Annotated in this window: 188 protein-coding genes, 2 tRNA genes, 1 other RNA gene and 1 riboswitch (2 of these 192 only partly in view); of the genes, 102 read left to right on the forward strand and 89 right to left on the reverse strand. The window is 65.3% G+C overall.

Translation table 11 applies throughout. The features are described from left to right. From ISP25_RS09915 to ISP25_RS09935, 5 genes are all read left to right on the forward strand, one after another. Positions 1 to 35, forward strand: partial view of an HNH endonuclease gene (locus ISP25_RS09915; protein WP_192153837.1) — the 3' portion only. 565 nt of this gene lie to the left of the window's left edge; the window shows 35 of its 600 coding nt (coding positions 566-600); the start codon falls outside the window, past its left edge; it ends in the stop codon at positions 33 to 35. 64 nt (positions 36 to 99) lie between these two features. Continuing rightward, positions 100 to 1,992: a 1-deoxy-D-xylulose-5-phosphate synthase gene (gene dxs, locus ISP25_RS09920; RefSeq protein ID WP_404613559.1), complete on the forward strand. Its 1,893-nt coding sequence runs from the start codon at positions 100 to 102 to the stop codon at positions 1,990 to 1,992. Positions 1,993 to 2,467: 475 nt separating this feature from the next. Continuing rightward, a complete protein-coding gene (locus tag ISP25_RS09925) occupies positions 2,468 to 2,806 on the forward strand; it encodes a BON domain-containing protein (RefSeq protein WP_404613561.1) in 339 nt (112 codons plus the stop codon). Positions 2,807 to 2,833: 27 nt separating this feature from the next. Beyond that, complete coding sequence (locus ISP25_RS09930; protein WP_192153831.1) at positions 2,834 to 3,031, forward strand: CsbD family protein; 198 nt, start codon at positions 2,834 to 2,836, stop codon at positions 3,029 to 3,031. Positions 3,032 to 3,172: 141 nt separating this feature from the next. Beyond that, on the forward strand, positions 3,173 to 3,337 hold the full coding sequence (locus ISP25_RS09935; protein ID WP_192153829.1) for a DUF1328 domain-containing protein: 165 nt from the start codon (positions 3,173 to 3,175) through the stop codon (positions 3,335 to 3,337). 233 nt (positions 3,338 to 3,570) lie between these two features. On the opposite strand, the gene prmC is transcribed toward ISP25_RS09935, so the two are convergent. From prmC to ISP25_RS09955, 4 genes are all read right to left on the reverse strand, one after another. After that, the gene (gene prmC / locus ISP25_RS09940) at positions 3,571 to 4,401 is read right to left on the reverse strand and encodes a peptide chain release factor N(5)-glutamine methyltransferase (RefSeq protein ID WP_404613563.1); all 831 of its coding nucleotides are present in this window, start codon (positions 4,399 to 4,401) and stop codon (positions 3,571 to 3,573) included. Beyond that, on the reverse strand, positions 4,394 to 8,476 hold the full coding sequence (locus tag ISP25_RS09945) for a hypothetical protein (protein WP_404613565.1): 4,083 nt from the start codon (positions 8,474 to 8,476) through the stop codon (positions 4,394 to 4,396). The genes prmC and ISP25_RS09945 overlap by 8 nt, the downstream gene beginning before the upstream one ends. 51 nt (positions 8,477 to 8,527) lie before the next feature. Next, on the reverse strand, positions 8,528 to 9,487 hold the full coding sequence (locus ISP25_RS09950) for a hypothetical protein (RefSeq protein WP_404613567.1): 960 nt from the start codon (positions 9,485 to 9,487) through the stop codon (positions 8,528 to 8,530). Between the two features lie 171 nt (positions 9,488 to 9,658). Further along, positions 9,659 to 12,400 (reverse strand): M1 family metallopeptidase, encoded by a 2,742-nt coding sequence (locus ISP25_RS09955; RefSeq protein ID WP_404613568.1) that lies wholly within the window; start codon positions 12,398 to 12,400, stop codon positions 9,659 to 9,661. A 153-nt stretch (positions 12,401 to 12,553) separates the two neighbouring features. On the opposite strand from ISP25_RS09955, the gene oxyR reads away from it, so the two are divergent. Both oxyR and ISP25_RS09965 read left to right on the forward strand, forming a co-directional pair. Continuing rightward, complete coding sequence (gene oxyR, locus ISP25_RS09960; RefSeq protein ID WP_404613570.1) at positions 12,554 to 13,504, forward strand: DNA-binding transcriptional regulator OxyR; 951 nt, start codon at positions 12,554 to 12,556, stop codon at positions 13,502 to 13,504. A gap of 38 nt (positions 13,505 to 13,542) precedes the next feature. Next, complete coding sequence (locus ISP25_RS09965) at positions 13,543 to 14,187, forward strand: hypothetical protein (RefSeq protein WP_404613572.1); 645 nt, start codon at positions 13,543 to 13,545, stop codon at positions 14,185 to 14,187. 172 nt (positions 14,188 to 14,359) lie between these two features. Here the strand turns inward: ISP25_RS09965 and ISP25_RS09970 are convergent, their stop codons facing one another. Together ISP25_RS09970 and ISP25_RS09975 are read right to left on the reverse strand one after the other, a co-directional pair. Next, entirely contained in the window at positions 14,360 to 14,935 is a 576-nt protein-coding gene (locus tag ISP25_RS09970) for an adenine phosphoribosyltransferase (RefSeq protein ID WP_404613573.1), read from the reverse strand. Further along, positions 14,893 to 15,171, reverse strand: coding sequence for a putative signal transducing protein (locus ISP25_RS09975; RefSeq protein ID WP_192153813.1), 279 nt, complete (start codon positions 15,169 to 15,171; stop codon positions 14,893 to 14,895). The genes ISP25_RS09970 and ISP25_RS09975 overlap by 43 nt, the downstream gene beginning before the upstream one ends. A 103-nt stretch (positions 15,172 to 15,274) precedes the next feature. Here ISP25_RS09975 and ISP25_RS09980 point away from each other — a divergent pair, with 103 nt between their 5' ends. The 4 genes from ISP25_RS09980 (at position 15,275) to ISP25_RS09995 (ending at position 19,368) form a co-directional block, all read left to right on the forward strand. Next, the gene (locus ISP25_RS09980) at positions 15,275 to 17,023 is read left to right on the forward strand and encodes a glutamine--tRNA ligase/YqeY domain fusion protein (protein WP_404613575.1); all 1,749 of its coding nucleotides are present in this window, start codon (positions 15,275 to 15,277) and stop codon (positions 17,021 to 17,023) included. A gap of 20 nt (positions 17,024 to 17,043) precedes the next feature. Further along, positions 17,044 to 17,592: a nucleoside deaminase gene (locus tag ISP25_RS09985; RefSeq protein ID WP_404613577.1), complete on the forward strand. Its 549-nt coding sequence runs from the start codon at positions 17,044 to 17,046 to the stop codon at positions 17,590 to 17,592. Further along, positions 17,589 to 18,308 (forward strand): TVP38/TMEM64 family protein, encoded by a 720-nt coding sequence (locus ISP25_RS09990; protein WP_404613578.1) that lies wholly within the window; start codon positions 17,589 to 17,591, stop codon positions 18,306 to 18,308. The genes ISP25_RS09985 and ISP25_RS09990 overlap by 4 nt, the downstream gene beginning before the upstream one ends. Positions 18,309 to 18,378: 70 nt before the next feature. Further along, complete coding sequence (locus ISP25_RS09995) at positions 18,379 to 19,368, forward strand: YncE family protein (RefSeq protein ID WP_404613580.1); 990 nt, start codon at positions 18,379 to 18,381, stop codon at positions 19,366 to 19,368. Between the two features lie 100 nt (positions 19,369 to 19,468). Here the strand turns inward: ISP25_RS09995 and ISP25_RS10000 are convergent. The 19 genes from ISP25_RS10000 to ISP25_RS10090 form a co-directional block, all read right to left on the reverse strand. Further along, positions 19,469 to 19,544, reverse strand: a tRNA-Lys gene (locus tag ISP25_RS10000). Between the two features lie 62 nt (positions 19,545 to 19,606). Continuing rightward, the gene (gene queC / locus ISP25_RS10005; RefSeq protein WP_404613582.1) at positions 19,607 to 20,302 is read right to left on the reverse strand and encodes a 7-cyano-7-deazaguanine synthase QueC; all 696 of its coding nucleotides are present in this window, start codon (positions 20,300 to 20,302) and stop codon (positions 19,607 to 19,609) included. Positions 20,303 to 20,418: 116 nt separating this feature from the next. Next, a complete protein-coding gene (queE, locus tag ISP25_RS10010) occupies positions 20,419 to 21,066 on the reverse strand; it encodes a 7-carboxy-7-deazaguanine synthase QueE (RefSeq protein ID WP_192155337.1) in 648 nt (215 codons plus the stop codon). Between the two features lie 52 nt (positions 21,067 to 21,118). Then, on the reverse strand, positions 21,119 to 21,949 hold the full coding sequence (ybgF, locus tag ISP25_RS10015; protein WP_404613584.1) for a tol-pal system protein YbgF: 831 nt from the start codon (positions 21,947 to 21,949) through the stop codon (positions 21,119 to 21,121). 42 nt (positions 21,950 to 21,991) lie between these two features. Then, positions 21,992 to 22,501, reverse strand: coding sequence for a peptidoglycan-associated lipoprotein Pal (gene pal, locus ISP25_RS10020; RefSeq protein WP_192153799.1), 510 nt, complete (start codon positions 22,499 to 22,501; stop codon positions 21,992 to 21,994). Between the two features lie 240 nt (positions 22,502 to 22,741). Further along, positions 22,742 to 24,061 (reverse strand): Tol-Pal system beta propeller repeat protein TolB, encoded by a 1,320-nt coding sequence (gene tolB / locus ISP25_RS10025; RefSeq protein WP_404613586.1) that lies wholly within the window; start codon positions 24,059 to 24,061, stop codon positions 22,742 to 22,744. A gap of 8 nt (positions 24,062 to 24,069) precedes the next feature. After that, a complete protein-coding gene (locus tag ISP25_RS10030) occupies positions 24,070 to 25,008 on the reverse strand; it encodes a cell envelope integrity protein TolA (protein WP_404613588.1) in 939 nt (312 codons plus the stop codon). After that, positions 24,995 to 25,456: a protein TolR gene (gene tolR / locus ISP25_RS10035; protein WP_192153793.1), complete on the reverse strand. Its 462-nt coding sequence runs from the start codon at positions 25,454 to 25,456 to the stop codon at positions 24,995 to 24,997. Before tolR ends, ISP25_RS10030 begins: the two co-directional genes overlap by 14 nt. 13 nt (positions 25,457 to 25,469) lie before the next feature. After that, the gene (gene tolQ / locus ISP25_RS10040; RefSeq protein WP_192153791.1) at positions 25,470 to 26,153 is read right to left on the reverse strand and encodes a protein TolQ; all 684 of its coding nucleotides are present in this window, start codon (positions 26,151 to 26,153) and stop codon (positions 25,470 to 25,472) included. Positions 26,154 to 26,184: 31 nt separating this feature from the next. After that, positions 26,185 to 26,598 carry a tol-pal system-associated acyl-CoA thioesterase gene (gene ybgC, locus ISP25_RS10045; protein ID WP_192153789.1) on the reverse strand — a complete coding sequence of 138 codons (414 nt, stop codon included), beginning with the start codon at positions 26,596 to 26,598 and terminating at the stop codon, positions 26,185 to 26,187. Beyond that, positions 26,591 to 27,640 (reverse strand): Holliday junction branch migration DNA helicase RuvB, encoded by a 1,050-nt coding sequence (ruvB, locus tag ISP25_RS10050; RefSeq protein ID WP_404613590.1) that lies wholly within the window; start codon positions 27,638 to 27,640, stop codon positions 26,591 to 26,593. The genes ybgC and ruvB overlap by 8 nt, the downstream gene beginning before the upstream one ends. A gap of 222 nt (positions 27,641 to 27,862) precedes the next feature. After that, positions 27,863 to 29,758: a potassium transporter Kup gene (locus ISP25_RS10055; protein WP_404613592.1), complete on the reverse strand. Its 1,896-nt coding sequence runs from the start codon at positions 29,756 to 29,758 to the stop codon at positions 27,863 to 27,865. A 5-nt stretch (positions 29,759 to 29,763) separates the two neighbouring features. After that, positions 29,764 to 30,357, reverse strand: a complete 594-nt coding sequence (gene ruvA, locus ISP25_RS10060) for a Holliday junction branch migration protein RuvA (protein ID WP_192153785.1) — start codon at positions 30,355 to 30,357, stop codon at positions 29,764 to 29,766. Beyond that, complete coding sequence (gene ruvC, locus ISP25_RS10065; RefSeq protein ID WP_404613594.1) at positions 30,354 to 30,875, reverse strand: crossover junction endodeoxyribonuclease RuvC; 522 nt, start codon at positions 30,873 to 30,875, stop codon at positions 30,354 to 30,356. The genes ruvA and ruvC overlap by 4 nt, the downstream gene beginning before the upstream one ends. 31 nt (positions 30,876 to 30,906) lie before the next feature. Further along, positions 30,907 to 31,635, reverse strand: a complete 729-nt coding sequence (locus tag ISP25_RS10070) for a YebC/PmpR family DNA-binding transcriptional regulator (protein ID WP_404613596.1) — start codon at positions 31,633 to 31,635, stop codon at positions 30,907 to 30,909. A gap of 80 nt (positions 31,636 to 31,715) precedes the next feature. After that, the gene (locus tag ISP25_RS10075) at positions 31,716 to 32,348 is read right to left on the reverse strand and encodes an alpha/beta fold hydrolase (RefSeq protein ID WP_192153779.1); all 633 of its coding nucleotides are present in this window, start codon (positions 32,346 to 32,348) and stop codon (positions 31,716 to 31,718) included. Positions 32,349 to 32,489: 141 nt separating this feature from the next. Next, positions 32,490 to 34,253, reverse strand: a complete 1,764-nt coding sequence (aspS, locus tag ISP25_RS10080) for an aspartate--tRNA ligase (protein WP_404613598.1) — start codon at positions 34,251 to 34,253, stop codon at positions 32,490 to 32,492. Between the two features lie 99 nt (positions 34,254 to 34,352). Then, positions 34,353 to 34,877 (reverse strand): DUF3011 domain-containing protein, encoded by a 525-nt coding sequence (locus tag ISP25_RS10085; protein ID WP_404613600.1) that lies wholly within the window; start codon positions 34,875 to 34,877, stop codon positions 34,353 to 34,355. Between the two features lie 71 nt (positions 34,878 to 34,948). Next, positions 34,949 to 35,248: an FmdB family zinc ribbon protein gene (locus ISP25_RS10090; protein WP_192153773.1), complete on the reverse strand. Its 300-nt coding sequence runs from the start codon at positions 35,246 to 35,248 to the stop codon at positions 34,949 to 34,951. A gap of 264 nt (positions 35,249 to 35,512) precedes the next feature. Between ISP25_RS10090 and ISP25_RS10095 the strand changes: the two genes are divergently transcribed. Together ISP25_RS10095 and ggt are read left to right on the forward strand one after the other, a co-directional pair. Beyond that, complete coding sequence (locus tag ISP25_RS10095; RefSeq protein WP_404613602.1) at positions 35,513 to 38,005, forward strand: TonB-dependent receptor plug domain-containing protein; 2,493 nt, start codon at positions 35,513 to 35,515, stop codon at positions 38,003 to 38,005. 134 nt (positions 38,006 to 38,139) lie between these two features. Then, positions 38,140 to 39,912, forward strand: coding sequence for a gamma-glutamyltransferase (gene ggt, locus ISP25_RS10100; protein WP_404613604.1), 1,773 nt, complete (start codon positions 38,140 to 38,142; stop codon positions 39,910 to 39,912). 90 nt (positions 39,913 to 40,002) lie between these two features. Here ggt and clpB read toward each other — a convergent pair whose 3' ends face one another. The 3 genes from clpB to rluD form a co-directional block, all read right to left on the reverse strand. Next, complete coding sequence (clpB, locus tag ISP25_RS10105) at positions 40,003 to 42,585, reverse strand: ATP-dependent chaperone ClpB (protein WP_404613606.1); 2,583 nt, start codon at positions 42,583 to 42,585, stop codon at positions 40,003 to 40,005. A 187-nt stretch (positions 42,586 to 42,772) separates the two neighbouring features. Then, positions 42,773 to 43,522, reverse strand: a complete 750-nt coding sequence (pgeF, locus tag ISP25_RS10110) for a peptidoglycan editing factor PgeF (RefSeq protein WP_404613608.1) — start codon at positions 43,520 to 43,522, stop codon at positions 42,773 to 42,775. 4 nt (positions 43,523 to 43,526) lie between these two features. Continuing rightward, a complete protein-coding gene (gene rluD / locus ISP25_RS10115) occupies positions 43,527 to 44,498 on the reverse strand; it encodes a 23S rRNA pseudouridine(1911/1915/1917) synthase RluD (RefSeq protein WP_404613610.1) in 972 nt (323 codons plus the stop codon). Positions 44,499 to 44,588: 90 nt separating this feature from the next. On the opposite strand from rluD, the gene ISP25_RS10120 reads away from it, so the two are divergent. Together ISP25_RS10120 and ISP25_RS10125 are read left to right on the forward strand one after the other, a co-directional pair. Further along, on the forward strand, positions 44,589 to 45,455 hold the full coding sequence (locus tag ISP25_RS10120) for an outer membrane protein assembly factor BamD (RefSeq protein ID WP_404613612.1): 867 nt from the start codon (positions 44,589 to 44,591) through the stop codon (positions 45,453 to 45,455). Positions 45,456 to 45,551: 96 nt separating this feature from the next. After that, the gene (locus ISP25_RS10125; protein WP_404613614.1) at positions 45,552 to 45,857 is read left to right on the forward strand and encodes a hypothetical protein; all 306 of its coding nucleotides are present in this window, start codon (positions 45,552 to 45,554) and stop codon (positions 45,855 to 45,857) included. A 19-nt stretch (positions 45,858 to 45,876) separates the two neighbouring features. On the opposite strand, the gene ISP25_RS10130 is transcribed toward ISP25_RS10125, so the two are convergent. Next, a complete protein-coding gene (locus ISP25_RS10130; protein WP_404613616.1) occupies positions 45,877 to 47,499 on the reverse strand; it encodes an NAD+ synthase in 1,623 nt (540 codons plus the stop codon). A 118-nt stretch (positions 47,500 to 47,617) separates the two neighbouring features. Then, positions 47,618 to 48,235 carry a LysE/ArgO family amino acid transporter gene (locus ISP25_RS10135; protein ID WP_404613618.1) on the reverse strand — a complete coding sequence of 206 codons (618 nt, stop codon included), beginning with the start codon at positions 48,233 to 48,235 and terminating at the stop codon, positions 47,618 to 47,620. A 100-nt stretch (positions 48,236 to 48,335) separates the two neighbouring features. On the opposite strand from ISP25_RS10135, the gene ISP25_RS10140 reads away from it, so the two are divergent. Further along, on the forward strand, positions 48,336 to 49,244 hold the full coding sequence (locus tag ISP25_RS10140) for a LysR family transcriptional regulator ArgP (protein ID WP_404613620.1): 909 nt from the start codon (positions 48,336 to 48,338) through the stop codon (positions 49,242 to 49,244). Between the two features lie 64 nt (positions 49,245 to 49,308). On the opposite strand, the gene sucD is transcribed toward ISP25_RS10140, so the two are convergent. Together sucD and sucC are read right to left on the reverse strand one after the other, a co-directional pair. After that, positions 49,309 to 50,184, reverse strand: coding sequence for a succinate--CoA ligase subunit alpha (gene sucD / locus ISP25_RS10145; RefSeq protein WP_192153754.1), 876 nt, complete (start codon positions 50,182 to 50,184; stop codon positions 49,309 to 49,311). 14 nt (positions 50,185 to 50,198) lie between these two features. Continuing rightward, on the reverse strand, positions 50,199 to 51,359 hold the full coding sequence (gene sucC / locus ISP25_RS10150; protein WP_192153752.1) for an ADP-forming succinate--CoA ligase subunit beta: 1,161 nt from the start codon (positions 51,357 to 51,359) through the stop codon (positions 50,199 to 50,201). Positions 51,360 to 51,948: 589 nt separating this feature from the next. Here sucC and ISP25_RS10155 point away from each other — a divergent pair. Continuing rightward, complete coding sequence (locus tag ISP25_RS10155; RefSeq protein ID WP_404616297.1) at positions 51,949 to 53,529, forward strand: sensor histidine kinase; 1,581 nt, start codon at positions 51,949 to 51,951, stop codon at positions 53,527 to 53,529. Positions 53,530 to 53,551: 22 nt separating this feature from the next. On the opposite strand, the gene ISP25_RS10160 is transcribed toward ISP25_RS10155, so the two are convergent. Then, positions 53,552 to 54,511 (reverse strand): LacI family DNA-binding transcriptional regulator, encoded by a 960-nt coding sequence (locus ISP25_RS10160; RefSeq protein WP_404616298.1) that lies wholly within the window; start codon positions 54,509 to 54,511, stop codon positions 53,552 to 53,554. A gap of 258 nt (positions 54,512 to 54,769) precedes the next feature. On the opposite strand from ISP25_RS10160, the gene pgmB reads away from it, so the two are divergent. The 19 genes from pgmB to ISP25_RS10255 all read left to right on the forward strand — a co-directional run bounded on the left by pgmB (position 54,770) and on the right by ISP25_RS10255 (position 79,691). Continuing rightward, positions 54,770 to 57,877, forward strand: coding sequence for a beta-phosphoglucomutase (pgmB, locus tag ISP25_RS10165; RefSeq protein WP_404613623.1), 3,108 nt, complete (start codon positions 54,770 to 54,772; stop codon positions 57,875 to 57,877). A gap of 15 nt (positions 57,878 to 57,892) precedes the next feature. Beyond that, complete coding sequence (locus ISP25_RS10170; RefSeq protein ID WP_404613625.1) at positions 57,893 to 60,460, forward strand: TonB-dependent receptor; 2,568 nt, start codon at positions 57,893 to 57,895, stop codon at positions 60,458 to 60,460. A 161-nt stretch (positions 60,461 to 60,621) separates the two neighbouring features. Continuing rightward, complete coding sequence (locus ISP25_RS10175) at positions 60,622 to 61,881, forward strand: MFS transporter (RefSeq protein ID WP_404613627.1); 1,260 nt, start codon at positions 60,622 to 60,624, stop codon at positions 61,879 to 61,881. Between the two features lie 23 nt (positions 61,882 to 61,904). Next, positions 61,905 to 64,139 (forward strand): glycosyl hydrolase family 95 catalytic domain-containing protein, encoded by a 2,235-nt coding sequence (locus tag ISP25_RS10180; protein ID WP_404613629.1) that lies wholly within the window; start codon positions 61,905 to 61,907, stop codon positions 64,137 to 64,139. A gap of 159 nt (positions 64,140 to 64,298) precedes the next feature. After that, a complete protein-coding gene (locus tag ISP25_RS10185; protein WP_404613631.1) occupies positions 64,299 to 66,116 on the forward strand; it encodes a 2OG-Fe(II) oxygenase family protein in 1,818 nt (605 codons plus the stop codon). Between the two features lie 114 nt (positions 66,117 to 66,230). Then, positions 66,231 to 67,925 (forward strand): trehalase family glycosidase, encoded by a 1,695-nt coding sequence (locus tag ISP25_RS10190; RefSeq protein WP_404613632.1) that lies wholly within the window; start codon positions 66,231 to 66,233, stop codon positions 67,923 to 67,925. Continuing rightward, positions 67,925 to 69,040 (forward strand): alpha/beta hydrolase, encoded by a 1,116-nt coding sequence (locus tag ISP25_RS10195; protein WP_404613634.1) that lies wholly within the window; start codon positions 67,925 to 67,927, stop codon positions 69,038 to 69,040. The genes ISP25_RS10190 and ISP25_RS10195 overlap by 1 nt, the downstream gene beginning before the upstream one ends. A 72-nt stretch (positions 69,041 to 69,112) precedes the next feature. After that, positions 69,113 to 70,519: a sigma-54-dependent transcriptional regulator gene (locus ISP25_RS10200; RefSeq protein ID WP_404613636.1), complete on the forward strand. Its 1,407-nt coding sequence runs from the start codon at positions 69,113 to 69,115 to the stop codon at positions 70,517 to 70,519. Between the two features lie 336 nt (positions 70,520 to 70,855). Continuing rightward, the gene (locus ISP25_RS10205) at positions 70,856 to 71,101 is read left to right on the forward strand and encodes a hypothetical protein (protein ID WP_404613637.1); all 246 of its coding nucleotides are present in this window, start codon (positions 70,856 to 70,858) and stop codon (positions 71,099 to 71,101) included. 508 nt (positions 71,102 to 71,609) lie between these two features. Next, the gene (locus ISP25_RS10210) at positions 71,610 to 71,855 is read left to right on the forward strand and encodes an NTF2 fold immunity protein (protein WP_404613639.1); all 246 of its coding nucleotides are present in this window, start codon (positions 71,610 to 71,612) and stop codon (positions 71,853 to 71,855) included. Positions 71,856 to 72,046: 191 nt separating this feature from the next. Further along, positions 72,047 to 72,286: a hypothetical protein gene (locus tag ISP25_RS10215; RefSeq protein WP_404613640.1), complete on the forward strand. Its 240-nt coding sequence runs from the start codon at positions 72,047 to 72,049 to the stop codon at positions 72,284 to 72,286. A 517-nt stretch (positions 72,287 to 72,803) separates the two neighbouring features. Then, the gene (locus ISP25_RS10220) at positions 72,804 to 73,310 is read left to right on the forward strand and encodes a hypothetical protein (protein WP_404613642.1); all 507 of its coding nucleotides are present in this window, start codon (positions 72,804 to 72,806) and stop codon (positions 73,308 to 73,310) included. 1,499 nt (positions 73,311 to 74,809) lie between these two features. Then, positions 74,810 to 75,190 carry a DUF6869 domain-containing protein gene (locus ISP25_RS10225; protein WP_404613644.1) on the forward strand — a complete coding sequence of 127 codons (381 nt, stop codon included), beginning with the start codon at positions 74,810 to 74,812 and terminating at the stop codon, positions 75,188 to 75,190. A 68-nt stretch (positions 75,191 to 75,258) separates the two neighbouring features. After that, a complete protein-coding gene (locus ISP25_RS10230) occupies positions 75,259 to 75,543 on the forward strand; it encodes a hypothetical protein (RefSeq protein ID WP_404613645.1) in 285 nt (94 codons plus the stop codon). Between the two features lie 75 nt (positions 75,544 to 75,618). Further along, positions 75,619 to 76,041 carry a DUF7684 family protein gene (locus ISP25_RS10235; RefSeq protein WP_404613646.1) on the forward strand — a complete coding sequence of 141 codons (423 nt, stop codon included), beginning with the start codon at positions 75,619 to 75,621 and terminating at the stop codon, positions 76,039 to 76,041. Positions 76,042 to 77,213: 1,172 nt separating this feature from the next. Continuing rightward, complete coding sequence (locus ISP25_RS10240; RefSeq protein WP_404613647.1) at positions 77,214 to 77,690, forward strand: DUF4262 domain-containing protein; 477 nt, start codon at positions 77,214 to 77,216, stop codon at positions 77,688 to 77,690. A gap of 88 nt (positions 77,691 to 77,778) precedes the next feature. After that, entirely contained in the window at positions 77,779 to 78,114 is a 336-nt protein-coding gene (locus ISP25_RS10245; RefSeq protein WP_404613648.1) for a hypothetical protein, read from the forward strand. 577 nt (positions 78,115 to 78,691) lie between these two features. Further along, complete coding sequence (locus ISP25_RS10250; protein ID WP_404613649.1) at positions 78,692 to 79,165, forward strand: hypothetical protein; 474 nt, start codon at positions 78,692 to 78,694, stop codon at positions 79,163 to 79,165. A 157-nt stretch (positions 79,166 to 79,322) separates the two neighbouring features. Next, a complete protein-coding gene (locus tag ISP25_RS10255) occupies positions 79,323 to 79,691 on the forward strand; it encodes a DUF4279 domain-containing protein (RefSeq protein WP_404616299.1) in 369 nt (122 codons plus the stop codon). Positions 79,692 to 79,763: 72 nt separating this feature from the next. Here ISP25_RS10255 and ISP25_RS10260 read toward each other — a convergent pair whose 3' ends face one another. From ISP25_RS10260 to ISP25_RS10275, 4 genes are all read right to left on the reverse strand, one after another. Then, complete coding sequence (locus tag ISP25_RS10260; RefSeq protein WP_404613650.1) at positions 79,764 to 81,317, reverse strand: response regulator; 1,554 nt, start codon at positions 81,315 to 81,317, stop codon at positions 79,764 to 79,766. Between the two features lie 24 nt (positions 81,318 to 81,341). Continuing rightward, positions 81,342 to 81,785 (reverse strand): response regulator, encoded by a 444-nt coding sequence (locus tag ISP25_RS10265; protein WP_192158964.1) that lies wholly within the window; start codon positions 81,783 to 81,785, stop codon positions 81,342 to 81,344. Further along, positions 81,785 to 83,581, reverse strand: a complete 1,797-nt coding sequence (locus ISP25_RS10270) for a sensor histidine kinase (protein ID WP_404613651.1) — start codon at positions 83,579 to 83,581, stop codon at positions 81,785 to 81,787. The genes ISP25_RS10265 and ISP25_RS10270 overlap by 1 nt, the downstream gene beginning before the upstream one ends. A 586-nt stretch (positions 83,582 to 84,167) precedes the next feature. After that, positions 84,168 to 86,471, reverse strand: coding sequence for a GH92 family glycosyl hydrolase (locus ISP25_RS10275; RefSeq protein ID WP_404616300.1), 2,304 nt, complete (start codon positions 86,469 to 86,471; stop codon positions 84,168 to 84,170). A gap of 318 nt (positions 86,472 to 86,789) precedes the next feature. On the opposite strand from ISP25_RS10275, the gene ISP25_RS10280 reads away from it, so the two are divergent. From ISP25_RS10280 to ISP25_RS10295, 4 genes are all read left to right on the forward strand, one after another. After that, complete coding sequence (locus ISP25_RS10280; RefSeq protein WP_192158956.1) at positions 86,790 to 87,848, forward strand: LacI family DNA-binding transcriptional regulator; 1,059 nt, start codon at positions 86,790 to 86,792, stop codon at positions 87,846 to 87,848. 118 nt (positions 87,849 to 87,966) lie between these two features. Beyond that, on the forward strand, positions 87,967 to 89,199 hold the full coding sequence (gene fucP, locus ISP25_RS10285; RefSeq protein WP_404616301.1) for an L-fucose:H+ symporter permease: 1,233 nt from the start codon (positions 87,967 to 87,969) through the stop codon (positions 89,197 to 89,199). 8 nt (positions 89,200 to 89,207) lie between these two features. After that, complete coding sequence (locus tag ISP25_RS10290) at positions 89,208 to 90,182, forward strand: carbohydrate kinase family protein (RefSeq protein WP_192158950.1); 975 nt, start codon at positions 89,208 to 89,210, stop codon at positions 90,180 to 90,182. Positions 90,183 to 90,193: 11 nt separating this feature from the next. Next, positions 90,194 to 91,426 carry an AGE family epimerase/isomerase gene (locus ISP25_RS10295; protein ID WP_404613652.1) on the forward strand — a complete coding sequence of 411 codons (1,233 nt, stop codon included), beginning with the start codon at positions 90,194 to 90,196 and terminating at the stop codon, positions 91,424 to 91,426. 170 nt (positions 91,427 to 91,596) lie between these two features. Here the strand turns inward: ISP25_RS10295 and ISP25_RS10300 are convergent, their stop codons facing one another. The 9 genes from ISP25_RS10300 to ISP25_RS10340 form a co-directional block, all read right to left on the reverse strand. Next, on the reverse strand, positions 91,597 to 94,608 hold the full coding sequence (locus ISP25_RS10300; RefSeq protein WP_404613653.1) for a TonB-dependent receptor plug domain-containing protein: 3,012 nt from the start codon (positions 94,606 to 94,608) through the stop codon (positions 91,597 to 91,599). Positions 94,609 to 94,933: 325 nt separating this feature from the next. Beyond that, on the reverse strand, positions 94,934 to 96,175 hold the full coding sequence (locus ISP25_RS10305; protein ID WP_225578446.1) for an alpha-L-fucosidase: 1,242 nt from the start codon (positions 96,173 to 96,175) through the stop codon (positions 94,934 to 94,936). Between the two features lie 210 nt (positions 96,176 to 96,385). Beyond that, the gene (locus ISP25_RS10310; protein ID WP_404613654.1) at positions 96,386 to 98,725 is read right to left on the reverse strand and encodes a GH92 family glycosyl hydrolase; all 2,340 of its coding nucleotides are present in this window, start codon (positions 98,723 to 98,725) and stop codon (positions 96,386 to 96,388) included. 214 nt (positions 98,726 to 98,939) lie between these two features. Continuing rightward, positions 98,940 to 102,161 carry a TonB-dependent receptor gene (locus tag ISP25_RS10315; protein ID WP_404613655.1) on the reverse strand — a complete coding sequence of 1,074 codons (3,222 nt, stop codon included), beginning with the start codon at positions 102,159 to 102,161 and terminating at the stop codon, positions 98,940 to 98,942. Positions 102,162 to 102,616: 455 nt separating this feature from the next. Then, positions 102,617 to 104,425, reverse strand: coding sequence for a glycoside hydrolase family 2 protein (locus ISP25_RS10320; protein ID WP_404613656.1), 1,809 nt, complete (start codon positions 104,423 to 104,425; stop codon positions 102,617 to 102,619). Positions 104,426 to 104,498: 73 nt separating this feature from the next. Beyond that, positions 104,499 to 106,949 (reverse strand): GH92 family glycosyl hydrolase, encoded by a 2,451-nt coding sequence (locus ISP25_RS10325; RefSeq protein WP_404613657.1) that lies wholly within the window; start codon positions 106,947 to 106,949, stop codon positions 104,499 to 104,501. A gap of 35 nt (positions 106,950 to 106,984) precedes the next feature. Further along, positions 106,985 to 108,424 carry a glycoside hydrolase family 125 protein gene (locus ISP25_RS10330; protein ID WP_404613658.1) on the reverse strand — a complete coding sequence of 480 codons (1,440 nt, stop codon included), beginning with the start codon at positions 108,422 to 108,424 and terminating at the stop codon, positions 106,985 to 106,987. Further along, positions 108,421 to 111,015 (reverse strand): glycoside hydrolase family 3 protein, encoded by a 2,595-nt coding sequence (locus tag ISP25_RS10335; protein WP_404613660.1) that lies wholly within the window; start codon positions 111,013 to 111,015, stop codon positions 108,421 to 108,423. The genes ISP25_RS10330 and ISP25_RS10335 overlap by 4 nt, the downstream gene beginning before the upstream one ends. After that, positions 111,012 to 113,648, reverse strand: a complete 2,637-nt coding sequence (locus tag ISP25_RS10340) for a beta-mannosidase (RefSeq protein WP_404616302.1) — start codon at positions 113,646 to 113,648, stop codon at positions 111,012 to 111,014. Before ISP25_RS10340 ends, ISP25_RS10335 begins: the two co-directional genes overlap by 4 nt. A gap of 371 nt (positions 113,649 to 114,019) precedes the next feature. Here ISP25_RS10340 and ISP25_RS10345 point away from each other — a divergent pair, with 371 nt between their 5' ends. Then, positions 114,020 to 115,474, forward strand: a complete 1,455-nt coding sequence (locus ISP25_RS10345; RefSeq protein ID WP_404616303.1) for an MFS transporter — start codon at positions 114,020 to 114,022, stop codon at positions 115,472 to 115,474. A 356-nt stretch (positions 115,475 to 115,830) separates the two neighbouring features. Here ISP25_RS10345 and tpx read toward each other — a convergent pair whose 3' ends face one another. After that, complete coding sequence (gene tpx, locus ISP25_RS10350) at positions 115,831 to 116,328, reverse strand: thiol peroxidase (protein ID WP_404613662.1); 498 nt, start codon at positions 116,326 to 116,328, stop codon at positions 115,831 to 115,833. A 135-nt stretch (positions 116,329 to 116,463) separates the two neighbouring features. Further along, the gene (locus ISP25_RS10355) at positions 116,464 to 117,240 is read right to left on the reverse strand and encodes a ferredoxin--NADP reductase (protein WP_404613664.1); all 777 of its coding nucleotides are present in this window, start codon (positions 117,238 to 117,240) and stop codon (positions 116,464 to 116,466) included. Between the two features lie 475 nt (positions 117,241 to 117,715). On the opposite strand from ISP25_RS10355, the gene ISP25_RS10360 reads away from it, so the two are divergent. The 5 genes from ISP25_RS10360 to ISP25_RS10380 all read left to right on the forward strand — a co-directional run bounded on the left by ISP25_RS10360 (position 117,716) and on the right by ISP25_RS10380 (position 121,939). After that, the gene (locus ISP25_RS10360) at positions 117,716 to 118,348 is read left to right on the forward strand and encodes a TMEM175 family protein (RefSeq protein WP_404613666.1); all 633 of its coding nucleotides are present in this window, start codon (positions 117,716 to 117,718) and stop codon (positions 118,346 to 118,348) included. A gap of 116 nt (positions 118,349 to 118,464) precedes the next feature. Next, positions 118,465 to 119,466, forward strand: a complete 1,002-nt coding sequence (gene dusA / locus ISP25_RS10365; protein ID WP_404613668.1) for a tRNA dihydrouridine(20/20a) synthase DusA — start codon at positions 118,465 to 118,467, stop codon at positions 119,464 to 119,466. 82 nt (positions 119,467 to 119,548) lie between these two features. Further along, positions 119,549 to 119,875, forward strand: coding sequence for a PepSY domain-containing protein (locus ISP25_RS10370; RefSeq protein WP_404613669.1), 327 nt, complete (start codon positions 119,549 to 119,551; stop codon positions 119,873 to 119,875). Continuing rightward, positions 119,875 to 120,564: a response regulator transcription factor gene (locus tag ISP25_RS10375; protein WP_192158925.1), complete on the forward strand. Its 690-nt coding sequence runs from the start codon at positions 119,875 to 119,877 to the stop codon at positions 120,562 to 120,564. The genes ISP25_RS10370 and ISP25_RS10375 overlap by 1 nt, the downstream gene beginning before the upstream one ends. Beyond that, positions 120,533 to 121,939, forward strand: coding sequence for an ATP-binding protein (locus ISP25_RS10380; protein ID WP_404613670.1), 1,407 nt, complete (start codon positions 120,533 to 120,535; stop codon positions 121,937 to 121,939). Before ISP25_RS10375 ends, ISP25_RS10380 begins: the two co-directional genes overlap by 32 nt. A gap of 29 nt (positions 121,940 to 121,968) precedes the next feature. On the opposite strand, the gene ISP25_RS10385 is transcribed toward ISP25_RS10380, so the two are convergent. Continuing rightward, a complete protein-coding gene (locus ISP25_RS10385; RefSeq protein WP_404613672.1) occupies positions 121,969 to 122,310 on the reverse strand; it encodes a hypothetical protein in 342 nt (113 codons plus the stop codon). A gap of 135 nt (positions 122,311 to 122,445) precedes the next feature. Between ISP25_RS10385 and ISP25_RS10390 the strand changes: the two genes are divergently transcribed. The 9 genes from ISP25_RS10390 (at position 122,446) to ISP25_RS10430 (ending at position 129,331) form a co-directional block, all read left to right on the forward strand. Continuing rightward, positions 122,446 to 123,435, forward strand: coding sequence for a biotin--[acetyl-CoA-carboxylase] ligase (locus ISP25_RS10390; protein ID WP_404613674.1), 990 nt, complete (start codon positions 122,446 to 122,448; stop codon positions 123,433 to 123,435). Then, positions 123,432 to 124,169 (forward strand): type III pantothenate kinase, encoded by a 738-nt coding sequence (locus ISP25_RS10395; RefSeq protein WP_404613676.1) that lies wholly within the window; start codon positions 123,432 to 123,434, stop codon positions 124,167 to 124,169. Before ISP25_RS10390 ends, ISP25_RS10395 begins: the two co-directional genes overlap by 4 nt. A 37-nt stretch (positions 124,170 to 124,206) precedes the next feature. Next, a complete protein-coding gene (locus ISP25_RS10400; protein WP_404613678.1) occupies positions 124,207 to 124,917 on the forward strand; it encodes an SPOR domain-containing protein in 711 nt (236 codons plus the stop codon). 27 nt (positions 124,918 to 124,944) lie between these two features. Then, positions 124,945 to 125,017, forward strand: a tRNA-Thr gene (locus ISP25_RS10405). Positions 125,018 to 125,094: 77 nt separating this feature from the next. Then, positions 125,095 to 126,009: an arginase gene (gene rocF / locus ISP25_RS10410; protein ID WP_192158915.1), complete on the forward strand. Its 915-nt coding sequence runs from the start codon at positions 125,095 to 125,097 to the stop codon at positions 126,007 to 126,009. Positions 126,010 to 126,034: 25 nt separating this feature from the next. Then, positions 126,035 to 127,381 (forward strand): tryptophan--tRNA ligase, encoded by a 1,347-nt coding sequence (locus ISP25_RS10415; RefSeq protein ID WP_404613680.1) that lies wholly within the window; start codon positions 126,035 to 126,037, stop codon positions 127,379 to 127,381. 14 nt (positions 127,382 to 127,395) lie between these two features. Further along, complete coding sequence (locus ISP25_RS10420; protein WP_404613682.1) at positions 127,396 to 127,722, forward strand: hypothetical protein; 327 nt, start codon at positions 127,396 to 127,398, stop codon at positions 127,720 to 127,722. A 27-nt stretch (positions 127,723 to 127,749) separates the two neighbouring features. Then, positions 127,750 to 128,391: a DUF6348 family protein gene (locus tag ISP25_RS10425; RefSeq protein ID WP_404613684.1), complete on the forward strand. Its 642-nt coding sequence runs from the start codon at positions 127,750 to 127,752 to the stop codon at positions 128,389 to 128,391. Positions 128,392 to 128,707: 316 nt separating this feature from the next. Then, complete coding sequence (locus tag ISP25_RS10430; RefSeq protein WP_404613686.1) at positions 128,708 to 129,331, forward strand: hypothetical protein; 624 nt, start codon at positions 128,708 to 128,710, stop codon at positions 129,329 to 129,331. Between the two features lie 142 nt (positions 129,332 to 129,473). Here ISP25_RS10430 and ISP25_RS10435 read toward each other — a convergent pair whose 3' ends face one another. From ISP25_RS10435 to hppD, 3 genes are all read right to left on the reverse strand, one after another. Beyond that, complete coding sequence (locus ISP25_RS10435) at positions 129,474 to 130,460, reverse strand: fumarylacetoacetate hydrolase family protein (protein WP_404613688.1); 987 nt, start codon at positions 130,458 to 130,460, stop codon at positions 129,474 to 129,476. A gap of 19 nt (positions 130,461 to 130,479) precedes the next feature. After that, entirely contained in the window at positions 130,480 to 131,769 is a 1,290-nt protein-coding gene (gene hmgA / locus ISP25_RS10440) for a homogentisate 1,2-dioxygenase (protein WP_404613690.1), read from the reverse strand. Positions 131,770 to 131,855: 86 nt separating this feature from the next. Beyond that, a complete protein-coding gene (gene hppD, locus ISP25_RS10445) occupies positions 131,856 to 132,950 on the reverse strand; it encodes a 4-hydroxyphenylpyruvate dioxygenase (RefSeq protein ID WP_404613692.1) in 1,095 nt (364 codons plus the stop codon). A gap of 264 nt (positions 132,951 to 133,214) precedes the next feature. On the opposite strand from hppD, the gene ISP25_RS10450 reads away from it, so the two are divergent. Further along, on the forward strand, positions 133,215 to 133,679 hold the full coding sequence (locus ISP25_RS10450) for a MarR family winged helix-turn-helix transcriptional regulator (RefSeq protein ID WP_404613694.1): 465 nt from the start codon (positions 133,215 to 133,217) through the stop codon (positions 133,677 to 133,679). A 124-nt stretch (positions 133,680 to 133,803) separates the two neighbouring features. Here the strand turns inward: ISP25_RS10450 and ISP25_RS10455 are convergent, their stop codons facing one another. The 3 genes from ISP25_RS10455 to ISP25_RS10465 all read right to left on the reverse strand — a co-directional run bounded on the left by ISP25_RS10455 (position 133,804) and on the right by ISP25_RS10465 (position 137,040). Beyond that, positions 133,804 to 135,309: a peptide MFS transporter gene (locus ISP25_RS10455; protein ID WP_404613696.1), complete on the reverse strand. Its 1,506-nt coding sequence runs from the start codon at positions 135,307 to 135,309 to the stop codon at positions 133,804 to 133,806. An 82-nt stretch (positions 135,310 to 135,391) separates the two neighbouring features. Then, the gene (locus ISP25_RS10460) at positions 135,392 to 136,027 is read right to left on the reverse strand and encodes a flavin reductase family protein (protein ID WP_404613698.1); all 636 of its coding nucleotides are present in this window, start codon (positions 136,025 to 136,027) and stop codon (positions 135,392 to 135,394) included. A gap of 164 nt (positions 136,028 to 136,191) precedes the next feature. Next, positions 136,192 to 137,040 carry a tryptophan 2,3-dioxygenase gene (locus tag ISP25_RS10465; RefSeq protein WP_404613700.1) on the reverse strand — a complete coding sequence of 283 codons (849 nt, stop codon included), beginning with the start codon at positions 137,038 to 137,040 and terminating at the stop codon, positions 136,192 to 136,194. Positions 137,041 to 137,285: 245 nt separating this feature from the next. On the opposite strand from ISP25_RS10465, the gene pdhA reads away from it, so the two are divergent. From pdhA to ISP25_RS10480, 3 genes are all read left to right on the forward strand, one after another. Continuing rightward, positions 137,286 to 138,371 carry a pyruvate dehydrogenase (acetyl-transferring) E1 component subunit alpha gene (gene pdhA, locus ISP25_RS10470; protein ID WP_404613702.1) on the forward strand — a complete coding sequence of 362 codons (1,086 nt, stop codon included), beginning with the start codon at positions 137,286 to 137,288 and terminating at the stop codon, positions 138,369 to 138,371. Between the two features lie 3 nt (positions 138,372 to 138,374). Beyond that, entirely contained in the window at positions 138,375 to 139,355 is a 981-nt protein-coding gene (locus tag ISP25_RS10475; protein WP_404613704.1) for an alpha-ketoacid dehydrogenase subunit beta, read from the forward strand. A 175-nt stretch (positions 139,356 to 139,530) separates the two neighbouring features. Then, positions 139,531 to 140,886 (forward strand): dihydrolipoamide acetyltransferase family protein, encoded by a 1,356-nt coding sequence (locus tag ISP25_RS10480; RefSeq protein ID WP_404613706.1) that lies wholly within the window; start codon positions 139,531 to 139,533, stop codon positions 140,884 to 140,886. A gap of 57 nt (positions 140,887 to 140,943) precedes the next feature. On the opposite strand, the gene ISP25_RS10485 is transcribed toward ISP25_RS10480, so the two are convergent. The 3 genes from ISP25_RS10485 to ubiH form a co-directional block, all read right to left on the reverse strand. Beyond that, a complete protein-coding gene (locus ISP25_RS10485; protein WP_192158883.1) occupies positions 140,944 to 141,738 on the reverse strand; it encodes a dienelactone hydrolase family protein in 795 nt (264 codons plus the stop codon). An 83-nt stretch (positions 141,739 to 141,821) separates the two neighbouring features. After that, the gene (locus ISP25_RS10490) at positions 141,822 to 143,021 is read right to left on the reverse strand and encodes a UbiH/UbiF/VisC/COQ6 family ubiquinone biosynthesis hydroxylase (RefSeq protein ID WP_404613708.1); all 1,200 of its coding nucleotides are present in this window, start codon (positions 143,019 to 143,021) and stop codon (positions 141,822 to 141,824) included. Then, positions 143,018 to 144,238, reverse strand: coding sequence for a 2-octaprenyl-6-methoxyphenyl hydroxylase (gene ubiH, locus ISP25_RS10495; protein ID WP_404613710.1), 1,221 nt, complete (start codon positions 144,236 to 144,238; stop codon positions 143,018 to 143,020). Before ubiH ends, ISP25_RS10490 begins: the two co-directional genes overlap by 4 nt. Before the next feature lie 399 nt (positions 144,239 to 144,637). Between ubiH and ISP25_RS10500 the strand changes: the two genes are divergently transcribed. From ISP25_RS10500 to ISP25_RS10510, 3 genes are read left to right on the forward strand one after another with little or no spacing between them, the layout of a single operon-like run. Beyond that, positions 144,638 to 145,237 (forward strand): hypothetical protein, encoded by a 600-nt coding sequence (locus ISP25_RS10500; RefSeq protein ID WP_404613712.1) that lies wholly within the window; start codon positions 144,638 to 144,640, stop codon positions 145,235 to 145,237. 2 nt (positions 145,238 to 145,239) lie between these two features. After that, on the forward strand, positions 145,240 to 145,812 hold the full coding sequence (locus ISP25_RS10505) for a cob(I)yrinic acid a,c-diamide adenosyltransferase (protein ID WP_404613714.1): 573 nt from the start codon (positions 145,240 to 145,242) through the stop codon (positions 145,810 to 145,812). A gap of 9 nt (positions 145,813 to 145,821) precedes the next feature. Further along, positions 145,822 to 146,745: a histone deacetylase family protein gene (locus ISP25_RS10510; protein WP_192158873.1), complete on the forward strand. Its 924-nt coding sequence runs from the start codon at positions 145,822 to 145,824 to the stop codon at positions 146,743 to 146,745. Between the two features lie 70 nt (positions 146,746 to 146,815). Here the strand turns inward: ISP25_RS10510 and msrB are convergent, their stop codons facing one another. Then, positions 146,816 to 147,214 (reverse strand): peptide-methionine (R)-S-oxide reductase MsrB, encoded by a 399-nt coding sequence (gene msrB, locus ISP25_RS10515; RefSeq protein ID WP_404613716.1) that lies wholly within the window; start codon positions 147,212 to 147,214, stop codon positions 146,816 to 146,818. 94 nt (positions 147,215 to 147,308) lie between these two features. Here msrB and ISP25_RS10520 point away from each other — a divergent pair, with 94 nt between their 5' ends. The 7 genes from ISP25_RS10520 to ISP25_RS10550 are packed head-to-tail and all read left to right on the forward strand — an operon-like array spanning position 147,309 to position 155,112. Then, the gene (locus tag ISP25_RS10520; RefSeq protein WP_404613718.1) at positions 147,309 to 149,759 is read left to right on the forward strand and encodes an LPS-assembly protein LptD; all 2,451 of its coding nucleotides are present in this window, start codon (positions 147,309 to 147,311) and stop codon (positions 149,757 to 149,759) included. Between the two features lie 31 nt (positions 149,760 to 149,790). Continuing rightward, a complete protein-coding gene (locus ISP25_RS10525) occupies positions 149,791 to 151,158 on the forward strand; it encodes a peptidylprolyl isomerase (RefSeq protein WP_404613720.1) in 1,368 nt (455 codons plus the stop codon). Positions 151,159 to 151,173: 15 nt separating this feature from the next. Next, positions 151,174 to 152,220, forward strand: coding sequence for a 4-hydroxythreonine-4-phosphate dehydrogenase PdxA (pdxA, locus tag ISP25_RS10530; protein ID WP_404613724.1), 1,047 nt, complete (start codon positions 151,174 to 151,176; stop codon positions 152,218 to 152,220). Then, the gene (rsmA, locus tag ISP25_RS10535; RefSeq protein ID WP_192158857.1) at positions 152,217 to 153,014 is read left to right on the forward strand and encodes a 16S rRNA (adenine(1518)-N(6)/adenine(1519)-N(6))-dimethyltransferase RsmA; all 798 of its coding nucleotides are present in this window, start codon (positions 152,217 to 152,219) and stop codon (positions 153,012 to 153,014) included. Before pdxA ends, rsmA begins: the two co-directional genes overlap by 4 nt. A 47-nt stretch (positions 153,015 to 153,061) precedes the next feature. Then, positions 153,062 to 153,445, forward strand: a complete 384-nt coding sequence (apaG, locus tag ISP25_RS10540) for a Co2+/Mg2+ efflux protein ApaG (RefSeq protein WP_192158855.1) — start codon at positions 153,062 to 153,064, stop codon at positions 153,443 to 153,445. Then, entirely contained in the window at positions 153,445 to 154,293 is an 849-nt protein-coding gene (locus ISP25_RS10545) for a symmetrical bis(5'-nucleosyl)-tetraphosphatase (RefSeq protein WP_404613726.1), read from the forward strand. The genes apaG and ISP25_RS10545 overlap by 1 nt, the downstream gene beginning before the upstream one ends. 42 nt (positions 154,294 to 154,335) lie before the next feature. Next, positions 154,336 to 155,112, forward strand: a complete 777-nt coding sequence (locus ISP25_RS10550; RefSeq protein WP_404613728.1) for a class I SAM-dependent methyltransferase — start codon at positions 154,336 to 154,338, stop codon at positions 155,110 to 155,112. Between the two features lie 69 nt (positions 155,113 to 155,181). On the opposite strand, the gene secA is transcribed toward ISP25_RS10550, so the two are convergent. Further along, positions 155,182 to 157,896 (reverse strand): preprotein translocase subunit SecA, encoded by a 2,715-nt coding sequence (secA, locus tag ISP25_RS10555; RefSeq protein WP_404613730.1) that lies wholly within the window; start codon positions 157,894 to 157,896, stop codon positions 155,182 to 155,184. Between the two features lie 180 nt (positions 157,897 to 158,076). Here secA and ISP25_RS10560 point away from each other — a divergent pair, with 180 nt between their 5' ends. Next, positions 158,077 to 158,520 (forward strand): DUF721 domain-containing protein, encoded by a 444-nt coding sequence (locus ISP25_RS10560; RefSeq protein WP_192158842.1) that lies wholly within the window; start codon positions 158,077 to 158,079, stop codon positions 158,518 to 158,520. A gap of 45 nt (positions 158,521 to 158,565) precedes the next feature. Next, positions 158,566 to 158,706 carry a hypothetical protein gene (locus ISP25_RS10565; protein WP_404613732.1) on the forward strand — a complete coding sequence of 47 codons (141 nt, stop codon included), beginning with the start codon at positions 158,566 to 158,568 and terminating at the stop codon, positions 158,704 to 158,706. Positions 158,707 to 158,724: 18 nt separating this feature from the next. Here ISP25_RS10565 and lpxC read toward each other — a convergent pair whose 3' ends face one another. The 17 genes from lpxC to rsmI form a co-directional block, all read right to left on the reverse strand. Further along, entirely contained in the window at positions 158,725 to 159,639 is a 915-nt protein-coding gene (gene lpxC, locus ISP25_RS10570; RefSeq protein ID WP_192158840.1) for a UDP-3-O-acyl-N-acetylglucosamine deacetylase, read from the reverse strand. A 439-nt stretch (positions 159,640 to 160,078) separates the two neighbouring features. Then, on the reverse strand, positions 160,079 to 161,260 hold the full coding sequence (gene ftsZ / locus ISP25_RS10575) for a cell division protein FtsZ (protein ID WP_192158838.1): 1,182 nt from the start codon (positions 161,258 to 161,260) through the stop codon (positions 160,079 to 160,081). Positions 161,261 to 161,406: 146 nt separating this feature from the next. Then, the gene (gene ftsA / locus ISP25_RS10580; RefSeq protein WP_192158995.1) at positions 161,407 to 162,642 is read right to left on the reverse strand and encodes a cell division protein FtsA; all 1,236 of its coding nucleotides are present in this window, start codon (positions 162,640 to 162,642) and stop codon (positions 161,407 to 161,409) included. A 13-nt stretch (positions 162,643 to 162,655) separates the two neighbouring features. After that, positions 162,656 to 163,399 (reverse strand): cell division protein FtsQ/DivIB, encoded by a 744-nt coding sequence (locus ISP25_RS10585; protein ID WP_192158836.1) that lies wholly within the window; start codon positions 163,397 to 163,399, stop codon positions 162,656 to 162,658. Beyond that, positions 163,396 to 164,358: a D-alanine--D-alanine ligase gene (locus ISP25_RS10590; RefSeq protein ID WP_404613735.1), complete on the reverse strand. Its 963-nt coding sequence runs from the start codon at positions 164,356 to 164,358 to the stop codon at positions 163,396 to 163,398. Before ISP25_RS10590 ends, ISP25_RS10585 begins: the two co-directional genes overlap by 4 nt. Further along, the gene (murC, locus tag ISP25_RS10595) at positions 164,358 to 165,803 is read right to left on the reverse strand and encodes a UDP-N-acetylmuramate--L-alanine ligase (protein ID WP_404613737.1); all 1,446 of its coding nucleotides are present in this window, start codon (positions 165,801 to 165,803) and stop codon (positions 164,358 to 164,360) included. The genes ISP25_RS10590 and murC overlap by 1 nt, the downstream gene beginning before the upstream one ends. Then, entirely contained in the window at positions 165,800 to 166,876 is a 1,077-nt protein-coding gene (murG, locus tag ISP25_RS10600) for an undecaprenyldiphospho-muramoylpentapeptide beta-N-acetylglucosaminyltransferase (RefSeq protein ID WP_404613739.1), read from the reverse strand. The genes murC and murG overlap by 4 nt, the downstream gene beginning before the upstream one ends. Continuing rightward, positions 166,873 to 168,111 carry a putative lipid II flippase FtsW gene (gene ftsW, locus ISP25_RS10605; RefSeq protein WP_404613741.1) on the reverse strand — a complete coding sequence of 413 codons (1,239 nt, stop codon included), beginning with the start codon at positions 168,109 to 168,111 and terminating at the stop codon, positions 166,873 to 166,875. Before ftsW ends, murG begins: the two co-directional genes overlap by 4 nt. A 1-nt stretch (position 168,112) precedes the next feature. Beyond that, on the reverse strand, positions 168,113 to 169,213 hold the full coding sequence (mraY, locus tag ISP25_RS10610) for a phospho-N-acetylmuramoyl-pentapeptide-transferase (protein WP_192158827.1): 1,101 nt from the start codon (positions 169,211 to 169,213) through the stop codon (positions 168,113 to 168,115). After that, positions 169,203 to 170,570: a UDP-N-acetylmuramoyl-tripeptide--D-alanyl-D-alanine ligase gene (locus ISP25_RS10615; protein WP_404613743.1), complete on the reverse strand. Its 1,368-nt coding sequence runs from the start codon at positions 170,568 to 170,570 to the stop codon at positions 169,203 to 169,205. The genes mraY and ISP25_RS10615 overlap by 11 nt, the downstream gene beginning before the upstream one ends. Next, positions 170,567 to 172,042 carry a UDP-N-acetylmuramoyl-L-alanyl-D-glutamate--2,6-diaminopimelate ligase gene (locus ISP25_RS10620; RefSeq protein ID WP_404613745.1) on the reverse strand — a complete coding sequence of 492 codons (1,476 nt, stop codon included), beginning with the start codon at positions 172,040 to 172,042 and terminating at the stop codon, positions 170,567 to 170,569. Before ISP25_RS10620 ends, ISP25_RS10615 begins: the two co-directional genes overlap by 4 nt. Beyond that, on the reverse strand, positions 172,039 to 173,904 hold the full coding sequence (locus ISP25_RS10625; RefSeq protein ID WP_404616304.1) for a peptidoglycan D,D-transpeptidase FtsI family protein: 1,866 nt from the start codon (positions 173,902 to 173,904) through the stop codon (positions 172,039 to 172,041). The genes ISP25_RS10620 and ISP25_RS10625 overlap by 4 nt, the downstream gene beginning before the upstream one ends. Next, a complete protein-coding gene (gene ftsL / locus ISP25_RS10630; RefSeq protein WP_225578442.1) occupies positions 173,904 to 174,176 on the reverse strand; it encodes a cell division protein FtsL in 273 nt (90 codons plus the stop codon). Before ftsL ends, ISP25_RS10625 begins: the two co-directional genes overlap by 1 nt. Beyond that, entirely contained in the window at positions 174,173 to 175,108 is a 936-nt protein-coding gene (gene rsmH / locus ISP25_RS10635) for a 16S rRNA (cytosine(1402)-N(4))-methyltransferase RsmH (protein ID WP_192158821.1), read from the reverse strand. The genes ftsL and rsmH overlap by 4 nt, the downstream gene beginning before the upstream one ends. Before the next feature lie 44 nt (positions 175,109 to 175,152). Continuing rightward, positions 175,153 to 175,599 (reverse strand): division/cell wall cluster transcriptional repressor MraZ, encoded by a 447-nt coding sequence (gene mraZ, locus ISP25_RS10640; RefSeq protein ID WP_192158819.1) that lies wholly within the window; start codon positions 175,597 to 175,599, stop codon positions 175,153 to 175,155. 318 nt (positions 175,600 to 175,917) lie between these two features. Further along, an RNA gene (gene rnpB, locus ISP25_RS10645) (RNase P RNA component class A) lies at positions 175,918 to 176,280 on the reverse strand. A 50-nt stretch (positions 176,281 to 176,330) separates the two neighbouring features. Beyond that, positions 176,331 to 177,158 carry a 16S rRNA (cytidine(1402)-2'-O)-methyltransferase gene (rsmI, locus tag ISP25_RS10650; RefSeq protein WP_404613748.1) on the reverse strand — a complete coding sequence of 276 codons (828 nt, stop codon included), beginning with the start codon at positions 177,156 to 177,158 and terminating at the stop codon, positions 176,331 to 176,333. Between the two features lie 77 nt (positions 177,159 to 177,235). On the opposite strand from rsmI, the gene ISP25_RS10655 reads away from it, so the two are divergent. The 24 genes from ISP25_RS10655 to ISP25_RS10770 all read left to right on the forward strand — a co-directional run bounded on the left by ISP25_RS10655 (position 177,236) and on the right by ISP25_RS10770 (position 202,069). Next, positions 177,236 to 179,107: a penicillin-binding protein activator gene (locus ISP25_RS10655; RefSeq protein WP_404613750.1), complete on the forward strand. Its 1,872-nt coding sequence runs from the start codon at positions 177,236 to 177,238 to the stop codon at positions 179,105 to 179,107. Further along, positions 179,107 to 179,460 carry a YraN family protein gene (locus tag ISP25_RS10660; protein ID WP_192158813.1) on the forward strand — a complete coding sequence of 118 codons (354 nt, stop codon included), beginning with the start codon at positions 179,107 to 179,109 and terminating at the stop codon, positions 179,458 to 179,460. Before ISP25_RS10655 ends, ISP25_RS10660 begins: the two co-directional genes overlap by 1 nt. A 515-nt stretch (positions 179,461 to 179,975) precedes the next feature. Further along, positions 179,976 to 180,434, forward strand: coding sequence for a hypothetical protein (locus ISP25_RS10665; RefSeq protein ID WP_404616305.1), 459 nt, complete (start codon positions 179,976 to 179,978; stop codon positions 180,432 to 180,434). Between the two features lie 40 nt (positions 180,435 to 180,474). Continuing rightward, positions 180,475 to 181,389, forward strand: coding sequence for a virB8 family protein (locus ISP25_RS10670; protein WP_404613752.1), 915 nt, complete (start codon positions 180,475 to 180,477; stop codon positions 181,387 to 181,389). Further along, positions 181,386 to 182,153, forward strand: coding sequence for a TrbG/VirB9 family P-type conjugative transfer protein (locus tag ISP25_RS10675; protein WP_192158810.1), 768 nt, complete (start codon positions 181,386 to 181,388; stop codon positions 182,151 to 182,153). The genes ISP25_RS10670 and ISP25_RS10675 overlap by 4 nt, the downstream gene beginning before the upstream one ends. Then, positions 182,150 to 183,328, forward strand: a complete 1,179-nt coding sequence (locus ISP25_RS10680; protein ID WP_404613754.1) for a TrbI/VirB10 family protein — start codon at positions 182,150 to 182,152, stop codon at positions 183,326 to 183,328. Before ISP25_RS10675 ends, ISP25_RS10680 begins: the two co-directional genes overlap by 4 nt. A gap of 20 nt (positions 183,329 to 183,348) precedes the next feature. Then, on the forward strand, positions 183,349 to 184,380 hold the full coding sequence (virB11, locus tag ISP25_RS10685) for a P-type DNA transfer ATPase VirB11 (RefSeq protein WP_404613755.1): 1,032 nt from the start codon (positions 183,349 to 183,351) through the stop codon (positions 184,378 to 184,380). 33 nt (positions 184,381 to 184,413) lie between these two features. Beyond that, positions 184,414 to 185,367 (forward strand): lytic transglycosylase domain-containing protein, encoded by a 954-nt coding sequence (locus tag ISP25_RS10690; protein ID WP_404613757.1) that lies wholly within the window; start codon positions 184,414 to 184,416, stop codon positions 185,365 to 185,367. A 205-nt stretch (positions 185,368 to 185,572) separates the two neighbouring features. Further along, positions 185,573 to 185,983, forward strand: coding sequence for a TrbC/VirB2 family protein (locus ISP25_RS10695; RefSeq protein ID WP_404613759.1), 411 nt, complete (start codon positions 185,573 to 185,575; stop codon positions 185,981 to 185,983). Further along, a complete protein-coding gene (locus tag ISP25_RS10700) occupies positions 185,976 to 186,284 on the forward strand; it encodes a type IV secretion system protein VirB3 (protein ID WP_404613761.1) in 309 nt (102 codons plus the stop codon). Before ISP25_RS10695 ends, ISP25_RS10700 begins: the two co-directional genes overlap by 8 nt. Before the next feature lie 48 nt (positions 186,285 to 186,332). Further along, a complete protein-coding gene (locus ISP25_RS10705) occupies positions 186,333 to 188,813 on the forward strand; it encodes a VirB4 family type IV secretion/conjugal transfer ATPase (protein WP_404613763.1) in 2,481 nt (826 codons plus the stop codon). 29 nt (positions 188,814 to 188,842) lie between these two features. Continuing rightward, positions 188,843 to 189,619 carry a hypothetical protein gene (locus ISP25_RS10710; protein WP_404613765.1) on the forward strand — a complete coding sequence of 259 codons (777 nt, stop codon included), beginning with the start codon at positions 188,843 to 188,845 and terminating at the stop codon, positions 189,617 to 189,619. 87 nt (positions 189,620 to 189,706) lie between these two features. Further along, a complete protein-coding gene (locus ISP25_RS10715; RefSeq protein ID WP_404613767.1) occupies positions 189,707 to 190,825 on the forward strand; it encodes a type IV secretion system protein in 1,119 nt (372 codons plus the stop codon). Between the two features lie 5 nt (positions 190,826 to 190,830). Next, positions 190,831 to 191,316, forward strand: a complete 486-nt coding sequence (locus ISP25_RS10720; protein WP_404613769.1) for a DUF4189 domain-containing protein — start codon at positions 190,831 to 190,833, stop codon at positions 191,314 to 191,316. Positions 191,317 to 191,489: 173 nt separating this feature from the next. Then, positions 191,490 to 192,170, forward strand: coding sequence for a lysozyme inhibitor LprI family protein (locus tag ISP25_RS10725; RefSeq protein ID WP_404613771.1), 681 nt, complete (start codon positions 191,490 to 191,492; stop codon positions 192,168 to 192,170). Between the two features lie 37 nt (positions 192,171 to 192,207). Further along, positions 192,208 to 192,678, forward strand: a complete 471-nt coding sequence (locus ISP25_RS10730) for a lysozyme inhibitor LprI family protein (protein WP_404613772.1) — start codon at positions 192,208 to 192,210, stop codon at positions 192,676 to 192,678. A 33-nt stretch (positions 192,679 to 192,711) separates the two neighbouring features. After that, the gene (locus ISP25_RS10735) at positions 192,712 to 193,992 is read left to right on the forward strand and encodes a VgrG-related protein (RefSeq protein ID WP_404613774.1); all 1,281 of its coding nucleotides are present in this window, start codon (positions 192,712 to 192,714) and stop codon (positions 193,990 to 193,992) included. A 121-nt stretch (positions 193,993 to 194,113) separates the two neighbouring features. Next, positions 194,114 to 194,434 carry a hypothetical protein gene (locus ISP25_RS10740; RefSeq protein WP_404613776.1) on the forward strand — a complete coding sequence of 107 codons (321 nt, stop codon included), beginning with the start codon at positions 194,114 to 194,116 and terminating at the stop codon, positions 194,432 to 194,434. A gap of 110 nt (positions 194,435 to 194,544) precedes the next feature. Continuing rightward, the gene (locus ISP25_RS10745) at positions 194,545 to 196,317 is read left to right on the forward strand and encodes a type IV secretory system conjugative DNA transfer family protein (RefSeq protein WP_404613778.1); all 1,773 of its coding nucleotides are present in this window, start codon (positions 194,545 to 194,547) and stop codon (positions 196,315 to 196,317) included. A gap of 189 nt (positions 196,318 to 196,506) precedes the next feature. After that, positions 196,507 to 197,040, forward strand: coding sequence for a hypothetical protein (locus ISP25_RS10750; RefSeq protein WP_404613780.1), 534 nt, complete (start codon positions 196,507 to 196,509; stop codon positions 197,038 to 197,040). After that, entirely contained in the window at positions 197,037 to 199,115 is a 2,079-nt protein-coding gene (locus tag ISP25_RS10755) for a hypothetical protein (protein ID WP_404613782.1), read from the forward strand. The genes ISP25_RS10750 and ISP25_RS10755 overlap by 4 nt, the downstream gene beginning before the upstream one ends. Before the next feature lie 127 nt (positions 199,116 to 199,242). After that, positions 199,243 to 200,616 carry an FAD-binding oxidoreductase gene (locus ISP25_RS10760; protein ID WP_404613783.1) on the forward strand — a complete coding sequence of 458 codons (1,374 nt, stop codon included), beginning with the start codon at positions 199,243 to 199,245 and terminating at the stop codon, positions 200,614 to 200,616. A gap of 26 nt (positions 200,617 to 200,642) precedes the next feature. After that, complete coding sequence (locus ISP25_RS10765) at positions 200,643 to 201,455, forward strand: hypothetical protein (RefSeq protein ID WP_404613785.1); 813 nt, start codon at positions 200,643 to 200,645, stop codon at positions 201,453 to 201,455. A 2-nt stretch (positions 201,456 to 201,457) separates the two neighbouring features. Next, a complete protein-coding gene (locus tag ISP25_RS10770) occupies positions 201,458 to 202,069 on the forward strand; it encodes a uracil-DNA glycosylase family protein (protein ID WP_404613787.1) in 612 nt (203 codons plus the stop codon). Between the two features lie 2 nt (positions 202,070 to 202,071). On the opposite strand, the gene ISP25_RS10775 is transcribed toward ISP25_RS10770, so the two are convergent. Beyond that, complete coding sequence (locus tag ISP25_RS10775) at positions 202,072 to 202,701, reverse strand: homoserine/threonine efflux transporter (RefSeq protein WP_404613789.1); 630 nt, start codon at positions 202,699 to 202,701, stop codon at positions 202,072 to 202,074. Positions 202,702 to 202,856: 155 nt separating this feature from the next. Here ISP25_RS10775 and ISP25_RS10780 point away from each other — a divergent pair, with 155 nt between their 5' ends. Then, complete coding sequence (locus ISP25_RS10780) at positions 202,857 to 204,140, forward strand: nucleoside permease (RefSeq protein ID WP_192158773.1); 1,284 nt, start codon at positions 202,857 to 202,859, stop codon at positions 204,138 to 204,140. Positions 204,141 to 204,143: 3 nt separating this feature from the next. Here the strand turns inward: ISP25_RS10780 and ISP25_RS10785 are convergent, their stop codons facing one another. Both ISP25_RS10785 and ISP25_RS10790 read right to left on the reverse strand, forming a co-directional pair. Beyond that, entirely contained in the window at positions 204,144 to 205,889 is a 1,746-nt protein-coding gene (locus ISP25_RS10785) for a GGDEF domain-containing protein (protein ID WP_404613791.1), read from the reverse strand. A 133-nt stretch (positions 205,890 to 206,022) separates the two neighbouring features. Next, positions 206,023 to 206,640 (reverse strand): flagellar basal body-associated protein FliL, encoded by a 618-nt coding sequence (locus tag ISP25_RS10790; RefSeq protein WP_404613793.1) that lies wholly within the window; start codon positions 206,638 to 206,640, stop codon positions 206,023 to 206,025. A 55-nt stretch (positions 206,641 to 206,695) separates the two neighbouring features. Between ISP25_RS10790 and dusB the strand changes: the two genes are divergently transcribed. After that, a complete protein-coding gene (gene dusB, locus ISP25_RS10795; RefSeq protein ID WP_404613795.1) occupies positions 206,696 to 207,682 on the forward strand; it encodes a tRNA dihydrouridine synthase DusB in 987 nt (328 codons plus the stop codon). Between the two features lie 25 nt (positions 207,683 to 207,707). Here dusB and ISP25_RS10800 read toward each other — a convergent pair whose 3' ends face one another. From ISP25_RS10800 to ISP25_RS10810, 3 genes are all read right to left on the reverse strand, one after another. Then, positions 207,708 to 209,021, reverse strand: a complete 1,314-nt coding sequence (locus ISP25_RS10800) for a lysozyme inhibitor LprI family protein (protein WP_404613797.1) — start codon at positions 209,019 to 209,021, stop codon at positions 207,708 to 207,710. Positions 209,022 to 209,168: 147 nt separating this feature from the next. Further along, positions 209,169 to 209,996, reverse strand: a complete 828-nt coding sequence (locus ISP25_RS10805) for a UDP-2,3-diacylglucosamine diphosphatase (protein ID WP_404613799.1) — start codon at positions 209,994 to 209,996, stop codon at positions 209,169 to 209,171. Beyond that, positions 209,993 to 211,717 carry a lysophospholipid acyltransferase family protein gene (locus ISP25_RS10810; protein ID WP_404613801.1) on the reverse strand — a complete coding sequence of 575 codons (1,725 nt, stop codon included), beginning with the start codon at positions 211,715 to 211,717 and terminating at the stop codon, positions 209,993 to 209,995. The genes ISP25_RS10805 and ISP25_RS10810 overlap by 4 nt, the downstream gene beginning before the upstream one ends. A gap of 152 nt (positions 211,718 to 211,869) precedes the next feature. Further along, a riboswitch (cobalamin riboswitch) is annotated at positions 211,870 to 212,147 on the forward strand. A 192-nt stretch (positions 212,148 to 212,339) separates the two neighbouring features. Between ISP25_RS10810 and metE the strand changes: the two genes are divergently transcribed. The 4 genes from metE (at position 212,340) to metK (ending at position 218,839) form a co-directional block, all read left to right on the forward strand. Next, on the forward strand, positions 212,340 to 214,625 hold the full coding sequence (metE, locus tag ISP25_RS10815; RefSeq protein ID WP_404613803.1) for a 5-methyltetrahydropteroyltriglutamate--homocysteine S-methyltransferase: 2,286 nt from the start codon (positions 212,340 to 212,342) through the stop codon (positions 214,623 to 214,625). 141 nt (positions 214,626 to 214,766) lie between these two features. Next, positions 214,767 to 216,074, forward strand: a complete 1,308-nt coding sequence (locus ISP25_RS10820; RefSeq protein ID WP_192158757.1) for a GGDEF domain-containing protein — start codon at positions 214,767 to 214,769, stop codon at positions 216,072 to 216,074. 76 nt (positions 216,075 to 216,150) lie between these two features. Then, entirely contained in the window at positions 216,151 to 217,506 is a 1,356-nt protein-coding gene (locus ISP25_RS10825; protein ID WP_404613805.1) for a GGDEF domain-containing protein, read from the forward strand. Between the two features lie 133 nt (positions 217,507 to 217,639). After that, complete coding sequence (gene metK / locus ISP25_RS10830; protein ID WP_192158753.1) at positions 217,640 to 218,839, forward strand: methionine adenosyltransferase; 1,200 nt, start codon at positions 217,640 to 217,642, stop codon at positions 218,837 to 218,839. A gap of 175 nt (positions 218,840 to 219,014) precedes the next feature. Here the strand turns inward: metK and ISP25_RS10835 are convergent, their stop codons facing one another. Together ISP25_RS10835 and ISP25_RS10840 are read right to left on the reverse strand one after the other, a co-directional pair. Then, a complete protein-coding gene (locus ISP25_RS10835) occupies positions 219,015 to 221,888 on the reverse strand; it encodes a protein kinase domain-containing protein (protein ID WP_404613808.1) in 2,874 nt (957 codons plus the stop codon). Between the two features lie 143 nt (positions 221,889 to 222,031). Next, positions 222,032 to 223,189, reverse strand: a complete 1,158-nt coding sequence (locus ISP25_RS10840; RefSeq protein ID WP_404613810.1) for a D-alanyl-D-alanine carboxypeptidase family protein — start codon at positions 223,187 to 223,189, stop codon at positions 222,032 to 222,034. A 191-nt stretch (positions 223,190 to 223,380) separates the two neighbouring features. On the opposite strand from ISP25_RS10840, the gene ISP25_RS10845 reads away from it, so the two are divergent. After that, the gene (locus ISP25_RS10845; protein ID WP_404613812.1) at positions 223,381 to 225,243 is read left to right on the forward strand and encodes an ATP-binding cassette domain-containing protein; all 1,863 of its coding nucleotides are present in this window, start codon (positions 223,381 to 223,383) and stop codon (positions 225,241 to 225,243) included. Positions 225,244 to 225,251: 8 nt separating this feature from the next. Here ISP25_RS10845 and ISP25_RS10850 read toward each other — a convergent pair whose 3' ends face one another. The 4 genes in view from ISP25_RS10850 to ISP25_RS10865 are tightly spaced (at most 28 nt apart) and all read right to left on the reverse strand, a layout consistent with a single transcriptional unit that may run on beyond the window. Beyond that, the gene (locus ISP25_RS10850; RefSeq protein ID WP_404613814.1) at positions 225,252 to 226,604 is read right to left on the reverse strand and encodes a sensor histidine kinase; all 1,353 of its coding nucleotides are present in this window, start codon (positions 226,602 to 226,604) and stop codon (positions 225,252 to 225,254) included. Continuing rightward, a complete protein-coding gene (locus ISP25_RS10855; protein ID WP_404613816.1) occupies positions 226,594 to 227,985 on the reverse strand; it encodes a sigma-54-dependent transcriptional regulator in 1,392 nt (463 codons plus the stop codon). The genes ISP25_RS10850 and ISP25_RS10855 overlap by 11 nt, the downstream gene beginning before the upstream one ends. Before the next feature lie 28 nt (positions 227,986 to 228,013). Further along, positions 228,014 to 230,428, reverse strand: a complete 2,415-nt coding sequence (locus ISP25_RS10860; RefSeq protein ID WP_404613818.1) for an ADOP family duplicated permease — start codon at positions 230,426 to 230,428, stop codon at positions 228,014 to 228,016. Positions 230,429 to 230,447: 19 nt separating this feature from the next. Continuing rightward, positions 230,448 to 230,686, reverse strand: the 3' end of a protein-coding gene (locus tag ISP25_RS10865) for an ADOP family duplicated permease (RefSeq protein WP_404613820.1). 2,182 nt of this gene lie beyond the right edge of the window; the window shows 239 of its 2,421 coding nt (coding positions 2,183-2,421); its start codon lies beyond the right edge, outside the window; the stop codon is at positions 230,448 to 230,450.

Here is a 230,686-nt window from a genome sequence, read left to right on the forward strand (position 1 = left end):
ATCTGCCGCGCGACCGGCGCCAGACGATGGGCTGAACCGCCCCATCACGGCCAGCCCCTCGCCCTTGCCCCGCCCCGCCTTCGGGCCAACAATAGGCGGATGAAAGATCCTGCACATTACCCCCACCTGGCAGCCATCGAGTCGCCGGCCGATCTGCGCCGCGTTCCCGACGAGGAGCTGCCCGCCGTCGCCGACGAGCTGCGCCAGTACCTGATCGAGGCCGTGGCCAGTTCCGGCGGCCACTTCGGTGCGGGCCTGGGCGTGGTGGAACTCACCGTGGCGCTGCACCACGTGTTCGATACGCCCACCGATCGGCTGGTGTGGGACGTGGGCCACCAGTGCTACCCGCACAAGATCCTCACCGGCCGCCGCGACCGCATCACCACGATCAAGAAGAAGGACGGTCTCGCGCCCTTCCCGCGCCGCGAGGAAAGCGAGTACGACACTTTCGGCGTGGGCCACTCGTCCACCTCGATCTCGGCCGCGCTGGGCATGGCCATCGCCGCGCAGCGCAAGGGCGACCCGCGCAAGTTCGTGGCGGTGATCGGCGACGGTGCGATGACCGCCGGCATGGCGTTCGAGGCGCTGAACCACGGCGGCGACGTCGAGCCGAACATGCTGGTGGTGTTCAACGACAACGGCATGTCGATCAGCGAGAACGTGGGCGCGATGACCCGCATGATGTCGCGCGCGCTGGCCAGCCGTCGCTTGAACGCGGTACGCGAACGCGCCAAGCGGGCCATCCCGAAACAGTCCTTCGCCGGCCGCTTCTTCAAGCGCTGGGAAGAACACGCCAAGGGCATGTTCGTGCCTTCGACGCTGTTCGAGGAACTGGGCTTCCACTACACCGGCCCCATTGACGGCCACAACATCCCGCAACTGCTGGCTGCGCTGCGCACGGTGAAGAACCTGCCCGGCCCGCAGCTGCTGCACGTGGTCACCACCAAGGGCAAGGGCTACGCGCCCGCCGAGCAGGCGCAGATCGAATACCACGCCGTGGGCCCGTTCGATCCCGAGGCGGGCCTGGTGAAGAAGAACGCGCCTTCCAGGCCCACCTACACCGACATCTTCAGCGCGTGGCTGTGCGACCAGGCCGCTGCCGACGAACGCCTGCTGGGCATCACGCCCGCGATGCGCGAAGGCTCGGGCCTGGTCCGCTTTTCGAAGGAATACCCGGAGCGCTATTTCGACGTGGCCATCGCCGAGCAGCATGCGGTGACGCTGGCTGCGGGTATGGCCTGCGAAGGCGCCAAGCCGGTGGTGGCGATCTACTCCACCTTCCTGCAGCGCGCCTACGATCAGGCCATCCACGACGTGGCGCTGCAGAACCTCGATGTCACCTTCGCCATCGACCGCGCCGGCGTGGTCGGCCCGGACGGCGCCACGCATGCGGGAAGTTTCGATCTCAGCTTCCTGCGCTGCTTGCCCAACATGGTGATCATGGCGCCGGCGGACGAGAACGAGTGCCGCATGATGCTCAGCACCGGTTTCCACTACGCCGGACCCGCCGCGATCCGCTACCCGCGCGGCACCGGCCCGGGCATCGCCATCCGCACCGAGCTCGACACCCTGCCGATCGGCAAGGCCGAGTTGCGCCGCCGCGGCCATGGCATCGCCCTGCTCAGCTTTGGCGCGATGCTTTCCCCGACGACGGAAATCGCTGCGGAACTGGACGCCACCCTCGTCAACATGCGCTTCGTGAAGCCATTGGACGAAGCACTGATCGTGGAACTCGCCAAGACCCACGACGCCTTCGTCACCTTGGAAGACAACGCCATCGCGGGCGGCGCAGGCTCCGCGGTAGCCGAATGCCTCGCCGCGCACGGCATCGTGAAGCCGATCCTGCACCTCGGTCTTCCGGACGTCTATCTGGAACACGGCAGCCGCGAGGAAGTGCTCACCATGGCCGGCCTCGACCTGCCCGGCATCCGCCGCGCCATCCACGCACGCTTCCCGCAGCTGTGCGTCGGCAGCCTCGCCAGCGCAGGCTAGAAGCCCGGCAACCCAAGACGCGGTGCCGGCAACGGCGCCTCGCGGGTGTCGAAACACCGCGTGGCTTCACGCCCGTCGCCGACGGCCGCATCCGGCGATCGCATTGACGCCTTGCGGCGGTTAAGCGCGTGTCGATGCACGGATGGCATGGCGTGGCCCGTTGCCGCAACCGCAGCGATACATCCCATAGCACCGCAACGGATCTCCCGTAATCCGGACGCCGTGCGTGCGTGGCGTCGATCTCGATGGGCCTTTCGCGCATGAATGCCGCTTGGCCCACTCGACGAATAATTCACCCGAACCTAACTCCCCGCCTTCTATCACTGAAGCCGTCCCGCTTTGCTGTGCGCGTAAAACGGGCATTCGCAAAGCGGCGCGATGCTCCGACCGCGATGCCTCCGACATTGCATCGCCACGGTTCATAGGGCCGCTTTTCATGCCGCCGGAAAATCCACTTTCGAAACGCGAGGTCATCATGGAAACCACAGCCGTCCTGCCAGCCCTGGCTTTTTCAGTTGCCATCGCCCTGGGTTCGTTCGCCGGCACGGCGCAAGCGCAAGACAGGCCGGTCAGCGACCACTCCAGCACCATGAGCCAAGCCGGCGGCGACACCTGGATCACCACCAAGGTGAAAACCGAGCTGGCAACTACCAAGGGAGTCCCCAGCAAAGAAATTTCCGTCAATACAGTCGATGGCGTAGTCACCCTCACCGGCGTGCTTCCCACCAAGATCACAGTGAACAAAGCGGTGGCCGCGGCCAAGAGCATCAAGGGCGTGAAGAGCGTCGATGCCTCGGGCCTGAAAGTGAAGTAACCCATTTCCCGATACGGAGAATTCCTGATGAACGAAGACAAGCTGAAGGGCCAGTGGAAACAGCTTCACGGCAAACTCAAATCCCGCTGGAGCAAGCTGACCGACGACGACGTCGGCGTGGCCAACGGCAACGCCGAGTATCTCGTCGGAAAACTGCAGGAGCGCTACGGCATTGCCAAGGACGAGGCGATGAAGCAGCTGCGGGACTTCAATTCCGGCCTGTGATGCAAGCCTTTGCTTCGCGGTACCAGAGAGAACAGGCGGCCCTCTGCCGTCTCCACAAAGCCTCTCGAGTTGCCGGCATGAATGGGCATACATCCACGATTACGGTATCGAAACCTGCTTGATGTGCCACAGGAGAAAATCATGCTCTATTACGCAATCGTCTTTCTGATCATCGCGCTGATTGCCGGCTTCTTCGGATTTTTCGGCATCGCCGGCCTCGCCGCGAGCATTGCCAAGATCCTGTTCGTCGTCTTCATCATCCTGTTCATCCTGTCGCTGATCTTCGGGCGCCGCCGACCACTCTGACGAGAACCACACGTCTTGCGATCCATCATCCCGATGAATCGCGGAAAGCCGCCGCTCCCGGCACACACCTGGGACGGCGGCTTTCTCTTGGCACAAGCTTCATGCCGAAAACCATGGGAAACGGGCCTGGATTGACCTGCCCGCTTTGCTCCCCTCTCTGTCCGCGCACCATCGGTGTCGATCGAAGATAAGGACATGCGACGCCGTCCAGGGTCCGATAGCGGCGTCCGGGATCAGTCGCCTACTTTCCTTCCACCGCTCACCCGATCGCGCGCTTCCAGATCCTGCGCCGTGAACACCTGCGCATAGCCTGCCGCACGCAGCAGCGCACTGGCAGCGTCGCCCTGGTCCCAGCCGTGCTCGAACAGCAGCCAGCCGCCGGCTTCGAGATGGGCGGGCGCACCGGCAACGATGCGGCGGATGTCGTCCAGGCCATCCGCGCCCGACGCCAAGGCCGCAGCCGGTTCGTAGCGCAAATCGCCTTCAGCGAGATGCCGATCGGCCGCCTCGATGTAGGGCGGGTTGGAAACGATCAGTTCAAAACGCTCGCCCGCCAGCGGCGCCAGCCAGTCGCCCTGAGCGAAGCGCACGTTGGCGATACCGAGCCGCTGCGCGTTGTGGCGCGCTACCACCAGCGCAGCGGCACTCGCATCGGTGGCGACGACTTGTACCTGCGGGCGTTCGCTGGCGATGGCCAACGCAATCGCACCGCTGCCGGTGCCGAGGTCGGCCACACGAGCTGCCGCATCGCGCGGCAGGCGCTCCAGCGCCAGTTCCACCAGCAGCTCGGTTTCCGGTCGCGGAATCAAGGTGGCGGGCGTCACCTCCAGCTCCAGCGTCCAGAAGCCCCGCCGGCCGGTGAGGTAGGCCACCGGCTCGCCTGCCGCGCGTCGCGCGACCAAGGTATCGAAGGCCGTCTGGACGTCCCTATCCGGAACATCGTCAGCATGCGCGAACAGCCAGCTGCGCGGCCTTCCGAGCGCGTGCAGCAGCAACGCTTCGGCATCTGCGCGCTCGCCCAGCCGTTCCACCGCGGTCGCCAGCATTTCGCGCACGTCAGACATGCGGCGGCTCTTCCGGTGCCGACGACAACGGTGGCGGCGTCACATTCGGCCTGGACTCCCTGCGGCGCCAGTAGCCGCCATGAGTCCATGCTGCAAATGCCCATTGCAACCAGCCGATCAAGGCGAAGGCCAGCCACAGCGCCCAGGCCAGCATGGCCAGCTTGTAGAACCACAACGATATGCTGAGCACGCCGGCGGCGGGCAAAGCGCCGTCGCTCTGGTCGGCGAACCAGCGCAATTGCCACGCATCGGAGCCGTTGCCGGCCACGTGCATGTCCGGCACGCCGAGCAGGCCCTTGGGCACGGCGGCGACCAGCACGGCCAGCGCCAGCACGGTGAGCATGGCGAGTCCGAGTTGCGCGAGGTTGAAGCGCGCCGCAGGCAGCTGTTCTGCGGGCGCCCAGCGCGCGCGCAGGCCGATCAGGACCAGCCACACCACCACCAGCGCGAACGCGCCCCATGCGAAGGCGGAGAACCCCAGCCCCAGCAGCAGCCAGTGGTGGAAGCGCAGCGGTGTGGGCGCATGGCGGCCGAGCAGCCATGCGACGAGCAGCAACACCGCCAGTTGCGACCAGTACATCACCGCCGGCCCGGTGGTCGGGCCCCATGTCCACAGTACCCAGCGATCCTGCGGCAGGTCGAGTTCGCTGCCGATGTTCGCCACCGGCGCATCCAGCGCGAACGGCGACGCGGCGATGCGCACAGCGGCGCCGTGCGGCACGCGCAACCGCACGCTGTAGTCGTGTGCGCCAGGCAACAGCGGCAGGCCGAGCTTGCCATTGCGCACGGCCAGGCTTACCGGCTCACTGTCGCGGCTTGCTTCAAGCAACTCCGCACCCGCCGGCAATGTGATCGCGTGTTCGCCGCCACGCGTGCTGCGCGCCTTGAGCGTGACCGTGGTTTCCGTGCTGCGTTCGCCCACCTTGCTCTGCACGTCGACATCGTCGAAGGCGAGGCTTCCGCCGTCGATCGCCGCAGGCTGACTGAAGCTGAGCTGCAGCGTTTCGCCGGGCAACGGCTGAAAGCGCAGCCCCGTGTCGCTGGCACTGGTCGGTACGCCCTGCGCATCGACGTGCCACATCGGCGCAGCCACGACTTCCCACACCTCGGCGCGCTCGCCCAGCCCCGGCGCCGCCAGCGCGAGTCTGGCCGCGTGATCCAGCCGGCTGGTCCAGCGCACTTGCCGGCTGCCCGCGTTGAAGGTGACGTCGATGCGTCCGTTTTTCACCAGTGCGCCATCGCCCTGTGGATGTTCACCGGGCAGCAACGGCAGGCTGAGACTGAAGCCGCCATTCGCGGGCGCGATGCGCTCGACCGTGTTCTCTACCTGCCAGTCCACACCCAGCAGCAGGCGACGGGTCAGCCGCACGTAGGGCGGGAAGTCCTGTGCGGCCACCGCCTGCACACCGTTGTCGGCAACACGCTCGCGTTGCAATGTGAGGCTGTCGCCCAGCAGGCGGCCACCATCCAATCCATCCAGCGACCAACCCTGCCCGCTGAACACCACGAGTTGCGGGCGCAGCGTGAAGTTCAGGCTGGCACTGTCCACCATGCCGATGCGATAGCGCAGGCCGACACGATGCACACCGCGGTCGAGGCGCAGCAGCGCGTCGTCGCCATCGCGGACCAGCGTGGCGGGATGGCCGTCCACGCTGGCGTCGAGCAATTGCAGCGCGGCATCGGGCTGCGGCAGCGGCAAGGCCACCGTCGCTCCGGTGTGCACGTCCAGCGCCATGTCCAGCGTGTCGCCGCTGACCTGCAATTGCGCCTGCGCCACGCTGGCGCAATCGGGTGCGCACTTCGGTGCTTCGGTGAGGCGGGACCTCAGCTGTTCCAGCAACTGCTGGCTGGGCAGGCTCTGTGCATGCGAAGCCGACGGCAGCAGCGCAATGGCCAGCAACAGCGCACCGGCCGCATCCACGCCGCGCGCGGCAGGCCAAGCGACGTGCCATGGACGCAAGCTGCCGAGCAGCTTCGCGAGCAGCGCACCCAGCAGGGCGACCATCACCACGCGCAACAGCCGCAACAGCCAGCGCGGCGCAATCAGCAGGCGCATGGTTTGTTCGGGGCTCACCGGACCCGACCAGCCGAGCTGGTAGTCGTTGCCTTGATCCCAGCTCGGCGTGCCCGCGCCGGCCTGGATCACGTTGCGGCCGTCGAAGTCGTCGGAACTCGGACTTTGCAAGGCGTTGGCAGTCACGATGACGGAAGAAAGAATCTGGGGAGCAGGTTGCTTCGGTGCCACCGGTTCAGCCAATGACGGCGATCCCGCGGGTGGCGGCGGCGGGGCCGGAGCCTCTTCCACCGGCGGCTGTGCGGCTTGCGCCACGATTCCTGGCGGTGGCTGCACAAACTGCACTTGCACGATTGGCCCACCCTCCAACTGCGGGTGCAAGGCATACTGCAATTGCGACGCGGCAAAGGGCAGGCTCCACAGCACCGCCAGCGCGAACACTGCGATGGCGACACCGCGCACCGCGGCATGCAAGCGCCCGCCCGGCAAAGCGCGCAGCAACAACGCCAGCATCAACACCACGGCCAGCGTCCACAGCGGCGCGCCATCCTCGTGGCGCCCCAACGCGAGATACAGCGCCGCCAGCAACGCCCAGCGCCAGCCGAGCAGGCGACCGGCCAACAAGGCGACCAGCGCGAGCACGAACAGGTCGAGCAAACTCCACCGCGCCACCCACGTATCCGGTGCGCGATCCGCACCGGGCGCCGCGATCAGGCGATAGCCGAAGGGCAAATGCAGGTTGGCGTCGATGTTTTCCAGCGGCAGTTGCCAGCCGGAGCTTGGGATCGCGCCGCCGTGCATGGGCAAGCGCAGGCCGGCATCCAGATCAAGTCTTCGTGTGCGCAATTCGATGCCGCTCCTGCCGTCGCTATCCCCGCTGACCAGCAGCGGCGTACCGCCCTCGCTGGCGCGCTGCAGTTGCCACGGCGCGATCGTGTCCAACCGTCGACGGTGGCGCAGTTCGCCAGTGAGATGGTCGGCCGCGCGCAGGCCACCGCCGTCGAAATCCAGCCACATTTCGCGTTGCAGGCGAATCTGATCGCCCTTGCCGCCTTCGTCGCCGCGCGTGCCTGCGGCGATGGTCAGGCCCATGTCGTCGTCCAGCGCGAATGCGGGCAGGTCGCCCCAGTCACCAGGCACACCGGACTGCGCGGCGTCGATGCCCCGCCCTTCGGCACGGCTGCCGCGCAACGCGGGGTCGTCGCGATAGCTCCAGATTTCCTGCCGCGGCCAGGGCGCGGCAGGCAGTCTCAGCGCCACCTTTTCCAGCGGCGCAGTGGCGCGCGCATTCAGGGTCAGCAGCCAGTGCCCGGAACGCAGTTGCACGCGCAAGCGGCCGTCACTTTCCAGCCGCGCCGGCAAGTCGCCATCGAGCGCCGTGGCGACGAAGCCTGCGGGCAAGGCGGGACCCAGCACGACTTCGCGCGGGCTGCCGGCCACGTCCAGCTGCAATTGCGTCTGCAGCGTGTCCGGCAGACCATCGTCGAGCTTACGGTAGACGCGAAGCGACAAGGCATCGGCGGCGCGTTGCGCGGCGGCGGCTTCGCCCAGCGTGAGCTCATCGCCGTTGCGCTCGACGCGCGACACCGCCGCGCCATCCAGACTCAGCGCGACGATGCCGATTTCCGCCGGCACACGCAGGCGCGCGGGACGCTCAGCCCACGGCAGCGTGCCGCGCAATTGGTAGTCGCCGGGAGGCAACCACAGCATCGGATACCCCTCGTGCTGCAACACCACAGCGGCCTGGTTGTTCGACGTCACCGACTGCGGCCAGGCGTGTCCGTCTCCCGGCAATGCCACCCAGCTCGGCGCGTCCACGTGCACGTCGAGGCTGAAGCGCGCACCATCCTTGCCTGCGTCCAGTGCCAGCCGTCCGGGCCACGCGCACTGGTAGCTGTCCGGATCCGGCGACTGGTTGGCGAGGAAGGGGCAGGCGTACTGTGGTACGTCATGCAGCACCCAACCCTGCCAGTCGCGCAATGGCGGTGGCACGTCCTGCGCGTGCAACGACGCAGCCACCAGCAAGCCAAGCCCCAAGCATCCGATCAGTCGAGCGAGCATCCCCATCTCCCTGTGCCTACATGGCCGGCACAGTGTAAGGAATCGCGGCGGTCAGGATTCGGATACGGCAAGCACGCAGTCGTCTGCCCCGAAGCTGCGACAGCAGACGGGGAAAATCGACAGCCCTTGCGGAGCGATCGCGTGTGCCAGCAGCCCCTCGAGGAAGCCGCTGTAGAAGCTGCAGCCGGAATGGCCGCCTTCCGCGCATAAGGGACTGTGGCGTATGTGCAACTGGCCGTCCTGCAGGTCGACCTCGACGATGCCCTGCAAGGCGGGCGCCCCAATGGCGGCAAGCGCGGCAGGGAGTGTCTGCTTGCCACGCTGGGCATGTTCCCGTGCATGCAGCCACGCGCCGACCCGCTGCCCCGCCAGTTGCAGCGAGGATTCGCGTGCGCCTGCGGCCACCTTGCGGTCCAGCGCCAGCAGGTTGGGCATGATGCGCGGATAGTCGTATTCCAGCGAGGCCAGGGCCTTGTCGACGGCCATCACGTCGGCCTCCAGCACCTCCACCTCGATGAAGGGTGCAGGCGGCGGTTCCGCCGGCGCCGGTGCGGGCGCACGCTGATGCACCACAATGAACTCATCGAACGACTCCGGCGGCGCAGGTTCGGGGGCCTGCACAGTCGGCTTGACGGCGGCGGGCGCCGGCTCAGCTTCGGCAACCGCAGCAACCTCTTCCACCGGCTCTTCCACCGTCTCGGGCTCGGGTGCAGGTGGCGGCACATAGTTGGAAACGGTCTTGTTGGTGGCGGCGAAATGCTCACGCTGCTCGCCTTCCACGACGCCATGCAGCTCGAAGCTGACCAGACGGTCGCAGGTCGCCAGCGCCGCACGCAACGCGCGCTTCTTGAACCACGAGCCGCGCACGATCATGGAGAGCAGGGTTCCGTGCGGATCCTGCACCGACCGTTGCCGCACCAACGTGTAGCCGCAGGTGCCGGCCAGTCGACCAACCTCGATGAGCAGGCCCTCGCGTTGCAACGCGAGCGCCTGGATTTCCAGCTCGATCATGCGTCCCCCTGTAGACGATGTCGGTGGGTTGAATGGACGGCCATGCTACGACAACCGCGACGGCAATACCTTGCCAGACGTCGCACCGAGCGGATGCACACCCAGCGGCATTGCCAATAACTGCAAGCCCCGCCGTGGCGGGGCTTGCAGTCATCCGGAGCACGAGGCCGGTCAGTGCGTGATCGAGGCCGGATCCTGCCTGACGGTCAGCGCCGCGCACAGCTCGATGGACTCGGTGGTCTGCGCCAGGCCGCGCGAGATGCCCGCGGCATCATTCATGCGCGACCTGAAGAACGACTGCAGGCGCTGCGCTTCCCGGCTGGAGCAACCACCGCCACCCGCCAGCATCGGCAAGGCGCCGCCGGCGAAGCTGCCGGTGCGCGCGAGGATCTGCGCATAGTGGCTGTTGAACCACGTCCATGTCGCGTCGCGCTGGGCCTGCGTGCCGCGGCCAGAACGCAGCAGCGAGGCCATCTCGCCCACCTTCACCGGCTTGCTGATCGCGAAGTCGCGCACCTGCTCGGCCAGCGCCGGATCCTCGACGCTGGCGAGGCCGCCGAGGATGCCGTTGCGCAGCGCGGGATCGCTGGTCTGCGGCAGCTCGGCGATCAGCGCATCCACCGCGCTCTTGCCCTGCGTCTGCACCGCCACGCCCAGTGCGTCGCCGAGCAGGTCGGGATTCGCGGCGGTGAGGTTCAGGCGGCCATTCGCGTTCTTCTGCAGCGCGGCCTCGCCCTGCTTGAGCAATTCCGCGCGCACTTCCGGCAGCTTGAATTCCAGGCCGAGCGCGCTGGCCAGCGTGCTGCGCAGCAGGGAATCGTCTTCCGACTCGCCGGCCTTGCGCTGATAGCCCAGCGCTTCGAGCTTCGGCAGGTAGGCGGCCTTCACCCAGTCCGCGATGCGTGCGCGCTGGGCGTCGGTCTTGGCCACGTGGTGGTAGATCCAGCCGACCTGGCCCAGCGGCGCGGTGGCCACCTGGCTGGTCTTGGACGCGGTGAGCGGCTCGAGCGCGGCCAGCACCTGGCCGGCGTCGAGGTCGCCATGCTGGAAGCTGGCATTGATCGCGTCGGCGTAAGCCAGCTGCTCGGTGTCGCTGAGCTTGGCGACTTCCTTGGTCAGCGCGCCCAGCTCGCTCTTGTCGAGGCTGAAACGGTAGTAGCCGGCGGCGTTCGCGTTCGGCATCACCCAGGTCGGGGTGCTGGCACCGGTCAGCGCCATCGAGCCGCCGGCCTTGTCCAGCATGCTGCACGCGACTTTGCTGCCGTCGGTCGTGCCGTAGCGCACGCACACCGGGATGCCCCAGGTGCGATCGCCCTCGACCTGCGAATCGACGCATGGACCGCGATCAGCCTGACAAATCTGCCGGACGTGCGGAGCATCATGGCTGCCCAGCGGCAGATAGCGGGTCTGCTTAAGTTCCAGCACTGTCTGGCCGTCCTTCTGCGCCAACCGGGTCTGCACGTATGGCACGCCGGACTGGTCGAGGAAGCTCTTGAACGCGTGCTTGAAGTCGTCGCCCTTGCCCGCGGCGGTAGCGATGGCGTTGACCAGGTCATCCGCATCTGCATTGCCGAATTTGTGCGCCTGGATGTAGGCACGCATGCCCTTCTGGAAGGTCTGCTCGCCCACGTAGTTCTCGAACATGCCGATCACCGAGGCACCCTTCTGGTAGGTGATGCCGTCGAAGGCGGTCATGATGTCGCCGTTGCCGGTGATCGGCTGGCGGATGCTGCGCGCGCTGACCAGGCTGTCGCTGGCCATCGCACCCTGCGCGCCGCGCACGCGGTCGAGGTCGGCGCGGTATTCGGGGTGGACTTCCTCGGTGACCTTCTCCTGCATCCAGGTGGCGAAGGCCTCGTTGAGCCAGATGTCGTTCCACCACGCCAGTGTCACGGTGTCGCCAGTCCACTGGTGGGCCAGTTCGTGCGCGGTGACGTTGAACGAGCCGCGCACGTTGCGCGCCGGCGAATCCTTGTCGAGCAGCAGCAGCCAGTCGCGGAAGGTGACCAGGCCCGCGTTCTCCATCGCACCGGCGGCGAAGTCCGGTGCGGCGAGCACGTCCAGCTTGTCCCACGGATAGCCGAAGCCGTAGTAGTTCTCCAGCGCATGGATGATGCTCGGCGTTTCGGAGATCACGTGGCTCATGCGATGTGCCTCGCCGGCGGCGGCGATGCCACGCAGCGGCAGCGGCTTGGTCCGATAGGCATCGGGCGAGATTTCCGCGGTCGGCGTGATGTCCCAGGGACCCACGCCGAAGGCCACGAGGTAGGTGGGCAGCGGCAGGGTCTGCGCGAAGGTCACCGTCTTCCAGCCCTGGCCGGCGGGCTTTTCGCTCACCTGCTGCGTGTTCGCCACCGCAACCTGGCTGTCGGGCAGAGTGATGGAAATATCGAACGGCGTCTTGAAACCGGGTTCGTCGAAGCTCGGGAAGGCGAAGCGCGCGCTGATCGGCTCCATCTGCGTCATCGCATAGGGCTGGCCCTTGGCGGTGACCTTATAGAGGCCCTGCAACTGTGCGTTGAGCGGGGCGGTGTAGTCGAACTTCAGCGTGATTTCGCCGGCCGGCAAGGTGCTGCCGAAATCCACGCGGACCACGCCGGCCTTGGGGTCGGCTTCCACGTACTTCGCGTCGTGCGCCTTGCCCGCCGCATCCGTCACCGTCACCTTCGACACTTTCAGCTCGGCGCCATCCAGCCACACATGATCGGATGCCTGCGCGAGCTTCACCTTGATCGTGGTGGTACCGGAGAAATCGGTTTGCGCCGGGTCCACCTTGAACGCGATCCGATAGGACTGCGGCACGGCCCACGCCGGCAGGCGGCCCGCAGGCACCTGGTCCGCGGAAGCCGCGAAAGCCATGCCGCAACTGGCGGCCAGCGCGGTGAGCAGAAGGGGACGAAGATGACGGCGCATGGCGTTTTCCCATCGGGTGAGGTGACCCCGCACGCTAGGTCCGGCATGACTTTCCACACAGTGCCATAAGGCATGCGTGCGGCCTTGCTTGCGCCGGCCAATCCAATGGCTAACATCACATTCCATAGTCCATGTCTATGACAAGAGACCGCGATGAACCTGCGCGACCTGCACTATCTCGTGGCGCTTGCCGAGCAGCGCCATTTCGGCCGTGCGGCAGAGGCCTGCTTCGTCAGTCAGCCCACGCTGTCCACGCAGATCAAGAAGCTGGAGGAAGAACTGGGCGTGGCCCTGGTGGAACGCACGCCGCGCAAGGTGCTGCTCACCGACGTGGGCCGCGAAATCGTCGCGCGCGCGCGCGACGTGATCAACGAGGTGGAACAGATCAAGGGCATCGCACGGCGTACGCTGGATCCCGAATCCGGCACGGTGCGGCTGGGCATCTTCCCCACCCTCGGCCCTTACCTGCTGCCGCATGTGGTGCCGCGCATGCGTGAACGCTTTCCGCGACTGGAACTGCTGCTGGTCGAGGAGAAAACCGAGGAAGTGCTGCGCCGCCTGCGCGAAGGCCGACTCGACGCCGGCATCCTTGCCTTGCCCGTGCACGACGAAAGCCTGCACACGGAGTTCCTGTTCGAGGAGCCGTTCCTGCTCGCCGTGCCGCAATCGCATCCCCTGGCGAAGCGACCCTCGCTGAAGCTGACCGACCTGAGCGACCAGAACCTGTTGCTGCTGGAGGATGGCCACTGCCTGCGCGACCAGGCGCTGGAAGTCTGCCAGCTCGCCGGCGCGGGCGAGAAAAGCGGCTTTCGCGCCACCAGCCTGGAAACCCTGCGCCAGATGGTGGCCGCCGAAGTCGGCATCACCCTGCTGCCCACGCTGGCGGTGAAGCCGCCGGTGGCGCAGGCGCCGAACGTGCGCCTGATCGAGTTCCGCGGCAGCCACCCGCCCAGCCGCCGCATCGCGATGCTCTGGCGCAAGAGTTCCGCCATGGGCGGCTTCCTCAAGCAGCTTGCCGCCGTGGTCCGCGAACTGCCTAAGGGCCTGCTGGATCCGCGTGACGTTGTCACGCCTGCAAGCGCAAAGCGCACAGCATCGGCATGACAATGCACGCACGACGGCCCACCCGGGAGCTCGACTGAATGCGCCGCGACCGGCTCTCCCCTTGGCTCATCGCCGTCCTGCTGCTTGCACTCTGGGGCGGCTGGTCGTGGTGGCACATGCGGCCACTGCATCCCGGGCCGGGCGAACTTGCTCCTGACGATCCTGTGCAGACAGCGCTGGATACGCCGATGGAGCCCATCCATTTCGGCGACTTCACGCTCACCCCGCGCGCGAAGTTCGACCTCGTGGCGCGCGTGCTGTCCACCGAGCACTATCGCTTCGATGCTGGTGCAGCACTGGTGCCGGAGGATTTCGCGTTCGGCTGGGGCCGCATGTCCGACAGCGCGATCCTGAAAGACATCGACATCTCGCAATCCGGTCGCTTCTATTACTGGAGCGTGCGGCAATTTCCGATACCGCGCCGCGAAATCGAAACACACAGCGCCAACATGCACCTGATCCCCGCCGACGTGGGCGTGCGTCGCGCACTGGGACGCATACGCGTGGGGCAAGTGGTGGCGCTGGATGGTTTCCTCGTGGACGCGGACCGTGCGGGCGGATGGCATTGGCGCACGTCGATGACGCGCGACGATACCGGCGACGGGGCATGCGAGTTGTTCTATGTCACGACGGTCGATTCACCCGTGGACCAGACCGATCCGGCCCCACCCAGTTCCGAATAGCCATCGGGGTATTGCGATAAGTAATACCGATTCCGCCACCGGGCCATGTGAAGCCGGGGCGGCGACGCAATCCGACACGGACGGTGCCTCGCGACTCCTCGTGGCCCGATAGCGCCGCATGGAAACATACGCGGACCAGGATTCGACACCCCCGTTGCGCTGCGCCTTGCGATCAGTATCGCAACAGGGCGTGCAACGGCTGCTCGCCCATCCAGCGCTCGCGGCCACGAAGCGCCTCCAGCTCGATGAGCACCGACGCGCCCACCACGTCGCCGCCAAAATGTGCCACCAGCGCCTGCGCGGCGGCGAGCGTGCCTCCGGTGGCCAGCACATCGTCCACCAGCAGCACGCGCGTGCCCGGCGCAATCGCGTCGCTGCGCGCCTCCAGCCGGTCGCTGCCGTATTCCAGTTGATAGTCCACCGCCAGCACCGGCGGCGGCAGCTTGCCTGGCTTGCGCAGCGGCACGAAGCCCGCACCCAGCGCCCGCGCCAGTACAGCGCCGAAGATGAAGCCGCGCGCCTCAATGCCGCACACCGCCTGCACGCCGGCATCGCGCCACGGTGCGGCCAGCGCGGCAACGCAGTCGGCGAAGCCTTGCGCGTCGGCCAGCAGCGGCGTGACGTCGCGGAACAGCACGCCGGGCTTGGGGAAGTCAGCCACGGCGCGGATCAATGCGGCGAATGAGGGCCTCGCGTCTCCCACGGTCAGCAAGGCACGCCCACCGGCAGGCCGGGATCGTCGTCCCATTCTCGCAACGCCTCGCGCGCTTCGGTCAGTTGCGCCTCGACCTCTCGCACGATGCCTTCGGCGGTTTCCACGCCGGAGTCGGGCACCATCACCGCGAGGTAATCCAGCGCCGGCAACTGACCCACGCCGCCGGTGAGGTACTCGCCGGCGATGAAGGCGGGGATCTGCGCATGCTCCAGCGCATCCTTCACCAGATGCGCATCGAACAGGTTTTCGGCGCGATAAACGGTATGCATGGTTGCACGCTAGCCCCGCCGCGCGCCTACGGCAAGCCTGCGGCCGCCACCGGGGACAGGGTAAACTTCGGGGGATTCCCTTGCCAGCCCACGAGATCGTTGCATGTCGAGCACGCCCAGCCCCGCCGAGTCCGCCACTGTCGCCACCGACGGCCCACGCGACTTCATCCGCCAGATCGTCCGCGAGGACCTGGCTTCGGGCAAGCACGCCGCCATCCATACCCGTTTTCCGCCGGAGCCGAACGGCTACCTGCACATCGGCCACGCCAAGGCGATCTGCCTCAGCTTCGGCATCGCGCGCGAGTTCGGCGGCTGGTGCAACCTGCGGCTGGACGACACCAACCCAGGCAAGGAAGACCCGGAGTTCGTGCAGGGCATCAAGGACGACGTGCGCTGGCTGGGCTTCGAGTGGCACGACCTGCGCCACGCCTCGGACTACTTCGACGTGTTCTACCGCGCCGCGCTCAAGCTGATCGCGGACGGCGTGGCCTACGTGGACGACCTCAGCGCCGACGAAATGCGCGAGTACCGCGGCACGCTGACCGCGCCGGGCCGCAATTCGCCATACCGCGACCGCAGCGTCGAGGAAAACCTCGACCTGTTCCAGCGCATGCGTGCGGGCGAGTTCGCTGACGGCAGCCGCACGCTGCGCGCGAAGATCGACATGGCTTCGGGCAACATCAACCTGCGCGACCCGGCGCTGTATCGCATCCGCAAGGTGACGCACCAGAATACCGGCGACACATGGCCGATCTACCCGATGTACGACTTCGCGCATGCGCTGTCCGACGCGATGGAAGGCATCACGCATTCGCTGTGCACGCTGGAGTTCGAGGACCACCGCCCGCTGTATGACTGGTGCGTCGACAAGGTCGACCTCTCGAATCACCCCGAGCTGTGGCAGTCAGTGGTCGCCGCCGGGCTGGAGGCCAGGCCGGCCAAGCCGCGCCAGATCGAATTCTCGCGCCTCAACCTCAGCTACTGCATCACCAGCAAGCGCAAGCTCGCGCAGCTTGTCGCGGAAGGCTTCGTCGACGGCTGGGACGACCCGCGCATGAATACCCTGCGAGGCATGCGCCGCCGCGGCTTCACGCCAGCCGGCCTGCGGCTGCTGATCGAGCGCGTGGGCATCTCCAAGCAGAACAGCGTGATCGACTACGCCATTCTCGAGAACTGCATCCGTGAGGACCTCGAGGCCAGCGCACCGCGCCGCATGGGCGTGCTCGATCCGCTCAGGCTCGTCATCACCAACCTGGCGGAAGGCCACGCGGAAACATTGACGTTCTCGAACCATCCCAAGGACGAGAGCTTCGGCACGCGCGAAGTACCGTTCGCACGCGAGCTGTGGATCGAACGCGAGGACTTCGCCGAAGTGCCTCCCAAGGGCTGGAAGCGCCTGGTGCCCGGTGGCGAAGTGCGCCTGCGCGGCGTGGGCATCGTGAAATGCGAAGAGGTGGTAAAGGACGCCGCGGGCAACATCGCGGAGCTGCGCTGCACGCTCGATCCCGAATCGCGCGCCGGCCTCCCCGGCGCCGACCGCAAGGTGAAGGGCACCATCCATTGGGTGAGCGCAACGCACGCGGTGGCCGCCGAGCTTCGTGTGTACGACCGCCTGTTCAACGTGGCTGCACCGGACGCCGAAGACGATGGTCAGCCATGGACCTCGCACGTCAACCCGGAAGCCAAGCGCGTGGTGCATGGCTGGATCGAACCCGCCGCTGCCCAGGCTGATGCCGAGCAGCGCTACCAGTTCGAGCGCCTCGGCTACTTCGTGGCGGATCGCATGGAGCATCGTGCCGATGCGCCGGTGTTCAACCGCGTGGTGACCCTGCGCGATACGTGGGCGAAGTGAGGCCTGCGATGCTTCTGCCCATGCAAATCCACCTTACGCTTCCGCCGTGGATCAACGAAGTGGTGGATGGGGCGAACCGCTACGTCACCGATGAGGCACGCGTGGGACTCGCCATCGCGCTGGCCCGTCGCAACATCGATCACGGCGAAGGCGGCCCATTCGGCGCCGCGGTGTTCGACGCGGAGGGACGCGTGGTGTCGGCGGGTGTGAACCGCGTGGTGCCGCAGACCTGCTCGGTGGCGCACGCCGAGATGATGGCCTACATGAGTGCGCAACAGCGTCTCGCCAGTTTTCGCATCAACGCCAACGGGGGCCGCTACACGCTGGCCAGCAGCGCACAGCCCTGCTGCCAGTGCTTCGGCGCCACGGTGTGGGCCGGTGTCGACGAACTGTTGATCGGCGCACGCGCCGAAGACGTGGAAGAGCTCACCGAGTTCGACGAAGGCCCGCTACCCGCCGACTGGATGGGCGAACTGGAGCGCCGCGGCATCAGCGTGCGCCGAGACATCCGGCGTGACGAAGCGCGCGATGTCCTTGCCACCTATGGCGCACGCGGCGCATCGTATTGAAACGCCTGCGCGCCGCGTTGCCGCTGATCCTGCTGCTGCTCGCCGGCATCACGCTGTATGCCTCCGGCGTGCTGGATCGCTTCAGCCCACAACATCTGGTCGCGCACCAGCAACAGATACGCATGCACATCGCCGAGCATCCCTGGCTCAGCCGGCTGACCTATGTCGGACTGCTCACCTTGGGCATGGCCACCGGCATCCCTGGCACCATCTTCATCATCCTTGCCGGCGGCTACGCGTTCGGCGTGGTGGACGGCACCCTTTGCTCGTCCACCGGCCTCACGCTGGGCACGCTGATCCTGTACCTGGCCAGCCGCTACGCCTTTGGCACAGGCAGCAAGCATCCGCCGGCCATCGTCGCGAAACTGCACCACGGTTTCGAGCGCCACCCGGTGAGCTACACGCTGTTCCTGCGCTTCGTTCCGGTGATGCCTTTCGGCGCGGTCACCGTAGGCCTGGCCTGGCTCCGCTGCCCGCTATGGCTGTTCCTCGGTGCGAGCTGGCTGGGCGGCACCGTGTCGCTGGTGTTCGAGAGTTCGATCGGCGCAGGCCTCGGCGAAGCGCTGGACCACGATGGCGCACTCGACATCGGCCTGTTGTTGCACCCGTCCGTGCTGCTGCCGATGGGCGCTCTCGCCGCGCTGGCGCTGCTGCCGCTACTGATTGGCCGCCTGACTAGGCATCGGCGCCGGGCGCCGGCAGACAAGCCGGACTGAGCGCCCACAGCGTTTGCTAATCCCCCGGCGGCATGCTTGAACGCAGTCGTCCAACCCGCCGGAGCCCGCCATGAAATTCCCCGCACTGCTGCTGTTCCTAGCCGCCAGCGCCACTGCCACCGCCTATGCCGCCACGCCGGATGCCACCGTCCTGCAACGTTACCCGCTGGGTGGCGATGGCGGCTGGGACTACCTCACCATCGATCCGGTCGCACATCACCTGCTGATCGCGCGCGGCAACCGCGTGATGGTGGTGGATACGCGCGACGGCAAGCTGGCTGGCGAAATCCCCGGCATGCAGCACATCCACGGCATCGCGCTGGTGCAGAAGTCGCGGCACGGCTATGTGACCGATGGCACCGCCAACAGCGTGCACGTGATCGATCTCGACACACTCAAGACGCTGCACGACATCTCGGTTGGCGGCAAGGGTCCGGACGGCATCGTGTTCGATCCCGCCACCGGCCACGTGCTGACCATGAACGGCCATAGCGGCAACGCCAGCGTGATCGACACCGCCAGCGACAAGGCCGTTGCCGACATCGCCCTCCCCGGCAGGCCCGAGTTCGCGGTAAGCGACGGTCGCGGCCACGTGTTCGTCAACATCGAGGACAAGAACGAGCTGGCACGCGTCGACACCAAGGCGAACAAGGTCGACGCCGTGTGGAAGCTCGCGCCCTGCGACTCGCCCAGCGGCCTGGCCATCGACGCACATTCCCGCCGCCTGTTCTCGGTCTGCGACAACAAGCTCATGGTCATCACCGACGCCGACGATGGCCACCAGGTCGCCACCGCGGCCATCGGCGACGGCCCGGACGCCGCCCGCTTCGACCCGGCCACCCGGTTGGCCTACAGCTCCAACCACGATGGCACCCTGACCATCGTGCACGAGGACGACGCCAACCACTACAGCGTGGTGGCCAACGTGCCCACCCAGGCCGGCGCCCGCACCATGGCACTCGACCAGGCAACCCATCGCATCTGGCTGGTCGCCGCGGCCCCTGCCCCGCGCCACGCTCCGGTGAAGGATTTCACCGCACTGGTGGTCGGTTCGCATTGAGGCCGCGGTCGCTCCCGATCGCAGGAATCAAAACGGCGACTGTTTATGGTCGTGCCTTCCAAAAAAAAGAGCGCCCGACGACGGGCGCTCTACTAAGGCTTGGTGGGTCGTCCGGGACTCGAACCCGGGACCAATGGATTAAAAGTCCAGTGCTCTACCAACTGAGCTAACGACCCGTCATGACAAGCGGATTGGCGATTTTAGGGATTGCGCTGCATGCGCACAAGCAAAAAGCGCCTCAGACGTAACGCGTAGGGTCAGGCAACCCAGCCTCGCGGAAACCCTGCGCACGCAGGCGGCAGGCGTCGCAATGGCCACAGGCGCGGCCTTCGGTGTCGGCCTGGTAGCAGCTCACGGTGGTGGAGAAATCCACGCCGAGGCGCCGGCCTTCGCGCGCGATGTCGGCCTTGCTCATGCGCATCAGCGGTGCGTGGATGCGGAAGCCTGCACCTTCGACACCTGCCTTAGTGGCCACGTTCGCCAGTGCCTCGAATGCCTCGATGAAGGCCGGACGACAGTCCGGGTACCCCGAATAATCCACCGCATTGACGCCGCACCAGATGTCGGTGGAGCCCAGCACCTCTGCCCAGCCCAATGCGATCGACAGCATGATCGTGTTGCGCGCAGGCACGTAGGTGGCTGGGATATGGCCGTCGCCGTCGTGCGCATCGTCGTCCAGCGGCACGTCGATGTCGGCGGTGAGCGCCGAGCCACCGATGCTGCGCAGATCTACCTGCACGGTCTTGTGCTCGACCGCACCCAGCAAGTGCGACACGCGCTCGGAAGCTTCCAGTTCGGAACTGTGGCGCTGGCCATAGGCAACACTGAGCGCATGCACCTGATAGCCCTGCTCGCGAGCGATGGCCACAGTGACAGCCGAATCCATGCCGCCGGAAACGAGCACGACGGCCTTGCGGGTTGAAGTTTCAGTCATGGGTTTCGTCCACTACAGAACGGCCGGTCACCGGCCGGAGAAACGCTTGCGGCAAGACAGGCCACAGCGCGGATTTTCCTTGAGCGCGGCCGTGGGACGAACGCGCTCGTCGACTCTCACTTTCCCTTTGCGTCGTTCCACAACAGTTTGTGCAACTGCAACTGGAAGCGCACCGGCAATTTGTCGTCGATGATCCATTCAGCCAGCTCGCGTGGCTCGACGTTCCCCCATACCGGCGAGAACAGCACCATGCAGCGCTGCTCAATGGCGTGTTCGGCCACCACATCGCGCGCCCATTCGTAGTCGGCCCGGCTGGCGATCACGATCTTGATCTGGTCGTGCGGCAACAAGTGATCCAGATTCGACCACAGGTTGCGTGCGCTTTCGCCGGAGTCCGGCGCCTTCAAATCCACCACTTTGCGCACGCGCGGATCGACCGTGGAGACATCCAGTGCGCCGGAGGTTTCCAGCGAAACCTCGTAACCCGCATCGCACAGGCGCTGCAGCAAGATCAGGCAACGCTTCTGCGCCAGTGGCTCGCCACCGGTAACGCAGACATGCCGCGCGCCATGGCTGGCGACCTCGGCAAGGATCTCGTCGATGGCCCGCCATTCACCGCCGTAAAACGAGTAAGTGGTATCGCACCAAGTGCAGCGCAGCGGGCAACCGGTCAAGCGCACGAACACCGTGCGCCAACCGATCGCGTCGGCTTCGCCCTGGATCGAGTGGAAGATCTCGGTGATGCGCAACCGCTCGGCGGCCATCGAAGGCGCGGCGATCACCACGCTGCTGTCTGCATCGACCACGGCCGCAACCTCAGCCAGCCTGCTGGATGCGGCTCAGCCGCTCCTTCGCCAGATTGGCGGCCTTGGAGCCGGGATACTTGCTGACCAACGCTTCAAGCGTGGACTTGGCCGCAGGCACCTGCTTCAACTCGTACTGGCAGTAGCCGACCTTGAGCATTGCGTCGGGCGCCTTCTCGCTCTGCGGGAACTGGCTCAGCAGGTGCTGGAAGGCCTGCAGAGCCACGTCGTAGTTGGTGGTGACGTAGTACGACTCGCCCAGCCAGTAGAAGGCATTGGGGGTGAGCGAGTGATTCGGGTACTTCTCGATGAAGGTGCGGAACTGGCGCGAGGCGCCCACGTAATCGCCGCTGCGCAGGGTCTTGAAAGCGGCATCGTAGGCAGCCTGTGCTGCCGCATTGTCCGCGGCGGAAAGCGGCGGCTTGCCACTGTCGCCAGCTTGCGCCGGAGCGGCCGCGCTGGTTGCCGGAGCAGCTGCGCCTGCAGTGATCGAGCCTGTGGCGGCCGCAGCCGATGCGCTGCTACTGGACGAGCCTGGTGCGCCCCCGCCCTGTGTCTGATTGCCGGTCTCGAGGCGTCCCACGCGGGAGTCGAGATCGGTGTACTGATCCTTGCTCTTGTCCTGAAGCTGCTGCAGCTGGTGCTGCAATTCCTCGATCTGGCCCTGCATGTCGCGCAGCTGCGATTGCATCTGCTGCAACTGGTTGACCAGTTCGGCGCCGCTCTGGTTCTTGTTCTGCGCCTGCTGCTCAAGCAGCGAAACGCGATCGGCGAGGCTCAGGCGCGAGTCCTGTGCGGATGCCGGCAGCACGAAAAGCATGGCGGACGCGATTGCGCCCGCCATGCCGATTCTGGCTGCAAGTTTGCTGACCAGTCGTTGCATCGATTACTCGGCCGTGTAGACGATCTCGACGCGACGGTTCTTGCTCCAGCAGTCCTCGTTGTGCTCGCGGCACACCGGCTTTTCCTTGCCGTACGAGATCACGCTGACCTGGCTGGCGGAACCGCCGTTGGCTTGCAGCGCGCTGGACACGGCGTTCGCACGACGCTCGCCGAGGCCCAGGTTGTATTCCTTCGAACCGCGCTCGTCGGTGTTGCCTTCGAGGCGCATCTGCGCCATCGGGCGATCCTGCAGGTACTTGGCATGGCAAGCCATGATCTGCTGGAACTCCGGCTTGATCTCGTCCTTGTCGAAATCGAAGTACACGACGCGCTGACGCAGGCAGGCATCCTTCTCCAGGTCGCCGAGCTGGTACTTGCCGCTGGTGTCAGCCGGCTGGGTCTGGGTAACGGGCTCGCTGGTCGGGCCCTGCGGCTTGACCTGCTGCTTCTTGGAACAGGCGGCCGCGCCAACGCAGAGCAGGGCGACCAGGGCGACGCGAACGGTCTTATTCATGGTGACGTTCCTTCAAACGTGTGTGAGATCCGACATGCAGTGACGGACGGGTTACGGGACGAAATTCGCCGGTGGTCCGGCTGTTATTGATTTTTGTTATTGCAAGATCAACGGCGTGTGATGCTCGCCATCAGTGGCTGGCCTTGGCACGACAACGCCCCGACCGCAAAACACGCCGGGCGCGACCCTCGCGGGCCGTCCCCGGCATCGACCGCCCCACGCGAATGCGGCGGCACGAATTCATTGCTGTTGCCGATACGGTCCCCAGGAAGGATCGCTCACGCTGCCATTGGCGAGCGCGAGGCGCTGACGCACCATGCCATCGGACGAAGTGGCATACAGCACGCCGCGCGGGCCTTCAGTTGCACCGTACAGCAACATGCTGGCGTTCGGCGCCCAACTGGGGCCGAAATCCAGCGGGCCCGGCGAGAGGTAACGCACCTGCCCGCCCAAGCCCAGATCCATGATTGCAATACGATACACGTTCCCGTTGCCCTGCACCATGGCAAGTTCCTTGCCGTCGTAGCTGATGTCGGAGTTGGAGTTGTACGTACCCTGGAAACTGATGCGCTGGGGCGTGCCGCCGCTCGCCGGTATCTGGTAGATCTGGGGGCGGCCCGAGCGGTCGGAAGTGAAATAGAGGGACTGGCCGTCCGGCGCCCACACCGACTCGGTGTTGATCGACATGCCATGGGTCAACTGGGTTTCCTGGTGCGACGCCACATCGAGCACGTACAACTCGAGGTGGCCGGTGAAGGACAGCGCCACCGCCAACCTGCGACCATCCGGCGACCATGCCGGCGCGCCATTGATACCCTTCTTGTGGGACTCCACCAACTGGCGGGCGCCGGTGGTGAGGTCCTGCACGTAGATTTGCGAATTGCCGCTCTCGAAGGAGACGTAGGCGATCTTCTTGCCGTCCGGCGACCATGCCGGCGACATCAGCGACTCGCGCGAACGCGCCACGACCTGCGGGTTGTAACCATCCGAATCGGCCACCACCAGCGCATAGTTGGTGTTGTCGCCCAGGCCAGTCTGGGTGATGTAGGCGATACGGGTCCAGAACGCGCCGCGCACACCGGTGATCTTCTGGTAGATGGCGTCGGCGATCTGATGGGCCACACCACGCAGGTCGCCTGCCGGGGCCGTGAAATACCCTGCCAGCAGGTTCTGCTGCCGGTTCACGTCCCACAGCTCGTAATCGACCCGCACCATGCCGCTGCCGGCGTCGCTGATGTGGCCGACCGTGATGTAGTCCTGCTTGAGCAGGCGCCAGGTGCCGTAGTTGATGTCGGCGCCTTTGGCTGGGAACTCGACGATGTCGCTCTTGGCCAGCGCACGGAACTTGCCGCAGCGGTTGAGATCGGCACGAATCACGTCGGCCACGTCGGTGGGCAGAGGCGCCACGCCGGGTTGCGCGAACGGCACCACGGCGATCGGAGTGGCGGTCTTCACGCCATTGGCGATCTGGATGTCCAATCCCTGAGCCGCGACCGGACCGGCAAACAGCGCAGCCACGAGCAGAAGGAAGAATGCGTACAACGGATTCGGATTGCGCATGAGATCCCTCATTGCGGCGTGAAAGTGAAGGTCAGTTCGCGCTGGAACACGTTCTCGAAACCCTTGTACGGCAAGGTCTTGGTGCGCAGGATCGCATTTTCTACCGAACGCTTACCCGCATCGTCGTAGGGGCAACTGGAGTCAACCTGGGCGCTGATCACGTCACCGCCAGGCAGCTGCACGACATGCACCTTGCATGGGGTGTTCGGCATGTTATCCGGACGGGTCCAGTTGGGCGTGACCGCATTCTGAATGGCGGCTGCATATTCGCTCTTCAGATCGCTGTTCTGCGCATTGTTGCCGCTCTGCCGCTGCGCGGCATTGGGCAGGTTAGTGAGACTGTCGTCCTGGGCGTTCTTGAGATCTTCGTATTGCTGCTTGGCCTGCTTCGCCTTGCTATCCTGCTTCTTGGTCTGCGCCGAGGCCGCATCCATCTGCGCGAGCATCTCATCGACCTTCTTCATCTCTTCCTTGCGCTTGGCGGCCTGCGCGTCCAGCTCCGCCTGGCGCTGGCGCTGCTTCTCTTCCTGGACTTGTTTCTCCTCGGCCTGCTGCACGCCCTGCTCGACCACGCGCTCCTGGTCCTTCACGTCGGGGTGCTCCGGCGGGGGCGGCAACGGCGCAATCTTGGGCTGCGTCACCGGCGGAGGGGGCGGTGGCGGCACCGAAGGTGGCGGCGGCACGGTGTTGGGAACCGGCTTGACCTTGACCGATTTCGGGGGCGGACTGCCGGTGGGCCCGATCAGGGTGGCCTCGATCACCGGCCCCTTCAGCTGCAAGGGAGGTGAACAGGTGATCGGGTTCATCCACGCGGGCAGGCCCAGCGTGTTGATGAAGTTTTCGTAGCTGGTGCAGGGCAGTACCGCGAGGAACAGAAACGCGACGATGCCCAGATGCAGCAGCGCGGACAGCACTACTGCCCGCGGGATGCCCTTACGGTCGTCCATGGGACCCCTGACCCTGGCTGGAACCGTCGCCGGGCGTGCTCATCAGGCCAACCTTGTCCACGCCGGCCTGCTGCAGGTCCGCCAGCACCTTGTACACGCCGCCGTAGTTGCCGCTGGTGTCGCCTGCCACCAGCACGGTGAGCTGCTGGTTGGCATCCAGGAACGCCTTGACCTTGGTCTGCAGGTCGGCCTCGTCCACCGGCTGGGGTTTGCCATTGCCTATGATGAGGGCCAGCGTGCCGTCCTTCGCCACCTGCACCACCAACGAATCCTTCTTGCCCTGCAGCGCCTTGGCATTAGCCTGCGGCAGGTTCACGTCCACGTTGGAGTTCAGCATGGGCGTGGTCACCATGAAAATGATGAGCAGCACCAGCATCACGTCGATATAGGGAACGACGTTGATCTCGGATTTCAGCTTGTAGCGCTTGTGGCGCCGCGCATTTCGCATGTCAACGCTCCACTCAAGCCGCGTCGTCGGCCTGGATCTGCCGCTGCAACACGGAGGAGAACTCTTCCTGGAAGACGTCGTAGCGCGAGGCGATGCGCTCCACCTTGGTGGCGAAGCGGTTGTACATCCATTGCGCCGGGATCGCCGCAAACAGGCCCATCGCGGTGGCGATCAGCGCCTCGGAGATGTGCGGCGCGACCACGGCGATGGTGACGTCCTTCATGTCGCCCAGACCCTGGAACGCGCCCATGATGCCCCACACCGTGCCGAACAGGCCCACGTAGGGACTGATCGAGCCGACGTTGGCGAGGAACTCCAGGCTGCGCTCAAGTGCACCGATTTCGCGGGTGCTGGCTACCTGCATCGCGCGCTCGGTGCCCTCGATCACGCCGCGCGTGTCGTGGGTCCTGCGCTGTCGCTGGCGGGCGAATTCGCGGAAGCCCGATTCGAAGATGGTCTCCAGGCCGCCTTCCGCACCGCGACTGCTCACTTCGCGGAACAGTTGCGCCAGGTCGCCGCCGGACCAGAAGCGCTCCTCGAAATTCTCCGCGTTCTCCAGCGCCGCCTTGGTCTGGCCCAGCTTGCGGATGATGATGACCCACGACAGGAAGGAGAAGATCATCAGGATCACCAGCACGCCCTGTACCGGCAGACTGGAATGGATGATCAGGTCGAGAACATTGAGTCCGCCGTTCATTGGCTTGGGGCACTCCGCGTCGGCAAGGTTGTCAGAGAGGGGATGATTCGGGGAACAGATCGGCAGGCATGGCTACGGCGCGCATGCGCCGCGTATCCACGCAGGCCACGCGCACCCCGGCGCGAACCAGGCAGGCACCGTCAGCACGATCTATCGTCTGGGTGAAAAGGATACTGGCTGCGCGCCGTTCCTTGACAGCCACCGTCACCGACAGTTCATCGTCCAGCAGGGCGGCGCGCAGGAAATCCAGCTGCATCTCGCGCACCAGGAAGGCCAGCCCGGTGCTTTCCTTGTAGGCCATCTGGCTGATGCCCAGCGCGCGCAGCCATTCGCTGCGGGCGCGCTCCAGGAAGCGCAGATAGCTGGCGTGGTAGACCACGCCACCGGCATCGGTGTCTTCCCAGTACACCCGCACCGGCCAGCGGAAGGGTTCGCGCTCAGCCATCGAGGCCATCCCCGGCGAACAGATCGGCGGCCTGCGACTGACGCGGCGGTGGCGCCAGGCCAAGGTGGCGCCAAGCGCGCGCGCTGGCCATGCGGCCGCGCGCGGTGCGCACCAGGTAGCCCTGCTGGATCAGGTAGGGCTCGACCACGTCCTCCAGCGTGCCACGGTCCTCGCTGAGCGCGGCGGCCAGCGATTCCACGCCCACCGGACCGCCCTCGAAGCTCTCGATGATGGTGCCGAGCATGCGGCGGTCCAGTTCGTCGAGGCCGTCGGGGTCGATCTTCAGCATATCCAGCGCGGCCTGCGCGGCGGCCAGGGTGATCTGGCCGTCCGCACGCACCTCGGCGTAGTCGCGCACCCGGCGCAGCAGGCGGTTGGCGATGCGCGGCGTGCCGCGCGAGCGACGGGCGATCTCCTGCGCACCGTCGATCTCGCAGGCGATGCCCAGGATCTTCGCGGCGCGGCGCACGATCGCGGTGAGCTCGTCGACGGTATAGAACTCCAGCCGCTGCACGATGCCGAAACGGTCGCGCAACGGGGCCGTAAGCATCCCGGCCCGCGTGGTGGCACCGATCAGGGTGAATTGGGGCAGGTCCAGCTTGATCGAGCGCGCAGCCGGCCCCTCGCCGATCATGATGTCGATCTGGAAGTCCTCCATCGCCGGGTAGAGCACCTCTTCCACCGCGGGCGACAACCGATGGATCTCGTCCACGAACAGCACGTCGTTGGGCTGCAGGTTTGTGAGCAGGGCGGCGAGGTCGCCAGCGCGCTCCAGCACGGGGCCTGAGGTGGAGCGCAGGCTCACCCCGAGTTCGTTGGCGATGACGTGACTGAGCGTGGTCTTGCCCAGGCCGGGCGGGCCGAAGATCAGCACGTGATCCAGCGCGCCACCGCGTCTGCGAGCCGCCTCGATGTAGATCTCCAACTGCTCGCGCACCGCCTGCTGGCCGAGGTACTCGGCAAAACGGCGCGGACGGATCGTCGCCTCCAGCGCCTCGTCGTCGAGCTGGGAGACGGGGGTCACGATGCGTGGTTCGGTCATGGCGCCATTATGGCGGGCTGGGCCCGTGAAAAGGAGCGAAGTCGGGAACGAGAGCAAACCGTGCTCATGAGCCAATGAAGGGCCGTTCCACCTTTCTTTGGCTCGCCCTGGTCGGTTGAGCCCGATTGGTGTTCCGCAAGCCGATCGCACAGACGACCCGCCTGCGTGCGGTCCATCCTTGGACCGCCGGTTCTCCGATGGGGATCCGATTCGTGACGCGAATCAGATCTCCACCTGAGCCCCCAGCTCGATCAGGCGGTTGCCGGGAATCTGGAAGTACGCCGTGGCGGGCAGCGCGTTGCGCGCCATGAAGGCGAACAGCTTGTCGCGCCACAGCGCCATGCCGGGGCGTCGCTTGTCGGCCACGATGTTCTCGCGCGACAGGAAGAAAGTAGTGTCCATCATGTCGAACGGCAGGCCCGAGCGTGCGCATTGCGACAGGGCCAGCGGTACGTTCGGGTCCTCGGCGAAGCCGAAGCGCAAGTCGATGCCATAGAACTCGTCGCCCAGCGCATGGATGTGGATGCGCTCCTCGGCATCGGCCACCGGCGCCTCCATCATCTCCACTGTCAGCAACACGTTGCGTTCGTGCAATACCTTGTTGTGCTTGAGGTTGTGCAGCAGCGCATGCGGCACGGCGTGCTGGTTCGCGGTGAGGAATACGGCCGTGCCCGGCACGCGCAGCGGCGGATGCTCGCGCATCGCCACGATGAACGGCGCCAGCGCCAAGCCGCCCTGCTTGATCTCACGCACCACCAGCTCGCGGCCACGACGCCAGGTGGTCATCCAGGTGAACACCGCCACGCCCAACACCAGCGGGAACCAGCCGCCGTATTCGACCTTGATCAGGTTCGCGCTGAAGAACGACAGGTCGATCACCAGGAACAGCCCGCCAGCCGCCACCACGGCCGGCAGCCTCCAGCCCCACTGCCGGCGCGCCACGATCAGGGCGAGGATGGTGGTGATCGTCATGGTGCCCGTCACCGCGATGCCGTAAGCCGCGCTCAGACTGTCGGAGCTGCGGAACCCAAGCACCGCAACCAGCACCATCACCAGCAGGAAGTTGTTGACCCAGGGCACGAAGATCTGGCCGGACATCTCGCGCGATGTATGCACCACGGGCATACGCATCGAGTAACCCAGCGACATCGCCTCGCGAGTCATCGAGAACGCGCCGGAAATCACCGACTGCGAGGCGATCACCGCCGCAACGGTGGCCAGCGCGATCATCGGGTACAGCAGCAAGGGCGGCGCCAGCTTGAAAAACGGGTTGTCGATCGCTTCCGGATGCAGCAGCAGCAGCGCACCCTGGCCGAAGTAGTTCAGCAGCAACGCCGGCAACACGAAGCCGAACCAGGCTACGCGGATCGGCTTCTTGCCGAAATGCCCCATGTCCGCGTACAGCGCCTCGGCTCCGGTCAGCGCCAGCACTACGCCACCCAGCGCGATGAAAGCCTTCAACCCGTGGCTCAGAAAAAATTTCACCGCATAGCCCGGATACACCGCGTACAGCACCTGCGGATGACGCACGATCATGTTCACGCCCAGCAGCGCGATCACCACGAACCAGACCATCATCACCGGCCCGAACATTCTGCCCACGCGCTCGGTGCCGTGCTTCTGCAGCAGGAACAGGAAGATCAGCACGACCACGGTGATCGGCACCACCCACTTGCCCAGGCCTGGTGCGATCACCTTCACGCCCTCCACCGCGCCCAGCGTGGTGATCGCCGGCGTGATCACGCCGTCGCCGTAGAACAGTGCCGCGCCGAAGATGCCGAGGATCACCAGCACCCAGCGCAGCTTCGGCTGTTCGCGCACGCAGCGCTGGGCCAGCGCCATCAAGGCCATGATGCCGCCCTCGCCCTTGTTGTCGGCGCGCATGATGAACACCACGTACTTCAGCGACACCACCAGGATCTGCGCCCAGAAGATCAGCGACAGCACGCCGTAGATGCTTTCGCTGGTGGGGTGCATTCCGTCGTGGCTCAACGTGGTCTGCAAGGTATAGAGCGGACTGGTGCCGATGTCGCCGTACACCACGCCCATGGCGCCGAGCGCCAGCGTGGCGAGGCGCCGCTTGGTTCCTGCGGCATCGCCGCTAACAGTAGGGTTCACTTGGTTCAGCTCCCCAGCGCGGCGCGCAGCGCCTTGCGGATGATGGTTTCGGCATCGTCGCCGTCGGCGGCAACCTTCTGCACCAGCCGCGTCACTTCGGCAGGCTTGTAACCCAACTGCTGCAGCGCCACCGTGGCCTCGCCGACCGCGTCGAGCGGTGCGCTGGCCGGCGAAGCGCCGGACAGGCTCACCGCCATGCCATCCAAGCGATCGCGCAGCTCCACGATGATGCGCTCGGCGGTCTTCTTGCCGATGCCGGGGATCTTGGTCAGCGCCACCACGTCGCCGGCCTGCACCAACCGCGCGAAGTCGCTGGTCGAGACGCCGGACAGCACCGCCAACGCGATCTTCGCGCCGATGCCCGAGACCTTCTGCAAATTGCGGAACAGCGCGCGTTCGGCGTCGGTGAGGAAGCCGTACAGCGACACGCTGTCTTCCTTCTGCGCGTAATGGGTGAGCAAGGTCACTTCCTTGCCCAGGCCCGGCAGGTCATAGACGGTGGACATCGGCGCTTCCAGCTCGTAGCCGACTCCGCCCACTTCCACCAGCAACCATGGCGGCTGCTTCGACACGAGGATGCCGCGCAGGCGACCGATCATCGGCGACGTCTCCATGCCGTGCGCGGGATGCCCACGCGTTGCAGGCTGGAACGGGTGTGCGCATGCGCCACCGCCACCGCCAGCGCATCGGCGGCGTCGGCCTGGATCGGCCCTTTCAGCCCGAGCAGGACGCCGATCATGTGCTGCACCTGGGCCTTGTCGCCGCGGCCGCTGCCGACCACGGCCTGCTTCACTTCCGTCGCTGCGTACTCGTGCACCGCGATCCCCTGGCTCACCACCGCGCAGATCGCGGCGCCTCTCGCCTGCCCCAGTTTCAGGGCAGAGTCGGCATTGCGCGCCATGAACACGCGCTCGATGCCGCACTCGTTCGGGCGATGGGCGGCGATGATGTCATTCAGTTCGTCAAAAATGCGTTTCAGGCGCAGCGGGAAACTCGCCTCGCCAGCCACCGCGAGTGCGCCGTGAAACACGTGCACCAGCTTGCCCTGCGCATCGACATCGACGATGCCCACGCCGGTGCGCTGGCTGCCCGGGTCGATGCCGATGATGCGGGTCATCAGGGTGATGGATGCGAAGGCGCGCGAGTACTTACTCGCCGGACTCGGCGGGCAACAGGGCGTTGTGGCAGACCTCGCTCACGTCGTCCAGCGCGTCGAGCTTCTCCAGCAGCGTGTGCAGCGCCTCCAGCGCTTCGCCGCTCACCGCAGTGCGGTTGTTGGGGCGCATGCTCACGCCGGCGTGCTCGGACTCCAGGCCAGCCGCGGCCAGCGCCTGCTGCACCGTTTCGAAGTTTTCCGGTGCGCAGAGCACCGTGCTTTCGCCGTTCTCGTTCACCACGTCGTCGGCACCGGCGTCCAGGGCCGCTTCCAGCACCTTCTCCTCCTTCGCCGCATCGCCGCCGGTGACGAATACCAGCTCGCCGCAGCGGGTGAACTGGAAGGCCACCGAGCCGGAGGTGCCGAGGTTGCCGCCATACTTGGTCAGCGCGTGGCGCACGTCGGCCACGGTACGCACCGGGTTGTCGGTGAAGCAATCGACGATCAGCGCGATGCCGCCGGGGCCGTAGCCCTCGTAGCGCATTTCCTCGCCGGCGCCGTCGGCGCCCGAGCCGCGCTTGATCGCGCGCTCGATGGTGTCCTTGGGCATGTTGGCCGCCAGCGCCTTGTCCACTGCCGCACGCAGACGCGGATTGCTCGCCGGATCGGCCACGCCGGCGCGCGTGGCGACGGTGATCTCGCGAATCAGCTTGGTGAACACCTTGGCGCGCTTGGCGTCTTCGGCGTTCTTGCGGCCTTCGATGGACGGACCTCTACCCATGGCGGTTCCCGGACGTGCTCAAGAGAGACAAGCGGACGATTTTACCGCAATACGGGCGGATCGCCGCCAGTGCGCCGGAATCAGGCCTGGGGGGCGTCAAAACGGCCATGCCGCAGGAAGGCGTCCACCTGCCGCGCCACTTCCTGCGAGAACAGCAGGCCGGTGTGGTTGGCCTCGACCACGCGATGGTCGGCCAGACCGGGCAGGCGCGTTTCCTCCACCGCCACGGTGCCATCGTGCTCGCCGTCCAGCTGGCCCAGCATCGCGCCGAGCCCCAGCGGCAGGCGGCCGGCAATCAAGCCGACTTCGCGCGGACCATTCCAGCGTTCGAAGCCCTGCTCCAACAAGTCGCGGTTGTGCCCCAGCAGCACCTCGCCACCACGCCCCCACGCTGCGAAGGCGCGCGCCGCCGCGCTGCCCATGAGCGGCGAACCGAGGCAGACGACGCGACCCGACGGCAACGCCGTGGCATCGAGGCAGGCACGCAAGGCCAGCAGGCCACCCAGGCTGTGCCCCACCAGATGCACCGTATCGGGAGCATAGTCGGCCATCCGCGCCTGCAGCCGCGCGAGGATGCGTTCCTGCGACGAAGCCACGCTCAGGTAGTCGAAGCGATGCACGCGATAGCCGTCGGCGATCAGCCGGCGATGCAGCATGCCCAGCGCGAAGCCGCGCATCCACAGGCCGTGCAACAGGATCACGTGTTGGGTCATCAGTTCCGCGCTTCGCCGTTGCTCGCTCTCCCCGTCGGGGAGAGGACTGAGATGAGGAGCCCAATCTTGCTCAACGCAAGCTTCCCCTCATCCAGCCATTCTGGCCACCTCATCCCCGCAGGAGGAAAGGGGAATGGTAGGTCAGGCCTTCTCGACCGCCACCGCCACGCTGAGCTCCTTCAGCTGCGCCTCGCTCACCACCGACGGCGCGTCGGTCATCAGGCATTGCGCGCTGGTGGTCTTGGGGAAGGCGATCACGTCGCGGATCGATTCGGTGCCGGCCATCAGCGCCGCGATGCGGTCGATGCCGAAGGCCAGGCCGCCATGCGGCGGCGCGCCGAACTTCAGCGCCTTGAGCAGGAAGCCGAACTTCATCTCGGCTTCGTCCGCGCCTATGCCGAGCAGCTCGAACACCGCGCTCTGCATCTCGGGGCGATGTATGCGGATCGAGCCGCCGCCGATCTCGTTGCCGTTGAGCACCATGTCGTAGCCGCGGCTCACCGCGGTGGCGGCGTGGCTCTTGAGATCAGCGATGTCGTCGATCTTCGGCGCGGTGAACGGGTGATGCAGGGCCACGTAGCGCTGCTCGTCCTCGTCGTACTCGAACATCGGAAAGTCGGTCACCCACAGCGGGCGCCAGCCCTCGTCGACCAGGCCGCGATCCTTGCCCACCTTGAGGCGCAACGCACCCATGAAGTCGGTGACGGCCTTCCACTTGCCCGCGCCCACGAACACGATGTCACCGGACTCGGCGCCCGTGGCCTTGAGCACAGCATCCAGCGCTGCGTCGTCGAGAAACTTCGCCACCGGCGAGTTCACGCCTTCGCGGCCCTTGGCCAAGTCGTCCACCTTGAGCCATGCCAGGCCTTTGGCTCCGTATTTGGCGACGTATTCGGCAAGGCCGTCGATCTCCTTGCGCGACAGCGCCGCACCGCCCGGCACGCGCAGCGCGGCCACGCGGCCGGCCGCGTCGTTGGCGGGCTCGGCGAACACCTTGAACTCGATGTGCTTCAGCGCCTCGGCCACGTCCACCAGTTCCAGCGCGATGCGCAGGTCGGGCTTGTCGGAACCGAAGCGGCGCATCGCCTCCGCCCACGTCATGCGCGGGAAGCTCGCGTCCAGCTCGACGCCCTGCACTTCCTTGAACACATGGCGGATCAGTTCCTCCACGAAATCCTGCACGTCCTTTTCCTCGACGAAGGCGAACTCCAGATCGAGCTGGGTGAATTCCGGCTGGCGATCGGCGCGCAGGTCCTCGTCGCGGAAACAGCGAGCGATCTGGTAGTAGCGGTCGAAGCCCGCCATCATCAGGATCTGCTTGAACAGCTGCGGCGACTGCGGCAGCGCATAGAACTGGCCCGGATGCACGCGGCTGGGCACCAGGTAGTCGCGCGCGCCTTCCGGGGTGGCCTTGGTGAGGATGGGCGTCTCGATGTCCTGGAAGCCGCGCGCGTCGAGATAGCGACGCAGCGCCTGCACCAGCTTGATGCGCTTGCGCATCATCGCCTGCATCTCGGGACGGCGCAGGTCGAGGTAGCGGTAGGTCATCCGCAGGTCTTCGTTGGGGTTCTCGTGCAGCGCGAACGGCAGGTCCTTCGCGGCGTTGAGCACCTCTACCGTATCGGCCAGCACTTCCACCGTGCCGGTACGCAGCTTGTCGTTCACCGACAGGCGTTTGCGCAGCGTGCCGGTGACGCGCACGCAGTACTCGTTGCCCAGCTCGCCGGCGACGGCGAACGCGTCGGCGTTCTCGCGCTCCACCACCACCTGCGCCAGACCCTCGTGGTCGCGCAGATCGACGAAAGCCACATGGGCCTGCAGGCGGATCTTGTTGACCCAGCCGCACAAGGTGACGGTCTGGCCGAGCAGCGACTCGTCGATGAGGCCGCAGTAATGCGTGCGCATGCGCTTGGAACTCCGGGCCGCAGCCCTTGGGGAACAGGAAGAAAGACCCGGAATTCTAGCATCCCGCTACCGAAGGCCGGCAGCGGCCAGTCCGCGCGGTTACCAGCGCGGCCGCACGTCCCGCGCATCGCGGAACTGGCCGCGACAGCCGCCCTTCACCCACACGCTGTAGGGGTCGCTGCCCCAGGTGCGCCCCTCGATGCAGCCCGCGTCGGACATCTGCCTCGACAGTACCGAGTAGCGCCAGGGCACCTGGCAACGGTTGCCGCGGTTGTCGTTGCTGGCGCAATAGACTTCCTGGCCAGGGCCAGGCCCGTAACCGGGGCGACCATAGGCACGCGCATCGCCGAAGTTGCCGCGACAACCGCCCTTGATCCACACGCTGTACGGGTCGCGCCCCCAGGTCTGCCCTTCGACGCACGGCGCCTTGGACAACTGCTGCACCAGCACCGAATCGCGCCAGGGCATCTGGCAACGCGTGCCGCGAGTGTCATTGCTGGCGCAATAGACGGGCCGAGGTCCGCCGTCGCCACCATATCGCTGCGCCTCTGCATCGTCCGCCATGAAACTCGCGGACATCAGCGCTACCGCCATGGCCGATGCGATCCTGAGTGCGTTGTGCATGCTTAGTCTCCGTTGGCAATGACGGCCTCGGAAAGGCCGGAACGGCATACCTCGCGCCGCTTCCGCACAGGCTAATCGCCGGACGAGGAACTTGGCGCAGGGGCGGCAGGGGCCGGTGCTGCCGCTGGGGTGGCGGCGGCTGGCGGGGCAGCGGCGCCATCGCCGGCGAGGTTGCGCTTCTTGTCGCCGTCCTTCTTGAAGTCGGTCTCGTACCAACCGCCGCCGGACAGGCGGAACGAGGGTGCGCTCACGCGACGATGCACCTTGGGCGCACCGCACTGGGGGCAGTCGGCGGGATCGGCATCGGACAGTTTCTGCAGGCGGTCGAAACGGTGACCGCACTGGCTGCATTCGAATTCGTAGATGGGCATGATTACTCCGTGGCTGCCTGATCGGGCAAGCGACCCGGCAGCATCCCATTATTCGGTGCCGGGCTCCGCTTTTCAATGCGACGGATGGCGCATGGACAGCAGACCTGGTCACCCAGCAGGCTGCAGGGAGGAAAATGTGGAGAATCGTACCATCTCCAGAAAGGCGACTTGTTTCATTTGGACGTCTATACGGCTGTTGACGCATGACAGCCGCAACGTTAGCCTGCAGTTGCTGCAATGCATCAATCACTCCGGGGAGACACCATGAACAAGAACAACTCGAATCGCATCCTGCTTCCCAGCGCGCTGGCCGCCGCCGTGCTGCTCGCGCTCGTCGGCACACCGGCCGCCGCCCAGGACAACAACAACACCAGTACCACGGCCGCCAATGCCAAGAAGCTGGAGACGGTGATCGTCACCGGCACGCGTTCCGCGAACCGCACCGAAAGCAGTGCGCTGACGCCGATCGACGTCGTGTCCGCGCAAGTGCTGCAGCAGACCGGCACCACCGACTTGCCCACTGCCCTGGCGCGCATCATCCCTTCGCTGAATTTCCCGCGGCCGTCCGCCGCCGACACCGCGGACACCCAGCGCCCGGCACAGCTGCGTGGCCTGTCGCCCGACCAGGTGCTGGTGCTGGTGAACGGCAAACGCTGGCATCCCGGTGCCATGCTGCTCAACAACGGCGTGATCGGCCGCGGCTCGCAGCCGGTGGATCTCAACACCATTCCGGTCTCGGCCATCGACCACATCGAAGTGCTGCGCGACGGCGCTTCCGCGCAATACGGCTCCGACGCCATTGCCGGCGTGATCAACATCATCCTCAAGAAAGGCGCCCAGGGCGGCGACGTGGAAGTGAGCGGCGGCCAGTACTCGGCCGGCGACGGCCGGCAGTGGCTGGGCTCGGCCAACTTCGGCATTCCGCTCGGCGACGACAAGGGCTGGATGCGCTTCACCGTGGAAAGCGGCAACGAAGACAACACCAACCGCGCCGGCCCCGACGATCGCTCGCCGGCATGGGAGGCGCTGGGCGTGAACTACCGCCAGGGCGACCCCTGGGTGCACAGCAACAACGTGATGGTCAACATGCAGTACGACGTCACGCCGGATGTGCAGCTCTACGCCTTCGGCCACTACGGCAACCGCGATAGCATCTCGCCGGCGTTCTTCCGCTACGGCCTGAACTCGCCCTCGCCGAAGAGCCCGCTGATGGCGGCGTACTACCCCGACGGCTTCCTGCCGCTGGAGAACTCCAATTCCTTCGACCAGTCGTTCGTGGCCGGCCTGCGCGGCACGGTGGACGGCTGGCGCTGGGACGTCTCGGCCAACGAGGGCGCCAACCGCGTCTCGTACGAGACGCAGGACACCATGAATTTCGCCTACTACCACGACTTCGGCTATTCGCCCACGGTATTCCGCGACGGCATCCTCACGGCCGGGCAGCAGTCGTTCGACATCGACATCGCCAAGGATCTCAACGTCAGCTGGCTGCCGAATGCGCTGACCATGGCATTCGGCACCGAGTACCGGCGCCAGACCTACCAGATCGCGCCGGGCGACCTGGCTTCGTACTACGTGGGCACCTCGGGCGTCTCCGGCGGCGCGCAGGGCTTCGCCGGCTGGCAGCCGGCCAACGCGGTGGACGCCGCCCGCCACGACGTGGCCGAGTACCTCGATTTCGAAACCAACCTCACCGACAAGCTCGGTGCCTCGCTGGCGGTGCGCCATGAGGACTACTCCGACTTCGGCAACACGACTTCGGGTTCGATCTCGCTGCGCTACGACTTCACCGACAGCTTCGCCCTGCGCGGCACCGCAGGCACGGGCTTCCGCGCGCCTTCGCTGGGCCAGGAGTACTTCTCGCAGATCTCCTCGCTGTACTACGCCGCAGGCAACGCGGCAGGCCTGACGCCCGGCATCTACAACAGCGGCCTGGTGCCGGCGACCAGCCAGATCGCCCAGTTGCTCGGCGCCCAGGCACTGAAGCCGGAGAAGTCGCGCAACTACACCTTCGGCGCGGTGTGGAATCCCACTGACACGCTGAACCTCAGCATGGACGTGTACCAGATCTACATCGACAACCGCATCGCGCTGTCCGGCGCCATCTCCACCACGTCGCCCACCGTCGTCAATTACCTCGCGGCTAACGGCGTCACCAATCTCGACTACAGCAGCGTCGACTACTTCACCAACGCCGGCGACACACGCACCCGCGGCGTGGATTTCGTGGGCACCTGGGTGAAGGATCTCGGCAACATCGGCACGTTCACCACCACGCTGAGCGCGAACTACAACCAGAACGTGGTGACCAGCGTCAAACCCAACCCAACGGTGCTCAGCAACCTCGGCGTCAACTTCGTGCGCCTCAACCGCCAGGACATCGAAGGCTACCTCGCCAACTCCACGCCGCGCAGCAAGCTGATCCTCGGCGAGCAGTACGGCATCGGCAACTGGAGCTTCAACGGCACGTTGACCCGCTACGGCCGCTACACCAGCTACGTGAGCAACATCGCCAGCTACAACCCAACGACGGGCGTGGTGGACCAGACCTTCACTCCGAAGTGGGTACTGGACCTGTCCGGCAGCTATCGCTGGCAGAGCTGGACCTTCACCCTGGGTGTGGACGACGCCACCGACACCTATCCGGACAAGAACATCGCCAGCCAGAGCAACAACGGCACCCTGCCCTATTCGACGTTCTCGCCGTTCGGCTACAACGGTGCTTACGTGTACGGCAAGGTGCGCTACAGCTGGTAACGACTCACCCCAAACGGCGCGGCTTCGGCTGCGCCGTTTTTTTGCGGCCGCCGTCCTTGCCCCTTCGAACCATCGCCTCCGCGCCCTCGAAACCGCTCCCGGCGATATTCCGCGCCATCCATAAGGTTCGCCACATGACCAAGTCAGCTCCCCTATGGGGCCTCGCCGCCGCGCTGGCGGCTGTCCCCGTGGCACAAGCCGCATCGCAGCAGGCGCCGATTCCCCAGCAGGCACTCGACGCCACCGCGCATGGCACCACGATGGCGGAGCTCGCCAACGCCAGGCCAGTGACGGCGGTGCACGGCATGGTGGTCTCCGACCAGCACCTTGCCTCGGACGTTGGCGTGGAAATCCTCAAGGAAGGCGGCAATGCCGTGGACGCTGCGGTGGCGGTCGGCTTCGCGCAGGCGGTGGTGAACCCCTGCTGCGGCAACATCGGCGGCGGCGGCTTCATGCTGGTGCATCTGGCCAACGGCCAGAACGTGTTCCTCGATTTCCGCGAAAAGGCCCCGCTGAAGGCCACACCCACCATGTTCCAGGATGCCAAGGGCAACGTGATCCATGGCAAGAGCACCAGCACCTATCTCGGCGTAGGCGTACCCGGCACGGTGATGGGCCTCGATACCGCCTTGAAGAAATACGGAACGATGTCGCTAGGTCAGGTGATCGCGCCGGCGATCAAGCTGGCCAACGATGGCTTCGAGCTGGACCAGGGTGACGTGAACGTCCTCAATCAGCGCGTGAAGGATTTCGCCAAGCACCCCAACGTTGCGGCGATCTTCCTCAACCAGGGCAAGCCTTACGTACCGGGCGACCGCCTGCGCCAGCCGCAGCTGGCGAAAACGCTGGAACTGATCTCGAAGGACGGCACCGGCGCCTTCTACCGGGGCCCCATCGCGCAGGACGTCGTCGCCGGCAGCGACGCCAATGGCGGCCTCTTGTCGCTGCAGGACTTCGCCGACTACACGGTGCAATGGGAAACCCCGATCACCTGCACGTACCACGGCTATACCTATGTCGCCGCGCCACCACCGAGTTCCGGCGGTGTATCGATCTGCCAGATCCTGCAGATACTGGAACCGTATCCGCTGGCCAAATGGGGCTACGGCTCGGTGAACGGCGCACATGCCATCATCGAAGCCGAACGACGCGCCTACGCCGATCGCAACACCTACCTCGGCGATCCTGCCTTCGTGCACAACCCCATAGCGAAGTTGCTTGCGCCCGACCACGTGGCCGCCCTGCGCGACACCATCCTGCCCGGCAAGGCAACGCCGTCCTCCGAGGTCAAGGGCAGCCTGGGGCCGGAGGAAGGCACCAACACCACCCACTACTCCGTCGTGGACAGCCACGGCAATGCGGTAGCCGTGACATACACGATCAACTACCTGTTCGGTAACGGCCAGATCGCCGGCGACACCGGCTTCTTCCTCAACAACGAGATGGACGACTTCACCTCCAAGCCGGGCGTGCCCAACTCCTTTGGCCTGGTGCAGGACAAAGCCAACCGGATCGAACCCGGCAAGCGCCCGCTCAGCTCCATGTCGCCCAGCATCGTGCTGCGTGGCCCGGAAAAGAAGCTCTACATGGTGACCGGCAGCCCCGGCGGCTCCACCATCATCACCACCGTGCTGCAGAGCTTCCTCAACGTGGCCGAGTTCGGCATGAACATCAAGCAGGCGGTGGACGCGCCGCGCATGCACATGCAATGGCTGCCGGACACGGTGATGATCGAGCCCGGCCTGTTCGCGCCCGAAGCGCAGAAGCAGCTCGAGGCGATGGGCTACAAGTTCAGGCAAGTGCAGTCGTGGGGTGCCGACGAGGCCATCCTGGTCGACCCGAAGACCGGTGCACTCGAGGGTGCCAACGATCGCCGTCGACCTGCCGGGCTGGCCGCCGGCTATTGACGGAAATCGCAGACGAAACGGCCGGCCCGATGGTTTCGGGTCGGCCGTTTCGTTTCATGAAGGCAATGCGACGATCGATCGCCGGCACGCTCAACCCTTGCGGAACACCAGGTGGCCGCCGGCCACGTCCACCGCAATGATGCTGCCTGGCGCGTAACGGCCTTCGAGGATCTCCCTGGCCAGCGGGTTCTCCAGTTGCTGCTGGATCGCACGCTTCAGCGGTCGTGCGCCGTATACCGGGTCGAAACCCACGTTGCCGAGCAGATCCAGTGCTTTCTCGCTGATCTCGAATTTCAGCTGGCGTTCGGCGAGACGCTTCTCCAACGCGGTCAGCTGGATCAGCGCGATGCGGCGGATCTGTTTTTTCTCCAGCGGGCGGAACACCACCAGTTCGTCGAGGCGGTTGATGAACTCGGGGCGGAAGTGCGCCTGCACCACGCCTAGCACCGCGGCCTTCATCTGCACGTAATCCGCTTCCGAATCGCCGGCCTGCTCCTGGATCAGCTGCGATCCAAGGTTGGAGGTCATCACGATCACGGTGTTGCGGAAATCCACCGTGCGACCCTGGCCGTCGGTGAGGCGGCCGTCGTCCAGCACCTGCAGCAGGATGTTGAACACGTCCGGATGCGCCTTCTCCACCTCGTCGAGCAGGATCACGCTGTACGGACGGCGGCGCACGGCCTCGGTGAGATAGCCGCCCTCTTCATAGCCCACGTAGCCCGGGGGCGCGCCGATCAGGCGACTCACGGAATGCTTTTCCATGAATTCGCTCATGTCGATGCGCACCATCGCGTCCTGGGTGTCGAACAGGAACTCGGCCAGCGCCTTGCACAGCTCGGTCTTACCCACGCCGGTGGGCCCGAGGAACAGGAAGGAACCGCTGGGCCGGTTGGGATCGGACAGTCCGGCACGTGCGCGACGCACGGCATCGGACACCGCGCGTACCGCCTCGTCCTGACCCACCACGCGCCGGTGCAGGTCGTCCTCCATGTGCAGCAGTTTTTCGCGCTCGCCTTCCAGCATCTTCGCCACCGGGATGCCGGTCCAGCGCGCCACGACCTCGGCGATCTCTTCGGCGGTGACCTTGTCCTTGACCAGGGTGAATTCCTGCGTCTCGGCAGCCTGCGCGACGGCGAGCTGCTTCTCCAGCTCCGGCAGCCTGCCGTACTGGATCTCGCTCATCTTGGCGTAGTCCTGCCGGCGCTGAGCCGCTTCCAGTTCCGTGCGCGCCTGCTCGATCTGTTCCTTGATCTTGGTCGCGCCCTGCAGCGCGGCTTTCTCGGATTTCCACACCTCGTTGAGGTCCGAGAACTCGCGTTCGAGCTTGGCGATGTCGGCGTCCAGGTCGGCGAGGCGTTGCTTCGACTCGACGTCCTTTTCCTTCTTCAGCATCTCGCGCTGGATCTTCAGCTGGATCAACCGGCGCTCGAGACGATCCAGCTCCTCCGGCTTGGAGTCGATCTCCATGCGGATGCGCGAGGCCGCCTCGTCCATCAGGTCGATGGCCTTGTCGGGAAGCTGGCGGTCAGGGATGTAGCGGTTGCTGAGCGTGGCGGCGGCGACGATGGCCGGGTCGGTGATCTCCACGCCGTGGTGCACGGCATAGCGCTCCTTGAGGCCTCGCAGGATCGCGATGGTGTCTTCCACCGAGGGCTCGCCCACGAACACCTTCTGAAAGCGGCGCTCGAGGGCCGCATCCTTCTCGATGTACTTGCGATATTCATCCAGCGTGGTGGCGCCGATGCAATGCAGTTCGCCACGCGCGAGCGCGGGCTTGAGCATGTTGCCCGCATCCATCGCACCTTCGCCCTTGCCGGCGCCGACCATGGTGTGCAGTTCGTCGATGAACAGGATGATCTGGCCTTCGTTCTTGGCGAGGTCGTTGAGTACCGCCTTGAGGCGCTCCTCGAATTCGCCGCGGAACTTCGCGCCAGCGATCAGCGCGCCCATGTCCAGCGCGAGCACGCGGCGATCGCGCAGGCCTTCCGGCACCTCGCCTTTCACGATGCGCTGGGCGAGGCCTTCCACGATGGCGGTCTTGCCCACGCCGGGCTCGCCGATCAGCACCGGATTGTTCTTGGTGCGCCGCTGCAGCACCTGGATGGTGCGGCGGATCTCCTCGTCGCGGCCGATCACCGGATCGAGCTTGCCGGACTCGGCGCGCTCGGTGAGGTCGATACAGTACTTCTGCAGCGCCTGGCGCTGGTCCTCGGCGTTCTCGCTCTGCACCTTCTCGCCGCCACGCACCTGCTCGATGGCGGCCTCGAGGTTCGCCTTGGTCGCACCTGCCGCCTTCAGTGCCGAGCCCAGCTCGCCCTTGTCCTCCAGCGCCGCCAGCACGAACAACTCGCTGGCAATGAACTGGTCGCCGCGCTGCTGCGCCAGCTTGTCGGTGAGGTTGAGCAGGCGTGACAGGTCGTTGCCCACATTGATGCTGCCCTCCTGCCCGCTGACCCTGGGCAGGCGGTCGAGCAGCTCGTTCACGCGCTGGCGCAGCGCCGGCACGTTGACGCCCGCATGCGTGAGCAGCGGCGCGGTCGAGCCGCCTTGCTGGTTCAACAGCGCCGCCATCACGTGCGCGGATTCCAGCATGTTGTTGTCGCGCCCCACGGCCAGCGACTGTGCGTCGGCCAGCGCCTGCTGGAAACGCGAGGTGAGTTTGTCCATCCGCATCGGTTGATCCCCACGAAAGGTTTGGCGGACTGGCCGCCACTGCCCGCTGAGATGCGGGTGGCCGCCAGCGATTCAAGCAGCCGGCATGCGGGGAAAACGTCAAGGTTTCAGCGGACGGAGGGGATCCGCCCGGACGCCAGACGTGCAACGTTCAATTGGGACGATGGCGCCATGCGGGTACGGACATTCAGCCTTCGGCCAGCCAGATCAGGCTGGCGAAACGCCCACTGCGCGAGCCTTCGCGGCGGTACGAATAGAACCGCACGTCCTGGAACGTGTCGAAACCGCCGCCATGCACACGTGCGACGCCGGCTGCGGTCAGTCGCTGCCGTGCCAACGCGGCAAGGTCGCAATGCCAGTGACCCGGTCGCGTGGACGTGAAGCAGGTCGCCGCGCCGGGCGCACGATCGACGAAGGCGGCGCGCACCTCCTCGCCCACTTCGTAGGAAGCCCCGGCTATGCACGGCCCCAGCCATGCCATCAGCCGCGCCGGCGACGCCTGCATCTGTTCGATGGTGGCTTCCAGCACCCCGGCAGCAAGGCCACGCCAGCCTGCATGAGCCGCGCCGATGGCGCTGCCATCGTCGGTGCAGAACAACACCGGCAGGCAGTCGGCGGTAAGGATGGCGAGCGCGGTGCCGGGAATGCGCGACACGGCGGCGTCGGCCTGCGGCTCGTGTCCGCCGGGCAGCGGACCCAGCTCAGCCACGGTGGTGCCATGCACCTGATGCAGCCAGCGCGGAGCGCTCGGCAAGCCCAGTGCCTGCCGCAACACGTCGCGGTTGCTGCCGACCACCTCGGTGGACTCGCCGCTGCGCATGCCGAGGTTGAAACGACCGAACGGCGGCGCCGAAACACCCGGGCCTTCGCGCGTACTCACGACCGCGTGCACGTGCACGGGAGCAGGCCAATCGGGGAAGAGCCAGGGGTCGATCATGCAATCAGTCGTCGTGGCCGTGGGCGGCAAGGTCGTCACGCAAGGCCGCAATCAGGACATTCATGTCGTCAGGGCGTGGCGCGGCAAAAGACAGCGCCTCCCCCGTCGCCGGATGTTCGAACGCGAGCCGCTCGGCGTGCAGGGCCTGCCGGCGGAAGCCGCGCAACGCAGTGACCAGCTCCGGCATGGCGCGCTTCGGCAGCTTGAGACCACCACCGTAAAGCGGGTCCCCCACCAGCGGATGGCCGATATGCGTGAGATGGACGCGGATCTGGTGGGTGCGGCCGGTTTCCAGGTTGCACTGGAGCAGGCTGTGCGCGCGAAAGCGTTCGCGCAGGCGGTAGTGGGTCACGGCATGCTTGCCGGTTTCGTCCTCGCGCACGGCCTGCCGCAGGCGGTCGCCCATGCTGCGGCCGATGGGCGCGTCCACGGTGCCGCCGGACACCATGCTTCCTAGCACCACGGCTTCGTACTGTCGTTGCACGTCGTGATTGGACAGCCTTTCCACCAGCGCAGTCATGGTGGGCAGCGTCTTCGCCACCACCATCAGGCCACTGGTGTCCTTGTCCAGCCGGTGCACGATGCCCGCGCGCGGCAACTCGGCCAGCTTCGGGTCGTGGTGCAGCAAAGCGTTGAGCAGAGTGCCGGAGGCGTTGCCGGCACCGGGGTGCACTACCAGGCCGGCGGCCTTGTCGAGCACCAGCAGGTGTTCGTCCTCGTGCACGATGGTCAGGGCGATGTCTTCCGGCGCGCTCTCCACCTCGGTTTCCAGCTCGGCTTCCAGCTGTACCAGTTCGCCGCCCTTCAGCAGCAGGCGGGGCGGCGCCATCGCGCCGTCCAGGGTGGCCGCACCGGACTTGATCCAGCCAGTGAGGCGCGAACGCGAGTAGTCAGGGAACAACTCGGCCAACACCTGGTCGAACCTGCGTCCGGCCAATGCCAGCGGCACCCTAGCCTCGTGGCTTATCACGGTCATGCAACAGCCCTCGTGTAGCGGACCGCGGGCCGCGGGGCGGCTCCGGTTTCAGCTATCATGCCCTTTCGATCCAACATACGATCCTTTTCCATGCGTTCAATTATCGACTCGCCCAAGCTGCCGACGACCACCCGGTTCTGCCTCAGGACACTCGCCTTGCTTGGTCTGGCGCTGGCGATGAGCGCCTGCTCGCTGTTCCACCACAAGCGCGACAACATCGACACCATGCCGGTGGACGTCTTGTACAAGAAGGCACACGTCTCGCTGGAGAATGCCGACTACTCCGCCGCCATCAAGGACTACCAACGCCTGATCGCGCGCTTCCCAGCCGGTGATTACAACGAACAGGCCCAGTTGGAGCTGACCTACGCGCAGTACAAGGACGCCCAGTGGGAAGACGCGTACTCGACGATCAACCGCTTCATCAAGGCCGATTCGTCGAACAAGCACATCGATTATGCCTATTACTTGCGCGGATTGATCAATTTCGACCGCACTACCGGCTTCATGGACAAGGTTTCCCGCGACAAGCAGGCGCAGTCGCGCCGTGACCAGGGCTACAACCTGCAGTCCTTCGACGACTTTGCCGAGCTGTCGCGCCGCTTTCCCAACAGCGCCTATGCTGCCGATGCGCGCCAGCGCATGATCTACCTGCGCAACGTGCTGGCGCAGTACGAGGTCAACGTGGCCGAGTTCTACCTGTTCAATCGCGTCTATGTCGGTGCGGCGGATCGCGCGCAGTACGTGATCGAGCACTACCAGCAGGCGCCGCAGACCGGTGATGCACTGGCCATCCTCACTCGCAGCTACCTTGCGCTGAAAGAGGACAAGCTGGCCGATCAGACCCGCCAGGTGCTGGTGCTCAACTACCCGGATCACCCTTACCTGAAGGATCCCACCTGGCCGCACGAAGTGGCGAAGTGGCGCAAGATGGTTCCCTTCATGCGGCACCATTGATGCCGACAGGTCAGTACAACAGAAACCGGCGAGCGATCGCCGGTTTTTTTATGCAAGCTCCGCCATTTCCATGAGAGCCGCTGCGCCGGAATCGCCATGAGCCAGGAAAGCAAATCCGGCAACCGCAAAGGTCACAGGATATGGACCGGCATCCTGCTGCTGACCGCCGTGGCCACCCTCCGGACCGAAAGGCCGCCCGCATCGGCCTTCAGCGGTTGCGGCTTGCTGCTGGGCGCATGGGTAGCGTTTTACTACCCGGGGCCGGGCTTTGGCCGAACGCCACAAGAGATCTACCAGTCCGCCAGGCAAGGCCGATGGATCAGCCCTCGGTCGGTCATGCTCGTCTCGCTGCTGTCGATCATCCTGATGATCGTCGGCAGCATCTATAACTACCGGCAATGACTAGGATGCCGCGCAGGCTTCACCGCCAGCCCGAGGTGATCGGGTATCGCCTTTCGCGGCCGAACGCACGGGTAGTGACGCGCGGCCCCGGCGCGGACTGGCGGCGCTTGAATTCGTTGGCAAGCACCAGCCGCACCACGCGATGCACCACGTCGGCGGCGAAACCGGCCGCGATGATCTCGGCCTGTGACTGTTCGCCCTCGATGAAGCGCTCCAGGATCGCGTCAAGCACCTCGTAGGGCGGCAGCGAATCCTGGTCGGTCTGGTTGTCGCGCAGCTCGGCCGAGGGCGGCCTGTCGATCACCGCCACCGGAATCGCCTCCTCGCCGCCAGCCTGGGCGTTGCGCCAGCGTGCGAGCCGATACACCGCCGTCTTGTAGACATCCTTGAGCGGCGCATAGGCACCGCACATGTCGCCATACAGCGTGCAGTAGCCCACTGCCATCTCGCTCTTGTTGCCGGTGGCGAGCAGCAACTTGCCGTGCTTGTTGGAGAGTGCCATCAAGGTCACGCCGCGCGTGCGCGACTGCAGGTTTTCCTCGGTAGTGTCGGCAGCCTTGCCGGCGAAGGCGGGTGCCAGCGCAGCGAGGAAGGCTTCGGTCATCGGCTCGATGCCGATGACGTGGTAGTCCACGCCCAGCTGCTCAGCCTGCACGCGCGCGCCGTCCAGCGACAGTTGCGAGGTATAGCGCGTCGGCATCATTACCGCGACAACGCGATCTGCTCCCAGCGCATCCACCGCCAGCGCCAGCGTCAACGCCGAATCGATGCCACCGGACAGGCCCAGCAGCACGCCGGGAAAACCGTTTTTGTCGATGTAGTCACGGATGCCTCGCACCAGCGCGGCGTACAGCGTGGCCTCGGCCGAGGCGTCGGCGGCGACCGGCCAGTTTTCGGCCTGCAGGCTGCGTGTCGCCGAATCGAATTCCGCCCACAGCAGCGCATCGACGAAGGCTTGCGCTCGCGCCGCGACCGAACCGTCGCCGTTCACCAGCAATGAGCCGCCGTCGTACACAACCTCGTCCTGCCCGCCGACCAGGTTGAGGTAGGCCAGTGCGCAGCCGGTCTCCCTGGCGCGCTCGACCAGCACCGCCTCGCGCTCGGCCTGCTTGGCGTCGTCCCAGGGCGAGGCATTGATCACCACGATCAGCTCGGCGCCGGCACGCGCCATCGCGGCAGCCGGCTCGGGCCGCCACACGTCCTCGCAGATCAACAGACCGACACGCACGCCAGCCAGCGTGGCCACCGTGCTGGCATGACCGGGACGGAAGTAGCGCTTGTCATCGAACACGCCGTAGTTCGGCAGCGCCTGCTTGTGCGCCACCTGCGTGATGCGGCCCTCGCGCAACAGCGCGGCGGCGTTGTACACCTCGCCCTCGCTGTGCGGGAAACCCACCAGCGCGGCCATGTCGTCCGTCGCCACGGCCAGCGCATCCAGCTCCTGCTGGCAGGCAGCGAGGAAACTCGGGCGCAGCAGCAGGTCTTCCGGCGGATAGCCCGAGAGGGTCAGCTCGGGGAACGCCACGAGGTCGGCACCGCCGCCGCGGGCCTGCGCCATCAGGTCGCCCACCTTCGCGGCATTCGCCGCGACCGCGCCGACCGGGAAATCGTGCTGGGCCAGCGCCAGTCTCAGGACAGCCATGGATCAAGCTCTTCGGGGATGGAATCGGGGACGAAATGGTAGTGCATCGCCATCGACACAAGAGGGCGGCCGCCTTCCCCCAAACGCTCCTTCGCCAGCTTTTCGTGCCCTGCCGGCCTCAGGCCATTGGCCGCAACAGCAACAGGGTAGCCAGCCCCCACATCAGCAACGCCACGAGCACGTCGAACACGCGCCAGGCAACCGGGCTGCGGAATACCGGCAGCAGCAGCCGCGCCCCGTAGCCCAGCGCCGTGAACCACAGCAAGCTGGCCGTACCTGCTCCAGCTGCGAACGACCACTGGACGCCACCCAGGTAATGGGTGGACAAGCTGCCGAGCAGCACCACGGTATCCAGATAAACATGTGGGTTGAGCAGGGTGAATCCCAGGCAGGCCAGCACCGTGCGCCCTTGCCTGCCCGCCGTTGCATCGGCCGGACGCAGGCCGCTTTCGCCGCGCCAGGCACGTCGCGCTGCCAACACGCCATACGAGGCGAGAAAGGCAGCGCCCGCGAAACGCAGGACCTGTAGCAACCCGGGCTGCTGCTTCACCGCCAGCCCCATGCCGGCCACGCCCAGGGCGATCAGCGCGACGTCGGCCAGCACGCAGACCAGTACCACCGCACCGACATGCAGGCGCTGCAGTCCCTGGCGCAAGACGAAGGCATTCTGCGCACCGATGGCGACGATCAGGCCGGCCCCGGTACCGAGCCCGGCGAGATAAGCGGATGCGAGCATGCGGACCTCACGAAAGGAGGCCTACTTTCGAATAGCCGTCTGCATCAGTAAAACTATATTTGCTTAAGTCAATTCAGATTTTCTAATTTCGAGTGCGCCCATGCGAATGCTCAACCCCCAACTGGCCGCCTTCGTCGCCGTACTGGACGAAGGCAGCTTCGATGGCGCCGCGCGACGGCTCGCGTTGACCCCATCGGCCGTCTCGCAACGCATCAAGGCGCTGGAAGATCGCCTGGGTCAGGTGCTGGTGTTGCGCCAATCGCCCAGCCGGGCCACGCCGGCGGGTGAGCGACTGCTGCGCGGCGTGCAGCAGATGCGCCTGCTGGAGGCAGAGATTCTCGGCGACTTCGCCGTCGAAGCGACGCACACCGCGCCGGTCACGATAGCCATTGCCGTGAACGCAGACTCCCTTGCCACCTGGGCGCTCGGCGCCCTGGTCGAACCGCACCAGCACGACGGGCTGCTGTTCGACGTGCGGGTGGAGGACCAGGATCATTCCGTCGACCTGCTGCGCGACGGCTCGGTGCTCGGCGCGATCACCGCGGACGCCCGCCCCGTGCAGGGCTGCACGGTGAAGAAGCTGGGGGTGATGCGCTACCTGCCGATTGCCTCGCCTGCTTTCGTCGCGAAGCATTTCTCCAAAGGCCTGGATGCAGCATCGCTGGGCGCGGCGCCGATGCTGGTGTTCAACCGCAAGGACGCTCTGCAATGGCGCTTCATCCGCAGCGTGACCCATGCCCGGCTGGCCCCGCCCATGCATTACCTGCCCTCCTCCACTGCCTTCGTGGAAGGCGCGGCGCTGGGCCTGGGCTGGGCGATGGCGCCGGAGGCCATGCTGGAACAACCCTTCGCCCTGGGCTCGCTGCAGCCAATCGCGCCCCGGCGGTGGCTGGACGTGCCGTTGTATTGGCAACACTGGTCGATCCGCTCGACCGCATTGGCCAAGGTCACCGAGGCGCTGCTGCATGCGGCCCGTCACGGCCTGCGCAACGCACGCGCTTCCTCGTAGGCGCCAGAAAACAGGAAGGGCCGCACGAAGCGGCCCTTCCCGTACCGGTCGGATGGACCCGGTTTTACTTCTTCATCAGCTTGGCGAGCGTCTTGCCGAGGTCGGCAGGCGACTTCACCGTGGTGACGCCGGCTTTCTCCAGCGCCGCGAACTTCGCCGCCGCCGTGCCCTTGCCGCCGGAGATGATCGCACCGGCATGGCCCATGCGCTTGCCCGCCGGGGCCGAGGCGCCGGCGATGAAGGACACCACCGGCTTCTTGACGTATTCGCCGATGAACTCGGCGGCATCTTCCTCGGCCGAACCGCCGATCTCGCCGACCATGATGATGCCTTCGGTCTGCGGATCGTCCTGGAACAGCTTGAGGCAGTCGATGAAGCTGAGGCCGTTGATCGGGTCGCCGCCGATGCCGATGCAGGTGGACTGGCCCAGGCCTTCGTTGGTGGTCTGGAACACGGCTTCATAGGTCAGGGTGCCGGAGCGTGACACGATGCCGACCTTGCCCGGCTGGTGGATGTGGCCCGGCATGATGCCGATCTTGCATTCGCCCGGGGTGATCACGCCGGGGCAGTTCGGCCCGATCAGCACGGTTTCCGGATGCTGCGCCAGCACGTTCTTCACGCGCAGCATGTCCAGCACCGGGATGCCTTCGGTGATCGCTACGATGACCTTGATGCCGGCGTCGACCGCTTCGAGGATCGAATCGGCCGCGAACGGCGGCGGCACGAAGATGACGGAGGCGTCGGCGCCGGTTTCCAGAACGGCTTCGTCCACCGAATTGAAGACCGGCAGGCCGATGTGCTCGCTGCCGCCCTTGCCGGGGGTGACGCCGCCCACGACCTTGGTGCCGTAGTCGATCGCCTGCTGCGCGTGGAAGGTGCCCTGCTGGCCGGTGAAGCCCTGCACCAGCACCTTGGTGTTCTTGTTGATGAGAACGGACATGACTTAGTTGCTCCTCACTTCGCGGCGGCCACGGCTTTCTGCGCCGCGTCGTTGAGATCGTCGGCCGGCGTGATCGCCAGGCCGGAGTTGGCCAGCAGTTCGCGGCCCTTCTCGACGTTGGTGCCCTGCAGTCGCACCACCACCGGAATCTTCAGGCCCACTTCCTTCACCGCGGCGATGATGCCCTCGGCGATCATGTCGCAGCGGACGATGCCGCCGAAGATGTTGACCAGGATGGCCTTGACCTTGTCGGACGAGGTGATCAGCTTGAACGCCTCGGTGACGCGCTCCTTGGTGGCGCCGCCGCCCACATCGAGGAAGTTGGCCGGCTCGCCGCCCGCCAGCTTGATCACGTCCATGGTGGCCATGGCCAGGCCGGCGCCGTTGACCATGCAGCCGATGGTGCCGTCCATCGTCACGTAGTTGAGGTTGTTCTGCACCGCAGCCGCCTCGGCGGCGTCTTCCTGCGTGAGGTCGCGCATCGCGGCGAGGTCGGCGTGGCGGAACTCGGCGTTGTCGTCGGAGTTCACCTTGCCGTCCAGCGCGGCGAGGTTGCCGTCGGCGAGGATGGCGAGCGGGTTCAGCTCGACCAGCGAGAGGTCCTTCTCGTTGAACAGCTTGTACAGGCCCAGCATGATCTTGGTCAGCTGCCCGACCTGCTTGGCGTTGAGGTCCATCGCGAAGCCGAGCTGGCGGCACTGGTAGGGCTGCAGGCCTTCCACGAAGTCCACCACGATGGTGTGGATGTCCTCGGGGGTGTCCTTGGCCACCTGCTCGATATCCACGCCGCCGTGCTTGGAGGCGATGAAGGAGACGGACTTGGAATCGCGGTCCACCAGGATCGACAGGTACAGCTCCTTGGCGATGTCGGTGGCGTCGGTGACCAGCACCAGGTTCACCGGCAGCGCACGGCCGGCGGACTGGTAGGTCTCCATCTTGGTGCCCAGCATGCCCTTGGCGGCGGCGCGCACGTCGTCCAGGCTGCGGCAGAACTTCACGCCGCCGGCCTTGCCGCGGCCGCCTGCGTGGATCTGCGCCTTGACCATCCATTGGGTACCGCCCAGCGCCTTGGCGGCGTCGACGGCGGCATCGGGAGAGTTGGCGACCTTGCCCGGCGGTACGTTGATGCCGTACTGCGCGAACAGTTCTTTGGCCTGATATTCGTGGAAATTCATTCGAAAGCCTCGAGCGAACGGGGAAACACGGCCTCGCGCGGAAAGAGCGCGGCGCGGGCTGGGGGAGTCGGGCGGCGCGGACGCTGCCGGCATGTCGATGCGCGGCGCCATGCCCGAGAGGACAGGAACGGCGCGAAACGGCCGCCCATTTTCGCGGAAGCGGCCCCCAATGGAAAGGGGCGGGCCAAACCGCTCATCCTGCGATGCCTGCTCCAGGCCTCTGCGTGGCCCTCATTACCCTGCCGCGGCCGCCGGGCGGCAGTGAGCGGCGCAACGCCCTCCTGACTGGCAGGTCAGGTCTTGCGGCTACGGCAGGGCTGCCCGAAAAGCCGGGTCTGTTTGCCCTTATGGTGGCGTCATCACTCGGTCGTGGACGGACGTCCACTTCTCGCCGCTCATGGCCGAGTCCATCATGGACTCCCCCCTTTCTTGCTTGGCCTGCGTGCATACAGCTCCCGGCGCGGGCCACGCGGAAGGTATGGAACATATACTCTGTCCAGACCGCCCCGGAGCGCCGAACGTCGTGTCCAACCCCGCCCTGCCGCAGCTCAACGCCCCACGCCCCATTCCGGCGGCGATCCGCCACGAGATGCTGTTCTTCAACGGCTTCCGGTTGATGCAGGCGCTGGTGTACATCGGACTGGCGTTCGCGCCCGCGCAGATTCACGGCCTGTCGCTGGAATCGCTGCGCTTCGCTCTCGTGGTGACCCTGCCTTATCTGCTGTTTGCGGTGGCGGCGCTGGCGCTGACCCGACGCTGCGTGCCTTACGCGAAGGCGGCCGTATCGATCTGGCTGGTGGTGGACATCATCGCCGCGGTGCTGGCGCTGAGTGCGATCGACTACTCCCGCATCGGCATCGCGATGATGCTGGCGGTGAACCTTGGCGTGGGCGCATTGATCCTGTCGCTGCGGGTTTCCAGCTTCTTCGCCGCACTGGCCACGCTGGGCCTGCTCGGCCGCGCCCTGTTCATCCAGCACGGCGGTGGCGGTGGCGGCGAAAGCAGCCTGCTGGAATCGGCGTTGTTCGGCGTGGCTTATTTCGCCATCACCACGCTGTGCCACGTGCTGAGCCGGCAACTGCGCGCCAGCGAGGCCCTGGCCGAACAACGCAGCACCGACCTGGCCAACCTCTCGCAGGTCAACGAACTCATCATCCGCCGCATGAAAACCGGCGTGCTGCTGGTGGACGACGCCAACCGCATCCACCAGATCAACGAATCGGCATGGATGCTGCTGGGCAACCCCAGCGCCGAACAGCGCGATCTCGGCCGCCTCGCGCCGGAACTGTCGCGCCGCCTGTACCACTGGATGACTTCCGGCAAGCTGGACGAAACCGCCACCCAGCTCGCCGACGGCGTGCCCGAAGTGGTGCCTCGGTTCTCCCGCCTCGCACCGAACGACGATTCGCTGGTGCTGATCTTCCTCGACGACACCTCGCTGGTGTCGCGCCGCGCCGAGGAGCTCACGCTCAGTTCGCTGGGCCGCCTGTCTGCCTCGATCGCGCACGAAATCCGCAACCCGCTGGCGGCGATCCGCTACTCGGCGCAGCTGCTGGCCGAGTCGGAAAGCATGGACAGCGCCGACCAGCGCATGGTCGAGATCATCAACAACCACTGCGTGCGGCTCAACGAGATCATCGAGAACATCCTGCAGCTGTCGCGACGCGAGCGCTCGCGCCCGGAAACGCTGGATCTCGGGCGCTGGGCGCAGAGCTTCGTGGACGAGTACAAGCAAGGCAACGACATCGGCAACGACACGCTGCGCGTGGTCGTGGGCGGCCCCACCGCGGTGGCCGCGCTGGCCGACCCGCAGCAACTGCAGCAAGTGGCGTGGAACCTGGTGCAGAACGCACTGCGCTATGGCCGCATGCCCGGGGAACCGGCACGCGTGATCGTGATCGTGCGCACCGGCGAGCACGGCGAGCCCATCCTGGAAGTCACCGACCGCGGTCCCGGCATCGCGCCCAAGGTGGCCACGCAGATCTTCGAACCGTTCTACACCACCCACGAATACGGCACCGGCCTCGGCCTGTACCTGGCACGGCAGATGGCCGAGGCGAACCAGGCTTCGCTGGAATACGTGCGCGTGGCGGGCGGCGGCAGCTGCTTCCGGCTGGTGCTCACGCCGGCGCAGATGGGCCGCATGGCGGGCGAGGCAACGGGTACCTGAAGCTCAGAGCCTGTCCGCGACCTCAGGTTGCGCGCACGACCAGGCTGGTGGGCAACACCTGCGAAGACACTGGAAGCCCGTCGATCAGCGCAAGCACCTTGCGCGCCAGCAGCACGCCACCCTCCTGCCAGTTCTGCCGAACGCTGGACAGCGGCGGCAGGAAGCTGGCGCCATGCGGGGTGTCGTCGTAGCCCACCACCGAGACGTCGTTCGGCACCGACAGCCCCAGCTCCACCAGCGCGCGGATCGCGCCCATCGCCAACAGGTCGCTGCAGGCGAAGATCGAGTCGAAATGCACCTTGCGGGCGGCCAGCGAGCGCACCGCTTCGACGCCCGATTCCAGCGTCCAGTCCACCCGGCGCAGCAGCAGCGGCTTGATGCCGTGACCGGCCAGCTCGTCGACGAAGCCATGCAGGCGCTGCGCCATCTCGGGATGGTCGGAGTTGCCGATGAATACCGGATGGCGCCGCCCGATCGACAGGAAGCGCTCGGCCACGCTGACGCCGCTGTGCCGGTTGTCGCTGCCCACCACGATGTGGTTGTCCCGCGCGGATTCGGCGCCCCACACCACCATCGGCAAGCCCATGCGGTCGTACAGCTTCACCGCGTCCTCGTGTTCGCCCTGGCCCAGCAGGATCAACCCGTCGGCCGCCTGCACCGCGGCGTTCGCCGCGTCATGGCGGGTGGTCAGCAGCACGCTGTAGCCGGCCGAGGTCAATTCCTGCGAAATGCCGCCCAGCAGTGACAGCGGGTAGGGATCCCACATGGTGCGGCTGGACGAAGGCTTCATCTCCACGATCACCGCCACGGTATGGCTGCGCCGCAGCCGCAGGTTGCGTGCGCTGACGTTGAGCTTGTAGCCATGCTTGCGGGCCAGCGCCTGGATGCGCTCGCGGGTTTCGGCTGTCACTAGCGGGCTGTCGCCCAGCGCCCGCGACACGGTGATCTTGGAAACCCCCGCCAGCTTCGCCAGATCCGCCATGGTCAAACCGGGCTGTGCCGCGGCGGGAGACTTCTTCTTGGCGTGGCTCACGCAACGGCCCTCGGGCAAGAGTGCAGGCGGCGGGAGGCCGGCCTTGGCGACGGCTAGTGTGGCCCGCAAAGCCGAAGGGTTCAATGCGCCGACATCCAGCCCGCAAGCCGCCCGAGACGGCTTCGCAGCGAATGATATCGATATCTTGATATCGATATCATTCGCCCGTATGCTGCGCCCGGATAGATGCCGTCGCGGCATGCAACCATGCGAGGGAACCACGTGCAGACACACGATGCGGCCACGCCCGCCTTGTCCGCCGATGCGGGCTCGGCGATGCATGCCACCGGCACAGCCGATCCCTGGCAGCTCGTGCGTCATGGCCGCGATCGTGCAGGCTTTGCCCAGGACGAGAGCCTCTTTGCCCTCGCCAACGGATCGCTGGGCGTGCGTGGCGGGCTGGAGGAAGACGACAGCCCGAGCCAGGGCTGCTTCCTTGCTGGCGTATGGGAACGCTCGCCCATCGCCTACCACGAACGCTTCACCGGATACGCCCGCAATACCGACACGCGCGTGCCGGTGGCCGACGCCAGCCGCATCCGGCTGCGGCTGGGCGATGTCCCGGTGCAGCTGGACGACGGCGAATGGCTGGCACTGGAACGCCGGCTCGATCTGCGCAACGGCAGCTACCGGCGCACCCTGCGTTGGCGCGCGCCGGGCGGCGGCACACTGGAAATCAGCTCGGAACGGTTAGTGGCGCTGGACCGCCCCGGCTTGCTGGCGATCCGTTACCGGGTGCGCTCGATCGACTACCGCGGCCCCATCGCGCTGGAGTCGGCCATCGATACCGTACGTACCGCCGTGACCCAGGGCGACGACCCGCGTATCGGCGCGCACCTGAGCGGCGGCCTGCATCTGGATGACGCCCACGCCGACGCCGACGTCGCCTGGCTGAGCCAGCGCACCACGCACAGCGGCATCCGAGTGGTCTGTGCGCAGACCCATCGCCTTGCGGCCGACGGCGCGTTGGCGTTTCAAGGCGCCGCACGCACGCCGCACGGCGTGGCGCAGGTCTGGGCGGCCGAACTCGCTCCCGGCAGCGACGTGGTGCTGGACAAGTTCGCCGCCTGGTCTTGGTCGCAACCCACCGCCGACGCAAGCTCCCACCCTGTCCTGCTGACCAGCGCAAAGGCCACGCTGGAATCGGCCGGCCACGCAGGCTTCCCCTCCCTGTTGGCCGACCAGGCAGGGCAACTCGCCGCGCTGTGGCGGGCATCCGATATCGCCATCGACGGCGCCCCTGAAGTGGAGCAGGCGCTGCGCTTCAATCTGTTCCAGCTGTTCCAGTCCGGCAGCCGCAACGACCAAGGCAGCGTCGCGGCCAAGGGTCTCACCGGCGAGGGCTACGAAGGCCACTGCTTCTGGGATGCCGAGGCCTTCATGCTGCCGGTGCTGGCCACGACGGCGCCAGCACTGGCGCGGCACATGCTGGCCTGGCGCCACGCCACACTGGATCGCGCCCGCATCCACGCCCGTGAGCTGAACCACGCACGCGGTGCGCTGTATCCCTGGCGCACCATCGCCGGCGACGAATGTTCGGCCTACTTTCCCGGCGGCTCCGCGCAATACCACATCAATGCGGCGGTGGCCTGGGCGATCCGCCTGTACGTGGACGCCAGCGGCGACGAAGCCTTCCTGCGCGATCTGGGCGCGGAAATGCTATGCGAGACCGCGCGCGTCTGGCTGCAAGTCGGCCACTACAACCCGCGCCGCGGCGGCGCCTTCTGCATCCACGAGGTCACCGGGCCGGACGAATACTCCGCCCTGGTCGACAACAACCACTACACCAACCGCATGGCGCAGCGGCACCTGCGTGACGCCGCGGCCACCGTCGAGTGGTTGCTCGCCACCCATCCGGCCGAGCACGCCGCACTGGCGAAGCGCATCGATCTGGACGCGGACGAGGCCGCCCAGTGGCGGCATGCCGCAGACGCGATGTATCTGGCGGAAGACGCCGAACTGGGCATCTTCCCGCAGGACGACGGCTTCCTCGACAAACCGCGGATCCCGCCCGAACAGATGGACGACCCGGCGCTGCGGCCACTGCTGCTGCACTGGCACCCACTGACCATCTACCGCCATCAGGTATGCAAGCAGGCCGATACCCTGCTCGCCTTGATGCTGGCCGGCGAAGACGTGGACGCAGCCGCGAAGCGGCGCAACTTCGACTACTACGAAGGCGTCACCGTCCACGATTCCACGCTCTCCGCCTCCACCTTCGCGGTGCTCGCCGCCGAGACCGGACGCGCGGCGCAGGCCTACCGCTACTTCCTCGACACGCTGCGCGTGGATCTGGACGACCTGCACGGCAACGCCGCCCACGGGCTGCACATGGCGGCGATGGCCGGCAGCTGGCTGGCGCTGACCTGGGGCTTCGGCGGCTTGCGCGTGCGCAACGGCCAGCCCGCACTGGCGCCGCAGTTGCCGCAGCCCTGGCGCGGCTATCGCTTCGGGCTGCGCTGGCGCGATACGCAACTGCGCGTGGAGGTGGATGCCGCCGGTGCGCGCTACACACTGCTCGACGGCGACATGCTCGACTTTCTGCATCGTGGCGAGCCGCAGCGCCTGCGCAAGGGCGAAACCCTGCAGCTGGCGCACCCGGCTGCGCCAGCGCACGAACTGAAGGCCGTGGTCTTCGACCTCGACGGCGTACTCGCCGATACCGCCGTGCTGCACCGCGCCGCGTGGCAGCAACTGGCCGCCGAGATCGACGCGCCGCTCGACGAAGCGACCGCCGAGCGCATGAAGGGCGTGGACCGCATGGGTTCGCTCGAGATCCTGCTGGAACACGCACCGCGCCGCTACGGCGATGCGGAAAAGGCCGAGCTTGCCGCACGCAAGAACGCCCGCTACGCCGAACTCATCGAGCACCTCGACCCGAACAACCTGCTCCCCGGCGCCCGCGCCGCGGTGGAATCGGTGCGCCACGCGGGGCTGAAGACCGCATTGGCCTCGGCCAGCCGCAACGCGCCACGACTCATCGAGCGGCTGGGCATCGCCGACCTGTTCGACTACGTGGTCGATGCCAGTCACATCACGCATTCGAAGCCCGACCCGGAAATCTATCTCGCCGCTGCCGCCGGCCTCGGCCTGGCGCCGGCCGACTGCCTCGGCGTGGAAGACGCCGCAGCGGGCATCGCCAGCATTCACGCCGCGGGGATGGCGGCGGTAGGCATCGGTCGGGCGGATGCCCTGGCCGAGGCCGACGTGTTGTTGCCGAACATCGCCGCGTTCGACATCGACCGGATAAGAACGAAAAGCGGCCCACCGGCACGGCTTCGCGCCGACGCCGTCTCACTTTGCAATCCGAACTGAACGGGGAGTCAGAACATGAGTGCTCGCATACTTACAAGCTTGACGTTGTCCGCGGCGATCGCGGCTGCGCTGGCATCCGGCACCGCACAGGCGCAGGACAACGGCCAGAACGCCAGCAGCGCGCCGACCGTCGCCACCAACGCTACGCAGAAGGCCAAGAGCAACGCGAAGAACGGCAAATCCGTGCAGTCGCTGGAGCAGGTCGTCGTCACCGGCTCGGCCAGCAATGCCGGCGTGCGCAAGATCGACGCCAGTTATTCGATCACCACCGCCACCGATGCGCAGATCCAGCAGATCAACCCGCGCAGTGCTGCCGACCTGCTGAAGCTTTCGCCCGGCGTGTGGCCGGAATCCTCCGGCGGCGAAACCGGCGCCAACGTCGAGATCGCCGGCTTTCCGGGCGGCGGCGACGCGCCGTTCTACACCAACCAGATCATGGGCACGCCGCTTTACGGCATGCCGTCGCTGTCGTTCTTCGAGCAGAGCTCGATGTTCCGCCTCGACGACACCGTCGACCATGTGGAGCTGCTGCAGGGCGGCCCGTCGGTGGTCTTCGGCGACGGTCAGATCGGCCTCACCTCCAACTACATCCTCAAGCAGGGCACCGACACGCCGTCCGGCGACATCGGCGTCACCTACGGCACGGGCGACCTGCGCCGCATCGACGGCTTCTACGGCTTCCCGATCGGCAAGAACGGCTGGTACGGCAGCGTGGGCGGCTTCTACCGCGACTCCAACGGCGTGCGCGATCCGCAGTACGCCGCCGACAAGGGCGGCCAGCTCACGGCCACGCTGACCAAGGACTGGGACAACGGCTCGCTGGTGTTCTGGACGCGCGGCCTCGACGACAAGAACCAGTTCATCACCCCGGTGCCGTTGATCCAGGATCGTTCGGGCATCTTCTCCGACTACCCCGGCTTCGACCCGCTGACCAGCACGTATTACAGCAGCGCGATGCAGCACACCTATCTGGAAAGCTACCCGGGCGGCGGCACCGGCGTGAACCTCGCCAACGGGCGCGGCGCGCAGCTCGGCTTCTTCGGCGTCAACTTCGACTGGGACTTCGGCGACGGCTGGACAGTCAGCGACAAGTTCCTCGTCGACGGCGGCAACATGGACACCAACGCGCTGTTCTCGGGCTCCAATCCGCAGTCGCTGAGCAGCTGGGAAAACACCGCCGGCACCTACCCGGACAACACCGTTCCCACCGGCGCCGTGTACAACGCCAGCTACACCAACGGCACCGGCACGATCACCAATCCCAACCTGGACGTGATCAGCCAGGGCCTGTGGCACATCCACAAGAATCTGCACAGCGTGATCAACGACTTCCGCGTCAGCAGGGATCTGTTCGACGGCAATACGCTGACCGCCGGCCTGTACCTGGCGCACTACACCGACGACGACCGCTGGTCGCTCGGCAACCCGATGCTGATGACCAACACGCCGAACGCCACGCCTATCGCGGTGAGCTACGTGCAAGGCGGCAAGACCTACTACGTCACCAACAGCCAGGGCCTGATCTACAACGGCGGCTACAACATCACCGAGAACGGCGAATCCGACAACAAGGCGTTCTACCTGTCCGATACGTGGAAGCTCGACCAGTGGATCTTCGACGCGTCGGCCCGCGTGGAGAACGAGAACGCGCGCAACACCGTGTGCAACCTCTCCAACGTCAATATCGACGGCAACGCCTACACGCTGTACGACAACGCCGTGGCGATGTGCAACGGCTCCTACTCGGTCACCGACTACGACAAGACCCACACCTCGTGGACGCTGGGTGCCACCTACAAGCTCAGCGACGACATGGCCATCTACGCCCGCGCCAACAAGGGTGCGCATTTCAACAGCTTCGACGACATGCGCGGCAACACCACCGGCAACACGCCGCCGCTGCTGACCATCCAGAACTTCGAGGTGGGCTACAAGTACTCGTCCGATCTGCTTAGCGCCGACCTGGCGTTCTACCACCGCCAGTTCAACGGCCTGTCCTACCAGCCATCGATACTGGGCGTGCCGCTGGGCGGCTATTCCACCTACGGGTCGGACACCAAGGGCCTGAACTTCGCGGTACGGGCCACCACGCCGGACCAGGTGTTCTCGATCACCGCCTCGGGCGATTGGATGCAGGGACACTATTCGCACTTCGAAGGCGACGCGGTGTTCTACGGCCTGCCGACGTCGGACAACCCAACCGGCGAGTTCGTCAGCACCTACGAGGGCAAGCAGTTGCAACGCCAGCCCAAGTTCCAGGTGCGCATCACGCCGTCCCTGCACTTCAGCATGCCGCAGGGCGACCTGCGCCTGTGGGCCACGATGGAATACGTGGGCCCGCACACCCAGGACCAGCTCGCGCTGCAGCAGCTGGGCAGCTACACCGACTTCAATGTCGGCGCGCAATACACCTACGACAAGCACTGGGTGTTCACCCTGCTCGGCTCCAACGTCACCGACACGCTGGGCCTGACCGAGTCGAACTCGCGCATCGCGGGCAACGCCACCGACGCGTCCGGCGTGCTGCTGGCCCGCACGCTGGAAGGCCACCAGTACACCTTCCAGGTGAAGTACCAGTTCTGATGCAAGCCTGAAGCCGCCCCCTGCCGCCGCGACGCACACGCGGAAACGACGGCAGGGTACGGAAGCTCCCGCAACAACAGCTCTCCCCGCGTTCCGGCCCGGATTGCGCGATGGCGACCCGGGCCGTCTTTTTCTGCGAAGCTCGCCACCACGAGGTGTGCATGAACCGTTACCGCATGATCGCCGCACTCGCGCTGACCTATGTGGTCTTCGCGATCCTGCTCAACAGCGTGGGCACGGTGATCCTGCAATCCATCGCCAGCTTCGGCGTGGGCAAGACCGAAGCCAGCCTGCTCGAACTGTTCAAGGACCTCACCATCGCCGTGGTCTCCTTCGGCGTGGCTTCCTTCCTGCCGCTGATCGGCTACCGGCGCGCGATGATCCTGGCGCTGGCGCTGCTCGGCGTCGCCTGCGCGCTGATGCCGCTGTGGCCGGGCTTCCGCACCACCGAGGTGCTGTTCACCTGCGTGGGCATCTCGTTCGCGCTGGCCAAGGTCGGCGTGTACTCCTCGATCGGCCTGCTGACCGCTGATCGCGCCGCGCATGGGCGCCTCACCTCGACTATCGAAGGCACGTTCATGCTCGGCGTGCTCGCCGGCAACTGGCTGTTCAGCGCTTTCATCAACCACGCTGCACCCGCCGACCTTGTGTGGTTGCGCGTGTACTGGGTGCTGGCCGCGCTGTGCATGCTGGTGATCGTGCTGCTCGCCGGTTCGCGCATGGACGAGTCGGCGGCGCGCAACACGCGCACCACCACGATCAAAGGCTCGCTGGTCGAAATGCTGCAATTGTTCGCGCGACCGCTGGTCTACGTGTTCCTGATCTCGGCCTTCCTCTACGTGCTGATCGAACAGAGCTTCTCCACCTGGCTGCCCACCTTCAACAACGAGATCCTCAAGCTGCCGAACGCGATGAGCATCCAGCTGGCCAGCATCCTGCCCGGCACCATCGCGCTGGGACGGCTGGCCGCGGGCCAGGCCTTGCGGCGCATGCATTGGTACACCTTGCTCAACTTCTGCGTGGTCGGCATGGCGGTCATCGTGATGGTGAGCCTGCCGCTGGCGCGCGGCGTCGAACCCGGCGCCACGGTCGGCTGGCGCAACGCACCCGCTGCTGCGTGGCTGTTCCCGCTGGTCGGGCTGCTGATGGCGCCGATCTACCCAGTCATCAACTCGGTGGTGCTCAGCTCGCTGCCCAAACCCGCGCACGCGGCGATGACGGGACTGATCGTGATCTTCTCCGCGCTGGGCGGCACGCTCGGCTCGCGCATCACCGCCATCGTATTCGCCCGCTTCGACGGCATCGCCGCGTTCTATTTCTCGCTGCTGCCGATGAGCCTGGTGCTGCTGGCGCTGTTCTTCTTCAAGCGCGAAACGGATCGCTCGAACTCCCCTGTCACCGTCGGTCTGGCGGCCGAATGACACCAACCATCGCCGGAGCGCGCATGAAAACCCGACTCGCCTGCCTTGCCCTCGCGGCCCTGTTCGCCGCCCCTGCGATGGCGGCTACCGATCCAAGCTTCCTGCTCTCCGGCACCAGCGACGATTTCGGCAGCTATTTCCCCGGCTACCTGGCGAACGGCTATTTCTCGGTGATGACCTCGCCGCGCGGCACGGAGCCCGACCGCGGCTACATGGTCGCGTTCATGGATTACGGCAAGGGTGACATCGCCCGTCCCGCCACAGTGCCCGGCTGGAACGAGATCGATTACAACCCGGGCGGCGGCTGGCTCAATTCGACGCGGCTGGACGCGAAGATCTTCGCCGGCTACGCGCAGACGCTGGACATGCACGACGCCACGCTGACCACACGCTACGACTTCGACTACGCGAACAAGTCCACCGGCGTGGAGGTGCAGAGTTTCGTCAGCCAGGCCGACCCGCATCTCGCCGCGGTGCGCTTTACCGTCACGCCGGCGTTCAGCGGCGACGTGCAGCTCAGCTTCCCGATCCGGCTATGGTCGGAACACCAGCCGCGGTTTCCCATCGGCAGCATGACCGGCGACCAGATGATCGCTGCGGTGATCGCCAGCGGGCAGAACCTCGACAACAAGCCGGTGCCCACGCCCGACCGCGCTGCGGTGTGGTACCCCGGCTACACGCAGGTGCTGTCGAACGATGGCGATGCGAAGGCGCTCACGCTGTGGCTGGACGGCCGTGCCGAGCAGGGCCTCGCGATGGCCGAGGCGGCGGCGCTCGAGTTGCCTCCCGGCATTGCGGTGAAGAGCGCCACGGTGTCGAGGGGGCCGTACAAGCTGTCGCTCGACCTTGTGGTGCACGTCGAACAGGGCAAGCGCTACAGCTTCACCAAGTACGTAGCCCTCTCGCGCGAAGGCTGGGGCGGCGACGCCAGGGCCGACCTCACGCTCGCCACGCAGGCGCGCGATGCCGGCTTCGACAAACTGCTCGCGCGCCACCGCGACGCATGGCACGGGCTGTGGCAATCCGACATCGTGGTCGATGGCGACCCGCAGGTACAGAAGGCGGTGCATTCGGACCTGTACTACCTGCTGTCCAACACCACGACCGGCACGGCGTGGCCGATGGGTGCCTGCGCGCTGACCCCCAACTATGCCGGCCACGCGTTCTGGGACAGCGACTCGTGGGTGTTCCCGGCACTGCTCCTGCTGCACCCCGAGCGCGCCAAGCCCATCGTGATGTTCCGCCACCGCACCTTGCAGCCGGCACGCGAACGCGCGCGGCAATACGGCGCCAAGGGGTTGATGTATCCATGGGAAGCCGACCCGCAGACCGGCATCGACAACACGCCGCACTTCGCCTACGACGTGTACCGCGAGATCCACGTCAACGCCGACGTCGCCATCGCACAGTGGCAGTACTGGCTCGCCAGCGGCGACCAGGCCTGGCTGAAGCAGTACGGCTGGCCGGTGATCCAGGGCGTGGCCGAGTTCTGGACCAGCCGCGTCACCTACGACAAGGCACGCGACCGCTACGAGATCCTGCACGTCACTTCGCCCGACGAGGCCTACAACGACGTGCCCAACGACGCCTTCACCAACGCTGCCGCACAGAAGGCGCTGCGCATCGCCGTCGAGGCGTCGAAGCTGGTGGGCGCCACGCCCGACCCGCAGTGGTCGCGCATTGCAGACCGGATGTACATACCGTTCGACGACGCCGCACAGCGCCACTACGACTTCGATCCGTCGGTGCCGCACGACAAGATCACCTGGATGGGTTCCTCGCTGGCGTGGCTGATGTACCCCAACCTCGACCTGCCGATGAGCGACGCCGTGCGCCGCAACGACTTCGACTTCCAGTTGCACGAACTGAAGACGCACGGCGACGATCCGAACGAGATGATGATGGTGATGCTGGCCGTGGGCGAAGCGGAACTGGGCGACGGCAAGGCCGCCGGCGACTGGCTGCAGCGCAACCTCGTGGGCTTCCTCAAGCCGCCGTTCAACGTGCGCACCGAGACCGTGGCCAACAACGCCGGCTATATCCTCGCCACCTCGGCCGGCTACATCCAGAGCCTGGTCTACGGCCTCACCGGCCTGCGCATCGATGGCAAGGGGCTGGATCCTGCCTACGCGCCGGTGCTGCCGCCTGGGTGGAAATCGCTCACGCTCCAGGGTGTGGACTTCCGCGGCAAGCGCTACGACATCAGCGTCGAGCGCGATGCGGAAGGCAAGGCGAAACTGGTGCAAAAGGCGCTGTGAAGAGTTCCCGATGAAACCCACGCCTCCACTCCGTCATTCCGGCGCAGGCCGGAATCCAGCAGCGATAAGGCTGGTCCATGCCCCGCGGTTACCGGATTCCGGCCTGCGCCGGAATGACGAGCCCCAAAGCGCCCCGGCGTGATGGGCTGGAAACAGCTTATGTCCACTACGCCGCCCTCATTGCTCGAATCCATGCGACAGATCGGCGCATTGCTGCAGACTGGCGATTTGCGCAACGCGCATGATCGCCTGCAGGCCATCGTCGCGGAACACCCGGACAGCGCGGAAGCGCTGCGCCTGCTTGGCGGCCTGCGCCTCGGCTTCGGTGACGCGGAGGATGCCGAGACGCTGCTGCGCCGCGCGCTGACGCTCGATCCAAACTGGGCACCCACGCTCGCCACGCTGGGCGAACTGCTGCTCAACACCGGCCGCGACGACGAGGCCGAGCCGCTACTGCGTCGCGCAGCCACGAAACTGCCGCAGGCCGCGCTCAGGCTGGCGCGACACTGCAACGACCGCCAGCGCCCGGCCGAGGCGCTGGCCCTGCTCGCACCGCTGTGCACCACCGGGCTGGTCGACGCCGAAGTCGCCACGCAGCACGTGGCGGCACTGGCGGCACTGGGGCGAGCAGACGAGGCCGTGCAGTTCTATCGCGGCGTCGCCGAAACCGCGCCGGACAACCCGGCGCTCGCACATGCCCTGGCCATCGCGCTCGCCGCGTCCGGCCAGCATGCGGCCGCCGAAAGCCACATTGCACGCGCACTGGCGCACGGCCAGCCGACCGCCTCCGCCTGCTTCACGCTGGCACGCAGCCTGATCGCACTGGGCGAATTCGCGCGCGCCGAGACGGCCCTGCGCGAAGGCCTGTGGCTGGAGCCGCGCCAGGTCGAAGCGCACGACCATCTCGCGCGGCTGGTGTGGATGCGCAGCGGCGACCTTGCGCAGAGCACAGCGACGCTCGACGAGGCCATGTGCCGCTTCCCGCACGACGAGCCGCTGCTCGCCGCCAAGGCCGCGATCCTGCAAGGCGCGGGCGACGCGCGCGGCGCCTGGGCCTGCCTCGCCGAACCGGCCGCGCGCACGCAGGCCTCGCCGGCCCTGCTGGTACGCGCAGGGCTGGCCGCACTGGAGTTCGACCCGGCCGGCGCACGCGCGCTGGCGGAGCGAGCGCTGCAGCGCCCGCCCACTGCCGCCGCACGCAACCTGCTCGCCGCCGCCCTGCTCGGCACCGGCGATGCGCAGCAGGCCCTGGTCCACTGCGAGGCCCTGCTCGCCGACGCGCCCGACGACCAGTACCTGATCGCGCTGCAGACCACCGCGTGGCGACTGCTAGGCGACGCACGCCACGAGGCTTATTGCGACTACGCACAACTGGTGAAGCGCTACCGTCTGCAGACACCGGAAGGCTGGCCGGACCTCGCGGCCTTCCTCGCCGACCTGAAGCGCAGCCTGGAGCGCCTGCACGATCCGCACGGCCACCCGCTGCTGTTCCAATCGCTGCGCCATGGCACCGAGACCACCGAGGATCTCGCGCGCCACGACGACCCGGCGATACGCGCCCTGTTCAAGGCCTTCGACGCGCCGATCCGCGACTATCTCGAACACATTGGCCACGGCGACGACCCGTTGCGCCGGCGCAACCGCGACAACTACCGCTTCAACGGCAGCTGGTCGGTGCGACTGCGCAGCGCGGGCTTCCACGCCAATCACGTGCATCCGCGCGGCTGGATCTCCTCGGCCTGCTACATCGATCTCCCCGACGGCATCGCCGAAGCGGAGACGACGGATGGCTGCCTCGCCTTCGGCGAGCCCGGCATCGTCACGGCGCCGCCGTTGCACGCGCAGCACGTGGTGCGTCCCGCGACCGGCATGCTGGTGCTCTTTCCGTCCTACATCTGGCACGGCACCGTGCCGTTCCGCGGCGACCGCGCGCGCCTGACGGTCGCTTTCGATGCTGTACCGGGATTGTCGGCATGAAGCGTTCTTGTACCGCCGGCGGTCACGCATGCCAGCACCATGACCGTGTGCCGTCGCCAAGGGCAAGTCTGCCTTGTCGATGACCGCCCGCCCTTCCACCGGGAACACTCCGCCATGAAATCCCGCACACGCCTTGCCATCCTGCTGTCCGCGCTGCTGTCCACGCCACTGGCCTCCGCGGCCACGCCCGATGCCGCGAAAACGCTGGCCTACATCCATCACGCGTGGCCAACGCTCACGCGCCGGATGGAAGACTGTTCCGCCTTCGGCAAGGGGCCGGGCGATACGCAGCTGGCGATCTACCTGCCGCATCAGTTGCCGATGCCGCAGGAGCTTCCGCGCATCGCGAAGGCCTGCCATGTGGAAGTACGCCGGCTGCCGCAATCGATACGCGAGCTCGGCGAGTTCGATCCCGCCACGCTGCCGGTGCAGGGTCTGCTCTACCTGCCGCATCCCTACGTGGTGCCCGGCGGCTTCTTCAACGAGATGTACGGCTGGGACAGTTACTTCATCGAACTGGGCCTGCTTGCCGATCACCAGGAAACGCTGGCGCGCGACATGGTGGACAACGCGCTGTTCGAGGTGCAGCACTACGGCGGCGTGCTCAACGCCAATCGCAGCTACTACCTCAGCCGCTCGCAGCCGCCCTTCCTCGGCGCGATGATGGCGGCGCTGCTGGCCGACCCCGCGAGTTTCCGCGACGAGGCCGACAGGCGTGCGTGGCTGGCGCAGGCCTATCCGCTGGCGGTGCGTAACCACGACCTGTGGATGCGCACCGGGCACCGCGCAGGCGATACCGGCCTGTCGCGCTACTTCGACTATGGCCACGGCCCGGTGTTGGAGGCGCATGACGCCAGCTATTACCAGGGCGTGATCCGCTGGCTGCTGGCGCATCGCGCGGAAGATCCCGGCTATCTCGTCAAGGCGCCGCAACACCCCGACGACGCCGAAGCGGAACAGCTGAAAACCGCGAGCTGCGACACCGCGGCTTCGAAGGCCTGCGCCGATGCATGGGTCGGCGGCTATCGCCTCACCGCCGACTACTACCTCGGCGACCGCGCCATGCGCGAATCGGGCTTCGACACCGACTTCCACTTCGGCCCGTTCGCCGGCTCCACCCACCACTACGCTCCGGTCGGGTTGAACAGCCTGCTCTACCGCTACGAACGCGACCTGCACGACTTCGCAGCCGTTCTCGGCAAGACCGCCGATGCCGAGCGCTGGCAACAAGCGGCCGCGGCACGCAAGGCGGCGATGGACAAATACCTGTGGCAACCCACGCAGGGCAGGTACATGGACTACGACTTCGTCGCCGGCAAGCCCTCCAGCGATCCCTACCTCAGCATGTTCTATCCGCTGTGGGCCGGCGTCGCATCCCCCGCACAAGCGCAGGCACTGCGTGGCAGGCTGGGCTTGTTCGAGCAACGCGGCGGCCTGGCCATGAGCACGCGCGCCACCGGCGCACAATGGGACGCGCCGTTCGGCTGGGCGCCGACCAACTGGCTCGCCATCAAGGGGCTGGCGGACTATGGCTTCGACGCCGACGCGCGGCGCCTCGGCGCGAAGTTCATGGCCACCGTGGACAACGGCTTCGCCCATGACGGCACCATCCGCGAGAAATACAACATGGCGAGCGGCAACGCCGACGTGAAAATCACGGCCGGCTACACGCAGAACGTGGTCGGCTTCGGCTGGACGAATGGCGTGTATCTCAAGCTGCACCAGTTGCTCGACGGCCCTGCCGGACAAGCCGCACCGCCACCGGCCGCGACGCCGCGACCCTCGCCCGCAGTGCGACCCGGAACGTGATGCGCGCAGGCACGAGCGGCACATGGAGAACGGCCGCGCGTCATGCGCTGCCCACGCGGCTGGCTGCTGCGCTGTCGCTCTGCGGCGCCCTGCTTGCCGCCCCCGCCATAGCGCAGGACGCCAAGCCTGGCGTACGCGCCGACGGCACCGCCACCGCACCGGCCGCCAGCGTGCCTTACTCTGCATTCGCCTCGCCGCAGGCGCGCGCATTCTTCCCGGGCATGCTCGCCTTCGGCGCCAAGGCCCCCCCGATCGGCGGCCCCATTGCCGCAAGCCGCGACTTCTATGACGGCCAGAACTGCGGCCGGGCGGAGCTCATGGAAAAGCTCTATCCCGTGAAGCTCAAGCGCGACATCATCGCCGGCGTCGGCGTCGACGTGGTGCTACCGGCCCAAGGCGTATCGCCGGAGAACCGCCGCCGCGTGCTGCTCAACCTGCACGGCGGCGCTTTCCTGTGGGGCGCGCACAGCGGGGCGCTGGTCGAATCGATTCCCGTCGCCAGTCTCGGCCGCATCGAGGTGATCGGCGTGGACTACCGGATGGGCCCGGAGCATGTCTTCCCCGCCGCCAGTGTGGACGTGGAAAACGTCTACCGCGAGCTGCTGAAAACCCACAAGCCGGGCGAAATCGGCATCTATGGCTGCTCGGCCGGCGGCATCCTCACCGGCGAAGCGGTGGCGCGCTTCATCCACGACAGGCTGCCGGTGCCCGGCGCGATCGGCATGTTCTGCGGTGCGCTGGTCGACCTCGGCGGCGATTCGTCCTACGTGGCGCCCATGCTCAACGGACAAGGCGTGCCGACCACGCCTCCGCTCGGCCTCGCCACGCTGCCCTACTTGCGCGGAGCCGACCCGGACGATCCGCTGGTGCAGCCCGGCCTGTCGCCCGCACTGCTGGCAAGGTTCCCGCCCACCCTGCTGATCACCGGCACGCGCGACTTCGCGATGAGCTCGGTCGTGCACAGCGGCGAACTGCTGCACCAGGCAGGCGTACCCACCGAACTGCGCATATGGGACGGCATGTGGCACTCGTTCTTCTCGGACCCGCAATTGCCCGAGTCGAAGCAGGCCTATGCCGCGATCGTCGGCTTCTTCGACCGGCGACTGGCCCGCTGAAAGGGGCAAGCTTTGCCCCCGCCGGCGCCCCGAGTATCCTCGCTGGTACTCCCCGCCAAGACAGCACCAACCATGAGCCAACAGACCGTCCTGGTCATCGACGACGAGCGCGATATCCGCGAACTGCTCACCATCACGCTGGGTCGAATGGATCTGCAAGTCGACGCCGTGGGCACCGTCACCGAGGCGCGCCGAGCGCTGGGCGAACGCAGCTACGACCTCTGCTTCACCGACATGCGCCTGCCCGACGGCACCGGACACGAGATCGTGGAGCACATCAGCGCCAACCACCCGGATATGCCGGTGGCGATGATTACCGCCTATGGCAATGTGGATGCCGCGGTGAACGCGCTGAAGGCCGGTGCGTTCGACTTCGTCTCCAAGCCGGTGGACATCCAGATGCTGCGCCAGCTGGTGCGCACCGCGCTGCGGCTGGCCGAAGAAAAGCGCAGCGGCAAGTCCGCCGCCAAGGCCGGCGGTGCCGGCGAGCGGCTGGTCGGCGACTCGTCGGCGATGCAGCAGGTGCGCTCCACCATCGCCAAGCTCGCGCGCAACCAGGCGCCGGTGTACATCGCCGGCGAATCCGGCGTGGGCAAGGAGCTGGTCGCCCGCCTCATCCACGAACAGGGCCCCCGCGCGAGCGGCCCGTTCATCCCCGTGAACTGCGGCGCCATCCCCTCCGAGCTGATGGAAAGCGAGTTCTTCGGACACAGGAAGGGCAGCTTCACCGGCGCGCATACCGACAAGGAAGGCCTGTTCCAGGCTGCGCACGGCGGCACGCTGTTCCTCGACGAGGTGGCCGAGCTGCCGTTGCACATGCAGGTGAAACTGCTGCGCGCGATCCAGGAAAAGGCCGTGCGCCCGATCGGCGCGCGCGAGGAAGTGCCGGTGGACGTGCGCATCCTCTCCGCCACCCACAAGAACCTCGCCGCGCTGGTCGAGCAGGGCCAGTTCCGCCAGGACCTGTTCTACCGCATCAACGTGATCGAACTACGCGTGCCGCCGCTGCGCGAGCGCCGCGGCGACGTGTCGCTGCTGTCCAACCACATCCTGCAGGGCCTTGCCCGCAAGGACGGCGGCGCCCCGCGCCGCCTGCTGGCCGAGGCGCAGCAGGCGCTGGAAAGCTACGACTTCCCCGGCAACGTGCGCGAGCTGGAGAACATCCTCGAACGCGCTACCGCGATGTGCGACGGCGACACTATCGCTGCCGACGACCTGATGCTGCCGCAACGCCTGCAGCGCCTTGAGTCCGCTGCCGTCCAACCTCCGTCCGGCAACGGCGCTGCCGCTCCGGCGACCACGCCACCCGTATCCTCGGCCGCTGCCGGCGGCCTGGACGACTACATCAGCAACCTGGAACGCAGCGCGATCATGAAAGCGCTGGAAGAGTCCCGCTACAACAAGACCGCCGCCGCGAAGAAACTCGGCATCACCTTCCGGGCGCTGCGCTACAAGCTGAAGAAGCTGGGTATCGACTGAGGTTGCTCGCGGCACGCCCCACGAGGGCATGGCCCGGGCAAGGAACCATCCTCGCCACCCCATCGGAGGCAACTTCCTCCTGCACGCCAAAAGCAGACCACTGGGATGCCATCTCCAACGAGATATCGTGCGTATCCATCTTTTCGAGGCGATAAACCACAAAAGCCACGTTTAGCGTGATACGCAAAGCAAGCGATCATCTGGCAACACGCAGGAAGGTAGAGCAAGCTCTTGAAACTGCTGCCATTCATTCGCTTGACGGGCCCACATCGACGATGGAGCATGGCGTGCATATTCCCCGATCCGGGGTCTACTAAGCGTTAGGTGTATCCAAGAATGAGTCGCTTTGCCAAGCTCAGACAGTGGGTCAACCGCGATGACGGTAGGTTCTATCAAGCTGGCAACAGGTCGTTGGGCGCGGTCGAAACTACTGGCTTACTCATCTTCGTCAGCGCTATCGCCTTGTGGCAACTTCACGTCAAAGCTGGCATCAGCATCATCTGGTCTCTCGCGGCAGGCAGTATTGGTCTCGTGTTAGCAATCGCCGGTGGCGCTGGCAAAAATCGTGGCCCGCACACCTAACCAGTCATCCAAGCGGACGGCTTCGCCGCCGCTTAATTCCAGCGTTAGGGGCTCAAATGCAACATCGGCGCGCCGTGCGTATGGCTTGTTTCGCAATAGCTGTGTCCTTCGCAACGATGTCATATTCCGACACGGTGACTCTTCCGAACGGATATGACTTGGTAAAAAGCCCGCAGGGTGGCTACTCTGTTATCGATGTTCAAACCACCGGGGTCGTCGGTCCCGGCATCGTTTCGATCGGCTTCAATGAGCGGTACATTGTTGCGTGCGAAGATCGAAAGGTTCCAGTTGCAGATCAAAAGCGAATGGTCTTTATTCGGCTAGACAATAGGGTCGCGGTAGACACAATCAATTCTCGTAACTGGGCATATTTTGTCGCGCGTATTCCTGAGCTAAAGCAGATCAAACTTCGGCAACTCACAGATACGAGCTGCCCCTAACAATTCGTCCAAGCGGACGCGTTAACCGCGCGCCGCTTAACTCAGGCGTTAGGCCTCACGAGATGGCTATGTCGCTTGCCCGTACTCTGATCATCTTTTCACTGGCTGTTATTGCATTGCCATTGTCCGCTCAAGAACACAGCGTCCGTCCCGCACAAGGGCTTGTGCCGGATGCCAAGACAGCAATAGCAATCGCTGTTGCCATCTGGTCTCCGATCTACGGCGAGAAAAAAATTGCCTCGGAGCAGCCTTACGTAGTCACGCTTTCGGAGGACGGGAAATGGACTGTTACAGGCTCGCTCCCCAAAGGCTGACTTGGCGGCTCCGCAATTGCCGTCATCTCAAAATCGGACGGCCAAGTCTTGCGTGTTAGTCACGGCAAGTGAGGCCTAACAATTCGTTCAAGGCGGACGGCCTCGCCGCCGCTTAACTCAGGCGTTAGGCCCGCAAGGAAGATCTACGAATGCTTGTGTATACGGAGCTGAGCAAGCAAGAGACCCGGCGCATGCAGCTACTCGGCATCCCGATGTTCATTGTTGTTGTCGCTTGCTCCATGACCATGGGTGCACTCTGGAGCATTCTCTTCGCATTCGTTGCACTCATTCCTTACTCGTTCTTCTACAGCAAGGCGTACGCTGTGGTGGCTTCGCGCAATTCATCGCTGCCTGGCTGGAAGTTCTACGCTAGCGTGGTTCTGGTACAACTTGCCTTCATCGCAACACTGGTGGCTCGCGCGCGGGCCTAACATCTCGTTCAAGGCGGACGGCTACGCCGCCGCTTAACTCCAGCGTTAGGCTCGTATGCCACGACTTTTCATAGTCATTATCTTTGCGTTTTTATTTGGCTGTTGTGGCTTGCACGCAGCTGAGTCGCGCGTCGGTGGCTCCGGTGTCGCAACCCTGATTGTTTCTCACACTACAAACTGGTGTTCGCATTGCAAGTTGGGGCCAGATGTTGCTCTTATCCAAGTTCGGACGACTTCGGGCAAGATCGTCTGGTTCTCCACTGCAGGGCAAGAACCTGAGCGGTTGTCTTTGCAAGCCGGTCACTGGCAAATCACGTATTTCTGCCCCGGTATCGCAGACTTCGAGGGGCATCAAGAGATCGTCGTAGAATCCAGCGTCAGCTATATCGTTTCCTGCGGCGAGCCTCCAAACTACCCCCTTCAATTGCAGCGCGCATCTGGTCCGCCTAACCACTCGTTCGAGGCGGACGGCTCCGCCGCCGCTCAACTCCAGCGTTAGGCTCTAGGAGATAGCCCTATGCGTTTTGCAGTTCTGATCGTTGCTGCTGCGACAGTCATCTCTTCGATGCCCGCGCTTGCTGCTGGCAAGAACGACCTCAAGGTGAGCACGTCACAAGTTGTTGGCCTTACCAAATTTCTGGAAGAGCATCCTCGCAATGAGCAAGCGCCGGCTGTTCGCGCATTAATGCTCGACTGGGAAGACAAGACAAAAGACGTCGTGGATTACGTGTGCCCCGGCGTTTTGGCACCTGTGCCAAATGACGGTGTACCGAACGGACCGGAGTTACTAGCACAGTTCATTCTTAGCAGTGCCGCTTTTCAAATCGCAAACCCTTCGCAGAAGGGCGCTCTTCAGCCTAGCCAACTGGCTGGCATGCGTAGCATGCTCAAGGTCTATCAGGCATTTCTAGCCAGTGATCCCAAAGCCCGCATTCCTCGATTTGACGAACTTTTGGCCAAAGAAGCAGACGGGTCGCTCCCTGCTTATCTTGAGCCAGTGGTGGCAGCAGAGTGCAAGCAATAGCAAGGCAACCGGGCCAAGTGCCTAACATTTCGTTCAAGGCGGACGCCTCCGGCGCCGCTTAACTCCAGCGTTAGGTGCCTCAATGCGCAGCACCGGATACATATCTGCCCTATTCGTAACCGCAGCTTTGGGCTGCGCCACATATGTTGGCCACTCCCTTCTAGTCGGTTACGTCAGCGCACATCTTCCTCTTACGCTTTGTCACGACGCCCTATGCCTGCTTCTGTTGCCTGGCATCATGTCTGCAACGATCACCGGATTTCTACTGGCCGCCCTTACAATGTGGCTCGCTCCACGATTTGCTATTGCCGCCCCCGTCTTGGCTACCCTGCCTTGGATCATGCTGCACATATGGACCTGGATCATCTATGGCCAATGGGATATCTGGTGGTTTGCCCTCAGCGACATTGCAGCTCTTATCGGGGCAACTTACGCTTTCGCAGCATTGTTCAGGCGGCTCCGATTGAGGCTGCCACCTAACAATTCGTTCAAGGCGGACGCCTCCGGCGCCGCTTAACTCCAGCGTTAGGTGGCAAAGTGCGCACAATTCGTCACATTGTTGCTTGCATCGGGCTGGTCACACTGCAGTTTGTGCTCGCCCAACCCTCCTTCCTCCCCGGAGCTTGGATAAATATCGCCCCTCCTGCCATCGGCACAGTTTTCGCCGTTCTTGTTGGTAGAGTCAGTCTTGAGTTTGTCGTGCTTACGCTGGTCATTGTGGGGCCGGTCATGGCGTTAAGCATTCTCTTCCTAATAGCCGGTGTCGCTTGGCCAGATGCCGCAGCGGCCCACGTCCAAGCCAATATGTCACTTGGCAATTTCTTAGCTATCTTATCGCCACCCTTCGTCGGTGCAGCCACATGGTTTGCGGTTCAGCACCTAACCAGTCATTCAAGCGGACGCGCAAAAGCGCACGCCGCTTAACTCCGGCGTTAGATTTTATGAGACTCGATGCACAAGGAGAGTCAATGCTAGGGCACTTTCGCGAATGGCTCGGCGACTTCAAGATGGTTATAAACCGACGTGTCGGTGGCCAAAGCATTCCAACTTTCAGAGAAAGCATCCCGAACCTCGCGCCCCTTGCATTGCTCATCTGGCTTTTCGCGGGACATGAAATTTATCAGCGTGCTGCAATTTCTCTATACGGCACCGTAGTCTCATCCGAGACTAGTTGTGTTCAGCCCTATAAAAATCGGTGCGCCACTACGTACGTCGTTGAGGCGCAAGATCAAACGCGCTCCACTTACGTAGCTGGCCCAACTGACGAGTCCTTAGAGAGGCGCTTGCCTGTAGGTACTCTTATCCGCAAAGACAAGTGGGCGCTCACATACTCAGTCAACAATCTAAAAATCAGCGACTTTCCAATTGTGTTCTATGGCGGCTTGATGGCTTTCGGTGTTCTATGCGCGTTGTTCGGGCGCCCCTCGGCCAAGAAGCAAATCTAACAATTCGTTCAAGGCGGACGGCTTCGCCGCCGCTTAACTCCAGCGTTAGGCCTCATGGACAATCGATCACCTGACGAGATTGCCGAAGAATGGATTCGCGCATGGTCCGGCACAGAGCAGCCAGCCATCGGAGTGGGTATTGGCGCATCCCGGTTGGATTGGGAGCTGCCGCGAGAAGAGCCTCAGCTTTGCCTCGAATCAATCATCACAGTGCTAGAGCACATCCAGGGGTCTTCTTCCAAACTTCTTGCAGTGCTAGCCGCTGGCCCGCTCGAAGATCTCTTGGCTAAGAACGGGAGTGTCGTTGTCGATCAGGTCGAGGTACTTGCCAGGCGCAGCCCAGAGTTTCGACACTTGCTCAACGGCGTCTGGGACAGCGGGATCCATCCAGAAGTACTTTCCAAACTGGCCAAGTACCGTAACCAACGGTGGTAAGGCCTAACATCTCGTTCAAGGCGGACGCCTCCGGCGCCGCTTAACTCCAGCGTTAGGCCCCAATGCAGATGAACCGCAATTTGCCGCGTACAATTGCCTACTTTGACTTCGTGGTGGCGGCGTCCTTGGTTGCATGGGGACTGTTCTTAGCAACAGCTCCGCTGCATCCGCCTCCTGGCGATTCGCACGGTGGCCTCATGGCCGTGTTCCCCGGCCTGCTTCTCATTCTTCTAGCTGCAGTAACCTACGGTTCGGGCAAACTACTGTTGCGTCAAAATATCTGGGGCTGGCTTCTGCAAGCTTTCGTGGTCGCGTGCATCGGCCTTCTTGCAGTTATGCTTTCAGCCTCGTAGACCCGTGGTGTCGGGGCCTAACATCTCGTTCAAGGCGGACGGCTTCGCCGCCGCTTAACTCCAGCGTTAGGCTTTATGAGCAACTCTCCGGTCTACCTTCACATCTCACCCGAGGGCGCGTTGCCAGACATCGCTCATCTCTCGCCGTTTCGGGCCGTCGTCATCATCGGTTCGGCAGTCACCAGTGAGTGGCAAGTCATGGTTAGCGATTGGCTGGTGCTGTCAGGCTGCTTGTACATGATGGCTTGGGGTCTAGACTGCACAACGTGGGACGATTCCGTGGATTCCGCCAACTCGCGTCAATTCCACTACGGTGACATCCCGAGCGATCGAGACGTGTTCACAACGTGGCACGCCAATGAGCCTCTCAACGAGGCGTTCTACTTCTGCAAGCACCATGCAATCCACCCAGTTGTCGACCTACAACGCACCGTCTTGCTTCACGTTGCGGCGCAGAGCGATTCTTCTCGCATTGTCCAGGGCTTCGTCGCGGCCTAACATTTCGTTCAAGGCGGACGGCTTCGCTGCCGCTTAACTCAAGCGTTAGGTCGCAATGTCATCAGAGTTCTTCGCTGACATCTATTTGCTTCCCACCGAGGCTGGCGGCAGGCAGGGGCCGTTAGTTTCTGGCGAATGGCGTACGGTGCTTGGCCTCAACAATGAGCACTGGTCTGCTCGCCTCACTTTTGCGGGGCATCCGGCGCCTGGCGAAACCTTCTACGCTGGCGTGCAACTTCTGTTTCCTGAGCTGGCTTTGCCATGCTTCGCTGTCGGCGCCGAGTTCACAGTTTGGGAGGGCGGTACCAAAGGCACTGGGCGGGTTGTGTCGCTAGCAACCTAACTACTCGTTCAAGGCGGACGGCTACGCCGCCGCTTAACTCCAGCGTTAGCCCTTATGTTCAAAGCACAGCCACTAAAACATGTCGTGCCATTCACTGCATCGGTGTTCATCACGTCGCTGGTCGTAGCCATGTATCCGTTTCACTTTGTCCCACTCAGTCTTCCGGAAACCCTTAAGACGTATCTACCGGGCGTTGTAATGTGCGCAATTGTTTCAGGCTTCGCATTTTGGCTTGGTCTGGGCTTTAGTCATCGCGTACCAGATGCGCGCAAGACATTTTTCCTAGTCGCAATCTTCTACTTTGCATCGTTCATGGCCGTAAAAAGTTTGGCTACGTACATTGCGTGGTACATAATTTTCTCGGCTCTAGTAACTGCTTTCCCTCTAATTTTCGGTGCATGTTGGCCCGCGGCTTGGGCTAACAACTCGTTCAAGGCGGACGCCTCCGGCGCCGCTTAACTCCAGCGTTAGGCACCATGGAAATCACTCAACTAATTACCTCGGCAAAGACCATCGTTCGCAGAAACTTATCCGCTAACGTGGTGACCGCTTCCATCGAGTGGCAAGCCGCAAAGGGAAAATTGGTTCTTGCCTACTACATGCAAAACGCGCACACGGAAGACGACGAAGAATGGTGTTCTTTGGCGCTCGCTGAGCTGGAGGCAAAGTTCCCAGACATACGGTCGTCGGAGCTACTTATGCTTCCATCTACAGACTTGCTGCGCGTTGCAAATTCCGGCAGGCATGTTTTGTATCAGTCACTGCCTAACATTTCGTTCAAGGCGGACGCCTCCGGAGCCGCTTAACTCCAGCGTTAGGTGCCACAACCATGGTCCGCACAGTTGCCGAAGACGAGAGCGAGCAGAAGGTCCTCGACGACATCGCAAACTTTGGATGGCACTGCGTCGGCATTTTCGCTGAGGGCGAGCAACCCCAGTACTCATTCACTGTTGGCCTATTCGAGTCGTACAACCATCCTGAGCTCATCATCTTTGGCCTGGCGCCAAAGATTGCGCATCAGATTCTTTGCACCGTCGCAAACGCTGCCAAGTCAGGCCGACCTCTCGATCTCGCGCAACCCAGCGATGCTCTAGTCAACGACTACCTGTGCTGCTTCGCTCAAGTCCCGGTGTCCGAGTATCACGAGCATGTCGGCTTCTGCCGCTGGTACTACGGCGGCAACGACTTTCCCCTCTATCAAATTGTCTGGCCCTCGCGGACTGGGCTTTTTCCATGGCATCCTCAAGCCGCACCAGAGTTCCGTGCAGCACAACCCGTCATTGCATCGCACACAGGCGGCACCTAACAATTCGTTCAAGGCGGACGGCTTCGCCGCCGCTTAATTCCAGCGTTAGAGGTCATTGCTGACGGTGTCGCAACTTGATCAGCTAAACATGCTCATCGCTCGTGCAGGCCTCGCCGACTTTCATCCAGCATCATCGGGCTATCGCTGCGGCGACCTTCACGCGCAGCTGATTCCTCTGTCGGAGATCCAAGTTCCAACCAGTCGCACGCTCGTTGTCGAGGAGCGTGCCAACGCCATCCTTGTTGCAATCAATCAAAGCGCTCCGTTGCCTCCCGTCGAAGTCGACGAGCCACCCTCTCGTACCGCAACCAGTTGTCGCTATCGCCTTCGTGATGGATTTCACCGTTACCACCTCTCGGCGGCGCTTGGCTTCACCCACATTCCTGTTGCAATCAAACCGTTCTTCGACTGGAATGACCTCTAACCATTCGTTCAAGGCGGACGGCTTCGCCGCCGCTTAACTCAGCGTTAGGCCTTCAATGGAACGTATGTCTTCGTTTATGTTTTTTACAATGCTCCTGTTCTTGAGCGCAGTTGCCGTGTCGACAAGCACATATCAGTTGTTCGATTTTTGGGGCCTGTCGGCTAACTTTGTCGTCGCATCAACCCACTCAGTGTGTGAGAAGCCTCTCAACAACAGGTGTGTCACTCATTACGTCACTCACAACGCTAACGGAACATCAGGAGACCTTGTCCCCTTTGGTTACGAATTCGAACCGGAGGCACTCGAGATAGGGAGTCGCGTCGTCAAACATGGGAACAGCTTCTCCAACGAGCTCAACGGAAAACAAGAACTATGGCCCTATTTATGGCAACACGTAGTCGTGTCTTTGCTTGGAGCGGTCGGATTGCTTCTCTGGTATTTGGGTGGTGGGCCAAAGATTCTTATTTGGTGGTTACACGGGCTCCTGCATACGCACAAGGCCTAACCACTCATACAAGCGGACGCGCGTACCGCGCGCCGCTTAACTCCAGCGTTAGGCCACTCAGGAGCCTCTTTCGTGAACCAGGCATCCCTAGAAACTACGTTCTTGGAGTGCTTGCGCAAAATTGATTTGCCGCCACACGAAATTTCTCGCCTAGACTCGGGCCACCTGCTTCTAGATATTCCGTCGCCTTGCCAAGAAGTTGGGTTCCTTCGAGCTGCTGTGGTTGCAGCAAACGAAATCGTTGTCTATTGCAAAATCACACACGCTCATTGCAGTAATCACGGCTCCAGCAGCCAACCACTTTCAGCCGTGCAACTCGCGATTGCTCAAGAAGCGGTAGAAGCGATCTCCGGTTTTCTTAGCGGCTCCCTCTGTGCATCTGTGGAGCATGGCTTTGACGGGCGCACAATCGGGTATGGTTTTGGGCCGGCGTCAACTGTCGGGCAATCCAACGAGCAGTATCGGCAGCTTATCCAGCAACAGTATGGCGGCCCATCCACCTTTCAAGCATGGTCATGGGCCGGCGAAATTCCAGTCGTGGCCTAACTATTCGTTCAAGCGGACTGGCGCGGGGCGGTCGCGCTAAACTGTCACGCATCGCGGCGCCAGCCGCTTACCTCAAGCGTTAGCGCTCAATGACAGAACCCGATAACTGACAGAACCCAATAACTGCTACGCATACTTCTCAGTCTATGGCGACGATATAGATCCGTCGGCCCTGTCTGCCGAGCTTGGGGTCGCGCCAACACAGGCCTGGCTCAAAGGCGACTTAGATCCAAGGCGCCGTGAAAAACGTACGGGACATTGGTCGCTCTACTCTCGGCTCGCCCGTACTGCTGAACTGGAAGAGCATTTGCATGATGTTCTGCTTCAAATGGATGCCAACGCATCCGCGTTCGCCGCGGTCAGCCAGCGCTTTGGCGGCACCATGCAACTGGTTGGCAACTTCAATGACATTGGCGCTGGCCTCAATGTTGCAAAGGGGGTCATAGCTCGCCTCGCCTTCTATGGCTTGCAGTTGGACCTCGACACCTACTATCTGTACTCGGATGCCCGCGAGTGCACGGTTTGAGCGCTAACAACTCGTTCAAGGCGGACGGCTTCGCCGCCGCTTAGCTCCAGCGTTTGATACAAGCATCCAGCATCAAGCGGCGCCGGTCAGCGCCAATCGCAACGTGCGCAACAGCTTCCTTGTGGTGACCGGCTTGTCGAGCACATGCAGGCTGGCCATGGGAGGCAGGTCGTCGCGATTCGGCGGCGCGTCCGGGCGCACCAGTATCACCACCGCACCGTCGTAGCCCTGCTCGACCAGCGCGGCAAGCGTACGGCCCCCGGTGAGCAGGTTCATGTCCGCGTCCATCAGCACGAGGTCGGGCAGACCGTGGGCACCAACCCACTGCAACGCGGCAGTGCCGCTCTGGCTGGCGCTGGCCTGATAGCCCCAGGCGTCCAGTGTGTCAATGAGCAGGGAAAGCTCGGCGGCCGCCTCGGCCACCACCAGCACGAGTTCGCCCAGACCCTCGAGATCCTCGCTGTCGTCGCCCGTCTCGCCGATGTCCACCATCTCCTGCAACGGGATATAGAGATCGAAACGCGTGCCATGACCCGGTGAGCTGTCCACGCGCATCACGCCGCCGTGGCTGGCGACGATGCGCTGGCACGACAGGAGGCCGAGGCCGGTGCCGTTTTCCTTGGTGGTGAAAAACGGCTCAAACAGACGCGCCAACACCTCGCGGCTCATGCCCTGGCCGCTGTCGATCACGCCGAGGCGCAGGTACTGGCCGGCATGCATCTGCTCGCCAGGCAGGAAGAAGCCGGCTTCCAGTTTCAGCTGTTCCGCCTCGATGCGCAGCTCGCCGCCGCTCGGCATCGCCTGTATCGCGTTGAGGCAGAGGTTGAGCATGCATTGCTGCAATTCGGTGTGGTTGCCGGCGAACGCAAGCTCGGGCTCATCCACCCTCATCTGCATGCGTATCGCGCGCGGCACACTGCCCTTGAGCAGCAGGCCCAGCGCATCCATCAGCCCACCGAGGCGAACTTCCTCGGCACGGCGCGCGCCACGGGCAAAGGAGAGCATGGATTGCACCATCTCCAGCCCGCGCTTGCCGCAGTCGCGCACCAGTTCACCCAGCCGCGCGAGCTGCGGATCGTCGTTGCGGTGACGCAGGGTTTCGCCAGCCAGCAGCAGCGGTTGCAGCAGGTTGCGCAGGTCGTGGCTGAGGCCGCCGGCCAGCATGGCCAGGCTCTCGAAGCGCTGCGCGCGGATCAACTCCGCTTCGGCACGCTGGTTGGCGCGGTGTTCCGCAGCCTCGGCCAGCGCGCGACGCACGGCGCTGGCGAGGCGCGCCGGGTTCTGCTTGAGGATGTAGTCGGTGGCGCCGTTGCGCAGTGCCGCGATGGCCGCCTCCTCGCCCAGCGTGGCGGAGACGAAGATGAAGGGCAGGTCCTCGTCGCACTGGCGCAGCAGCTCCAGCGCGCGCTGGCCGGAGAAGCCCGGCAGGCTGAGGTCGGAGAGCACGATGTCCGGCGCGAAATCGCGCAGGGCAGCGAGATAGGTCGCCTCGTCGTCCACCACGCGCGCCTCGTGCACCAGTGCGTCGTCGGTCAGCTCGGCCAGTGCCAGCTCGGCGTCTTCGCGACTGTCCTCCACCACCAGCACCCGGATCGGACGGGTACCACGACTTTGCGAACCATGCATGGATGCATCCATTGCTCGTGGTCCTCAATCGTATTCGGGCGCCTGGTTCAACACCGCCCAGAATTGCCCCAGCGTGCGCACGGCGTTGAAGAACTGATCCACGTCCACTGGCTTGATGACGTAGGCGTTCACGCCGAGATCCCAGCTGTGCGCCAGATCGCTTTCCTCACGCGAAGAAGAAAGGATCACCACCGGGATGCGCTTCAGTCGCTTGTCGGCACGCATGTGCTTGAGCACTTCCAGGCCATCCATGCGCGGCATCTTGATGTCCAGCAGCACCACGACAGGGTTGCCCGGTTCGCGCGTGGCCCAGGCGCCGCGGCATTGCAGCCAGTCCATGCACTCCACGCCATCCTGCAGATGCACCACCGGGTTGGCGAGATTGGCTTCGCGCAACGCGTCCAGCGACATTTCGGCGTCAGCCATGCTGTCTTCGACCAGCAGGATGGTGCGGATGTGGCGATTCATCACGAAAATCCCTCGTTGGTTATACCGGACAGGTCTCGTGCCGGCAGCGAAAAATGGAAACGCGCACCGTGATCGGGCTCGGCCTCGGCCCAGGCGCGGCCACCGTGGCGCGCGAGGATGCGCCGCACGTTGGCTAGACCGATGCCGTTACCCGGAAAGTCCGAAGCGCGGTGCAGACGCTGGAACACACCGAACAGCTTGTCAGCGTACTGCATGTCGAAACCTGCACCGTCGTCGCTCACGGTGAATACATAGTCGCCGTTGCGGCTGCGTTGTACATCCACCGCGATATGCGCGACTTCACGCTGGCCGGTGTACTTCACCGCGTTGCCGATCAGGTTCTGCCACACCGTACGCAGCATGTTCTCGTCGCCCACCACGATGGGCAGCGGCGCCATCGACCAGTTGATCCGCCGCTCCGACGTCTCCGCCACGCACAGTGCGCGCGCCTCCTCCGCCAGCGACTGCATGTCCACCGGCTGCAGGCGCAACGCGCCGCGGCCAAGACGCGAGAACACCAGCAGGTCCTCGATCAGCTGTCCCATGCGCTGCGCCGAGTCGCCGATCACGTCGAGGTAGTGGACGCCGGTTTCGTCAACCTGCTCGCCGAGGTGCTGGCGCAATTTGCGCGCGAAGCCGGCGATGTGGCGGAGCGGCGCGCGCAGATCGTGCGAGACGGAATAACTGAAGGCCTCCAGCTCGCGGTTGACATCGGTGATCTGCGCCACCTTGCCCTCCAGCTGGTGGTTCAGCTCGTTGACCTTGTGCTCGGCCAGCGCGCGCGCGGTGACGTCGCTCACGGTGAGCAGCAGCGCCTGCGCGTCACTGTCCTGCTGCTGGATGCGCCGCGCGTTGACCACCACGTGCCGGTCCACGCCGTCGGGGGTGTGCTGCACCACTTCGTAATCCCACAGTTCGCGGTCGCGCAGCAGCACGTCGTTGAGCCGCTGCAGCAGCGCGCCGTCGCTCCATGCGCCATTGCCGATCTGCGGCAACGACAGCGCACGCTGGTGTTTCGGATCCAGCCCGTACAGCTCGCCGAACGCGGCGTTCACCAGCAGGCTGCGCAATTGCTCGTCGAACAAGCCGATCGGCTCACGCACCGCCTGCACGATCATCTGCGAACGCAACACCGCGCGGCCCTCGCGGGTTTCCGCCAGCTGGCGCTTGCCGATCTGCCGTTCGGAGGTGACCACCACCACGATCAGCAACAGCAACTGCGCCAACGCGATCAGGCCGAGCACGAACTGGCTGCGGTGCACCTGCTGTTTGACATCACGGCCGCGCTCGGCCAGCAGGCGGTCAGCGGACTGCACGATGTCGTCAGTCAGCGTATTCATGCGAAACAGGTCACCGGCGTCGCGCAGCGATTGCCGCGCGCCGCCGGCATCGCCCTTGTGCATCCGCGCCAGCGCCTGGTTCACCAGCGTGATGCGGCCATTGACCACGCTCTCCAGTGCGCCGATGCTCGCCTGCTGCTCTGGACTGTCGAGGGTCAGCGCATGCAGCTGATCCAGCAGGGACGGGATCCTGCCCCTGGCCTCGAGAGCGCGCTGCTCGACGGACGCATCGCCATCGCCGGCAAGGATGCGATAGCTCGCCGCCTCGCTGTCGCGGATCAGATAAGCGATGCGGTAGGTGAGTACCTTGATCGTACTGGCATGATTGAGCCAGAGATTGGCCTGCTGCGTCTGCTCAGCCATCACGCGCATGGCGAAGTACGGCAACGCCACGATGACGACCATCGCGAGCAGCAGGCCAGCGAAACGCCAGCGCGGCAGGCCTTGGGTTTTCATCGGACACGCAACATTGGCGACTCCGGCTCGGTAGCGCCCGACTCCCCTTCGGACGCTCTCCCTATTCTGCGCAGGTTTGCCGGCGACGGCCAACCTGCAGGCAGTATCTGTCCAAAACTCCCGCCCCACCCTTTTCGACGTTGCAGACGAGGAACTGCGTTATCGCAAGTAACAAAGTGGCTTCGATGGCCTGCCAGCGCCCGACTTCCTGCTCCCCATACTGATTCACGCCAGCGCAAGAGCGCTGGCGAACGGCAAAGCCTGCCCGAAGGTCGCAGGGCAGGATGCCCGGAGTCAAGAGAAACAACCAGAAAGACGGCCTCATTCAATCCACTGGGACTGCAGGCAGGCCGCGTCGAGGATTCCGGAACCGCTCCCGCCTACGCGATGGACAGCACGGCTACTCAGCACCCTATCTGGAAGCCGGGATTGTCAAGCCCGGCATCCTGGCATGGCGCTTTTCGGCAACCGCAGGCCGGTCAACCCGAACGGAAGGACGGGAAACGCCCGCCCATGACCGGGTGATGACGCAGGCATGCTGGCAGAGATCCTTTGTGCCAGCCCTGCGGAGATCATGGACGGACCCTCACTGCTGCCACGCGCTCATCGACGTTGGCCGTGCCGTGGTCGCCGTGCCCCATTGCCTGTTCGGCTGCGCCTGCATCACGAAGCACAACTCGCCGCCGGCAAGGATCTCCGCATGACGCAGGAAAACGCGATCCAGCGGCTTGCCGTTGAGCGTGACCGATCCGACATACGGGTGCGCGTCGTCCATGTGCTCGGCCACGATGGTGAACGCGTGCCCGTTCGGCAGATGCAGCACGGCCTTCGGCACGAAGGGGCGGCCGATGGCGTATTCGTCGCTGGCCGGGGTGACGGGGTAGAAACCCAGCGCGGTGAAGATGTACCAGGCCGACATCTGGCCGAGGTCGTCGTTGCCGACGAGGCCGTCCGGCTTGACGCCGTACTGGCTGTCCATGATCTGCTTCAGCCGCTGCTGCGTCTTCCAGGGCGCGCCGGCGTAGTCGTAGAGATAGGCAATGTGATGGCTGGGTTCGTTGCCGTGCGCGTACCAGCCGATCAGGCCGGTGATGTCTTCCACGTTCTTGAAGATCGCCGGGTCCACCTTGGCGTCGAACATCTGGTCCAGCTTGCCAGTGAACTTCGCGTCGCCGCCATAGGCGGCCACCAGGCCCGCCACGTCCTGCGGCACATACCACGAGTATTGCCACGCATTGGCTTCGGTGTAGTCGCTGCCGTAGGCGGCCGAGGTGGGGTCGAACGGCGTGCGGAACTGGCCGTTGCTGAGCTTCGCGCGCATGAAACTGGTCTGCGGATCCCACACGTTGCGCCAGTTGGCCGCACGCTTTTCAAAGGTGGCGTAGACATCGTTCTTGCCCAGCGCCTTGGCCATCTGCGCGATGGCCCAGTCGTCGTAGGCGTATTCCTGGGTCTTGGAGCCGGCCTCCGTCTCCTTGTCGATGGGCACGTAACCGAGCTTCATGTAATCGGCGAGGTCGCCATAGTTGCCGTAGGTGGCGGTGGACACCATGGCCTTCAGCGCCTGGTCCGCATCGAAGCCGCGCACGCCTTTGATGTAGGCGTCGGCGATGATCGCCACCGCGTGGTAGCCCGTCATGCACCAGGTTTCCAGGCCCTGGTACGCCCACACCGGCAGCATGCCGAACGGGCTGGCCTTCTGCGCGGCGATCAGGGAGCGGATGAACTGCGTGCTGAGGTCGGGCCGCAGCAGCACCATCAACGGCTCCTCGGCACGGTACACGTCCCACATCGACCAGCTCGAATAGAACTCGAAGCCGTCCGCCTGGTGCACCTGGTGGTCGGGGCCACGGTATTCCCCGTTCACGTCCATGCTCAGCGTGGGCGCGAGCATGGCGTGGTAGAGAGAAGTGTAGAAGCCGGTGCGCTGCTCCGGCGTGCCTTCCACGTCGATGGCGGACAGCGCCTTGTTCCAGGCCGCAGTGGCGCTGGCGTGGCGTGCGTCGAAATCCCAGCCCTTGCCGTCCTGGTCGAGGTTGGCGACGGCATTGGCTTCACTTACCGGGGAGATCGCCACCTTCGCCAGCAGCGGCTTGCCGAGGTTGCCGAAGTCGAACACGCCTTCCAGTGCACGGCCGTTTTCGGCGTCATTGTCTTGCGGCTGGTTGCCCGGCCCCTTGAAGCCGTTGTAGACCAAACCCGTCTCGCGGTTGTACAGCGTGCGCGAAGTCATCGGCTGGCTGAAGCGCATCGCGAAGCACAGCTCGCGCCCGGGCGCCCAGCCGCGCGTGGTGCGGCAACCCGTCACCGTGCCGTCCGCGCGCACGCGCAGGTCGGACCACAGCACCTTGCCGGGGTAGTCGTAGATGCTGGGGCGGAAATCCAGCAGCACGTGTGCCGGCTTGTCCTTGGGGAAGGTGTAGCGGTGCCAGCCGATGCGCGGCGAGGCCGTAAGTTCCGCCCGCACGCCGTAATCGCTCAGGGTGACCGCGTAGTAGCCGGCCTGCTCCACCTCGGCGCCGTGGCTGAAGCGCGAGCGGTAGCCGCTACCTGGCTTGTCCGCATCGCCCGGATCCAGCTTCACGTCGCCGGCGATCGGCATCACCAGCACGTCGCCCATGTCCGAATGGCCGGAGCCGGAGAAGTGCGTGTGCGAGAAACCCATGATCGTGCCGTCGCCGTACTGGTAGCCGGCGGCCCATTTGTAGGCATGCTTGAAGTCCGGCATCGCGGTATCGGGCGACAGCTGGATCATGCCGAAGGGCACCGTCGCGCCCGGGAAGGTATGGCCGTCGCCGCCAGTGCCGATGCGCGGATCGACCGCAGCCGCATTGCCGCCCGTGGCCGCCGCCAACGCGCCACCGCTGGACAAGGCTAGCGACACCGCCATCGCGAGTGCCGAACAAACCTGCTTGCCGCGCTGCTTCATGGGTCGCCCCTTCGATTTGCTTTGTAAAAAGTGCGGCCAGGACGGCCACCCTTCGGTTCCAGTGATCGTGGATCATCGCGAAGGCCCGGGCTCCAGCCATGGTTGACCGTCGGCCCTCGCGATCAAGGACGACCAAAACCCTGCCGATCGCAAAAAATTTGAATCGTTCCAACCCGGGGACGCTACCATTGCGGCAGGGATATGTGCATGTTGCAACGCGGAACCACGCGTGCCGCGCATACGCTACATTTTGATCGTTCCAATCAACCTTAGACGAGCATGGCAACGGACACCACGCCTCACGCCAACCGCAAGATCACTCTCGCCGACATCGCCGCAGGCTGCGACGTGTCGCGGGCCACGGTGTCGCTGGTGTTGCGCGGCAGCCCCCTGGTCAACAAGGTCACCCGCGCCCGCGTCGAGGAGGAACTGCGCCGCCAAGGTTACGTCTACAACCGCGCCGCGGCCAACCTGCGCCGGCGTACCTCGTCCAGCATCGCACTGGTTCTCAACGACCTCGCCAATCCGTTCTTCGCCGAGTTTGCCACCGGCGTGGACGAGGCGCTCGGCGGCGCCGGCTACGTCACCCTGCTGGGCAGCACCGGGGAATCGATCGCACGCGAGCAGGCGGTGCTCGGCTCGCTGCTGGAGCACGATCCGGCCGGGGTGATCCTCTCGCCCGCGGAAGGCAGCGATGCAGGCCAGGTGCTGAAGACCATCGGCGTGCGCACGCCGCTGCTGCTGTTCAACCGCGAACTCGCCGGCAAGGCCTCGTCCGACGCGCCATGGGACCGGCTGATGCTGGACAACCAGCGCGGCGCGCGGCTGGCGACCGAACACCTGATCGCGCTGGGCCAGAAGCGCATCGCCTTCTTCGGCGGCCACGCGAATTCAAGCTCCTGCCAGCAACGCCATGCCGGCTACGTCGAGGCCATGAAGGCGGCAGGCCTGCCGATCGAACCGCACTGGCGCATCGAGTGCGCACCGAACCGCGTGGACGCGGCGGCGCAGTGCGGCGCACTGTTCTTCGACTCGCCCGCACCCACCGCGGCGGTCTGCTACAACGACGCGGTGGCGCTGGGCCTGATGCTGGGCCTATACCAGCGCGGCATCCGGCCCGGCCGCGACTTCGCCGTGACCGGCTTCGACGACATCGCCGAAGCCGCGTTGAGCGCACCGCCGCTCACCACGCTTGCCTCCATGCCGCGCGCGCGCGGGCGCCAGGCCGCCGAACTGCTGTTGCGCCGCCTCGGCGAGCCGGAGGCCGAACCACAGCGCACCGTGTTCCCGGTGCAACTGGTCGTGCGGGGCAGTAGCTGCCCGCCGCCCACGCCCTGATTCATCGCACTACCCATCGCTCCAGGGGAACCGAATGGCCTTTGCCTCCGCACCAACGCCCTCTTCCGCCGCCCATGCCGGCGCCGACGGCGGCCGCTTCACCGATTACCCGGCGGCGATGGCGTCCTGCACGGTGATCTTCTTCATGTGGGGCTTCCTGACCAGCCTCAACGACGTGCTGATCCCGCATTTGAAGGCGTTATTCACGCTCGACTACACCCAGGCGATGCTGGTGCAGTTCGTGTTCTTCGGCGCCTATTTCCTGATGTCGCTGCCCGCGGGCAAGCTGGTGGAACGGATCGGCTTCAAGTTCGGCATGGTGGTTGGCTTGCTGGTCGCCGGCGTCGGTGCTGCGATGTTCTGGCCGGCCGCGCGGTGGCAAAACTACGACCTGTTCCTGGCGGCCTTCTTCGTGCTCGCCACCGGCATTACCGTGCTGCAGGTGGCGGCCAATCCCTACGTCGGCCTGCTCGGGCCGGAGCGCACCGCGTCCAGCCGGCTGACGCTGGCGCAGACGCTCAATTCACTGGGCACCACGCTGGGCCCGAAGCTGGGCGGCATGGTGATCCTTGGCACCATCCTCGGCGCGGATCAGATCAGCAAGCTGTCCGACACCCAGCTTGCCGCCTACCACGTGCAGCAGGCGCAACTGGTGCAGGTGCCGTACCTGGTGCTGGCCGCGCTGCTAGTGCTGCTGGCGCTTTTCGTCTGGTGGGTGCGCCTGCCTTCGCGGCTGGGCAATGTCGTCGCCGCCGATCGCGATCATTCGCTGTGGGATGCGCTACGCGTTCCGCACGTCGCCTACGCGGTGGTCGCGATCTTCTGCTACGTCGGCGCGGAAGTGGCCATCGGCAGCTTCCTGATCAGCTACCTGTCGCAACCGGAGATCGGCAACATCAGCGAAGCGCACGCAGCCGACTACGTGGCCTATTACTGGGGCGGCGCGATGCTGGGGCGTTTCATCGGCACCTTCCTGCTGGCCCGCTTCGATCCACGCAAGCTGCTGGCGCTGTTCGCCGCCATCGCCGGCATGCTGGTGCTGGCCAGCATGCTCAGCTATCACGGCCTGGCGATGTACAGCATCGTGGCGGTGGGTCTGTTCAACTCGATCATGTTCCCGACCATCTTCGCGCTGGGCATCGAACGCCTCGGCCCCCTGACCGACAAGGCTTCCAGCCTGCTGGTGATGGCCATCGTCGGCGGCGCGGTGATTCCGTATATCCAGGGCGCACTGGCCGACCACCTTGGCATCCACCATGCCTTCGTGCTGCCGCTGCTGTGCTACGCCTACATCATCTTCTACGGTCGCAGCGGATCGAAGATCCGTGATGTCACCGCCAATCAGGGATAATTCTCGCAATGCGTTCCGTACTCTGCTTCGGCGAAGCGCTGATAGATTTCCACGCCGAAGGCCGCGACACGCACGGCTATCCGCGTGCCTTCGTGCCCTTTGCCGGTGGCGCGCCCGCCAACGTGGCGGTGGCCGTGGCGAAGCTGGGCGGTGCCGCGCGCTTCGCCGGCATGCTGGGCACCGACCTGTTCGGCGACCTGCTGCTGGACAGCCTGAAGCACGCCAATGTGGACACCCGCGACGTGACGCGCACCGGCGAAGCGAACACCGCGCTGGCCTTCGTGGCGCTGGATGCGCACGGCGACCGCAGTTTCAGCTTCTATCGCCCCCCTTCCGCCGACCTGCTGTTCCGCCCCGAGCACTTCCGCGCGGATGCGTTCGACGGCACCGCCGTGTTCCACATCTGCTCCAACAGCATGACCGAACCCGGCGCGGCGGAAACCACCCGCGAAGGCATGCGCCGCGCACGCGACGCCGGTGCGCTGGTGAGCTTCGACCTCAACCTGCGCCCCGCGCTGTGGCCGCGCGACGTGGACGCTCGCGCACACGTCTGGCCGGCGCTGCAACTGGCCGACCTGGTGAAGCTCAGCGCCGAGGAATTCGAGTGGCTGGCGGTGGACGGCGAAGAGGCCGTGCTGGACCGCCTCTGGCAGGGCCATGCACGCCTGCTGGTAGTCACCGATGGCCCGAACCCGCTGCGCTGGTTCCATCCCGACGCCGACGGCGAACTACCCGCCTATCGCGTGCCGATGGTGGACAGCACGGCCGCGGGCGACGCCTTCGTTGGCGGCCTGCTGCAGCAGATCGCCGAACAGCAGATCGGCGCCCGCGACCTCGACACGCTGGTCGCCACGCTGCCGCGCCTGCACGCCACATTGCGCCACGCCGCCGCCGCCGCCGCGATCGCAGTGACGCGCCAGGGCTCGTTCGTCTCGCTGCCGACCACCGACGAAGTTCTCGCTTTCATGGCAACACACTCCTGAGTCCCGCATTCATGACCCACGTACTGCCCGCAACGCCGCTCCCCGACTTCAATTCCCCGGCCTTCCTGCGCCGTCACATCGCCGACACCATGGCGTTCTACCACCCGCGCGCGATCGATCCGGCCGGCGGCTTCTTCCACTATTACAAGGACGACGGCACGATCTACGACCGCAGCCACCGCCACCTGGTGAGCAGCACGCGCTTCGTCTTCAACTACGCGATGGCCGCCATCGAATTCGCCGACGACACCACACTCGCCGCCGAGTACCACGACGCCTTGCGGCACGGCCTGCGCTACCTGCGCGACGTGCATCGCAATGCGCAGAGCGGCGGTTACACATGGACGATCCGCGACGGCGTGCCGGAAGACCGCACCAACCACGCCTACGGCGTCGCCTTCGTGCTGCTGGCCTACTCCAGCGCGCTGAAAGCCGGCGTCGCCGAAGCCGGCGCGTGGATGGAAGAAACGTGGAATCTGCTCGAACACCGCTTCTGGGATGCCGAGGCCGGGCTGTACCGCGACGAGGCCGATGCGGACTGGAACTTCGGCAGCTACCGCGGCCAGAACGCCAACATGCACATGTGCGAGGCGATGCTCGCCGCGTATCAGGCCAGCGACGACGTGCGCTACCTCGACCGCGCGCTCACGCTCGCCGACCACATGACGCGCCGCCAGGCCGCGCTGGCCGACGGCCTGGTGTGGGAGCACTACGACACGCAGTGGCACATCGACTGGAACTACAACAAGGACAACCCGAAGCACCTGTTCCGTCCGTGGGGTTTCCAGCCCGGCCACCAGACCGAATGGGCCAAGCTGCTGATGATCCTCGAACCGCTGCTGCTGGAACGCAACCGCGAGGAACACTGGATCCTGCCCGTCGCACGCCACCTGTTCGATACCGCGGTGAAGCACGCCTGGGACGAGACGCACGGCGGCCTGTGCTACGGCTTCGCACCCGACGGCAGTGTGTGCGACGACGACAAGTATTTCTGGGTGCAGGCCGAATCGCTCGCCGCTGCCGCCCTGCTGCATGCGCGCACCGGCGACGCCAGCTACGCCGCATGGCACGACAAGCTCTGGGCGTATTCGTGGAAGCACTTCGTCGACCACGAATACGGCGCGTGGTACCGCATCCTCACCCGCGACAACCGCAAGTACAGCGACGAGAAGAGCCCCGCCGGCAAGGTGGACTACCACACCATGGGTGCGTGCTACGAGCTGCTGCAGTTGCACGAGCGCTGACAGTAGCCACGCTTTTGTTCCGCACATGCCCGCGCAAGCGGGCATGCTTTTTTGCGCTTCCGGGTAGCAGCAATGCGATAACCGCAGAGGACGGCATGTCCCTCCCGCCATGTCAAAAAAAACGCCCCGGTCGAAACCGGGGCGTCGGGGAAAGCCCAACCTGAGAGGGATCAGTTGAGCTTGTAGTCAAAGGTCAGGAACAACTCACGACCGTCGTACTCGCTGCCGGTCTGTCCGGTCGTGACGAACTCGAAGCCGCCGGCGTAGTACGGGATCGAAGAGACCCTGTTGAAGATATTGGACACCGTGAAGCTCAGCTTGGTCTCCGGATTGATCTGCCAGCCGATCGAGCCGCTCCAGGTGATCCACGTCGGCACATGGCCGTAGTACAAGGTGTCAGCGACGTTTGCCCCACCGATCTGGCAAGCGCCGGTATTGACCGTCGTCCCGTCAGGGCTGACGACAGTCACCGGGCTCGGCTGGATGCCATTGGGCAGCGTGTTGCAGTTACCGTAGCCTGGCGCGCGCATGCGGCCATCGCGCACGCCGGAGAGCGACGCGTTCCAGTCGCCCTTCTGCCAGGTGCCGATCCAGGTGACCCTGCTCGCCACATTGTTGTAGCGAGTGTTCAGCAACGGGTCGGAAGCCAGCACGCGCTGCTTGTACGCGAGGTTGTCGGTGTAGTTGACGCTGGTGGTGAAATTACCGTAATCCTCGGTATTCAGCCTGTACTGCAGCGAGGCATCGACACCGCTCACGTACAGCGAGGCCTCGTTGATCGGGCCGGATTGCACCGAGGTGATTTGGCCTGCCGCATTGCGCTGCACATCCGCTATCACCATCTGGCAATACGCCGATCCCTGTACGTGCGCGGTGTACGGCGACAAACCCGTTGAGCCGTCCGCCTGATAGCCGGTAAGGCAGCCAGCCTCGTCCTGGAGCACGGTGCCCTGGCTGATGTACTCGATGGCGTTGTCCACGCCCATGTGCCAGTAGTCGGCAGACACCGACAGACCCTCCACGCCCGGAACCTGCCACACGAAACCATAGGTCCAGGAGTGGCCGGTCTCAGGCACCAGGTTCGGGCCGCCGACCGTTCTTTGCTCGTACCACTGCGACTGGGGACGTTGAATACTGCCGTTGCACCAGGTGCTCGAGGTGTTGCCCGCCTTGATGGCGTCGATGCACTGCAGATTATCTTCGTAAATGCCTTGTGGTACGACGGAGCCGCCCTGGTAGATCGCCGCCATGTCCGGCGCCTTGAAATTGGTTCCGTAGCTGCCGCGGATCAGCAGGCTGTCGAACGGACGCCATTCGAGGCCGGTGCCCCAGGTGCGGGCAATGTCGGCGCTGCTGGCATCGTGGTACTTGTCGAGGCGGCCGGAGATGGTCCAGGTCAGCGAGTTCACGATCGGCACGCGGAACTCGGTGCCCAGCGAAAAGCGCTGGCGGCTGCCGCCGCCAAAGTTGTCGTTATAGAAGGGATCCACGAAGGTCGCGCCGTTGGCCTCGCGCGGATCCGGCGACAGCAGGAAATCGTTGTCTGCAGCTTCCACCACGGCTGCCCAACCCACCGACTCGTCCACCCACGGGAACTTGAACAGGTCGCCGTTGACGCGGAACTGCGCCTGGTTCAGCGACGACTCCGCCGTGTTCTCGCCATTGACCGCGAACTGGCTGTATTGCTGCGGCGTGATGGGGTTCCAGAAGCGCTGCCAGTTGATGGCATAGATGGGCAGCCCACCGGCGGTGGTTCCCATTTGCTGGCCGAGGAAGAAGTTGTTCATGGCCGCCTGGTCCATGCCCGTAAAGTCCTCGCGCACGATGTACTTCTGGCTATTGAGGCTGAAGTCCCAGTTGAAATTGCCGTCGAACATGGTGCCGCGCAGGCCGGCCGTGATGTTCCAGCTCTGCTCGCGATCGTGGGTATTGGCGGACGTGCCGATTTCCTGCGCGGTCAACTGGCGGTCGAGCGCGTTGATGGTTTGCCCAGTGGTCTGGTCATAGAACTGGCTGCCGTAGCCAAAGAAAGGCAACTGGGTCTGGGAGATACCCACCGTGTCGTACAGGGCCGCCGAGCCGTAGAGTTGCAGGCCATTGCTGAAATCGTATTCGCCGGCCAGGTAGCCGTTGTTGGTGCGGCTGCCAGGCGTCAGCACCCAGTTCTGGAACAGGTTGGGCTGCGAGCAGAAGGAACCGTTGTCGGTCGTGCCGGTGATCTGGGTGCCGCTGGTGCTGACGCTGTGCGACTGGCTCAACTGCGAGTTGCTGAACTTGCCGCAGGTGCCCGCCGGCGGCGTGATGTACTGGCCATTGCCGTTCGTCGCGGAGAGGGCGATGGCGCCGGACGCATCGTACTGGTAGCCGAACATGCGGTCGGCCGGGTTCCAGGCACCGTAGCCTGCATCGGACACCGAATCCTGGTACGGACGATCACTGCCCCACAAGGCCGTGCGGTTGGACTTCTCCACGTTGTAGAGAATGTGCCAGTTTTCGCCGGACTTGCCGCCGAAGAAGTTGATGTCGCCATAGGAACGGCCGCCACGGGTGGCGCCGCCGCCGGTGACCTGCAGGTCGTCGCCCTGGTAGTTCTTCTTCAGGATCACGTTGACCACGCCCGCCACCGCATCCGAACCGTAGATCGACGAGGCACCGGAGGCCAGGATCTCGACATGGTCGATCATGCCGCTAGGCAGGTTTGCGTAGTTCTGGAAGCTGCTCTGCGCGCCCAGCGGCTGCGGGTAATCCACCACGCGAACGCCGTTAATCAGCAGCAGGCTGAAGCCCGCACCCAGGTTGCGCAGATTCACCGGGCGCGCATTCACCGCGGTGGCTCCCCAACTGGCCGGATCCTGCGGCGGCTGGCCCATCTGCGGCAGCGAATCCAGGAATTCCCACAGCGTGGTGAAGCCCTGCTGCTTGATCTGCGTACCGGTGATGGTGACCACGGGCGCGGGACCTTCGACTTCCACACGCGGGATCATCGAGCCGGTGACGGTGACCGTCTGCAGCTGCTTGGCCTTGTTCTGATCAGGCTGCCCGCTGGACGAGCTCGTCTGCGACGAACTGGACTGGGCATCGGCAGCCGTAGCCGTCTGCGCCTGCACGGCGAGCGGTGACAGCAAGGCAATGGAAAGCGCACTCACGAGTGTGGTGCGACGCAAAGCGATGGCGTGACGCATGGGAACCCCTCCCTCAAAAATGTTGTTTGCCGTTGTCGCACGACCTGGCGAGAACACCCCAGACTCGCCTAGTCCTGCTGGTTTCTTTTGCCACCGACTCGATTGGATCGAGTCAAATTCCAATCGGGCCGATCTACAATCTTGTCTGCGAAGGCTGACAAATTTGCGCGGAACTTCCTGCGCCAGTTTGCAAGCCTGAAATCCTTGGCGTTATTTAGATCGATCCATATATGAAGCTATCATTCACCCATGAACGATGCAAGCGGCATTGCAATATGCCGGTAACGCCGGCCTGGCAAGGCCAGGCTGGGCGCCATGCCGTGGCTCAATTGCTCTCGATCGGCTTCACTTCGTCATGGAACAGCTTCACCGGGCCGTCCAGCGTGAGCGCCAGCACGGTAACCTCGGGGTCCAGCGTGTCCGCCGGCAGGTCAACGTAGAGCAAGCCCGGGACTTTGCTCCAATAAGCCTTGCCCACCACCTGCGTGTCGAGCGTGGTGCCGTTGCCGACCACGCGTGCGTGCAGCACGCGGTTCATCAGGCCCTTCACCAGCACCGGTCCGTTTGGACGTCCATCCACGAACAGGTACAGCGTGCTGCCGTCCTTGGACAAGGTACTGGAGCCTGCGTAGTAGTCCTTGGGGATGCCGGCCTGGGTGCCGTAGATCGCCTCGGCGTTCTTGTGCGTCCAGCGACCGATTTCCTTCAGCGTGTCGACTTCCTGCTGCGGAATCGTGCCGTCGGGGCGCGGACCGATGTCCAGCAGCAGGTTGCCACCCATGCCGATGGTGTCCGCAAGTATCCGGATCAGCTGGTTGGCGCTCTTGAAGTGGTCGTCGTTCGGCTGCCAGCCCCAGGAGTTGTTCATGGTCATGCACAGCTCCCAGTATTTCTGGGGCGGCGGCGTGATCGGCACGCCCTGCTCGGGCGTGGCGTAGTCGCCATAACCCGCGAGGCGCGAGTTGATGATGGCCATGGGGTTGCGCGCCAGCAGCATCCCGCGCACCTCCTTGGCGTGCCACTCCTCGGCGCTGTGCTCCCAGTCGCCGTCGAACCAGTACAGGTCGGGGTTGTAGCGCTGCGACAGATCCTTTAACTGGCCCTGGTAGTACTGCACGAAACGGTTCCACCGCGCGGGATCGGCCTTGGCGTCGTAGCGCGACTCGGTCTTGGTGAAGCCCGGATAGTCCGGATACGACCAATCGATCAGCGAGAAGTACAGGCCCACCTTGACGCCGTCCTTGCGCAGCGCCTGCACGAATGGCCCCACCAGGTCGCGCCGGGCCGGCGTGTCTTTCACCACGTTGAGGCCCTGCGCGGTATCCCACAGCGCCACGCCGTCGTGGTGCTTGGCGGTGAGCACCGCATAGCGCGCGCCGCTTTCGCGGATCAGGTCGGCCCAACCCTGCGGATGGTAGTTCGCCGCAGTGAAGCCCTTGAGTTGCTGCATGTAATGGTCGTAGCTGACATAGCCGTCGAAGAACGACCACGACTCGTCGATGCCGTCCACCGCGTAGATGCCGTAGTGGATGAAGATGCCGAACTTCGCATCTGCGAACCATTGCATGCGCTGCACTTCGGTGGGCGCAGTCGTGGAGGCCGGCGACGAGCCCGTCGGTGTCGCGGCATGCACGGCAAGGCTGGCGCAGGCAGAGGCAAGCAGCAGGACGATCCGCCGGCAGAATTTACTTGGCGTGGGCTTGCAAGAAAGTGCTTCGAACGATGGTTGTTGCAATGGACTGGGCATCTTCTGGGATCACAGGTACGGGAATGTCGGTTACTTCAATTTGGCATTGCGCGGCGTCATCGATGGAGGCGCATCATCCGGATCGGCTCCCCAGGACTTGTTCGGCTCCGGCCCCATGGTCAGCACCAGCTTGGCACCTTCCGCGATGTCGGCCTGACTGAACCATGGCTTGTTCCACGGCTTGCCGTTGAGCGTCGCCGACTGGATGTACATGTTACGCGTCGAATTGTTGAGTGCATCGATCTCGAGCACTTTGCCGTTGCCCATGTGCAAGCGCACCTGGTCGAAGATCGGGCTGCCCAGGATGTAATCCGGGGTGGACGGGTCCACCGGATAGAAGCCCATCGCACTGAGCACGTACCAGGACGAAGTCGAACCCTGGTCGTCCATGCCGGGGAAGGCATAGCCGCTGGCGTCGCTGCCGTACATCTCGGCGAGGATGCGGCGAGCCAGCGCCTGCGTCTTCCAGGGCTGGCCGCTCCAGGCGTAGAGATAGGCCGCCTGCTGGTCAGGCTGGTTGCCCTGCACGTATTGCCCGATCAGGCCAGTGCAGTCGCGGCAGATGCCCTTGGCCGTGTACGGCGTGGAGAAGAACGCGTCGAGCTTGGCGTTGAACGCGTCGCGGCCGCCGAGCAGGTCCATCAAGCCCTGCACGTCGTGCGGCACCAGCCATAGCGTGGACCAGCCCGAGGCCTCCTTCATCATGAAGTTGTAGTAGGGCTCGCCCGGATCGAACGGCGAGATCCACTGGCCGTCCGCGGTCCTGCCGCGCATGAAGCCGACCGACGGATCGAACACGTTGCGGTAATTCGCGGCGCGCCGCTCGAACATTTGCGCGTCGTCGATCTTGCCGAGGCGGCTTGCCACATCGGCCAGCGCATGGTCGTCCCAAGCGTATTCCAGCGTGGTGGCCGCGCCCGCCTTGCCGCCGGCATACGGCGGGCTTGGGTTGCCCGGCGGGACGATGTCCGAGATCCAGCCGTTCTTCATGTATTCGGCGAGATAGCCGCGCGGCCCCTTGGGGTCGGTCGCGTTCTTGCGCAGATAGTCATAGGCGGCGGCGTAGTCGAACGGAATGCCGCGTTGCCAGGCGCCGTCGTACAGGAACACGGCATGGTCGCCGTGGAACGAGGTGTCCATGTAGCCGCGTTCGCGCGCCCGGTCCAGCTCGGAATGCATGATGTCCTGCACGACCTTCGGTTCCAGCAGCATCAGCAGCACGATCTGGTTGCGGCCGGTATCCCAGAACGGCACCGGGCCGTAGCGGTCGTAGCCGGCGACCTGGACCTTGCCGTCCGCTCCGGTGAAGTGCTCGCCCTTGCGCGCCAGCAGCCGCGGACTGGCGAAGGAGTGATACAGCGTCGAGTAGAACAGCATGCGCTGCTTCGGCGTGCCGCCGGTGACTTCGACACGGTCGAGTATTTGCGCCCACGCTTCGCGTGCCTTGGCATGCACGCGCTCGAAATCCCAGTCCGGTTCTTCGTCGTGCAGCCGCTGTTCGGCCTCATCGGCGCTGTGGCCGTGGGCGATCTTCACCAGCACCTGTTCGCCGGCCTTGGTGTCGAAGGTGACGTAGGCCCCCGCGTAACTGCCGGATACCGCACGCCGGTCCTGCTGCACGTCGGCATCGCCGATGCCGTAGCCCTCGTGGTCGTGGTCTGCGCGGAAGGTGCCGAATCCGGCGAACGGGCGCGAGAACTCGGCGACGAACCAGGAGCCATCCGAGTCACGTTCCGGGCGACCGCCCGCGGCGACGCCGCGGATGGTGTGGTCGTCGACCACTTCCATATCGCCGCCGGGGCGGCGCAGGTTGATGATGACGTTCGAACGATGGCTGGCCGGGAAGGTGAAACGCATCAGGCTAGTGCGCTGCGTCGCCGTGAGCTCGACCTTGGTGTGGAAGGTGGCCAGGTCCACCGTGTAGTACCCCGGTGACGCCTTTTCGCTCGCCTTGTCGTAATACGACTGCGCGTAGTCGGGCGGCACGGTCCAGTCGCCCACGACCGGCATGATCATCGGCGATGCCTGACCGCCATAGGTCGAGCCGCCGCCGGTGAACCCGATCATCGTCGGCCTGGGGTAGTAGTACGACATGCCGACGCCCGCGGGATAGCTGAGGTCGACATTGAGGTTGACCGGCGTCGCCTCGGTCGCGCTTTGCGGCAGGCTCGCGCCCGGCGAGGTCATGCCCGAATACAGCGGCTCGCCCGGCGGCGGCGCGTTGCCGATCAGCTCCTGCCGGTCGAGCGGCGCGGTACCGACCAGTGGATTGGCTTCGTCGACGGACTGCACCGCGGATGGCGGTGCATTGCCGGCGCGGGCATGCCCTGCCCCGCTAGCCGGCACGCTGATCGCCAGGGCGACCAGCAAGGCAGCGAAACGATGATGTAGGACCGGCGAAGTGCGGCTGGCTGGACGTGTGCTGGATGTATGCATGATTCCCCAACGAGGAGATGAAGTCGCGCCCTCCCCGTGACCTTGCGACCGCCATCCATGGCAGTCGCCCTTCAGGTCATCGCTGGCGCGCGCAAGAATCGCTCCCGCGATATCTGGCAACCGTCGTCCATGGCCGTTGCCGCCCGGCTCAGTCGCCCGTGCCGAAGTTGTACGTGAGGCCCACGTAATACTGGCGCCCGTCGTACTCGAGGGTGTTCAGGCGGTCGGTCGTGTCGCTGCCCAGGTAGGAGCGCGTGGTGGAGCGCGTCAGGTTGAGGACCGACGCGGTGACCATCAGGTGCTTGTTGATCTGGTACTGGCCATTCAGGTCGACCTCGTTGTACGGCGCCGTGTACTCCGGAAGACCCGCGGCCAGGCCGTCCATCACGCGGCCCGTCCAGTTGGACGACGCGCGCAGCAGCAGCCCGTTCTTCTGGTAGAACAGCGAGAGGTTCCCTGCGTATTTGGCGCTGCCGATCAGCGAAGCACTGCCGATGCGCGTGTCGCCGATGGAAACCGCCGTCGAGTTGGTCTTGTTGAGCGTGTAGTTCGCGATGACGCCGAAGCCCGACGACCAGGTGTGCTGCGTGTACAGCTCGATGCCCTTGGAAACACCGGCCTGCCCGTTGGCATTGGTGCTGTACTGCGCGAACAGCGTCGGCGTGCTGTTCACGTCCACCGTGAAGTTGTTCACCTGGACCGGCACCACGAAGTTCTTCACTGTCTTGTAGAACAGGTCGAAACCCAGCACCGATTCCGGCGCGTAGTACCACTCCACCGCTGCATCGTACTGAGTGGCGAGGAAGGGTTGCAGATTGTTGTCGGCACCGCTGCCATACCAGCCGGGCAGCGGCGCACCGAACTGGCTGCGGTCGCTGTAATAGGTCGGGAGGTAGTCGTTGAGGCTGCCTAACTGGGCCAGATCGCCATAGTTGGCGCGCGCCATGGCGCGGTTGGCGGCGACGCGCAGATCGAAGTCGTCGGCGAAGTTCCACACCAGGTTGAAGCTGGGCAGGAAGTTCCGGTAGCGCCGGCGCTGGGTGTTGAGGGTGTAGGCCTCGTAATACGAACACTTCCCGGCCTGCCCGGCCGCAAACGTTGTGCACTGCTGAGGGAGATATTCGAAATCGCCGGGAGCGCACGGGCCGCCGGCGGAGTTCAGACCACTGGCCGGACAGATCAGGATGGAACCATCCGCGCCATGGTAGTAGTCCGCAAAGTAGGTGGTGACCTGGTCAGCGGTGGTCACGTCCTGCAGGGTGTCCACGTAGCGCAGGCCGAAATTGCCGTGCAGGGTGTCGGTGTCGAAATTCACCTGCACGTAAGCCGCCGAAATCGACTCGCGCACCCTCGCCTGATTGTCGGGATCCATGTACTTGACGGGATCGTAGGTCTGGTTGAGGTAGTTGTAGTACGCCGGGAAGTTGATCCCCGGGAAGATGTTGTCGTGGTATGCCAGCGTATTGGTGGTCAGCTCATACGGCAGCAGGAGGCTCGGTTGCAGGTTGCCGGCATTGGGGTCGCAGCTCTGGAACTGCTGGTCCGTGCCAGGGCAGTACCAGCGCAACTGACCACTCTGCTGGAAGGCCGTGTTGTAGCGGTACTTGGCGCCGAACTGCACCGAGGACAGCCAGCCATCGTCGAAATCCAGCGTGAAATCGGCCTGGGCGACGTTCTGCGACGTCGCGGTGTTGATGAAGCCGGACCCGGTGGAACCCAGGTCCACCTGCCCCTCGCCGTTCAGCATGTTCTGCAGCGTGTCCGTCGAAGCCGAGATACCCGGCGTGCCCTCGCTGCCATTCAGCGTCCACTGGCTGTATCCGCTGCCGTCCACCCACTGCCCGTTGACGAAGTTGCGCGGCTTGGCCGCCACGCCAAACTCCACCGACGGACCGCCCGTCGCCCAGGTGCGGCCGAGGTTGAACGTGCCGCTGAGGATGCCGCCGGTATTCCATTCACCCTCGATGTTGGCGGTCTGCGACGTCGCCTTTTCGACGGAGTAGTTGCCATTGAGCCACGGCGTCTGCGTGGAGCAGACATCCACCGGCTGGCGCTGCGCGCCAGTGATCGGATTGGTCAGCGAGTTGCATCCCGTGCCGGCCGCCGGCAACCGGTAGTTGGCGCCGGTGACGACCGTGCCCGACGGGTCGAACGTCAGCCCGTTGGGCGCCAGCAGGTTGCCCTGCTGATTCGCGTAGGTGTCGGTGGGCAGGTTCCATTCGGGAATCTCCAGCGTATTGGTGATCTGATCGCGGTCCAGCTGGAAGCGGAAGTAGTTGGCCGTCATCTGGAAACGGTCGCTGGGCTTGAACTGCAGAGTGAGCTGGGCAGCCTTGTTCTTCAGGTTCAACTGCGTCTGGCTGGTACTGAACTGCTGCGGCATCCAGTAGCCCGAATAGGCGCGCCCGCCCTGGTCGACGATGCCGCCCGGCGGCACGTTGCCCCATTCGGGAATGTTGGGCTCCACATAGCCGCCGAACTGGTTGCCGCCGACGCTCACCGGCGGCTGCGTGTTGTAGTTGTTGGCCCACCAGTACCAGTTCGTGGCGCTGGACGTGTATTCGGTTTCCTGCCGTTTGTCGTAGGCGCCGCTCACCAGCACACCGAAGGTGCTGTCGCTGTTGTGCCAGGAGTAGAGGCCGGAAACCTGCGGGTTGATCTTGCCGTTGTTGTCGGCGCCCGTTTCATTGACGGTGAGGAAACCGTCGTTGGGCTTCATGTCGAGCGGCTTGCGCGTGTGCGCCTCCACCACGCCGCCGATGCCGCCTTCGTCCAGCGATGCCATCTGGCTCTTGTAGAGCTTGACGCTGGAAAACATGTTGGCCGGCAGCAGCTGGTAGTTGAATGAGCGATCGAGCCCGCTCGATGTATCGGCGGAGGCGACGTAGTTGCCGTTGAGCTCGGTCAGCGTGAGCTCCGGCGCCAGGCCACGGATGCTGATGTTCTTGCCTTCGCCGTCGCTGCGGCTGATGACCACGCCGGGGACGAACTGCAGGGCGTCGGCGATGTTCTGGGCCGGGAACTGGGCGATGTTCTGCGCGTTGACGACTTCCACGATCTCGTTGGTGTTGCGCTTGTCCTGCAGGTTCTGGTCGATCGACTGGCGGTAACCCGTGACGACCATGCCTTGCAGGACCACAGGTTTCTCGTTTGCGGCCTTCTTCTTGCCATCCGTCTTCGTCTTCGTCTTCGTCTTCGTCGTGTCGGATGTCGTGTTGTCGGTCGTTTGAGGTGATGGCGAGCTTGCCGCCGCTGCCGGTGCCTGTTCGGCATGGGCGGCGACGGATAGGCAACCACCCGAAGACAGGATCGCCAGGGTGAGCGCTGCATACAACGGCTTTCGGGCAAAAAAACGTGACAGACAGGTCATTTTTTGAATCCCCATTTCGTTGGCGCGCGCTGTTTATCGGAGTCAGCGCGACATCTCCTTCCCCCTGTCCAGACAGGCATTTAATTCACGCAACCATCACAACATCCGATATCCGGCAGATAATCCATGGCGCGAGCATCGCCCCTGAGCGATACGCGCACTCCCCCTGCGCCATGCCAAGACATGGACGTTGCGAAAAAGCCGTATTTATATCGATCTAAATTACATTCGAAACTTATACACCGAGGCGCAGCATGTCACGCTGCACTGCGCAAAATTTTCGCACTTTCTTAATCGCCGAATGCCGGCAAAATTCGCTACGCCGCATTGCGTTCAATTCAACATCGGCAATCAGGCGCAAGCGGCGGTACGGGAGGAGGGAAAAGCCCTCCTCCACTGAATATCCATTAGCCGTTTTGACAGGAAGCTGACAAAGCTTAATTAATCAAAACGAATCACGGCATTCCACCTGCCCGAATTACCGCCTGGTTGATCGCGCGCACCTTAGCTTCGTCGACCTTTTCGATCTTGCGGTCGTAGGTGAACAGCCCGTTGTGTTCGCCCTCGACATCGGTGATCTGGGTATAGACGCTGCCGGACATTCCCTTGGGCACGCCCTTGTCGAGCAGCACCTGGGTGTTGGCGACATAGCCGGCAACCAGCGCCGAGCGATCCTTCACCGCACCATAGGGGTTGATCGGCGTACCGGGCCAGACATGGCCGGGAATGCCGAGGGTAAGGCCGCCGTGCTCGCCGTCGACGGCGGCACGCGTGGCATCCGGACTGGGCAGACCCGGCCCCTGATAGTCGTGCACGTCGTAGACATCGCCGGCATGCGGGTCGCCCTTCATGTCGCAGCAATTGGCACCGCTGCGCGCATCGACGAGACGCGACGGGTCGAGCTGCTTGATTTGTGCAGCCAGCTCGGCCGCGGCGGGAATGCTCCACTGGCCCCAGCCCTCGTTGAAGGGAATCCAGCCGACGATTGCCGTCGTACCTTTGAGCTGGTCGACGATGGCCGACACCTGCGCGCGGAAGTTGTCCTTGTCGGCCTCGCTGAGCTTGTCGTTGCGGTCCGTGGGCAGCGCCGGCATGTCCTGCCACACCATCACGCCCAGGCGGTCGGCCCAGTAGTACCAGCGCGCCGGTTCGACCTTGATGTGCTTGCGGATGGTGTTGAAGCCGAGATCCCTGGTTTTCTGGATGTCGAACTTCAAGGCCTCGTCGGTGGGCGCGGTATAGATACCGTCCGGCCAATATCCCTGGTCCAGCGTTGCCAGCAGGAAGGTCGGTTTGCCATTCAGCACGATGCGGTTGCGGCCGTCCTCCGGCTTGATCGCAATGCTGCGCAGGCCGGCGTAACTGGTCACCGCGTCGCTTTGCCCATCCCGCGTGAGGGTGGCCTTGAAGGTGTAGAGGAAGGGGTCCGATGGGCTCCACAGGTGCGGTCGCGCAATCGCCAGATGCAGCGGTCGATCTGCCGGGCCATCAGCCTCTCCCGCCACTTTGTCGCCCGCATAGGCGGTGACGTGCAGCGTGGCGCCCTCGCTTCCGTGTACCTTGGCGGTCACGGTGAAGGCATCCAGGCTCTGTGTCGGCGTGAAGACGAGCTGCGCGAGGCTGGTGGCCGGTGCCGGCTCCAGCCACACCGACTGCCAGATGCCCGAGGCCGCCGTGTAGAAAATGCCGCCGGGCTTCAGGCGCTGCTTGCCGACCATCACGTTGAGGCTGTCCACCGGCGCGTGCACGGCGACGACGATCTCCTGCGTTCCGCGCAGATGAAGATAAGGCGTGATGTCCACACTGAAGGATGTGTAGCCGCCCACGTGCCGGGCCACTTCCTTGCCGTTGACGTAGACCGTAGCCTCCCGGTCCACCGCGCCGAAGTTCAGCCATACGTGCTGGCCGTGCGCGGTGAATGCTGGCGGGATATCTACCAGCCGGCGGTAGAACATGAAGTCGGCATGCTGCTGCACGCCCGACAGCACGGACTCGATCGGATACGGCACCAGCACGCGTCCCGCCAGCGTCTTGCCGAACGGCGGGGTGCCCTTGCCGTCATCCGGCGCAAACTGCCACAGGCCGTTCAAGTTCATCCATTGCGGATGTGCCAGCGATGGCCGGGCGAGCTGTGGGCGCGGGTAGTCCGGCAACGCATTGGCGGGCGAGACCTTGGCCGTCCATGGTGTCGCCAATGGCGCGACCTTGCCGCTCCATGTGGCCGCCTGATCCGGCGCCGCCATCGCCATGGGGGCAGACCCCATGGCGACCGCCAGACCGACCCACGCCATCACGTGTCGCATCCCGCCCTTCTCGATCATGTGCGCGCCCTATCAGTCATGCCTTGGTCTCGGTGGCCAGATGGCCGAACGACGGCGGACGATCTTCCGGTGCCGCGCCGAACTTCTTGTTCGGCTGGTCGCCCATCTCGAACACCAGCGTGCCGCCCGCGGCCAGCTCCGCGTGGCTGATCCAGCTCTTCGTCCACGGCTTGCCGTTCCACGTCACGGACTGGATGTAGGGCTTGCCCGGACCGTTGCCGTTCGCTTCGACGACGAGTTTCTTGCCGTCGCCCACCATCACCTCGCCGCGATCCACCAGCGGGCTGCCGAACACCCATTCGGCGCTCACCGGATCCACCGCGTACAGGCCCAGCGCGCTCAGCACGTACCACGCGCTCATCTGCCCGCAGTCGTCGTTGCCGGCGGTACCGTCGGGCAGCGGCGGGTACATGGTTTCCAGCAGCGAACGCACGCGCGACTGCGTCTTCCAGTGCGAACCCGTGTAGGCATACAGATAGGCCACGTGGTGGCTGGGTTCGTTGCCGTGCGCGTACTGGCCCACCATGCCGGCGATGTCCGGCGGCGCATCGGCGGGCAGTTCGGAGCTGGTGGTGAACAGTTCGTCCAGCTTGCGTTCGAACGCAGGTGTGCCGCCGAACATCGACATATAGCCGTAGAGATCGTGCTGGTTGAGGAAGGTGGCTTCCCACGGGTTCGACTCGGTGAAGTCGCGCCACTTCTCGAAGTGCCCCATCTCGCGCGGATCGAACGGCTCGATCCACTGGCCCTTGCTGTCGCGCGGACGCATGAAGGTGATCTTGGGGTCGAACACGTTGCGGTAATTGCGCGAACGCTTGCGCAGCGCCTCCGCATCCGCGTGCTGGCCCACGCCGTCGGCCAGGCGCGCCATCGCCCAGTCGTCGTAGGAGTATTCCAAGGTCTTGCTCACCGACTCCCACTCCATGTCGGCAGGGATGAACCCCATCTCGCGGTACAGCGGCAAACCGCGGTAATCGTCATCGAAGGCACGCTTGCGATAGACCGGCCATGCCTTGTCGAACGCGATGCCGGGGTAGCCCTTGGCCTGCGCCTCGGCGAGCAGCACGATGGAGTGGTAGCCAATCATGCAACCGGTCTCCACGCCCTGCAGCGGCCATACCGCCGGACCCTCCGGGCTTTCGTTCGCCTGGCGGATCAGGTCGTTGGCGAAGTCGGGAATGCGCTCCGGCTGGAACAACGTGTACAGGGGATGCAGCGCGCGGTAGATGTCCCACAGCGAATACGTGCTGTAGGTGTGCTGCCCCTCCGGCAAGGTGTGTACCTTGAGGTCCATGCCGCGGTAACGGCCATCGACGTCGCTGAAAAGCGTGGGCGCGACCATCGTGTGATAGAGCGAGCTGTAGAACGTCTTCAGCACCACGTTGGACGAGCTGTCGATGCGGATGCGCGAGAGTTCCTGCTCCCACTGCTGCGCGGCAGCTTGCTGCACGCGTTCGAAATTCCAGTCGGGCAATTCCGTTTCGAGGTTGCGCAGCGCGCCGTCGACATCCACGGCCGAGAGGCCCACCTTGACCAGCAGCGGCGCCTTGTTCGCGTCGTCGAAATGCAGCGCGGCCTTGAGATGGTCGCCCGAGGCTTCGTGCATGCCGCTCGGCAGCGGCGCATCCTCGATATACAGCGTGGCCTTGGCGATGGGCCGCGACAGCTTCATCGCGAAATAGATGTAGCGGCCGGGCGCCCACTCGCCCACGCGACGGCCGCCGACCAGGGTGTCGTTGCCGACCAGGCGCAACTCGGCGTCGGAGACCTTGCACGGCGTTTTCGCGTTGTCCTGGTAGCCATGCGTGAAATCGAGCAGCAGATGGCCGGGGCCGCTCTTGTTGAAGGTGTAGCGATGGAAACCAGTGCGTGCGGTCGCAGTCAGCTCGGCGAGGATGTCGTTGTCGGTGAGGCGCACGCGGTAATAGCCGGGAACCGCTTGCTCGGAACCCTTGTCGTAGCGCGAGCGGTAGCCCTTGCCCGGATGGGCGACCGAATCCGCGGTGAGGTGCGGCCCATGCGCCGCGCCGTCGAACTTGGAGTAGTACAGCTGGTCGGGCAGCCCCCGCTCGCCCGGCATGAGCAGCACCTCGCCCTGCCTCGGCATCACCAGCACGTCCAGCAGGTCGCCGCCGCCGGTGCCGCTCAGGTGGGTATGCGAGAAGCCCATGATGGAACCATCGGCCTGGTGGTAGCCCGAGCAGGCATCCCAGCCGTAGTTGTTGGTGTCGGGCGAGAGCTGCACCATGCCCCACGGCAGTGTGGGGCCGGGATAGGTATGTCCGTGGCCGCCGGTGCCGACGAAGATGTCGACGTATTTCGACACGTTGTTCTTCGGCAGGCTGGACAAGGACAGCGCGTCAGCACCGCCTTGCGCGTGTGATGCGGCCAGCGCGCGGTGCGCGTCGATGCCGCCAAGCAGGGTCAATGCCGTCGCGCCTTGCAGGAATCGTCTGCGGGTCACCATGTTCGTGGGCTCCTTCGGGGATGTGGGGTGCGGAGTTACCGCAGCAGCTCGGGGTGGTGGTCGGCCAGGTCGACGATCAGTTCGCCGAACAGGCTGTTGGCCCAGGCGAACCAGGGCCGGGTGAATTTCGCGGGATCGTCCTGATCGAAGGCTTCGTGCATGAAGCCGGTGCCGGCGTGCGTGGTCTTGAGCCAGTGCAGGCACTGGCGGATCTCGCCCGTGTCCTCGCTGGTGAGTGCGCGCACCATCAGCGCCATCGGCCAGATCATGCGCAGGCCTTCGTGCGGTCCGCCGATGCCCTCCGCCGCCTTGCCGCGGAAGAAATACGGATTGTGCTCGCTCCAGGCACGGGCGCGGGTGCGGCGATAGCGCGCATCGTCGCGCGCGCAGAAGCCGAGGTACGGCAAGGCCAGCAGGCTGGGCACGTTGGCGTCGTCCATGAACAGCTGGTTGCCGTAGCCGTCGATTTCGTAGACCCAGAAATCCTGACCGCCGTCGGTCATGACGGCGTACTTTTCCAGCGCAGCCTGCACCTCGCCGGCCAGCGCCTCGCAATCGGCGGCGAACGCGGCGTCGCCATGCAGGGCGCGCGACATTTCGGCCAGTTGCCGCAGCGAAACCACGGCGAAGGCATTGGCCGGCACGAACAACGGATAGATGCAGGCATCGTCCGAAGGCCGGAACATCGAGAAGATCATCCCTACCGGCAACGCCGGGTTGCCGTAGCCGTCCAGCGGCACGGTGTCGGTGGGTACGGCCGATGCGCGCTGGAAGTGGTACGGCCCCTTGCCGTCCTTGCGCTGCTGCGCGCGGAATGTCGCCAGCACCTGGTGCATCGCGGCACGCCAGTCGTCATCGAACGGCACGCGATCGCCGGTGGCTTTCCAGTAGCCGTGCGCGATGCGTATCGTCCAGCACAGCGAATCGATCTCCCACTTGCGTTCGGCTACGCCGGGCTTCATGTCGGTGAGGTCGTGCTGCGCCCAGTCCAGCGTGGTGTGCGCCTGCGGGTCGGGCAGGAAGGCGTTGGCGTAGGGATCAATCGCGATGCACGCCGCGTGGCGGTGGATCAGCCCGCGGTACAGCCGGCGCAGCGATTCGTCTTTCGCCGCCAGCGGCAGGTACGGCCACACCTGCGCCGAGGAATCGCGCAGCCACATCGCGTCGATGTCGCCGGTGACGATGAAGGTGTCCGGCTTGCCGCGCAGAGTGCCGATATGCACGGTGGTGTCCAGCGTGTTCGGGTAGCAGTTGCCGAACAGCCACGCCAGCTCGGGGTCACCGATCTTCGCCTGTACGCGCGCGATCTCCGCCTCCACCGCCGCACTGGTGAACTTGCGCTTGCCCGGCGGCGGCCGATGGTCGGGCCGCGCCGGCTTCGTGTCCGCCGTGGCGAAACGCGGCAAGGCCAGCGCGAAAGCACCGGCACCGACCAGCTTGAGCATGTCGCGCCGGGTGAGCGTGTCCATGGTCATGGTGCCAACACCTCTTTGCCGTTGATGGTGAATGTGGATGCGACACCCGCAGCCTCGCCGGGCTGGCCGCCGCCAATGAACACACGATAGCGGCCGGGTTCGACGGCGCGCACGCCCGCCGCATCCACGCTGCTCACGTCGCGCGCTGAGAGTATGAAGTTCACGCGCCGGCTTTCGCCCGGCTTGAGATGCACGCGCTGGAAGCCGACCAGCGCATGCCGCGGCACCAGCGGCGACGGCGGCGCGTCCAGATACACCTGCACCACCTCGTCTCCCGTACGCAATCCGGCGTTGCGCAACTCGGCGCTCACCTGCAACGTGCCACCAGCCCTGAGCGCATCCGCCGACAACGTGGGCTTGGCATAGGCGAAGTGCGTGTAGCTAAGGCCATGGCCGAAGGCATACAGCGGCGTGCCCTGGAAATAACGGTAGGTGCGTCCCTGCATCGTGTAGCTCGTGAACGGCGGCAGATCCTGCGCCGTGCGATAGAACGTGACCGGCAACCGGCCACTTGGATTGGCGTCGCCCGCCAGGGTCTGCGCGATCGCCGTGCCACCTGCTTGCCCCGGATACCACGCGGCAAGGATGGCTTCGGCGTGCAGTTTCGCCCAATCCAGTGCCACCGCGCCGCCGGACATCAACACGACGACCAGCGGCTTGCCGGAGGCCGCGGCCCGTTCCAGCAACGCGCGTTGCGGTGCCGGCAGGTCGAGCGAGGTGCGGTCGCCGCCCGCGAAGCCGGGCACTTCGACCTGCAGGGCTTCGCCTTCCACGTCGGGCGACAGGCCGACGAAGGCGACCACCGCATCCGCCGCATGCATCGCGCGGTCGGCCTCGGCGAGTTGCGCCGTGGGTGGCGCCAGCCATTGCAGGCGCACGCCACCATCACGGCTGCGGTGCAGCAGCTCCATGCGCAAGGCATGCGGCTCGCCGTCGGCGAAATGCAGCTTCGCCTGCAGGTGCTTGTCGTCGCCTTCGTCCGCGAGCACTGGCTTGCCATCCACGAACAGACGCACCGCGTCGTGCGCGTCGCAATCGAAGCAGCGGTCCACGTGCAAGGCCAGCACGTAATCGCCGGGGCCCGGTGGCAACAGTTCGCCGCTCCAGCGCACTGCGTAATGACCAGCGTCGAGACTGGCAGCAGGCGCCGCGCGATCCCAGTCGAAGTCGATCACGCGATCGGTACGCGTGATACGCGGTGTACCGTGGAAGTCGGCGCCCGCGTAGTACTCGCCCGTAAGGCCCGCCACGCCGCTTGTCGTGCGCAGCGCGCTCTCTGGCACCGGGACCGGAACGCCGATTGCGACCGGCGCCCCTTGCGCGTAATTGACGTGGTCGTTGCCGAAGCGCGCGCGCAGCCCCTGCAACGCCGTCACCGGCCTGCGCGCGGTGCCGTGGTAGTTCGCCTCCAGCGTCTCCAGCGTATCCGCGTCCGGACCGACGACCGCAAGGCGCAGGCCGGCCCGCAGCGGCAGCGTGTCGTGCGCGTTCTTCAGCAGCACCAGCGACTCCTGTGCGGCCTGCAACGCCAGCTTGCGGTGCGCGTCGCTGTCGATATCGTCCGCGCCGATGCGTGCATACCTATCGCCGCCGCCGAGTTCACCAAGGCGATAGCGCGCGCTGAACAGGCGCACCAGCGCGGCATCCAGCGCGGACTCCGGAAGCTCGCCCTTGCCGACCATGGCGGCGAGGCTGGCGTAGGTGTGGCCGCAGTCGAGGTCGGTGCCTGCGCGCAATGCGGCCGCGGCAGCCTGGCCGTCGTCGGGCCTGTAATGGTGGAAGGCCGAGATGTCGCCTACCGCATCGCAATCGGAGACCACATAGCCCTTGAAGCCCCATTCCTTGCGCAGGCGCGTGTCCAGCAGCGCTGCGTTGGCGCACATCGGCACGCCGTCCAGCGCGTTGTAGGAACACATCACCGAGCCCGCGCCACCCGCGGTGACGGCCGCACGGAACGCCGGCAGGTAGGTGTCTTCCAGGTCATGCGGCGACACCACCGCGTTGAAACTGTCGCGACCGGTCTCCGGCCCGCTGTGCGCCACGAAGTGCTTGGGCGTGGCGATGGCACGCGGATGCTGTGCATCGTCGCCCTGGATGCCATGCACGAAGGCCACCGCGAGGCTGCCGGTGAGGAAGGGATCCTCGCCGTAGGTTTCCTGGCCGCGCCCCCAGCGCGGATCGCGGTCGATGTTGATGTTGGGCGACCAGATGGTCAGGCCCTGGTAGCGCTCGTGCACATGGCCCGCGCCGATTGCATTGAAGCTGGCGCGCGCCTCGGTCGATACCGCCGTCCCCACCGCCTGCAGCAACGGCGCATCCCAGCTCGCCGCGAGGCCGATGGCCTGCGGGAACACGGTGGCGTAGCCGTCGCGCGCGTGGCCATGCAGGCCCTCGTTCCACCATTCGTAGGCCGGCACGCCGAGGCGCGGGATCGCCGCCGCGTCGTTCTGCAGCTGCGAGACCTTTTCCGCCAGCGTCATCTTCGCCACCAGCGCCGATGCCTGCGCTTCGGCGTCTTGCGTTTGCGCTGCGGCGGACCCCGCCGCCAGCAGCAGCGCAATGACGGCGATGCTGGCGACGCGTTTCGTCACGGTGCGGTTGCCGCGGCGCCGTACAGGCTGCGCACTGTCATGGAGCGCTGCAAGGCGGCCGCATCCGCGGCACTCTCGACATGCAGCGTCACCGATTCGCCGGGCAGCAGGTCGAAGGCGTTGTCGGACAGGCGCGCATCGGGATCGGCGAAGTCCAGCCATACCTCGCGCGCGAGGTGTTGCGCACTCACCGTGACGCTGTGACCGTCCGCGGAGAGCTCCGCCTTCAGGCCGGGATCGGGCAACGCCAGGTTCTTCGCATCATCGAAGTACACCAGGTGCCGCGAAACTGGCTTGCCTTGTTCAAGCAACTCGAACACCGCCACCGTGCGACGCGGATCGGCGCCATGCAGCAATTGCGCGTCGGTGTAGTCGCCAGCCGGCGTGCTGGCCAACGCCGCCACGTGCGCAGGCTGCGTGTGCTCCGAGATCGTCTTGCCATCCATGTCGAGCACGCGCACACGCAATTTGGCGTCGAACGCCTCGGTGCGGTCGGACACCAGTGACACCTGCGTCTTGCCGTCCTTGCGCAGGGCCACTACGCGCAGCGGGGCGTAGAAGCGCTTGGCGTGGTATTGCAGCGCCTTCCAGCGGCCGTAGTAGTCGATGCTGGCCCAGGTGGCGCCCGGCCACACGTCGTTGAGCTGCCAGTACAGCGAACCCATGCTCTGCGGCCGCGAGGCGCGCAAGTGTTCGGCGGCGAGCTGGATCCCCTCGGCCTGCATCACCTGGCTGAGGTACACCAGCGAGGCGAAATCCTTGGGCTTGCCGTATCCGCGCTCCACGTACATCAGCAGGCGCTGGTTGCCCCTGCCCTTGTCGAATTTCTGGTGCGCTCGCAGCACCGGCGAATCGATGGAGAGGTCGGACGGTTCGAGCGCGCTGCGTAGCGTCGCCATCGAGGGGAAGGACTGCAGGCCGTATTCGGACTGGAAACGCGGGGTCACGTCGAGGTAGGCCGTCGGCGGCAGCGCGTCGCCCGACCACACGTTCCAGTAGTGGTAGTCGCCGTTGTCCAGCACGTTTGCCTTGTCGTCGTAGTCGCTGCTGGGAGTGCTCGGCCAGTACGGCGTCTCGGGCGACTGCGACGCCACCACGCCACGCAGCGTGTGGTCGAACAGTTCGCGCATGCCCTGCACGATGCGCTGCACTTCGGCCCTGGGCTGCGTGGCTTCGAGATGCGCACCGCCGCCCCAGGTCTCCCACGCGGTCTCGACCTCGTTGTTACCGACCCATATGACAATGGAGGGATGATCGCGCAGGCGATCCACCTGCTCGACGGCCTCGGCGCGCGTGTTGTCGCGGTAGGCCTTGTCGTAGGGCGTGATGGCGCCGCCGAACATGAAGTCCTGCCACACCATCAGGCCCAGCTTGTCGGCCTCGGCGTAGAACGCGTCGTCGAAGTAGTAGCCGCCGCCCCAGATGCGCAGCATGTTCATGTTGGCGTCGCGCGCGGACTGCAGCATCGCGTCGATGCGTGCCGGCGTGACGCGGTTCGGGAACATGTCCTGCGGAATCACGTCCGCGCCCTTGGCGAAGATGGGCACGCCGTTCACCACGAATTCGAAGCTCTTGCCCCACGGGTCCTTCTGCCTGCGCAGTTCGACGCTGCGCAGGCCGGTGCTGCGATCCGCGCTGGCCACGGCCTGGCCGCCCATGTCCACTTCGACGTGAAAGTCGTACAGATTCGGTGCGCCGTAGCCGACCGGCCACCAGCGCTGCGGATGGGCGATGCGCAGCGGCAGCACGATGTGATTGTCGCCGGCCTTCAGCGCAATGTCGCTGGCTTGCGATTGCGTGCCGCCATCCGGGGCACGCCAGCGCAGCATGGCCCTGGCATGGCCTGCGGTATCGGCATGGATGTCGAGCTGCGCTTGCAGCTCCGCGACATCTGCCGTGACTTTCGGTTGCGCGATGTGGAAGTCGGCGAGACGCAGCGCGTCCCAGCTTTCCAGCTTCACATCTCTCCAGATGCCTTCGGTGACGATGCGCGGGCCCCAGTCCCAGCCGTATTGCCAGGCGGCCTTGCGCACGTAATTGGCCGTCTGCTTGCCTTCGGGCTCGTCTCCGAAGGGCGTGTCGAACTCGCCCGGCAGCGCATAAGGCTGCTTCAGCAACCAGGGTTGCAGGCGCGTGATCGGCGAATGCAGGGTGACTTCCAGCGTGTTCGCACCCGCGTGCAGCCATGCCTTCACCGGCACGCGCCAGCGGCGGAACATGTTGTCCGCGACGAGCAGCTTGTGGCCGTTGAGCGAGACGTCGGCAAAGGTGTCCAACCCGTCGAACACCAGTTCCACGTGCTTGCGCGCCAGCGTGGCGGCTTCCACGGTGAAGGTGCTGCGGTACTGCCAGTCGGACAGGCCCACCCACTGGATCCTGGCCTCGTTGTCGCGCCAGTACGGATCGGGCACCAGCTTTGCGACCAGCAGGTCGGTCTGCACCGTGCCGGGCACGGTGGCCGGCAGCCATTGCGCGGCCTCGGCATGGTCGGTGGCGTGCTTGTCGCCGGGCGCGAGGCGAAGCTGCCAGCCACTGTCCAGCGATTGCGTCGCCAGCGTCGATGCCAAGCCCGGCAGGGGCAACGCCAGCACCAGGGCCGCCAGTACGGACAGCAGCCTGTGGCGTGCCGGGATGCCTCGCGCCCATCGCTTCTTCATCGCCCACCCCTTTCGTGTTGCCACAAGCCGGCTCTGTGACTGTCAAAATTTAGATCGATCCATGTGGACGCTAACACCGACCTGGCCGTGGCGCATGCCGCAGCGCAAAATCCGCTGGCGATCTTGCATGGATTAGCGACTTCAACCGATCCAAAGCAAGGCTCCAACCGCTGACGGGAATGAGGAGCAAGCACATGAATACGTATGCATCAGGCTGGCTGCTGCATTGCGATGCCACCTAACCTCGCGGAATCACCTTTCCCAGGCTCGCGCCCTTGACGTCTGCTCCCGCTTACCGCGCCCCATCGCAACAACAGCCCGAGCTCTCCTTCCGGCAGATCTGGAACATGTGTTTCGGCTTCCTCGGCATCCAGTTCGGCTTTGCGCTGCAGACCGCCGACGTCAGCCGCATCTTCCAGACGCTGGGCGCCTCGCTGGAACAGATCCCGTCGCTGTGGATAGCCGCGCCGCTCACCGGGTTGATCGTGCAGCCGATCATCGGCCACTGCTCCGACCGTACCTGGACGCGACTGGGCCGGCGCCGCCCGTACTTCCTCGCCGGCGCGCTGCTGTCCACGCTGGCGCTGCTGTGGATGCCTAACGCCGGCGTGCTGTGGATGGCGGCGATCCTGCTGTGGTTGATGGATGCCAGCTTCAACGTGGCCATGGAGCCGTTCCGCGCCTTCGTCGCTGACCAGCTGCCGGTGCGCCAGCGCCCGCAGGGCTACCTGATGCAGAGCTTCTTCATCGGTGTGGGCGCGGTGGTCGCTTCGATGCTGCCGTGGATCCTCGCTCACCTGGGCATCAGCAACGTAGCGCCGGACGGCGGCATTCCCGACACGGTGAAGTACTCGTTCTACGCCGGCGGCGCGGCGCTGCTGGGCGCGGTGCTGTGGACGGTGCTCAGCACGCGCGAATATCCGCCCGAACAGTTGCACAGCTTCGATGCCGCACCGGTACACGAGAGCCTGCCCGATCTGCGCGGCATCTGGCGCCGCGGCAGCCTGTGGCTGGTCGCGGGCATGGCGCTCGGTGTGCTGGTCTGGTTCCTGCAATTGCGCGACGAGGTGTACCTGCTGGCCACCGGCCTGGCCTTCTACGGCCTGCTGCTGATCGGCTACGAGGCAGCCATGAAGATGCGTCCCGCACTGGCGGAAAAGCGCGGCCTGCTCGGCCACGTGCTCGGCGACCTGCACGCGATGCCCGTGGCGATGCGCCAACTCGCGTGGGTGCAACTGTTCTCGTGGTTCGCCCTGTTCGCGATGTGGATCTATACCACGGCCACGGTGGCGCAGGTGCAGTACGGCGCCACGGACGCGCACTCCGCGCTCTACAACGAAGCGGCGAACTGGGTCGGCGTGCTTTCCGCCGCATACAACGTCTGCGCGGCGGTGGCGGCAATGGTCATTCCACGGATGGTGCGCCGCTGGGGCCTACGCAGGAGCCACCTGGTGAACCTGTGGCTGGGCGGTCTGGGACTGGCGTCCTTTCTGTTCGTGCGCGACCCGCGCTGGCTGCTGCTGCCGATGGTCGGCGTAGGTTTCGCGTGGGCGTCCATCCTGTCGCTACCCTACGCCATGCTCTCCGACAACCTGCCTGCGTCGAAGATGGGCGTCTACATGGGCATCTTCAATTTCTTCATCGTGATCCCGCAACTGGTCGCTGCCAGTGTGCTGGGCGAACTGCTGAAGCGGTGTTTCCACGGCCAGCCGGTATGGGCATTGGTGGCAGGCGGGGCCAGCCTGTTCGTGGCCGGCTTGTGTACGTTGCGTGTGCGTCTGGGGGATGGCCGCGCGGACTGAGGGTCAGTTCAAAATCCTTGACTCCCTGCGTCTGGAAACGGCTGTCCCGCGCTGGCGCAAGGAACATGGCGGCTTCGGCCGCCTGCCGGCGGCCGAATTAGCTTTCGCTGCTGCCTCTCACGCCGCCGCACAGTGCGGAAACGAATGGCGAGCGGCCCGAAGAGCGGTGGGCAGAGTGCCCGGAGTCAGAGGGGTAACCCAGGGAAATGGCTTCAGCCCGCCGGGACTGCAAACGAAGTTGTGTCCAGGCTGTGCAAGCCACTCCCACCCACGCGATAAACGGCCCGGCCACGCCGCGCCTTATCTGGAAGCAGAGGGATCTCCAGCACGATTACGCGGAGATATCGAACAGGCGCCTAGAGCGTTTCCAACGCAGCGTCGTAGTTCGGCTCGTGGGTGATCTCGTCCACCAGCTCGGCGTGGATCACCTTGTCATGCTCGTCGAGCACCACCACCGCGCGGGCGGCAAGACCGGCCAGCGGGCCGTCTGCGATCGCCACGCCGTAGTCGCGCAGGAACTCGCGCCCACGCATCAGCGACAGCATCTGCACGTTCTGGATGCCCTCGGCGCCGCAGAAGCGACCCTGCGCGAACGGCAGGTCGGCCGAGATGCACAGCACCACGGTGTTGGCGAGCTTGGTCGCCAGTTCGTTGAAGCGCCGCACCGAAGTCGCGCACACGCCGGTGTCCACGCTGGGAAAGATGTTCAGCACCTTGCGTTTGCCGGCGTGGTTGGCCAGCGTGACCTCGGACAGGTCGCCGCCGACCAGGTGGAATGCCGGCGCCTGGCTGCCGAGCACAGGGAAACTGCCGTCGACGCGTACCGGCTGACCCTTGAAATGGACTGTGGACATGGCGCACCTCTCGATGGGGAAGACAGGGCCTACAAGTAGAACATGGTCCTGGCCGGAAAGACGATGGCCGCCATCGCCGGCGGCACGATGCAATGCGTATTTCCGCACATGCGCCGATTGCCGCCACGCCACCCGCTACTTCTCCACGAACGCCCGCTCGACCACGTAGTCGCCCGGCTCGCGCGTGCGCGACGAGGCGCGGAAGCCGCGGCCGTCGAGCAGGGCGCAGAGGTCGTCCAGCATCGCCGGGCTGCCGCACAGCATCACGCGGTCCGTCTCAGGGTTCAATGGCGGCAGGCCGGTGACCGCGCTCATCGCTCCATCGGCGATCGCATCGGTGATGCGGCCGCGGTTGCGGAACGGCTCGCGCGTCACCGTGGGGTAATAGACCAGCTTCTCGCGCACCAGCTCGCCAAGGTATTCGTGCTGCGGCAGTTCGTGTTCGAGGTAGTGCGCATAGGCAAGGTCGTTGACGTGGCGCACGCCATGCGCAAGCACGATCCTGTCATAGCGCTGGTAAGTGTCCGGGTCGCGGATGATGCTCAGGAACGGCGCGAGGCCGGTGCCGGTGCCGAGCAGGTAGAGGTGCCTGCCGGGCTTGAGGTCGGTGAGCACCAGCGTACCGGTGGGCTTGCGCGTCACCTGCAGCGGATCACCCGGCTTGAGGTGCTGCAGGCGCGAGGTGAGCGGGCCGTCCGGCACCTTGATCGAGAAGAACTCCAGGTGCTCCTCCCAGCTCGCGCTGGCGATCGAGTAGGCGCGCATCAACGGGCGACCTTCCATTTCCAGCCCGATCATCACGAACTGTCCGCTGTCGAAACGGAAGGCCGGATCGCGCGTGGTGCGGAACGAGAACAGCGTGTCGTTCCAGTGCTGCACGTCGATCACGTGCTCGGTTGCCATTGCCACCATCGTTGTTGTCTCGTGTTGTTGCTGGGTCGGGGCTCGAAGACGCTGCGCCGCCGGCCGTCCGTTGCGCCGGAGGCAAAGTCTCGCGGGGAAGGCAGTGTCACTGGCAGTGCCTTGTGGTCACCGGAAGGGAGCGCGGCGACAGGCGCCAAAGGATACGCGAATAGGCATGAATGCGCCTGTGCCGGCGGCCCGAGTGCATCATGGAAAGGCCTTGCAGGAGCGGCTTGCATCCGCGTTGAAGGCGCCGGCATTCGCATATTCGCAGTGTCGTGTTTCGTGATGCCGACGCCACTTGCGGCGCAAAGTAGACGGTGCGGCGGCTGCGGATGGCCGCAAGGCGCACGGGCGCCTCAACCCCGCCCCGGGATAGTTCGCATGCCGCGACGCAAGCGCGCCGACAACGGGTCTTCGCCCGTTCCTGCAGGGAGGGTTCTACGGCATCATGTGGCCGATCAGGCCAAGGAAAACCGCTCACATGGAAAACATGGCACCGCAGTTGCGCGAGGAGCACGTGCGCCAGCGTCATCTGGATCGGCTGGTGATGATGTCGGACGGCGTCTTCGCGATTGCGATGACCTTGTCGGCGGTCGAACTGAAGCCGGAGTCGCTGCCAGGAAAATCGCTGCTCGAAGCGTGGGCGACACCGCTGGGCGTTTATTTTCTGAGCTTCGCGATCATTGCGGGCGTGTGGTTCGTGCATCGCCGCAGCCTGGCCCATCTGCGCGACGTGGATAACGTCACCACCGGGCTCAACCTGTTGCTGCTCAGCCTGGTGGCCTTGATGCCGGTAGTGGTCCGCTTTCTGATGACCGACCAGGCCCGCCTGATCAACAACGCCGGTATGGTCGTTTATGGTTTCGCCATGACGGCGACCTATGGCTGCCTTGCGTTGACCTGGGGTTATCCGGCGCTGTACGCCGGACTGGCGTCCCACGTTTCGCGTCGCCAGGCTTGGGCATGGACGCTGGAGTACCTGTTCGTCTCCATACTGTTCTGCGCCATGGCGCTGCTCGGCCTGCGCCTGACGCTGCTTGCCGTACTGGTGGCCGTGGTGAGCGTGGTCATGCGCGCCGCTTCGTTCTGGCTGGGGCGGCCGGGCAAATCCTGATCGGCAATCCATTGCCGCCGGCCCCGTCACGACATGATTCGGGCGAACCAGTCCGCCGGAGACCCTGCGCCGTGCCGTGGCATGGAGTGCTCCGATCGCGGAGAATGGCCGCCCTGATGAAACCTGCACCCCCCGCTGCACCACCGATCGATGCCACGTCCTGGCGCCTGTCCGTGGCCCCGATGATGGACTGGACCGACCGGCACTGCCGGTACTTCCATCGCCTGCTCTCCCCGCATGCGCGCCTGTATACCGAGATGGTGACCAGCGCGGCGTTGGTGCGCGGAAAACAGTTGCGCCTGTTGGAGCACAGCCAGCAGGAACATCCATTGGCTTTGCAGCTCGGCGGCAGCGATCCGCACGAGCTGGCGCAGGCCGCACGCTTCGGTGCCGAGGCCGGCTACGACGAGATCAACCTCAACGTGGGCTGCCCGTCCGACCGCGTGCAATCCGGCCGCTTCGGCGCCTGCCTGATGTACGAGCCCGCGCTGGTGGCCGACTGCGTGAAGGCGATGCGCGACACGGTGAGCGTTCCGGTGACAGTGAAGTGCCGCATCGGCGTCGACGAACAGGACGATTACGCCGACCTGCAGCATTTCACCGAAACCATGCTGGAAGCCGGTGTCGAAGTACTGGTGGTGCATGCGCGCAAGGCGTGGCTGAAAGGCCTGTCGCCAAAGGAGAACCGCGAGATCCCGCCGCTGGACTACCCGCGCGTGCACCGCCTGAAGCGCGAGTTCCCGCAACTGGTGGTCGCCATCAACGGCGGCATCACCACAGTGGAACAGGTACAGGCGCAACTGGCCGAGCTCGACGGCGTGATGCTGGGTCGCGCCGCCTACCATGACCCGTACATCCTGGCCCGGCTGGAACACGCGCTCTATGGCACGCCCCTGCCCGGCCGCGAGGACGTGCTGCGGCGTCTGCAGCCCTACATCGAAGCCGAGCTGAAGCGCGGCACCGCGCTGAAGCACATCACCCGCCACCTGCTGGGGCTGTACCAGGGCGAGCCGGGCGCACGCGGCTTCCGCCGCACGCTCAGCGAGGGTGCGCACCTGCCGGGCGCCGGCTGGGCGCTGATCGAGCAGGCCATGATCCCGCTGCAACCGGCCGCGTGACAGCCGCCGCTCGTCCGGTCACTATTCAGCCCGACTCGCCCAAACTGAACGACCAGAGACATACCCATGGTCGAGGCATGACATGAAAACCCGCTGCACCCTCGCGCTGTTGGCGTTGGCGCTGGGCATGGGCCCGGCGGTGGCGCAGGCACAGCAACAAGCCAGGCCGGGCGAACTGAGCCTCGGCCAGGCCGTGGACAAGGCGAAGCAGGAAACCAGGGGGCAGGTGCTGTCGGCCGAATCGCGACACTATGATCGCCGCACCGAGTACCGCATCAAGGTGCTCACGCCGGAAGGCCACGTGCAGGTGATGAGCATACCCGCCAGTGGCGGCGACAGCCTCCGGCAGCCCACCCAGACCACCCGCAACCCGCCCGGCCGGCACGCCGGGGGCAAGGAGAAACACTGATGCGCATCCTTTTGGTGGAAGACGAGGCCCCGCTGCGCGAGACGCTGGCGGCACGCCTGAAGCGCGACGGCTTCGCCGTCGACGCGGCACAGGACGGCGAGGAGGCGCTCTACCTCGGACGCGAAGTGCCGTTCGACCTCGCCATCATCGACCTGGGCCTGCCCAAGATGTCCGGCATGGACCTGATCAAGGCACTCCGCGAGGCCGGCCAGCGTTATCCGGTGCTGATCCTCACCGCGCGCGGCGGCTGGCAGGACAAGGTGGAGGGCCTCAAGCAGGGGGCCGACGACTACCTCGTCAAGCCGTTCCACGTCGAGGAGCTGCTGGCGCGCATCAACGCGCTGGTCCGCCGCGCCAGCGGCTGGTCCAAGCCGGTGCTGGCCTGCGGCCCGATCAAGCTGGACACCACCGCGCAGACGGTGACGGTGGAAGACAAGATCGTCGACCTCACCAGCTACGAGTACAAGGTGTTGGAATACCTGATGCTGCACGCGGGCGAGCTGGTCTCCAAGGCCGATCTCACCGAGCACATCTACCAGCAGGACTTCGACCGCGACTCCAACGTGCTGGAAGTCTTCATCGGCCGCCTGCGCCGCAAGCTGGATCCGGAAGGCGCCTTGAAGCCCATCGAAACCGTGCGCGGCCGTGGATATCGCTTTGCCATCCCCCGCACCGACGGCGACGAGTGAGCCTGCGCCGCGCCGCCCGCTCTCGCTGGCGGCGCGCTCGGCCATCACCACCGGTTTCGTACTGGCCGCCTTCCTCGGGCTGGTCGGCGTGGTCATGTCCGTGGTCAAGAAGGACACCGCGCTGAACAGCTTGCAGACAAGCCTGCGCGATTCCGCCGTCACGGACATCATCACCCACACCGACGTCGATCGTTATGGTCGCCTGCTGCCTCCCGATTCGCCACCGCAGAAGTTCTCCCAGCCCGGCTCCGGCCTGTACGCGCTGATCCTCGGACCGAACGGCTACCGCTGGAAATCCAATTCGGCGCTCAACAGCGACTTCAGTTTCCTGAAGCCACTGCCTCCAGGCAAAGACCAGTTCGGCGGCCCGGTCGATACCCGCATGGGCCGCGTGTACTACTACGCCATCGGCGTGACATTCGACTACCTGGGCAACCAGTCCACGCCGACCACCGTCATGGTGGCGCAGACCGAACAGCAGCTCGAAGGCGAAAACGCCGTATACCGGCGCACCCTGGCATTGTGGCTGTCGGTACTGGGCGTGTTGCTGATCGTGCTGCAATTGCTGCTGTTGCGCTGGAGCCTCACCCCGTTGCGCAAGGTGGCCAGCGACATGAGCCGCGTCGAGCGCGGCGACAGCGATCATCTGGACAGCCAGTACCCGCTGGAGCTGACCGGTCTGACCGAGCGCATCAACGCCTTCATCGAGAGCGAGCGCGAACAGCGCACGCGCTACCGCCATACCCTCGCCGACCTCGCACACAGCCTGAAGACGCCGCTTGCGGTGATCCGCTCGCAAATGGAGTCCGCCAGCGAGGAGCCCGCGCGGCGCGACGTGCTCGACCAGGTGCGCCGCATGGACGAGCTGGTCGCCTACCAGCTCGCCCGCGCCGCCACCTCGGGCCGGCAGACGTTCGCTGCGGCGGTCCCCATTGCCGGCCACGCCGAGGATCTGGTGCAGAGCCTGGAGAAGGTCTACGCCACCAAGAACGTGCTGTGCGAGTTCGACATCGCGGACGGTGCCTCCTTCCACGGCGAACTGAACGACCTGCTGGAACTGATGGGCAACCTGCTGGAGAACGCGTTCAAATGGACGCGCCACCACGTGCTGCTGGTGGTGCAGAAGCAACCCCTGCCGGGCCGAGGCCGCCCCGGTCTGCTGATCAGCGTGGAAGACGACGGCCCCGGCATCGCCGAGGACAAGATCGAGAAGGTGCTGCAGCGTGGCGTGCGCGGCGACGAACGCGTGCAGGGCCACGGCATCGGCCTGTCCATCGTGCAGGACATCGTGCGCGCCTATCGCGGCGAACTGGTGGTGGATCGTTCGCCCGACTTCGGTGGCGCGCGCTTCAGCGTGAAGTTGCCGCCGGAATAAAGGCCGGCGACGACGGCGGGGCGAATGAATTACTGGATCGAACCCGGCAGCAGCGATTGCCAACCCAGCGTGGCCGGCTTTGCCGTCGTAGGTGCGGAGATGCGACCACCGTGCTCGCTGCCGCCTGCCGTGCCATTGCCGCGAGCATCGGCATCGCCGTTGTCGGCATCGCTGCCGCGGTGGGAGGCCGGGCAATCGCGGTTGAGCCCGAGCGCATCGGCGCCACCGTTGCCACCGGCGTCATGCGCGTTGCTGTCCGCCGCGGGGCGGCTGGTCGCAGTGATGTCGCGGGCGCCGAGGTCCGACGCCATCGCGCTGCCCATGCCGGCCAAGCCGATCAGGCAACCGATCATCCAGTGTCTGGCACTCATGGCTGGGCACCCCTTGACGCGCAGGCGAGATTCCCGATCCTCGCAGAAACCGGGGCATGGGCGCCAGTGCCGCTGCGAGGCCCGGCCTTGGCCGGCTAGAATCCGCCGAATGCGTGCCACCTTCCCCTTTCACTGATGCAAGCCGCCGACTTGTTGGCCGAACTGGCTGCAGGCGAACCGCGCTCCGGTGTCGAGCTCGCCGCCAAGGCCGGCGTCACCCGGGCCGCGGTCTGGAAACAGATCCAGGCGCTGCGCACGCGTGGCGTGCCGATCGAAGCCGGCGGCGCCGGCGGCTACCGGCTGCCGTGGCCCGTGCAGGTGCTGGATGCCGGTCGCATCCGCGCCGCCCTGCCCGCTGGCGTCGCCGAGCAATTGGGTGCGCTGGAGGTACATTGGGAACTCGACTCCACCTCCAGCGAGTTGCAGCGCCGTGGCTCTGCCGCGCCGGATCTGTCCATGGTGATGGCCGAGACGCAGAGCGCCGGCCGCGGGCGGCGCGGCCGCACCTGGCTGTCGCCGCCGGGACTGAACATCTACCTGTCCTGCGTGAAGCGCTTCGACACCGGCTTCGCCGCGCTGTCGGGGCTGTCGCTGGCGATCGGCGTGATCGTGCTGCGCACGCTGGCGGCGCTGGGCGTCACAGGCGCGGGCCTGAAATGGCCGAATGACGTGCTCGCGGCGACTCCCGATGCCGCGCCTGGCAAGCTGGCCGGCATCCTCGTCGAACTGAGCGGCGAATATCAGGGACCGTGTGCCGCAATCATCGGCGTCGGCCTCAACCTGCGGCTCACCGATGCGCTGCGCGGGCAGGCCGGCCAGCCGATCTGCGACCTCGTCACGCTGGCCGGCGGCGCGGCGCCGGATCGCAACTGCGCCGCCGCCGCGCTGGTTGCCGCCCTGGCCGACGGCCTGCGCCAGTTCGAGCGGGAAGGCTTCGCCGCATTCGCCGAGGAATACGCCCGCCACGACCTGCTGCACGGACAGCCGCTGCGGCTCAGCGGCGCCGGCGGTGAACGCGACGGCGTCGGTGCGGGCGTGGACAACCGCGGCGCCCTGCTGTTGCGCCTGCCCGACGGCGAAATCCAGCGCATCGACAGCGCCGACGTCACGGTACGCCGCGCATGAAGCTGCTGCTGGATCTGGGCAATACGCGCCTGAAATGGGCACTTCATCGAGGCACGGACGTGCTCGCCGGCGATGCGGTGGCATGGAACGAGAACGTGGCGGAAGCCCTGGCAGCCTCGTGGGCAGGGCTCGCGCCGCCTTCGGCCATATTCGGCGCGTCGGTGGTGGATGCCGCGCGCGAGCAACTGGTGGCCGCCAGCGCCGCCGCCGCGTTCGGGCGCGAACCGTGGTGGCTGCGCACGCCCGCCGAAGCCTGTGGCGTGCGCAACGCCTATGCCGAACCTCAGCGATTGGGCGTGGATCGCTTCCTCGCGATGGTCGCCGCCCGCGCCGAAGGCAGTGCACCCTGCATATTGGCCGGCGTGGGCACTGCATTGACGCTGGATGCGCTGGCCGCCGACGGCCGTCATCTCGGCGGCCTGATCGCACCGGGACCACGACTGATGCAGCAGTCTCTGCTGGGGGCGACCGCACAGATACGCCCCGCTCATGCCGGCACGATCGTCGAGGTGGCGGACAACACCGCCGACGCGGTGGCCTCCGGCTGCTGGCTGGCGGCGGCGGCCCTGGTCGGACGCTTCGCGGCCCACATGTCGCCTGCGCTGGGTGGTGCGCCATCACTGCGCCTCGGCGGCGGCGACGCGGAGGCACTGTTGCCCTTGCTCGCCACGCCAGCGCAACTTGTCCACGACAACGTGCTGCGCGGACTGGCGGCATGGGCCGCGGCACAATAGTCAAGCAAACGCCGCTGGCGTGAATGACGGGGGATCGATGTTCCTGCGATTGCTGTTCGTGCTGCTGATCATGCTCAACATCGTGGCCGGGGCCTGGCTGTTCCTCGGCCAACCGTATGCGCACGTGCCGCCAGCCACCGATCCAGGTGTACCGGAACTGCACTTGCTTTCCGAACTGCCCGCGCAGGTGGCCACGGCAAATCCTGTCGCGGACACTTCAGCACCGATGCCGCCCGCTCCCACTCCCGTGGCACCGGACACCGCCAGCGGGAGTGCGTCCGAGTCGGGCACCACCGAGCTTCGCTGCCTCACCCTTGGCCCGTTCGCCACGCCGCACGACCTGCTGCAGGCCCGCACCGCGCTCACGTCCATCACCAAGCGCATGCGCTCGCGCCAGGAGCAGGTCGCGCAATCGCGCAGCTGGTGGGTCTACCTGCCCGCGCCCACCAGCCGCGCGCAGGCCTTGGCATTGACCAAGCAACTCGCTGCGCACGGCATCGGCGACTACTTCGTGGTCGGTGGAGGCGATCAGCCGAACACGATCTCGCTTGGCCTGTTCAAGGATCAGGACAACGCACGCAAGCGGCGCACCGAAGTGGTAGCCGCCGGCTTTCCCGCGCGCATCACCGAGCGCAGCGAAACCGCGCCGCAATACTGGCTCGACCTCGTGGCCGCCAGCAACAGGTTCGACTGGCAGAGCCGAGTCCACGCCGACGGCGTGGATTCGCACAGCACATCCTGCTTTTGAACATCCCCTGCTAGAATCTGCCGCTGCGCCGGCATAGCTCAGTTGGTAGAGCAACTGATTTGTAATCAGTAGGTCGCGGGTTCGATTCCTGCTGCCGGCAGACTCCCTCCGAAACGGCCTCGTTGCAGCCGACCCGTTACACTTGATGGCTGCAAGTCATCGACGTGGACACGCAACATGAGCAAGCAGACCATCGCCCTGGTGGGCGTACCCACCGACATCGGCGCAGGCCATCGCGGAGCCTCGATGGGACCGGAGGCGCTGCGCGTGGCGCAGATCGCGGAGAAGCTGCGCGCGCGCGGGCTGGACGTAGTCGACCGCGGCAACCTGCACGGCCCGCATAACCCTTGGCTGCCGCCAGTCAATGGCTACCGCCATCTCGCCGAAGTAGTGGCGTGGAACCAGGCGACGCATACGGCGATCTACGATGAACTGGCGCATGGCCACCTGCCGGTCATGCTGGGCGGCGACCATTGCCTCGCGATCGGCACGATCAGCGCGGTGGCGCGCCACTGCCGCGAGCAGGGCAAGAAACTGCGCGTGCTGTGGCTGGATGCGCACGCCGACTTCAACACCGCCACCATCACGCCCTCGGGCAACATCCACGGCATGCCAGTGGCCTGCCTGTGCGGCAACGGCCCGGCGGAACTGGTGCGGATCGGCGACCACGTGCCGGCGACCACGCCCGACGTGTTCCGCCAGATCGGCATCCGCTCGGTGGACGAGGGCGAGAAGCGGCTGGTGCGCGAGGCGCAGATCGTCGTGCACGACATGCGCAGCATCGACGAGATGGGCATGCGCAGCACGATGGAGCAGGCGCTCGCCGACATGGACGGCGGCACCCACCTGCACGTGAGCTTCGACGTGGATTTCCTCGATCCCATCATCGCGCCCGGCGTGGGCACCACCGTGCGTGGCGGCCCAAACTATCGTGAAGCACAGCTGTGCATGGAAATGATCGCCGACAGCGGCAGGCTTTCCTCGCTCGACATCGTGGAACTCAACCCCGCATTCGACAAGCGCAACCAGACCGCGAAACTCGCTGTGGACCTGGTCGAATCCCTGTTCGGCAAGTCCACCCTGCTGCGCTGAGCGCATCACCCATCGAAATCGAGACATGCAGACCCGAGTCCTCACCGGCATCACCACCACCGGCACCCCGCATCTCGGCAACTACGTGGGCGCGATCCGCCCCGCGATCAAGGCCAGCCGCCACGCGGACGTGGATGCGTTCTTCTTTCTCGCCGACTACCACGCGCTGATCAAGAGTGACGACGCCGCGCGCATCGAGCGCTCGCGGCTGGAGATCGCGGCGACCTGGCTGGCCGCCGGACTCGATCCCGCGCGCGTCACCTTCTACCGCCAGTCGGACATCCCCGAAATTCCCGAGCTGACCTGGTTCCTCACCTGCGTCACCGCCAAGGGCCTGCTCAACCGCGCACACGCCTACAAGGCCGCGGTGGACCGCAACGGCGAGATCGGCGAAGACCCCGACGCGGGCGTCACCGCGGGCCTGTACATGTACCCGGTGCTGATGGCCGCCGACATCCTCGCGTTCGACGCGCACAAGGTGCCGGTGGGCCGAGACCAGATCCAGCACATCGAGATGGCGCGCGACATCGGGCAGCGCTTCAACCACATCTACGGCCGCGACTTCTTCGTGCTGCCCGAGGTCGTGATCGAGGAGCAGGTGGCCACCCTGCCCGGCCTGGACGGCCGCAAGATGTCGAAGAGCTACGACAATACCGTGCCCCTGTTCGCCGGCGGCGCGAAGGCGCTGCGCGAGGCGATCATGCGCATCGTCACCGACTCGCGCGCGCCGGGCGAGGCGAAGGACCCGGACAGTTCGTCGCTGTACACGATCTTCCGCGCCTTCGCCGACGAGGCGGAAAGCGCGGCGTTCCGCCAGTCGCTGCTGGACGGCATCGGTTGGGGCGAAGCCAAGCAGCGCCTGTTCGAGCGCATCGAGACCGACGTGGCGCCGATGCGCGAGCGCTACGAGGCCCTGATCGCCAAGCCCGACGAGATCGAGGCCATCCTGCGCGACGGCGCAGCCAAGGCGCGTGCCATCGCCTCGCCGAAGCTGGCCGCGATCCGCGACTCTATCGGCCTGCGCGCGATGGGCAGTGCGCCTGCCGCCAAATCGAACAAGACGGCTGCCGCCAAGGGCGGCAAGGCGCCGCGCTTCGCCAGTTTCCGCGACGGCGCCACCGGCTTCCGCTTCCGCCTGTTCGCCGCCAACGGTGAGGAGCTGCTGCTCTCCATGCCGTTCGCCGACCCCAAGGCCGCCGGCGCATTGCAACAGCGCATCCGCCAGCTGGGCCATGCCGCCGTGTTGCGCGAAGACGGCGAAGCGCTGGTGCTGGAACTGGACGGCGAGGCCGTCGCCCGGACCCCGCAGGCCGGCGACGAGCTGCTCTCACGCCTGCGCGAGGCGCTGGAACAGTTGGCCGCGCAAGACTGAGCCGACAGTCAACGATGCGCTACCTCGCCCTGTTGCTGCTTGCGCCCTGGCTGCTGATTCTCGGCTGGGCTTACGCGAGCTACCCGAAGTCGCTGCCGCGCACGCCGGCGCGGCGACTGTTCGACGCACTGGCACTGCTGTTGGCGTTCTCCGCCGCGGCCTACGCCGGCCTGCTCGGTCACGACGCGGTGCAGCTGCCCGGGCTCGATGAGGCCGGCCGCCGCGCCAGCGGCGCAATCTGGCAGCAGGTACTGCCCGCATTGTGCGGCTACGGCGCCTTCGCCGGCGTGCTCGCACTGGCGCTGCCGCTGCGTCACCTGCTCTGGCAACGCTTGCGCTGAAGCGCGGGCACATACGGAATCGCCGTCATGGACACCGCCACACTGCAACGCCACCTGCTACGTCTGTTCGAGCGTCACGAGGTGGAGCTCGAACCCGACGAGGACTGGCTGCTTACCGATGGCGACTTCCCCGCGGTCCGCGCCAGCTGGCACGACGCCATCGCCGATGCGCCGGGACGGCTGGATCTCGACATCGTGCTCAACGAGGACCAGCAGATCGAGGAAAGCTACGCCGGCATCGGCACTGGCGACGCGGCTTGCCGGGACGCGCTGGAGCGCTTCGAGCAAGGCAGTCTGCATGTGCTGCTGGCCGCTTGCTGGTATGTCACCGACGCACGCAAGTTGCAGTTGGATTCGTGGGACATCGGCGTGCACGGCTGGGATGCGTTCATCGGCCCGCTTGTCGTCCAGGGCACGGCGGTGACGCTGCCGGCGGATGCGCTGGCGCCGTTGACCGCTGCGCTCCGCAGCGAAGCGCTGGCGCCGCGGATGCATTGGGTGCGGATGTTCCTGCGCCGGGAGGCGAACGGCGAAACGACCGTCGAGACGCGGCTCGACAACGAGCCGTGGCCGGCAGGTGACCACGCCCTCTCTGCGGTGGCATGGCCGCCAGCCGCGGAGCCTTACAGGGTGCGCTGCTTCATGATGCTGGACATCCGCGACTACTAAGGAAGGTCTGATCAGTCGACTGCTTGCTCGTCATTCCTGCGAAGGCAGGACAAGCGCGCAACACGCAAGCTGCGTGATGCAGTGCTGACCCGTGTACGTGAAGCGTTGGCACAACTTGCCGTGCAAGATTGATGCGCTGAGCTTCAACTCCCCGCCGGGCCGCGCGGAGGAGCCAAGGATGGCCCTGCTTTGAGGAGCGAGAAGAAAGGTTGAGGCGAGGGACCAATCTTGCGACATTCCTGATCGAAGCACGCTCCGGAACCACGCTCCTGTGGCATCGTAAAACTCACTATGGATCGTGTCTTTCGAGGATGATATGAAACCAGCCTTAGCTATCTCCAGACTTTGCCAAGTACTGGTGATTGCAGCCAGCCTTGCCGCGCTTGCCCCCATCGCCAATGCCGCCACCACGATGGCAGTTCCCGTCACTCAAATGCAGGAATACGCACAGGTAGTCGCCGCCGAAGCCGAGGCCAACAAAGCGTCAAGCGACCCAAGCGACTTGATTGCGTCCATGCTGAAAGTAACCGAAGTGGACAAAATCATGGTGCAGGGCGGCACGGCCCCTCCCACGGTATTGATCTATGACGCGCAACTGCTGCGCCTATTTAGCCAACACCCCGCCACACTAGCCGAACACCAGCGCGACCCAGAATGGAATAAGCGCAAGCACGCATTGTTTGCCGCAAGAGATGCCACGCTGCAAACCTATAGCAACGCCGTTATGCAGCAGAACCAGCAAGAACAACAGCAATACCAAGACAAGGCCAACGCCGGTGGCAATGGCCACCCCAACTCGTGTATTGGCCCGATGGGACAAGACGTGTGTCACCCAAAGAAAGTCTTTAGAGGATGGTGCCCCGGCCAGCCTGTTAACGGCTTTGAAACTTGGGAAGAATGTCCACCAGGGGTACGGTGTGACGGGTATCAAGGCAATTAACTAGGGACATTGGCTGATCGAAGCAGGATTTGTAGCCGCGCTTCCGCAGACGACCGCCCCTTATCTTAATCATCTTCCTCGCTCCCCAAAGCAGGGCCATCCTTGGCCCTTCCCCGCATCTCAAAGGGAAGAGGAAAAAGCGTCAGCGCTTGAGCGGCGCGATGCGCTGCTCGATCGCGCCGAAGATCGAAGCGCCTTGCGGGTCGGTGACCTCGATGCGCAGCGTGTCGCCGAACTTCATGAACGGCGTGCTCGGCTTGCCATCGCGCAATGTCTCCACCGTGCGCTGCTCGGCGAGGCAGGAGGCGCCCTTCGAGGTGTCCTGGTTGGCGATCGTGCCGGAACCGACGATGGTGCCGGCGGTGAGCGGCCGCGTCTTGGCCGCGTGCGCCACCAGTTCGGCGAAGCTGAACTGCATGTCCACGCCGCATTCGGCCTCGCCGAACCAGGCGCCGTTCAACCAGGTGCGCATCGGCAGGTGCAGCTTCTCGCCCTGCCAGTTCGCGCCCAGCTCGTCCGGCGTGACGAACACCGGCGACAGCGCCGAGCGCGGCTTGCTCTGCAGAAAGCCGAAACCCTTGGCCAGCTCGCCGGGGATCAGCCCACGCAGCGAGACGTCGTTGATCAGGCCAACCAGTTGGATGTGTTCGGCGGCCTCGGCCGGCGCGGCCGCCATCGGCACGTCGTCGGTGACCACGACCACCTCGGCTTCGAGGTCGATACCGTAGTCCTCGCTGGGCACCACCACCGGATCGCGCGGACCGAGGAAGCCGGCGCTGGTGGCCTGGTACATCAGCGGGTCGGTATAGAACGAAGCCGGCACTTCGGCGCCACGCGCCTTGCGCACGCGCTCCACGTGCGGCAGATAGGCGCTGCCGTCCACGAATTCGTAGGCACGCGGCAGCGGCGCGGCAAGCTGTGCCATGTCCAGCGCGAAGGCGCCTTCGGCGGTACCGGCGTTCAACGCATCGGACAGCGCGTTGAGCCGCGGCGCGGCGTTCGACCAGTCGTCCAGCGCGGCCTGCAGCGTGGGTGCGACGCCCGTGGCCTTCACCGCGCGCGCGAGATCGCGGCTCACCACCACCAGGGTGCCGTCGCGGCCGCCTTCTTTCAAACTGCCAAGCTTCATTGCGTGTGCTCCAGATCGTTTATGCGCGCGACGGATCGAAGTGCTTGCGGATGCCCTGCCAGCACTCGTAGTAATTCTGCTGCAACTGCGGCGCCGCCAGCGCCTGCGCAGTGGGCCGGATCACCTTGCGCGTTTCGAACATGAAGGCCATGGTGTTCGCAAGGTGGTCGGGCTTGCCTGTGTCCGCCGCGCTGGCCTTCTCGAAGCTGGCCGCGTCGGGGCCGTGGCCGCTCATGCAGTTGTGCAGGCTCATGCCGCCCGGCGCGAAGCCGCCGACCTTGGCGTCGTAGGCGCCTTCGATCAGGCCCATGAACTCGCTGGCCACGTTGCGGTGGAAATACGGCGGACGGAAGGTGTGTTCGGCCACCAGCCAACGCGGCGGGAAGATCACGAAATCCATGTTCGCCGTGCCGTGCGTATCCGACGGCGAGGTCAGCACGGTGAAGATCGACGGATCGGGATGATCCACGCTGATCGAACCCACGGTGTTGTAGCGCGTGAGATCGTATTTGCACGGCGCGTAGTTGCCGTGCCAGGCGACCACGTCCAGCGGCGAGTGGCCGATGTCGGCCTGCCACAGCGCACCCTGGAACTTGGCGACAAGCTCGAAGTCGCCTTCGAGGTCTTCGTACGCCGCATGCGGCGCGAGGAAGTCGCGCGGCAGCGCCATCGAATTCGCGCCGATCGGGCCGGCATCAGGCAGGCGAAGCAGCGCGCCGAAGTTCTCCACCATGTAGCCGCGCGCTGCGGCATCCAGCAGTTCCACGCGGAAGCGCACGCCGCGCGGGATCAGGGCGATTTCCAGCGGAGCGACTTCCAGCACGCCCAGCTCGGTGGCGATGCGCAGGCGCCCCTGCTGCGGCACGATCAGCAGTTCGCCGTCCGCGTCGTAGAAGTAGCGCCCTTCCATCGAGTGGTTCGCCGCATAGACGTGGATGCCCACACCGGCCTGCTCCGCCGCACTGCCATTGCCGGCGATGGTGACCAGGCTATCGAGGAAATCGGTGGGCGCCTCGGGCAGCTGCCACGGGTCCCAGCGCAACTGGTTCGGCGTGGCGGGCGTCTCGTCGAAGCGGTTGTGGAACGTGGTGTGCGCCATCTGCACGAACGGTTTGTGCATCGCCGCCGGGCGGATGCGGTACAGCCAGCTGCGGCGGTTCTCATGGCGCGGCGCGGTGAACGCAGTGCCGGAAAGCTGCTCCGCGTACAGGCCGTGCGCCACGCGCTGCGGCGAATTCTGGCCCGCGGGCAGCACCCCCGGAATCGCCTCACTGGCGAATTCGTTGGCGAAGCCGGATTGGTAGTTCATGCGTCGTCTTCCCGTCAGGTTTGACGCGCGACGGCATCCCCACCGTTCGCGCCGAGCGAAGCTACGAGAGCCAGGGATGTCCTGGCTTACAGCACGCCGCGCTTCATCTGGTCGCGCTCGATGCTCTCGAACAGCGCCTGGAAGTTACCTTCGCCGAAGCCCTCGTTGCCCTTGCGCTGGATGATCTCGAAGAAGATCGGGCCGATGTTGTTCTGCGTGAAGATCTGCAGCAGCAGGCGCTGCTTGGTCTCCTGGTCGGCATCGATCAGGATCTTGTTCCTGCGCAGGCGCGGCACGTCCTCGCCGTTGTTCGGGATACGAAGATCCACCACGTCGAAATAGGTATCCGGCGTATCGAGGAATTCCACGCCCTGCGCACGCATCGCCTCCACCGTGTCGTAGATGTTGTCGGTGAACATCGCGATGTGCTGGATGCCCTCGCCGTGGTACGCATCAAGGTATTCGTTGATCTGCGACTTCGGGTCGCTCGACTCATTGAGCGGGATGCGCACGATGCCGTCCGGCGCGGTCATCGCCTTGGACACCAGGCCGGTCTTGGCGCCCTTGATGTCGAAGTAGCGGATCTCGCGGAAGTTGAACAGCTTCTCGTAGTAGTCCGACCACTTCTGCATGTTGCCGAAATACAGGTTGTGCGTGAGGTGGTCGATGAAGGTGAGGCCGAAACCCGCGGGGCTCTGCGTCACGCCAGCCACCGGCTCATAGTCGCCGTCGTAGATGCTGCCCTTGTCGCCGTAGCGATCCACCAGGTACAGCATGCAGTCGCCGATCCCCTTCACCACCGGCGCATCCACGGCCTTGCTGTCGGCCTTGTCGCCCACCGCCTCGCCGCCGTTGGCGAGCACGGCGTCGAACACTTCGTTCGCAGGCTTTCTGAAGCGGATGGCGAAGCCACAGGCGCAGGGGCCGTGCTTGGCGGCGAAATCGGCGGCGAAGGAATCCGGCGCCTCGTTGACCAGCACGTTCACGTCGTTCTGGCGGTATACCGTGATCGGCCGCGACTTGTGCTTAAGCACCGCGGTGAAACCCATCCTGCGGAAGAGGTCGTGCAATTCGTGCGCACGGCCTTCCGGCGCGGCAAACTCGACGAACTCGAAACCGTTGATCCCCATCGGGTTCTCGAAAGTGGTGACCTGCATGCCGAGGTTGGGCTGGGCTGTCATGGAGTTTCTCCGACGGGCTACGATGGGGGAGCAATCGGCGCCACCGAATGCCTTTGGCACGAAGGGCGCTAACGCGACGCTTGTTCTTGGTGAAAAGCGCAACCACGAATGGCAGCACACCCCACATTGCTCACGCGCCACGTCCAGCGCGCGCCTTTCGTGAGGCGTGCAGCCATGAATGGCTGCCCGTTTGATTTTCGCTGTCACGGATTACCGCATTAGTTATAGTTTCAACTGAAACCATTTGCAAGGAACACCGCACCAGTGCCTGCCAAACGCCATCCCGACCATGCTCCACTGGAGCTGGAACGCTTCCTGCCCTACCAGCTATCCATCGTCTCCAACACGGTGAGCCAGGCGATCGCCGACGACTACCAGGCGCGCCACGACCTCAGCGTCACCGAATGGCGGGTGATGGCGGTACTGGCGCGTTTCGACGGCCTCTCCGCGCGCGAAGTGGCCGAACGCACCGCGATGGACAAGGTGGCGGTGAGTCGTGCGCTGGCCCGGCTGGTCGCCGCCGGCCGCGTGCGCCGGCATATCCACGCCAACGACAAGCGCCGTTCGGTGCTGGGGCTCACGGCCGCCGGATGGCGCATCCACGACGAAGTGGCGCCGATGGCGCGGCAGCGGGAAAGGGAATTGCTGGCACGGCTGGCGCCAGAGGAGCAAGCGTGGCTGCAGCAGATCTTGGACAAACTGATGCCGCAGGACGTGGTGAAAAGCTGACGGACGCCTTTATCTGTGTCCCGGCAGGGCTTGCGCCCCGCCGGGACCCGCCTCGGCACAGGCGCAACCTGGTCGAGACCACGCCGGGCGGATACGCCGCCCGACCGGGGCCTTGCTTGGCCCGCTATTTCACCCCGTGCATGAGCCGGTTCAGCAGCGGCGCGATCAGCAGCAACACCGCGCCTGAAATCAGCAGCAGCCAGAATCCGAACGTGAACCCCGACAGCGCCGAAGCTGCCGTCATACCGTTCTGGCCGGCGATGTAGCTGGCGAGCAGCCCGGAAAGGTTGCCGCCAGCCGCGGTGGAAAGGAACCAGCCACCCATCGCCAGACCCACCAGCCGCGGCGGCGCCAGCTTGGTCACCATCGACAGGCCAATCGGCGACAGGCACAGCTCGCCCACGGTCTGCAGCGCGTAGCAGGCCGCCAGCGGCCAGAACGGAATCATGCCGCGTGGGTCGATCAGGCTCTTGAGCGCGTACATCAGCACCAGAAAGCCCAGCCCGTTGAAGATCAGGCCGAAGCCGAACTTGCGCGGAATCGACGGCTCCGCGCGCCGTCGCTGCAACCAGGCCCAGACAAGACTGACCACCGGCGCCAGCACGATGATGGTGAGCGGGCTGACCGACTGGAACCAGCTCGTCGGGAACATCCAGCCGAACATCTTGCGGTCGACCAGGTTCTCGGCGAGGAAGTTGAACGAGCTGCCGAGCTGGTAATAGAACATCCAGAACAGCACGTTGAAGCCGAAGATGATGAGCATGGCCCACACGCGGTCCAGCTGGATGCGGTCGTGGCGCATGGCTTCGCTGATCAGCATCGCCGAGACGCCCACTGCCAGCAAACCGATGATCCACTGCAGGCCGATGGTGCCCACGCGGGACAGCAGCAGGTATACCAGCGGCGCGGCCACCAGCGATCCCAGCAGCACCAGCAGCGAGCGGCCACGACCTTCCATGCCGGGCAGCGGCCGGCCCACGTCGGCAAGCTGGCGGCGGCCGAACCAGAACCACACCAGACTCAGCAACATGCCCACGCCCGCGGCGAGGAATACCACGCGGTAGTTCTGCTGCGTTGGCGTGTCGGTGAAATAGCCGGCCATCCAGCCGGTGAGCAGCGGAGCGACGAAGGCGCCGGCATTGATGCCCATGTAGAACAGGGTGAAGCCGCGATCGCGACGCGGATCATCGCGGCCATATAACTGACCCACCATCGAGGAGATGTTGGGTTTGAACAGTCCATCGCCCACGATGACCAGCGACAGGCCGAGCAGGAACACCGCCTTGCTCGGCACCATCAGCGTGAACAGCCCAGTCGCCATCACCAGCGCACCGATCAGGATGGCGCGCTGGTAGCCGATCAACTTGTCGGCCACGTAGCCGCCGAAGATGCCCGTACCGAAGATGAGTGCCGTGTAGGTGCCGAAAATCGTGCCGGCCCAGCCCTGGCCCGCCGAGTCGCCGTGGTAGAACTGCGCGACCACGTACAGTGCCACCGCCCAGCTCACGCTGTAGAACGCGAAGCGCTCCCAGAACTCGGTCATGAACAGCATCCACAGCGGTCGCGGATGGCCGAGCAGCTGCGGAAACTGCGGAACAGCTTGCGCTGCGGTTGTGTCGGTCGTCGTCATGGGGCCTGCTCGTGATGATGGTTCGTCGGAAACCTGGAAGCGCCACACGTGTACTTGCCGGAACTGTCGCCGTCAACCGGCATCAAGGCAGCCCCGTGCCCGCCGGCTCCGGCGAACCCGCACGAAAAGTCTGCCCCAGGCGCCGCGCCTCGCCGAAATAATGGCGAAACACGTACAGCAGCGGCGACCATGCCATGACATCGACGTGCTGTGTACCTGGCACCACGATGCCGGCATGCGCATGCACCCGCTCGACGCGAGTCTCGACGATCAACGTGGGGTCGATCGGATCGTCGCCGCAAACATGCATCGCCACCACACGCGCTTCCAGCTGCAGCGGGCATTCGGCGATCCGCGGCGGCGCCACCGTCTGGGAAGGCGTGGCAGTCAGCCCGGCACAGGCGAACTTGTCGGGCTCGAAACGGTAGCCCATTGCACGCTTGTGCTCGGGTACGGGATGACTACCGGTGGTGCTGGCGATGGCCTCGACCCGCTGCCAAAGCTTCGCGTCCGGCAAGTTGATCACGCACTCGCCCAGGCGCCGCAGGTTGGCGGCGCACTGACCACGCCCGCCCAGACCCAGTACCACGCGGTCATCCAGGGCCCAGGCCGATGACATCGGCGAAATGTTGGCCAAACCGTCCGGTTGCATGGTGGTGATCAGCGCCACTGGCGTGCCGAAATAGAGAACGCTGGGATTGATGACTAGGCTGTCCATGCCTGCCAGTGTCCGACAGGCGACGCGGCCAGTGCTTCGTTGCGCATCGAAACATCAGCCCGTGGGGATGGCTATTGTTCGCGCGCAGCGATCCGCGCCGCCATGGACCGGGCGCGTCACGCTTTGGCCGTCAACCCTCAGGCAGCGGCGACCATTGGCACGGCTCAGATGCTCAGCACTGTGCGCACTCCCAGCAACTCCGGGAAGAAGGTGAGGTCCAGCGCCTTCTTGAGGAAGCCTACGCCGGAAGAGCCGCCCGTGCCGCGGCGGTGGCCGATGATGCGCTCCACCGCCTTCATGTGGCGGAAGCGCCAGAGCTGGAAGCTTTCCTCGATGTCCACCAGCGTCTCGCACAGATGGAACTCGCTCCAGAAACTTTCCGGTGCCTCGTAGATGCGCCGGAATACCGGCAGCAAGCCGTCGTGGCGCTGCCAGGGCTGGCTGACATCACGCTCCAGGATATCGCGCGGGACCGCATGGCCGTGCCGCGCCAGCCAATGCAAGGCCTCGTCGTAGAGGCTGGGCGCATGCAGCGTGTCGCGCAGGCCCTGCTGGATCGCCGCGTCGTGCGCGAACACCTCGAGCATGTCGGCGTTCTTGTTGCCGAGCAGGAACTCCACCGTGCGGTACTGCGCCGACTGGAAACCGGACGACGGCCCCAGCGCATCGCGGAACGCGAGGTATTCGTGCGGCGTCATCGTCTCCAGCACCGCCCATTGCTCGAACAGCTGGCGCTGGATCTGCTTCACCCGCGCCAGCACCTTGAGCGCGGGGCCGATGCGCTCGCCGCGCATGAATTCCATCGCCGCGCGCAGCTCGTGGATCAGCAGTTTCAGCCACAGCTCCGACACATGGTGCTGCACGATGAACAGCATCTCGTCGTGGTACGGCGGATCGGATACCGGCCGCTGCGCGGACAGCAGGGTATCCAGCCGCAGGTAGCCCGCATAGGTCATGCGTCCTGAGAGGTCGCGTTCGATGCCCGTTTCGAGCTCGCGCTGGTTGTCCGTCATGGTCGATCGCGATGGTCGGAAACGACCATGGTAACCGCTGGCGTCGCCGCCGTTTCTTGCGAACCCCGTACCCGTCCGCATGCTGCGGCGTGCCTTGCGACGCAACATGCCCGCCTGCTATCAATATGCGGCTTTTCCCGGCCGTTTTGATCGCCACGGCGGTCGCCGGCAAGGGAGTTTCGCGTGTCTGGCCCCACTGGATGGGCCACCGCCCCCACCCCATTCGTCACCAACGGGAGCGCGTCGTGTCCATCGCCGCCAAGTTCGAAATCGAATACCTGCAATACCTCGACGCCGAGGGCAAGCAGGTTCGGGATGACCTGCCTGAGTTCGCCAAGAACCTCGACCACATGGTCGAGCTGTACAAGCTGATGCTGTCCACCCGCGTGTTCGACGCGAAGTCGGTGGCGCTGCAGCGCACCGGCAAGCTCGGCACTTACGCGAGCTGCCTGGGCCACGAAGCCGCGCACGTCGGCATCGGCAGCGCGATGAAGCCGGAAGACGTGCTCGCCGTGAGCTACCGCGAGTACGGCGCGCAGCTGTACCGCGGCGTGCAGCCGCGCGAGGTGTACATGTACTGGGGCGGCGACGAGCGCGGCAACGACTACCAGAACGAGCCCGCGCGCCACGACTTCGCGTGGAGCGTGCCGATCGCCACGCAGTGCCTGCATGCCGCCGGTTCCGCGCTGGCATTCAAGATCCGCGGCGAGAAGCGCGTGGCCGTGTGCACCATCGGCGACGGCGGCTCGTCCAAGGGCGACTTCTACGGCGCCATCAACATCGCGGGCGCGCAGAACCTGCCGATGGTGGCGGTGATCGTCAACAACCAGTGGGCGATCTCCGTGCCGCGCAAGATCCAGTCCGGCGCGCCCACGCTGGCGCAGAAGGGCATCGCCGCCGGCCTGTACTGCATCCAGGTCGACGGCAACGACATCATCGCCGTGCGCAAGGCGATGGAAGACGCGCTGGAGCGCGCGCGCAACGGCGAAGGCGGCAGCGTGATCGAAGCCGTGACCTACCGCCTCGGCGACCACACCACCGCCGACGATGCCCGCCGCTACCGCGGCGAGCAGGAAGTGAAAGACGCCTGGGCGAAGGAGCCGATGAAGCGCCTGCGCAACTGGCTGGTGGCCAAGAAAGTGTGGGATGACCAGAAGGAAGAGGCCTGGAAGGCCGAGTGCGACGAGTGGATGGACAACGAGGTGAATGCCTACCTCGAGACCAAGACGCAGCCGGTGACGGCGATGTTCGACTACACCTTCGCCGAAGTCCCCGCCGATCTCGCCAAGCAGCGCGATCTCGTCCTCTCGTACGAAAACAAGGGCCACTGAGTCATGGCACAGATCACCCTTATCGAAGCCGTCACCCAGGCGCTCGCCTACGAGATGAAGCACGACGACAGCGTCGTGGTGCTGGGCGAGGACGTGGGCGTCAACGGCGGCGTGTTCCGCGCCACCCAGGGTCTGCAGGAAAAATTCGGCGAGCTGCGCGTGCTCGACACGCCGCTGGACGAGACCACCATCGCCGGCGTCACCGTGGGCCTGGCCGTGCAGGGCATGAAGCCGGTGGCCGAGGCGCAGTTCGAAGGCTTCATCTACCCGATGATGGAGCAGATCGCCTGCCACGCCGCGCGCATGCGCAACCGCACCCGCGGCCGCCTTACCGTGCCGGCCGTGTGGCGTGCGCCGTGGGGCGGCGGCATCCGCGCGCCGGAGCACCATTCCGAGGCGAACGAGCACCTGTTCACCAACATCCCCGGCCTGCGCGTGGTGCTGCCCTCTTCGCCTGCGCGCGCCTACGGCCTGCTGCTGGCGGCGATCCGCGATCCCGATCCGGTGATCTTCCTCGAACCCAAGCGCATCTACCGCCAGTACAAGGAAGAAGTGCCCGACGACGGCGAGGCGCTGCCGCTGGACGTGTGCTTCGTGCTGCGCGACGGCACCGACGTGACCCTGGTGACCTGGGGCGCGCAGGTGAAGGAAACGCTGGAAGCCGCCGACGAACTGGCCAAGCAGGGCATCAGCGCCGAAGTCATCGACGTCGCCACGCTCACCCCGCTGGATTTCGACACCATCGCCGAATCGGTGCAGAAGACCGGCCGCTGCGTGATCGTGCACGAGGCGCCGAAGACCGCCGGTTTCGGCGCCGAGATTGCCGCGCGCTTGGCCGAGGAGTGCCTGTACGACCTGCTTGCGCCGGTCGAGCGCGTCACCGGTCCCGACACCCATATCCCGCTGTTCCGCCTGGAAATGAAATACCTGCCCAGCATGGAGCGCGTCGTCGAGGCCGCGCAGCGCACGCTGGCCGCATCCTGATTCCCTTCTTCCCGGCGGGGAGAAGGTGCCCCGAAAGGGGCGGATGAGGGGCCACAACTTGCGACAAAATGCAACGAAGCACGGCTTCAATGCACGCTACCGCAGGCCCAACCCCTCACCCAGGCCCTCTCCCCGGCGGGGAGAGGGAGAAAAACCAAACCTTGGAAGCTCACTCATGGCCGACATCAAGACATTCCACCTGCCCGACCTCGGCGAAGGCCTGCCCGACGCCACCATCGTCGAGTGGCACGTGAAGGAAGGCGACTACATCAAGCTCGACGCGCCGCTGTGCTCGATGGAAACCGCCAAGGCCGTGGTCGACGTTCCGTCGCCCTACACCGGCACGGTGAAGAAACTGCACGGCGCCCCTGGCGACATCATCGAAACCGGCGCCGCGCTGGCCGACTTCGAGCCGGATGCCAACGCCAAGCAGCGCGCCGAAGCCGAATCCACCGGCCACCACCACGGCCCCAAGAAGGCCGAGACGCCCGCCCCGGCTCCCGCGCCGGCCAAGGCCGCCACTGCCGACCGCGAAGACGAAGGCACCGTGGTCGGCGCGATGGTCAGCGGCAACACCGTGCACGTCGAGCAGGCCGCCAGCATCGGCGGCGTGAAGGCCGTGCCCGCGGTGCGCGCGCTGGCAAAGAAGCTCAAGGTCGATCTCGCCCGCGTGCGCCCTACCGGCGCCGACGGCGTGGTCACCATGAAAGACGTGAAGGATGCCGCCGCCAACGGCAGCGCAACGCTGGGCGCCGCCCCGGCGCGCGCCGTGCCCGCCTCGGCTGGCCGCCACCTTGCGCCGGAACTGCCCGAGCCCGGGGCGGCACCCAGCCGCACTGCCGTGTCGCTGGCCGGCAAGGCCGTGCGCACCGCCCCGCCGAGCGTGCAGGCCAGCGGCCAGCCGGAGCAGCTCAAGGGCGTCCGCCGCAACATGGCGCGCGTGATGGCCGAAGCCCACGCCAACGTGGTGCCTACCACCCTGGTCGACGACGCCGACCTGCATGCCTGGATCGGCAAGCAGGACATCACCGCGCGCCTGATCCGCGCCATCGTCGCCGCCTGCAAGGCCGTGCCGGCGCTCAACGCCTGGTTCGACGGCAAGAACCTCACCCGCACCCTGCATCCGCACGTGGACATCGGCATCGCCGTGGACACCGAGGACGGCCTGTTCGTGCCGGCCCTGCGCAATGCCGACGTGCTGGACGGCGCCGGCATCCGCGCCGCGATCAAGCGCCTGCGCACCTCGGTGGAAGACCGTTCCATCCCGGCGTCGGAGCTCTCGGGCTACACCATCAGCCTGTCGAACTTCGGTATGTTCGCCGGCCGCTACGCCACACCGGTGGTGGTGCCGCCGACCGTCGCCATCATCGGCGCCGGCAAGCTGTGCCACGACGTGGTGGCCGTGATGGGTGGCATCGAGGTGCATCGCCGCATGCCGATCAGCCTCACCTTCGACCATCGCGCCGCCACCGGCGGCGAAGCCGCGCGCTTCCTCAAGGCGCTGCTGGACGATTTGTCCGCGCCGAACTGAGGCAATGCGGCCGTAGGAAGCAAACGGGGCGCCTCTGGCGCCCCGTTTGCTTTGTGCTCAATCCCGTCCCGCGAAGGCCTCGTCCAGCCATATCCGCATCAGGCGATACGAACGCGCCGCGGCTTTCGCGTCGTATTTGCATCCCGGAGAGTTCTCGCCCTCCTCCGTGAAGCAATGCACCGCATGCCCCAGCGCCACGAACTGCCAGTCGGCCGGGCTCTGGCGCATTTCGTCCATGAACTTGTCGGCGTCCTTCATCGTCCACGTGTCGTCGGCGCCGTTCATCGCCAGCACCCGTGCCTTGATGTGTTTCGCCATCGAGGCATCGTCGGTGGAGAGGTCGCCGTGGAAGGACACCACGGCCGCCACGTCGGCGCCGCTACGGGCCAGGTCGAGCACCGCTGCGCCACCGAAACAGAAACCTATGGCAGCCAGCCTCGCGGTATCGATGGGTGCATCCTTCGCCTGCGCCCTGAGCTGGGCCAGCGCCTCGTTGATGCGCGAGCGCATCAGCGCCCGGTTCGCGTACAGGGGCTTGACGGCGACCTGCGCCTGATCAGCGTTGTCCAGTTGCGGACGCACGTTGGCGCCGTACATGTCGGTGAGCAGGATCACGTAGTCCTTGCCCGCGATCATCTCCGCCTTCTTGATGGCCTCGTCGTTCACGCCGAACCAGTTCGGCACCATCACCAGGCCGGGACGCTTCGCGCTGCTGGCGTCGTCGTAGACCAGCACGCTGTGGAAACGCGTACCGCCCTGCGTCCATTCCACCGGGCGTTGCACCATCTTCGCCTGGGCGGCGAAGGCGAGGCTGGCGAGCAGGAATACGGCGAGACAACGGACGTAACGCATGGCGAAGCCCTCCATCGTGAAGAGTGCGGCCAAGGATGGCCGCCCGTTTGAATTTCGCGTTCACGGACGAACGAAAAAAAATATCAAAGACCGGCTGCATGCTGCGCGATGCGGCGCTTCAGCGGTACCAGCCGGTCGAGCAGACGCACCCCGAGACCTCGCGCGGCGACCAGCGGTGGCGACTGCCAGGCGTAGATGCGCGCCAGCACGTCGAAACCGCGCGCATCCAGCGTATCGGCGCTGCGGCGCCGACGCGCGTAACGGCGAAGTACGTGTGGCGAGGCAATATCACGCCCGGCTTCGCGGGCGGCAGCCAGCACGTCGCAAAGCTCTGCCACGTCGCGCAGTCCGAGGTTCACGCCCTGTCCGGCCAGCGGATGCACCGCGTGCGCGGCATCGCCCAACAGCACCAGGCGTTCGGACTGATAGGTTTCTGCCAGTTGCAGCTTGAGCGGGAAAGCCGCGCGTTTCGTGACTGATGCGATGCGCCCCAGACGGAAATCGCTGGCGACGCCCAATTCCTGCATGAAGGCCGCGTCGCCCAGCGCCAGCACGCGTAGCGCCTCGTGCTCGGGCAACGACCAGACGACGGAACTGCGCCCGTCCGCCAACGGCAGCAAAGCCAGGGGACCGGTGGGCAGGAAGCGTTGCCACGCCGTCTGCTCGTGCGCCCGCTCGGTCGCGACATGGGCCACCACCGCACGCTGCGCATAGTCGCGACCGCGGGTGGCGATGCCCGCCATTTCGCGCAACGGCGAAGCGGCACCATCGGCGGCCACCACCAGGCGCGCGGACAGGCTTTCCCCATCGGCCAGTTCCAGCGCCACGCGATCTTCGCGCGCCTCGAAGCCACGCACTTCCGCCGGGCACAGGCGACGCACACCGGAGGCTTCCAGCGCCTGCCACAGCGTCCACTGCACAAGATTGTTCTCAACGATATGACCGAGCAGGTCGCGCCCTTCGTCGGCGGCGTCGAAGCTCACGGCCGCGCCGTTCTCGCCGTCCCACACATGCATGTGCGCGTAGGGTCCGGAGCGCGCGTCGCGGATCGCCGCCCACACACCCAACTTGTCGAGCAAGGCTACGGACGACGGCGCCAGCCCCACCACGCGCAGATCCACCTCGTCGGCCATGCTCCACGGTTGCGGCGCACGCGCCTCCAGCAGGGCGGTGACGAAGCCCGCGCGCGCCAGCGCCAGCGCTGCGGCGGCGCCCACCATGCCGCCGCCGACCACGGCGACATCCAGCGCGGGCGGGCGGCGGCGTTCGGCAACGGTGCTCATGGCAGGCGCTCCAGTACGGCACGCGGCGGTTCGCCGCGGAAGCCCATGCCATGCCGGGCCAGACGGTCCTGCAGCGGCGCAAAGCGGTCGTTGGCGAGCAACGCCAGCGATCGCAGCGGCGCAAGCGTCGGCTGTTCGAGGCAGGCAAGGCGCACCAGGCCATGGCTCATCGCCATCGTGCCCTCGCGATCCGGCGCGCGGCGCGCAGCGTAACGTTCCAGCAGGTCCGGCGCGCCGGGATCGTCCGCGGCAGCGACCAGCTCGGCGAGGGTAAGCGCATCGCGCAGGCCCAGGTTGAAACCTTGTGCGCCGATGGGATGCACGGTCTGCGCCGCGTTGCCCACCAGCACCGCGCGCGGGCCGGTGAGCCGCCGCGCAGCCACGCGATGGATGGCATAGGGATGGCGCTTGCCGGGCCGCCTGAGTCGACCCAGCCGCCAGCCGAAACGCAGCTGCGCCAGCGCGACGAAATCGTCGTCGTCCATCGCCGCAACTTCATCGACCTGTTCCGCGGGCACGGTGAGCACCAGCCCGCAATGCCCTTGCGTCAACGGCAGCAGCGCCACCGGCCCTTGATCGGAAAAGCGCTCGTAGGCGCGGTTCGCATGCGTGCGTTCGGGAGTGACCGTAGCGACGAACAGGGTTTGCCGGTAATCGAGCCGATCGGCTTCGATACCCAACTGCGCACGCACAAAGGATTCGGTGCCATCGGCGCCCACCAGCAGCGCAGCGTCGATCATGCGCTCGCCGTCGGCGGTGCGGATGCGGGCGCGCCAACCATCGGCCTGTGCTTCCACCGATTCCAGTTTGGCGGGCGCAAGCCGGGTCAGTCGGTTGCAGGCATCCAGCCGTCGCAGCAGTGCCGCGCCCAGTTCGCGCGCCGGCAATGTCCAGCCCAGGGCATCGACGCCGTGTTTCGCCGCATCGATGCGCGCGCTGCCGAATTCGCCGGCGCGGCTGACATGGATGTGGCGGACCGGGGTGGCTTGCGCAGCCGCATATGGCCACACGCCGATGGCGGATAGGCCGTTGACGGTGGCACGGGCCAGCGCAAGGTTGCGCTCGTCGTAGCTGGGCTGGGCGTCGATGCGCGGTACGGCAGCCTCGACCAGGGTGGCGGCGACGCCGGCGGCGTCCAAGGCGATGGCAAGGCTGGCGCCGACCAGGCCGCCACCGACGATCAGCACACTGGCGGCAGGGGATGCAGGGGGATTCATGCACGTGATGATACGCGCCGGCGCATCGGGCTGGCTGCCATGGAGTTGTTCCATATCTCCGCGTGGCCCGCGCCGGGAGCCGTTTTGCATGCAGGACAAGAACGAAGGCACGCGGGAAGAATCCGGGAATGGACTCGGCTTTTGAGGAGCGAGGCGTGGGCGTCAGTCCACGACCAAGGGATGACGCAGGCACGCGGGCAAACAGACCTGGCCCCTTCGGCCTGCGTTGCTGTGGCCGCCAGGCGACAGCAGGCGGCTTGACCTGCCAGCCACGCAGACACTGCGCCACGCGCCACTACCCGACATCCACGGCGAGGCAACACAGGCTACGTAGAGATATGGAACAGGCTCTTACGCTAAACTATTCGCCTGATTTCAGTTGCGTCGCACGGAGTAATCATGGCAACCACAACGACCCGACGCCTGGCCATCTTCCTGGCCCTGGCCCTGGTGATGGGCGTCACCCGCTTCCATCCTTCGCTGCTGCATCACGCGCTGTGGGATGCCTCGTGGGGCGTGTTCTTCCTCGCCGGCTTCTGGCTTCGCGGCCAGGGCCGCTGGGCCTTCCCGCTGCTGATGGCGGAAGCGGTGCTGGTCGATTATTTCGTCATCACCGGCCTGGGCATCGATTTCTGGAGCCACTACTGCGTGTCGGCGGCTTACTGGTTCCTGATTCCGTCCTATGGCGCGCTGTGGCTGGGTGGCAGCTGGCTGGCGAAACATCAGCACGGCCTCGACCTCACCACGCTGGGCCTTGCCGTTGCGGCACTGCTGGTCGCGGAAGGCGCGTGCTACCTGGTCTCCAACGGCAGCTTCTACTGGATCAGCGCCAGCGTGCCGGCGCCGCGCAGCTTCGGCGCGTGGTTCGCCAACCTCGGCGACTGGTACCTGCCCTTCCTCGAAGGCACCGCCCTCTATGCGGGGCTGGGTGCGGTGGTACACGTGCTGGCGACGCAGTTGTCGCGCGCTCCACGGCATAGTGGCCACGCGCCGCACTGACGGTGGGCAATCGCCTTTCGAAAATCTACACACGCACCGGTGACGACGGCTCCACTGGCCTCGGCGACGGTTCGCGCGTGCAGAAGGATTCCCCGCGCGTAGCCGCCTATGGCACCGTGGACGAACTCAACAGCACCGTTGGCATGGTGCTCGCCAGCACGGGCGTGGACGAAGCCGTGCGCGAGGCGCTGACGCAGATCCAGCACGAACTGTTCGACCTCGGCGGCGAGCTGTGCATCCCCGGCATGGCGATGATCGAGGATGCCGATATCGCGCGACTCGAAGCCGTACTGGACACCTTCAACGAGCCGCTGCCGCCGCTCAAGGATTTCATCCTGCCCGGCGGGGGCATGGCGGCCTCCTGCTGCCACCTGGCGCGTACCGTGTGCCGCCGTGCGGAACGCGAGGTGATCGCGCTGCGCCGCGTGGAACCCGAGGTGCGCCCGCAGACGCAGCGTTACCTCAACCGTCTCTCCGACCTGCTGTTCGTGCTCTGCCGGGTGCTCGCCCGCGCCGGCGGCCACGGCGAGGTGCTGTGGCAGCACGAGCGGCGGCGCAAGCCTGCCGCCAGCTGAAGCCCCCGCATGCTGCGGCTGTATACCCATGCCGCCTGCCTGCGGCACGACAATGGCCCTGGTCATCCCGAGACGCCGGCCCGACTGACTGCGGTGCTGCGCGCACTCGACCACGATCGATACGCCGCGCTGGATCGCGTCGAGGCGCCGCGCGCCAGCCGCGAGCAACTCCTGCGCGTGCACACGGCAGCCCATGTCGAACGCATGCTCGCCGCCGTGCCCGAAGGCGAAACGCAGCGGCTGGACGAAGACACCGCGCTGTCGCCCGGCTCTGCCGAAGCCGCCCTGCGTGCCGCCGGCGCCACGGTGGCGGCGGTGGATGCCGTGCTCGATGGCGGCCATGTGCGCAGGGCGTTCTGCGCGGTGCGGCCGCCCGGCCACCACGCCACGCACGAGCAGGCGATGGGTTTCTGTCTGTTCAACAATGTGGCCGTCGCTGCGGCGCACGCGCTGGCAGCGCACGGACTGAAGCGAGTGGCGATCGCCGACTTCGACGTACACCACGGCAACGGCACGCAGGACATCTTCTGGCGCGAACCGCGCGTGCTGTTCGCTTCCAGCCACCAGATGCCGCTGTACCCGGGCACCGGGCACCCTGAGGAACGGGGCGCGGGCAACATCTTCAACCGGCCGCTGTCCGCCGGCGACGGTCCCTACCTGTTCCGCGAACTGTGGGATGGCGACCTGTTGCCACGTCTGCACGCGTTCAAACCGCAGCTCGTCCTGGTCTCGGCGGGCTTCGACGCGCACCAGCGCGACCCGATAGGCAACCTGTGCCTGGGCAGCGAGGACTACGCCTGGATCACCGCGAAACTGGTCGACGTGGCGAACCGCCATGGGGATGGGCGGCTGGTCTCCACGCTGGAGGGGGGCTACGACCTTGCCGCCCTGGCCGCCAGCGCGGCGGCGCATGTTGAGGCATTGATGGAGTAGGAGCGCATCCTGTGTGCGAATGCTCTCTCCCTGACCGAAGCACCCAAGCCATCGCCCCCAGGGTGCGCTCCTACGCCGGTTCGAAGTCCAGTGCCAGCGAGTTGATGCAGTAACGCAAGCCGGTGGGCCGCGGGCCGTCAGGGAACAGGTGGCCAAGATGCGAGCCGCAATGCGCGCACCGCACCTCGGTTCGATGCATCCCGTGACTTTCGTCGTCGTAGTTGGATACCGCGGCCGGGATCAATGGCTGCCAGAAGCTGGGCCATCCGGAACCGGAGTCGTACTTGCTGTCCGAACCGAACAAGGCGCTGCGGCAGGCCACGCACACATAGATTCCCTCGGCATGGTGGCGGTACCACTTGCCGCTGAAAGGCGGCTCGGTGGCCGAGCAACGACATACCGCGTACTGTTCGGGGCTCAAATCGGCACGCCACTCCGCTTCGCTCCTGACCAACCCGGGTTCGTTCATGACTGAATCCTCGTTGCCGGCGGCAGCCTCGCGTCTGCCTGACCTGGGGTGTTTCTGCTAGTTTTACCGACCTCACTGCCGCCGGGTTTCCATCGTGACGCGCAAGCTTCCTCCACGCCGCCTGCTGGCCGTTGCCGCCGCCCTTGCCCTGATCGGGGGCCCGGTCGAAGCCGGCAGCGCCGGGCCACACCGCGGCTACACGCTGGACGGCAGCGAGCCGGTTTGCCCGCTGGGTTCCTTCACCTGCCCGCCACGCCCGTACAACTACGTGATGTGCCGGCCCAACGCCATGCTGGAGTTCTACGACCCCACCCTGAGCAAGGACAACACCGTCCGCGACACGAGCAAGACCTACGTGTGGGCCAAGCACGTGGACAGCTCCGACCAGACGGTCTATCACCTGTCCGGCGACGTGCGCCTGGACAGGGCCGATCAACGGCTGCAGGCGGACACGGTTGACTACAACCAGGACACCGCCGACTACGATGCGCGCGGCAACGTGCGCTACCAGGACTACGCGCAGCTGATGTCCGCCACGCATGCGCGGGGCAACGACGCCTCCGGCATCGGCATCGCCGACGACGTGCGCTACCAGATGCTGAATTCGCGGGGCAACGGCGTGGCCCGCCAAGGGCAGGAACTCGACGCCCAGCACACCCGTTACACCCAGGCCACCTACTCCACCTGCGACATCGGCCACCACCTCTGGGAATTCCAGGGCAAGACCATCACCGTGGACAAGGTCAACGGCGTGGGCGTGGCGCGCGACGCGACCTTCCGCGTCGGCAACGTGCCGCTGCTCTACCTGCCCTGGTTCAGCTTCCCGGTGGACAACCGGCGCAAGACCGGCTTCCTGTATCCGACCATCGGTCACAGCAGCCGCTCGGGCTTCTTCCTCAGCACGCCGTATTACCTGAACCTGGCGCCGAATTACGACGCCACGCTGGACCCGCGCATCTACACCACGCGCGGCTTCATGCTGGATACCGAATTCCGCTACCAGCTGCCTGGCAGCATCGGCACGATGGACGTGGAATACCTGCCGAACGACCATGGCCCGACCGATCCCGGCACCACCGCCAACACCGCGGGCACGAACCGCTACCGCTACACCATCAAGGACACCACCCACCTGTGGGGAAGCTGGAATTTCAGCACCTCGATCGACCGCAGCTCGGACAACAACTTCTTCTACGACTTCGGCAATCAGATGGGCGGCACGCCGATCTACATCCTTACGTCCACTGCCCAGGTCACCGGCGGCGGCAGGTGGGGTGATGTGCTCTGGAACACCTCGGTGGGCGGCACCGCTTACCAGAACATGAACCCGTTCCTCAACGACGCGTCGCTGCCTTACCGGCAGTTGCCGTACGGCAATTTCAACCTCGACTGGCCGATCAACAACTGGCTGGAATTCGGCATGACCAATCAGTTCGTGGCGTTCCGCAAGCCGGGCTACGTGGAAGGCAGCCGCGAAGACCTGCAGCCCTACCTCTCCGCCGACTTCGGTACCTCCGCCTGGTTCGTTCGCCCGCGCGTAGAATGGCGCTATACCGACTACCAGCTCAGCCCCGGCTACCAGCAGTACGGCTACTCCGGCCTGCTGGGCAGCGGCACGGCCACACCGTTCACGCAGCAATCGCCCAGCCGTTCGCTGCCCATCGTCAGCGTGGACAGCGGCCTGGTATTCGACCGCAATACGTCGCTGTTCGGCGAAGACTACACGCAGACGCTTGAGCCACGGCTGTACTACCTGTACGTGCCATACCGCAATCAGGACAACCTGCCGCTATTCGACAGCAGCCTGATGACGTTCGACTACTGGCAGCTGTTCTCGACCAACCAGTTCGCTGGCGCGGATCGCCAGATGAACGCGAACAACCTCACCGCGGCCATCACCACCCGCCTGCTCGACGACAGCGGTGTGGAACGGCTGTCGGCCAGCTTCGGCCAGATCCGCTACTTCACCCCGCAAGAAGTGCAGATGCCGAACAGTACGAACACCGTGTCGCCGGCCACCGACTGGAGCGGATCGGCCTACGTGGCCCAATTGAACCTGCAGCTCAACGACCGCTGGCGCGCCAGCAGTTCCTACCAGTGGGATCCGAACACCCGCAATACCGACATGGCCATGTTCCAGTTGCAGGGACGGTTGGGCCTCGACGGCATCGTCAACTTCGCCTACATCTACCGCACCGGGCTGATGGAACAATACAGCGTCTCGGCGGTCTACCCCGTGTCCGATCGCTGGCGCCTGATCGGCGCCTGGACGTATGCGGAACCGGTCAAGGGCGTGGTCAACCCGCTGAAGGGCACCATCGAGGCCTTGGCCGGCGTGGAATACGACAGTTGCTGCGTCACCCTGCGACTGGTCGATCGCAGTTACGTGAACCAGGGTTACTACGGCGTCGCCGCCCCCATCACGGGGACTCCAGGCAACCTGCGCGACAACGCCATCATGTTCGAAGTCATCTTCAAGGGCCTGGGCTCGACCAGCAGCCAGATCGACCCGCTACTGCGCCGTGATATTCTCGGCTATCAATAATCCGCTGTATCTCACTCTTGGCTGCTCCCTGATGAAGCGTTTTCTCGCCCCGCTCCTGTCCACCCTCGTGTTCGCGCTCGCATTGCCCGCGCAAGCCCAATTGCTGCCCAACGCCGGCGCTGGTGCACCCGTGTCCTCGAACACACTGGACCGCATCGTGGCGGTGGTGAACGAAGATGTGGTCCTGCAGAGTGAACTGGACAACGCGGTGCGTTCCGTCCAGCAGCAATACGCCAGCCAGCCCGGCCAGCTGCCGCCGCTGAACGTGCTGCAGCAGCAGGTGCTGGATCGCCTGATCCTGATGAAGCTGCAATTGCAGAAGGCCGACGACCAGGGTGTGCACGTCTCCGACGCGCAGGTCGACCAGGCCGTGGCCCAGGTGGCCCAGCAGAACAAGATGAGTCCCGACCAGTTGCGCTCCGAAGTCGAGCACACCGGGCAGGACTTCGGCTCCTTCCGCCAGCAGCTGGCCGACCAGCTCACCGTGCAGCAGCTGCATCAGAGCGTGGTGCACGACTCGGTGTCGGTCACCGACAGCGAGATCGACAACCTGCTCAACAGCCCCACGTACAAGGCTGGCGAGATCCACCTGGCACACATCCAGATCAGCATTCCCAGCGGTGCCGACGCTGCCGCAATCCAGGCCGCTGCAGCCAAGGCCGAACAGGCGCTCGATGCGATCAAGGGCGGCATAGACTTCCACGCCGCAGCGATCCGCTACTCCGACGCACCCGACGCACTGGATGGCGGCGACCTCGGCTGGCGCCGCATGGACGAAATCCCGCCTGCCTTCGCCGACACCGTGGCCAATATGAAGTCCGGCGACGTCAGCTCCGCGTTGCGCGGCCCTACCGGCTTCCACATCATCAAGCTGGTCGGCCAGCGCGAACCGTCCAAGCAGATCGTCACCGAGTACCACGCGCGCCAGATCCTGCTCAAGCCGAGCGAACTGATGACGGCCGACCAGGTCGAGCAGAAGGCGCAGGAGCTGTACGACCAGATCGCCAACAAGCACGCGGACTTCGCCAAGCTGGCCAAGGACAACTCCAAGGACGACACCACCGCCAACGTCGGCGGCGACATGGGCTGGTTCGCGCAACAGGCATGGGGTGCCGCCGTGGCGCAGCAGCTCAGCCAGCTGAAGGACAACGAGGTCTCGAAGCCGTTCCAGGCCGGCGACGGCAACTGGGACATCCTGCAGTTGCTGGGTACGCGCCAGAGCGACCTCACCAGCCAGATGGCACGCGACCAGGCTCGCCAGGCCATCGGCAACCGCAAGGCCGAGCAGGCCTACGAGGACTTCCTGCGCGACCTGCGCGCGAACGCCTACATCCAGGTGCTGGTGCCCGAGCTGCGCGACGACACCAACACGCCGGCCGGGGCCGGAAAGACCTCCTGACCGGGAGCCACGGGCATGACCCTCCCGCGGCTCGCCGTCACTGCTGGTGAGCCGGCTGGCGTCGGCCCGGAATTGATCGCTCAACTGGCTGCCACGCCGCTGGCAGCCGACCTGGTGGCAATCACCGACCGTGATCTGCTCGTCCGGGCCGCTGCACGATGTGACTTGCGCATCACCCTGGCCGATGACGACGGCTCGCCCCGCGAGCAACGGACTCCCGGCAGCCTGCGCGTGCGCCATGTGCCGCTGGGCGCCGAGGAAATCCCCGGCCGGCCCGACCCGCGCAACGCGGACCACGTGCTCGCCACGCTGACCGAGGCCGCCAATGGTTGCACGGCAGGCCGCTACGCCGCCGTGGTTACCGCACCGTTGCAGAAGGCCGCGATCAACGAGGCCGGAATCCGTTTCAGCGGCCATACCGAATTCTTCGCCGAGCACGCCCACGCCAACGTGGTCATGATGCTGGCCAGCCCCGAACTGCGGGTGGCGCTGGCCACCACCCACCTGCCGCTGGGCGCGGTGCCAGCCGCCATCACGCGCACATCGCTGGAGCGCACGCTGCGTATCCTGCACGCGGAGCTGCGCGGGAAGTTCGACATTGCCGCACCGCGCATCGCCGTGCTGGGTCTCAACCCGCACGCGGGCGAAAGTGGCCATCTTGGCCGCGAGGAACTGGACACCATCATCCCGCTGCTCGATAGGCTGCGCGCCGAAGGCATGATGTTGATCGGCCCGCTGCCCGCCGACACCGCCTTCGTGCCCGCGCAGCGCGCGCGCTACGACGCCGTGCTGGCGATGTACCACGACCAGGCCCTGCCGGTGCTCAAGAGCGAGGCCTTCGACCGCACCGTCAACCTTACCCTTGGGCTGCCCTTCATCCGCACCTCGGTCGACCATGGCACCGCGCTGGATCTTGCCGGCACGGGTCGCGCCGACCCGTCCAGCCTGATCGCCGCAGCGAACATGGCATTGGAACTCGTGGCGCGCCGCGGCACTCATCTATCCTCTTCCCCTTGGGGAGAGGAACGAGGTGAGGGGCCAATCTTGCGAAAAACGCCATGAACCACACCCCCGCCCGCCCCAAGAAAAGCTTCGGCCAACACTTCCTGCACGACCGTCGCTACATCGACGACATCGTCCGCGCCATTGCGCCACGTGCCGGCGATTTCCTGGTGGAAATCGGCCCTGGCGAGGGTGCGCTCACGCTGCCGCTGCTGGCGTCCGCGGGTTCGCTCACCGCCATCGAGCTGGACACCGACCTGATCCCTGCGCTGAAAGAGCGCGCGGCCAGCGTGGGCGAACTGGCGGTGATCCACGCCGACGTACTCAAGGTGGATTTCGCCGCGCTGGCACACCGCCATGGCGTGGAACGCCTGCGCATCGCCGGCAACCTGCCCTACTACATCTCCAGCCCCATCCTGTTCCACTGCGTCGAGCATGCGTCCGCCATCGAAGACATGCACTTCATGCTGCAGAAGGAAGTGGTGGACCGCATGGCCGCCGACCCTGGCAGCAAGGTCTACGGGCGCCTGTCGGTGATGTTGCAACTGGCCTGTCGCGTGGTGCCGCTGTTCGAGGTGCCCCCGGAAGCGTTTCGGCCGCCCCCGAAGGTGGACTCCGCGGTGGTGCGCGTGGTACCGCTGGCCCCGCACGAACGCCACGATGCCGACCCCGCGCTCCTGCACGACGTGGTGAAGGCCGCCTTCGGTCAGCGTCGCAAGACACTGGCCAATGCGCTCCGGCAACTGCTCGATGCCGAAGCGATCCGCGATGCGGACGTGGATCCCAGGGCGCGCGCCGAAACCCTTGCGCCGGAAGATTTCGTGCGATTGGCGAAACGCCTCGCCATGCGCTGAGCCGCCTGCTCGCTGCGCGAACCGGCGTTCGCCCTTACAATTGCCGCATGAGCGAAAACAATCCCTACACGATCGACGTGCAGGTCAGCACCCGTTTCGTCCCCGACCAGTCCCGCCCCGACGACAACCGCTATGCGTTTGCCTACACCATCATCCTGCGCAACACCGGCGATGTGCCAGCACAGTTGCTGACCAGGCATTGGGTCATCACCGACGCCAACGGCAAGGTGGAAGAGGTGCGCGGCGACGGCGTGGTGGGCGAACAGCCATGGATGCGCCCGGGCGACGATTACGAATACACCTCCGGCGCAGTGCTGGAAACGCCAGTGGGCATCATGGGCGGCAGTTACCAGATGCTGGCCGACGACGGCACCCGCTTCGACGCGCCGATCCCGCCGTTCACGCTCGCCATACCGCGCACGTTGCACTGATGGCCACTTACGCGATCGGCGACGTGCAGGGCTGCTACCCGGAACTGCGGCGCCTGCTCGACAAGCTGCATTTCGACCCGGCGGCCGACAAACTGTGGTTCTGCGGCGACCTGGTGAACCGCGGCGGCGAATCGCTGGCCACGCTGCGGTTGATCCACGGTCTGCGCGAACACTGCATCGTCACCCTGGGCAACCACGACCTCAGCCTCCTGGCGATCGCGCTGCGCAAACCCGAGGCGCAGGCCAAGGTGAATGCCGAGTTGCGCGAAGTGCTGTTCGCCGAAGACGCGCCCGTGCTGTTCGACTGGCTGCGCTCGCAAAAACTGCTGCATCACGACGAGCAGCTCGGCTGGACGATGATCCACGCCGGCCTCGCACCTACGTGGACCCTGCGCCAGGCGCAGAAGGCCGCGCAGGAGGTGGAGCGCGAGCTCTCCAGCCCGCGTCACCCACGCATCCTGCGCAACCTGTTCGGCAACCGACCGGCTGGTTGGTCGAGCCGCCTGCAAGGGCTGGATCGCCATCGCGCCACCATCAATCTGCTGACCCGCATGCGCTACTGCGACGTCAACGGCCGTATCGACTTCGAGAGCAAGGATATGCCGGGCACGCAGCGACCCGGACTGTATCCGTGGTTCGAGGTACCGGGGATGCGTCGCCGCGAGACGCGCATCGTCTGCGGGCACTGGTCCGCGCTCGGCCGCTTCGCGGGCCTCGGCGTGTTTGCCATCGACACCGGCTGCGTGTGGGGCGGCCAGCTCACCGCACTGCGGCTGGACGGCGAGGAGCCGCAATACATCACCGTCGCCGCCGAGCCGCACCGCAAGCGCATACCTGGCGCGGACTGATCGCGTGCTAGCTTGACGACTCCCTCCTCAGGAGTCGTCGCAATGGAACACCAAGGCACCGTAGCCCGGCAGTTCGGATCGCAGGCGCAGGCTTATCTGGCCAGCTCCGTGCATGCACAGGGCCGCGACCTTGGCCAGCTCGCCGAGCTCGCCGCGCGCGTGGCCGCCAACGGCGCGGCGCTCGATCTCGGTTGCGGTGCGGGCCATGCCAGCTTCGCGATGGCGCCGTACGCCGCGGAGGTTGTGGCTTACGACCTTTCGCACGGCATGCTTGATGTGGTGACCCAAGCAGCCGCTGCACGGGGCCTGGCATCCGTGCGCGTACAGCACGGCCCTGCCGAACGGTTGCCGTTCGCCGACGGCAGCTTCGACCTCGTAGCCAGTCGCTACAGCGCCCATCACTGGAACGATCCCGCGGCTGCACTGCGCGAAGCCGCGCGCGTGCTCGCACCCGGCGGTACCTTGTGCCTGATCGACGTGGTAGGTCCACAAGGCCCGCATGCGCCTTTGCTGGACAGCCACTTGCAGACGCTGGAACTGTTGCGCGACACCTCGCATGTGCGCGACTACAGTCGCGCCGAATGGCGCGCCATGCTCGCCGACGCCGGCTTCGCATTGCAGGACGAACACGACTGGCGGCTGGACATCGGCTTCTCCAGTTGGCTGGCGCGCATGCGCACCCCGCCTGTGCTGGAGGCAGCGATCCGGCAATTGCTCGCCCATGCACCCGACGAGGTGCTTGCCCATTACCAGGTCGATCCGGCGACGCTGGACTTCAAGCTCGAATCGGCGATGTTCGTGGCGGCACGGACGAACTGACCTCTACCGTAGATCAGCAATGAAAAACGGCCGGGTCGCCCCGGCCGTTTTCTTCATGTCCGCCTTTGGTCAGTTCAACTGGCCATGGCAATGCTTGTATTTCTTGCCCGATCCGCAGGGACAGGGATCGTTGCGGCCCACGCGCGGCCCGTCGGGCTGCTGCGGTTGCATGGCACCGGCCGGATCGGCCCCCAGCGCCAACATATCGGGGGCACCACCGCCGCTGGCCATCATCTGGCGCTGCAGGCGCTCGGCGAGGCGCTGCTGTTCGGCCTCCATCGCAGCGACTTCCTCTTCGCTGCGGATGCGGATGCGTGCCAGCATCTGCACCACTTCGCCCTTGATGCGATCGAGCATTTCCGAGAACAGGCCGAACGATTCGCGCTTGAAGGCCTGCTTGGGATCCTGCTGCGCATAGCCCACCAGATAGATGCCCTGGCGCAGGTAGTCCATATTTGCCAGATGCTCCTTCCAGGCGTTGTCCACCACGGTGAGCATGATGTGCTTTTCCAGCGCGCGCATGGTTTCGGCGCCGATCTGCGCCTCCTTGGCCTGGAACAGCTCGTCCACGCCTTCGCGCACGTGTTCGAGGATCATCCCCGCATCGACTTCCTTCTGCTGCTCCAGCCAGTGCGGCAGATCCAGCGAGAGGCCGAACTTGCCTTCCAGCTCGCGGTCGAGAGCGGGGACATCCCATTGCTCGTCGATGCTGTCCGGTGGCACATGGCCGCGCACGATGCTCTCGACCACGTCGTGGCGGACATCGGCCACAGTGGCGGAAACATCTTCGCCTTCCAGCAGTTCGTCGCGCTGGCGGTAGATCACCTTGCGCTGGTCATTGGCGACGTCGTCGAATTCGAGCAGGTGCTTGCGGATGTCGAAGTTGTGCTGCTCGACCTTGCGCTGCGCCTTCTCGATCTGGCGGCTGATCATGCGGTCTTCCAGCGCGTCGTTTTCCTTCATGCCGAAGCGCTTCATCCAGCGGATCAGGCCCTCACCGCCAAAGATACGCAGCAGGTTGTCCTCCAGCGACAGGAAGAAGCGCGAGGAGCCCGGGTCGCCCTGGCGGCCGGAACGGCCGCGCAGCTGGTTGTCGATGCGGCGCGACTCGTGGCGTTCGGTGCCGATGATGTGCAGGCCGCCGGCAGCGAGCACCTGCTCGTGCAGCTTCTTCCAGTCGGCCTTGACGCGGGCGCGGTCGATCTCTGAGGCCTCTGCCGGCAACGCCGCCAGCGCAGCCTCCAGGCTGCCGCCGAGCACGATGTCGGTGCCGCGACCAGCCATGTTGGTGGCGATGGTGACTGCGCCCGGTGCGCCGGCCTGCGCCACGATGTGCGCCTCGCGCTCGTGCTGTTTGGCGTTGAGCACCTCGTGCGGGATTTTCTGCGCACGCAACTGGCCGGACAGCAGCTCGGACACCTCGATCGAGGTGGTGCCCACCAGCACGGGCTGGCCGCGCTTGTGGCAGTCCTTGATGTCCTCGATCACCGAGTTGTACTTGGCTTGCTGGCCGAGGAAGACCAGGTCCGCGTTGTCCTTGCGGATCATCGGCTTGTGGGTGGGGATCACCACCACTTCCAGGCCGTAGATGCTCTGGAACTCGAACGCCTCGGTGTCGGCCGTGCCGGTCATGCCGGCCAGCTTCTTGTACATGCGGAACAGATTCTGGAAGGTCACCGTGGCCAGCGTCTGGTTCTCGCGCTGGATCGGCACACCCTCCTTCGCCTCCACTGCCTGGTGCAGGCCATCCGACCAGCGGCGGCCCGGCAGGGTGCGGCCGGTAAATTCGTCGACGATGATCACCTCGCCGTCGCGCACGATGTAGTCCACGTCGCGCTGGTAGATCGCGTTGGCGCGCAGCGCAGCGTTGAGGTGGTGCACTACGGCAAGGTTCTTGGAGTCGTACAGGCCGCTGTCTTCGCTGATGACGCCGGCTTCGCGCAGCAGCTCGTCGGCGTGCTGCATGCCGTCCTCGGAAAGGTGCACCTGCTTTTGCTTTTCGTCGACCCAGAAGTCGCCCTCGCCCTCCTCTTCCTTCTGGCGGACCATGCGCGGCACGATCTTGTTCACCGCGATATAGAGTTGCGGCGAATCCTCGGCCGGCCCGGAAATGATCAGCGGTGTACGCGCCTCGTCGATCAGGATCGAGTCCACTTCGTCGACGATGGCGTAGTTGAGGCCGCGCTGGTAGCGCTGCTCCTTGCTGAGCGCCATGTTGTCGCGCAGGTAGTCGAAGCCGAATTCGTTGTTGGTGCCGTAGGTGATGTCGGCGGCGTAGGCCTTGTGCTTGTCCGCGTGATCCATACCCGGCCACACCACGTCGGTGGTAAGGCCGAGGAAGCTGTACAGCTTGCCCATCTGCGCCGAGTCGCGGCGGGCGAGGTAGTCGTTCACGGTGACCACGTGCACGCCCTTGCCTGCCAGCGCATTGAGGTACACCGGCAGCGTGCCCACCAGGGTCTTGCCCTCGCCGGTACGCATCTCGGCGATCTTGCCCTGGTGCAGCACCATGCCACCGATCATCTGCACGTCGTAGTGACGCATGCCCAGCACGCGCTTGGCACCTTCGCGCACCACCGCGAAAGCCTCCGGCAGCAGCTTGTCCAACGATTCCCCGTCGGCGACGCGCTGCTTGAACTCCGCGGTCTTGCCGCGCAGTGCTTCATCGCTCAACTTCTCGAATTCGGGTTCCAGCGCATTGATGCGCACCACGATGCGCGACAGCTGGCGCAGCACGCGGTCGTTGCGGCTGCCAAAAATGCTGGTGAGGACGCGATTAAACATCGATCTTCCGAATGGCGTGGACAAAAGGTTGCGCCTTGGCGCAAACCAAACGGGCATGGTACTACACGGGCCCGGGTGGCATGCGCGGTGGCCGTCCCGGCATGGCGGCGGCGGCGCACGGATTCAAGAGCATGGGACGGGTATCATCAGCGCATCGTTCCCTCCTGGAGCCACCGGCCCATGTCCCGCGCCGCCCCATCCCGTGGTCCGCAAGCTCTCGAAGCCTGCGGATCCTTCGCAAGCCTTGCCAACAAGGCCGCTGCGCTGGACGCGATGGACCGTGCGCTGCGCCAGACCCTGCCGTTGCCACTGCGCGAAGAGGTGCGCTTTGCCAACCTGCGCGGCGGGCGCCTGTTGTTCCTCGCCAGTTCGCCTGCCTGGGCCACACGGCTGCGCCTGCTGCAGGCGCAGATTCTCGCCGCGGCACGAAGCCTGGATATCCGCGCCGAAACCATCGGCATCAAGGTGAGCCCGCTGCCGCACATCGAGCCCGAGCCCGAACGCATGCGTACACTGTCGCCATCGGCAGCCGGTCACCTGCGCGCCGCGGCTGCGGCTACGGCCGATCCCGAATGGAAGGAGTTGTTCGGCAAGCTGGCAAGGCTGGCCAAGCCTGGCGAATGATTTTTCGACCATCCCTGAGCGCATGGAGCAAATGGGAGGCCATGCATGGCATATAGCCTTGCGATCGTCCTGATCGCGAGGATCGAACGGGCGGCCATCCATGGCCGTACTCTTCAACAAGTGCTTCCCAGACAAAAAAAAGCCGCCGCATTGTGGGATGCGGCGGCTTTGCTTCTTGTCCGTTGACTGTTGCGATGCGCGCTATCAGATCGCCTGCGCGGGATGCGCGTAGGAGATCGGCGAAGTGGCCGGATCGTCCTGGTAGCTGGCCTCTTCCCAGGCCGAGGCATCGGCCATCAAGGTGCGCAGCAGCTTGTTGTTGAGCTCGTGGCCGGACTTGTGCGCACTGTAGGCACCGATCAGGCTATGGCCGAGCAGGTAGAGATCGCCGATGGCATCGAGGATCTTGTGCTTGACGAACTCGTCCTCGTAGCGGAGGCCGTCCTCGTTGAGCACCCGGTAGTCGTCCAGCACCACGGCGTTGTCCATCGAGCCGCCCAGCGCAAGGTTGTGTTCGCGCAGCATCTCGATGTCGCGCATGAAGCCGAAGGTGCGCGCGCGGCTCACTTCCTTCACGAACGAGGTGGTGGAGAAGTCGATCTCGGCGCGCGAGGTGCGCTTGCTGATGATCGGATGGTTGAATTCGATCGAGAAGCCGACCTTGAATCCGTCGAACGGCTCGAAGCTGGCCCACTTGTCGCCTTCCTGCACCTTCACCGGCTTCTTGATGCGGATGAAGCGCTTGGCGACGTTCTGCTCCTCGATGCCTGCGGACTGCAGGAGGAACACGAAGGGACCCGCGCTGCCGTCCATGATGGGAACTTCGGGAGCCGACAAATCCACGTAGGCATTGTCGATGCCGAGGCCCGCCATTGCCGAGAGCAGATGCTCGACCGTGGCAACACGCACGTCGCCGTTGACCAGCGTGGTGGAGAGCCGGGTGTCGCCCACATTGTCGTGGCGTGCGCGAATATCCACCGGCGGATTGAGATCCGTGCGGCGGAACACGATGCCGGTGTTGGGTGCGGCAGGGCGCAAGGTCATGTACACCTTGTCGCCGGTGTGCAAGCCCACGCCGGTGGCGCGGATGATGTTCTTGAGCGTGCGCTGCTTGATCATTGTCGTTGGTACCTGCCAAAGAGCAGCCAATTCGGTGGCGGATGCTAACACAGTTTTAACCAGCTGCAATAGCAAACCGTACCGTACAGTCTGGTCGAGTCATCGCGCATCCCCATCCCGAGGCGCGCTTCACGAAACATGTCCAGCCACACCATGGGCATGGATGCGACACGCCACCCCGGTCCGGGACGGGAATTCCGGCACCGGGGCAACGGATCGACCAATCCGGGCTTTCGCCCGGGGCAGCGGATCATGCGCATCCCTGTCGCACTGTCTGGCAGGGTCCAGCCCCAAACGCATCACTTTGCCATTCGCTTACAGCCATGGCGCCATGTCAAGCCTGGACCCACCTTTCACGTTTCAGCTCTGACCAATTCGGCAGGCGTTCGTTCAACTCCTTATTAACAAGCCATTGGCGCCCGATACAGGCGCCTGTGCTTCAGTCGGCCTGACGACGCAGGAAAGCCGGAATGTCCAGGTAGTCCAGCCCGTTGTCCTGGCCCTTGGCCGGCGCTTCGCTGCGCGGATTGGCGCTGAACACCGGTTCCGGCTGGGCATAATCGACCACTTCGTTGCCGGTGCCGGTACGCAACACCACCGGGCGCGGGCGCTGGCGCATCTCGACCTGCCGGGCCTCCACCGCACGCACGCTCTGGCGTGCCGGGGCGCGGTTGAGGCCGGTGGCGACCACGGTCACGCGCACTTCGTCCTTCAGCTCCGGATCGAGCGAGGTGCCGATCACCACGGTGGCATCTTCGCTGGCGAAGTCGTTGATGACGCGGCCGATCTCGTCGAACTCGCGCATGGTGAGGTTGGGACCGGCGGTGACGTTGACCAGGATGCCGCAGGCGCCGTTGAGGTTGACGTCTTCCAGCAGCGGGTTCTTGATCGCCTGCTCCGCCGCGGCCTGGGCGCGGTCATCGCCACTGGCGACGCCGGTGCCCATCATGGCGAGGCCCATTTCGCTCATCACGGTGCGCACGTCGGCGAAGTCGACGTTGATCAGGCCCGGCGCAGTGATGAGGTCGGCGATGCCCTGCACCGCACCCTGCAGCACGTTGTTGGCGGCCTTGAACGCGTTGACGAGGGTGACTTCGCGGCCCAACACACTGATCAGCTTCTCGTTCGGCACGGTGATCAGCGAGTCGACGTGCTGCGAGAGGTCTTCGATGCCCTTCTGGGCGACCTGCATGCGGCGGCGGCCTTCGAACGGGAACGGCTTGGTGACCACGGCCACGGTGAGGATGCCCTTCTCCTTGGCCAGCTGCGCCACCACCGGCGCGGCGCCAGTGCCGGTGCCGCCGCCCATGCCGGCGGTGATGAACACCATGTCGGCGCCTTCCAGCATCGCCTCGATGCGCTCGCGATCCTCCAGCGCGGCCTGACGGCCGACCTCGGGATTGGCACCCGCGCCCAGGCCCTTGGTGACATTGGAACCCAGCTGCAGGTGGGTGCGCGAGTTGCAACTGCTCATCGCCTGCGCGTCGGTGTTGGCGACGATGAACTCCACGCCTTCGATGTTGGCGTTGATCATGTGCGCCACGGCATTGCCGCCACCGCCGCCGACGCCGATGACCTTGATGACTGCATTTGGTGCGAGTTTCTCGATCAGTTCAAACATTTCCCGTCCTCCAGAGTTGTTGTCGTTGTAACCATGGATGCAACTCCTGTTGCTCCATGGTGGTGGGCGGCTGACCTGCCGCCCGCGGCCCCGCTTCCTGCGTTGCCAAAACTTCGCCCTTCCAGCGGATGCCTACCGGCGCCGCGCTAGAAGTTCTTCTTGAACCAACTGCTCCACTTGCCGAGCACGCCGCCGACCTGGCCGAGCGAGCTGCCGCCGCCGCGCACCGGCGCGTTGTGGCGCGAGGCGTGCAGCAGCAAGCCGGCGCCAGTGGAATACAGCGGACTGGCGATGACTTCGCCGAGGCCGCTGATTTCCTGCGGCACGCCGAGGCGCACCATCTTGTGGAAGATCTCCTCGGCCAGTTCCAGCGCACCTTCCATCTGCGCGGCGCCGCCCGTGAGCACGACGCCGGCCGCCACCAGGCTGTCGTAGCCAGAGCTGCGTAGCTTGTCCTGCACCATCTCGAAGATTTCCTCGTAGCGCGCCTGCACGCTCTGCGCCAGCGCCTGCCGCGCCAGACGGCGCGGCGGGCGGTCGCCCACGCTGGGCACCTGGATGGTTTCGTCGGCATGCGCCAGCCCGGTCAGCGCGCAGGCGTACTTGATCTTGATCTCCTCCGCGTGCGCGGTCGGCGTCTGCACCGCATAGGTGATGTCGCCGGTGATCTGGTCGCCGCCGATCGGCAGCGAGGCGGTGTAGCGGATCGAACCCTGCGTGTAGATCGCGATGTCGGTGGTGCCGGCACCGATGTCGACCAGGCACACGCCGAGCTCGCGCTCGTCGGGCGTGAGCACCGCCCGCGCACTGGCCAGTGCGGATGGCACCAGTTCATCCACCGACAGGCCGCAGCGCTGGATGGACTTGGTGATGTTCTGCACCGCCGCCGCCGCACCGGTGACCAGGTGCACGTTCGCCTCCAGCCGCACGCCGCTCATGCCGACCGGCGAACGGATGCCGTCCTGGCCGTCGATGCGGTATTCCTGCGACTCCTTGTAGAGCACCTTGCGGTCGGCTGGGATCGCCACCGCGCTGGCGGCCTCCAGCACCTGGTCGAGGTCGTCCGCGGTCACCTCGCGCTCGCGGATCGCCGCGTTGCCGTGCGAGTTGCGGGTTTCCAGGTGGCTGCCGGAGATCGAGGCGGTGACGGCGCGGATGTCGCAGCCGGCCATCAGCTCCGCCTGTTGCACGGCCTGCTGGATCGAGTGCACGGTGGATTCGATGTCCACCACCATGCCCTTGCGCAGGCCGCGCGAGACATGGGTGCCCATGCCGATCACGGTGATTTCCTCACCCGGTTCGTATTCGCCCACGATGGCGGTCACCTTCGAGGTGCCGATATCGAGGCCCACCACCAGTTGCTTGTCGTTGCGAGTCTTCATGGGCATGGCGTTCTCAGGAGCGTCGCGTGGTGGCGGGCTTGGCGACGGCGGGTGCCTGTTCCGGCCAGCGCACGGCGAAACCGTTGGTGTAGCGAAGGTCGGCGTAGACGAAACCGTCGGTGTGGCCAGCCATCATTTGCGGGTAGACATCCAGGAAGCGGCGCAGGCGGTCGCCGGCAAGGTCGCGGTCGCCGATCACGATGCGTGCGCCGCTGGTCGTGGTTACGCTCCAGCTGCCGCGCGCGGTCAGCGCCACGCCGTTGATCGAGAGATGCGTCCCGGCGAAGGCCTTGCCCACGTCGGCGTAGAAGCTCACCACTTCGGCAAGCCGTTCGTCCGGTCCTTGCAGATCCGGCAACGTGGCGGCGTCGGCGGCATCGATCGGCGCGTCGAACACCTTGCCCTGCCGGCTGATGAGCTGCTTTTCGTTCCAGCGCGCAAACGGCTGGCGCTCGATCACGCGCAGCTGCAGAGTGTCCGGCCAGCGCTTGCGTGCTTCCACCGACTCCACCCAGGGCAGCGCCGCCACGGCCTGCTGCACGCCGTCGAGGTTCAGCGCGAAGAAGCCCTTACCGAGACGCGGCAGCACCGCGGCGCGGATCTGCTCCATACCTACGTGCTTGAACTCGCCCTGCACGGTGAGTTGCGTCACCGGCCAGCGGTTGACCGCGAACCAGCCGTTCAGCACGCCCACGACAGGCAGCGCCAGCAAGGCAGCGACCAGGCACCAGACGACGGGGCGAACGCCTCCCCTCATGTGCCCTCCCGGAAGCTGGTTTCGAGCACGCGCCAGCACAGCGCCCCGTAGTCGATGCCCGCGGTGCGCGCGGCCTTGGGCACCAGCGAGTGCGAGGTCATGCCCGGGGCGGTATTCACTTCCAGCAGCCAGTTGCGCCCTTGGCGGTCACGCATCACGTCCACGCGCCCCCAGCCCGCGCAGCCCAGCGCATCGAACGCGGCCAGCGCCAGCGCGCGCAGCTCGTTCTCGGCATCGCCCTGCAGGCCGGGGCACAGGTACTGCGTGTCCTCGGCGACGTACTTCGCGTTGTAGTCGTAGAACGCGCCCTTCGGCACGATGTGGATCGAAGGCAGCACTTCGCGACCGAGGATGCCGACGGTGAGCTCGTCGCCCTCGATGAGCGTCTCCATCAGCAGGTCGCCGGGATACTTCGCTGCCAGTTCGACGGCGCTGTCCAGCTGCGCCTCCTCGAACACGCGGGTGACGCCCACACTGGAACCCTCGCAGGCCGGCTTCACGATCAGCGGGAAGCCGATCTCGCGGGCCGCCACATGCACTGCCGCGGCATCGCCGCCCCGCGGCAACGCCACGAACTTCGGCGTGGGCAGGCCCAGCGACTGCCACACGCGCTTGGAGCGCGTCTTGTCCATCGAGAGCGCCGAGCCGAGCACGCCCGAACCGGTGTACGGCACATTGAGCGATTCCAGCGCGCCCTGCAGCACGCCGTCCTCGCCGCCGCCATGCTGGCCGTGCAGGATGTTGAACACGCGCGCGAAATGGCCGGCGCGCAGTGCGTCCAGCAAGGCCGGAATGCCGTCGATCGAATGCGCATCGACGCCGCGCGCCCTCAGCGCCGCCAGCACGTTGCGGCCGGAGTCCAGCGACACCTCGCGCTCGGCCGAACTGCCGCCCATCACCACCGCGACGCGGCCGAACTCGGCGGGATTGGAGATACGGGTTTCGGACTTCGTTGCCATCACGCGGCGCCCTTGGTCTTGAGTTGGCCCAGCTGCGCCAGTTCCACCGCCGCGGCACCGATGTCGCCGGCGCCGAGCAGCAGCAGCAGGTCGCCGTCGCGCAGCAGCGCCGGCAGGGTTTCCTTCAGTTCGCGCGGGTGCTCGACCAGCACCGGATCGACCTTGCCGCGCGCGCGCACCGCACGTGCCAGCGCGCGGCCATCGGCACCGGCGATGGGCGCTTCGCCTGCCGGATAGACCTCGGTCAGCACCAGCACATCGACCTCGGCCAGCACGTTGGCGAAGTCGTCCAGCAGGTCACGCGTGCGGCTGTAGCGGTGCGGCTGGAAACCGACCACGAGACGGCGCTCCGGCCAGCCGCCGCGTGCCGCGGCGAATACCGCGGCAAGTTCGCTGGGATGGTGGCCATAGTCGTCCACCAGCAATGCGGAACCCTTGTCCAATGCCAACTCACCACGGCGATGGAAGCGCCGGCCGACGCCCTGGAAGTTCGCCAGCGCGCGTGCAATCGCCTCTGCTCCCACCCCGAGTTGCCAGCCGATGCTGGCGGCAGCCAATGCGTTAAGCACGTTGTGCCGGCCCGGCAGGTTCAGCGTCACCGGCACTGCGGCAGCGTTGCCGGGCAGATGCAGGTCGAAGTGCATCTGAAAGCCCTGCTGGCGCACGTTGGAAGCGCGCACGTCGGCATCTGCGCTGGCGACACCATAGGTCATCACGCGGCGCGTGGTGGTCTTCGCCAGTTCGGCCACTTCGGCGTCGTCCACGCACAGCACGGCCAGGCCGTAGAACGGCAGGCGATGCAGAAAATCGGCAAAGGCCTTCTTCACCTCGGCGAAGTCGCCGTGGTAGTTCTCGAGATGGTCGGCGTCGATGTTGGTGATCGCAGCGATCACCGGCGACAGCAGCAGGAAGGAGCCGTCCGACTCGTCGGCTTCCGCCACAAGGTACTGCCCAGTGCCCAGGCGGGCATTCGCACCCGCGGCATTGAGCTGGCCGCCGATCACGAAGGTCGGGTCATAGTTGGCCTCGGCCAGCACGCTGGCAACCAGGCTGGTCGTCGTCGTCTTGCCGTGCGTACCGGCGATGGCCACGCCGCGACGGAAACGCATCAGCTCGCCCAACATTTCCGCACGGGGAATCACCGGTATGCGCGCGGCGCGCGCGGCGAGCAGCTCGGGGTTGTCCTCGCGGATCGCGCTGGAGGTCACTACCACATCGGCGTCGCCCACGTTCGCGGCATCGTGGCCCACGTGCACCACGAGACCCAGTTGCGCGAGACGCTGCGCGGTCGGCGAGTTCGATTTGTCCGAACCCGACACCGCATAGCCAAGGTTGTGCAGCACTTCGGCGATGCCGCTCATGCCGACGCCGCCGATGCCGATGAAGTGCACGCGGCGGAAGGTGGTCATCAAATCCTCATGCGCGAGCAGGCGGCGCGGCGTCATGCGGCCACCTCCACGCAGGCGCGGGCGATGGCGGCTGCCGCGTCGGGCTTGGCGAGCGTGCGCGCGGCATCGGCCATGGCCAGCAATTGCGCGCGGTCGGCGAGCAGCGTGTCCAGACGCTGCGCGAGTCGTTCGATGTTCAAATCGCGTTCCTGGATCAGTTCCGCCGCACCAGCGGCGAGCAGCGCTTCGGCATTGCGGGTCTGGTGGTCGTCCACCGCGTGCGGGAACGGCACCAGCACGGCGCCCAAGCCGGCTGCGGTGAGTTCGGCGAGGGTGAGCGCACCGGCACGGCAAACCGCGAGATCGGCCCATGCGTAAGTGCCCGCCATGTCTTCGATGAAAGGCACCACCTGCGCGTCGATGCCCGCCTTGGCGTAGGCCTCGCGCGCTTCGTCGATACCGCGGTTGCCGCATTGATGCAACACCTCGGGACGTCGCTCCGGCGGCATCAGCGCCAGCGCTTGCGGCAGCGCAAGGTTCAGCGCACGCGCACCAAGGCTGCCGCCCAGCACCAGCAGGCGACCACGGCCCGTTCGCTCCGCGAAGCGCTGTGCCGGCGGCATCAACGCGGCGATCGCGCTGCGCACCGGATTGCCCACCCATTCCGCATCCGGCAATGCGTCGGCAAAGCCAGCCAGCACGCGCTGCGCGCGCGTGGCGAGCTTGCGATTGGTGAAACCGGCTACGCGATTCTGCTCGTGCACCAGCAAGGGACGGTGCAGCAGATGTGCAGCCAAGCCGCCCGGACCGGCCACGTAGCCGCCCATGGACAACACACTGCGCGGCTTCAGCTTGCGCAGCACGACCAAGGCGGACAGCAACGCGCGCGCCAGCATCAATGGCGCCGCCAGGCGCGTCTTCCAGCCCTTGCCGCGCAGGCCGCCCACGCGGATCTCGTGCAGTTCGATGCCGTGCGCCGGCACCACTTTCGTTTCCATGCCGCCGGCCGCGCCCAGCCACGCCACCGGCACGCCCTGCGCGCGCAGGGCTTCGGCCACCGCAAGGCCGGGAAAAATGTGGCCGCCGGTGCCGCCGGCCATGATCAGCACTGGGCGCGTGTTGGCGCTCATGCCGCCACCGCCTCGTGCTGGCGCATCGCGTCATTCGCATCCGCAGCCGCCACTGCTTCCGGCATGCGCTTGGCCATTTGCCGCGCGTCGAGCGCGCGATTGATTTCCCAGGTCGCGCGCAGCAATACGCCGGCCATCGCGCAGGTCAACGCCATCGACGAGCCGCCGTAGCTGATCAGCGGCAGGGTGAGGCCCTTGGTCGGCAATGCGCCGAGGTTCACGCCCACCGACACAATGGCCTGCATCGCCAGCATCAGCGAGACGCCGAAGGCCACGTAGCCGGCGAAGCGCTGGCCTACCTCGACGCCCTTCAAGCCCATCGCCAGGCCACGCCCCACCGCCAGCGCGAACAGGCCCATCACCAGCACGATGCCGATCAAGCCAAGCTCCTCGCCGATCACTGCGAAGATGAAGTCGGTGTGGGCTTCCGGCAGGTAGGAAAGTTTGAGCACGCTGGAGCCCAGTCCGACGCCCGTCCATTCGCCGCGGCCGATCGCCATCAGCGACTGGGTGAGCTGGAAGCCGTCGGTGAACGGGTGCTCCCATGGGTTCATGAACGACGTGAGGCGCTTCATGCGGTAGCTCTCGCCGGTGGCCGCCATGTAAAGCAGCGGCATCAGCGGCAGACCCATTCCGCACAGGTAGATCGGTCGCGCACCGCCGAGCCACACCATCCCGATGGTCACCGTGATCACCAGCATGGCGGAGCCGAAGTCCGGCTGCGCCAGCAGCAACAGCACGAGCATGCCGGCCACCATGATCGGCTTTATCAGACCCAGGAATTCCGTCTCGATGCTGTCGCGCCGGCGCACCAGATAGCTGGCGAGGTACACCACCAGGATCAGCTTCACCGCCTCCACCGGCTGGAAGCTGGTCACGAACAGGTTCAACCAGCGCCGCGCGCCGTTGATGCGCATGCCGAAGTGCGGAATGAACACCGCCAGCAGCAGCGCGAACGCCAGCGCCAGCAGCGGGAAGGCATTCTTCTCCAGCAACTTGAGCTCGGTGCGCATCGCCACGCCGGCCGCCAGCACGCCCAGCGAGAGGAACAGCAGATCCTTCTTCAGGTAATAGAAGGCACCCATGTTGCTGCTGTCGGCCACTGCGATGGAGCTGGAAGTCACCATCACCAGGCCGACGCTGGCCAGTCCGATCAGCGCAACCAGCAGCCACGGATCGAAGCTGCCGCGCGGGCCCTGCCGCTTGACCGCCTGCGATGTGCCGAAACCGAACATCTCAACGCACCTTCAACGTGGCGAGGCCGATCAGCACCAGCACGACGCTGATGATCCAGAAGCGCACGATCACCCGCGGTTCGGGCCAGCCCTTCAACTCGAAGTGATGGTGGATGGGCGCCATACGGAACACGCGTTTTCCTGTGGTCTTGAAGCTGGCCACCTGGATCATTACCGAGGCGGTTTCCAGCACGAATACGCCGCCCATCACCAGCAGCACGATCTCTTGCCGCACGATCACCGCGATGCAGCCCAGCGCGGCACCGATGGCCAGCGCGCCCACATCGCCCATGAACACCTGCGCGGGATAGGTGTTGAACCACAGGAAACCCAGACCCGCGCCAGCCAGCGCGCCGCAGTAGATCGCGAGTTCGCCCGCGCCGGGGATCGAGGGAATGCCGAGGTATTCGGAGAACACCTTGTTGCCGGCGAGGTAGGCGAACACGCCCAGCGCACCGGACACCAGCACGGTGGGCATGATGGCGAGGCCGTCGAGACCGTCGGTGAGATTCACCGCGTTGGAAAAGCCCACCACGATGAAATAGGCCACCACCACGAAGAGCACGCCCAGCGGAATCGCCACGTGCTTGAACAGCGGCACGTACAGCGCCGTTTCCGCCACCGGCACGCCGCCCATCGCTTGCGGCGCGGTGTAGTACAGGAACAGCGCGGCACCAAGGCCGAATACCGACTGCCAGAAATATTTCCAGCGCGATGCCAGGCCGCGGCTGTCCTTGAGCACCAGCTTGCGGTAATCGTCGTAGAAGCCGATCACGCCGAAGCTCAGCATTACCGCCAGCACCACCCACACGTAGCGGTTGTGCAGGTCGGCCCACAGCAGCGTGGCCACGGTGACCGCGAGCAGGATCATCACGCCGCCCATGGTCGGCGTGCCGGCCTTGGACAGGTGTGACTGCGGGCCGTCGCTGCGCACCACCTGGCCCGCCTTCAATGCGGCGAGCTTGCGGATCAGCGCCGGCCCCAGCAGCAGCGACACCGCCAGCGCGGTGAGCGCGGCCATGATGGTGCGGAAGGTGATGTACTGGAACAGGTGCAGCGTGGTGAAGTGCCGCGCCATCCAGTCCGCAAGTTCAAGCAGCATCGGATGCGCCCTCCTTCTTGACCACGCCTTCGAGCGCCTTCACGACTTGTTCCATGCCCGCCGAATGCGAACCCTTGACCAGGCAGGTCACGCCACCGTGCAGGCCACTCTGCAACGCGGCGATCAGACTCACCTTGTCCGCGAAGTGCTCACCGCCGTCACCGAATGCCTCGACCGCTGCCGCGCCCAGCACGCCGACCGCGAACAGGCGTTCGATGCCATGCTCGCGCGCCTTTACACCCACCCCTGCATGCAACGCGCGCGCGTCTGTGCCGAGTTCGGCCATGTCGCCCAGCACCAGCCAGCGCTCGCCCCGTGCCAATGCCAGCGTCTCGATGGCCGCGGCCATCGAACTGGGATTGGCGTTGTAGCTGTCGTCGATCAACGTGCCACCACCGGTCAACACGATGCGGCGCAGACGTCCCGTGACTGCGCGAGCCTGCCGCAAGCCGGCGACGATGGTGTCGAGCGGCACGTCCAGCGCCAGCGCAATGGATGCCGCAGCCAGCGCGTTGGCCACGTTGTGGCGGCCGGGCAGTGCGAAGTCGACCGCTGCCTTGCCCTGTGGCGTGACGAGCACGAAACGCGAGCCATCCGCGCGCAGCTCCAGGCTCTCCGCACCCACGTCGGCCTTGTGCTCCAGGCCGAAGCGCAACACACGCCGCGACCCGACCAGACCGGAAAAAAAGCCGGCGAATGCATCGTCCGCGTTGATGATGGCCACGCCGTCCGCGGGCAATGCCTGGTATAGCGCGCCCTTGGTCTCGGCCACGCCTTCCACGCTGCCCATGCGCTCAAGATGCGCCGGCGCAATGATGTTGACGAGGCCGATTTCGGGCCGCGCGATGGCGGCCAAATAGGCGATGTCGCCGGGCTTGCCCGCCCCCATCTCCAGCACTGCGTATTCGGCGTCCTCGGGCATCGACAGCAAGGTCAGCGGCAGGCCGATCTCGTTGTTGAAACTGCCGGCATTGACATGGGTGCGGCCGTGCAACGACAAGATGGCCGCCGTCAGCATCTTCACCGTGGTCTTGCCGTTGGAGCCGGTGATGCCGATCACCCGTGCATGGCGCTGCGCACGCACCGCGCTGGCGAGGTCGCCCAGCGCCGCCTCCACGTCGTCCACCAGCACCTGCGGCAACGGGCTGTCCACCTTGCGCGCCACCAGCGCACCGGCCGCGCCAGCGGCTTGCGCCTGCGCGAGATAGTCATGGCCGTCCACATGCTCGCCCTTGAACGCGGCAAACAGGTCACCGGGCTTGATCTTGCGCGTGTCGATCGCGACACCGCCCACGGCGGCGTCGTCACCGAGCAGGCGACCGTGCGTCCACATCGCAATGGCGCCGAGTTGCATCATGCGCGGCGCTCCAGGGCCGCACGCGCGACCAGCATGTCATCGAACGGGCGCTTGCCAGCCGCGCCCTCCTGGTAGGTTTCATGACCCTTGCCGGCGATCACCACCACGTCGTTGACCATGGCCATTTCCAGCGCCTGGCCGATGGCGGCGGCGCGGTCGCGCTGCACGCTGTATTCGCGCGCCGCGCCCATGCCGGCCACGATCTGCGCCACGATGGCGTCGCCGTTCTCGCCACGCGGGTTGTCGTCGGTAACGAGGGAAACGTCAGCCAGGCGCGCCGCGATGGCGCCCATCAGCGGCCGCTTGCCCGCATCGCGCTCACCGCCGCAGCCGAATACGCAGATCAACCGCCCGCGGCAATGCGCGCGCACGGCATTCAGCACCTGCTCCAGCGCGTCAGGCGTGTGCGCGTAATCGACCACCACCAGCGGCAGACCATCGTGCCCACCCAGCCGGCTCATGCGGCCGTTGACCGGCTGCAATTTCTCCAGTGCGGCGACGATGCGCTCGAACGGCTCACCCAACGCACCGAGGCAAGCCGCCACGGTGAGCAGGTTGGCCACATTGAACAGGCCAAGCAAGTGGCTCCTGAGCGTATGCGCGCCCCATGGCGTGCGCAGTACGAAGGACAGGCCTTCGGCGGAGCTGACCACGTTGCCCGCTGTCACGTCCCCCGCCGCATCGCCCTTCACACTGACGCGCAATGCGCGCACTTCGGCAGGCAACTGGTCCAGCAACTGGGCGCCGAACGCATCGTCGCTATTGATGACGGCCGCGCGCAGGCCGGGCCACGCGAACAGCTTGGCCTTGGCCGCGCCATAGGCCTCCATGCTGCCGTGGTAATCCAGATGGTCGCGGGTGAGGTTGGTGAATGCGGCGACCTCGAAATCCACCGCGCCGACACGGCCCTGCTCCAGAGCATGCGAGGACACCTCCATAGCCACGTGAGTAGCGCCGGCGTCGCGGAACTCGGCGAGCAGGCCGTGCACGCTGATCGCGTCCGGCGTGGTGCGCTCGCCATCGCGCAGCCGCCCGTGGATGCCTGCTCCCAGTGTGCCAATCGTGGCAGCGCGATGGCCAAGAAACTCCAGTGCCTGCGCCAACAATTGCACGGTCGAGGTCTTGCCGTTGGTGCCGGTGACGCCGACCACCCGCAGCTCCTCGGAGGGACGGCCGTAAAAGCGCGAGGCGATTTCGCCGACTTGCTCATGCAAGCTATCGATCCACAACACCGGCACGTCCAGCGAGGCGATTTCGACGGCCGGCGCTTCGGCCAGCACCACGGCTGCGCCGCGCTGCGCTGCGCTCGCGGCGAACTGGATGCCGTGGCCCTGCGTACCGCGCAAGGCAAAGAACGCGTCGCCGCGGCCAACCTTGCGCGAATCCAGCGCGAGTCCGCTTACCGCGATGCGCGCAGCAGTCGCTGGAACGTCGGCGATGCCCAGCAGCAATTGATCGAGGCGGCCGGTCATGGCGCGTCTCCTTCCGACGGCGCTTCGTCGACCGGCGCCTCGTGCACTGGCGCGTCGTTAGCCGAAGGTTGCGGAGGCGGCGTCTGGCTGCCGACCAGGCCGCCATTGCCCTGCAGCGGGCCACCCACATACCAGCGTCCGATGTTGTCTGGCGGAATGTCGAGCAGGCGCACGGCCCCACCCATTACCGCGGAAAACACCGGTGCCGACACGGTGCCGCCGAAGTAGCCACCCCTGGTGGTGCCGTTGACCACCACCACGGCCACCAGTTGCGGATCGCTGGCAGGCACGATGCCGGCGAACAAGGAGTTGTAGGTGTCTTTGGAGTAACCACCGGCGATCGCCTGGTGCGAAGTTCCGGTCTTGCCGGCCACGCTGTAGTTCGCGATGCGCGCATTCGCGCCGGTGCTGTTGGGTCCGGTTACCGTCTCCAGCATGCTCACCAGCTCGTGCGCCACCTGCGGCGAGATGATCTGCTTGCCCGGACTGTCGTCGTCCTTGATGAACGTGGGCGTGTGCATCACGCCACCGTCGGCGATCGTCGCGTAGCCAGTGGCCAACTGCAGCGGCGTGACGTTGAGGCCGTAGCCGTAGGCCATGATGGCCTTTTCCAGCGGTCGCCAGTCACGGCCGACGCGCAGCAGGCCCGACGATTCGCCCGGAAAGCCGCTGCCTGTGCTGCTGCCGAAGCCGAAGGCGCGATAGGTGTTGTACATCAGCGACGTGTCTAGCGTCATCGCGATCTTCGCCGCGCCCACGTTGCTGGAACGCGTCAATACGCCGGTAGGCGTGAGCGTTCCGTTCGGGTCGTCGTCGTGGATATCGTGGCCGTAGAAAAACCAATGGCCGTTGCCGGTCTCGATGGCCGGGCTGGTCGGCGTGTATTTGCCGCTGGACAGCGCCGCCGCCAGGGTGAACGCCTTCATCGTGGAGCCGGGCTCCACCACGTCGGTCGCCGCGCGGTTGCGTCGCTGCACCGGCTTGCTGCCGGCCAGTGCGTTCGGGTTGTAGGTCGGGAGGCTGGCCATCGCCAGGATCTCGCCGGTGTGCACGTCCATCACCACCATCGAGCCGGAAGCCGCGCTGTATTTTTCCAGCGTGTTCTTTAGCTCGTTGTAGGCAAGGAACTGGATGCCGCGGTCGATGCTGAGCGTGAGGTTTTGCCCCGGTTTGGGTGCGCGCACCTGCTCCAACTCCGCCACTTCGTGACCCTTGCCGTCGCGGATCACGCGTTTGGCACCGGGCTTGCCGGCGAGCCAGTCGTCGTAGGCCAGTTCAAGGCCTTCCTGGCCGTGGTCGTCGATATTGGTGACGCCGATGACGTGTGCGGTGACCTCGCCCGACGGATAGAAGCGCTTGAACTCGCGCTGGCTGTTGACGCCCGGTATGTCGAGGTCGAGCACGGCCTGCGCCGCCTCCGGCGGCATCTGCCGGCGCAGGTAGACGAACTCGCGATCGGAGCGCTGCTCGAGGTATTGCTCGATCTGCTGCGGATCGCCGCCCAACGCCTTCGCCAGCGCGGGGATGCGATCCGCGTTCGCCAGCAGTTCGGCCGGATTGGCCCAGATCGAGGTGACCGGCGTGGACACTGCCAGCGGCTCGCCATTGCGGTCGAAGATGGTGCCGCGCGACACCGCAATCGGCATCTCGCGCAGGAAGCGCGCATCGCCCTGCTTCTGGTAGAACTGCTTGCGCACAACTTGCAGGTCGAACGCGCGCGCCACCAGACCCAGCGAAATCAGGCCAAGCACAGCCACCACCAGCACCATGCGCTTGCGCGCACTGGAGCCGGCGCCGCGGCGCCGGCTACGCGACGACTTGGCGCGCTGCGGTTGCGGACGGATGCGGTCGCGCCACTTCATCATCGGCGCAGCAACCGGATGTCTTGCGGTCGCGGATCGACCATGCCCAATTGCTGCCGCGCCTCCTCGTCGATGCGGCGCGGTTCGGCGAACGTGGCCTGCTCCAGCTCGAGCCGGCCATATTCGATGTTCATGTCGTCGCGCTGGTTCTGCAGCGCGGTCAGCTTCACGAACAGCACGCGGCTTTCGTGGCGCGCCCACACCACGCTGATGGCGCTGCCGATCACGGCAGCCAGCAGCGCAAGCATGAAAATGCCCTGGATCGCCTTCATGCCCCCTCCGCCAACGGCAGCTTCTCGGCGACCCGCAGCACGGCTGAACGTGCGCGCGGATTCGCCGTCAACTCGGCATCGGAAGGAAACTGCGCCTTGCCCACCGCCACCAACTCGGCTGGCGCGGCAACCACCGGCGGCCCGCGCCGGCTGCCCACCACTCGCCCGCCATGGTCGCGGATGAATTGCTTGACGATGCGGTCTTCCAGCGAGTGGAAGCTGATGACCGCGAGCCGGCCGCCGGGCTTCAGCCGCGACAACGCGGCATCCAGCCCGCGCCGCACGGCATCCAGCTCTCCGTTCACGCGGATGCGCAGCGCCTGGAAACTGCGCGTGGCCGGATGCTTGCCCGGTTCGCGTCGACCCACCACACGCTCGATCAACGCGGCAAGTTCGCCGGTACGCGTGACGGGATTTTCAGCGCGGCGCTCGACGATGGCATGGGCGATCTTGCGGCTGAAACGCTCCTCGCCGAACTGCCACAGCACATCGGCGATTTCGCGCTCGGTGGCATGCGCGAGGAAATCCGCGGCGCTCTCGCCCCGGCTGGTATCCATACGCATGTCCAGCGGAGCGTCGGCCATGAAGCTGAAACCGCGCGCGGCTTCGTCCAGCTGCGGCGAGGACACGCCGAGATCAAGCAGCACGCCGTCCAACCCTTCGGCAGTTTCGTCCCATTCGGCCATGCCCGAGAAGTTGTCGTGGCGGATCGCCACGCGCGGCTCGGCGGCGAATGACTTCCGCGCTTCGGCGACGGCCTGCGGGTCGCGATCCATCAGCAGCAGGCGACCATCGGGGCCCAGGCGCGACAGCACGGCGCGGGCGTGACCGCCGCGTCCAAACGTGCCATCCAGATAACGCCCGCCTGCCTGCACGGCAAGGCCCTCCACCGCTTCTTCCAGCATTACCGGGATGTGCCGCAATTCGGCCATGCCGCACCCTCCCGTCCGGTTCGTCCGCAAAATTTCACGCCGCGTTACAGCTGCAACGCGGCCATGTCGTCAGTGATGTCGTCTTCGCCGATGGTCTGGCGGATCTTGGCCAGGTGGGCCTGTTCGCTCCACAGCTCGAACTTGTTGCCCATACCCAACAGCACCGCCTTCTTCTCGATGCCCGCCGCCGAACGCTGACTGGCCGGCAGCAGGATGCGTGCGGCGCCGTCGGGCTCGACGACGGTTGCAGCACCCACCAGCTTCATCTGCATGTCGCGATGGGCGGCCTTGACCTTGGGCAACGCATTGACCTGATCGCGCACCTTTTCCCATTCGTCGTGCGGGAACAGCCACAGGCAGCCCAGCTCGAACGGGTTGTAGGTGACCACCAGCCGATTCGCGCAGGCGCCAACCACCAACTCGCGGTAAGCGGTCGGAATGGCCAGGCGGCCCTTGTCGTCAACGGTGATGGCAGTCTCGCCTTGGAACACGAACAGACTCCACGATTACCCACGATTTCACACTGAAATCCACGATAGTCTCGCCCTGTGAGACTGTCAAGGGATTTTTGCTTGTGAATCAATGAGAAAGGCGAAGTTATGACTGTGTTTCCAGCACTTTCTGAGGAACACCATCAAGGTGTTTGAATGCAGGGAGGTTTTTCCGCAACACACTCGACACATAGAGCCCGAAAACCATCCGCAACGGCCGCCATGGCGGCAACGGGATGAACAAGCATTCACGCTGCCGCACCGCGCACCCGCAGGCCCGCCCCGGCGCATATCGCGTCGGGACGGGCAGCAAGGGAAAGGCGGAGTCGGCCTGTAAGCCGGGTTCTGTACGCCTTGCGGCGCGACAGTCATTCCTCTCGGCCAGGCGTCGCCACCTGGCTCCAGCAACCTACCCGGGAACAACGCGGGCCGCGTTATCGTTCCCCTATTTGGTCTTGCTCCGAGTGGGGTTTACCGTGCCGTACGACGTTGGCCCCGTACGCGGTGCGCTCTTACCGCACCCTTTCACCCTTACCTGTGCCCTTGCGGGCCATCGGCGGTCTGCTCTCTGTTGCACTGGCCGTCGGCTCGCGCCGCCCAGGCGTTACCTGGCACTCTGCCCTATGGAGCCCGGACTTTCCTCGACGCGCTTGCGCGCGACGCGACTGTCCGGCCGACTCCGCTGCTCATTGTAGCGGGCAGGAAGCGGAAAAGCCCGCTCGCACGCGCCATCACGATTCATACAAAGCCTTGCGCGCCGCGCCGCTGATCGCCGCGGCCAACTTCGCCGCCTTGGCCGGCGGCAATTCCTCGCGCAGGATCGCAAAGATGCGCCGCCCTTCGACCAACTTCGCATCGGCCTCCTCGCCACGACCGGCAACGAGGATCACGCACTCGCCGCGCTGCTGGTCGGGATCGCTTGCCACGCGTTCGGCCAGCCGCGCCAGCGGCTGATCGATCACCGTCTCGAACATCTTGGTGAGTTCGCGCGCCAGTACCCCCTCGCGTTCATCACCGAATACCGCAAGCATGTCGGCAAGGCTCTCCGCCACGCGATGCGAGGATTCGTAAAAGATCAAGGTGCGCGGTTCAGCTGCCAACTCCTGCAGGCGTGTACGCCGCGCCGCAGATTTCGGCGGCAGGAAACCTTCGAACACGAACCGATCGCTGGGCAATCCCGCCACCGACAACGCGGCAATTGCCGCACAGGCACCTGGCACCGGCGCACAACGCACACCGGCCGCCCGCGCCGCACGCACCAGCCGAAAACCCGGATCGGAAATCAACGGCGTGCCCGCATCGGAAATCAGCGCCACCGATTCGCCGCCCTGCAATCGCCTCACGATGGCGTCTACTACTTCGCGCTCGTTGTGCTCATGCAAGGCAAGCAGCGGCGTGGCGATGTTGTGGTGGAGCAGCAGCGGCTTGCTGTGGCGAGTGTCCTCGGCGGCGATCACCGCCACCTCGCGCAGCGTGGCGATGGCGCGCGCAGAGAAATCCTCGCGATGGCCGATCGGCGTGGCGACTACCCACAGGCAGCCGGGTTGGATAGGTGGCATGTGCAAGACCGGGTCACGGAAACGATGGGCTATCATCGCTCACACTCGACGCAAACATGCCGACATTGAGAGTCCAGATGCGCCTGCGCCCCGTCACCCGACAGTCCCTGCCGGCCCTCGCCTCCGTCCTGCTGCTTGCCGGCACGCTGGTTCTGAGCAGTTGCGTCCCTGGCAACACCAAGCCGTCGCCCGCCGAAACCGCCGCCACGGACAGCGCCGCGTCGCTGGCGCGTCAAGGCCAGTTCGACCAAGCCGCGCAGGCTTATCTCACGCTTGCCTCCCAATACGGCGGCCATGCCGACCATTATCGCCTGCTGGCTGCCGAGGCCTGGCGCGAGGAAGGCCGCATCGACACCGCCGCGCCCACGCTTGCGCAGATCAAGCGCGAAAACCTGCAAGGCAACGACGCCATGCGCTTCGACCTGCTGCGTGCCGATCTCGCGTTGCACCACCACGATGCCGCTGCCGCACTGCGGCTCACCACGCAACCCACCGTCGCCGTGCCGGAAGCGCTGCAACTGCGCCTGTACGAACTGCGCGCCCGCGCACAGGCGGCCACCGGCGACCACTGGGGTGCTGCGCGCACCCGTGTGCAGATGGACGATCACCTGCAAGGACTCGACCGCTCGGAAAACCGCAAGCTGGTTCTCGCCGAACTCGCCCAGCTTGACGTAGCCACCCTCAAGCAACGCGCTGCCGCGATGCAGGCGGGCGACCGCATGTTGCCGTGGACGAACGAGGCGCTGAGCCAACACGGCATCGCAGTCGCACAACCCACGCCATCGCTGCAGCAGCCGGTAGGCACCTTATTGCCGGGCGCCAACGCCGATGTCCGGGAGGGCTACAAAATGCCCGCCCGCATAGCCCTGTTGCTGCCGCAAAGCGGCCCCTACGCCGCCGCCGGCAACACCATCCTCGAAGGCTTCTTCGCCGCCTATGCGGAGGCCGCACGCACCCATGCACCTCGCGCCTCGGTGCGCATCTATGACACCCGAGGCAATACCGATGGTGCAACCGAGGCTTATCAGCAAGCCACCAAGGACGGCGCCCAACTGGTGGTCGGCCCGCTTACTCGCGGCGCAGTAGCCGCGTTGTTCGCCCAGTCCACGCTGCCAGTGCCGGTGCTGGCACTGAACCACCCGGACAACAAGCAACCCCCGTCCAGCGGCACCAGCGAATTCGGCCTGCTGCCGGAAACCGAAGGCGCCCAGGCAGCCGACCACATGGTCGACCGCGGCCTGCACCGGGCCTACGTAGCGATCTCCAGCGACGACTTCGCCCAGCGTGCGGCCAACGCCTTCAAGGCCGAATTCCTCGCCCGCGGCGGCAACGTGCTCGGCATGGCCACCGTACCCGCCACCGACACGGATTACACCAACACGATCAGCCAGCTCAACATGGCCGGCGCAGACAGCGATACCGGTCTCTTCATCAGCATGCGCCCCAGCCAGGCGCGCCTGCTGATGCCGCAATTGCAAATCGCCAAGATCACGTTGCCAGTATTTGGCACCTCGCACATCTACGCCGGCAGTGACAATCCCACCGCCGATGGCGATCTCAACGGCGTGGAATTCTGCGACGCCCCGTGGCTGTTCAACGCCCAGCCCGGCCTGCCCAGCCACGACGACATTGCCACCCAGTTGCCCTCCGCACGCGACGCCAACGCGCGGCTGTTCGCGTTCGGCATGGATGCGTGGAATCTCGTGCCTTATCTCGATTGGCTGCGTGACCATCCAGGCAGCTATCTCCCCGGCGCCTCCGGCCAGCTCACCGCCGACCAGTTCGGCCGCATCCGCCGCGTGCTGACCTGGGCGAAATTCGAGAACGGCGTAGCCCGCCCGCTCAGCGGCAGCCTGCAATTGGACGATCTGCCCGCATCGTCCGGCAGCGCTCCCGCGCCGGCCAGCAGCAGCGTGCAACCCGCGGCGGCGGCTTCAACCAGCAACTGATGCGCAGCACCGGCGCCGCCTTCGAGCAACGCGCCAGTGCCGAGCTCGAGCGCGCCGGCCTCGAGGTGCTCGCCCGCAACTACACCACCCGTCTCGGCGAACTCGATCTGGTGATGCTGGATCGCGATGTGGTGGTTTTTGTCGAAGTGCGTTATCGCATACGCGCAGGCCACGGCAACGCGCTGGCCTCAGTCACCCGCAGCAAGCAGGACAAGCTGATCCGCACTGCTCAACTCTGGCTGGCTGCTCACTCGCAACACGCACACCGGCCCTGCCGCTTCGACGTGGTCGGATACGACGGCCCCGAAGCGGATGCACGTATGCAGTGGCTGCGTGGCGCATTCGAAGCATGACGCTGCGTAGGTAACGGACTACATAACGTCGGCGCAACCCGACGTACTTTTCAGTGCATCTTCTTACATGCCCCTGTTCGTGCACGAACTAACATGCACGGCGCACAGTTTTGGGATGCATTCGACGAAACACGCGCGAGTGGCGTGACAGCATCCGCGAATGTGGCGGCTTCATATGCCATCAGGGGATTCGTCGACTAACCCAGCTCGGCACATGCCCGCACGGCGCACCACGCTGCGTCGGCTGCTCGGATGCGAATGGCTTTGGATTCTTTGGAATGGATGCACGAATGGATATCGCAGTGCTTGGACAGCGCAACGCATCGACGCGCACGCAGCGCACCAGCACTCCCTGCACGCATCTCTCCGAACAAACCCTTGTTTCAAACATGACCGTCGACAGCGGCGCTTTGTCATTTCCATGCGACGCGCGAATGGCAGCATCCATGCGGCGTTCGAAACACCCTCTTTCACTCTCGACCAGCGGATCAGCCATGGACAAGGATCTACTGAAAATGCCCCGTGCAGGCGCCATGCTGCTTGCCATCGCGGCACTCGCCGGATGCGGCACCCCGCCAGCCAAGAACTTCAGCGGCCCATGGAAACCCGTCAATCATTTCCAGAATGCGCCGACCGAGATACCGCTGAATCCGGCCTATGTATTTTATGCCTCGCCGATGGACGAAACACTCAAGACGATGCTTGCGCGCTGGGCCAAGGACTCGGGCAGAGAGCTGTCGTACCAGCTTCCTTTCGACGTGACGCTGTACCAGCCCGTTGTCGGCATTCGCACGACGGATGTCGACAGCGCCGTCGCGCAGCTCAACTCCATCTATGCGGCGCAGGGTGTCTCCGTCACGGCCAGCCTGCGGCGAATCGAAGTCCAGCCAGCTGCCTCCAGCGGCGCGGGCGCACCCACCGGAAGCGCCACGCCTGCAGCACCGTCTTCCACGACTCCAATCGCCACGAAATGACCATGCGCGCCATCAACACGAAAGGGTCGGAACCCAGCCCATGCTGAAGAAAAATTCCTCCAGCCAGAAAATAGACGAAGCGGTCGCCAAGTCCGTCAATTTCGAATTGACCATTGCCGATCTCGCCAGACGCAGCGAACGCCGCGCATGGATGGTCGCGTTCGGTGCCATCACCATGTCGCTGATCCTTGCCGGCGGCTATTTCTACATGCTGCCGCTCAAGCAGAAAGTGCCTTACCTCGTCATGGCCGATGCCTACACCGGCACCAGCACAGTGGCCCGCCTCACGGACGACGTGGCCCAGCACAGGATCAGCACGAGCGAGGCGATCAATCGCAGCAACGTCGCTCACTTCGTGCTGGCACGCGAGTCCTATGACCTGGCCCTGCTCAATCTTGGCGACTGGACGACGGTCCAGACCATGTCCTCGCCAGGAGTCAGCGCGGCCTACACCCAGCTCTATTCGTCGACCAATCCCGATGGCCCCTACAAGAAGTACGGCAAGGACACCGCCATACGCATCAAGCTGCTGAGCATCGTGCTCACCGGTGGCGGCCCCGGCATGACGCCCATGGGTGCCACCGTGCGCTTCCAGCGCAGCCTCTACGACAAGCGAACCGGCAGCACTCAGCCGCTGGACAACAAGATCGCAACGATGTCGTTCGCCTACAAGTCCAACCTCGACATGGACGATCAGAGCCGCATCCAGAATCCACTTGGCTTCTGGGTCACCGAGTACCGCGTCGACGACGACTATTCGTCGGCTCCGCCTGCCGAAATCCAAAACGCAGTCTCGCGCACCGTACCTCCCCAAGGCATCGATTCGACTGCCGTTCCATCGATGGCCACCGCCGCTCCGACCGCCCTGCCCCCCGCTTCCGTCGTTGCCAATCAACCCATGCAGGCACCCGCGCAAGCCACCGGGAATTCCGCCACTGGAGTAGGCCGCCCATGAATCGATCCAACCTGCTTGGCACGACCATCGCAGCGTGCGCGGCCCTCTTCGGATTGCCCACGCTGGCGAACGCACAGGTCGTGCAACAGTACGAATACCAGCCCGATCGCATCTATCCGGTGCGCACGGGACTCGGCATCACCACGCAAATCGAGCTCAGTCCGCAGGAGAAAATCCTCGACTACAGCACCGGCTTCAGTTCCGGCTGGGAGCTCACGCGGCGCGACAACGTCTTCTACTTGAAGCCGAAGAACGTCGACGTGGATACCAACATGATGATCCGCACGGCAACGCACTCCTACATCTTCGAACTGAAGGTGGTCGCCACCGACTGGAAAACGCTCGACCAGGCTCGTCGCAGCGGCGTGGAATACAAGATCACCTTCAATTACCCGGCCGATGCCAGCTTTGCCAAAGAAATCAGCAAAGACGCGAAGACATCCGCACTCAACACCAGCCTCGTCCCGGATCGAAGCTACAACTTCAACTACGACTACGCGACGCGCAGCAAGGCTGCGCCGTGGCTGGTTCCGGTCAATGTCTACGACGACGGTCACTTCACCTACATCAAGATGAGCGACCTGAAACAGTTTCCGACCGGCGATTTCCCCGCGATCTTCATGCGCGAACAGGAAAACAGCGAAGACTCGCTGGTGAACACGACTGTCGAGGGCAACACCATCATCGTTCACGGCACGTATCCCTACCTGGTCATCCGCCACGGCAACGACGTCGTGGGTCTGCGAAGGAACACCCAGAAGTGAACTCCAATACCTCCAATCAACCCGATGATGGCTCGATGCCCCGTGATATGCCGGGCAACCAGTCCGACCCGCTGGCCAGCAATCCCTATTCCACCCGCTACCAGCAATCCGCCGCGCCTGATCTCGATGCAGGCGCCCCCCAGTTGAGGTCGCACGACCTCAAGCGCATGAACCAGCGCGCACTGCTCCTTCTTGGCGCGGTCGTGCTGCTCTTGCTGTTCGTCGCCTATTGGATGATCACCGGTACGGGCAGTCGCAACGAGCAGCCGAAACCGCGCGAGGAAAAGGTCACGGTGGCGGAGCCGCCCAAGTCGCTGGTCCTGCCGCAGCTGCCAGCGCCCGCGCCTGCTCCGCAACAGGCGGCTGCCATCCCCCTGATGCCCTCGGCTGTGGCGTCACCGACCCAGCCAGCACCACAGGCAGCAGTTGCACAACCACCTTCGATCGTGCAGCGCCGGATTGCCGCTTCGGAAGACGCAGGTTCCGCCGGCGCTGAGCAGCAGCCTCCCGCCATGCCCGCCGCGGTCGCAACCGGTCCGGCAGGCAGCCTGCATGACTCGAACATCACCAGCGCCCAACCACTCCGCAATCCCGACACGCTGATGCAACGCGGCACCTATATCCGTTGTGTGCTTGAGACACGCATCATCTCGGACATACCCGGATACTCGTCCTGCCTGGTGACCGAACCGGTCTACTCATTCAATGGACAGCGCCTGCTGTTGCCCAAAGGATCCAAGGTGCTTGGCAGCTACGACAAGGGTCCGGTAGGGGATCGTGTGGCGGTGATCTGGGATCGCATCATCACGCCCAACGGCATCGATGTGAACATGGCCAGCCCGGGCATCGACAACTTGGGCGGCGCGGGCCTGCCCGGCTATTACAACGCACACTGGGGCCAGCGCATCAGTGCAGCCCTGCTCATCAGCATGCTCAGCGATGCCTTCAGCTATGAGGCTGCCGAACACGGACCGAAGACCACCACCATCACCAATGGCGTGGTGACCCAGGAGCCGTTCCAGAGCAACACCGCGCAGACCATACAGAACCTGGCCAATCAGGCAGTGCAGGCCTCCGCCAATCGCCCGGCAACCGTCACCATCAATCAAGGCACGATCATCTACGTCTACGTCGCCAAGGACGTGGATTTCAGTGGTGTCGTGGCCCGCTTCTAATTCACCTCGCCGAAGCAGCCATGCAGGAACTGGACGCCCACATCTCGAACGAATTCCTCGCCTACCAGTACGAAGTGCTGGGAGTGCGGGAGTTCATGTCCTCGCCGGACGTCACCGAGATCTGCATCAACCGGCCGGGCGAGCTGTACCTGGAAAGCCGCGGCGCCTGGCGCCGCGTCGAAGTGCCTTCCCTCACGTTTGAGCGGGCGCGCCAGTTCTGTACTGCAGTCGTCAACGAGAGCAACACCGGCCAACGCATCACCGACACCGACCCAGTGGTGTCGCTGACTTTCCCCACCGGAGAGCGCGCGCAATTCGTGATCCCGCCCGCCTGTGAGGCAGGCAAGACATCCATCACGATCCGCCTGCCCTCCAAGCAGACGAAGACATTGGCCCAATACCAGCAGGACGGCTTCTTCGACGAGATCGTCGAGGTCGGCGGTGGCATCGGCGACGCGGATCGCGAGCTGCTGGAGCTGCGCGCCAGCCGCAACTACGCGGACTTCTTCCGCAAGGCGGTACACAACAAGAAGAACATCGTGGTCTCCGGCGCCACCGGCAGCGGCAAGACCACGTTCATGAAGTCGCTGGTGCATCACATCCCAGACAACGAGCGACTGGTGACGATCGAGGACGCGCGCGAGCTGTTCATCGCTCAGCCCAACGTCGTGCACCTGCTCTACTCCAAGGGCGGCCAGAGCACCAGCAACGTCACCGCCAAGAGCTGCATGGAAGCCTGCCTGCGCATGAAGCCGGATCGCATCATCCTGGCCGAGCTGCGCGGCGACGAGTCGTTCTATTTCATCCGCAACTGCGCCTCGGGCCACCCGGGTTCGATCACCAGCTGCCACTCCGGCAGCACGGAACAGACCTGGGACCAACTCGCGCTGATGGTGAAAGCTTCGAACGAGGGTGCCGGGCTGGAATTCGCCACCATCAAGCGCCTGTTGATGATGACCATCGACATCGTCGTGCACATCAAGGCCCATGCAGGGCGCCGTTGCATCACCGGGATCGATTTCGACCCGACCCGCAGTTTTTCGCAGTCCTGACCCACACCACGTACAGATACCGGAAACCGCACCATGTTCGCTGCAATCGGATTGATGGCTTGCCCTAACCTGGCCGTATCGGTCGAGGTGATGAGCCACATCGTCGATGTCGAATCGGGCGCCAATCCCTATGCGATTGGCGTGGTCGGCGGCCAGCTCGAACGTCAGCCAAAGAATCTGGCCGAGGCGCTGGCCACCGTGCACATGCTCGATGCCAAGGGCTACAACTATTCGCTGGGCGTGGCGCAGGTGAACCGCGCCAACCTCGGCAAGTACGGCCTGGACACCTACGAGAAAGCCTTCGACGCATGCCCGAACCTCGCCGCTGGCGCACAGATACTCGCCGCGTGCTATGCCAGCTCTGGCCGCAACTGGGGCAAGGCCTTCAGCTGCTACTACTCGGGGAATTTCGTCACCGGCTATCGCGACGGCTACGTGCAGAAGGTGTACGACTCCATCAATCGCGACAAGGGCTTTCTTGCCGGCTCCAGCGACTCTCAAGCCATTCCGCTCAAGTCCGTGGCGATGGCATCGGCCGACAGTGCCGACACGATATCGGCACCGCAGCCAGGCAGTCCCGACTACCGCGTGGCCATCCGCAGCGTGTCGTTCTTCTCGACCAAGGCGTATTCGGTTGACTCAGGCTCCGTCGCCCTCCCGAATCATGCGGGCATGGAACCTACCATCGCGGCGCAGGGAGAAGCACCAAAGGCCGCCGCTTCGCTTCCAGCCGCTGCATCGGTGATCGCCGCCCCGGTTTCCACGCCGACCAATGGCATACCGACGAGTGCCGCAACAAACAGCTCTACCGCCGATTCTTCGATCTTCGTGCCACAGGTAACGGGGCCGAATGATCCGACTCCCTCACCGGCACCTTTCGCGCGGCCTGCCGCATCCACACCAGCAGCATCCATGGTCGCCGGCACCAATGCCAATGCCACCGCCGCCCATGCACAGGAGCCCGGCGATGCCGCCTTCGTTTTCTGAAGCCACGGACGCATGCCATGGCGCGCGCGTCATCCGGCCCTGCGGCCCTCCTCTCTCGCTTCCGCATCGGCGGCCATTTGGCCGCAAATTCGCCCGAAAACCCGGGGCGTCCCGCAGTGAACCCGGCTGCACATCACGCAGCTTCCCCTGAAGCAACGCAACCCTGAGCGTCGCACTGTTCCATAACCACCTAAGGAAATCCGTCATGGCACCGAATCAGATCGTCACCGACAGCCTCATCCGCTCCAGCCGCGCGCGCCTGGGCGCCTTCCTGTATCTCGCCGTGCTCATCGCCCTGATCGTCCCTGGCATCGCTTTCGGCCAAGACGCCACCGACACCATCAATACCACCTGCACGTTCGCTTCCAATATCAACAAGATCCTCAATGCCATTTCTATCGTGGTGGTGACCATCGCAGTGGTGTTCTCCGGCTACCAAATCGCTTTTGCGCACAAGCGTATCGGCGACGTCGCTCCCGTACTGATCGGCGCCGTATTGATCGGCGCTGCCGGCCAGATCGCCAAGATGTTCCTGAGCTCCAGCACCTCGAGTGCCGGCGCCACCGCTTGCCAGACGACGAGCCTTATCTCTCACGTCCTGAGCAACTATGCATAAGAACGCGCTGTTCCGCGGCTGCACCCGCCCGCCCATGTTCATGGGCGTGCCCTACATACCGTTCTTCTTTGCGGTGGGCGCGGTGTTCCTGCTGTCGGTGTACACCAACTTCTTTTACTTGTTGCTGATTCCGCCGGTGATCTTCGTGATGCGCCAGATGGCACGCCGCGACGAGATGATTTTCCGCCTGCTTGGATTGCGACTGCAGTTCCGCACACGGGTTCGGAATCTGCGCGAGCACGACGGGATGTGGGTGTTCACGCCCAACAGCTACCGCGGTCAATCGAAAGACAAGACGTAAGCCACCAGGCATCCCGGCTCGCCGGGGTGCCATTTCGGATCCGGAACCATGTCCAAGCCAAGCTTCATTCCCGACACGGCGATCAGTGAGTTCGTCACGCTGTCCACCCATGTGTCGCCAACCGTGCTCAAGACCACGGGCGGTGACTACCTGATGGTGTGGCGCCTGGGCGGCTTGCCGTTCGTTGGGCGCGAAGAATGGGATATCGAGCACCGTCACAACACCTTCAATCGCATGCTGCAGACCTTGCGTGCTCCGGACTACGTAAACGTGGCGTTTTGGGTTCACGACATACGCCGCCGCCGCCGCTTCAAGGACCACGGCCGTTTCGCGCAGGCTTTCAACCAGAGCATGTCGGACGCGTACTACAGCGCGCTGTCCGCGCAGAAGCTGATGCAGAACGAGCTGTATCTCACCCTGATTTATCGCCCTATCGTCGAAGGCAAGCGCTTTGCTGAAAAATCCAGCGACGTAGGCAGGCTGGAATCCGAGCAGTTGCAGGCCGTCAACACCGTGCTGGAGTTGGCCGGCAACGTCGAAGCCGTACTGAAGGATTACGCGCCCTATCGCCTTGGCATGTACGAGGCGAAGAACGGCGTAGTGTTCTCCGAGCCGCTGGAGCTCTATGGCTACCTGCTCAACCGTATCGATGAGCCGGTGCCGGTGCTGCCCGCGCCGGTCTACAGCTATCTGCCAGTGAGCAAACACCGCTTCTCCGCCAAGACCGGCGACTTCGTCATCACTTCGCCCGACGGTGCCAACCAGTTCGGCGCCATCCTCAACATCAAGGAATACACCGATGGCACCTACCCAGGCATTCTCAACGGACTGAAGTACCTCGACTTCGAATACGTCATCACCCACTCGTTCAGCCCCATGGGTCGCCACGATGCACTCAAGGCGCTGGATCGCACCAAGGGCATGATGATCTCCTCTGGCGACAAGGCCTTCAGCCAGATCGCCGAGCTGGACCACGCCATGGACCAGCTCGCCTCCGGCAATTTCGTGCTGGGCGAATACCACTTCACCATCGCAGTCTACGCACCAACCCAGGAAATGCTCTCCCAGCAGATCGCGGCCACGCGCGCGGAGCTTTCCAATGCCGGCTTTGTCTCGGTGAAGGAGGACCTCGCTGTCACCGCCTCGTTCTATTCGCAGTTGCCATGCAACTGGAAATACCGCACACGATTGGCCAACGTCAGCTCGCTGAATTTCCTCGGCCTGTCTCCGCTGCACAACTTCGCAACGGGAAAAAAGGAAAACAATCCCTGGGGCGACTACGTCACCACGCTGCAGACCACCAACGGACAGCCCTACTACTTCAACTTCCACGCCACTCATCCGGCAGAGAACTCGCTGGGCGAGAAGGCCATCGCCAACACCATGGTCATCGGCAAGTCCGGTACCGGCAAGACCGCGCTGATCAACTTCCTGCTCAGTCAGGTGCAGAAGTACACGCCGACGCCCACGATCTTCTTCTTCGACAAGGATCGCGGCGCGGAGATCTTCGTGCGCGCCTGCGGTGGCAACTACCTGGCGCTGGAGAACGGCCGGCCCACCGGCTTCAATCCGTTCCATTGCGAGCGCACCGAAGCCAACGTGCAGTTCCTCGCCGACCTCATCAAAGTGCTGGCTGGCAAAAGCATCTACAGCTCGCGCGAGGAGGAGGACATCTTCCGCGCCGTCGAGAGCATGCTCGACACGCCGATGCGTCTTCGCAACATGACCAACTTCCAGAAGAGTCTGCCAAACATGGGCGACGATGGCCTGTTTGTGCGCATGCGCAAATGGACGGCCGGCAATTCACTGGGCTGGGTGTTCGACAACCCCGTCGACACCATCGACCTGACCCGCGCCAGCATCATCGGCTTCGACTACACCGATATCATCGACAATCCCGAGGTGCGCGTGCCGGTCATCAACTACCTGCTGCACCGCCTGGAGGCCCTGATCGACGGCCGCCCGCTGATCTACGTGATGGACGAGTTCTGGAAGATCCTCGACGGCAAAGGCGGCCTCAAGGAATTCGCCAAGAACAAGCAGAAGACCATTCGCAAGCAGAACGGCCTGGGCATCTTCGCCACGCAGAGCCCCGAGGACGCGTTGGCCAGCGACATTGCCGCAGCGCTCATCGAGCAGACCGCCACCATGATCCTGCTGCCCAATCCCAATGCCAGCCGCGAGGATTACGTCGAAGGCCTCAAGCTCACCGAAGCCGAATACCAGGTGGTGGTCAGCCTGGACGAGCGCTCGCGCTGCTTCCTCGTCAAACAAGGCCATGCCAGCGCGGTATGCCAGCTCAACCTGCGCGGCATGGACGACGCGCTGTCGGTGATCTCCGCTTCCACCGACAACATCGAAATCATGCACCGGGTACTTCAGGAGCGCGCGTCGGCCACTGACGTGAGCGTGGACGATCTGCGCCCCGAACAATGGCTCAACGACTTCTACGAAAACCGCAAGGGCAGCGGCAAGAAGCCTGCGCCATCATCCCAGCCCACGCGACCGTCGCGTTCCGCGGCAGTGTAGTCCCTGGCAGTCACAGAGGAGCATGCGTCATGCAACGTCCAACCGAACATACCCATTCCAACCGACACGCCACGCGCACGCTGACGTTCTTCCTGACCCTTGCTTCCGCCCTCACGGCGGGCAGCGTTCACGCACAGACCGGCATTCTGGTTCAAGACGCTGTACAGGAAAAAACCTCCTCGGCGTCGTACCTGTTCCAAAAAATCACGCAATACGCCAAACAGGTGCAGCAATACGAAACGCAGGTGCAGCAGTACCAGCAGATGCTCACCAAGGTCATGAACCTTGGCACCAACTTCAGCATCGCTCCGAACACCATGCAGGAAATCGACGCCGGGCCGCTGATTCAGGCCACCTGCAACGGCGGCTCCAGTTCCATCGTTAGCAATCTTCTAAACCAGGTGACTTCGCTGATGAACCAATCCATCACGCAAAGCCAGCAAGCCATCTGCGCCCAGATCGTCACCACCCAGGTGGACAAATACAACATAACAGTGGACATGATGAACCAGCTTCACTCAAACATACCGGCACTGCAAAAGCTCACCAGCCTGACGAATGGCTTCACTACGGCAGGAGAAAGCAGTTCCGCCACCGCCCAAGCAGCAGGCGTAGCGAATGAGATGGCTACGGCGATGAACAATTGGAAGACCCAGGTGGATGCCGACGATGCCTTCATCAGCTCGTTGCAAGGCATGCAGTCGACGCTCGGCCATGCCGCTATGCAGGGCAATCCAAGCCTGCTCGGCAATGCTGTCCAAGCGACTGCGTTGACTGCCGCGTTCTCTTACCAGCCGTCGTTGTGATACCGGGCGCCCTCTCCAGACGCCGCGTAATCTTGCCGACAACAATGCCCGGATGGCCGTTGCATTAGTTATGGATTGGAATAACGCATGAATCTCGCCATCTACATACTGGTTTACAACTACATCAACACGGCCATCAATAATTTCATGACTCACCTCATGAAACAGACGATGGAAGTGGTGTCCGCAGCAGCGCTGCTGGTGCTGACAGCCTGGGTTATGAGCGTGGGCTACCGCGTCATCACCGGTACCCTGCGCGAACCATTGATGGCCGTGGTCACCAACATGGCGCGCATTGTGATCATCGTCACCATTGCTACGTCCATGTCGATCTTCGGCAGCAACCTGCACGACCTGGCCACCAACGAGATACCCACCGACCTCAATCAGATGTTCACTGGAAACAGCAATACCATCCAGCAAAGCATCAACGACAATCTGGCCCAGACCGTAGCCGCCATGGCCGCCATCGACGCCGTGCAGGCTGCGCCCGGCGATATGCAGACCATCAGTGACAAGGCTCGCGCCGCCGACTTCGCCATCTTTGGCACCGCCAGTCCGCCCATGGCAGTCGGCGCCATGCTGCTGCTGTACAACTTTGCTATCGCCCTATTCGTAGGACTCGGGCCGCTATTCATCCTTTGCCTGATCTTCAACAAGACCAAAGCGCTGTTCGAAAAATGGTTGATGTACGGTCTCGCCACCCTGTTCTCGCTGGCCATGCTCAGCTTCGTCTCCGCCATCGTGCTGCAGGTAACTCTGCGCGCTGCCACTGCCCTGTGGGCGTCCAATTTCGTCAACAATCTGCTGCAAACCAGCAGCGAAGGCCTATCCACCCAATCGTTGGAGCAAGGCGGCATCGGGCTGTTGATGACCATGCTGATCATTTCCGTGCCGCCCATGGCCGGCAACTTCTTCCAGACCACCCTAGGAAGCTTCATGGCCTATTCCGCTTTCAATGGCGCCGCCTCACGACCGGGTCCACAGGGACAGCCGCCTGGCGCGTATGGATATGGCGGGCATGGGCCAGTGCAAGCGGGCGCGAATCGAGTTGCAGCAGATTCTCGAACTGCTAGTGGCTACAGCGCATCACTGGGTCCCACCTCGTCCGCTAGCGGCGCTCGTTTGGGTAGCTCGAGCTATATGCCTCGCGCAGATGTCACCAAGCAGGGTGGCGGCTTGGCCAACCCACCGACACCGGGATAATGATCATGAAAGCTTTACTCTTATTCACGCTTTTGTTGGCCACCACCGCCACGCATGCCCAACAGGCTGGCGTCGACTGCGTTCCCGTACAGGGACAAGGCTGGTCTGGCTGCGATCCTAACTATCAGCCGCAATCGCAACAGCCTCAGACCCAACAAATGCTCCCGCAGATCTGGGTAGATCATTATGGGGCGATGGTATCGGATGACTCCTTAGGAAAGCTCGGCGTCGCTACTGATAAGCAAAGCGAATCAGCGGCCTGGCAAACCGCTGAGGAAGATTGCCATGCCAAAGGCGGATTGAATTGCACGCGACTGATTTCATATCACAACGAATGCGTCGCAATGGTCCTGGGAGACAAGACGTACAGTTTTTCTGCAGGCCTAACTGAAGCCGACGCTGTGCAACAAGCAACTAAAAAATGTACTGCAAGTTCATCAAATTGCCATGTCTATTACTCCGCATGCAGTCTACCTAATCGTATTCAGTAAGTGAAAAGCGGGAACATCACCCCATAGATTTCACTGCTTCCATTTTCATCACAACCGAAGCATTGACGAATAGCCCGACATTGCCTTGCTTTCCAATCGCGACAGCACTCACAACTTCCCCCTGAAGGCCGCACATAATTTGCATTATTGACTAGAGGTTCATTGTGTCCACCATGAAACTAACCCTTCTCGCCTGCACTTTTGGCGCACTCCTCTTCACAGCACTCCCACGCGCTATGGCTGCCAGCTTTGATTGCAGCAAGGCTGCGAATGCCACAGAAACGCTGATCTGCAAGAACGCCAAAATTTCCGCACTGGACGATAAGTTGCAGCAAACCTACATGGAGTCCCTAGCCGTGGTTGCACCATCCAGCAAGAAGGCGCTGATCGAAGAACAGCGCCACTGGATCACCTATACGCGAAATGTCTGCCAGGACGAAACGTGCCTGCAACAGACTTATACCGCTCGCATCGCTGTTCTGGCACGCAACGAGAAGGACATCATCAACAAACTGTCTTGCGTATTACCGAACGGAGGCACCGCATGCACCAATGTGGTGGCGTACCGTGATCCCAGCATCCGGATTCAATCATTCAATCAATCTCTCGCCCATGCGAAGCATTCCGGGAAGATCATCAGTTGCGGCAGGCTTATCAGTCTTCCCGTGGGCACTGTCGGCAGCAACAATCGCTTCGGCGGCATCTGCACTTTGTCAGATGATTCGCAGCGCAAAACCGTGGAAATCTGCGACGACGATATGTTCGGGCATTTCGAGTTGCAACCTGGCGAATCCCAGGATGTCTCGGACAAAACCCTGATCGACTTCACCTACGAACACTGTTTTGGGGGCTGACGGCCCTTTCCTCGACATGAACCAGAAGGAATCCGCCATGCCTGATAACGTCGCGATCACGGTCAACCGACTGCGCACTTCACTCAAGGCATATGCCATCACCTTGCCGTTGCTTGCTGCTTTCGTACTTACGGCTGGCATGGTGCATGCGCAGAATGCCATCGGACAGGGCAACACGAGCGCGGAGAACACCCGAGCCTCCTATGCGGCCTGCCTAACTGCAGCTGCAGGGGTAACGCCGAGCATGAAGCAATGTATGGGAGCCGAATATGCCTATCAGGACAAGCGCCTGAACGTGGCGTACAAGGCCTTGATGGCCGCATCAGACGAGAGCCAGCAGACTAAGTTGCGCAGCGACGAACGGGCCTGGATCACCTATCGCACCTCCCATTGCGCGCTTGACCAAGCCGGTGGGCAAGCCGCTGAACTGGATGCATACGATTGCTCTGTGCAGGAAACGGCCAAGCAGGCAAGAGCCCTGGAAGACCGTCTGCATAACAAGCACTGAACGTATTTCGATCTCGCCTAAAGGGAGAAGAACATGGCGCAGAATCCTTGGCATCTCGGACAAACCTCGGAACATTACGAGACTGGCGGCCGGGGGCCAGGCAGCATCTCTCACACGCCCGGTGACCCAGGCGGAGCTTCTTATGGACTTTCGCAGTTCGCACTGAACACGGGAACGTTGCGAGAGTATCTAAATCACTCCCGCTACGCGGACTCGTTCAAGGGATTGGAGCTTGGCTCGTCCGCCTTCGACGCCAAATGGCGCGAAGTGGCCAAGGCTGATCCGATCAACTTTGCCAAAGATCAACATGATTTCACCAAGACCCAGTTCTACGATGCGCAAAGTGCGCGGCTCAAGACGGATGGTTTGGATTTGTCCCAACGCGGCCCAGCCGTGCAGGATGCTTTATGGAGCACGTCGGTTCAATTTCGAGGCCTGACGCCAAGCATCTTCGAGAAAGGTCTGGAAGAGAAATTCGGCAACGACTTTGATCTAACCAAGTTATCGGACAAGGATATTGTCGGTGCAGTTCAAGACTACAAGATCGTGCATAACGACCACCTCTTCAGCCATAGCAGCACCGCCGTCAAAGCCTCGGTCCTGGCACGGGCCAGGGAAGAAAAAGTGGATCTGCTCAATTTGGCAGAGGGAAATACAGTGGAACACGCACAACCCAGCGGGCCTGGACACACCGCTACGTCCACACAAGAGCAGGGCACCCACGGCCATGCAGTGGCGACACTCCAAACCAATCTCACCGTGCTCGGCTACACCGTCCACAACGGCAAACCGCTGACAGCCGACGGCATCTTCGGCCTGGATACCCGTCATGCCGTGGAACGCTTCCAGCATGACCACCATCTCCCCGTTGACGGCAAGGTCGGCCCGGTCACTCAGCAGGCCATGCACACAGCGCTGCAGCAGATCACCCACGCCCTGAACGATCCGAAAAGCCCCGACCACGCCCTGTTCAAGCAGGCGCTGACGGGCGTGCACAACCTCAACGCCCATGGCCAGCCCACCGTACAGCAACAGCACAACCTGGCTGTGGCGCTGGTCGTCGAGGCCAAACATCAAGGCTTCGCCCGTATCGACCAGGTCGTCCTCGGCGACGACGGCCGTCAGGTCTATATCGCCCAACACCCCGCATCATCGATGGAGCAGGCGAAGTTCGGTTCCGTCGACACAGTAACGGCCCTACAAGCGCCGATAGCGCAAAGTGCTGCTACAGCGGCAAGCCTGCGGACTTCCGATCAGGCACCTCCAACTCTTCCAGAGCTGCATCAACCCGATCACAACACCTTGGCGATGTAGCCCGGATTCGTCGTGTGTCCAATTTCGTCGTCGATTCGATGGCACGAGGGTGAGTTGGGTACTTGCATACGAAACCACATGCCCCGTTGATCCAATTTTCATGACCACAAGGAGTCAAGTCATGCAATTGCGTACCCTGCTTGCCACTCTCACCATCAGTGTCGCCGGGCTGACGATTGGCACCGCACATGCCCAAGGCTCGGACCCCTGTTCGGTCTACACCTGCATGGCCGGCATTTCCGGTGTGGGTACTTCGGGCGGACCGGCTTGCACGGCGCCTATCGCCACCTTCCACGCCATCCAGGTGTGGGATCCGGAATTCGACAGCGGCTCCACCGCTGCCTCGCGCCGGCAGTTCCTGATGCAGTGCAAGCTTGTTCAATTGCCAACCAATTTGGCCATCCTCAATGACATCATCACGCAATGGGGCTACAGCCCCTGACTGGCGCCATCGTTTGCCCGCCGGCATGCCCCATGCGCATGCTGCCCAAACACTCGACGAGACATTGATGAATGCGCCAAGGAAAGTTGGCCCTCGCAGTGATTCTGCTCATGGCCGCCCTGCTCGGCGGCCTCTACTTCGCTGACTGGCTCACGCTGTGGCTGCTCGGCCTGAAGGGCTCGCCCCTGATCTGGAATACCTGGTGGCAGTACCACCAAGCCGCTAGCCTGCCGCAATACGCGCCATACGTCGGCAAGATCAAGCTGGCCGGTGGCCTCGGCTTCGGACTGCCCCTGCTTGCGTGGCTGCTTCTATTGATTCCGTTGTCCCGGCGCAGGGTCGAATCCCTGCACGGCAACGCCCGTTTCGCCGGTCTGCATGACCTGAAGAAAGCCGGGCTGCTCACGCAGACTCCGCAGGGCATTCTCGTCGGCAAGTACAGGGGACGCTACCTGTGGTTGAACGGCGCTCAGCATGCGATCGCCATTTCGCCCACCCGGTCCGGCAAGACCACCAGCATCGCCATTCCCGTGCTGCTTTCCTACGCCCAGTCGATGGTGGTACTCGATCTCAAGGGGGAGTTGTTCAAGTCCACCAGCGGCTGGAGGGAAGCGCAAGGCCACTCCATTCGCGTGTGGGCACCTTACGACGATGCCGGGAACACCCACCGTTTCAATCCGATGTCCCTCATGGCCGGCCTGGATCCCGGCAAGCGCCTCGGCGAAATCCAGACCATGTCGGCCATCCTGTACCCGGACGAGACGGGCAAGGATCCTTTCTGGATCAGCCAGTCGCGCGCCGCCTTCGCCGCCTTCGCCTCTTTCATGTTCGAGGTCTGGGACGCCCAGGTGCTGGCCCAGCAGAACGCCGGCAGTCCCGCGTCGATGCGGCTCGATCCGGACACGTCTGCTCTGTTCCCCAGCCTTGAACGCATCCTGCGTCTTTCCAGCGGCATGGGCGGCAAGAGCAGCAAGGAGACGTTGCAGCAAATTCTCGCCGATCCGGCCTATGCCTGCGTCAGCACGCAGACGCGCACCGTGTTCGGCAATCTTCTGGGGCTTGCCGAGCAGACCTTCTCCTCGGTCATCGCAACCGTACAGGCACCATTGCAGCAGTTCCTGAGCCCGATCCTGGCAGCCGCCACCAACGCCACGGATTTCGACGTCACTGCGCTGCGCAAGCGCCCCACCACCCTTTACGTCATCATCCCAACGAACAAGCTGGATGAGAGCAGCAAGCTCTTGAACATCTTCTTCAGCACCGTGATCGGCTCCAACCTCGGCAGGCAGCTGGGCGAAGAGCCCGACCTCAAATACCAGTTGCTGATGCTGATGGACGAATTCACTGCCATGGGTCGTGTGGACGTGTGGGCCAAGCGCATCTCGATCTCGGCCAGCTACGGCGTGCGCGACCTGTGCATCGTGCAGAGCCGGTCGCAGTTGCGCTCGACCTATGGCGACCACGACGCGCAGAACTTCATCACCAATCACGGCGCACAGATCGTGTTCGCCCCGCGCGAACAAGCCGACGCCAACGAATACAGCGAAATGCTCGGCTACAAGACAGTGCGCAGGAAACAGCGCAGCGAAAGCCGTGGCCGTGGCAACAACCAGGTCTCGACGAGCTACAGCGAAGAGAAGCGTGCGCTTTTCCTGCCGCAGGAGATCAAGGAGCTTCCGCAGGATGAGGAGATCATCTTCTACGAGGGCTGCAAACCTATCCGCGCACGCAAGAACTGGTTCTTCAGGGACAAAGAGCTCAAGGCGAGAGCCGACTTGCCTCCGGCAAAAATCAAACCGATAGCTCGCAATCCTGCAGGCGAAGCGACAAGGAACATCGTTCGGCCGCAGCAGGGGCAAGCTGCGGTGTGGTTGGCGCAGTAGGTCGTGCCGCGACTCCAGAAGACTTCGACCCGACCTGCCCCAAACCCGGCGATGAAGCATCAGCACCGATTCTTGAGGACCCGATCACCATCTCCACGACCCATGCTTGTACGGCGCTCACTTCCAATCATGAAATCTCGAATCCAACCCGTCTTGTTCCTCACCTTGACCGCGATCACAGGATGCTCCATGGCACACGGTGACCCAAGCAACCCGAAAAAGAACCCACACCCCGTCAAGCGCTATGAAATCACCGCCACGACTGAGGCTCCGGGTCCATGGGATTCGGTAAGCGGCACGGTGTTTTTCGACGTCGTCAATGTGGACTGCGTGCCGCAGGGGGCATTCACTGGCGGACGGAACATCCCGAATGTCAGCCATGAATTCGAAATGACCCGCATGGATGGAAAAACCTGGAAGGGCCTTTTCCATCGCGACCTGCTGCAAGACGAAGACTATTTCGGCAAGGGCGTCTGCCATTGGGACGCGACGGGCATGGGTCCGGTTTTTGTTGTACACGGCGCAACGTTCTCTCCGACGAGAGGCCTGGAACAAGCGATCAGGGCCGGGTCGTACACCGAGTACTTCAAGAAGAGCGCCTACAAGGACCGCTCCTTTACCGACATGAGTGCACTGGAGTTCCTGCCAAACTCCCCTGAAGTCGCCAAGCATCCCGAGGACTTCTTCCCGATCACGGTCACCATCAAGGAGGCCGGGCCGTGAGTCCAACAGCAAGGGAACAAGCCGATGCCGCCAGCGACGCCTACACAAACCACCCAAATTACCTGCACGACAACAAACCCGTTTACCTGGGCGGCGCCGAGTACAAAATCATTGGCTACAGGAATGATTCGACCTCGGGCTTCCACGCCACGGCCTATCAAAGCGTGGCCACGCACGAAATCATCATCGCCTACCGCGGCACCGATCCCGCCATCAAGGACATCACGAGCCACACCCTCACGACACTTCAGGACATTGCCGTCGATGCAACAATGGTGCGCGATCGAATCAATCCGCAGGAGGCCGCCGCAAGCGACTTCACCAGAGAAATAATCGACAAGGCGAAGATGCAGGGCATCTCGACGGACCAGATCACCGTCGCCGGCCACTCGCTGGGCGGCACCCTGGCTGAAATCGAGGCGTACAAGTACGGCCTGAGCGGTGCGACCTTCAACGCCTATGGAGCGGCAAGCCTGGATTACGGCGTGCCCGAGGGCGGCAGCAAGATCATCGACTATGTGATGGCGGGCGATGTGGTCAGCGCCGCCAGTCATCACAACGGTCGTATTACGACACTTGCCAGCCCAGAGGACCTGGAGAACATGCGGTCTGGACGCTACCTGGATCCGCCAGCCGGTGCGCAGGCGCCCAACCCTTTCCTGGCCATGAGCCTGGATGACCACAGCATCAAGCACTTCGCCCCCGGTCCCGGCGACCACATGGCAAGCGTCCTTGATCCAGGTGCGTTGGCTCAATGCGAGAAGAATTACGCAGACAACAAGGCCGCCATCGATGCCTACCGCAACGATGTCTACCGCGAGCGCGGCGAGTTGTCCGAAGCGTTGCGCCAAGCTCAAGGCCACGGCGCCCGCGCGCAACTTCCGCCGGACATCCGCAAGCAGTTGGACGAATACCTGACGGTGAATGTGGATCCGCTCATACAGAAGAAGGTCGAGCAGAACGGCGTCGTACTGGGTGCGGAACACGGGTTGCAAGCAGGCGCCGACGCTGCGCACGCGGGCGGCCAATATGTGCAGTCACAGTTTGAGCATGTGGCAACGGCAGTACACAAGGCGGGCGACGCTATGACGCCCGTCAATCCCATCGCGCCGCTGGCAGGCACCATCGCCGGCGAAGCCGCGCATTTGCAGGGACAGGCGGCACATGCCATAGGCGACCTCGCCGCAAACAGCCTGCACGCTACCCAACAGGCGATCGAACGCGGCACGCACGGCGCCGCACGAACCATCGATGCAGCCGTCCACAGCTCCGAGGTCCAGGCAGGGGTCATTCATCTCGTCAACCGCGCCGTCGGTACGTATCGAGCAGTCGAAGACGCCGGCCATGCAGCCGAGCAGACCTATGACCATGCCAAACAGGCCGTGTCGCACGGTACCGATGCAGCCAAACAGACGGCCACCAAGGCTTATGACGACACTCGACAAGCCGTGACGCACGGCATCCAGGCTGCCGAGCACACCGCCGCAAAGGCTTACGACCATACCCGGCAAGCTGTCTCGCAAGGCATCGCCACCGCCGAGCACGCGGCCTCGCAGGCCTACAACAGCACCAGACAGGCCGTGTCACACGGTGCGGATGTCGCCGAGCACGCAGTCGGCCACGCTTACGACAAACTGACACATCCGGGGCGGTGGTTTGGGCACGACGCGGCTCCTACAACCGCCGCGCAGCTGCAACATCCGCTTTCGCGTCCGACGGCGGAATCGCCCTATACGCATGATGATCCACGCCATGCGGCAAACCCTGATCACGCGCTGTACCAGCAACTGCACGAGCGCATCCCGGCGGCCGGTGAAAAGCGTCTGTTGCAGTTCACCGCGGCCTGCCACGCCGGCGGCATCACCCACGACAACATCGGCCCGATCGCCTACGACGAGAGCCGCGGCATCATGCATTTCATGACGGTGTCGGAACTCAGGCCCCCCGTCGCGGTGGACGTGAAAACACCTTCGCCCGATCCGCAGCACTCCATTCACCAGATCCAGCAAGCCAATCAACTGCAGGCCCATATCCATGGCCAATCCCAGGCTCACGGCGCGCAAATCGGGCAATAGCAAGCTCCCCGCACGCACGAGGTCGGTACGTAGCCATGACACCGGCTCGATGACAGGTCATCGGCCAGGATCGAGTTGCCTGGCACGTGCAACAACCATGTCGCGCGTACATCGCTAAACTGGTGCGATGCCGCTCGCACCCGCCTTGTTGAATCTTCTGCACGACACATTGCCGCCCGGGGCACTCTCGATCGCCGAAGCCGATCGCCTTGCCTGCGCACACGACAACTCGCGGCTCGACGCGTTGCCCGATGCGGTGGCATTCCCCGCGGAGCATGTACAAGTAGAGGCTCTGGTACGCGCCTGCCGGGAGCATCGCGTGCCGATCACCGCGCGCGGCGGCGGCACCAGTTCCACCGGCGCCTCGGTGCCGATGGCAGGCGGCGTGGTGGCGAATTTCATGCGCATGGATCGCATCCTGCGCATCGACCCGGACAACCGCCTCGCCGTGGTGGAGCCGGGCGTAACGAACGAGGCGCTGCAGCAGGCACTGGCGCCGCACGGTTTCTTCTGGGCGCCCGATCCAGGCTCGGCGCCATGGTGCACGGTGGGCGGCAACCTTGCCTGCAACGCCTCCGGGCCGCACGCGGTGAAATACGGCTCGACCCGCGACAACGTGCTGGGCCTGCGCGCCGTGGCCGGCAACGGCGAAAGCTTCCGCTGCGGCGCGCAGACCACCAAGAGCGCGATCGGCTACGACCTCACGCGCCTGCTGGTCGGCTCGGAAGGCACGCTGGCCCTGATCACCGAGGCCACCCTCAAACTTACGCCGAAGCCCCTGGCGGTGCGCACGCTGCGTGCCACGTATCGCAATACCGCGGCGGCGATACAGGCGGTGGCGCGCATCATGGCGCAGCCGGCCACGCCATGTGCGCTGGAATTCATGGATGCGCTGGCGCTGAAGCTGGCCCGCGAACACCAGCCCGAAGCCGGCGTACCCTCGGCCGAGGCGCTGCTGATGATCGAGCTGGACGGTGCGCCGGACGCGCTGGACAGCGCCGTGGCCGCCGTCGAGTCCGCCGCCCGCGTGGACGGCCTGGTGCAACTCGAGGTAGCCCGCGACGAGGCGCAGACCCGCGCGCTGTGGGCCGCGCGCAAGGCGCTCTCCTTCGCCCAGCGCGCCGCCACGCAGCACAAGATCAACGAGGACGTGGTGGTGCCAGTGAGCCGCCTGCCCGAGCTGGTGGATGGCGTGCGCCAACTGGCGGAAAGGCATGCCGTGCCCATCGTGAGCTTCGGTCATGCCGGCAACGGCAACCTGCACGTGAACCTGCTGCCGCGCGACGTGGACGAGATCGAACGCGCCTACGCCGCGTTGCCCGCGCTGTTCGCGCTGGTGATCGCGCTGGACGGCACGATCTCGGGCGAGCACGGCATCGGCGTGGTCAAGCGCGAGTTCATGCCGCTGGCGCTGTCGAGCGAAGCGCTTGGCCTGATGCGCGGCATCAAGGCTGCATTCGATCCCGATGGCATCCTCAATCCCGGCAAGCTGCTACCGTAGTTGCTCGCATTCGACAGGGAAATCGCATGAAGCGTGTGTTGCTTGCAGTAGTGGCCGTACTGTGTCTCACATTGAATGCCTGCAGCCAGCAGGCACTCATCGACAGAATGGAGCCCAAGGCCGAATCGTCCTCGGCCAAGGCCATCATCGACCAGCTGCGCAATGGCGATATCGATGCCGTGAAGGCGCAGCTCGATCCGAAGTACCTCAGCCCGGGCATCGACGGCAAGTTGCGCAGTGTGGCTTCGACGTTCCCGGACAATTCACCGGAATCCGTAAAAACCGTCGGCGCCTATACCACCCATTTCAGCAAGTTTGGCTCGCATGAACAGAGCGTCGTGTTCAACTTGACGTATGAGTACGAATTTCGCGACACCTGGGTCGTCGCCAACGTCATGCTAAAACGGCAAGGCGACAAGCTCATGCTCGAAGGCCTGCGCGCCAAGCGCCTCGCCGCCCCCCTGGAGGCCACCAATGCATTTACCTTCAAGGACAAGAGCGTCACGCACTGGCTGATGTTCGCCCTGCTCATCGCGGACGTGTTGTTGTGCGTGTACGCCTTCGTGCTGTGCCTGCGCACGCCTATCGCGCGACGCAAATGGCTATGGGCGCTGTTCACTCTCGTCGGGGTGACTACGCTGCATTTCGATTGGAGCAGCGGACAGTTCTCGTTCCAGCCCTTGAGTGTGCAGCTGCTCAGCGGATCGGCCGTAGCGCAAGTCTACGGACCACTGGTCCTCGGCCTGTCGATCCCGCTCGGCGCGATCTGGTTCCTGATAGTACGACGCAGGTTGATCGCCGCATCCAAACCGCCTCCGCTGCCGGATGTCCCGGCGTAACCATGAATGCGTCCGCCAGCAACGACGTCGCAGCCTTCCAAGCGCTACTGGCCGAGATCCGCGGCTGCCGTATCTGCGAAGCACACCTGCCATTGGGACCGCGTCCCGTATTGCAGGCGTCGCCGCAGTCGCGGCTGCTGATCGTGAGCCAGGCGCCGGGACGCAAGGTGCACGAAACCGGCATCCCCTTCAACGACGTCAGCGGCGATCGCCTGCGCGAATGGCTGGGCGTGGACCGCAGTGCTTTTTATGACGCAGGGAAGACCGCCATCGTACCGATGGGTTTCTGCTTTCCCGGCACCGGCAAGGGTGGCGATCTGCCGCCACGCCCGGAGTGCGCGCCCACCTGGCACCCGCGCCTCCTGCCGCATCTGCAGCAGGTTCGGCTGACGCTGGCGATCGGCCAGTACGCGCAAGTCGGCCTGCTCGGCGAGCGGCGCGGCCGCACGCTCACCGATACCGTGTTGGCCTGGCGCGAGCATCTCGCGCACGGCGTGCTGCCGCTGCCGCATCCCAGCCCGCGCAACCGGCTGTGGCTGACGCGCAATCCATGGTTCGAGGCGGAGCTGCTGCCGGTGCTGCGTCGACAGGTTGCGGCAGCGCTTGCCGGGTAACCTCAGGCGCCACGCCTGGCAAAGATCAGGTGCAGGCCGAACAGCATGAATACCGCACCGGCACAGCCGTCGATCCAGCGTCGCAGACGCAGGTAGCCCCGGCGCATTGCCGGCAGCGCGAACACGCCGGCCACCAGAGCGAACCACAGCAGCGTCTCGGCCACCACCATCAGCCAAAGTCCCCAGCGCGCCCAGGCACTCTGTCCGTCGCCCACGAAGGCGGAGAAGATGCTGCCGAAATACACCACCACCTTGGGGTTGGCGAGGTTGGTGAACAGGCCGTTGCGCATGGCGCGCCACGCGCCGTCGGCCAATTTCACCGCGTGCATCGGCGCGCCGCCGGCAGGCGCGGCCAGCGCGCCGCGCAGCATCTTCAGGCCCATCCAGCACAGATAGGCGCCGCCGCACACCGCGATCGCTCGCTCCAGCCACAGCACCCGATGCAGCAGCAGTTGCAGGCCGAGCAACGCCAGCGCAGCCCACACCGCCACGCCCAGCGTGATGCCCAGCACGCCAGCCAGCGCCTCGCGGCGCGAGTGGCTCACCGCGGTCTGCGAGACGTAGAAGAAATCCGGACCCGGGCTCATCAGGGCGATCAGCTGGACCACGGCGATGGTCAGGAACAAGCTCATGCAACACGCTCCGGACGGGATGGCGGAAGCGCAGTTTAGCCGCACTCGGACGATGCGCCGCGCCTTGCTGCACAGCCGGAGCTTCCTCTACTCTCGCCCGATTCCAAGCAGCATGGCCACGGGATCGTCCCCGGCCGCACAGGGGATCCAGACCCATGAGCCTCAAGCTCCGCCTCGTCGTCCTCAACTTCTTCCAGTACTACATCTGGGGCGCGTGGCTGCTGACGATCGGCACGTGGTGGTTCCAGACCTTGCACTGGTCGGGCACCAGCTTCGGCGCGATCTTCTCGACGATGGGCATCGCCTCGCTGTTCATGCCTTCGCTGGCAGGCATCGTGGCGGACAAGTGGATCAACGCGGAGCGCCTGTACGGCCTGTTCCAGATCGTGGGCGCGCTGGTGCTGTTCGCGATACCGCACGCGGCCGACCCGCAGCAGATGTTCTGGGTGGTGCTGCTGTACATGTGCTTCTACATGCCCACCATCTCGCTTGCCATCACGGTGGCGTTCAACGCGCTCAAGCAGGAGGGGCAGGACGTGGTGAGCACCTACCCGCCGATCCGCGTGTGGGGCACGGTGGGTTTCATCGCCGCCACCTGGACCACCAGCCTGCTCGGCTTCAAGGCGTCGCCGGCGCAGTTCTATGTGGCCGCGGGCGCCTCGCTGCTGCTGGGCCTTTACGCGTTCACGCTGCCGAAGTGCCCACCCAAGCTCGATGCCACGCACAGCCGCAGCCTGACGGATCGCCTCGGCCTCACTTCGTTCGTGTTGTTCAAGAACCGCAACATGGCGGTGTTCTTCGTCTTCGCCATGTTGCTGGGCGCGGCGCTGCAGCTCACCAACGCCTACGGCGACGCCTTCCTCAGCGACTTCGTCAAGGTGCCGGCCTACGCGAATCTGCTGACGGTGAAGTACTCGACCATCATCATCTCGATCTCGCAGTTCTCCGAAACCGCGTTCATCCTCACCATCCCGTTCTTCCTGAAACGCTTCGGCATCAAGGCGGTGATGACGATGAGCATGCTGGCCTGGGTGCTGCGCTTCGGCCTGTTCGCGTTCGGCAACCCGGACCCGCTCGGCGGCCTATGGATGATCGTGCTGTCGTGCATCGTGTACGGCATGGCGTTCGACTTCTTCAACATCTCCGGCTCGCTGTTCGTCGAGGGGCAGGCCGACCCGAAGATCCGCGCCAGCGCGCAGGGGCTGTTCATGCTGATGACCAACGGCGTTGGCGCGGTGCTGGGCAGCCTGATCGCCGGCTTCGTGATCGACCACTTCTTCACCGACCACACCTGCAACGATGCCTTGCTGATCTGCAAGGACTGGCATGGCATCTGGCTGGCCTTCGCCGGCTACGCACTGGTGATGGCGTTGCTGTTCGTACCGCTGTTCAGGCATCGCCACAACGCAGGTGCCGCCCGCGGCATGCCCACGCACTGAGCCTCAGTCCAGCAAGCGACTCTCCATCACCCGGTCGCGTCCACCGGACTTGGCCGCATACAGCGCGAGGTCCGCGGCGCGCATCCAGCTCGACAGGTCGCGGCAGCGCACTCCATCGAAGGGTGCCACGCCGATGCTGATCGTCAGCCGCTCCAGCGGCAGGTCGTCGGGCATGGTCAGTTCGGCGGTTCCCGCGCGCAGTCGCTCAGCCAACCGCATGCCGGCGGCCAGGCCGGTTCGCGGGCACAGCACGGCGAACTCCTCGCCGCCGATGCGCGCCACGAAGCAGGGGGCGCCGACCGCGCCGCCCAGATAATCGGTAAGGATGCGCAGCACGCGGTCGCCTTGCGGGTGGCCGATACTGTCGTTGATGCTCTTGAAATGATCGATGTCGATCAGCAGCAACACGTGCGCCGCGATGCCTGCTTCATGCGGCCCGTCCAGCAACTCGCTGGCCCGCTGCTGGAATGCACGCCGGTTCGCTATCCCGGTGAGGGGATCGCGCAATGCCTGCGCACGCAGTTCGGCGGCGTGCCGGCGCTGCGCGCGCAGCAGCAAAACGAGCAGGCCGACAATGAGCGACAGGGCCCCGGCCAGGATTGCGATCATCGCGTTGGCCAGCCGTTGGCGCTGCTGCTGTTCGCGCCGACGTTCCGCTTCAGCCTTCACTGCCCTGAGCTGCAAGTCTTTCAGCTCATTGGCATGTTCCAGCTCGCTGATGCGCAATTCCTTCTCGCGGGTGGCATAGCGCTGCTCCAGCTCGGTTTCGACGAGGCGCTGCGCCGGCGTATCGGCCGTGTCGTTGAGTCGCGACGCCTCGCGCTCGTCGTCCAGTGCCTGGCGCAGGTCGCCGACCTGTTCGGCCATCCGGCTCTCCACTTGCAGCATCCCGATCAACTGACCGTTGATGCCGGCCTGGCGCGCACGCACCACGGCTTCGCGCATCCGCGCATAGGCCTGGCGATGCTGGCCCAGCGCCGCCTCGGCCAATGCGATGTCGGTGGTGGAATCCAGCGAATCGCTGATGCGTCCGGCACCCAGCTCCTGCTTGAGCGAGGCCTGCGACAACGCCATCGCCTCGCGCGCGCGGCCCTGCTTCAGGTACATCTTCGCCAGGTTATCGCCCACCAGCACCACCAACTGTCCCGCCTTGGCCTTGGCGTAGTGCTCGCGCGAGCGCACGTAGGCCGCGGCCGCGTCATCGACCTTGTCCTGCGAGGCCAACGCGATGCCTGTGTCGTTCTCCACGTCGCCCATGCCGAACTCGTCGTTCAGCGCGCGATAACCCGCCAGCGCTTGCTGACACACGGGCAACGCCTTGTCCGGTTTGTCGTCGAGGGTGTAGGCGTCGCACAACTGATAACGCGCCCAGGCCATGATCCGGGGATCGGTCTGCCCCAGCACCTTGTTCGCTGCCTGCAAGGCTTCGCCCAGACCGGCACTGATGCCGTTGGCGATGTCGTGGCGCGCCTGCAGAAAGCCGGCAGCCGCAGCGGCTACCGGGTCGTGCGCCACCGCTGCAAGACTGTCGAGGCGCAGCGTGGCTTCGGCCAGCGCGGCATCGTCGTTGCTGTTGATCGCAGCCGTGCCCATGCCCCACAGCAATTCGCGTTCGCGCGCGGGCGGCAATGCGGTGCCGGCCCGGTCGAGCTGCTGGCGGACCGAGGCAATCAGGCTGTGCGGATTCGTCACCGCACGCTCGCGGAACGCATCCATGGAGGCGGCGGCCGCCGGCACTGCAACCAGCATCCCCAGCACACCCAGCCACGCCCTCTTCGGCATCCTAAGCCCACCCTGTCCTGCGGTTTTCCAGAATTTTAGGGCTTGTTCGACGTCGTCGCACCCTGGCGCAGCCAATCTGCATCACCCCATCGCAGATACGTCAACCGCCATCGCCTGGAAGCAGGTGTTCTTGCACCAGTTGGCTGCGCGAGGCATCCAGATGGCCATCCGCATCGAAGCGCAGCACAACCAGCCAGTCGTATACGTCGCTTGGCCACGACTTGTGACCGGTGATGGCTTTGGCGTCGCCGCCGAAGGCCTCGAGCAGCTTGTCGATGTGGCCGTGGTGCCATGCGATCAGCACTACCGGCGACTGGTTGTCCTTGCTCAGTGATTTCACCAGTTTGTCCACGTCCGCGTCGGCATACGGCTGCTCGATCGGCAGGCCGAGGCGCTGCGACAGCGGCGTCAGCGTGAGGCGCGGCCGGATGCTGGACTTGCTGTCCCTGGTGGCGATCAGTCGCCCCGGCAGCAGGCTCTGGCCATCGAGCTGCAGCGGATCGAAATAGGCGACGTAGGCCTGCGCGCGCTGCTCGCCCTGCGGGCTCAAGCCGTTGCCCGAGGCCGGCTTCTCGGCATGCCGCACGATCAGCACGGTGACATTGCTCAGCCCGCGGCTGCTCTTGTCGCCGTGATCGTGGTGCGCCAGCGCCAACGTCGGCAACAACAGCGACAGCGAAAAAAGCATCCATGCGCGCTTGCGCCAGATCGTGTTCATGCAGTGCCTCCGTCGGTTCATCGGGTCCAAAAGATCAGGCAGGTACAATACCCGCATGCAAATCGGCCCCTACCGCATCGACCCGCCGCTGGCGCTGGCCCCCATGGCCGGCGTCACCGACAAGCCGTTCCGCCTGCTGTGCAAGCGGCTGGGCGCGGGGCTGGCCGTATCCGAGATGACAACGGCCGACCCGCGCCTCTGGCATACACGCAAGTCGCTGCGCCGTATGGACCATGAAGGCGAGCCAGAGCCGGTGAGCGTGCAGATCGCCGGCTACGACCCCGCGATGCTGGCCGAGGCCGCACGCTTCAACGTGGCCAACGGCGCGCAGATCGTCGACATCAACATGGGCTGCCCGGCGAAGAAAGTCTGCAACGTGTGGTCGGGCTCCGCCCTGCTGCAGGACGAGCCGCTGGTGGCGCGCATCTGCAAGGCAGTAGCGGATGCGGTGGAAGTGCCGGTGACACTGAAGATCCGCACCGGCTGGGACCGCCAGAACAAAAACGCACTGGCCATCGCGCGCATCGCCGAGGACACTGGCATCGCCGCGCTCGCCGTGCACGGCCGCACCCGCGCCGACAAGTACGAAGGCGAAGCCGAATACGAAACCATCGCCGCGGTGAAGGCCAGCGTGCGCATCCCGGTATTCGCCAACGGCGACGTCACGACACCGCAGCAGGCCAGGCACGTGCTGACCGCAACCGGCGCGGACGCGCTGATGATCGGCCGCGGCGCACAGGGCCGCCCTTGGATCTTCCGCGAGATCGCCCACTACCTCGCCACCGGCGAACTGCTGCCCGAACCCACGCACGCCGAAGTGGCGACGATCCTGCTCGGTCATCTGGAACACCTCTACGCCTTCTATGGCGAACAGGCCGGCGTGCGCATCGCGCGCAAGCACCTGGGCTGGTACGCGAAAGATCGGCCCGAGAATGCCGCGTTCCGGCAGGTGGCGAATCGCGCGGAGAGTGCTCAGGAGCAGTTGCGGCTGGTGCGGGATTATTTCGAGACGCTGGCGGCTGGGGAATTGTTGGCGGCTTAAAGGGCTTGGACGTCCAAACGCATAGTCAATTTGCGTAGGGATGATCCCACGTCGCCAGCAGGAAGCTGGTGCGTTGCGCCTCGGCAACCATGCCAAGCACCGGCGCATATGTATGACCGTCCCGGCGCCAGATGCCTAGCAGCCAGTCATCACTGGTATGCCAACCCATCGAGGCATGACCAATGCGGCCAAGCAGCCACTCGCCCTGCCAGTGAACGGGGAAAAACACGCTGGCGCCGTCAAATCCATCCATGCCGTAGTAGAACCTCTTTGGCGTATTTCCCCAAGGCAAGTTCCACACGCCAATGTCTTTCAAAGCCAGCTTACGCTCTGCTTCAAACTGCGCCTGCACATCAGCTGGAACATGGCCAACCAGCCCACTAGCATCGAAATTTTGCAGGTAACGAACAAACACTTTGCTCACCTGTGCGGTCAACCCGGAACAATCGGTCAATGCACAGCGCATGTGCTGCGGCAACGTACTGTAGTCGTAACGCACGTGCACGCGATTGAATGAACTCCAGCCACCCCCGTTCCATTGCTGCACCATGATGTCGGTTGACACAACACTGAGGTCATCCAGCTGCATGGCATAAGCATGGCCTTGGAACTCAACTAGCGGCCCACCCGACATCCCGCAGTCATGATCGAATACTTCCGGCGCATTGATGAACTTGATTGCCCGATCATGCCAACCGAAAAACACCACATCCATGCAGCGAGCCGTACCTGTCCACAAATAAAGCGCGCCGAAATGGAGATCATCGAGACGTGACAGCCTCATGTCCTCGACATCGACGCCATCTTGGCCAGCCATCTGGTCAGCCACCTTGACTAGCGGCCCAATATCGAACGGCTGCGGCTTCGTGGGATCGAACATTTGCTCTGTCGCCATCTTGAACACAGAGCCGTCACCGCCCATTACCTGATTCATATCCGAATAGCGCTGAAGCAATGCCACCGACGACCGATTGGCCAGATGCTTCACGATGGCGGCAAGCAGCGGTGTATCTGTTGGCGGCGCATCGAACACATGCTGAAGGTACTTAATGCGATCCTGATAGGGAGCGGGATACCCTGAAGCCATCGCCTCATCGCGCTCACGCAACCAGTTGTGCTGATCGCGCACCAAGGCATCCGCTCGCGATCCAGCCTGGGCGCGCGTCTGCTCGAATACCTGAGTCATTTGGCTGTCGAGCGCTGACAGTCCAGGATCGGCACAAATTTTCTGCTCGGCCGCTCCGTTGGCCTTCGCGCAATCGAACCCCGCAGCCAATGCCGGAGGTACAGCGCCCAGCAGAGCCAAAGCCAACGAAAGCTTCATCCAGATCGAGCGCATGTCCGTCCCTTGTCGTACAGCTGAAGGGATTTTCGCATGCCTTTCGACGCCTTCCGCGACCGCGCGCAGGCAGGCTCGTGACAAGACGCGGGCAAACCACGTCAGTTCGCCAAACCGTCCTAGATGCACGAAGAGCGAACATGAACTTCAGGCCGCCAGCTCGTGCGGCATTTCCACCATCGTCAGACGTAACCGCGGTGGCAATTCGGCAAGCACCTCGCCGCGATGCCCGAGCAGGCGTAGCACGCCGTCCGCGTCCTCGGTCAGCGCGGTGAGGCTTTCCACCCAGTCACCGTCGTTCGCATAGATCAGGCCGTTCCGCTCGATCAGTCCGGCGCGGTGGATGTGCCCGCAGACGATGCCGTCGAGCTGGCGCCGTGCGACATCGTCGAGGCCGGCCTGCACGAAGCGCTCGATGTAGCGCTCGGCGGCGTTGCTGCGCCGCTTCACGAATTCCGACAGCGACCAGTAGCGCAGGCCGGCGCGCCGGCGCGCGATGTTGAGCCAGCGGTTGCAGGTGAGGATGCGGTAGTACAGCCAATCACCCAGGCGCTCCTGCAGGCCGCCGAACTGGGTGACGTTGTCGTAGTCATCGCCGTGCGTCACCAGCAGTCGGCGGCCGTCGGCGGTGACGTGGACCGCACGCCGTCGCACCCGCATGCCGGGCAGCATCAATCCACACACCCGCCGCAACGGGCGGTCGTGGTTGCCCGGCACGTAGACGATCTCCGTGCCGCGGGCATGCAGCGCGTGCAGCACCTCGATCACCCGGGTATGCGCACCGCTCCATTGCGAACGGCGCTGCGCCATCCACCACAGGTCGACGATGTCGCCCACCAGGTACAGCTGCCTGCAGCGCAGGCCGTCGAGGAAGTCCGCCAGCTCCGCCGCATGGCAATGCCGCGTGCCCAGGTGCACGTCGGAAATGAACACCGCGTTCCATGGCCGCTGCGTCACCGCGACGAGGCGCCTCATGCCGGCACGCTCCGCGCCTGCAGGTAGCGTTGTCGCTTGCGCGGACGCACGCACTCCAGGTCCACCTCGATGAGTCCGTCGATGGCGCCGCTGAAATCCGGGTCCACGCCGAAGGCGAGGAAGCGCGCGCCGCCGGGTTCGCACAGCTCGGTGTATTGCTTGTAGAGCATCGGTACCGAGGCGCCCAGCCGGGCCAGTGCCGCCTTCAGCGAGTCGAACGCCGCATTGCCGTCGCCCTGGCCGTCAGGCGCGGACGGCGCTCCCGTGGCGACGAACGGCCGGCGCGCACTGGCCAACCGTTGCGCGCTGCCGTAATAGCGCCGGTAATAGTCCACGATCCGTTCACTCGCCTCGTGCGGCATGGCCGCGCTGATCGACACTGCGCCGTAGAGGTAGCGCACGCCCGGATAACGCTGCAGATATGCACCGATGCCCTGCCACAGGTAGTCGAGGCTGCGGCTGCCCCAGTAGTCGGGCACCACGAAACTCCGTCCCAGCTCCAGCCCCGCGGCCAGTCGCGCCACCGCTTCGTCCTCGTAACGGAACAGCGATGCGGTGTAGAGGCCAGCCAGCCCGCTGCGCGCCAGCGCCTCGGCGCCGCGCATCACCCGGTAGGCACCGGCGATGCACGACGCCTGCGCATCCCACACCAGGATGTGGTCGTAGTGCGCGTCGTAGGCGTCGAGGTCGCGGCTGCGTCCGGTGCCTTCGCCGACTTCGCGAAAACTCAACTCGCGCAGCCTGCCGATTTCCTGCAGCAGCGGAGAGCCGCCGGCATGGCGCGCGAGGCGGATGTGCTTGCCGTCGCCGGTGCAGCCGAGCAGTTCGGTGGTCTCCATCGCGCGCGCCAGCACGTCGGCGTCGATGGCCGCTGCCAGCGGCTGCTGGCCGACCACGGCAACGGCCAGGGCGGCGGCAGGCCTGCGGCCGCTCGCATAGACCGCGCGACGGATGCGTTTCAACGCCGCGCCTTCGTCCTCGTCTTGCGCCAGCGACAAGGCTTCGCCCACGTACAGGCGCATCGGGCGCTGGCGCCGCGCGAACATCTCCCTGGCCAGCAGTGCCGTCGAAGCCGGCCGCCATAGCGCGGAAATCCCATAGAACAACGCCGAGTTGCGCGCCTCGATGCGCACCGGCAATACCGGTGCCGCAGCGCGGCGCGCGAAACGCAGGAAGCCGGGGCGCCAGCGCGTGTCGCGCACGCCGCCTGGTCCCAGCCGCGAGACTTCGCCGGCGGGAAACACGATCACGCATTCGCCATCGCGCAGCGCGCGCTCCACCCGGCGCAGGCTGGCCGCGCCGGCACTGCCGCCGAACACGCGCACGGGCAACAACAATTCCGCCAGCGGCTCCACCAGCGCCAGCACTTCGTTGGCGACGATGCGCACGTCGCGACGCACTCGCCCCACCACGTCCAGCAACGCCAACGCGTCGAGCCCGCCGCAAGGGTGGTTGGCGACGATCAGCAGCGGCCCCTGCGGCGGAATGCGCGCCAGCGTTTGCTCGTCCACGTCGTAGCGCAACTGCAGATAGCGCAGCGCCGCCTCGACGAAGGCGAAGCCGTGCAGCCCGGCGTGCTCCGCCTCCGTACAGAAGGCATTGATGCCATCCAGCCCCGACCAGCTGGCCCATCCGTGCAGCAGCGGAGCGGCGAGTCGCCCGCGGTGACCGCGGAACCAGTGCGGATAGCGTTGCTGCAAACGCTGCTCGATGGCTTGCATGGCGAGTCTCCCGGCTTGGCCTGCCGCAAGATTCCGCGGTTACCGGGACGGCTGCGTTGCGCTGCTGCGTCAACGGCGTGACAGGCCGGGCGTCGAATTCGCCATGGCGTTTGGACGGCCATCCGCCCATTGACGGATGCCGCGCCACGGCGTACCTTGCGCAGCGCCGAGGTTTTCATCTCTTTATTCGAATGAAGAGATGAAATTAAAAGGGAAGCCGGTGCGAATCCGGCGCTGCCCCGCAGCGGTATGTGGAAACGACCTTCGCCATCAGCACTGGGCGCAAACGCCTGAGCGGGAAATCATCCGTTTCGTCTCGGATATTTCTGCAGCTCAGGCTCGATGCCCGGGAAGCGGCGGACAGTAGGCGGCCGGCGCATAACCAGCCTCGTCCACGAGCCCGAAGACCTGCCCCGGCGAAGCCTGCGCGTCACGCGAAAGCATGCGCGCGGGCTTGTATCGGCCTGGCTCTCCGCGGGGAGCGCCGCGCCCGCCGCGTGCCATGCGGCGGTTGCGTCGCGCCCGCGTGAGCCGGTTCGCCCGCGGGGGCGAAGGTCAACGGAGCAGCAACCACTGCCCATCCTTCGTTCCTCTTTGCCCATATCCGCAAGAGGAATCATTCATGTCGCTCGTTACCCATCCTGGTTTTCCCCGCATCGGCCTGAAGCGGGAGCTGAAGCGTGCGCTGGAGGCGCACTGGCGAGGCGAAACGCCTGTCGAGGCCCTGCTCGATGCCGCCCGCGAGTTGCGCGTGCGGCACTGGCGGCTGGCGCGCGACGCCGGCGCCGATGTCGTGCCCTGCAACGATTTCAGCCTTTACGACCACGTGCTCGACACCGCCGTGCTGTTCGACGCGATCCCGGAACGCTACCGGGCGCTTTTTGCAGACAGCCGTCTGGACGGCTACTTCGCGATGGCCCGCGGCCATCGGCGCGACGGCCATGATCTGCATGCGCTGGAAATGACCAAATGGTTCGACACCAACTACCACTACCTCGTGCCGGAACTGCATGCCGGCCAGCATTTCGCCCTGATCGGCGACAAGCCGTTGGCCGAACTCCGCGAGGCGCAGGCGCTGGGCCACCGGGCGCGGCCGGTGCTGCTGGGTCCGGTGTCGTTCCTGCTGCTCTCCAAGACCGTGGACGGCAGCGACCGGCTGGCCTTGCTCGACAGGCTGCTGCCCGCCTACGCCGAGTTGCTGCGCCAGCTGGCCGAAGCCGGCGCGGAATGGGTGCAACTGGACGAGCCCTGCCTGGTACTCGACCAGGACGCCGATGACCACGCCGCCTACCGCAAGGCCTATGCGGCGCTGGCCGCGGCGAACGGTCCCAGGATCCTGCTCGCCTGCTATTTCGGCGCCCTGGGCGACAACCTGGCGCTGGCCACGGAGCTGCCGGTGGATGGACTGCATGTCGACCTGGTGCGCGCGCCGCAGCAACTCGATGCCGTGCTCGATGTGTTGCCCGCAGGCCGCGTGCTCAGCGCCGGCGTGGTCGACGGACGCAACGTATGGCGCAGCCGCCCCGGACAGGTGCTGCCGCTGTTGCGCAAGGCGCACGCGCGGCTCGGTGGCGAACGGCTGTGGCTCGCCCCGTCCTGCTCGCTGCTGCATGTGCCGATCGACCTCGAGGCCGAGACAACCCTTCCCGCGGAACGCCGCGCCTCGATGGCGTTCGCGAAGCAGAAGCTGGAAGAGTTGCGCGCCTACGCCGATGCGCTGGCCGGCCATCCCGAAGCCGAAGCCGCGCTGCACGCGCAGCAGACCCTGCTCGACCGCCAGGCCGGGCAGGCCGGTGTGCTGAACCCGGCTGTGCGCGGCCGCCTGCAGGCGCTCAGTCCGCAATCGGCATTGCGTCGATCGGCCTACGCCTCGCGCCGCGTCGTACAGGCCGAAGTGCTGGCGCTGCCGCCGCTGCCCACCACCACGATCGGTTCCTTTCCGCAGACCGACGAACTGCGCCAGGCACGCGCCGCGCATCGCACCGGCAAGCTGGCCGACAAGGCCTACGAAGACCGGCTGAAGGCCGAGGTAGAACGCGTGGTGCGCTTCCAGGAGGAGATCGGGCTGGACGTGCTGGTGCACGGCGAGCCCGAGCGCAACGACATGGTGGAGTACTTCGGCGAACAACTCGACGGCTACCTGTTCACCAAGCTCGGCTGGGTGCAGAGCTACGGCTCCCGCTGCGTGAAACCACCGGTGATCTGGGGTGACGTGGCAAGACCCGCGCCGATGACGGTGCGCTGGTCGGCCTTCGCGCAATCGCTTACCGACAAGCCGATGAAGGGCATGCTCACCGGCCCCGTGACCATGCTGCAGTGGTCCTTCGTGCGCGACGATCTGCCGCGCGAGACGGTCTGCCGGCAGATCGCGCTGGCGCTGCGCGACGAGGTGCACGACCTGGAAGCCGCCGGCATCCGCGCGATCCAGATCGACGAACCTGCGCTGCGCGAGGGCCTGCCACTGCGCCGCGCCGATTGGCCGACCTATCTCGCCTGGGCGGTGGAATGCTTCCGCATCACGGCCGGTGGCGTGCGTGACGCGACCCAGATCCACACCCACATGTGCTACTCGGAGTTCAACGACATCATCGAGGCGGTGGCCGCGATGGACGCCGACGTGATCTCGATCGAGACCAGCCGCTCGCGGATGGAATTGCTGGACGCCTTCGTGCGCTTCCGCTACCCCAACGGCATCGGCCCCGGCGTGTACGACATCCACTCGCCGCGCGTACCGACGCAGGAGGAAATGCTGGCCCTGCTGCGCAAAGCGCTGGAAGTGCTGGATGCCGGCCAACTGTGGGTGAACCCGGACTGCGGCCTGAAAACCCGTGGCTGGGCCCAGGTGGAACCGGCGCTTCGCCGCATGGTGGGCTGCGCCCGCCAGCTGCGCACCGACATCGTGGCCTGACCCGTTCCTGGCACGGGAGCCGGTAGAAACGCCAAGGCGTGTTTCTACCGGCCATCCCCTGCGCTTCGCACGTGGCGCGGGGCAAGGCGAAGCCCCGGAACCGGTTTAAGATGCCGTCTGGACAGCCGATAACCCCTGCCAATGGACACCACCCAGCCCAGCACCAACCCGCACGACAAAGTCGAAGTGCTCAAGCTGCGCGAGGCACAGTGGCGCCATGTAGGCGGCCTGCTGCATCGTCTGCTGGCCCAACTGGCCGGCTCGGGCGATCTGCACAACCATGTGCTGGAGAGCACGCTGGCCGAACTGCGCGGGCTCATGCGCGAGCCTGGCGGCGACAACCGTATCGCCACCCTGCTCGGCACGCTGGCCAAAGCGGTGAAGTCGCCGGACGCCGCGTTCCGCCCCGAGCCGGATGCCGCACCGACGGCAGCCAACGAATTGCTGCTCGCCGTACTTGACTACCTCGCGCTGGAAGAACCTGCCGCGGATCTGGCCGAATTGCGCCAGCAGGTCGCCGGCTGCACCGATGCGCAGGCATTGTGCGAACACGGCAAGACACTGGCCGCACTGGTCAATCGCCGGCTGAAGCAACTGTCGGAAGAACGCCGCGCGGCGGCCCAGCTGCTGCACCATGTCAATTGCCACCTGGGATCGCTGACCGAATACCTCGACCAGGACGAAAGCGCCAACCACGCCGCCGTCACCGCCCGCCACGAATTGAACGGGCGCATGCTCGACGAAGTGCAGGCGCTGGACGAATACGCCAGCGCGGCGCCCGACCTTGCCAGCCTGCGCCACGACGTGCAGGCACGGCTGGCCACCATCCGCGACCACCTTGCCTCCGCGCGCGACCGCGAAGCGGAGCGCGAGCAGGATTGGCAGAAGCGCCTGAAGCGTTCGCGCCATCGCGTCCGTCAACTGGAAGACGACATCGAACGCATGGAGACCATGCTGGCGGCGAAGGGCCATCTGGTCGACACCGATGCCCTGACCGGCCTCGCCAACCGCCGCGCGCTGGAAGTGCGCATGCCCAACTTGTGCGACACGCCCATAGGTACCACCAGCCTGCTGATGGCGGACATCGACCATTTCAAGGAAATAAACGACCGATTGGGGCACGGCGCCGGCGACCGCGCCCTGCGTATCGTCGCGGAGCAATTGGTGGCCGCGCTACGCCCGGGGGATTTCCTTGCCCGTTATGGCGGCGAGGAATTCGTGGCCATCCTGGAAGCCGGTCCGGAAGAAGCGATACTGGTGGCCGAACGCTTGCGTGAGCGGATCGAACGCACGCGCTTCCGCAGCCAGGATCAGCCTGTGCACGTCACCTTGTCCTGCGGTGTCACCACCACGCGGGCCGGTGACACTCCCGAGAGCGTGTTCGAGCGCGCCGACCGCGCGCTGTACCAGGCCAAGCGTGCCGGTCGCAACCGCTGCATGGTGTTGTAAGAACCGCCCGGCAATACTCAGATCCGGGGCCTTTCCAGCGTACGATGGGCTTACCACGACACGCGAAACCACGCCGATGGCTTCCGACCACCCCGATTCCGCCATACCCGACGCCATCGAGATGTTCGAGCGCGAGCGCGAACGCTGGCGCGAAATTGATGCGCTGCTGCGTCGCCTGCTTTCGCGCCTGACCTATGCGGCGGAGGGCCGCAACATCGGTCTGGACGCCGTGCTGAGCGATATCCGGCTGGCCACCCGGAACACCTTCGATGAGCAGCGCCTTACGCCGCTGCTCGACGCCCTGACCGACGCCGTGGCCGTGCTGGACGAGGAGCTCGCCCAGCCATCCAGGGAGGCCGCCCTGCCGCCCTCGCCGCCTCTAGTTCCCTTGCCGCAGGCGGCGGAACCCGTGCTGGATCGCCTGCTGCTCGCCATCCTCGATCGCCTGCCGCTGGGCGAGACGGCCGGCGCCGAACTGGAGTCCCTGCGCCAACGCATCGTCGGCTGCCACGACACCAGGATGCTGCAGGCCCACGGCGAGGCACTGGCCGCCCTGGTCGCGCGCCACATCGAGCAACTCGAAGAGGCCCAGCGCACCGCCAGCCGCCTGCTGGACCACGTGGACAACGAACTGACTGCGTTGACCGAGCATCTCGACGAGGACAACCAGTCGCGCAACGATGCCGTCATGGCCCGGCGCGAGCTGGGCGAACGCATGGCCGGCGAGATGCTGACGCTGCGCGAGCGCGCGCGCACAGCCTCCGACCTGCCCAGCCTGCAAGCCGACGTGCATGCGCGGCTCGCCGCGGTCGGCGCCCACCTCGCCACGCTGCGCGAGCGCGAGCAGACACGCGAGCAGGCGTGGTACGAACACACTGCACGCATGCGCGAGCGCATCCGCGAACTGGAATCCAGCACGCGCAACATGGAAGCCACGCTGAAGCAGAAGCTCCAGTTGGCCGACACCGATCCGCTCACCGGCCTTGCCAACCGCCGCGCATTGGAGGCGCGCATGGCCTCGCTGCACGAGTCGAACGCGCCCGACATCAGCCTGCTGATGCTGGACATCGACCATTTCAAGTCGATCAACGACCTGCTCGGCCACACCGCCGGCGATCGCGCGCTGCGCATCGTGGCCGAACAGCTGCAGGCCGCGCTGCGCCCCGGCGACTACCTCGCCCGCTACGGCGGCGAGGAGTTCGTGGCCCTGCTCACCGCCGATGCCAATGAGGCGATGCGGGTGGCCGAGCGCCTGCGCATACGCATCGGGCAAGCGCGCTTCCACAGCCAGAACCAGGTGGTGCCGATCACTCTGTCGTGCGGCATCGCCACGATGCGCGACGACGACACGCCCGAGTCGCTGTTCGAACGCGCCGACCAGGCGCTCTACCGGGCCAAGGACAACGGCCGCAACCGCTGCGAGGCGGCGTGAGGCCGGCGGCGGGCAGATAGCCGTCCATCCGTCCAAAGCCCGGTTCAGCCAGGGGTACAACGCCGGTACGGCACGATGGTATGATGGCGCACTTTCTTTTATCTCTTTATCCGTACACGAGGATATAAACCCGATGTCCAGCCATCTGTTCACTTCCGAATCGGTCTCCGAAGGCCATCCGGACAAGGTCGCCGACCAGATCTCCGATGCCGTGCTCGACGCGATCCTCGCGCAGGATCCGCGCGCCCGCGTGGCCTGCGAAACCATGGTCAAGACCGGCGTGGCCATCGTCGCCGGCGAGATCACCACCAGCGCCTGGATCGACCTGGAAGCGATCACCCGCAAGGTGATCCTCGACATCGGCTACAACTCCTCCGACGTGGGTTTCGACGGCGCCACCTGCGGTGTGCTCAACCTGATCGGCAAGCAGTCGCCCGACATCAACCAGGGCGTGGACCGCAAGAAGCCCGAGGAACAGGGCGCCGGCGACCAGGGCCTGATGTTCGGCTACGCCACCAACGAGACCAAGGACGGCATGCCGGCGGCGATCCACTACTCGCATCGCCTCGTCGAGCAGCAGGCCAAGGTGCGCAAGAAGAAGAACTCGCCGCTGCCGTGGCTGCGCCCGGACGCCAAGAGCCAGGTCACCCTGCGCTACGACAACGGCGTGGCCACCGCGATCGACGCCGTGGTGCTCAGCACCCAGCATGATCCGGGCATCAAGCAGAAGGATCTGATCGAGGCCGTGCGCGAGCACATCATCAAGCCCGTGCTGCCGGGCAAGCTGCTGCACAAGGGCACCAAGTTCCACATCAACCCGACCGGCAAGTTCGAGATCGGCGGCCCGGTGGGCGACTGCGGCCTCACCGGCCGCAAGATCATCGTCGACACCTACGGCGGCTGGGCCCGCCACGGCGGCGGCGCATTCTCCGGCAAGGATCCGTCCAAGGTGGACCGTTCGGCCGCCTACGCCGCGCGCTACGTGGCGAAGAACATCGTGGCCGCCGGCATCGCCGACCGCTGCGAGGTGCAGGTGAGCTACGCCATCGGCGTGGCCGAGCCGACCTCGATCTCGGTGACCACCTTCGGCACCGGCAAGATCAGCGACGACAAGATCGAGAAGCTGATCCGCCGGCACTTCGACCTGCGCCCGTACGGCATCCTCAAGATGCTGGACCTGATCCACCCGATGTATCAGCAGACCGCCAGCTACGGCCACTTCGGCCGCAGCCCGGTCGAGATCAAGGACAAGAACGGCAAGGTCTACACCGCGTTCTCGTGGGAGAAGACCGACAAGGCTGAAGCCCTGCGTGCGGACGCCAAGCTGAAGTAAGCCGGCATCTGCTACGCCATGGAAACGGGCCGCGAGATGCGGCCCGTTTTCGTTGGGTGCGCGATCAATTCAAGCTTGTCGCCTACTCGATACGTCTCGCCCGTTCGCGCTATCGCACAGCTTCCGCAGCCGAAATTTGCCGTGCACGACATGCATTGAATGCCATTGCGATCGGCTACGGCTTCAACATGCGGATCGCCTCGTCACGCACGCTGCGCATGGCAGCATTGAGCGTCTTCGGATCCATCGCGATCACCGGATCCATGTAGCGCTGGCGTACCAGGGTTGCCGCGCCGGTATCGTGCAATTCCACAAGCACGGAATACAGGCGCGAGGCGCTTTCGATGGTATGCGCGTCGCGCAGGCCCAACAGCTGCTCGCGTTGTTCCAACGCCTGCCGGTAGGCATCACGTGACGCCTCCCAATGATGCGCATCGTCCTCGATGTCGCCGATCAGGGTACGCGTGGCGGATATCAGCGGGTGCTGCGGACCCAGCACGCGCAACTGGCCGGCAAGGCACAGCCTGGCTTCGGCGAGCGCCTGCTCGTATTGGCCGGCCTCGTCCAACAGGCTGGCCAAGCTGCCAAGCGCCATCAGTGTCTTGGGATGATCGGAGCCAAGCTGGTGCTCATGGGCGGCGAGGATCTGTCGCTCCAGTGCGATCGCTTGCGCGTAATACGTGCGCTGTTCGGCCGGCACCTTGGTGTAACTGCCCTGCTTGGCCAGCAGCCGCACCATGACCGTCTCGGCGGCGATGGTGTCGGGATGGTCGCTTCCCAATTCGCGGCGACGCACGTCGATCACCCGCTGCAGATCCGCACCGGCCGCGGCGAAAGCCTTCGGTTCCTGTGCCAGATACACCTCGTCGGTCGCAGCCATGAAGGCGGCGGCCAGCGCGTCGGGATGGTCCACGCCCAGCCGCCGCGCGCGGGCAGCGGCTACCTGGCGCGCGAGCGCGAGCGAGCGCTCGTACTCGTAGCGATAGTGCAACAATCTGGCCTGCACCAGCATGGTGTCCAGGGTCTGCGGACTCTCCATTCCCAGCGTCCGCTGCTCCAGCGCCACCAGCGGCTCGGTCAATTGCAGCGCGCGGTCGCGCTGCCCCAGTCCGATCAGCGTCATCACCAGGTCGCGCTGCAACTGCATCAGGCCAGGGTCGGTGGCGGGCACGCGCGGCTTCAGCAGGGTATAGAGCGCGTCCTGTCGCTGCAGTGCCTGCTGCAGATGGCCCTGTTCCATCAGCATGCGTGCGGCGCCGGATTCAGCCGCGATCCGCAGCGCGTCGGTGGACGGCTCGGCTTGCGCCAGCTTTTCAGCCTGGGCATACATGTCTGCCGCGGCTGCGATCTGACCCTGCTTCTCCAGCGCCTGCGCCAGATCCGCGCGTACGGAAAGCTGGCCACGATCATCGGCGGGCAGCAGCTTCGCGCGAACCGCGAACACCTTGCGCAACTCGTCGGCGGCATGCGCATAGCTGCCGATGCCCAGCAGCGCCCGCGCCAGCGACTGGCGCAGGTCGGCGTCCAGAAGCGGCGCATCGGGGAACGCGTGATCGAGGCCGTCGAGCGTATGCCCGATCACGTAGCCATCCATCGCCTCGCGCGCGATGTCGGTGGCCTGCACACTGGCAAAGGCCTTGGTCAACGCATCATCCGCCGCCGGTGCCGGCGTCGATGCCAGCGCTGCGCCAACCTGCTGCTGTGTCGCGGCAACGACCGCATGCCCCATGGCACCGATGTCCACGCTGTCATACATCGATTGCTGGAACCGCACCATGCGCTCCAGTTGCAGCTGCCGCTGCTCGGCCAGACGCTGCTGCAAGCGTGCCTGGTGCAGCGAGTACAGCGACGCGAAGAGGCCGACCAGCACGCTGAGCAGCAGCGCCGCAGCGGCGGCCAACGGCCAGCGGTTGCGCTGCAGGAAGCGGCGCGTGCGGTACAGACGCTGGCCCCGTCGCGCCGCCACAGGTCGCTGCGCCAGCCAGTTGCGCAGGTCTGCAGCGAGCGCAGCCACGCTGGCATAACGTTCGCCGGCCTGGCGGCGCAGCGCCTTCAGGACGATGGCGTCGATGTCGGCCGGCACCGGGTAGCGCGTCCCGTCCCCGGTTTTCGCGCTGCGGCTGGGCGGTACGATTTCGCCCGCAACGATGGCCTGGCTGAGCTGGTGCGGCGTGCTGATGTGCTGCCACGGCCGCCGCCCGGCCACCATCTGGTAAAGCACCATGCCCAAACCGTACACGTCCACCGCCGTGGTCAGCGGTTGCTGCTCGATCTGCTCCGGGCTGGCGTAAGCCAGCGTCAACGCATGCTGGCCGGTGACGGTGAGCGTGCTCTCGATCGCCTGCTCGTCGATCAGGCGCGCGATGCCGAAGTCCAACAGCCTGGGCTCGCCTTGTGCATCGACGAGGATGTTGGCGGGCTTGAGATCGCGATGGATCACCAGGTTGCGATGCGCGTACTCCACCGCGGCGCAAACCTTGAGGAACAGTTGCACGCGTTCGCGCAGAGCCAGCCCACGATGGGCACACCACGCATCGATGCGCTCGCCCTCGATGTATTCCATCGCCAGGAAGGGCTGGCCGTCGGTGAGCACGCCGCCGTCGAGCAGCCGCGCGATGCCGGGGTGCTCCAGCCGCGCCAGCAGTTGCCGCTCGCGCACGAAGCGTTCCAGCAACGTGGGGGAGCCGATGGCCGAGGCGTTCAGCACCTTCAGCGCCACCTGTTGCGTGAAGCCGTCGTCCTCGCGCTCGGCGAGGTAGACCACGCCCATGCCGCCCTCGCCCACGCGGCGCACCAGGCGGTAATGGCGCGGCGCATCGACCTGGGCGTCACTGCCGCTCAGATCCACCGTATCGCCCGGCTGCAACGGCAGCGTGGCGGTATGGCTGTTCTCGATCGCGGCAATCATCCAGCGCACTTCGCGCACCAGCACTTCGTCGCCGCCGCATTCGCGTGCAATCAGGTCATCGCGCCCTGACGCATCGATCTCCAACGCGTCCATGGCGATGCGCTTGGCAAGCAAGTAACGGTCGGTCAGCTGACCGGTCATGGGTTCCCCTGTATGCGCGGCATGGCCCGCAGCCATGCGGGCAACCCCGCATGACGCATCCTGGCGTCGAAGGATAAGCGATCAGATCGATGGTCTGCCCGTGCCCTTGCGCGGCATGGCCGCCTGGACGGGAAGACAGCCGCCTAGTCGTCCGTGTCGCTGCGCGAAGCGACCACGACGGCCGGCTTCTGCTTGCTCCGCGGGTGATGTGCCGCCAGACGGGGAGTGCTGTGACGCGTGCGATGCGCAGTGATGCCCCGACAGGTGGAACCGCTGCGCGAGCAGCTGCGTCCGGCGTCGGCGACTACCTTGCGGCCGCGCGTCGAGCGGGCCGCCGGTGCCGGGTTGCGCTGCGAAGCCGGCACAGTATCCGCATCGGCGGTCTGGATCGGCGAAATCGCTTCGAGCAGGCGTGCAGCGCGGCTGCCTGCCCGCACGCCGCCGGCCTCGGCGACCAGGATCGGCGGGGTCTGCTGGCCGTCGAAGCCGTCGTCCAGCAAGCGCGCCATCAAGCGATCACGCCCGCTCGCAGTACGGCTCCCCAACACCACGGCGAACAGGCGGTGGCCATCGCGCACGGCGGTGGAGGCGAGGTTGAAACCCGAGGCGTCGGTGAAGCCGGTCTTCAACCCGTCCATGCCCGGATAGCGGTACATCAGATTGTTGTGCCCGCGCACGATGTGGCCACGGAACACGAACTCCTGCGTGGCGAAGAAGTGGGCGTACTGCGGGAAGTCGCGGTAAAGCGCCATCGCCAGCTTCACCAGGTCGTGCGCGGTGGAGGTGTTGTTGGGGTCGGGCAATCCGGACGCGTTGGCAAAATGCGTATCGCTCATGCCGAGCAGCGCTGCCTGCGCATTCATCATGTCGGCGAAGTGGCTTTCGTTGCCGCCGATGCCTTCGGCCATCACGCTGGCGGCGTCGTTGGCCGATTTGGTGATCATGCCGAGGATGCAGTCCTGTACCGCGACGGTCTGGCCGGCGCGCAAGCCCAGTTTGGTGGGTGCGCGGCTGGCGGCCCATGCCGACACCGGCATCGTCTGGTCGAGGCTCAGCTTGCCGCTCTTCAATTCCTGGAAAGCGATGTAGAGCGTCATCATCTTGGTCAGCGAGGCGGGATAATCACGCTGGTCGGCGTTGACCTGCTGCACGATCTGACCGGTTTCGCCGTCGACGACGATCGCCGCGTAGCCGGCATGCGCCGCGCAGGCAAAGCTGCCGAGGCCGCACAGCAACGTCAGCATCAGCAGCACGCGCAAGCGACCCAACGTCCGCCCCAGCCTCGTCGATTCGATGGCCACCCGACTTCCTCGCAAACAAACTGCAACCAAATGGAAACCCCACGTGGCCGCGACCTTAACCCAAGGTGGCGAAAATTTCTACAGGCAAGACTTGAAATAATTTCGTTAAATCCATGTTCCACAACGGATTGTTCAAGCCATTCGCAAGCGCATGCAGCGGCATTCGCACGGTCGCCAGCTAGAATGGCCGGATGTCCCTGATCCAACTCCATCGCGTCGATTTCAGCATCGGCGGCCCCCTCCTGCTCGAACACGTCGATTTGTCGATCGACCGCAACGAGCGCGTGTGCATCGTCGGTCGCAACGGCGAAGGCAAATCCACCCTGATGAAGCTGATCGCCGGCGAGCTGAAGGCCGACGACGGCGAAGTGCGCGTGCAGACCGGCGTCGTCATCGCGCGCATGGCGCAGGAGGTGCCGCAGGGCACCGCCGGCAGCGTGTTCGACGTGGTGGCGCAAGGCCTGGGCGACCTCGGCCAGTTGCTGGCGCGTTATCACCACCTGCTGCACGAAGGCGACCTGGATGCATTGGGCGACGTGCAGACGCAGATCGAAGCCCGCCATGGCTGGGATCTCGACCGCCGCGTCACCGAGGTGCTGACCCGGCTCGAACTGCCCGCCGACACCGACTTCGCCGCACTTTCCGGCGGCATGAAGCGCCGCGTGCTGCTGGCTCAGGCGCTGGTGCGCAAGCCCGACGTGCTGCTGCTGGACGAGCCCACCAACCACCTCGACATCGAAGCCATCGGCTGGCTGGAAGGCTTCCTGAAATCCTTCGACGGCAGTCTGCTCTTCGTCACCCACGACCGCAGCTTCCTGCAGGCATTGGCCACGCGCATCGTGGAGATCGACCGCGGCCAGCTCACCGACTGGCCCGGCGACTACGACAACTACCTGCGCCGCCGCGAGGAGCGCCTGCACGCCGAAGCGCAGGCCAATGCGCTGTTCGACAAGAAGCTGGCGCAGGAAGAAGTGTGGATCCGCCAGGGCATCAAGGCCCGCCGCACACGCAACGAAGGCCGCGTGCGCGCACTGAAAGCCTTGCGCGTGGAACGCGCAGAGCGCCGCGAATTGTCCGGCAACGTGAAGATGACCGCTGCCAACGCGCAGGCCTCCGGCAAGAAGGTGATCGATCTCGAGCACGTGCACCAGAGCTACGGCGGCCGCGTGCTGATCGACGACCTGAGCACGACCATCCTGCGTGGCGACCGCGTGGGTATCGTCGGCCCCAACGGTGCGGGCAAGAGCACCCTGCTGAAGATCATGCTGGGCGAACTCAAGCCCGAACGCGGCAGCGCCACGCTGGGCACCGGCATCCAGATCGCCTACTTCGACCAGCACCGCCTGCAGCTGGACGATACGCAGAACGCGTTGGACAACGTGGCCGAGGGCCGCGAATACATCGAGCTCGACGGCCAGCGCAAACACATCATCGGTTATCTGCAGGATTTCCTGTTCTCGCCCGAACGCGCCCGCGCACCGATCACGCGGCTCTCCGGCGGCGAACGCAACCGCCTGCTGCTGGCCAAGCTGTTCGCGCAGCCGTCGAACCTACTGGTGATGGACGAACCCACCAACGACCTTGACGTGGAAACGCTGGAGCTGCTGGAAGAACTGCTCGCCGGCTACCAGGGCACCCTGCTGCTGGTCTCGCACGACCGCGCCTTCCTCGACAACGTGGTATCCAGCACGCTGGTGCTGGAAGGCGAAGGCAGGGTGGCCGAATACGTCGGCGGCTACAGCGACTGGCTGCGGCAACGGTCCGCGGCGGCCGCATCGGCTCCCACTACGGCTGCAAAAAGCCAGACGCCTGCGCCCACTCCCGCGCCGGAAGCCAAGCGCAAGCTGAGCTACAAGGACCAGCGCGAACTGGAACAACTGCCCATGCGCATCGAACAGCTCGAAGCCGACATCGCCGCACGCGGCGAAGCGATGAACGATCCGTCGTTCTTCCAGCAGGACAGCGCCGCCATCGTCAAGGCGAACGAATCGCTGGCGAAGCTGCAGCATGAGCTGGAAAGCGCCTACACGCGCTGGGCCGAACTGGACGGCTGACGCGCGGCCTATCCCTGCTCTCCTGGCGCGACGCGGTTCGGCAACCACAGCCGCGCCAATGCGCCACGCGCATCGTCCCGCGCCACCAAGGCCACGCCGCCCTCGTGCGCCTCGGCGATCTGACGCGCCAGCGCCAGGCCGATGCCGGAACCGCCGGGCTTGGTGGTGAAGAACGGCACGAACAGGTTGTCGCTGGGCGGCGGTCCGGGGCCGTCGTCTTCCACTTCGATCACGGCGCACTCGCCGTCGCGGCACCAGCGCAGCCGCACGCCGCCATCCGGAAGCGAGGCTTCCACCGCATTGCGCACGAGGTTGATCAACGCCTGCTCGAGCTGATCGGGGTCTGCCGCCACCGTCAGCGGCTCGCCTGCTTCCACCGTCACCGCCATGCGCTGTTCCAGCTTCGCCAGTTTCGCCAACAGCGCGGACAACTCCACCCCTCGCGGCTGCGGCGGCGGCAGGCGCGCCAGTTTGCTGTAGCTGGAAAGGAAGCGCCCCAGGGCCTCGGCGCGATGGCCGATCAGTTCCAGCCCGCCGCGGAAATCTTCGCGCCAGTCTTCCGGCAGGGGATCGCGGGCGACCAGCGTGGCCAAGGTACCGGCCATCGACTGGATCGGCGCCAGCGAGTTGTTCACCTCGTGGCCCAGCACGCGCAACAGACGCTGCCACGCCGCACGCTCCTCTTCGCGCAGCACGCGGCCGACGTCATTGATCACCAGCAGCCGGCCGCCGCGTCCGCCGCTGCGCAACGCCGCATGGCGGATCTCGAAGCGCCCGCTGCGCCCCGGGAATACATGCCTGAGCAGGCGCGCGGCCGGCCCATCCAGCAGCGGAGCCAGACCGAGCTCCGCAGCGCTGAGGCCGAACAGGCGATGACGCTCGGCATCCAGCAGGCGCTGCGCCGCCGGGTTGAGCAAGCGCAGCCGCTGGCCCTCGTCGAATACGAACACCGCGCTGTCCAACGCCGCCAGCGTCTTGCCGAGCAGATAGGAGGATTCCTCGAACTCCAGCCGCTCGCGCTGCAGCCGCTCGGCCAGCGCGTTGATGTCGTAGATCGCATCGCCCAGCACGCCGCCATGCACGCCGCGCAGGCTGTAGTCGCCTTGGCGCAATGCCTCCAACAGGCCGGACAATGTGTACAGCGGGAACACCACACGGTGGTATTGCCAGCGCGCAAGCAGCAAGGCGGCGGCAACGGCGACGGTCACGCATGTCCAGCGCAACGGCTCGCCCATAGGTATCCAGGCGAGCGCCAGCGAGGCAAGCAAGGGAGGCGTCGCCACCAGCAGGCTGCCGAGCAGCACGCGCCGCTCGAACCGCGGCATGCGGCCGGCGCGCTGCACGGGTTGCTCAGTCGGCATCGACGGCGCCGTCGCGCAGGTCGTGCTTGTCCAACCGCCGGTACAACGACTGCCGGGTGATGCCCAGCGCGTCGGCGGCGCGCTGCAGGTTGCCGTCGAAGCGTTCCAGCGCACGCTGCACCAGATGCGCCTCGGCCTGCTCCAGCGTCATGCCGTCGAGATCCGCCACCGGCTGCGCAGCGGCCTCACCGAAGGCCAGCGCGGCCGCACCCACCTCGTCGTGTTCGGCGAGCAGTACGGCGCGTTCCATCAGATGCTGCAGTTCGCGTACATTGCCGGGCCAGCGCCAAGCCATGAGCGTGCGCTCGGCCGAGGGCGCCAGCCGCAGCCCGTCGCGGCCATAGCGTTGCGCGTTGCGGGCAAGAAAGGCACGCGCCAGCGGCAGGATGTCCTCCACGCGTTCGCGCAGCGGCGGCAGGCGCACTTCCAGCGTGTTGAGGCGGTAGAGCAGGTCCTTGCGGAAACGCCCCGCGGCCACCTCGGCCGCAAGATCCGCGTTGGTGGCCGAGACCAGCCGCACGTCCACCTTCTGCGTGCGCGAGGAACCCAGCCGCTCGAACTCGCCGTCCTCCAGCACGCGCAGCAGCTTCGGCTGCTGCGCGGCCGGCACGTTGCCCACCTCGTCGAGGAACAGCGTGCCGCCGTCGGCCAGTTCGAAGCGGCCGATGCGCTCGCTCTTGGCGTCGGTGTAGGCACCGCGCACGTGGCCGAACATCTCCGACTCGAACACGCTCTCGGCGATACCGCCCATGTTCACCTTGACCAGCGAATGTGCCGCACGCGCCGAGTGCCGGTGCAGCAACTGCGCGACCACACCCTTGCCGGTGCCGTTCTCGCCCAGCACCAGCACGTTGGCGTCGCTGGGCGCGATGCGCTCGACCAGCGCCATCACGCGGCGCATCGCCGGCGATTCGGCGATGAAATCCCCGCCTGTATCGCCGCGCAGCAACGCGTTCTCCGCCTCCAGCCGACGCTGCCTGCGCGCCGCTTCGGCGAGCGCGATCTGCGTGCGCAGCACGCTGAGGAGGCGTGCGTTGTCCCAAGGCTTCTCGATGAAATCGGCGGCACCTTTGCGCATGGCCGCCACCGTCAGCGGCACGTTGCCCCATGCCGTCATCGCCACCACCGGCAGCTCGGGCGCGAATTGACGCAGGCGCTCCAGCAGATCCAGCCCTTCCTCTCCCGAGGTGGTGTCGCGCGAGTAGTTGCAGTCGATCAGCGCACAGGCGAACTCGCGCCTGCGCACCGCTTCCAACGCTGCCACGGGATCGGCCACGCCCACGCTGGCAATGCCCTCGGCCTTCAGCAGCAGGCGCAGCGCCTCACGCACGTCGGCCTGATCGTCGGCCAGCAGAATGGTGGGGGTCGGTTCACGTGCCATGCCTTCGCTCATCCATGCAGTTTAGCGATCACTCGTAGCGCAAGGCGACGGCCGGATCGACGCGCAGCGCGCGCAGCAGCGGCACCAGCGCGGCGAAAGCGGAAACGCCGAGCACAAGCAGCAGCACGGGCACGAACACCGCCGGATCGTGGGCGCGCGTGTGCAGGCCCGGCTCGGCCAGCATGCCGGACCACGGTATGGCCAGCAGCAGGCCGATGCCCAGCCCCAGGCCGAGTTGCCACGCCAGTTGCCGTGCCACCGTGCGCACGATGGCGCCATGCCCGGCGCCGATCGCGCGGCGGATGCCGAGCTCGCGCGTGCGCTGCGCCACCGAGAACGCCAGCATGCCGTACAGGCCGGCGCCGGCCAGCAGCAAGGCGACCAGGCCCAGCGCGCTGAAGATGTCGGTGAGCACCACCAGGTTGGTGCGCGACATCGCCATCGCCGCCGCCTGGCTGTACACCTCGAACACCGCCACCTGCGGATCCACGGCATGCGCCGTCTCGATGAGGTGCCGCGTCCACGTCGCGGCATCGGCATGCGTGCGCACGGACACGCCGACCCGGTCCATGGGCGACGCACCCGCCGCCTGCAGCAGCGGCAGCAACAGGCCCGGCTGCGATTTCGAGAGCGCGCTGGCGAGTTGCAACGGCTCGATCACCCCGACGATCGTCACCGTCTCGGCCTGTGGCTTGCCGGGATACAGGACCAGCGTGCGATTCAACGGATCGTCGCCCGGCCAGAGCGCCGCGGCCATTTTCGCGTCGATCACCGCCACCCGCTGGCTGCCTGCGCGATCGCGCGCGTCGAAGAAGCGCCCCTCGCGCAGGTGTACGCCGTAGGTGTCGAGGAAATGCGCATCGACGATGCCCATCTCTGCTTGCGGCCAGCCATCCGACGGCTGCCCCTGGCCCGGCAGTGCTACATCCTCGCGACTGCCCAGCATCGTGCTGGGAATGGTGTTCGACGCGGTCGCGTCGACCACGCCCGGCTCGCTGCGCAGGCGCTCGACCAGGGTTTCCAGGAAGCGGATGCGCTGCGCGTCGTGCGGATATTCCGCGCGCGGCATGGCGAACTGGGCGGTGAGCACATTCGCGGCATGCGCGGCACCGACCGGGCTCTGCGTCATCAAGCCGACCAGGACACGCACAAACATGCCCGCCCCCACCAGCAGCACCACGGTCAGCGCGACCTGGGCCACCACCATGGTCCTGGTCGCCTTGCCGAAACCGCCGCTGCTGCCCTTGCTGCCGTCGCGCAACGCGTCCTGCAGGTCGGCGCGCGCCGCACGCCACGCCGGGATCAGCCCGACGACCGCGGTGCTGAGCACGGCAACGCTGAAGGCGAACAACAGCATCCAGCCGTCGGCATCAAAACGGTACGCCGAAGGCAGCGGGTTGTCGGTGGCGGCGAACGACACCTGCAACCAGCGCACCGCGCCGCGCATGATCGGCCATGCCAATGCCAGCGACGCCACGCTCAGCAGCAGGCTCTCGACCAGCGCGCCCGCCATCAGGCGCGCCCGGCCTCCACCCAGCGCGCTGCGCAGGGCCAACTCGTGGCGCCGGTTCAGGGTCTGCACCATCTGCAGGTTCGCCACGTTGACGCAGGCCAGCAGGAGCACCAGTCCGCCGGCGCCCAGCATCAGCCACAACCAGCCGCGCGTATCCTCGGGAGTGAAGCTCAGGGCCAGCGGCTTGATCGTCGACGCGCGCACCCGCTGCTCCACCGGCAAGGCACGCCGCAGCTCGCTCGCCTTCGTCGCCAGTTCTGCCCGGGCCTGCGCCAGGCTGACCCCGGGTGCCAGCCTGGCCACACCGGAAAGACTGCGGTGCTGGCCAATGCCCAGCTGCAACGGCATCCACAGCTCGCTGTCCTGCGGGAAATCGAAACCCGCGGGCAACACGCCCACCACCGTGGCCCAGCTGCCATCAATGCGCACGCTGCGCCCCACGATGTTCGGATCGGCGCGGAAATCGTGGCGCCACAGCGTCTCGCCCAACAGCACCACCGGCGCCGCGCCCTGCGCATCGTCGGCCGCGGTGAAAGCGCGTCCGAGGATCGGCTTCACGCCCAGCATGTCCATCATCGAGGCGGTGAACCGGGTGCCATTCCGGTAGGTCGCGCCCCGTTCCTGGTCGAGGTTCACGCCGACTTCCGTGTACGCACCGAGCGCATCCACGCTGCGCAGGTGCCCACGCAGCAGCAGGTACTGGTCGCTGTCGATATTGCCGATGCCATTGCCGTTGTCGGGCACGTCGCCCACCGCCATCAGCCGATCCGCATGCGGGAACGGCAGCGGTTGCAGGACCATCGTGTCGACCACGCTGAACAGGAACAGCGTGATCCCAAGCCCCACGCCCAGCACCGCCACCGACAACAGCGCATAGCCCGGTCGCCTGGTGAGCCGCCGCCACGCCTCGCGGAATTCGCGCACGATCATCGCCACTCTCCCTGCCATCTCACTCATAGCGCAACGCGACCGCCGGATCGACACGCAAGGCGCGCAACAGCGGCACCAGCGCAGCAAGTGCGGATACGCCGATCACCAACAGCAATACCGGAGCGAACACCGCCGGATCGTGCGCGCGCGTGTGCAAACCCGGGTCGGCCAGCACACCCGATCCCGGCACGGCAAGCAGCAGGCCGATACCCAGCCCGAGGCCAAGCTGCCACGCCAGCTGGCGCGCCACCGTGCGCA

It is taken from the genome of Rhodanobacter hydrolyticus, assembly GCF_044904645.1.

What these genes read in the sequence shown, in the direction of transcription:
- dxs (WP_404613559.1), top strand. Translation starts at nt 100, where the DNA reads ATGAAAGATCCTGCACATTACCCCCACCTGGCAGCCATCGAGTCGCCG.
- ISP25_RS09925 (WP_404613561.1), top strand. Translation starts at nt 2,468, where the DNA reads ATGGAAACCACAGCCGTCCTGCCAGCCCTGGCTTTTTCAGTTGCCATC.
- ISP25_RS09930 (WP_192153831.1), top strand. Translation starts at nt 2,834, where the DNA reads ATGAACGAAGACAAGCTGAAGGGCCAGTGGAAACAGCTTCACGGCAAA.
- ISP25_RS09935 (WP_192153829.1), top strand. Translation starts at nt 3,173, where the DNA reads ATGCTCTATTACGCAATCGTCTTTCTGATCATCGCGCTGATTGCCGGC.
- prmC (WP_404613563.1), bottom strand. Translation starts at nt 4,401, where the DNA reads ATGTCTGACGTGCGCGAAATGCTGGCGACCGCGGTGGAACGGCTGGGC.
- ISP25_RS09945 (WP_404613565.1), bottom strand. Translation starts at nt 8,476, where the DNA reads ATGCTCGCTCGACTGATCGGATGCTTGGGGCTTGGCTTGCTGGTGGCT.
- ISP25_RS09950 (WP_404613567.1), bottom strand. Translation starts at nt 9,487, where the DNA reads ATGATCGAGCTGGAAATCCAGGCGCTCGCGTTGCAACGCGAGGGCCTG.
- ISP25_RS09955 (WP_404613568.1), bottom strand. Translation starts at nt 12,400, where the DNA reads ATGCGCCGTCATCTTCGTCCCCTTCTGCTCACCGCGCTGGCCGCCAGT.
- oxyR (WP_404613570.1), top strand. Translation starts at nt 12,554, where the DNA reads ATGAACCTGCGCGACCTGCACTATCTCGTGGCGCTTGCCGAGCAGCGC.
- ISP25_RS09965 (WP_404613572.1), top strand. Translation starts at nt 13,543, where the DNA reads ATGCGCCGCGACCGGCTCTCCCCTTGGCTCATCGCCGTCCTGCTGCTT.
- ISP25_RS09970 (WP_404613573.1), bottom strand. Translation starts at nt 14,935, where the DNA reads ATGGGACGACGATCCCGGCCTGCCGGTGGGCGTGCCTTGCTGACCGTG.
- ISP25_RS09975 (WP_192153813.1), bottom strand. Translation starts at nt 15,171, where the DNA reads ATGCATACCGTTTATCGCGCCGAAAACCTGTTCGATGCGCATCTGGTG.
- ISP25_RS09980 (WP_404613575.1), top strand. Translation starts at nt 15,275, where the DNA reads ATGTCGAGCACGCCCAGCCCCGCCGAGTCCGCCACTGTCGCCACCGAC.
- ISP25_RS09985 (WP_404613577.1), top strand. Translation starts at nt 17,044, where the DNA reads ATGCAAATCCACCTTACGCTTCCGCCGTGGATCAACGAAGTGGTGGAT.
- ISP25_RS09995 (WP_404613580.1), top strand. Translation starts at nt 18,379, where the DNA reads ATGAAATTCCCCGCACTGCTGCTGTTCCTAGCCGCCAGCGCCACTGCC.
- queC (WP_404613582.1), bottom strand. Translation starts at nt 20,302, where the DNA reads ATGACTGAAACTTCAACCCGCAAGGCCGTCGTGCTCGTTTCCGGCGGC.
- queE (WP_192155337.1), bottom strand. Translation starts at nt 21,066, where the DNA reads ATGGCCGCCGAGCGGTTGCGCATCACCGAGATCTTCCACTCGATCCAG.
- ybgF (WP_404613584.1), bottom strand. Translation starts at nt 21,949, where the DNA reads ATGGCGGGCGCAATCGCGTCCGCCATGCTTTTCGTGCTGCCGGCATCC.
- pal (WP_192153799.1), bottom strand. Translation starts at nt 22,501, where the DNA reads ATGAATAAGACCGTTCGCGTCGCCCTGGTCGCCCTGCTCTGCGTTGGC.
- tolB (WP_404613586.1), bottom strand. Translation starts at nt 24,061, where the DNA reads ATGCGCAATCCGAATCCGTTGTACGCATTCTTCCTTCTGCTCGTGGCT.
- ISP25_RS10030 (WP_404613588.1), bottom strand. Translation starts at nt 25,008, where the DNA reads ATGGACGACCGTAAGGGCATCCCGCGGGCAGTAGTGCTGTCCGCGCTG.
- tolR (WP_192153793.1), bottom strand. Translation starts at nt 25,456, where the DNA reads ATGCGAAATGCGCGGCGCCACAAGCGCTACAAGCTGAAATCCGAGATC.
- tolQ (WP_192153791.1), bottom strand. Translation starts at nt 26,153, where the DNA reads ATGAACGGCGGACTCAATGTTCTCGACCTGATCATCCATTCCAGTCTG.
- ybgC (WP_192153789.1), bottom strand. Translation starts at nt 26,598, where the DNA reads ATGGCTGAGCGCGAACCCTTCCGCTGGCCGGTGCGGGTGTACTGGGAA.
- ruvB (WP_404613590.1), bottom strand. Translation starts at nt 27,640, where the DNA reads ATGACCGAACCACGCATCGTGACCCCCGTCTCCCAGCTCGACGACGAG.
- ruvA (WP_192153785.1), bottom strand. Translation starts at nt 30,357, where the DNA reads ATGATCGGTCGCCTGCGCGGCATCCTCGTGTCGAAGCAGCCGCCATGG.
- ruvC (WP_404613594.1), bottom strand. Translation starts at nt 30,875, where the DNA reads ATGACCCGCATCATCGGCATCGACCCGGGCAGCCAGCGCACCGGCGTG.
- ISP25_RS10070 (WP_404613596.1), bottom strand. Translation starts at nt 31,635, where the DNA reads ATGGGTAGAGGTCCGTCCATCGAAGGCCGCAAGAACGCCGAAGACGCC.
- ISP25_RS10075 (WP_192153779.1), bottom strand. Translation starts at nt 32,348, where the DNA reads ATGACCCAACACGTGATCCTGTTGCACGGCCTGTGGATGCGCGGCTTC.
- aspS (WP_404613598.1), bottom strand. Translation starts at nt 34,253, where the DNA reads ATGCGCACGCATTACTGCGGCCTCATCGACGAGTCGCTGCTCGGCCAG.
- ISP25_RS10085 (WP_404613600.1), bottom strand. Translation starts at nt 34,877, where the DNA reads ATGCACAACGCACTCAGGATCGCATCGGCCATGGCGGTAGCGCTGATG.
- ISP25_RS10090 (WP_192153773.1), bottom strand. Translation starts at nt 35,248, where the DNA reads ATGCCCATCTACGAATTCGAATGCAGCCAGTGCGGTCACCGTTTCGAC.
- ISP25_RS10095 (WP_404613602.1), top strand. Translation starts at nt 35,513, where the DNA reads ATGAACAAGAACAACTCGAATCGCATCCTGCTTCCCAGCGCGCTGGCC.
- ggt (WP_404613604.1), top strand. Translation starts at nt 38,140, where the DNA reads ATGACCAAGTCAGCTCCCCTATGGGGCCTCGCCGCCGCGCTGGCGGCT.
- clpB (WP_404613606.1), bottom strand. Translation starts at nt 42,585, where the DNA reads ATGCGGATGGACAAACTCACCTCGCGTTTCCAGCAGGCGCTGGCCGAC.
- pgeF (WP_404613608.1), bottom strand. Translation starts at nt 43,522, where the DNA reads ATGATCGACCCCTGGCTCTTCCCCGATTGGCCTGCTCCCGTGCACGTG.
- rluD (WP_404613610.1), bottom strand. Translation starts at nt 44,498, where the DNA reads ATGACCGTGATAAGCCACGAGGCTAGGGTGCCGCTGGCATTGGCCGGA.
- ISP25_RS10120 (WP_404613612.1), top strand. Translation starts at nt 44,589, where the DNA reads ATGCGTTCAATTATCGACTCGCCCAAGCTGCCGACGACCACCCGGTTC.
- ISP25_RS10125 (WP_404613614.1), top strand. Translation starts at nt 45,552, where the DNA reads ATGAGCCAGGAAAGCAAATCCGGCAACCGCAAAGGTCACAGGATATGG.
- ISP25_RS10130 (WP_404613616.1), bottom strand. Translation starts at nt 47,499, where the DNA reads ATGGCTGTCCTGAGACTGGCGCTGGCCCAGCACGATTTCCCGGTCGGC.
- ISP25_RS10135 (WP_404613618.1), bottom strand. Translation starts at nt 48,235, where the DNA reads ATGCTCGCATCCGCTTATCTCGCCGGGCTCGGTACCGGGGCCGGCCTG.
- ISP25_RS10140 (WP_404613620.1), top strand. Translation starts at nt 48,336, where the DNA reads ATGCGAATGCTCAACCCCCAACTGGCCGCCTTCGTCGCCGTACTGGAC.
- sucD (WP_192153754.1), bottom strand. Translation starts at nt 50,184, where the DNA reads ATGTCCGTTCTCATCAACAAGAACACCAAGGTGCTGGTGCAGGGCTTC.
- sucC (WP_192153752.1), bottom strand. Translation starts at nt 51,359, where the DNA reads ATGAATTTCCACGAATATCAGGCCAAAGAACTGTTCGCGCAGTACGGC.
- ISP25_RS10155 (WP_404616297.1), top strand. Translation starts at nt 51,949, where the DNA reads ATGCTGTTCTTCAACGGCTTCCGGTTGATGCAGGCGCTGGTGTACATC.
- ISP25_RS10160 (WP_404616298.1), bottom strand. Translation starts at nt 54,511, where the DNA reads ATGGCGGATCTGGCGAAGCTGGCGGGGGTTTCCAAGATCACCGTGTCG.
- pgmB (WP_404613623.1), top strand. Translation starts at nt 54,770, where the DNA reads ATGCGAGGGAACCACGTGCAGACACACGATGCGGCCACGCCCGCCTTG.
- ISP25_RS10170 (WP_404613625.1), top strand. Translation starts at nt 57,893, where the DNA reads ATGAGTGCTCGCATACTTACAAGCTTGACGTTGTCCGCGGCGATCGCG.
- ISP25_RS10175 (WP_404613627.1), top strand. Translation starts at nt 60,622, where the DNA reads ATGAACCGTTACCGCATGATCGCCGCACTCGCGCTGACCTATGTGGTC.
- ISP25_RS10180 (WP_404613629.1), top strand. Translation starts at nt 61,905, where the DNA reads ATGAAAACCCGACTCGCCTGCCTTGCCCTCGCGGCCCTGTTCGCCGCC.
- ISP25_RS10185 (WP_404613631.1), top strand. Translation starts at nt 64,299, where the DNA reads ATGTCCACTACGCCGCCCTCATTGCTCGAATCCATGCGACAGATCGGC.
- ISP25_RS10190 (WP_404613632.1), top strand. Translation starts at nt 66,231, where the DNA reads ATGAAATCCCGCACACGCCTTGCCATCCTGCTGTCCGCGCTGCTGTCC.
- ISP25_RS10195 (WP_404613634.1), top strand. Translation starts at nt 67,925, where the DNA reads ATGCGCGCAGGCACGAGCGGCACATGGAGAACGGCCGCGCGTCATGCG.
- ISP25_RS10200 (WP_404613636.1), top strand. Translation starts at nt 69,113, where the DNA reads ATGAGCCAACAGACCGTCCTGGTCATCGACGACGAGCGCGATATCCGC.
- ISP25_RS10205 (WP_404613637.1), top strand. Translation starts at nt 70,856, where the DNA reads ATGAGTCGCTTTGCCAAGCTCAGACAGTGGGTCAACCGCGATGACGGT.
- ISP25_RS10210 (WP_404613639.1), top strand. Translation starts at nt 71,610, where the DNA reads ATGTCGCTTGCCCGTACTCTGATCATCTTTTCACTGGCTGTTATTGCA.
- ISP25_RS10215 (WP_404613640.1), top strand. Translation starts at nt 72,047, where the DNA reads ATGCAGCTACTCGGCATCCCGATGTTCATTGTTGTTGTCGCTTGCTCC.
- ISP25_RS10220 (WP_404613642.1), top strand. Translation starts at nt 72,804, where the DNA reads ATGCGTTTTGCAGTTCTGATCGTTGCTGCTGCGACAGTCATCTCTTCG.
- ISP25_RS10225 (WP_404613644.1), top strand. Translation starts at nt 74,810, where the DNA reads ATGGACAATCGATCACCTGACGAGATTGCCGAAGAATGGATTCGCGCA.
- ISP25_RS10230 (WP_404613645.1), top strand. Translation starts at nt 75,259, where the DNA reads ATGAACCGCAATTTGCCGCGTACAATTGCCTACTTTGACTTCGTGGTG.
- ISP25_RS10235 (WP_404613646.1), top strand. Translation starts at nt 75,619, where the DNA reads ATGAGCAACTCTCCGGTCTACCTTCACATCTCACCCGAGGGCGCGTTG.
- ISP25_RS10240 (WP_404613647.1), top strand. Translation starts at nt 77,214, where the DNA reads ATGGTCCGCACAGTTGCCGAAGACGAGAGCGAGCAGAAGGTCCTCGAC.
- ISP25_RS10245 (WP_404613648.1), top strand. Translation starts at nt 77,779, where the DNA reads ATGCTCATCGCTCGTGCAGGCCTCGCCGACTTTCATCCAGCATCATCG.
- ISP25_RS10260 (WP_404613650.1), bottom strand. Translation starts at nt 81,317, where the DNA reads ATGCATGGTTCGCAAAGTCGTGGTACCCGTCCGATCCGGGTGCTGGTG.
- ISP25_RS10265 (WP_192158964.1), bottom strand. Translation starts at nt 81,785, where the DNA reads ATGAATCGCCACATCCGCACCATCCTGCTGGTCGAAGACAGCATGGCT.
- ISP25_RS10270 (WP_404613651.1), bottom strand. Translation starts at nt 83,581, where the DNA reads ATGAAAACCCAAGGCCTGCCGCGCTGGCGTTTCGCTGGCCTGCTGCTC.
- ISP25_RS10275 (WP_404616300.1), bottom strand. Translation starts at nt 86,471, where the DNA reads ATGGCGGTGTCGCTAGCCTTGTCCAGCGGTGGCGCGTTGGCGGCGGCC.
- ISP25_RS10280 (WP_192158956.1), top strand. Translation starts at nt 86,790, where the DNA reads ATGGCAACGGACACCACGCCTCACGCCAACCGCAAGATCACTCTCGCC.
- fucP (WP_404616301.1), top strand. Translation starts at nt 87,967, where the DNA reads ATGGCGTCCTGCACGGTGATCTTCTTCATGTGGGGCTTCCTGACCAGC.
- ISP25_RS10290 (WP_192158950.1), top strand. Translation starts at nt 89,208, where the DNA reads ATGCGTTCCGTACTCTGCTTCGGCGAAGCGCTGATAGATTTCCACGCC.
- ISP25_RS10295 (WP_404613652.1), top strand. Translation starts at nt 90,194, where the DNA reads ATGACCCACGTACTGCCCGCAACGCCGCTCCCCGACTTCAATTCCCCG.
- ISP25_RS10300 (WP_404613653.1), bottom strand. Translation starts at nt 94,608, where the DNA reads ATGCGTCACGCCATCGCTTTGCGTCGCACCACACTCGTGAGTGCGCTT.
- ISP25_RS10305 (WP_225578446.1), bottom strand. Translation starts at nt 96,175, where the DNA reads ATGCAATGGTTCGCAGATGCGAAGTTCGGCATCTTCATCCACTACGGC.
- ISP25_RS10315 (WP_404613655.1), bottom strand. Translation starts at nt 102,161, where the DNA reads ATGACCTGTCTGTCACGTTTTTTTGCCCGAAAGCCGTTGTATGCAGCG.
- ISP25_RS10320 (WP_404613656.1), bottom strand. Translation starts at nt 104,425, where the DNA reads ATGGGGTCTGCCCCCATGGCGATGGCGGCGCCGGATCAGGCGGCCACA.
- ISP25_RS10325 (WP_404613657.1), bottom strand. Translation starts at nt 106,949, where the DNA reads ATGGTGACCCGCAGACGATTCCTGCAAGGCGCGACGGCATTGACCCTG.
- ISP25_RS10330 (WP_404613658.1), bottom strand. Translation starts at nt 108,424, where the DNA reads ATGACCATGGACACGCTCACCCGGCGCGACATGCTCAAGCTGGTCGGT.
- ISP25_RS10345 (WP_404616303.1), top strand. Translation starts at nt 114,020, where the DNA reads ATGTGTTTCGGCTTCCTCGGCATCCAGTTCGGCTTTGCGCTGCAGACC.
- tpx (WP_404613662.1), bottom strand. Translation starts at nt 116,328, where the DNA reads ATGTCCACAGTCCATTTCAAGGGTCAGCCGGTACGCGTCGACGGCAGT.
- ISP25_RS10355 (WP_404613664.1), bottom strand. Translation starts at nt 117,240, where the DNA reads ATGGTGGCAATGGCAACCGAGCACGTGATCGACGTGCAGCACTGGAAC.
- ISP25_RS10360 (WP_404613666.1), top strand. Translation starts at nt 117,716, where the DNA reads ATGGAAAACATGGCACCGCAGTTGCGCGAGGAGCACGTGCGCCAGCGT.
- dusA (WP_404613668.1), top strand. Translation starts at nt 118,465, where the DNA reads ATGAAACCTGCACCCCCCGCTGCACCACCGATCGATGCCACGTCCTGG.
- ISP25_RS10370 (WP_404613669.1), top strand. Translation starts at nt 119,549, where the DNA reads ATGAAAACCCGCTGCACCCTCGCGCTGTTGGCGTTGGCGCTGGGCATG.
- ISP25_RS10375 (WP_192158925.1), top strand. Translation starts at nt 119,875, where the DNA reads ATGCGCATCCTTTTGGTGGAAGACGAGGCCCCGCTGCGCGAGACGCTG.
- ISP25_RS10385 (WP_404613672.1), bottom strand. Translation starts at nt 122,310, where the DNA reads ATGAGTGCCAGACACTGGATGATCGGTTGCCTGATCGGCTTGGCCGGC.
- ISP25_RS10390 (WP_404613674.1), top strand. Translation starts at nt 122,446, where the DNA reads ATGCAAGCCGCCGACTTGTTGGCCGAACTGGCTGCAGGCGAACCGCGC.
- ISP25_RS10395 (WP_404613676.1), top strand. Translation starts at nt 123,432, where the DNA reads ATGAAGCTGCTGCTGGATCTGGGCAATACGCGCCTGAAATGGGCACTT.
- ISP25_RS10400 (WP_404613678.1), top strand. Translation starts at nt 124,207, where the DNA reads ATGTTCCTGCGATTGCTGTTCGTGCTGCTGATCATGCTCAACATCGTG.
- rocF (WP_192158915.1), top strand. Translation starts at nt 125,095, where the DNA reads ATGAGCAAGCAGACCATCGCCCTGGTGGGCGTACCCACCGACATCGGC.
- ISP25_RS10415 (WP_404613680.1), top strand. Translation starts at nt 126,035, where the DNA reads ATGCAGACCCGAGTCCTCACCGGCATCACCACCACCGGCACCCCGCAT.
- ISP25_RS10420 (WP_404613682.1), top strand. Translation starts at nt 127,396, where the DNA reads ATGCGCTACCTCGCCCTGTTGCTGCTTGCGCCCTGGCTGCTGATTCTC.
- ISP25_RS10425 (WP_404613684.1), top strand. Translation starts at nt 127,750, where the DNA reads ATGGACACCGCCACACTGCAACGCCACCTGCTACGTCTGTTCGAGCGT.
- ISP25_RS10430 (WP_404613686.1), top strand. Translation starts at nt 128,708, where the DNA reads ATGAAACCAGCCTTAGCTATCTCCAGACTTTGCCAAGTACTGGTGATT.
- ISP25_RS10435 (WP_404613688.1), bottom strand. Translation starts at nt 130,460, where the DNA reads ATGAAGCTTGGCAGTTTGAAAGAAGGCGGCCGCGACGGCACCCTGGTG.
- hmgA (WP_404613690.1), bottom strand. Translation starts at nt 131,769, where the DNA reads ATGAACTACCAATCCGGCTTCGCCAACGAATTCGCCAGTGAGGCGATT.
- hppD (WP_404613692.1), bottom strand. Translation starts at nt 132,950, where the DNA reads ATGACAGCCCAGCCCAACCTCGGCATGCAGGTCACCACTTTCGAGAAC.
- ISP25_RS10455 (WP_404613696.1), bottom strand. Translation starts at nt 135,309, where the DNA reads ATGACGACGACCGACACAACCGCAGCGCAAGCTGTTCCGCAGTTTCCG.
- ISP25_RS10460 (WP_404613698.1), bottom strand. Translation starts at nt 136,027, where the DNA reads ATGGACAGCCTAGTCATCAATCCCAGCGTTCTCTATTTCGGCACGCCA.
- ISP25_RS10465 (WP_404613700.1), bottom strand. Translation starts at nt 137,040, where the DNA reads ATGACGGACAACCAGCGCGAGCTCGAAACGGGCATCGAACGCGACCTC.
- ISP25_RS10475 (WP_404613704.1), top strand. Translation starts at nt 138,375, where the DNA reads ATGGCACAGATCACCCTTATCGAAGCCGTCACCCAGGCGCTCGCCTAC.
- ISP25_RS10480 (WP_404613706.1), top strand. Translation starts at nt 139,531, where the DNA reads ATGGCCGACATCAAGACATTCCACCTGCCCGACCTCGGCGAAGGCCTG.
- ISP25_RS10485 (WP_192158883.1), bottom strand. Translation starts at nt 141,738, where the DNA reads ATGCGTTACGTCCGTTGTCTCGCCGTATTCCTGCTCGCCAGCCTCGCC.
- ISP25_RS10490 (WP_404613708.1), bottom strand. Translation starts at nt 143,021, where the DNA reads ATGAGCACCGTTGCCGAACGCCGCCGCCCGCCCGCGCTGGATGTCGCC.
- ubiH (WP_404613710.1), bottom strand. Translation starts at nt 144,238, where the DNA reads ATGAATCCCCCTGCATCCCCTGCCGCCAGTGTGCTGATCGTCGGTGGC.
- ISP25_RS10500 (WP_404613712.1), top strand. Translation starts at nt 144,638, where the DNA reads ATGGCAACCACAACGACCCGACGCCTGGCCATCTTCCTGGCCCTGGCC.
- ISP25_RS10510 (WP_192158873.1), top strand. Translation starts at nt 145,822, where the DNA reads ATGCTGCGGCTGTATACCCATGCCGCCTGCCTGCGGCACGACAATGGC.
- msrB (WP_404613716.1), bottom strand. Translation starts at nt 147,214, where the DNA reads ATGAACGAACCCGGGTTGGTCAGGAGCGAAGCGGAGTGGCGTGCCGAT.
- ISP25_RS10525 (WP_404613720.1), top strand. Translation starts at nt 149,791, where the DNA reads ATGAAGCGTTTTCTCGCCCCGCTCCTGTCCACCCTCGTGTTCGCGCTC.
- pdxA (WP_404613724.1), top strand. Translation starts at nt 151,174, where the DNA reads ATGACCCTCCCGCGGCTCGCCGTCACTGCTGGTGAGCCGGCTGGCGTC.
- rsmA (WP_192158857.1), top strand. Translation starts at nt 152,217, where the DNA reads ATGAACCACACCCCCGCCCGCCCCAAGAAAAGCTTCGGCCAACACTTC.
- apaG (WP_192158855.1), top strand. Translation starts at nt 153,062, where the DNA reads ATGAGCGAAAACAATCCCTACACGATCGACGTGCAGGTCAGCACCCGT.
- ISP25_RS10545 (WP_404613726.1), top strand. Translation starts at nt 153,445, where the DNA reads ATGGCCACTTACGCGATCGGCGACGTGCAGGGCTGCTACCCGGAACTG.
- ISP25_RS10550 (WP_404613728.1), top strand. Translation starts at nt 154,336, where the DNA reads ATGGAACACCAAGGCACCGTAGCCCGGCAGTTCGGATCGCAGGCGCAG.
- secA (WP_404613730.1), bottom strand. Translation starts at nt 157,896, where the DNA reads ATGTTTAATCGCGTCCTCACCAGCATTTTTGGCAGCCGCAACGACCGC.
- ISP25_RS10560 (WP_192158842.1), top strand. Translation starts at nt 158,077, where the DNA reads ATGTCCCGCGCCGCCCCATCCCGTGGTCCGCAAGCTCTCGAAGCCTGC.
- ISP25_RS10565 (WP_404613732.1), top strand. Translation starts at nt 158,566, where the DNA reads ATGGCATATAGCCTTGCGATCGTCCTGATCGCGAGGATCGAACGGGCG.
- lpxC (WP_192158840.1), bottom strand. Translation starts at nt 159,639, where the DNA reads ATGATCAAGCAGCGCACGCTCAAGAACATCATCCGCGCCACCGGCGTG.
- ftsZ (WP_192158838.1), bottom strand. Translation starts at nt 161,260, where the DNA reads ATGTTTGAACTGATCGAGAAACTCGCACCAAATGCAGTCATCAAGGTC.
- ftsA (WP_192158995.1), bottom strand. Translation starts at nt 162,642, where the DNA reads ATGAAGACTCGCAACGACAAGCAACTGGTGGTGGGCCTCGATATCGGC.
- ISP25_RS10585 (WP_192158836.1), bottom strand. Translation starts at nt 163,399, where the DNA reads ATGAGGGGAGGCGTTCGCCCCGTCGTCTGGTGCCTGGTCGCTGCCTTG.
- ISP25_RS10590 (WP_404613735.1), bottom strand. Translation starts at nt 164,358, where the DNA reads ATGGCAACGAAGTCCGAAACCCGTATCTCCAATCCCGCCGAGTTCGGC.
- murC (WP_404613737.1), bottom strand. Translation starts at nt 165,803, where the DNA reads ATGACGCCGCGCCGCCTGCTCGCGCATGAGGATTTGATGACCACCTTC.
- murG (WP_404613739.1), bottom strand. Translation starts at nt 166,876, where the DNA reads ATGAGCGCCAACACGCGCCCAGTGCTGATCATGGCCGGCGGCACCGGC.
- ftsW (WP_404613741.1), bottom strand. Translation starts at nt 168,111, where the DNA reads ATGTTCGGTTTCGGCACATCGCAGGCGGTCAAGCGGCAGGGCCCGCGC.
- mraY (WP_192158827.1), bottom strand. Translation starts at nt 169,213, where the DNA reads ATGCTGCTTGAACTTGCGGACTGGATGGCGCGGCACTTCACCACGCTG.
- ISP25_RS10615 (WP_404613743.1), bottom strand. Translation starts at nt 170,570, where the DNA reads ATGATGCAACTCGGCGCCATTGCGATGTGGACGCACGGTCGCCTGCTC.
- ISP25_RS10620 (WP_404613745.1), bottom strand. Translation starts at nt 172,042, where the DNA reads ATGACCGGCCGCCTCGATCAATTGCTGCTGGGCATCGCCGACGTTCCA.
- ISP25_RS10625 (WP_404616304.1), bottom strand. Translation starts at nt 173,904, where the DNA reads ATGAAGTGGCGCGACCGCATCCGTCCGCAACCGCAGCGCGCCAAGTCG.
- ftsL (WP_225578442.1), bottom strand. Translation starts at nt 174,176, where the DNA reads ATGAAGGCGATCCAGGGCATTTTCATGCTTGCGCTGCTGGCTGCCGTG.
- rsmH (WP_192158821.1), bottom strand. Translation starts at nt 175,108, where the DNA reads ATGGCCGAATTGCGGCACATCCCGGTAATGCTGGAAGAAGCGGTGGAG.
- rsmI (WP_404613748.1), bottom strand. Translation starts at nt 177,158, where the DNA reads ATGCCACCTATCCAACCCGGCTGCCTGTGGGTAGTCGCCACGCCGATC.
- ISP25_RS10655 (WP_404613750.1), top strand. Translation starts at nt 177,236, where the DNA reads ATGCGCCTGCGCCCCGTCACCCGACAGTCCCTGCCGGCCCTCGCCTCC.
- ISP25_RS10660 (WP_192158813.1), top strand. Translation starts at nt 179,107, where the DNA reads ATGCGCAGCACCGGCGCCGCCTTCGAGCAACGCGCCAGTGCCGAGCTC.
- ISP25_RS10665 (WP_404616305.1), top strand. Translation starts at nt 179,976, where the DNA reads ATGCCCCGTGCAGGCGCCATGCTGCTTGCCATCGCGGCACTCGCCGGA.
- ISP25_RS10670 (WP_404613752.1), top strand. Translation starts at nt 180,475, where the DNA reads ATGCTGAAGAAAAATTCCTCCAGCCAGAAAATAGACGAAGCGGTCGCC.
- ISP25_RS10675 (WP_192158810.1), top strand. Translation starts at nt 181,386, where the DNA reads ATGAATCGATCCAACCTGCTTGGCACGACCATCGCAGCGTGCGCGGCC.
- virB11 (WP_404613755.1), top strand. Translation starts at nt 183,349, where the DNA reads ATGCAGGAACTGGACGCCCACATCTCGAACGAATTCCTCGCCTACCAG.
- ISP25_RS10690 (WP_404613757.1), top strand. Translation starts at nt 184,414, where the DNA reads ATGTTCGCTGCAATCGGATTGATGGCTTGCCCTAACCTGGCCGTATCG.
- ISP25_RS10695 (WP_404613759.1), top strand. Translation starts at nt 185,573, where the DNA reads ATGGCACCGAATCAGATCGTCACCGACAGCCTCATCCGCTCCAGCCGC.
- ISP25_RS10700 (WP_404613761.1), top strand. Translation starts at nt 185,976, where the DNA reads ATGCATAAGAACGCGCTGTTCCGCGGCTGCACCCGCCCGCCCATGTTC.
- ISP25_RS10705 (WP_404613763.1), top strand. Translation starts at nt 186,333, where the DNA reads ATGTCCAAGCCAAGCTTCATTCCCGACACGGCGATCAGTGAGTTCGTC.
- ISP25_RS10710 (WP_404613765.1), top strand. Translation starts at nt 188,843, where the DNA reads ATGCAACGTCCAACCGAACATACCCATTCCAACCGACACGCCACGCGC.
- ISP25_RS10715 (WP_404613767.1), top strand. Translation starts at nt 189,707, where the DNA reads ATGAATCTCGCCATCTACATACTGGTTTACAACTACATCAACACGGCC.
- ISP25_RS10720 (WP_404613769.1), top strand. Translation starts at nt 190,831, where the DNA reads ATGAAAGCTTTACTCTTATTCACGCTTTTGTTGGCCACCACCGCCACG.
- ISP25_RS10725 (WP_404613771.1), top strand. Translation starts at nt 191,490, where the DNA reads ATGAAACTAACCCTTCTCGCCTGCACTTTTGGCGCACTCCTCTTCACA.
- ISP25_RS10730 (WP_404613772.1), top strand. Translation starts at nt 192,208, where the DNA reads ATGCCTGATAACGTCGCGATCACGGTCAACCGACTGCGCACTTCACTC.
- ISP25_RS10735 (WP_404613774.1), top strand. Translation starts at nt 192,712, where the DNA reads ATGGCGCAGAATCCTTGGCATCTCGGACAAACCTCGGAACATTACGAG.
- ISP25_RS10740 (WP_404613776.1), top strand. Translation starts at nt 194,114, where the DNA reads ATGCAATTGCGTACCCTGCTTGCCACTCTCACCATCAGTGTCGCCGGG.
- ISP25_RS10745 (WP_404613778.1), top strand. Translation starts at nt 194,545, where the DNA reads ATGGCCGCCCTGCTCGGCGGCCTCTACTTCGCTGACTGGCTCACGCTG.
- ISP25_RS10750 (WP_404613780.1), top strand. Translation starts at nt 196,507, where the DNA reads ATGGCACACGGTGACCCAAGCAACCCGAAAAAGAACCCACACCCCGTC.
- ISP25_RS10760 (WP_404613783.1), top strand. Translation starts at nt 199,243, where the DNA reads ATGCCGCTCGCACCCGCCTTGTTGAATCTTCTGCACGACACATTGCCG.
- ISP25_RS10765 (WP_404613785.1), top strand. Translation starts at nt 200,643, where the DNA reads ATGAAGCGTGTGTTGCTTGCAGTAGTGGCCGTACTGTGTCTCACATTG.
- ISP25_RS10770 (WP_404613787.1), top strand. Translation starts at nt 201,458, where the DNA reads ATGAATGCGTCCGCCAGCAACGACGTCGCAGCCTTCCAAGCGCTACTG.
- ISP25_RS10775 (WP_404613789.1), bottom strand. Translation starts at nt 202,701, where the DNA reads ATGAGCTTGTTCCTGACCATCGCCGTGGTCCAGCTGATCGCCCTGATG.
- ISP25_RS10780 (WP_192158773.1), top strand. Translation starts at nt 202,857, where the DNA reads ATGAGCCTCAAGCTCCGCCTCGTCGTCCTCAACTTCTTCCAGTACTAC.
- ISP25_RS10785 (WP_404613791.1), bottom strand. Translation starts at nt 205,889, where the DNA reads ATGCTGGTTGCAGTGCCGGCGGCCGCCGCCTCCATGGATGCGTTCCGC.
- ISP25_RS10790 (WP_404613793.1), bottom strand. Translation starts at nt 206,640, where the DNA reads ATGAACACGATCTGGCGCAAGCGCGCATGGATGCTTTTTTCGCTGTCG.
- dusB (WP_404613795.1), top strand. Translation starts at nt 206,696, where the DNA reads ATGCAAATCGGCCCCTACCGCATCGACCCGCCGCTGGCGCTGGCCCCC.
- ISP25_RS10800 (WP_404613797.1), bottom strand. Translation starts at nt 209,021, where the DNA reads ATGCGCTCGATCTGGATGAAGCTTTCGTTGGCTTTGGCTCTGCTGGGC.
- ISP25_RS10805 (WP_404613799.1), bottom strand. Translation starts at nt 209,996, where the DNA reads ATGAGGCGCCTCGTCGCGGTGACGCAGCGGCCATGGAACGCGGTGTTC.
- ISP25_RS10810 (WP_404613801.1), bottom strand. Translation starts at nt 211,717, where the DNA reads ATGCAAGCCATCGAGCAGCGTTTGCAGCAACGCTATCCGCACTGGTTC.
- metE (WP_404613803.1), top strand. Translation starts at nt 212,340, where the DNA reads ATGTCGCTCGTTACCCATCCTGGTTTTCCCCGCATCGGCCTGAAGCGG.
- ISP25_RS10820 (WP_192158757.1), top strand. Translation starts at nt 214,767, where the DNA reads ATGGACACCACCCAGCCCAGCACCAACCCGCACGACAAAGTCGAAGTG.
- ISP25_RS10825 (WP_404613805.1), top strand. Translation starts at nt 216,151, where the DNA reads ATGGCTTCCGACCACCCCGATTCCGCCATACCCGACGCCATCGAGATG.
- metK (WP_192158753.1), top strand. Translation starts at nt 217,640, where the DNA reads ATGTCCAGCCATCTGTTCACTTCCGAATCGGTCTCCGAAGGCCATCCG.
- ISP25_RS10835 (WP_404613808.1), bottom strand. Translation starts at nt 221,888, where the DNA reads ATGACCGGTCAGCTGACCGACCGTTACTTGCTTGCCAAGCGCATCGCC.
- ISP25_RS10845 (WP_404613812.1), top strand. Translation starts at nt 223,381, where the DNA reads ATGTCCCTGATCCAACTCCATCGCGTCGATTTCAGCATCGGCGGCCCC.
- ISP25_RS10850 (WP_404613814.1), bottom strand. Translation starts at nt 226,604, where the DNA reads ATGCCGACTGAGCAACCCGTGCAGCGCGCCGGCCGCATGCCGCGGTTC.
- ISP25_RS10855 (WP_404613816.1), bottom strand. Translation starts at nt 227,985, where the DNA reads ATGGCACGTGAACCGACCCCCACCATTCTGCTGGCCGACGATCAGGCC.
- ISP25_RS10860 (WP_404613818.1), bottom strand. Translation starts at nt 230,428, where the DNA reads ATGATCGTGCGCGAATTCCGCGAGGCGTGGCGGCGGCTCACCAGGCGA.